The sequence below is a fragment of the Arthrobacter sp. B0316-5-4 genome, assembly GCF_059090325.1.
Window position 1 is genome coordinate 1 of record NZ_JBNHFN010000001.1, and the last position, 229324, is coordinate 229324.

Consider the following 229324-nt stretch of genomic DNA (forward strand, 5'->3'; position numbering starts at 1 on the left):
CCGACGGGCACTCCCCCATCCTGGCCTCCACCAACCCCGCCGTACGCACCTACGACCCCGCCTACGGCTACGAAATCGGCCACATCATCCGCCACGGACTCGAACAAATGTACGGACCCGACGCTGACGCGCAAGGAACCAGAACTGCGTCAGATAAAAACGTGATGTACTACCTCACCGTCTACAACGAGCCCATCACCCAACCCGCGGAACCGGAAAACCTCGACGTCAACGGGCTCCTCAAAGGCATCTACCACCTCGCCGACGCCCCCGCACCGGTCAACGGAAACCAGGACCGGCCCACCGCGCAGATCCTCGCCTCCGGCGTGTCCGTGCCCTGGGCCCTCGAAGCCCAACGGATCCTCGCCGAAGACTGGAACGTCGCCGCCGACGTCTGGTCCGTGACGTCCTGGAACGAACTCCGACGCGACGGACTCGCCGCCGAAGACCACGCCTTCCTGAACCCCGGCCAACCCGCACCCACCCCCTTCATCACCGAACAACTCGCAGGCAAAACCGGGCCCGTCATCGCCGTCACCGACTACATGAAAGCCGTCCCCGACCAAATCCGCCAATACATCCCCAACGACTTCGCCTCCCTCGGAGCAGACGGCTTCGGCTTCTCCGACACCCGCCAAGCCGCACGCCGCTACTTCAAAAACGACACCCACTCCATCGTCGCCAAAACCCTCCAACTCCTCGCCGCCAAGGGCGAAGTGGAGGAAGGCGCACTGGAGAAGGCAATCGAGAAGTACCGGCTCCTGGATGTCAACGCCGGCACCACCGGCGGAGCAGGCGGCGACGCCTAAACAATTGCTGGGCACGTCCCACAACAAAAGCAGTACCGCGACGGCGGCTTCAACCGAAAAGGTTGGGGCCGCCGTCGGGCTTTAACCGGCCTCCCACGGTGTTCGGCAGGACGTGACGGGCAGCAACGTCAGTTGTAGCCTTCTCACAAATGGAGCTTGCCCGGGATGGGCCGTATGCTCATTCCATGGCAGAGCCCGTCAAAACAACTTCCAAGCGCAAGGCAGCAACCCCGGCATTGTCGCCGGAAAAGGCCGAAACCCTGCGGCAGCTCCGCGCCAACGTTGGGCAACTGTCCACCAGCACAATGCGAAAGCTTGAGAAGTCACTGCCGTGGTACAGCCGCCTCAGCTCAGACGAGCGTTCGGCGCTTGGATTGGTGGCCCAGAACGGCATCGCCGCATTCGTGACGTGGTACGAGCGTCCCAGCTCACCGTCGTGGATCCTCACCGACGTCTTTGGTAACGCGCCCACGGAACTGACTCGCTCCATCAGCCTGCAAAAGGCGCTGCAACTGATCCGCATCGTTGTGGAAGTTGTCGAAGACCAAGTGCCCGTCATCGCGCCGGAGTCGGACCAGCCATCGCTGCGGGAAGCGGTCCTCCGATACTCGCGGGAGGTTGCGTTTGCCGCCGCCGACGTCTACGCACGGGCAGCAGAATCGCGTGGTTCCTGGGACACCCGGCTTGAGGCACTGATCGTGGATGCCATCCTTCGAGGCGAAAACACTGACGCCTTGCGGTCCCGGATCGCCGCCCTCGGCTGGAAAGCCCAGGAGAGGTTCACCGTCATGGTGGGCAATTCGCCGTCGGAACCCAGCGCAAGCTATGTCAGTGAGCTGCGCCGGACCGCCGGGCGTTTCGCCGAGGATGCCCTTGTGGGAATCCAGGGCGACCGGTTGATCCTCATTCTCGGTGGAGTCCAGGACAGGGATACGGCCTACGTCAAACTCAGCGAACTGTTCGCCCCTGGCGCCGTCGTCTACGGCCCGGAGGCCGGTTCGCTGGTGGAAGCGAGCAGTTCCGCGCAAGCGGCCTTTGCGGGGCTCACCGCCGCCCGAGCCTGGCCCTCGGCTCCACGCCCGGTGGCGGCCGACGACCTGCTCCCCGAACGCGTGGTCTCCGGCGACGACGCGGCCCGCAGGTCGCTCATCAAGAACATCTACCGGCCCCTGCTGGCGGCCTCCAATGGCTTGGTGGAGACCCTGGGAACCTACCTTGAGCTGGGGCATTCGCTTGAAGCGACTGCCCGGGAACTGTTCGTGCATGCCAACACGGTGCGCTACCGTTTGAAGCGTGTCTGCGACGTCACAGGTTGGGATCCGCTCCTGCCGAGGGAAGCGTTTGTGCTGCAAACAGCCTTGGTAGTAGGCCGGCTTTCAGCCCAACCCAAAGCCGCCCCCGAACGTCACGCGTCGCGTTCACAGAACTGAACCGTTGTAGACTTCCTACAAACTGACCCAGTGAGCTTGGTGTACCAAAACACCAGTGGATCACGTGGCAATTTGGAAAGCTGGATACGTGCTTGCAATCGTCTGCCCTGGACAGGGCTCCCAGACCCCCGGATTTTTGGCCCCTTGGCTGGAACTCCCCTCCGTCGAAGGCCAGTTGGCCTCCCTGAGCGAGATCGCAGGCATTGACCTCAAGGCCCACGGCACCACTTCTGACGAAGAAACCATCAAGGACACCGCCGTAGCCCAGCCGCTGATTGTCGCGGCCGGCCTGGTGGCCGCCACTTCGCTCTTCGATGTCGAGCTCAGCAGCCTTCCCGTCATCCTGGCCGGCCACTCCGTCGGCGAAATCACGGCGTCCGCCCTCGCCGGCGTCCTGACCGACGCCGAAGCCATGGCTTTCGTCCGCGAACGCGCCAACAGCATGGCCGCGGCAGCAGCCGTAACTCCTACAGGCATGAGCGCCGTGGTGGGTGGCGATCCTGCCGAGGTCCTGGCAGCCATTGAAGCTTCCGGCGCCACTCCAGCCAACGTCAACGGTGCGGGCCAGACGGTCGCGGCAGGCACCTTTGATCAGCTGAAGGCCCTTGCGGACAACCCGCCTGCCAAGGCTCGGGTCATCCCCCTGAAGGTCGCAGGCGCTTTCCACACCTCGCACATGGCGCCTGCAGTCAGCGCCTTGGAAGCCCTCAAACCGTCATTGTCACCGCAGAACCCCTCGGTTCCGCTGCTGTCGAACTACGATGGCCAGGAAGTAACGGACGGCACGGCTGCCATCGAGAGCCTCATTGCGCAGGTCTCACGGCCTGTTCGCTGGGACAAGTGCATGGAAACCATGGTTCAGCGCGGAGTCACGGGCGTGATCGAACTTGCACCGGCAGGAACCCTTGCCGGCCTGGCCAAGCGCGGCATGCCCGGCGTGACGACCGTTGCAGTCAAGACCCCGGATGACCTGTCCGCGGCGCTTGCACTTTTCGCTGAATTGGAAGGACAGGCATGAGCACCCCGGTACTGAACAAGACTGCGGTTAACGAAAACGCCCGAATCCTGGGCATCGGCGCCTACCGCCCCGACGTCATTGTCACCAACGAGGACGTTTGCCAGTGGATCGACTCCTCCGACGAGTGGATCCGCCAGCGCACCGGCATCATCACCCGCCACCGCGCCGCCGCAGATGTCAGCGTGATCGACATGGCCGAAGGAGCTGCGCGCGAAGCAATCCAGCAGGCCGGAATCGAACCGTCCCAGTTGGGCGCCGTCATTGTCTCGACCGTGACGCACCCTTACGCCACACCGTCCGCTGCCGCCGCACTCACCGAGCGTTTGGGCGCGACGCCGGCACCCGCCTTCGACATCTCCGCCGCCTGTGCCGGGTACTGCTACGGCGTGGCTCAGGCAGATGCCTTGGTGCGCTCAGGCGCGGCACAGTACGTCCTGGTGGTCGGTGCCGAGAAACTCTCGGATGTCATCGACAACCACGAACGCACTATCTCGTTCCTGCTCGGCGACGGCGCCGGAGCGGTAGTCGTGGGCCCCTCCGACACCCCCGGCATCGGCCCGTCGGTCTGGGGTTCCGATGGAAGCAAATGGGACGCCATTGGCATGACCCACTCGCTGGAGGACGTCAGGAAACTGGGCGAATCCGCCCGGCACTCTGACGAAATCGATGACCCGGCCATCCTGTCAGCCACCCAGGATGTCTGGCCCACACTGCGCCAGGACGGCCAGACAGTATTCCGCTGGGCCGTGTGGGAGATGGCGAAGGTGGCCCAGCAAGCACTGGACGCAGCCGGCATCGAAGCCACCGACCTCGCTGCATTTGTTCCCCACCAGGCGAACATGCGCATCATTGATGAGATGGTCAAGAAGCTCAAGCTCCCTGAGTCCGTCGTAATCGGCCGCGACATTGCCCAAGCCGGCAATACATCAGCCGCTTCCATCCCGCTGGCCACACACCGTTTGCTCCAGGAAAACCCCGGGTTGAGCGGCGGCCTTGCCCTGCAGATCGGCTTCGGCGCGGGCCTGGTCTTCGGGGCTCAGGTAGTAGTCCTGCCGTAGAACCTGGAGTCCCAGTGGCCTCCAGCCAACTGAATACGACTTACAAACCCAAACCGTAACCGCGGTTTGCCCCCCTTTCCGGCAGTAGCCGGTACAAACAAGAAAAGGAGCCAACAATGGCTAGCAACGAAGAGATCCTGGCCGGCCTGGCTGAAATCGTCAACGAAGAAACCGGCCTTGCCCCCGAAGCCGTAGAGCTGGACAAGTCCTTCACCGAGGACCTCGACATCGACTCCATCTCCATGATGACCATCGTTGTCAACGCTGAAGAGAAGTTCGGCGTTCGCATTCCGGACGAAGAGGTCAAGAACCTTAAGACCGTCGGCGACGCCGTCAGCTTCATCGCAAACGCACAGGCTTAGTCCTGACACAGCTGTGCCGGGCCGGGATTGGATCCTTGCGCCCGGCACAGCCGCAATAACGCCCAGAGTTTTTCTTGCCTCCCCCCGTGCATCCATCGGGAGGGCTGGCTGATCCGACAGAGAGTGATCGCATGGCACGCAAAGTAGTCATAACCGGTCTGGGGGCCACCACTCCCATCGGCGGCGACGTACCCACAATGTGGCAGAACGCGCTGAAAGGGGTCTCCGGCGCCCGTACGCTCGAAGATGAGTGGGTGGCCAAGTACGACCTCCCCGTCCACTTTGCTGCCCGGTGCTCGACGCCGGCCCTGGACGTCCTGAGCCGGGTCGAAGCCAAGCGCATGGACCCTTCCACGCAGTTTGGCGTCATTGCCGCCCGTGAGGCTTGGGCCGATTCCGGAATTAGCGAGATCGACCACGACCGTCTGGCGGTGGCCTTCGCTACTGGTATTGGCGGCGTCTGGACGCTCCTGGATGCCTGGGATACCCTCCGTGACCGGGGTCCCCGCCGGGTATTGCCCATGACCGTCCCCATGCTGATGCCCAACGGTGTAGCCGCTGCCGTCAGCCTGGACCTTGGCGCACGCGCCGGAGCACACACCCCCGTTTCAGCCTGCGCGTCCGGCACGGAAGCCCTCCACCTTGGCCTTGACCTGATCCGGTCCGGTAAGGCTGACGTGGTGGTCTGCGGTGGCGCGGAAGCGGCCATCCACCCGATGCCCCTGGCAGCGTTCTCCTCCATGCAGGCGCTCTCCCGTAGGAACGACGAGCCGGAACGCGCTTCACGACCCTACGACATCGACCGTGACGGCTTTGTCATGGGTGAAGGTGCCGGCGCTTTGGTCCTCGAAGCCGAGGAACACGCCATCGCCCGCGGAGCACGCATATACGCTGAGCTTGCCGGAACGTCGGTGACCGCGGATGCCTACCACATCACGGCACCGGACCCCGAAGGCCTCGGCGCCACACGGGCCCTCAAGGCCGCAATGTTCGATGGCCGTATCCAGGCTGAGGACGTTGTCCACGTCAACGCCCATGCCACGTCGACACCTGTGGGTGACAAGCCCGAATACACAGCTCTCCGGGCCGCCCTTGGCGCCCACGTGGACAACGTGGCGGTCTCTGCCACCAAGTCCCAGATGGGCCACCTCCTGGGAGCTTCCGGAGCAGTTGAGGCCGTCCTGACGGTGCTGGCTGTATACGAGCGCAAGACACCGGTGACCATCAACCTCGAGAACCAGGACCCGGAGATCCCCCTCGACGTCGTGACGTCGGTACGTGATCTGCCCGCTGGCGATATCGTCGCCCTGAGCAATTCCTTCGGCTTCGGCGGACACAACGCCGTCATCGCCGTCCGAAATGTCTAGCAGCACCGTCCCGCCTCCGGCCCGATGACATGAGGAGGGCCCCACCATCCGGTGGGGCCCTCCTCATTGCTATGGGGTGTTCTTATCCCGGGTCAGCCGACCTGGTGCAACCAGCGCACGGGAGCGCCTTCGGCGGCGTGCCGGAACGGCTCAAGCTCCTCGTCCCACGCTTCGCCGAGCGCCAGGGACAATTCATGGTAGACGGCCGAGGGATCCCCGGCACCGGACTCGTAGGCGTAGCGAATGCGGTCTTCGGTCACCATGATGTTGCCGTGCACGTCCGTGACGGCATGGAAAATTCCGAGCTCGGGGGTGTGGGACCAGCGGGCCCCGTCCACGCCTTGGCTCGGCTCCTCGGTAACCTCATAGCGCAGGTGGGCCCAACCGCGCAGGGCAGACGCCAACTGGGCCCCCGTGCCCGGCGCACCGGTCCACGACAGCTCAGCCCGGAACATCCCGGGCGCAGCAGGCTGCGGGGTCCACTCAAGATCGGTCCGCTTATCTACGACCGATCCAATGGCCCACTCAACGTGCGGGCAAAGTGCCGTCGGGGCTGAGTGCACGAACAGGACACCGCGGGTTGTTGCAACAGACATTCCATCCTCCATAGCTGTAGGTACGTCTTCCCCAACGACCTCTGCCTTGATGTTTGCTGTTGCTGCCGGTGCCATGAAAATCATGCACGCCCTGACAGGCTATTTACTTGTGCGAACTACTACTGACGATACTGGCACAGATATAACCCTCAACCGTGCATTGAAGGTTTCCCCGTGGTGCTTTCATTTTGCCGTACGCTGCCCGTTTCCGCCAGTGCAGCGCGACCGTGCGCGGTGTCACGCCCGCGGGTGAGCCTGCTGATAGCTCTTACGCAGCCGATCCACGGAAACGTGCGTGTAGATCTGCGTCGTCGCCAGGCTGCTGTGGCCCAGGATCTCCTGGACGGCCCTCAGGTCCGCACCACCATCGAGCAGATGGGTGGCAGCACTGTGCCTGAGTGCGTGCGGGCCCTTGGCCGAGGTATCACCCAGCGCTTGCAGCACTTTGTTCACTACCGCCCGGATTTGCCGTTGATCCACCCTGCTCCCCCGCGCCCCAAGGAAAAGGGCTGGGCCGCTGGAGGCGGTCACGACAGCAGGCCGGCCCCGCCTCAACCAGTCGTCGACGGCAATGGCCGCCGGGACACCGAACGGGACCGTGCGTTCCTTGTTACCTTTGCCCAGCACCCGGAGTGTCCGGCGGTCGGGATCGAGGTCGTCAATATCCAGGCCGGCAAGTTCACCTACGCGGACTCCCGTGGCGTACAGCAGTTCCACCATGGCCCGGTTCCGCACGGCCATGGGACCACCGTCCTCGGCTGCCGTGGTCAGGTCATCCACCATCCTGGTCACCTGTTGTTGCTGCAGGACACCCGGCAGGGACTTGTCACGCTTTGGCGCCTGCAGCCTGACGGCAGGATCGACGGCGATGAGTTCTTCCCGCAACGCCCAGGAGGTGAACGAGCGTGCGGTGGCTGCTCGCCGGGCCAGCGTGGCCCGGGCCATACCTGCTTCGCTTTGCGCACCGAGCCAGCGCCGAAGTGAGCCGAGCTCCAATTGACCGAGTTCCCCGACACCTTCCTGGACGGCGAAACCGAGGAGGCTCTCCACGTCGGCAATGTAGGCGCGGACGGTGTGCTCAGACCTGGCGCGTTCCCCTGCCAGGTAGCGTCGAAATCCCTCAACTGCGCTTTGCAGCGATTCTGGTAATGATTGCCCGTCCACCCTTCCCACTGTGCCAGCCGCCGGCATTAACACCGGGCATCAACATGCCCATGCCCGGCCTGGCTAGGCCTTATTGGCTCTTTTCCACGTTCCGCCTGACGAAACGGCGAGCCCCAGCACATCCAACCGCGCCAGCCCTGCCCGGACTGCTTCGGGGCTGAGTCCGGCCACAACCGTCAATTTCTCTATCGAACTGGCGGATCTTAATGGCAAGGCGTCCAACAGAATGAGGTCCTCCAGGCACAAACCGTCATGCGCTGCGGCGGGCGACTCCTTCCCGTCACTGGTGGTTTCCCCCATTGCGCCTGCCAGCTCGGCGACCTCGCCGGCATCGGTGACGCATATTGCTCCGCCGTCCCGGAGGAGGCGGTGGCAGCCTGCGGAATTGGCACTGTGTATGGACCCGGGGACAGCAGCCACTGCCCTCCCCAGGGTCTCGGCATGGTGGGCTGTATTGAGGGCTCCTGAACGCCAGCGAGCCTCAACCACCACTGTCACCGAAGCGATGGCCGCAATGAGCCGGTTTCGTTGGAGGAACCTGTACCGCGTGGGAGCCGATCCGGGCGGCACTTCCGCGATCACAGCTCCCTGGTTGGACACCGCTCTGAGGAGCTCTTCATTGCCGGACGGGTAGAAACGGTCCACCCCGCCCGCCATGACCGCAATGGTGGGTACGTTGGCGGTCCCGCCGCTGAGGGCTCCACGGTGGGCATGGGCATCGATCCCGTAGGCGCCGCCGGAGACCACCGTGAATCCGCGTTGCGCCAGGCTGTAGGCAAGGTCTCCGGTCACTGATGCCCCATAGCTGGTGCTGTCCCTCGAACCCACGAGTGCCACTGCCTGCCGTGCAGTGGGGAGCGGTTGCTCAGTGCCCCTCCACCACAGGCAAAGTGGCTCCTGCAGGCCGAGGTCGGCCAACTGGGCCGGCCATAGCTCGTCCCCCGGAACAATCACTCTCCCACCCAACCGGCGCATCGTCGCCATGTCGCGCTCAGGGGCGAGGTCGGCGATGCGCGGCGCCCAACGCCGGAGACTGGCCGGCAGGCCGGGCCACGCGGCTGGTCCGCCCTCGTCCATGAGGAGGGCGGAGATTTCCTGTTCCAGCTTGGGTCCGGTCGCCAGTTCCCCTGTTGCGACGCCCAGGGCATCGACAGCTCCGACAGCCCGCACCAGGGCAAGACCCACTGAGTCCTGCGGCTCCATGAGCCGTGCCAGCGCCGCCCGCGCAATGCGTTCCTTTTCCTGACTGGTTGTTGCCACGTGGGTTAGTCCTTTCGTGAGGGTGTGTCTCATGCCGCGGATGCAGCCTGGCGGAGCCCGAGACCCTGCCCGATGTGGTTGATATCCGGCTTGTCGGTTTGGTCCAGGTCTGCCAGGGTCCAGGCCAGCCGGAGGACGCGATCGTAACCGCGCGCGGTCAGGGTGCCTCGTTCCAGGGCGATGTCCAGCACCCGAGTGGCTCCGGGAGGCAGCCTCAGCTCTCCGCGCAGTACGCGCCCTGGCACTTGGGAGTTGGCTTCGAGCCCGAAAGGTCCAAGGCGCTCCAGCTGCCGGGACCGCGCCGCCATTACCCGGGCCGCGACCGTGGCAGTGTCTTCTTCCTTTGCTGCGCTGCCAAAGTCCGCCAGGGACACCCGCTCCACTTGAAGTTGGATGTCCACCCGGTCCAGCAACGGACCCGATATGCGCCCGAAGTACCGGCGCCGCATCATCGCCGTACAAGTGCATTCCGTCCCCTTGCCCGTTGCCTTGCCGCAAGGGCACGGATTCGCGGCCAGGACCAACTGGAAACGGGCCGGATAGGCCGCTGTGCCCGCTGACCTGTGGATGACCAGTTCCCCGCTTTCCAGCGGCTGGCGGAGGGCATCAAGCACCCGGCGCTCATATTCCGGCGCCTCGTCAAGAAACAGGACGCCCCGGTGCGCCCGCGACGCCGCACCGGGACGGGGAAGTCCCGAACCGCCACCAATGATGGCCGCCGCAGTGGCACTGTGGTGGGGGTTTTCAAATGGAGGCCTGCGGATCAAGCGCACCGCTGACGACTGGATCGCAGCCAAGGAGTGGATGGCAGTGACTTCCATGGCCGCCGTATCCGCCAAATCGGGCAACAACCCGGGCAACCGTTCCGCCAGCATGGTCTTGCCGGCCCCGGGCGGTCCGGTCAGCAGCATATGGTGGCCGCCTGCAGCAGCGACTTCCAAGGCCCTGCGGGCCTCCCCCTGACCGGAAACGTCGCAGAGGTCCGGCTCCGGAAAACCGATGCTGTCCTCGTCATCTGCCGTGCCCTCATCCGATGGCTCGTAGTCCAGTACGAGGTCCTTGGGGTCTGCCCCGAAGTCGAAGGCGAGCCGCGCGAGGGTTTTGTAGCCGCGGACCTTTGCCCCCGGCACCAACGATGCCTCGGCGGCATTTGCGTCCGCCACGACGATGTCCGGGTAGCCCGCATGCACGGCGGCCATAACCGCCGGGAGGATTCCACGAACAGGACGCAACCGACCGTCCAGGCCAAGCTCGGCTATGAACACCGTCCCCCCAATGGAGCGGACATCGTTCGCTGCACAAAGGACAGCCATTGTGATGGCGAGGTCGAAGCCGGATCCCCGCTTGGGAAGTGAGGCCGGAATCAGGTTGGCTGTGATCTTTCGCCGGCTCAGTGGAATGCCGGAGTTCTGGGCGGCCGAACGAATGCGTTCCTTGGCCTCGTTCAGTGCCGCGTCAGGCAGACCCAGGATCACGAAACTCGGGAGCGTTTGTCCGATGTCCGCTTCGACCTCGACGATGTAGCCATTCAGGCCAACAAGTGCCACGCAGTAGCTGCGTCCCACCCCCATCTAGCCCACACCCCGCAGGTGTTCCAGTTGCGGTTGGCCGATGCCGTCGTCGATAACGCCGACGACGTCGACGCGCCTACGGATGGCCTTGACCTCGTGGGCACGGCACCATGACGACGCGAGCCGGTGCAGGCGGGCCAGTTTGGCTGTGCCCACAGCCTCGAATGGATGTCCGTAGTCCAAGCTTCGACGGGTCTTGACCTCAGCCACTACGAGAATGTTGCCCTCGAGGGCCACGATGTCTATTTCGCCGTCCGTGCAGCGCCAGTTGCGATCTATGATCCGCATTCCCTGGCTCTCCAGGAATTCAGCGGCCAGCGCTTCGCCATGTTGGCCAAGCAGGTCTTTTGCTCTCATGACCATCACCTCCGCTACCAGCTTTCAGGCTGGCAGCGGCGGGTGGCAGGCGATCACTGCGCTATGTGGGTAACTCCGCAGAAGTCATGCTTGTGGAGGAACACTCGGAACTAGTTGCCGAGGTCTCCCAAGTCGCCCAGTCCGCCGTCCTTGGGCAACGCCAGGTCTTCGCTCCGCGGAAGCTCTTCCACGTTGACGTCCTTGAAGGTGATAACCCTGACGTTCTTCACAAAACGGGCCGAACGGTAGACGTCCCAAACCCAGGCATCCTGCAAGGTCAGGTCGAAGTAGACCTCCCCGTCCGCACTGCGGGCCTGGAGATCAACATGGTTGGCAAGGTAGAACCGCCGCTCGGTCTCGACAACGTAACTGAACAGACCGACTACGTCCCTGTATTCGCGGTAGAGCTGCAGCTCCATGTCGGTTTCATAGTTCTCAAGGTCCTCGGCGCTCATGCTTCCATCTTGCACCATCTTCAGGACGGGACGCGCCACCCGGGGACAGCCGGAGCTTTGAAGCGTCGGTGGAGCAGGTCAGTCGGCTCCGGAACTGGTCAGGTTCCAGCTTGTCCGGTGGTAGGCGCTGGGACCTTGCTGCCGGATCACGTCCCGGTGGGCGGAGGTGGCATAGCCTTTGTTGACGTCCCACCCGTAGGCGGGCAGCTCGGTGTGCAGGTCAACCATGATGCGGTCCCTGGCTACTTTTGCCAGGACGCTGGCTGCCGCGACGCTGAGGCAACTCATGTCGGCTTTGACCTTGGTGTGGACGGGAGCTTCGCAGGCGGGTCCCGCGGGGGTGTCAAAGAGGGAAGCCTGGACCTCGGGGGAAAGCCAGTTATGGCTGCCGTCCAGGAGCACCACATCCGGGGTGATCCCGCCGGCCAGGATCTCGAACCACGCCCGCGTCCCTGCAAGGCGCAGGGCCGCGATAATGCCGATCTCATCGATTTCCTGCGAGGATGCGTGGCCCACGGCGCTTGCCACGGCCCATTCCCGGACCAGGGGTTCAAGCCGTTCGCGGTCCTCGGGCTTGAGTAGTTTGCTGTCGCGGACGTCGGCCAGCAAGCCGTGGTCAGCGAGGCTCACCACGGCGATTCCCACGCTCACGGGACCAGCCAGTGCCCCGCGGCCTACCTCGTCCACGCCCGCCAGTAAGCTCACCCCAGGGGCAAGGAACGTGCGCTCATGGTCAAGGGTGGGGAAACCCACGGCTTTCTTTGCCTTGGGGGCGGTTTGCTTCTTGCCCTTGGCCTTCGCTGGGGGCCTTCCCGTGGTGCCGGCTGCCGTGGTTGTCATTACTTGGTCGCAGTTGCCTTGGGGACGTCACGGAAGACGTCTGAGTGGTTGTCGAGTATTGTCCATCGGCTGACAGGCCACGCGATGACGGTCGCCTTGCCTTCGATATCGTCGATATTGATGAAGCCGCCATTGACTTCCTGGTGGGCCCGGGAATCTGCCGAGTGGTTGCGGTTGTCGCCCATGACCCAGACTTTGCCTTCCGGAACAACGATGTCGAATGCGCTCGGCTGGGGAATTTCTGCCGGATTGATGTACGTCTCGTTCAGCGGCACCCCGTTGACGCTGACGCGTCCCTGGGCGTCGCAACAGGAGACATGGTCACCCGGAAGACCGATGACACGCTTGACGAGGTGCTGATCGGTGTTGTCGGCCATCAGCCCCACGAATTCGAGGCTGTCACTGAACCAGTCCATGGGCCCGGCGGCCTTTTGCGGCACGGGTTCGAGCCAGGCCTGGGTGTCCTTGAACACCACCACGTCACCACGGGACAGGTCGAAGGGGCCCGGAACCAGGAGATTAATAAAGATCCGGTCGTTGACGTCCAAGGTGCTTTCCATGGACTCCGAGGGGATATAGAAGGCCCTGAACAGGAAAGTCTTGAGCAGGAAGGACAGCACCAGTGCGATCGCCACAACCGTAGCGATCTCTTTCACCCAAACGAGGACGGGATTCCGGTGAGTCTTCCCGGCCGAGTGCGCGGGGCCATCCGTGTCATTGGACGTCTGGTCAGGGGCACCATTGTGCTCGTCGGACGCTTCAGCGTCGTCCGGGCGCGATGGCGCCACTCCGGCGGTACTTGCCGTTCCGTCCGAGAGCCGCGCGTCGTCGTCGTACCGCTCGGGATTCTCAGGAGCTTTGTCCGGCATCTACTGTCCGTTCTTCAAGGGTGTTTCGGCCTGCGTGGAGCGAGGCATCTCTGCAAATCTATCAAGTGGCCAGACGATCTGGACCGGTCGGCCGATAACCCGGTCCACGGGCACCATGCCGCCCCCCGGTGCCCCCAGCAATCCGCGGGAGTCCGCTGAACGGGAACGGTGGTCACCCATCAACCACAAACGACCCTCAGGCACCACGACGTCGAACTTCTGCTTGCTGGGTTCATCCCCGGGGTACACATAGGGTTCATCAATAGGCTGACCGTTGACTGTGAGCCGTCCATCGGCCGAGCAACACCGGACGTGGTCGCCGGCGATCCCTATGACCCGCTTGACGTACGTGGTGTCGCTTCCCGTGAGTCCGAACCACTGGCTTGCGGCGGAGACTGCGTCGACCAGCGGTCCCTTGCCGCTGCTGAGCGGGGCGAAAGAACCGCGTCCGTCGAAGACAACCACATCGCCGCGGCGGATTGGTTCCGCTGCGTAGGCCGTTCGGGAGACCAGGATGCGGTCTCCGGTGCCCAGGAGGGGTTCCATGGACTCGGAGGGAATGTAGTAGACATCCAGCCACAATGAGCGCACCAGGCCACTGATTGCCACGGCAAGCACCAGTGCGAGCAAAACAAAACGCCAGCCCTGTTTCCGGGGCTGGCGTCCTGATGTTTCCATGATTCGTATCCCTGTTGCGTTGCGGATTGCTCCGGAACTACCGGGCACGAATCCTGGACCCGTTACGTAAGTCGGAGGACTTACTTGGCGAAGTCGCGCTTTTCCTTGATCTTCGCAGCCTTACCGCGCAGTGCGCGCATGTAGTAAAGCTTGGCGCGGCGGACGTCACCCTTGGTGACGACCTCGATCTTGTCGATGATCGGGGAGTGTACCGGGAAGGTACGCTCTACGCCGACACCGAAGGAAACCTTGCGCACGGTGAAGGTTTCGCGAACGCCGTCACCCTGGCGGCCCAGGACGAAGCCCTGGAATACCTGGACACGGGAGTTCTTGCCTTCGATGATGTTGACGTGAACCTTGAGGGTGTCGCCCGCGCGGAACTCAGGAACATCGTTACGCAGCGAGGCTGCATCTACGCTATCGAGGATATGCATTAATCCACTCCTGGTGAACGCCACAGGTCATTCACTTTGGGTTACGGCGGACAAGCCCGGGGCACATCAGGCCGCCGGAAATTTCCGCCGAAGTTTTCTTAGTGTCCGGTTCCGCCACTGATTGGCGTCACCGGGTTGTCCGACTGTTGGCTGAACTCCCCCTGTGGCAGGTGTCAGCCCAGCAGACACAAGGGTTAATTCTGCCATACGGCAGAGCCTGGGGCCAACTGCCGGGACCCGTGAAAGTCCGACGGCGGCTGCGCGCCCTTAGTTTGCGGCGTCGCCACCGGGCCGCGGACGCAAGCGCCCGTCAACCACCGCGTACCCGAGGTCCGCCAGGGCGTTGCGATCCGCGCGGCTCAAGCCACCGGCGTCGAACCCTTCCAGAAGGTCAGGCCGGCGCTCGGCCGTCCGGCGGAACTGTTCGTGGCGGCGCCACTGGGCGATTTTGCCATGGTTACCGCTGAGCAGGATGGCGGGAACTTCGTGGTCGCGCCACGCGGAGGGCTTCGTGTACACCGGGTACTCCAGCAAACCGTCGGAGTGGGACTCCTCAACCAAGGACTCCGGATTGCCGACGACCCCGGGAAGGAGGCGTCCAATGGCTTCCACCATGGCCAGCACGGCTACTTCGCCGCCGTTGAGGACGTAGTCGCCAAGGCTGACCGGACGAACCGTGAAGTGGTCTTGCGCCCAGTCGATGACCCGCTCATCAATGCCCTCGTAGCGTCCGCAGGCAAAGACAAGGTGCTCTTCCTCGGCAAGTTCGTAGGCCAGGGCCTGGTTGAACCTCTCCCCCGCCGGCGAAGGGACGATCAAAACGGGCTTGGAGCCTTCACGGGTCCCGGAAACAGATTCGAGGGCCTGCGCCCACGGCTCGGGCTTCATGACCATTCCGGCCCCGCCGCCATAAGGGGTGTCATCCACGGTGCGGTGCCTGTCCGTGGTGAAGGAGCGGAGATCGTGGACGTTGAGTTCGAGCAAACCGTCCTGGCGTGCCTTGCCTATGAGTGAGAGCTCAAGCGGGGCAAGGTACTCGGGAAAAATGCTGACGACATCAATCCTCATTCAGGCATCATCTCCGGCGCCGTCCTTGGGCTCCTCCGCGGTGGACTCGTTGATCTCAAAAAGGCCAGCAGGAGGGGTGACCAGGATGTACCCGTCTTCGACGTTGACTTCAGGCACGATCTCATCGACGAACGGGATGAGGATTTCCTTGCCCTCCGGCGTCTTGACCGTCAGGAGGTCCTGGACCGGGAGCGTGGTGAGTGCAGCGACTGTGCCCACAACCTGCGAACCAACGCGGGCCTCAAGCCCCACGAGCTCGTGCTCATACCAGCCTTCGTCGTCGTCCTCGTCGTCGAGTTCCTCGGTTTCGATGAAGAGCTTGGCGCCGCGGATGACTTCGGCGGCGTTGCGATCAGCTATTTCCTCAAAGCCCAGCAGGAGGATGTCCTTGTTCCACCGTGCGCTACGGATGGTCAGCGGGCCGGCAGAGGCCGGCTCAACGACAAACTCGGTTCCGGCGACGAAGCGCTCCGACGGGGCGTCGGTGAGCACCTGCACCGTGACCTCGCCGCGGATGCCGTGGGGTTTGCCGATCCGGGCCACCTGGAGCTGCATGGGTTCCTCTGAATTCTTGTTATGCCCGCGCCGCCAGGCGGCCACGGAGATGAATGTTGGATAAAGCAATCCGGCCCCTCCACCATATTCGGTGAAGGGGCCGGACCTAAGAAAAGTATTGCTGAGCGCGTTACCGGCGACGGTCGGTGTCGACGACGTCGACCCTGACCTGCTCGCCACCTGCCAAAGCAGCAACCACAGTGCGCAGTGCGCGTGCGGTGCGTCCTTGGCGGCCGATCACCCGTCCGAGGTCCTCCTGGTGAACACGCACCTCAAGGGATTCCCCGCGGCGATTGTTCTTGGCACTGACCTTGACATCCTCAGGGCTGTCAACGATCCCACGGACCAAGTGCTCGAGCGCTTCTGCCAGCAACTTACTCAGCCTCGGTGGTCTCTGCTTCAGCGTCGGCCGGAGCGTCAGCTTCGTCCTTCTTGGCCTTCTTGGTGATGGCTTCCGGAATGATAACGGAACCCTTCTCCGGTGCTACGAAGGCTTCCTTCGGAGCTTTGGTCTTCAGGGTGCCTTCCTGGCCCGGGAGGCCCTTGAACTTCTGCCAGTCACCGGTGATCTTGAGGATCGCAGCAACCTGCTCGGTCGGCTGGGCGCCAACGGAGAGCCAGTACTGGGCGCGCTCGGAAGCGACCTCGATGTACGACGGCTCTTCTGTGGGGTGGTACTTGCCGATTTCTTCAATGGCACGGCCATCGCGCTTGGCGCGGGCATCCATGACGACGATGCGGTAGTACGGTGCGCGCATCTTACCGAAGCGCTTAAGGCGAATCTTTACGGCCACTTTTGTGGTCACTCCTGTTTCTGAAACGGGGTTGAACCCGACGTTCTGCACCCGTGGGGCGGGCCATACTAGACGGTTCGAAGGACAAGATACGAGCACGGAGAGAGGGGCCGCACCGATCGAGTACCTGTCTATTGTGCCAGATGCCCGATGCAATTACGACTTACGCCACGAGGGGTGGCGTGTTCTTGGTCACTCCGGCCCGATCGACGCCCGGAAAACCGGGGTACCCGTCAGGCAGACCAGACGTAAAGTCCGGAGCGTTCGGCTTTTTCCACATCCGTCGCGAGGGCCGCCAGTTGCTGGACGTACTGGCGCGATTGGGTGGCATCGAACGGCATGTCGTCCTGGGCGGCCCAGGCGGCCGCAACGTCATCAAGTACGTTGCCATCGCCTTCGCTCTCGTAGGTGAGCAGTTCGGCAAGCGCGCGCACCATGGCCTCGGGAACTCCGAGGAGGGCATCGCTGGTGACATCCACCAGGGCGAGTTCGTAGTCCGCTCCTGCAGCGTGGACTGCCTGGCCGGCGAGGTCGCCCAGCTGTTCGACCTCAAAGTCGGTGATGCCCTCTATCCTGACGGCGGGACCCGTGGCTTCGGCACCGCGGTCCAGGGCGGCTGCCCGTTTGAGTGCTTCGTCGTGGGTGGCTACAAAAATTTCGGCAAAGCCCATGGAAAGTACTCTCAATCCTTCGTGCTGACGGGGCGGCGGCACAGGAACCGGAAGGTTCCGTGCCGTCATTGCCCAGCCTAGTGCAGCCAAGGGCCGCGGGGACGACTCAGCGAACGGCGACGCGCAGCTTGTTCCGCCATGGGTCGTCGAACTGAAGCTCCACCCCGGTGTGGTGGTTTTGGACGCCCGCGACCTTCAGCCGATCCGCCAGCATCGCTACGTCATCAGCCGTGGGAACTTCGATCAGGACTTCCCCCAGCCCGAGCGTGTCCTTCCGGGGTCCGGCGCCGCGGCTGTTCCAAACATTCATGGCCATGTGGTGGTGGTAGCCACCGGCAGATACGAACAGGGCCTGGCCGTGCCATCCCGCGGTCCGTTCGAACCCCAGGGTTTCCACGTAGAATTTTTGCGCTGTTTCGACATCGCCCACCTGAAGGTGCACGTGGCCGATCCCGGCAGCAGCCTCGCGCTGGCCGGTCACTGCAGCTTCACTCAGATGTTGCTGCAGGAACCGCTGCGGTGGAAGTGCGACGTTGTCCATGACGACATTCTTGCCGTCCCACTGCCACAGTTCGCGGGGCTTGTCGTAATAGAGCTCAATGCCGTTGCCCTCGGGGTCGGTGAAATAGAACGCCTCGCTGACGAGGTGGTCGGCGCTTCCGGCAAAGGCGCGGGGCTCATATTCTGCCGCCGTGGCAATGGTGGCCGCCAGGGATGGCTGGTCCTCGAAAAGGATGGCGGTGTGGAAGAGGCCCGCTTCGCCGCGCCCTGGAATTTGCAGGCCGGAGGCGGGCGCCAGGTGGACAACAGGCTTTCCCGTGCGGCCCAGGTACAACCCGCCATCCTGCTCGGCCACAATATTCAGGCCCAAGGCGCGCTGGTAGTAGTCGCTCATGACCTTCATGTCGCCAACCTTGAGCATGACCGTGCCCATGGTGAGTTCGGCAGGAAGAAGATCCTGGCTGTTTGCTGTAGTCATGTGAAGCTCCTGGGTTTGAGGCTGCCGCCCTTTCGGCACCTTCTACTACTACTAAATTACTTGAAGCTTCAATTTATTCCTAGCGGATGACCTCGCCCCGCAAAACAATGTGCTGAAGTTCGGCGACGGTGTTGAGTTCGATGCGGGGATCCGCACTGCAAAGAACGACGTCGGCACTCGCCCCTTCGCTGATGGCGTCGACACCCAGCCACGCCCTGGCGCCCCACGTGGCGGCTTCCAGGACAGCGGACGGCGGCAGGCCGGCGTCGTGCAGTTCCTTCATCTCGTCCGCAATCCGGCCGTGCTTGATCACGCTGCCGGCATCGGTGCCCGCGTAGATGGTGACACCGGCTTCGAAGGCTTCCAGCACGCGGTCGTGGCGGCGTTCCCACAGCCTGGCCATATGATCCGCATAGACCGGGAACTTGGGCGCAGCCTGGGCGGAGATGTCCGGAAAGGTCGCGATGTTGACCAGCGTCGGGACAATGGGCACACCCTGCTCCACCAGCCGGGGAAGGTGCCGCGGCAAAAGACCCGTCGCGTGTTCGATGCAGTCGATGTTGGCGTCCAGCATGTCATCGATGGTGTCCTCGGCGAAGCAATGGGCCGTGACCCTGGCACCCTCATCATGCGCGGCCGAAATGGCGTCCTTGACCAGCTTGGCTGGGAAGGATGCGGTCAGGTCCCCGACGCCGCGATCGATCCAGTCGCCCACCAGTTTCACCCAGCCATCGCCGTCACGGGCTTCCTTGCGAACGGTTTCGACGAGCTGTTCGGGTTCGATTTCATGCCCCAGCCCGCGGAGGTACCGCCGGTCCCTGGCAATATGCCGGCCAGCCCTGATCAGTCGCGGCAAATCCACGCGGCCTTGGACCCAGCGCGTGTCACTGGGCGATCCGGCATCGCGGATCAACAGGGTGCCGGCCGCGAGGTCTGCCAGCGCCTGGGCAAGGGTAGCCTGGCCATCAACCGCACCGCCGGGTCCCAGGCCTATGTGGCAGTGCGCGTCGACAAAGCCCGGCAGGACCCAGCCGTCGAGCACCATATCCGGCGCCCCCACGGGTTTGATGAAGGTCAGGCGGCCGTCAACGGACCACATGCCCCGGCGCTCCTTGCCTGCCGCCACGAGCACCGTACCGCTGAATTCGATGATGTTGGCCATGGCAAAAGCCTAGCCGGGCCTTCTGACCGCAGGCCCGTAACGCACATATGACTGTGCGCCCGATGGCAGCTGTGGTAGCTTCAACTACGACCACACGGGGGCCCCTGCAGGGGCTGAGATCGGACTGACGCAGTCTGCGACCGTTGAACCTGTCCGGGTAATGCCGGCGAAGGAAGTGAGCAGTCCCTTGAGCACCACAAAAGCACAGCACAGCCCTGCCCAAAACGAATCCGTCATGGACACCGGGGCAACAGAAACCGTGACCCAGTCGCTGAAATCCCACTCGCTGGGATGGCTCGAAGATCCCAAAAACGGGATCCGCGTTCCCGTCACTGAGATCGCGCTTGAGCCCTCCCCCAACGGCCAAGCCAACCCGCCCCTGCAGGTTTATCGAACGGCCGGACCGGGCAGCGATCCGAGAGTCGGGCTGGAACCGTTCCGCGCACCCTGGATAGAAGGCCGGGGGGACACGGAGCCGTATTCGGGGCGGGAACGGAACCTGCTCGACGACGGCAAGTCCGCGGTACGGCGCGGGGCGGCATCGGCGGAGTGGAAGGGCGCACAACCGGTGCCCCGCCGCGCCGTCGAGCAGAGAACCGTCACCCAGATGCACTATGCCAAGAAAGGCATCGTGACGCAGGAGATGCAGTTCGTGGCATTGCGCGAGAACTGCGATGTTGAATTGGTCCGCAGCGAAGTAGCCGCCGGACGGGCCATCATCCCCAGCAACATCAACCACCCTGAATCCGAACCGATGATCATCGGCAAGGCGTTCCTGGTCAAGATCAACGCCAACATTGGCAACTCAGCGGTCACCAGCTCCATCACCGAGGAAGTGGACAAACTGCAGTGGGCGGCGCAATGGGGTGCTGATACCGTCATGGACCTCTCGACAGGCGATGACATCCACACCACGCGGGAATGGATCATCCGCAACTCTCCTGTTCCGATTGGCACGGTCCCCATCTACCAGGCACTCGAAAAGGTCAACGGCGAGGCCAACGAGCTCACGTGGGAGATCTTCCGCGACACCGTGATCGAGCAGTGCGAACAGGGCGTGGACTACATGACCGTCCATGCCGGGGTCCTGCTGCGCTACGTCCCGCTGACTGCCAACCGCGTCACGGGAATTGTTTCCCGGGGTGGCTCGATCATGGCTGGCTGGTGCCTGGCGCACCACCAGGAGAACTTCCTTTACACGCACTTCGACGAACTGTGCGAAATCTTCGCCAAGTACGACGTCGCCTTTTCGCTGGGCGACGGGCTGCGTCCCGGCTCCATCGCCGACGCCAATGATGCCGCACAGTTCGCAGAGCTGGACACCCTTGCCGAGCTGACCCAGCGGGCGTGGGAGTTCGACGTCCAGGTCATGGTGGAAGGCCCGGGGCACATCCCCTTCCACTTGGTCCGCGAAAACGTGGAACGCCAGCAGGAGCTGTGCAAGGGAGCCCCGTTCTACACCTTGGGCCCCCTGGTCACGGATATCGCACCCGGCTACGACCACATCACCTCCGCCATTGGCGCGACCGAAATCGCGCGCTACGGCACGGCAATGCTCTGCTACGTGACACCCAAGGAACACCTGGGCCTGCCGAATAAGGACGACGTCAAAACCGGCGTCATCACCTACAAGATCGCCGCCCACGCCGCAGACCTCGCCAAGGGGCACCCGGGAGCGAACGAGCGGGACGACGCCCTGTCCAAAGCCCGGTTCGAGTTCCGTTGGCGCGACCAGTTCGCACTCTCCCTGGACCCTGTGACAGCCGAGGCCTTCCACGACGAAACCCTTCCCGCGGAACCGGCCAAGACCGCGCACTTCTGCTCGATGTGCGGTCCCAAATTCTGCTCCATGCGGATCAGCCAGGACATCCGCGATGAATACGGTTCAGCTGAAGCGCAGGCCGCAATCGCCGGCATGTACAGCGGGATGCAGGAAAAAAGCCAAGAGTTCCTGGCCTCTGGAGGGAAGGTCTACCTGCCGGAACTCCAGGTTCCCGGCAATGCGGGCAAAAGCAGCTCAGGAAGCGTGAACTGACATGGCGCGGCCAACGTCAGCAACAAATGAGCGGATGACGTGATCGCCATCGACTGAATCCTGGGGCCGGTGCCCGCCCGCTGCTACGCGGCGGAGGGCGCCGGTTTCCTGGAGGTACCCCGCGATTTCCTCGTAGAGCGGTTCCCATCCACCGGTGAGGACCAAGGTGGGGACGCCGGGCACGATGTGAAGCGGCGCTTCCCATGGCGGTGCCTGGAGCCTAAGCCTGCGCGCGGACCTCTGGGCCTCCGGCGTTTCCAGTCCCCCGGTTTCAGCCGAAAACGCCCTGCGGAAGTATTCCCGCTGGTAATCGGCGTCATTCAGTTGTGCCCGGACGTCGAACAACGGTTCCATGAGCGCACGGTGGGAGGCCGTGGCAGGGAGCTCGGCTGTCAGCGACAAGCAGGCCGGCTCCACCAGGGACAGCGAGTGCACAAGGTCGGGGCGCTCGATCGCTGCCAACATGGCGGAAATGGCGCCTTGCTCATGCGCGACGACGTGGCCTCCAGCGGAGTCGACCAATGCATTGATCACGATGGCGACGTCTGCCGCCACATTGGATTGCACCGGTTCGTCCACGGCCGAAAAGCCGTGCCTCCTCAGAAACAAGGCGTCATACGCCAGCGCCATGCCGTGTTGCTTCGGCCATGCTGCGGCGCCGAAACTCCCCAGGCCGTGAACGAAGACTACGCGCTGCTTGTGCATTGGTTCAGCCTATTCCACGGCTCTGACATCCCAACTGACTGACAGTTGGGACGCACTATCTACTTACCGAGGAACTTGTCGAAGCCCTTGGGAAGGTTCAGCGACGACGGATCGAAGTCCGCAGCGCCTTGTCCGAAAGCCGCGCCCGTAGGTGCCGCTGAGGCAGCATTGGCCCGTTTGGCCTCCGCGTCGCGAAGTTCCTGGGCGGCCTTGGCCGGGTTGCCGGAGCGAGCCTTCTTCTTGGGAGTGTTCTTCCCGTTCTTGCGTCCGCCACCAGGGCCACCGAGGCCGGGCATTCCGGGCATACCCGGCATGCCGCCGCCCTGGGCCAGCTTTTTCATCATCTTCTGCGCCTGCGCGAAGCGTTCCAGCAGGCCGTTGACCTCCGAGACGTGCACGCCGGAACCCTTGGCGATACGGGCGCGGCGGGAGCCGTTGATGATCTTCGGCGCAACACGCTCGTGCGGAGTCATGGAACGGACGATCGCCTCGACGCGATCGATCTCTTTTTCGTCGAAGTTCTCCAGCTGCTGACGGATGTTCTGCGCACCCGGCATCATCATGAGCATCTTCTTCATGGAGCCCATGTTGCGGATCTGCTGCATCTGGGCGAGGAAGTCGTCCAGGGTGAAGTCTTCCTGGTCGGCGAACTTCTTCGCCATCCTGGCAGCTTCGTCCTTGTCCCACGCCTTCTCCGCCTGCTCGATCAGGGTGAGGACGTCACCCATGTCCAGGATGCGGGAAGCCATGCGGTCCGGGTGGAAGAGCTCAAAGTCGTCCAGGCCCTCGCCGGTGGACGCGAACATGACGGGCTTGCCGGTAACGGACGCCACTGAAAGTGCGGCACCACCGCGGGCGTCGCCGTCGAGCTTTGACAGGACGATGCCGGTGAAGTTGACGCCTTCATCGAAGGCCATCGCCGTGTTCACGGCGTCCTGGCCGATCATGGAGTCGATCACGAAGAGGACTTCGTTGGGGATGATCGCCTGACGGATCCGGCGCGCCTGGTCCATCATTTCGGCATCGACGCCGAGGCGGCCGGCGGTGTCGACGATCACGACGTCGTGCAGCTTCTGGCGCGCTTCCTCGACGCCGGCCTTTGCGACGGCGACCGGGTCACCGGCAGGGTGTTCAAGTTCCGAGGTGGCGCCGGGGTGCGGAGCGAAAACCGGGACACCGGCCCGCTGGCCAACAACCTGGAGCTGCGTCACTGCATTGGGACGCTGAAGGTCGCAGGCAACCAGCATGGGGCTGTGGCCCTGGGCCTTGAGCCACTTGGACAGCTTGCCGGCAAGGGTGGTCTTACCGGCACCCTGGAGGCCGGCGAGCATGATGATGGTGGGGCCGTTCTTGGCCAAGCGGATACGGCGGGTCTCGCCACCGAGGATTTCCTTCAGTTCCTCGTTGACGATCTTCACGATCTGCTGGCTCGGATTCAGCGCACCTGAAACTTCGGCGCCCAGCGCACGTTCACGGATGCGCCCGGTGAATTCGCGGACCACCGATACGGCGACGTCCGCATCCAACAGGGCGCGGCGGATCTCCCGGACTGTGGCATCGACGTCAGCCTCGGTGAGGCGGCCCTTGCCACGGAGGTTCTTGAAGGTTGCTGTCAACCGGTCAGAGAGTGAATTGAACACGCGCCGTGCACTTCTTTCGATGGTCTACGAATGGCGGCCAATGCGGCACGCCATAGTCTTGACGATTCTTGCCCCGGCAATATGACTCCACTACGGGATGACTCAACTACGGGACTCGACTATCTAGGGTACCAAGTCGCACCTGCAAGATGGCATGCTGGCACGGTGACCAGTAAAACAACTGTAAAAACATTGCTCATCCTCGGCGCATCCGGAGACCTGACGGGCAGGTTGCTGCTCCCCGGCCTGGCAGGGCTGTTGGCCGCGGGCGGGGCTCCAGGACTGCGCTTGGTGGGTGCCGGGTCTGATCCCTGGTCCCCGGAACAGTGGAGGGAACGGGTCGACGGCGCTTTTGCGGCCGCGTCAAAGGAAGCCGATACCCAGGGCCAGGCGGCTTTGGCTGCCGTCGCCGGGAGCACCGGGTATCACCAACTCGATGTCACGGCGGACGGACCGCTGGCTGAGTTGCTGTCGCAACTGGAGGGTCCGGTCGCGATCTACTTCGCGTTGCCGCCCCACGTCAGCCAGAAGGCCTGCGAGGTCCTGCACCCCGAACAGCTGCCTGCCGGAACCCGCCTGGTCATGGAGAAGCCGTTTGGTTCGGGCACGGAATCGGCGCACGAACTGAACAAGACACTGGCTGCGCTGGTGCCCGAAGATCACATCCACCGGGTGGACCACTTCCTGGGGAAGGCCACGGTGTTGAACATCCTTGGCCTTCGCTTCGCCAACAGGTTCCTGGAGCCCGTGTGGAACCGGGACCATATTGAAAAGGTGGAGGTCGTCTTCGACGAAGACCTCGCCCTTGAGGGCCGGGCCCGCTACTACGACACCGCCGGCGCGCTCCGGGACATGATCCAAAGCCATCTCCTGCACATCATGGCGTTTCTGGCCATCGACGCACCTGCGACCATCGGCGAACGCGACCTTCGGGACGCCGTCGCCACGGTATTGCGTGCCAGCAGCATCAAGGCCCCCTACAGCGGGTCGACGCGTCGAGCCCGGTACACGGCAGGAACCCTGGGTGAACGTACGGTACCCGACTACGCCGCTGAAGAAGGCGTGGATCCGTCAAGGAACACGGAAACCCTCGCGGAGGTCCGCGTCGACATCGACAACTGGCGGTGGAAGGGCGTCCCGTTCATCCTCCGCTCCGGCAAGGCCCTGGGTCACCGGCGCAAGGAGGCCGTCATTACGTTCCGCCCGGTCCCCCACCTGCCCAAGGGATTCTCCGGCGTGGACTCGCCCAATCAGTTGCGGATCGGTTTCGGGCCCGACGTTTTAGAGCTCGACGTCGACGTCAACGGTCCCGGTGACATCTTCAGCCTTGACCGTGCAAGCCTGGTGGCCGAACTCAACGCAGCCGGGATGCTGCCCTACGGCGAGGTGTTGGAAGGCATCCTGACGGGCGACCCGCTCCTGTCCGTTCGAGGCGACACGGCTGAGGACTGCTGGCGGATCATCGAACCCGTCCTCGGCGCCTGGGCGAACGGCGACGTGCCCCTGGAAGAATACGACGCCGGCAGCGACGGGCCGGCGAACTGGCTCACCGGCGTCGTGGACTAAAGGCTGCGGCAACGCAAAGCGGGCCGGGTACCTTGACTGGTACCCGGCCCTCTTCGTGGTGCCTCAGTAGCTGGTGGTGGCTGGTGGCCTAGATGGCCGCCGCGCCTCGTTCACCCGTCCGGACCCGGACTGCTTCGTAGACATCCACGGTCCATACTTTGCCGTCGCCGGCCCTGCCGGTGTTCGAGCTGGCGATGAGGACATCAAGGATGTCGTCCGCCTGTTCGTCCGTGGCGAGGACCTCGATCCGGATCTTTGGCAGCAGGTCCACGTTGTACTCAGCTCCGCGGTACACCTCGGTGTAGCCGCGCTGCCGGCCGTAGCCGCTTGCTGCGCTGACCGTCAGGCCCTGGACCCCGTAGGCTTCGAGGCCTTCCCGGACTGCTTCGAGCTTTTCGGGACGGACGATCGCTGTGATGAGCTTCATGCCTGGACACTCTCCTTGCCTTCTGCGGGAGCCTTCTCTTCTGACTTTCCGGTCATCGCCTCATGGAGCGGCTGGAAGCTGCCCCTGTGGCCGTTGACACCGAACTCGTATGCCGTCTCAGCGTGCAGGCTGAGGTCCACGCCAACGTTTTCTTGTTCGGTGGAGACCCGGAAGCCCATGGTCTTGTGGATAGCCAAGGCGATGATGGCCGTCATGATGGCCGAGAAGGCAATTGCGATGCCGGCCGCTGCGAGCTGTGCCCACAGTTGGGTAAAGCCGCCGCCGTAGAAGAGGCCGCCGCCAACACCGTCCACCGGAAGTGCGATGAAGCCCAGTGCCACGGTGCCGATGATGCCGGACACGAGGTGGACACCCACGACGTCAAGGGAGTCGTCAAAGCCCCAACGGAACTTCAGGCCGACCGCCAGGGCGGAGGCGACACCGGCAACTACGCCGAGTCCCAGTGCACCGACCGGGCTGACGTTGGCACAAGCGGGGGTGATGGCCACCAGGCCGGCAACCACACCGGATGCTGCGCCGAGCGATGTCGGGTGTCCGTCGCGGATGCGTTCGGTGATGAGCCAGCCGATCATTGCCGCTGCGGGAGCTGCGAGGGTGTTGACCCAAATCAAGCCACCCTGCTCAGCTGTGGTTGCTGCGCCGCCATTGAAGCCGAACCAGCCAAACCACAGGATGGCCGCGCCAAGCATGACGAACGGGATGTTGTGGGGGCGGTGGTTCGGGTCTTTGCCGAAGCCGCGACGGTTACCAATGATCAGGACCAGGACCAGTGCTGCCACACCGGCGTTGATGTGCACCACGGTGCCGCCGGCGAAGTCGATGGCCGGGCCGAGTGCCTTTCCGATTGCGCCCTCCGGGCCGAACAGGCCGCCACCCCACACCATGTAGGCCAGGGGGCAGTAGACCAGCGTGACCCAGACCGGGACGAAGATGGTCCATGCGCCGAACTTGGCGCGGTCTGCGATGGCGCCGCTGATGAGCGCAACGGTGATGATGGCGAAGGTGGCTGCGTAGCCGACCTTGATCAGGCCATCAGGGGTGGAAATGCCCTCGAGGCCGAAAGTGGCGAACGGGTTGCCCACGATTTCAAGGAAGCCTTCGCCCGAGCTCATCGATGCGCCCCACAGCACCCAGACAACTCCGACGATGCCGATGGAGATGAAGCTCATCATCATCATGTTCAAGGCAGCCTTGGCGCGTGTCATGCCGCCGTAGAAAAATGCCAGACCAGGTGTCATGAACAGCACGAGTGCCGCCGCCACCATGACCCATACGTGACCTGCGGTAAGTTCCATGGTGCACGTTCCTCTCTTGCTTTGGTTCTGCGGTTCAACCGCTGTCCTGACGCCCTTTGCGTCCTGCTTAAGAGTTTTGTGCCACCGTGTTTCACCTGCGCAGGTTTTATATTGCGGGCTGGTTACAACAACCTCCCCAACGTAAATGGTGCATATCCCCGCTGTTACGGATATGTTTCAGGCGTCAGACTTCACCCGAAAACCAACCCGAAGGACCCCCACCGCATGACCCAGTCGCCCAGATCCGTCAAAGCTCCAAGGATCCGGCCTGAGAAGACTCCCTTGCCACGCGACATCAAGGTGATGTTGGCTGCGGCGTTCCTGATCGCGTTGGGATTCGGTTTGGTGGCCCCTGTGCTGCCCCAATTCGCCACCACTTTTGACGTTGGTGCTACTGCCGCCGCCGTGATCGTCAGTATTTTCGCCTTCATGCGCTTGGTCTTCGCTCCGGCCGGCGGTGCCTTGATCGGCCGGTTCGGCGAGCGGAACGTCTACGTTTCCGGCCTTTTGATAGTCGCCGTGTCCACAGCGGCATGTGCCTTCGCCCAAAACTATTGGCAACTGCTGGTCTTCCGTGGCCTGGGAGGGGCGGGCTCGGTGATGTTCACCGTCGCGGCCATGGGCCTGCTGATCCGGCTCGCTCCACCCGAGCGTCGTGGTCGTGTATCGGGGGCATATGCCTCGGCATTCCTGATCGGCAGCGTGCTGGGTCCGGTGGTGGGCGGCCTGCTTGCGGGCTTCGGACTCCGCGTTCCATTCCTTGCCTACGCGGCAGCCCTGCTTGTGGCCGCTGCGGTGGTCCGCACCATGCTGAGCGGCGAGGGACATGCCGCGACGGACGCGAGCCCGGCTCCGGCAATGACCCTTAAGGAAGCACTTGCGGACTCGGCCTACCGCGCCGCGGTGTTCTCCAGTTTCGGCAACGGCTGGGTGACGTTCGGCGTCCGCATGGCCACTATCCCACTGTTCGCCGTGGCGGTACTGCAGTCGAAGCCTGAGACGGCTGCGTGGGCGTTGGCAATCTTCGCAGTGGGCAACGCCACCGCGCTGACATTTTCCGGGCGGCTGGCGGATGCATGGGGACGGAAACCCCTGGTCATTCCCGGACTCGTCATCACAGGACTCGCTACCGCCGTCATTGGCCTAACCACGGGACTGCCGGCATTTCTTGCCGCTTCCGCCGTGGCAGGCTTCGGCTCAGGTTTGCTGGGGCCAGCCCAACAGGCCGCCGTCGCCGACGTCATTGGCCGCGGGCGTTCCGGCGGCAAGGTCCTCGCCGTTTTCCAGATGGCCGCGGACACCGGCGCCATTATCGGCCCCATCGTGGCGGGGCTTTTGGCCGATGTGCTCGGCTACGGCTGGGCATTCGGCATTACGGGTGCGGTCCTGCTGGTCACCGCAATCGCGTGGCTGCCGGCGCGCGAACCCCTGGGAAACAAAAACTGACCGACAGCAAGGGGTGCGGAACATCCCCTGCCGCCGGCCAGTACGCCGTGTTGTGATGTTGAGCTGCTAGTTGAGCAGCGCGTCCACGAAGCTTTCCGCATCGAACGGTGCGAGGTCATCCGGACCTTCGCCCAAGCCAATCAGTTTCACTGGAACGCCCAGCGACTTCTGGATGGCCACCACGATGCCGCCCTTTGCCGTACCGTCCAGCTTGGTCAGCACGATGCCTGAGATGTTGACCACCTCAGCGAAGACACGAGCCTGGTTGAGGCCGTTCTGGCCGGTTGTGGCATCCAGGACCAGCAGGACCTCGTCCACCTCGGCGAGCTTCTCGATGACCCGCTTGACCTTGCCCAGTTCGTCCATCAGGCCGGTCTTGTTCTGCAGGCGTCCCGCGGTGTCCACCATGACCACGTCGACTTCCTGGTCGATGCCCGCCTTAACGGCCTCGTAGGCCACCGATGCCGGGTCCGCTCCGTCAATGTCCGACTTCACGGTGGGCACTCCCACGCGCTGCCCCCACGTAGCGAGCTGCTCGGCTGCAGCAGCACGGAATGTATCAGCAGCGCCGAGCAAAACGTCCTTGTCCTCAGCCACCAGGACACGGGCCAGCTTTCCCACCGTGGTGGTCTTACCCACGCCGTTGACGCCGACGACAAGGACGACGGCGGGCCGGTCACCCTTGCGTTCGACGTTCAGGGAACGGTCCATGCCCGGGTCCACCAGCTTGATGAGCTCTTCGCGCAGCATGGCCTTGACGTCCTCAGGACTGCGGGTACCCAAAACCTTGACACGTTCACGAAGCGCATCAACCAATTGCATGGTGGGCTCGGTGCCGAGGTCTGCAAGCAGGAGGGTCTCTTCTACCTCGTCCCAGACGTTTTCATCGATTTTGTCGCCTGAAAGAAGCGCCAGGAGGCCTTTGCCCAGGATGTTGTTGGATTTGACCAGACGGGCACGGAGCCGGTTGAGGCGGCCCTCGACGGGGTCCGGGGTATCAATGGCGATGGTTTCGAGCCCGGCGGCGTCGTCGGGAACATCGGTGTCGGCAACCGTTCCGTCAAAAGTGGGTGCCGGTGCATTTACGGCATCCGGGCGGTCCTCCACCAGGGTTCCGCCGCCTGCTGCCGAGGACTGGACGGGGTCGTTCGCGTCCCGTGGTCCAGGGTATTTGGCCCCGGATTTCCGGGCCTTCAGCAGTACCGGCACGAGTCCGCCGACCACCACGAGCGCAGCGACAATGGACAGAATTATGGGAAGGAAATCGTTCACTCCCCTACCTTCTCATAAAGCTAAGCCCCGGCACCGAGCCTCTGGCTGATGACGGTAGACACCCCGTCACCCCGCATGGTCACTCCATAAAGGGCGTCCGCCACTTCCATGGTGCGCTTCTGGTGGGTGATCACGATCAGCTGGCTGGATTCGCGAAGTTCCTCGAAAATGGTGATGAGCCGGCCCAGGTTTGTGTCGTCCAACGCGGCTTCAACCTCGTCCATGACGTAGAACGGCGATGGCCGCGCTTTGAAGATCGCCACCAGCAGGGCAACGGCCGTCAGGGAACGCTCGCCGCCGGAAAGAAGCGACAACCTTTTGATCTTCTTGCCGGCGGGCCGTGCTTCCACTTCGATTCCCGTGGTGAGCATGTCGTCAGGATCGGTAAGGACCAACTTGCCTTCGCCCCCGGGGAACAGTCGAGCGAAGACGTGGTCGAACTGGGCGGACGTGTCGGCAAAAGCCTCTGTGAAGACCTGCTGGACGCGGTTGTCCACTTCCTTGATGATGTCCAGGAGATCCTTACGGCTGGATTTGAGGTCTTCCAGCTGGGAGCTGAGGAACTGGTGGCGTTCCTCCAGCGCCGCAAATTCCTCTAGCGCCAGGGGGTTTACTTTTCCCAACGCTGCGAGGTGGCGCTCAGCTTTCCTGAGTCGTTTCTCCTGCTCCGCGCGTACGAACGGGACTCCTTCAACCACTGGTTCGCCGTTCTCATCCACCGGCGCCCGGAGCTCGGCCCACTTGTCGGTGGTGGTTCCGGCGGGCAGGGGCACTGGCCGATCAGGACCGTAGTCGGCTATCAACTGCTCGGCAGATAGCCCCAGTTCTTCGATGGAGCGCGTTTCCAGGGCTTCGATGCGCAACCGCTGCTGGGTGCGCGCCATTTCGTCCCGGTGCACGGAGTCGGTCAGCTCAGCGAGCTCCCGTGCCAAGGCCTCGTTTGCCGAGCGGACCTCACCCAGTTCGCGCTCCAACTGCTCACGCGTTTGCTCCGCGAGATCGCGTTCGCGGCCGGCAAGGTCCACCGATATGTCCACGAAACGAAGGGTCTGCTCCACCGCCGACGCGACGGCAGCCGCTCGTTGAGCCTGGGCACGTCGACGCTGGGCGCGGCGTGCGGCCTCTTCGCGGGCACGACGCTCGGTTGCGGCGGCCCGCTCAAGGGACGCCGCCCTGTTGCTGATGGCGCCAAGTTGTTCTTCCGCGGTCCGAAGGGCAAGCCGGGCTTCGGTTTCCAGTGAGCGGGCAGTCCTGGCCTGGGCTGCGAGCTCGTCACGCTGGTCAGTGGACGGCTCCTCGTCGGGAGCTTCCTGCGCCGCGGCGAGCCGTTCCGCGGCGACTTCAAGGTCCAGTTGCGCCCCGGCGATATTGGCCTCGGCCTTGGCCATGGACGCGGCAAGCCGATCGCTTTCGCCAACCGCGCTGCGAAGGATGGAGTTCAGGTGCCCCAACCTCTCTGCGACGGCGGCAAGGCGGGCATCCGATTCGTGTAGCCGTTCCAACGCCGCATCTGCGCGGTCCTGCGCTTCGGCGCGCCGGGCCTGGGCGCCGGCCAGGGCAAAGCGTCCACGCTCCAAACGGGCAGCGACCTCCTGGAGGCGGGCCCCGGCGTCGTCCACTGCGGCCTGGACTTCCAACAGTGACGGGGCATTGGCCGAGCCGCCGACCACTGTCAGCGCGGTCAGGACATCCCCCTCCAGGGTGACGGCCGTGAGGTCCGGCCGTTCCGCAACCAGCGAGGCTGCTGCCCGGACGTCATCGACGACGACGACCCCGGCCAGGAGCGCCAAGGTACCTTGGGCAGCCGGATCACCGATTTTCACGACGTCGGCAACCCAGCGACTGCCGGCCGGAAGCCCGTTGCTGTTCCGGTCGGCCTGGTGGTCGGATCCACCGTCGGCCAAGAGCAGCGTCGCACGGCCGGCGTCGTCCTTTTTCAGCAATCCGATGGCGGCAACAGCGCCGGCGGCATCGCCAACCACCACCGCATCGGAGGCACTTCCCAAAGCGGCGGCGACGGCGGCCTCGTATCCTGGTTCAACGCTGATCATGGCCGGGAGTGGGCCAAGAATCCCGTCCGCTGTCAGGAGCCGGCCGGAGCCGTCCTTCCGGTTGAGCCCCAGCTGCAGCGCGTCCCGACGCGCCGTCAACGAGTCCCGCTCCCGAACAGCTTCCCGCTCGGCGGCTTTCAGCTCTTCGATTTCCGCGAGGACTGCGTCCAGCACCTCGTTGGCTTCCTCATACTCGGCGTCGAGGCTCTCTTCGCCGTCCTCGACACCCGCCACTTGTGTTTCCAGCGCCGTGAACTCGCTTTGGGCCTTCCGGCGCCTTTCGTCGCCTGAAGCAAGCGACTCCCGGAGCCGGCCGCGCTCAGCTTCGGCGGCTTCCGCACGGGAACGCGCTGCGGCAACCTGGCCAGCCAACCTGGCCAAGCCCTCCCTCCGGTCCGCGGCGGCTCGAAGCATTGCCGTGAGCCGCTTGTCCTCGGCGGCGGCGAGCGCCTCCGCCCCGTCCTTGGCCACGGTGGCTTCGAGCAGGGCCGCCTGTTTGGCGAGGATGTCATGTTCCAGGGCCGCTTGTTCTTCACGAACGCGGGCCGCTTGCCGTTCCAGCTGGTCGGGGTCGCGGCCCGAGTCCACGGCTGCTTCGGAGGAACCGAGGAGCCGCCGGCGTTCAGTGGCCAGGGAACCGAGGGAGCGCAGGCGTTCCCTGCCGGCGGAGAGCTGATACCAATGGTCGCGGGCCGCGTTGAGCCGCGGAGTCGCCTCGGCGGCCTGCTGTTCCAAGGCAGCCTGACGTCGGCGGCTCACCGCCAGGCCGGCCTCGACAACCTGGCGCCGCTCTTTCAGTGCCGCTTCGTCGGCGACGTCCTGTTCAAGGGAGGTTGTCAGTTGCACGAGGTCGTCAGCGAGGAGCCGGGCGCGGGCGTCCCGGACATCGAACTGGACTGTCTGTGCCCGTCGCGCGATCTCCGCCTGCTTGCCCAACGGCGTGAGCTGCCTTCGGATCTCCGCCGTCAGGTCGCCGAGCCGGGCCAAATTGGCCTGCATCGCTTCAAGCTTGCGGACCGTCTTTTCCTTCCGGCGGCGGTGCTTAAGGATCCCGGCCGCCTCCTCGATGAAGCCGCGGCGGTCTTCAGGAGTGGCATGCAGGACACGGTCCAACTGCCCTTGACCGACAATCACATGCATTTCACGGCCAAGGCCAGAGTCGGACAGGAGCTCCTGGATGTCCAGGAGCCGGCATGGCGCACCATTGATGGCGTATTCGGAACCGCCCGTCCGGAAGAGCGTGCGCGAGATAGTGACTTCGCTGTACTCGATGGGCAGGGCGTTGTCCGCGTTGTCGATGGTGAGCGACACATGGGCCCGTCCCAAGGGAGGGCGACCTGATGTGCCGGCGAATATGACGTCTTCCATCTTGCCGCCACGCAGTGTTTTTGCGCCCTGCTCGCCCATGACCCAGGCCAGCGCATCCACCACGTTGGACTTGCCTGAGCCGTTGGGACCGACGACGGCGGTGACGCCGGGTTCGAAGTCGAACGTCGTGGCCGACGCAAACGACTTGAATCCGCGGACAGTCAAACTTTTCAAATGCAAGGCGCTTCGGTTCTCCTGGATGGACCGGTGTTTGTATCCCCAAATCTACTGCCGTTGGTGCGAAATCCGCGGATCTGTTGCCGGAATGCCTTGCGGGCGGCCAGCCGCACCCCTACACTCCTGCCAAGGGTTACATGGACTTTTCGTTCCGGTGATCCGGCCCGGGCTTCGAACTTTTGTTGGCCTGCGCCGGATCCGGTCCCGTTTTTCGGAACGATCCGCCCATGTGGCGAACCCGTGTTCCACAACTGAAGATCTAGGTTTGACCCTGGCTGGGGAGCGACAAGCCGGGACCTGCGCATAAACCCCGTGGGCCCGTCTTAGCTATCGGCGTACCACTCCAGGAGTTCTGATGCCCGGTCCTTCAGCTTCCCGACCACAGCGAGTCTTCAAGGGTTTTCTCTTGCCCCTGGTGATCGCCCTGGTTGGGGCATTTCTGCCCCTCAGCGCAACGACGGCGATTGCTGTGGGACCTTGCGACCCCGTGGTGAATCCGGTGGTCTGCGAGAATTCGAAGACCGGCAGTCCGCCCTCCGAGTGGGACATCAACGGCGCGGGCGATGACACCATCCAGGGCTTCGCAACAGACATCAGCGTCAATGCCGGCCAGCCCATCCGGTTCAAAGTGGACACCAAGGCGACCACCTACACCATCGCGATTTACCGGACGGGCTGGTATGGGGGCAACGGGGCCCGCAAGATCGCCGATGTGACGCCGTCCGTATTGCGACAGACACAGCCAGCCTGCCGCAGCGACCTCACCACTGAGCTTTACGACTGCGGTACCTGGGCCGTGTCGGCAACGTGGCAGGTTCCGGCAACAGCTGTGTCCGGTGTCTACATCGCGCTCCTCACACGCCCTGATACCGGGGCAAAGAGCCACATCACGTTCATTGTCCGCAACGACGGGAACCGTTCCGCCGTCGTCTTCCAAACTGCGGACGAAACCTGGCAGGCCTACAACACCTATGGCGGCTCGGACTTCTACCAGGGTGCAGCGAACGGCCGGGCCTACAAGGTCAGCTACAACCGTCCGATGGCAACCCGTGATGGTCCGAACGGCAGGGACTTCTACTTCGCCAACGAATACCCCATGGTCCGTTTCCTGGAGCAGAACGGCTACGACGTCAGCTACATCAGCGGCCTCGACTCGGACCGCAGCGGCGCGGAGTTGCTGAACCACAAAGTGTTCCTTTCGGTGGGGCACGATGAGTACTGGTCCGGTCCGCAACGGGCCAACGTCACCGCCGCCAGGGACGCCGGCGTAAACCTTCAGTTCCTTTCGGGCAACGAGATGTATTGGCGGACCCGATTCGAACCCTCAACAGTGGACGGAACAGCAAACCGCACCCTCACCTGCTACAAGGAAACCTGGGGGAATGCCAAGATCGACCCCAGTGCACAGTGGACGGGCACCTGGCGCGACCCCCGCTTCGCCTCCCAGGCCAACGGTGGTGGCCTGCCCGAGAACGCGGTGACCGGGACCATGTACATGTCCAACCACTCCGACTTGCCCATTACGGTGAAGGCGGACGAAGGAAAGACCAGGCTTTGGCGGAATACCTCACTGGCCTCGTTGCCCGCCGGTTCTTCCGCGGCGCTGGCAGCCCATACGGTGGGTTACGAATCCGACGAGGACCTGGACAACGGCTTCAGGCCAGCCGGCCTGATCCGCCTATCCACCACTGTGGGGAGTGTTCCCGAGTACCTCCAGGACTTCGGCAATACAGTCAAGCCAGGTAATACCACCCACAACGTGACCCTCTACCGGGCCGCAAGCGGCGCGCTGGTCTTCTCAGCCGGCAGCGTCCAGTGGACGTGGGGGCTGGACCAGGAGCACGACGGCGCCGGCGCACCTGCCGATGCCAGGATGCGGCAGGCGCAGGTCAACCTGCTCGCCGACATGGGTGCACAACCTGCCACCCGGGCGGCCGGCCTGGTGGCTGCTGTTGCGAGCACAGACACCACCAAGCCCACCGCAACCATCTCTGCTCCCGCCAACGGAGCAACGGTGGCACAAGGCAGCAGCGTCACCGTCACGGGAACCGCCAGCGACGTGGGCGGCGTAGTGGCCGGCGTCGAAGTTTCCACCGATGGTGGCACCACCTGGCACCCTGCTCAGGGTAAGACGAGTTGGACGTACACGTACGTGCAGAAGGGCCTTGCCACGGCAACCATCCAGGCGCGGGCCATCGACGACAGTGCCAACGTTGGGGCGGCGGTGAGCCTGAACCTTACCCTCAACGGCCCCTACAGTGTGTTTGGCCAGACAGTTCCCGCTGTCCAGGACTCCGGTGACGGCGGCGCCTACGAAATGGGCTTGCGCTTCTCACCGTCAGTGGACGGTTTCATCACTGGCGTGCGTTTCTACAAGAGCACCGCCAACACCGGAACCCACACGGGTTCCCTGTGGAGCTCCACCGGCGAGCGCCTGGCCACCGCCACTTTCACGAATGAGACCGCCTCGGGTTGGCAAACAGTCCTGTTCACCCAGGCAGTCCCCGTGGCTGCGGGCCAGAAGTACACTGCCTCTTTCTGGGCCCCCAATGGCCACTACGCCACCAAGGACTATCAATGGGCAAGCTTCGGCTTCACTGACGCACCGTTGAAGGTGGCGGGTGGCTTCGGAGCGGAGCCAGCCGGCGTTTACAGCACGTCGCAAAGTTTCCCGACCACCAGCTACAACGGCGGCAACTACTTCGCAGACGCCGTCTTCAGTACCGTGGACAGCTCCCCCATGACGGTTTCGGGCCAGACGCCCATCCCGTCGTCGTCGAGCGTATCGGTCAACACCAAGGTGAGCGCCGTGTTCTCCAAGCCGGTCACCGCGGCCAGCGTCCAACTGACGTTGACGTCCCCGTCCGGGCCGGTGGCGGGCACTACCGCTTACGACGCCGCCACGCGGCGGGCGACCTTCACGCCGTCGAGCGCGTTGGCGTTCAGTACCCAATTCACGGCGACCTTGGCCGGCACTGATTCCGTCGGTGGTCCTGTGACGTCCGGTGGGACGTGGTCCTTCACGACTGCAGCGACCCTTCCGGTTCCCGGTTCTTGCCCCTGCAGCCTTTTCGATGACTCCGTCACCCCGGGGATAGCCGAATTGCGGGAAGGCGTTCCCGTGACCCTTGGTGTGAGGTTCTCGAGTGTTTCGGCAGGCCAGGTACTCGGCGTCCGCTTCTACAAGTCCGCCGGCAACACGGGCACCCACAATGGCGCCCTGTACTCGGCAACCGGCCAGCAGTTGGCCACGGTCGCGTTCACCAACGAAAGCACTTCGGGATGGCAGACGGCCATGTTCAGCCAACCCATCCAGATGGCTGCCAATACGGACTACATCGTGTCCTACAAGTCCCTGACCGGAACGTATTCGGCAACGACCAACGGATTCGGTTCCGGAATGAGTGTAGGACCGTTGCGGGCAGCTTCTGACGCTGGCGCTTACACGTACAGCGGAGATTTTGCTTCCTCCAGGTCCACAACCAGTTACTTGGTGGACGTCGTGGTCACTGTGCCGAACACTCCCTTCACAGTGGGCTCCCAATCGCCGTTGCCCAACGCGTCCAGTGTTCCCCTGAACACCACGGTCAGTGCGGTGCTCTCCGAGGCCGCCGTAGGGTCGAGCGTGAGCACGGCGTTGAAAGTGACCGGCGGAGCCGCCGTAGCCGGGACATCCAGCTACGATCCAGCAACGCGTAAAGCCACATTCACTCCCACTGCCGCCCTCGCAGCAGGGACGAACTATACGGCCACAGTGACAGCTACGGCGCAGTCGGGACAGCCGATGTCAGCTGGCGGTACCTGGACCTTCACCACGGTTCCGGCACCGAGAACACCTGGCGTGTGCCCTTGCACTCTTTACCAGGACACGGTGACGCCAACCACCCCGGATGCCAACGACGCCGTGCCGTTGTCCCTGGGCGTCAGGTTCGCGAGTGACACAGCCGGCCAAGTCACTGGCGTGCGCTTCTACAAGGCGGCCGGCAACACCGGAACACACACCGGTTCGCTCTATACCGTCAGCGGAACGCTCTTGGCCACCGTCACGTTCACCAACGAGTCCAGCAGCGGATGGCAAACGGCTGTGTTCAGTCAACCGGTGAACATCGAAGCCGACACGGAATACGTGGCAGCGTACAAGTCTCCCACCGGTAGTTACTCCTACTCTGCAGGCGGATTCGGTCCGGGCTTCACCAGTGGACCATTGCGCACGGATACAGATTCGGGAGCATATGCCTACAACAGTGACTTCCCCAATGCGTCCACCACTGCCAGTTACCTGGTGGACCTGGTCTTCGGGACGCCGACGGCACCGCTCACGGTATCGGAGCAGGTTCCGGCACCGGGCGCCACAGGTATCCCGACCGACGTGAAACCGTCCATTACTTTCTCCTCCGGCATCAACGCCGGTTCGTCCTTCACCCTGACGGCGAACGGCACCTCCATTGCCGGCACGGCCGCTCTCTCCTCGGACAGCAGGACCGTCACCTTCACACCCGCGGGCCCACTTCCCAACAGCACGGTCATCTCAGCCAGCGTGGCCAACGTCGTCTCTCAACAGGGGCAGGCGTTCCCCACTACCAACTGGCAGTTCACAACCGCGGCCCCGACAGTCCAGATGTCCACGATCTTCGGCTCGCTGACACCCCAGACTGCCTCCGCCACAGATGTCATGCCCGTGGAGTTGGGCACGGCCTTCACCGTTTCCCAAGCAGGCAATGTCACCGGCATCCGCTTCTACAAGGGGACTGGAAACACTGGAACCCACGTGGGCTCGCTCTGGAACTCGGCGGGCACGCGGCTGGCACAAGTGACCTTCACCAATGAAACGGCAACAGGATGGCAGACAGCCACCCTGGCCACACCTGTGGCATTGTCGACCGGCCAGACCTACGTGGTTTCCTACCGTGCCCCCGTCGGCCGGTACTCTTACACGCAGGGCTTCTTCAACCAGACGTGGACGTCCGGCGTCTTCACCGCTTCCGGGCCCAACAACGGGCGCTACCGGTACGGCTCGGGAGGCGTCATGCCGGCCAGTTCGTTTGGGGCGACAAACTACTTCGTGGACGTTGTCTACTCAAGTGCCGCACCCGCCCAGCAAGCGGCGGCGGCACCGTCCCCATCGCCAACCGCCACCCCGACGCCTACGCCAACGCCAACGCCAACGCCAACGCCAACAGCTACGGCAACGCCCAGTGCGACACCGAGCCCGTCACCAAGCCCCACCCAGTCCGGTGGCCTGCTCTGCGGACTGCTGCCGCTCTGCTGAACGCCCAACGGACGGTTTACTCAACGGACGACGCTGGGCGACCAAGCGTGTGCAATGAACAGCACGGGCTGTGATGCCGGTTCGGTGTCCAGCTTCCAGATGTTGCTGTCGCCCTCTACGGCTTGGTCCGCCAGGCCGTAGAGGACACTGCTGTTATCCAGCCATTCAATCTGGTCATCCACGCTGTTCTTCTCGGAAAGCACTGTTTCCTGTCCCGTTGCCAAGTCAAGCACAGCCACCTTCCAATGCGCAGCCAAAGCACCGCCGTCGTTCTTCTTGAAGGCAATCCTGGTCCCGTCAGGCGAAATCGATGGGCACTCCACGTTGTCATGCACAGCGGTCAGCGTCTTTGCCGAGATGCTTCCGCGGACCAACCAGATACGCCCCGACGACGCCGCCGTGGCGTAGAAGGCATCCTTTTGGCCTGGCACGAACGTCACTCCCCAGATGTTCCTGTCAGTGGCCACCAGCCGTTGTCCATTGACCAGGAGCGCGTAGTCCTCCAGGTTTTCCGGAGTTCCGCCCGGCTGCGTGATCTCCGTCGCCGTCGAGAACCCCGCGGTGGCGTAGGAGTGGCCCGTGACAAACACCGTGGTGGCGATCATCGAGCCATCAAGACTGATCCTGGTCCTGCTGGGTATGCCCTTGATGGGCCATGAGCGTTGGGGTTCCCAGTCCCGGTTCAACACGGCGGCTTCGAAGGCAGTGACCAGGCCCCGGTTGGTCTTCAGGCAGACGGAAGACTCCTTTGTTCCATAGACCCGGTCGCATTCCTGTTCGCTGACGGACCTGGTTCCCCCCGGAGCCGAGAGGGGAACGGTTGCTGCGTGGCCATAGCCCTGCCCGGAAGCTGTGTTCCGGAAAAGGACAAAAGGAACGCTTGGCAGTGGTTGGGCTGCCGTGATACCCACCGTCGAAGCGGCAGACCGGCTCTCCTCAAACCGCTGGTAAGCACCAATCGCATAGATTCCCGCCCCCGCCAAGACCAAGGCAGTCACCACCAGCAGAAGGCCCCATCGAACCTTGCCCAAGGCCAGCGCTCCACTCATGCGTCGGCGTTCACGTCATGTGCCGGCTTGGTCCCCCGCAGGATGAAGACGACAGCCAGGACCGCGCAAGCCAGCAAGGCGCCCGCTACGACCATGGCTGCTGATGCACCCACCGCGTACCAGAGCACGCCGAACCCGGCGGAGGCGGTCATCCTGGTGAGCGCCACAACTGTCTGGGCCGAAGCGATGCCCGTGGCCAGCTTTCCCGGCGGGGTCAGTTGGCTGGCCAACGCGGCCAGTACGCCGTCGGTGGCCGCATAGAACGCACCCAGCAGAACCAGGCAGCCCACCGTAGTGCCAAGACCGCCGAGGGGCGCAGCGGCAAGGAAATAGGTGGCAAGGAGCGCTACATGCCCGCCAACAAAAACCGGGATCTTGCCTACCCGGTCCGCCAGTCGTCCCAAAGGAACCGCCAAACCCAGGAAGACCACATTCGTGCCCACGAACAACAACGGGAACCACTGGACAGCAAAAGAATCCCTGGCCTGCAGGACCAGGTAGATGAAGCCGTCACCGATGGTAACCAAGCCCAGCAGCCCGGCGGCGATCAGCACCTTCCCCAGCCCCGGCTCCTTCAGGTGGCTCCACGAGAAAGCGAACAGCCTGCGCCCTTCACGTTCTCCTGGGCCCCGAAGACCATCCGCCCGGACATCCGGGACAATCAGCGCAAGGACGGCCACGCCGATCACCGCGAAGGCCAGTGACACAACAAAAACCGTGCTGAAACCATTGGGAATCATCAGCAGGACAAAGAACGCAATCAGCGGCCCTGCTGCCGCCCCGATATTGTCCAACATCCGGTGCATGCCGAAGGACCTGGCCAGATGTTCAGGCTGTGCGGACACGGAGATAAGTGCGTCCCTGGGGGCGGTGCGTATGCCCTTACCGATCCTGTCCCCCGTGACAATAGCGGCAATGGCCCAGAATCCCCCGGCAAACAGGAAACCGATCCTTGCAACCATGGACAGGCCGTACCCGGCCAACGCGATCCGTTTCGGGTGGCCGCTGCGGTCCGCTGCCCAGCCCGCGGCAATCCTGACTATGGCGCTGGCACCTTGGTTGATCCCGTCAATGAAGCCAAACGCGATGGTGGATAACCCGAGGAATCCGGTCACGTACAGCGGGAGGATGGCGGTCACCGATTCCGAAGAAACGTCGGTGACCATGCTGACGATGCCCAGCCACAGGATCACCGGTGACAACCGGAACGGCACCTCGCTTGGCAGTGCCGTTCCCGTAGCCTGCGGCTTGTCCCGTTTGCCGCCCCGGTCCGAAAGTGAAATGTACATGGCCGCCCCTAGCCCGCCGTCGTGTGCAAAGTGCCCAGCAGCTGGAAGCGTGAGGCGCCGGTACCCGTCGTCGTGACGGAAACGGTCACCGTGTCGGTTCCACGAACGAACCGTGAAGCTACCGCACCGTCAGCCGCGGGAGCCTGCTCGGACCAGAATCCGTGGGACACCAGGGACTGGCTGAAGGAGGCCAGCACGTCACTTTGGGGCTTGGCAACGATCCCGTCCGCCGTCAATTGAAGGGCGTTGCCGGATGTCGACACTGAGGTGGAACCTATGGTTGTTCCGGCAGGCAAGGTGAGTATGTCAGCTGGCCACCCGTCCACGACCTTGCCTGCGGCTGTTCCCGGCTCCGGCAGAGCACCCGAGATCAGTGGGGCTGGCGCGGATGGTTCGGGCAGGCCGGTGGGGCTCGCGGTCACCGGCGGAAGGACTTCCAGCGGTTTGGGCGTGGACTGGCCGTCGCTGCCGGTTGCCTGTGGGGCGCCACTTGGCGAGCCCGACGACGGCGTCACCGCACCCGGCGTGCCCTCGCCCGGAGCGTTTCCGGCCGAGGTTTCGGACGCGCCGGACGGGTTGGGTACGGGACGTGAACTGGAGGATTCCTGGGCGGTGGTGGATCCGGTCTTTCCAGCCATTTGATCGAAAATGACTGCCACGGCGGCGATCAGCACGGCAAGGCAAATACCTGCAATGACCAGCCGCCGCGCCATCATGGCTTGGCCGGGCTGGGTACGCCGCAGAGCGGCTGACGGGGGGCCACGCGTTTCATGGGGACAGTCTGCCATTGCGATCCGGATTCCGGAACAGTTTTGGCGCTACCAACGCCCATTCCGCGGGCGCGGTTGGCACACCGGGCAGGTATAGGAAGAGCGGTTCATGAACTGTTCCCTCTTCATGATGCTGTGCAGGCCGACAGCTTCACAGCGGCGGCACAATTCGCCGGCCCGTCCATAGGCGTTGAGGGAGCGGGCGAAGTATCCGGAATCGCCGTTCACATTGACGTAGAGGGAATCAAAACTCGTCCCTCCTGCAGCCAGCGCGGCGTTCATCACGTCCTTCACGGCCTCAATCAGCCGCCCGGCATCCGCACGGCGCATGGTATCCGTGGACCTGGCATAGTGGATACGGGCCCGCCATAAGGCCTCATCGGCATAGATATTGCCAATCCCGGAAATAACGGACTGGTCCAACAGCGCCCTCTTGATGCCCGTCTTTCGGTTCTTGATCTTTCGATAGAACGCGTCGAAGGAAAAGTGCGGGTCAAGCGGGTCCCGGGCAATGTGCGATGCTTCCTCCGCGATCTCAGGCAAGGGCGTTTCGCCCAGGCCGCCAGGGCCGCCGTCGGACGTGGGCACCATCGACGTCACGAAGAGACCACCGAAAATCCGCTGGTCCACAAACCGCAGCTGTTCCGGCATACCGTCCACCGGGCTGAGCTTGATCCGGACCTTGAGGTGCTTCTCATCCGGCACGTCCGGATCCTGCATCAGCAATTGGCCGCTCATGCCCAAATGCGCCATCAACGCGACCTGTGGAAGGTCTTCCTGTGTAGCCACGTGCGGGGTGTTCATGGCCAAGGGCATCCACAGGAATTTCCCCCGGCGAACCACATCCAGCACCGTGGCATGTTCCAGGTTCCCGATGAAGTCTTCGGTCCCGAGGTCATGGCGCCTGATGGAGCGCGGATCAAGGACGTCCACCCCGGTAATGGTCCGGCCGCGGACCCACCGGGCCAGGCCGCGACGCACTACTTCTACTTCGGGAAGCTCAGGCATGGGTTTTCAGGCAGTTGCAGGACCGGCAGGGGCGGGATCCAAAGCGGTCAGGGCACGCCATGCATCAGCGGCTGCTTCCTGTTCCGCTTCCTTCTTGGAATGTCCTGAGCCGCGGCCGTACGGGGTTCCACCGATGTTCAGGACGGCTTCGAACGTCCTGGCGTGGTCTGGACCTGAGCCCTCCACGGCATAGTGGATGGCCCCAAGTTGCCGGCTGGCAGTCAGTTCCTGGATGCTCGTCTTCCAGTCCGTCCCGGCACCAAGGGCGCCTGCGTCCTTCAGGAGCGGACCCACCAGGCGCATGACCAGTTGGCGCGCGGTTTCGATATCGTTCGAAAGATACGTGGCACCGATCAGTGCTTCCATGGTGTCAGCCAGGATGGAAGCCTTGTTCTTGCCGTCGGTCAGCTTCTCGCCCTGCCCGAGGTAAATGAACTCGCCGACGCCAATGGAGCGCCCAATACCGGCCAGCGCCCGCGTACTAACGACGGCGGAACGCCGCTTGGCAAGTTCGCCTTCAGGCAGCGAGGGGTTCTCACGGTATAGGGAATCGGTGACCGAGAAGCCCAGGATGGAGTCGCCGAGGAACTCGAGGCGCTCGTTGGTGGGTATCCCGCCGTTCTCATACGCGTATGAGCGATGTGTGAGAGCAAGACGAAGCGTCTCGGTGTCAATGGAGACACCGAGACGCTTCAGAAGCTCTTCAGTTGAAGACATCCTTAGTCAGCCTCTACGGCAGATTAGGCGTCTGCGACCTTGCGGCCCTTGTATTCAAGGAACAGCGCGGTGCCGGCAGAGTCAGTGACGACCTTTGCCTGGTGCGGCAGGCTGTAGGTAACCTGACCGTTTTCGATGGTCTTGACCAAGTTGGGGGCAGTTGCCTTCCACTGGGCACGGCGGGCGCGTGTATTTGCGCGAGACATTTTCCGCTTGGGAACAGCCACGGCTATCTCATTTCTCTCTTAGACGAACACTTACTAATCGGTTTGCCGGTCAGTCTTAGCCAGATCAGCTAGGGCAGCCCAGCGAGGGTCAATGACCTCGTGGTGGTGCCCCGGCTCGTCTTCCAGGCGCGCTCCACATTCGGAGCACAGACCCTGGCAGTCTTCCCGGCACACCGGCTGGAACGGCAGCATAGTGACAACTGCGTCCCGCAACACCGGCTCAAGATCGATCAGATCGTACTCGACTCGACGTTGCTCTTCATCGTCTTCTTCACCCGAAAGCTCAACGCCTTCGTAGAAGAAAAGTTCTTGCACATTGACCTCAAGGTCATACGCAAGGGGATCCAGGCATCGCCCGCACTCGCCGGTTACTTCGACGATGACGGAGCCAGATACCAGAATTCCTTCGTGTACGGCCTCCAGGCGAAGATCCAACTCGATATCCGAGCCTTCCTTCACGCCAATGAGCGCCACACCAAGGTCACTTGGCGCAGGTACATGCTCGTTGAGTGTCCGCATGGTCCCTGGACTGCGTCCAAGGTCCTTGACTACCAGCGCCAAGGGCGAACTTGCATCTCGCTTAATGAGAACTCCTGTAGAACATATGACCGACGTACCATCTTAGCCTGATCTCGCTGGAGGACTCAAACTGACGCCGGGCGCGCGCAGAGGCACGGTGGTTTCAGCTGGGAACTCTGCGTGAAGGCGCAAGGTACCCAGCAAGCTTACCCCTTGCGAGGCGGTTCGGTGGGCGGCTCGCCAGCGAGGAGCCGTTTCAGCACCGACTTAGGGACGAAATCGGAGATATCGCCGCCCAGCACGCTGATCTCCTTGATCAGGGTGGACGAAAGATGCACGTAATGCGCCTCCGCCGGCAGGAAGACGGTCTCGACGCCGGTCAACTGACGGTTCATGGTGGCCATCGGCAGCTCGTAATCAAAATCCGATGAGGAACGAAGGCCCTTGACGATCGCGGATACACCGCGGTTCCTGCAGTACTCGGCAAGGAGGCCTTCACCCATGGGCTCCACGATGATGCCGCGCAACGAGGCCAGCGTTTCGCGCGCCATCTCCATGCGGTCCTCGAGGCTGAACCGGTACTTCTTGGCATAGTTCGTGGACACCGCCACGATGACCTCGTCAAACAAGCCGGCAGCCCGGGCGATGACTTCGAGATGTCCGTTGTGGATAGGGTCAAAAGATCCAGGGCATACCGCGCGTCTCATGAGACGAACCTACCCCATGGCTCTGCCGGGATACCATGGCTCCCATGGCATCCGCAGGCAGCAGCCCCCTTGATACATACGCCGGCAACGGATCAGCTCACGGTACCGGCAGCACCGCCCCGTGGCAGCGGGCGGCCCTCGGAGCGAACCTGCTGTCCCCCGACGGCGGGCTCGGCGTAACCATCTTCGAGGAGATGACCACGCTGGCGGTATCAACGGGCGCCATCAATCTCGGCCAGGGCTTCCCGGATGAGGACGGCCCGTCCGAGATCAAGGCCGCGGCCCAGGCAGCCATTGCTTCCGGAGCCAACCAGTACGCACCCGGCAAGGGCGTACCCGCGTTGAGGGAAGCAATCGCAGCCCACCAGAAGCGATTCTACGGATTGGACCCCAATCCCGACACGGAAGTACTGGTCACCACTGGCGCTACCGAGGCAATCGCCGCGGCGTTGCTGGCTTTCGTGCAGCCCGGCGATGAAGTCCTGACCTTCGAACCGTTCTACGACTCCTACGGTGCCATCATTGGCCTGTCAGGCGCCAAACACGTCACCGCTCCCCTGCTCGCGCCGGACTTCATGCCTGACCTCAACGCCCTGGAAAACGCGTTCAGCAGCCGGACCAAGGTTGTCCTCCTCAACAATCCGCACAACCCCACCGGTGCTGTCTTCCCCCGGCATGTACTGGCCAAAGTCGTTGAGTTGGCTGCCAAGTACGACGCAATGATCGTCAGCGACGAAGTGTACGAGCACCTGACTTTCGGTCCAGCCCACATCCCGGTCGCGTCCCTCCCGGGAGCGGATGGGAGGACCATCACGATCTCCTCCGCCGGTAAGACCTTTTCCTTCACCGGCTGGAAAATTGGGTGGCTGATCGGTCCGGAACACCTCGTTGCGGCAGTGCGCACAGTGAAGCAATTCCTGACCTACAGTTCCGGTACGCCCTTCCAGAGCGCCATCGCGGTGGGCCTCGCGCTACCGGACGACTTCTACACCGGCATCGCAACAACGCTCCAGCACAAACGTGACATCCTGGCCGCGGGCCTGCGTGCCGCCGGGTTCGACGTGTACTCGCCCAGCGGAACGTACTTCATCAACGTGGACACCGCCCCGCTGGGAATCCTCGATTCAGTGGACCTCGCACGGCGCCTGCCCGGGCTGGTAGGAGTAGCAGCAATCCCTGTTCCAGTGTTCTGCCACCCCGAAGGTGCCGAACGGACCCGTTCCCTCCTGCGCTTCGCGTTCTGCAAGAAGACCGGCGTTTTGGAAGAAGCTGCGGAACGCCTGGCCACGCTCAAGGACCGGCTCTGAACCCCGCCCAGCCCCATGCTGCACGCTTCCTGCGGACCACGGGCCAACATGCCACCATCGAGGCGGACACCCTCATAGACGGCAGCTACATCCTCAGCATCGGCGGAGCAGAACAGTCCCACGTCAACCTCCAGGACCCGGCGGAGATCTTCTACGAATACCTGCGCAGGATCGGACACGTGGTGGACCTTGCAGCCGAACCGGGCACGCCCATCACGGCATTGCATCTTGGAGCCGGCGCACTCACGTTGGCCCGCTATATCCAGGCAACCCGTCCGGGTTCGGACCAATACGCAGTTGAGCTCGAGCGGGAACTCCTGGACTTTGTCCTCCAGAAGCTGCCCATGCCCGAGGGCACCAACCTGACAACCCATATCGGCGACGCCCGCGACGCGCTGGGTGAACTGCCAGCCCACCTGAGGTTCGACGTCGTTATTCTTGACATCTTCTCCGGACCGGAGGCCCCCGCCCATATCGCCTGCAGGGACTTCTACGAAGAGGCAGCGGCCCGGTTGGGCCCCGACGGCGTCCTGATCATCAACGTGGGCGATGAACCCGCGCTGACACTGGTCCGCAGCCAAGTGGCTGCACTCCGGGCAGCTATGCCCGACGTCGCCGCCTTCGCTGAATCGGGCATGTTCGCGGGCCGATACCCGGGCAACATCATCCTGGTTGGCACCCGGAAACCATGGCCGTCAGGATGGACGACTGAACTCCTTGCCCGTGGACCCCACCCGGCAGCGGTACTCACAGGCGTCGACCTGGACCGCATCACAGCCTAGGCAGGAACACGCCTCAGGACGGTTCCGCGAACCACAGTTTGGTCTCGCCATACTTCTTATCCGCGAAACACTCCAAGGACTCCGGCCACGCGGGCTCGGGACTTCGCGAACTTCGCTCCACCACGACTACGGCAGCCTCGTCCAAGTGCGGTGCCAGTTTGGCAAGCACAGCGCTGAGGGCAGCTTCGTCCAAAGGGTAGGGAGGGTCCAGGAAGACCAGGTCCCACAGATCAGCTTCCCCGGCACGTTCAAGGAACGATTCCACCTTTGACCTGTGGACCGATACCCTCTTGCTGCCTACCACCTGGTTCACCAGGTCAGCATTGCGCTGGCAGACATCGCTGGCCTTGGCGTCAAACTCCACGAGGTCCACGCTGCGGGCGCCGCGGCTGGCGCTCTCAATTCCCAGGGAACCCGACCCCGCATAGAGGTCAAGGACCCGGAACCCATCAATGACCGCCAAGGACTCCAAACGGGAGAAGAGCGCCTCCTTGACCCGGTCCGTCGTGGGCCGCGTCGCTGTTCCGGGGACGCTCGCCAACGGGTTCCCGCCGGCAGCACCGGCAATGATGCGGCTCATGGGTTGGTGCTTTCCAGGCCGCAAGGCGTCCCTGGACTCTTAACCGCGTTCAAGGAACGCCTCCTTTTCGGGGTTCAAATATTCGTCGATTGCCGCGGCGAGGGCCGGTTGGTGCTCCAAGGCAGGGTCCTCTGACACCAGTGCCTGGGCATCCGTGCGTGCCCGCGCAATGATGTCCTCGTGGTCAAGGACACGGAGCAGCTTCAGCGTCGAGCGGCCGCCGGACTGGGAAGCGCCAAGGATGTCGCCCTCCCGGCGAAGCTTCAGGTCCTCCTGGGAGAGCTCAAAACCGTCAGTGGTCGAGGCCACGGCTTCCAGGCGGCGGCGGCTCGGGTGTCCCGGTTCCAAAGTAGTCACCAGGAGGCAGGTGCCGGGCAACCCTCCGCGGCCCACCCGGCCACGCAGCTGGTGGAGTTGCGAAATTCCAAAGCGGTCAGCGTCCAGGATGACCATGAGGGTGGCGTTATGGACGTCCACACCCACTTCGATGACGGTCGTGGACACCAGGACCTTGGTCTCGTTGGCCGCGAATGAGGCCATGGTGTCGGACTTCAGCTGTGGATCCTGCCGGCCATGCAGCGGTGCCACCGGGACACCGGCCAAGGACGGCTCATCCAGGAGGCTTTCGACGACGGCCGTCACCGACGCGAGCTCGCGTGACGGGCCGTCGTCCGCTAGGTCGGCGTCGCTCGGTTCCGCTTCCCCCGGACTGAAGTCGCCGTCGTCGTCCGACCCGATCTTGGGGCAGACCACGTACACCTGGTGCCCCGATTCGACTTCCTCACGGGACCGTTTCCAAATCCGGTCCACCCATCCGGGGTTCTCCGCGAGCCCCACCACATGCGTTGAAATGGGGGCACGCCCCGCAGGAAGCTCGTCAAGGATAGACGTTTCAAGATCGCCGAACACTGTCATGGCAACGGTCCGCGGAATGGGCGTGGCTGTCATGACCAGCAAGTGCGGGGGGCGTTGCGCCTTGGCCCTGAGGGCATCCCGCTGCTCCACTCCGAAGCGGTGCTGCTCGTCCACCACAATTAAGCCGAGATCCTGGAAGCTCGTTTTATCGCTCAGCAAAGCGTGCGTGCCGATCACGATGCCTGCATTCCCGGATGCGGCGTCCAGCATGGCCTGTTTTTTGGCGGCGGTCGGCATGGAACCCGTCAGCAGCGTCACCTGGACAGTTTCTGGCGCCGCGTCGCCTCCAAGCATGCCTGCGCCACCAAAAACATGGTCCCGCGCAAGCCCGCCCAGGGTCCGGCGGATCGAATGGAAGTGTTGCGCGGCAAGGACCTCGGTGGGGGCAAGGAGGGCGGCCTGGCCACCGGCATCCACCACCTGCAACATCGCCCGGAGGGCAACGATGGTCTTACCGGACCCCACTTCACCCTGCAGCAACCTGTTCATGGGTGTGTCACGTGCAAGTTCTTCAGCAAGCGTCTTCCCGACGGCGGACTGGCCGGCGGTGAGGGTAAACGGCAGGTTTTGGTCGAACCTGCCCAGCAAACCGCCGCTGACCGGCCGGCGGGCCGTCGCTTCCTCCGCCGCAAGTTGGGCCCGCCGGCGAGCAAGGGCTGCCTGCAGGACAAGCGCTTCCTGGTAACGGAAACGCTCCTGTGCCCGCTGCCAATCCTTGGCGGTCTCCGGCGAATGGATCAGGCGATACGCTTCGGCAACACTGAGGTGCCCGTCCCTGCGAACGATGTCATCCGGGAGGGGATCACTCATCGCGTCCAGGTCCATGGTCTCCAGGAGGGCACTGATGACTTTGTGGATGGACCAGCTGGTGAGTTTCGCGGTGGCCGGATAGACCGGGATGGGCATTGCAGCGATCTTTTCGGGGTCCATGGAGCCCTCGGCTCCAGGGTCCTCGTCAAGCAGCAGGAAGTCAGGGTTGGTCAGGCCCAAGGCACCACCGTAGCGGGTCACCTTGCCCGAGAACATCGCCCGACGGCCGGGGAGGAGCTCCGACTTGGCCCTGAAGCCGTTGAAGAAGCTGACCTTCAACGTGCCAGGCACGTTGCTGCCGCCTGCTTCATCGGTTACCACGACATCGGTGATGGAACCTCGGCGGGCACGCATTTGGCGGGTGCTGTTGGACAGCACGCGTGCGATCAGTGTGACTTCCTCATCCAACGGGAGGTTGTTGATGGGTGTCAGCTCACCACGGCTCAGGTAGCGGCGTGGAAAATAGTTCAGCAAGGAACCGACGGTCTTCAGGCCCAGGTGTTTCTCGATGACGGTAGCGGACCGCTTGCCGATACGGCGTTCGAGGGGCAGTTCGAGTTCAGAATTCATGCCGTGACTGGCCCGGGTCGCCGGGTGCAGGGTTGCTTTGGGCAGCGTTGTTTTGGGTAGGTGTGTCTTGAGCGGCCCCGGTCGGAACCGCGAGCTGGCTGACGGCGATGTCCGTAGGTTCGCCCAACGAACGGATCAGGGCAACGGCGGGCTCAGGATCGGGGACGTGCACATGCACCCGCCAACGGTAGCTGGCTTCCACGGCGGGCTCGTCGTCGTCATCCGGGCCCTGCGCTCCGCCTACTTGGCTCATGATCACGGAATCGCCCATTTCGTCCAGGCGTTGCCGGAGGATGGCTGCGTTCAGCGGCGACAGGCTGATGGTGCACATGACTTCCACACCGTCGTCGGCAGGCATGTGCTCATGGATGTGCGGATCCTGCAGCTTGTAGCCGTGCAGGCCGTCCAACAGCTCATCCTGGAGTTCCTCTCCGAGGACCGCCGAGCGGAGGCAGTCAAGAACCAGGAGCATGCCAACGCCCCCGGCGTCGACCACGCGGGCTTCGTGAAGTTGCGCGAGTTCGTCTTCGGTTCGGACAACGGCCTGGTAGGCGGCGTCCACTACGGCATCAAGGGAAAGGCCCAGCGCATGGTTGCTGTCATCACCGTTCTGGGCCGCCTCCACGGCCTGGGCTGCGTTCGCGGCGGCCTCCAGGACCGAAAGCATGGTTCCGGCAACGGGTTCGCTCAACGCCGACCACGCCCGGATTTGTGCCCTGTTCAAAGCACTAGCGAGCAGGGGCGCGCTCAGCCGCGACTTGCCGGCCAGGGGCTCAGCTGCTGCGCAGAGAAAGACGGCGAAGAGCGTCCCGGAGTTACCGCGCGCCTGCTCCATGGCGGCCTGGCCTGCCCGGGAAAGAACCGCTCCGACGTCGTTTCCTGTTTCGGTGGAATCCGGGGTGGTGCCACCCAGGGCCGTGACGGCAGCCCGGACCGTAAGATAGAGGTTGGTGCCGGTATCGCCGTCGGCGACAGGGAAAATGTTGATCGCGTTAAGGCGGTCGCTATGGTTCCCCAGGACTACTTCCGCTTTGCCGAGCCAACGTTTCATGGCGTGCGCATTCGCGGCGATCTTAGTCTGCAAAGTGATCCCATCCAACGGTGTCAGCGGCTTGCCCGGCAATCCGGATACCGCTGCCTGGCGGCTCGACAACGGCTTGAACCGAGCCTATCGCAGTGAAGCCCTCCGGCAGCTGAACGCCAGCTGGGAACGTAGCCAGCAAGCCGTGGTCCTCTCCCCCGCCAAGGACCCAGGGCATCGCGTCTGCACCCAGTAGTGCTGCTGCCGGTTCCAAGGGTACCGCGTATGCTTTCAGGGCCGTGGGGTCGAAGTCCAGGACCACCCCGCTTGCCGAAGCCAGCCGATTGCCGTCGCGCAGCAGGCCGTCCGAGATATCAAGCATGGCGGAGGCCCCGGCGCGGGCGGCAGCAGGGCCGGCTGCCAGTGGGGGCAGCGGGCGGCACTGGTTGTCCACCAGGGCCCGGAGTTCCGCTGACAGGCTGCCCAGCGGAACGTCGCTTTCAAGGAGGGCCCACCCGGCCGCTGCCCGGCCCAGGGTGCCTGCCACGGCAAGAAGGTGACCGGGTTTCGCGCCCGAACGCACCACTGGCGCCAAACCGTCCAGCGAACCGACGACGGCCACTGTCACCGCGATCTCGCGGCCTCGGCCCAGATCTCCCCCGGCCACGGAGCAGTCGAGGGGGCCCAACGCCGTAATCGCCGCGGTGAGGCCGTCAGCAAAGGATTCGACCCATTCAACCGGGGTGCTCGGGGGCATGGTCAGGCTGACAACCAAGGAAGTAGCCGTACCTCCCATGGCGTTGATGTCGCTGAGGTTCTGGGCCGCAGCTTTCCACCCGACATCGAACCCTGTGGTTCGGTAGCCGTTATTCCACTGCAGCCTGAAATCCTGGTCCTGGGTCTGCGTGTCGATGGAGATCAAGGTCCGGCCATCGGGAGCGGCGACCAGGGCAGCATCGTCCCCAGGTCCCAACAAAATGCCGGGACTGTGGTTCAGGCGCGGAAAGATCCGGGCAAGGAGCTCGGACTCCGAAAGGTCTTGGACGATCAATTGTTCTGCGGGCACGGCTCTACGCTATCGCGATCCACCGACAGGATAACGCCGGGGTCTTCTCCACGGGACGCACCGGATTGTGACCGGGATAACGCGAATCTGCCCGGCAGCACACGCGGGATAGGCTGGATCCATGCACCACAAGACCCTCCGCCGGACTGCCATCTCCGCGTCACTGGCCGCTGCCTCCGCCCTCGCAATCACGGCCTGTTCACCGGCCGTAGACGTCACGGCAGCCTCGGATGCCGCCAATCCTGCCTGCGCCCCGATGATGGTGGCCCTTCCGGACCAGATCGGCGACGCCGCGCTCCGCAAGACGAACAGCCAGGCAACCGCAGCATGGGGCGACCCATCGCAGGTGATCCTCCGGTGCGGCGTGAATGTTCCCGGCCCCACCACTGACCGATGCGTGAGCGTCAACGACATCGATTGGGTCATCAAGGAAGGCGACCCCGTCTATACCTTGACGACTTTCGGCAGGGAACCGGCCACGGAAATCCTGATTGATCCCACCAAGCTTGAAGCGGCCAACATCAGTTCGGCGACGGTCCTGACGGAACTCGCCGCTGCCGTGGGCAAGATCAAGGCGACCGGGAAGTGCGTCGGCCAGGAAGACCTCCAGAACCTGCCCACCGGCAAGTAGTTAGCGCAGGCCTGTCTTGCGGGTCAGCGCCAAGTGGATCAGTTCATCAATCAGATCGGCATAAGCCAAGCCCGATGCCGCCCACATTTGCGGGTACATGCTCTTGGGGGTAAAGCCAGGCATGGTGTTGATCTCGTTGATGATCAGCTCGCCGGCCGGGGTGTAGAAGAAGTCGACACGGCTGAGGCCTTCCGCGCCTACGGCATCGAAGGCAACGGCGGCCAACTCGCGTACGCGGGCGATGGCGTCCTCGGGCATGTCTGCCGGGCAGCTGAGGGCCGCGGCGCCGTCCTCCACGTACTTGGCAGCAAAGTCGTAGAACTGGTGGTCTCCTGCAGCCACCGCGATTTCGCCCGGCATGGAAGTACGGGGCACGTCCGTGCCGCGTCCTTGGAGGACGGCGCACTCAATCTCGCGGCCAACGATTCCTGCTTCGATGACCAGCTTGAGATCGTGGCGGCGGGCTTCCTCGATGGCAGCGTCGAGCCCCTCCAGGGAGTCCACTTTGGAAATGCCCATCGAGGAACCTGCCCGGGCCGGTTTGACGAACACCGGGAAACCCAACTTGTCGACGCGTTTCCGGACTGCCTCCGCATCGGTGAGCCAGTCACGGTCAGTCACCGCCACATAGGGTCCCACGGTCAATCCGGCGGCTTCGAACACCACTTTCATGAAGTGCTTATCCATGCCCACCGCCGAGGCCAGTACACCGGCGCCAACGTAACGCGTATCCGACAGTTCAAGGAGGCCCTGGACAGTTCCGTCCTCGCCCCACGGCCCGTGCAGCAGCGGGAAGACGACGTCGACGGAACCGAGCTCCTGCGGAACCTCATTGGGCTCGGTGACGATGAGCTGGTGCTCGCCGCCGATCTCTGCCAAGGTCACAGTCCGGCCCGACGGAGTTACCTCGGGAAGAGCTGCGGAGCTCAAGGACCACTGGCTGGTGTCGCCGGAGGCCAGAACCCATTGTCCTGACTTGGCGATGCCGATGGGGATGACCTCGTACTTGTCCTTATCGATGGCGCCCATGACACCGGCAGCCGTGACGCAACTGACCGCATGCTCACTTGACCGCCCGCCAAAGAGGATCGCTACCCGGGGGCGGCGTGTCGCAGGAGTGGAATCTTCAGTCACCATCAGTAGTCGCCTTCGGACTTCAGTGCCCGGGCCAACAGTCGCGGCCCCAGGTCATCAACGGACATTCTGCCTTCAAGCACGGCCACTACGGCAGCCGTGATGGGCATTTCGACATTCAGTTTGCCTGCGAGCTCATGGACGGCAGGCCCGGATTTGATGCCCTCGGCGGTCTGGGTCATCTGTTCGGCCACTTGCTCCAGGCTGAGGCCTTCGCCGAGAAGGCGGCCAGCTGTGTGGTTACGCGAAAGCGACGACGAGCAGGTGGCCACGAGGTCACCGAGCCCGGCAAGCCCGGCCATGGTGAGGGCCTCTCCGCCCAAAGCCAGGGCAAGGCGCGAGGTCTCCGCCAGGCCGCGGGTAATCACGGATGCCTTGGTGTTGTCGCCCATCTGGCGTCCCTCGCAAATACCCACCGCAAGGGCAATAACGTTCTTGACGATCCCGCCGATCTCCACGCCAACAACATCGGTGCTGGTGTAGGGGCGGAAATACGGCGCCGTGCAGCAAAGAGCAATTGCAGAAGCTGTTTCGTTATCGCTGCAGGCAACCACTGAGGCAGTGGGCTGCTCCCTGGCGATTTCCATGGCCAGGTTTGGTCCGGAGACCACGGCTACGCGGGAAGCGGGGAGCCCCAGTTCCTGCGCAATGACTTCACTCATGCGCGCATCCGTGCCCAGTTCCAGACCCTTCATCAGGGACACCACCACAGCCTCGGGTGCCAGGAGTGCTTTCCACTCGCCCAGTTGCGGCCGCAGGGACTGCGCCGGGACGGCCAGGACCACCAATGTGGCTTCCTTCAGCACTTCGGCGACGTCGGTGGAGGCAGTGATGGACGAAGGCAGTTCGATGTCCTTGAGGTACTGCCCGTTGCGATGTACCGAGTTGATCTCAGAGACGACCTCGGCTCGCCGGCCCCAGATCCGGATGCTGCGTGTGGCACCGGATGCGGCGGCCGCGTCTGCCAGGATCTTGGCAAACGTCGTTCCCCACGATCCTGCCCCCAGGACGGCAATCGTCTCCGGGGTCCCTGCCGGGCTTTCCAAAAGGGTCATTCGCCGTCCTCCGGTTCCGGAGCGCCTGTGGATCCACGTTCGACAAAGCGTCCATGCTTGGACTGTTTGTGCACAGCCGGGTCCCAGCGTTCCGCGGGAGCAGCCTCGCCGCGAAGTGTTTCAAGGAGTTTGGTGATGGCATCCATGATGACGTCCGTGGCCTCGGACAACGTGGCCCGATCCAACGGACGGTCGGCGAAGGCACTCAGGTCCACGGGCTCCCCCACAAGTACGCGGGCAGTCTTGCGCGGGAAGACGTGGAAACGCTTGGCGTACCGCGGAAAGACTTCATGGGCACCCCACTGGGCTATGGGCACCACGGGCGCCCCCGTCTGCAGCGCCAGCCTGGCCGCCCCGGTGTGCCCCTTCATGGGCCACAGGTCCGGGTCACGGGTCAGTGTCCCCTCGGGATAAATGATGATGGCGCCGCCGGCGTCCACCACCTCCTTGGCGACCTGCAGCGAACGGTTGGCTCCCGCCGTCGAGCGCTCAACCGGAATCTGCTTGGTGGCCTGAAGCAGGGCCCCCAAAACCGGGACCTTGAAAAGTCCGGCCTTGGCCAGGAAGTGTGGTGGCCGCTTCTGGTTGTACACCATGTGACCTACGACGATGGGGTCGATCTCGGTGCAGTGGTTGGGTACCGCGATGAAACCGCCCTGCGGCAGTTTCTCCAGCCCCTCCCATTTTTTGTTCATCAGGATGTTCATCAAGGGGCGCGCCAGGCCCGCCAGCAAGATAAACGTGGCACGGCTCTTGGCCGATTCCTTCACAGGATCTCCCGCTACTTGGTGGTAGTGATGTCGAAATCGGCGCCCAGGCCAGCCAGTTTCTCGGTGAAGCGCTCGTATCCGCGGTTGATGATGTCAATGCCGGTCACCTTGGAGGTGCCCGTTGCGGCAAGCGCAGCGATGAGGTGGCTGAAACCTCCGCGGAGATCCGGAATGTCGATGTCCGTTCCCCGCAAGGGAGTGGGTCCGGAGATTACTGCCGAGTGCAGGAAGTTCCGCTGGCCGAAACGGCAAGGTACGCTGCCCAGGCACTCACGGTGCACCTGGATGTTCGCACCCATCCGCGCCAGGGCTTCGGTGAACCCGAAACGGTTCTCGTAGACGGTCTCGTGGACGATCGAAACGCCCTCGGCCTGGGTCAGGGCAACCACGAGGGGCTGCTGCCAGTCCGTCATGAAGCCAGGGTGAACGTCGGTCTCCAGGACCAACGGGGAGAGCTTGCCGCCCTGGTGGTAAAAACGGATGCCGTCGTCGCCGATGTCCATGCCGCCACCGACCTTGCGGTAGGTGTTCAGGAAGGTCATCATGTCGCGCTGCGACGCGCCTTCGACGAAGATGTCGCCACGGGTAACCAGTGCAGCAGAAGCCCAGGAAGCGGACTCGTTGCGGTCCGGGAGCGCCTGGTGGTTGTACCCGCGCAGGTCCTTGACGCCTTCGATGCGAATGGTGCGGTCCGTCTGGACGCTGATGATCGCGCCCATTTTCTGCAGGACCGCGATGAGGTCGATGATCTCCGGCTCCGTCGCAGCCCCAATGAGTTCGGTAATGCCCTCGGCGCGGGTCGCACTGAGCAAGACCTGCTCGGTGGCTCCCACGGACGGGTATGGGAGCGAAATCTTGGCGCCATGCAGGCCATGGGGAGCGGAGATGTGGATGCCACCCGGACGCTTTTCCACCACTGCGCCGAACTGGCGGAGCACGTTCAGGTGGTAATCGATCGGCCTGTCACCGATTTTGCAGCCGCCGAGGTCGGGAATGAAAGCCTCGCCGATGGCATGGATCAGCGGCCCACACAAGAGGATGGGAATCCGCGAGTCGCCGGCGTGCGCGTCAATAGCGGTGCTGGAAGCGGTTTTGGCGCCTTGGGGATCCAAGGTAAGGTCACCCGTCACGGGGTCCTTCGCGACGGTCACTCCATGGAGCTGCAGCAGGCTGGTGACAACCTCTACATCCTTGATCTCCGGCACGTTCCTCAGCACCGATGGTTCACTGCCCAGCAACGCGGCAACCATGGCCTTGGGCACCAGGTTCTTGGCACCGCGAACGGTCACTCGCCCGGTCAACGGGACGCCACCGCGGATTGTCAGAACACTACTCATCTATACCGGTTTCCTCACGACTACTCGCCCCCCAAACTTACAAAGGCTCCAGCTAAGCATAGAAGCTCGCGTTACCGAACCGAAATGGACGCACCCGGCGGCACGAGGATCGGCTTCGCGCCGAAGTGCAGCGACAGCGCAGTCAAAGCGCAGCAAAAGTGCGGTCAACGACCGACGAAAAAGGACCGCCCGCCCCTTCTACGGGGCGTCGACGGTCCTCTCTCAGCGCAATTCCGAAGCCATCAGCTGTGGCTACTGAACTTTCGCCGGAGCGTCCTTGGTTTGAAGGACGGACGCGTGGCCTCGTACGCCGTGATGTCTTCTTCATGCTGGAGGGTCAGCCCGATGTCGTCCAGGCCTTCCAGGAGGCGCCAGCGTGTGTAGTCGTCGATCTCGAAGGGAGCTACGACGTTGCCGCACTCCACTGTCTTGCTCACGAGGTCCACTTTCACCTCGGTGCCAGGCTGGTTCTCCAGCACCTTCCAGATCAGCTCAATGTCGTCCTGGGCAACCTGGGCGGCCAGCAGGCCCTGCTTCCCGGAGTTGCCACGGAAAATATCGGCGAACCGCGAGGAGAGCACGGCCTTGAAACCGTAATCCTTCAGGGCCCAGACAGCATGTTCGCGGGACGAACCGGTGCCGAAATCAGGGCCGGCCACCAGCACGGAGCCGGCGCTGAAGGGCGCCTGGTTGAGGATGAAGGACTCGTCCTTGCGCCAAGCAGCGAACAGGGCGTCCTCGAAGCCGGTCCGGGTGATGCGCTTGAGGTAAACCGCGGGGATGATCTGGTCGGTGTCCACATTGCTCTGGCGCAGCGGTACACCAATGCCGGTGTGGGTTGTGAATGCTTCCATGGGATCCTCCTAGACTGCGATTCCGGTCAATGTGCCCGCGGAAGCGGACTCCAGGTCCGACGGCGAGCTCAGCGTGCCCCGGACGGCTGTGGCTGCTGCCACCACGGGCGAGACCAGGTGCGTGCGCCCACCCTTGCCCTGGCGGCCTTCAAAGTTCCGGTTGGAGGTGGAGGCGCAACGCTCTCCCGGCTCCAGCTGGTCCGGGTTCATGCCCAAGCACATGGAGCAACCGGCGAAGCGCCATTCAGCTCCGAATTCCTTGAAGACCTTGTCCAGGCCCTCTGCTTCGGCTTCCAAGCGGACCCGGGCGGATCCCGGAACCACCAGCATGCGGACGTTGGGGTCCTTGGCGCGGCCGCGAATGATGTCTGCAGCGGCGCGGAGGTCCTCAATGCGGGAATTGGTGCAGGAGCCCAGGAAGACCGTGTCAACGCGGATGTCCTTCATGGGCGTGCCGGCTTCGAGGCCCATGTATTGCAGCGCACGCTCGGCGGCAGCTTTTGCGTTCTCGTCGCCGAAGTCTTCCGGGGACGGAACCTTGGCGGAGAGCGAGACGCCCTGGCCGGGGTTGGTACCCCAGGTCACGAAGGGCTCCAGGGTGTCGGCGTCGAGGTCGACTTCAACGTCGAACGTTGCGTCAGCATCCGTGTGGAGCGTGTTCCAATACTCGACGGCGGCATCCCAGTCGGCGCCTTCCGGCGCGTGGGGCCGACCCTGCATGTAGTCGTAGGTGGTCTGGTCCGGAGCCACCATGCCAGCACGGGCGCCAGCTTCGATGGACATGTTGCAGATGGTCATGCGTGCGTCCATGGACAGCGCCCGGATGGCCGAACCACGGTATTCCAGGACGTAGCCCTGTCCACCACCTGTGCCGATCTTGGCGATCACGGCGAGGATGATGTCCTTGGCCGTGACGCCGGGGCGCAGGGTGCCCTCAACGTTGATGGCCATGGTCTTGAACGGCTTCAGCGACAATGTCTGGGTTGCCATGACGTGCTCAACCTCGGACGTGCCAATGCCCATGGCCAGTGCACCAAAGGCACCGTGCGTGGAAGTGTGCGAGTCGCCGCAGACCACGGTCATGCCCGGTTGGGTGAGACCCAACTGGGGACCAACCACGTGCACAATTCCCTGTTCCTTGTCACCCAGGGAGTGCAGGCGGACGCCGAATTCCTTGCAGTTGGCCCGCAGCGTTTCAATCTGGGTGCGGCTGGTGAGGTCGGCGATCGGCTTGTCGATGTCCAACGTTGGAGTGTTGTGGTCCTCCGTCGCGATGGTGAGGTCCACGCGGCGCAGCTGCCTGCCCGCCAGACGCAGGCCTTCAAAGGCCTGCGGGGAAGTCACTTCGTGAACGAGGTGCAGGTCGATGAAGAGAAGGTCGGGCTGGGCATTGGCTCCTTCGCCCTCACCTTTGCGCACGATGTGCGCATCCCAGACTTTCTCGGCCAGTGTCTTTCCCACGGCCTGCTCCCTTCACTGCGGTTTGGTTGTTCCTAGTCCACTGAAGCAGCACCGCTGCGAAATAGGCCAGTGAAACAACTTGCATCTCAGATATTGAGACGGCAATATCATTACATGGACAATTCTAGTGGAGTCGGTGTCATTGATAAAGCGGCCCAGGTCCTCGATGCTCTCGAGGCCGGGCCAACGACACTCGCGCAACTTGTAGCGGCCACGGGCCTAGCCCGGCCTACGGTTCACCGGCTCGCGCTGGCGCTGGTTCATCACCGCCTGGTGAGCCGCGACATCCAGGGACGATTCGTCCTCGGCAGCAGGCTCGTGGAGTTGGCATCCGCTGCGGGAGAAGACCGGCTCATCGCTTCAGCAGGTCCTGTCCTCATCCAGCTACGGGACGCCACGGGTGAAAGCGCCCAGATTTTCCGCCGGCAAGGCGACTGGCGCGTCTGCGTCGCGTCGGCCGAGCGCCCCATCGGCCTCAGGGACACCATTCCCGTTGGTACCCAGCTGTCCATGAAGGCCGGCTCCGCCGCCCAGGTGCTGCTGGCATGGGAAGACCATGACCGCTTGCTGGAGGGGCTGCAGAACGCCCGCTTTACGCCCACCGTCCTGGCGGGAGTACGACGCCGGGGCTGGGGTCAGAGCCTCGGCGAACGCGAACCTGGGGTCGCCTCGGTTTCGGCCCCCGTCCGTGGGCCGTCCGGAAGGGTGATAGCTGCGGTCTCCATTTCGGGTCCGATCGAGCGCCTTACCCGCCAGCCCGGTCGCCTGCACGCCGAAGTGGTCTGCAACGCGGCCCGCGTCCTGACTGAAGCACTGCGGAAGAACAACGACTAGTCCGGCGCCGGTCTGCGCTGATCCAGCATCCACCATCGGGACGGGAGCCCAGCATGAGCAACTACGCCGTATTCCTCCGCGGCATCAACGTCGGCGGGATCAACATCAAAATGGCTGATCTCAAGAATGCGCTCAAGGATTACCCGTTCACCAAGGTCAAGACTTTGCTGGCCAGTGGAAACGTCGTGCTGCAAAGCGAGCTCAGCGCAAAGGACGTCAAGGCCCAGTTCGAGAAGTGCCTGCGGGACGCGTTCGCCTATGACGCCTGGGTGGTGGTTCTCTCCGCACAGCGGGTTGCCGAACTCGTCGAGGCTTGTCCCTATCCTGCCGACGACAAGTCCACGCACAGTTACGTGACGCTGGCCTCCGATACCGCCATGCTTGACGAACTCTTCGACGCTGGCCAGGCCTTGGGAAGCGTCGAACAGGTGCGGCTCGGCCCTGAAGCGTCCGCCTGGCTGGCCCCTGCCGGTGGCACCTTGGAGAGCCCTTTCAGCAAGCTCTCGGCGAAAGCACGCTACAAAGCAAGCACCACCACCCGGAACCTGCGGACCCTCATCAAGGTCAGGGACGCCGCAGCAGCGCTCTAGGACGAACGGGCAGCCTTCAACGCCGCATTAAAGGCCTTCAAGCGCGTGATCTCCACCTCGACGGGCTCAACGATCCGTGTTTCAGCCACCGCCGCAACGGATTCCTTCAACCGTTTGGCGGCTCCGGATGCCCGTATTTTCGCTGCCCAGCCACCAAAAATGCGGCCGGCGATGGCGAGGAGGATTCCCAACGCGACTCCCCCGGCCACCATCAACGTGGGCCAGGGCCAACCCTCCGTTCGAGGAACCTCCGGCACCGGCATCTGGAAGTAGCCCAGCGCCGCCAGGACTCCGAGCCAGCCCAGGCCACCCACCGCCAACAGAAGTGCCAACCATTGCAGGGAGTTGAAAAGCGCCCACCACAGAGGCCGTTTGGTCGCCTTCAGGTCGGTTCCTGCGATGGCCTGGTCCAAGGCATCCGGCAACTGCTCGCGGCCGTCTCTGGCCACACCCCGGATAGCGGCGCGCCACGGCCCCGGAGCACCCGTGGACGCGTCGTCCACGAAGTCCCTGACAGCCGCATCCGTCCGCGCCCGCTCAGGAGCGCCTGCCGGAGGCAAGGAGGTCCGGCTCAGTTCCGGCTTCGTGTCGCCCCGGCCCAGGTTCAGCCTGCGCAAGGGGTCCGGCCGGAAACGCAACAGCCACCGCGTCACGGGCCACCCTGTCCTCCGGGCCGACTCCCTCTTGAACGACCGCTGGACCGCGTCCACCACTACAGGTACGTTCGCGGCGGTAGCCAACTCCGACGCGAGGTGCGCCTTGGCATTTCCCTTGATCCCGCGCGCTTCGCCCTCCCCGGAGGCCAGGGCCAATTCCGAGGCCGCCTTCGCGACGTCGGCCGCGAGCCGCTGCGTCGTTGCCTCCCGCTGGACCACGACGTTCCTGATGGCGCCGCGGACGGCTGCAACGCCGTCGCCCGTCACTGCCGAGGCGCTGAGCACGCGAACCTTGCCTAGGCCGTCGCGGGCGAGGATGCCCTCCAGAGACTCCAAGACGGCTGAGGCGTCCATGGGGCTTAGCCTGTCTACCTGGTTCAAGACCACCAGCGTGACGGCACCATGGGAGGCCATGGGCTTGAGGAAATCGTTGTGGACCGCTGCGTCTGCATACTTCTGGGGATCAAGGACCCACACCAGGACATCCACCATGCCCACCATGCGCTGGACGATCTCCCTGTTCTCCGCACGGGTGGAATCGAAGTCCGGCAGGTCGAGGAGGACCAGGCCAGTGTCTTCGCCCGCGAGTCCGGCCACCGGGGGCAGGGTGTGGCGCTCCTTGACGTCCAGCCAGTCCAACAGCGGTCCACTGCCATCTTCTCCCCAAATCCCTGCCAAGGGTTCCGAGGTGGTGGGACGCCGCGCCGTCGCTGTCGCGAGCATGCTTCCGGACACTGCGTTGAACAATGAGGATTTGCCGCTGCCGGTGGCACCGAAAAAACCCACCACCGTATGTCCTGCGGATAATGATCGCCGGGAGGCGGCGCGCTCCAGGACGTCGTAAACCGATTGGAGTTCCACATCAGGAAGGACGCCTTCGGCAAGTTCACGGGCTTCGTTGAGCGATTCGAGCCTGCGCTGCAGGTGGGAGGATTCGCGGACCTGGCTGTGGCGGCTCATGCGGCTTCCGCCAGGCGGCGAAGTGCGGCGACGTGCCGGGCGAGGTCGCTGCCGGAACGGGGATGGGCAGCTTCAAGGCGGCCGAGGAAGCGCTGCCTTTCGTCGTCCAGGAGCCGTTGACATTGTGTGTGCAGGTCCTCCCGCGCCTGTTGGGCGAGGCGCCTGACTGCGTCCTCGCCAAACACGGCTTCCAAAAGCTTCTGCCCCACTACTGCCGTTCCACCCGCGATCCCGATCTCAAGGCCTGTCAACCCGGCCGTCATGGAAAACACCACCACCATGAGCGCGGCACCCAAACCGTTGATGCCGAAGGACAGCCAGCGTGCCTGGGTCCGTTTGCCCTGTCCCTGGGTACGGATCATCTCCATGAGGCCTTCCTGCCACGAGCGGATAGCGGCGGCGGCCCTGGCATCGAAGCCTTCACTGGTACCGGACAGGTCATCGGGGCCCAGGAGTTGGCGGCCCGCGGGATCCGAACGCCACCGCCTGTCAACGTTCTCCGCGGCGTTGGCAGCCTCATCCAGGATCACGGCCTGCAACCCGGTTTCGATGGCCGTCTCCACCTTCACGGCCGGGGCAGGTTCGCCCCGGAAGAAGGCCCCCATGCGGTCACGCATGCGGCCAATATTCTGCTCAAGGGTCCGGAAGAACTCACCCGTGCCGACAAAGTCCTGCCACCGTGCCAGGACTTCACCCCGCAGGAGTGCTCCATCCTTGGTTGCGGCGAGAATGCGTGAGAGTGCCAGCTCATATTCCTCCACGCAGCTTCCTTCGAGTTCGCGTGCTGCGGTGTCCTGCGCTGCCGCCGCGCCGGCTATTCCGTCCAGGCGGACGCTGACTGCCTTGACGGCTCCGTTGAGTGTTCGGCGGGCGACGTCGGCGCGGCCAGCTGCATTGGCGGCCAAGGCTCCCAGCCACTGGCGCAACGGGGCCGCTGCCTCTTGGGGCAGCATTCCAAGTGCGTCCAGTTCGCTTTCCGGAACAACAAAGAGCTTCGCTTCGCCAAGGCCCTGCCGGTCCAGCATTGCCTGCAGATCGGCCCTGACCTCGTCCTCGGCGGCGGCCGGCACCCGGTCCAGGACCACGGCGACGGTGATGTCCCGCGAAGCCGCGTCAAGAAGCAGCCGCCACGGGACGGCGTCGGCGTATCGGTTGGCGGTGGTGACAAACACCCAAAGGTCCGCGGCGGCAAGGAGCTGTCCGGCCAGCCTGCGGTTGTCGTCCGAGATGGAGTCGACGTCGGGCGCGTCCAGCAGCGCGATGCCTTGGGAGACGTTGTCGTGCGCCACCAGGACCAGCGAAGTGATCGCCTGGGCGTCAGGGGAAGCGCCGGCCTGGTTGGCCGGCACGGGACTTGCCGACACCGTGCCGCGGATCCGGTCCAGGTTTGGCAGGATGCGGTGCCCTTCGAACCACTCCGCATCCTGCGGGTGGTGCAGCAGGATGGGCTGGCGCGTCGTGGGCCGGATAGCGCCGGCACGTGTGACCGGGAAGCCAACCAGCGCGTTGACCAGGGTGGACTTGCCGGCTCCGGTTGAACCGCCGACGACGGCCAGCAGCGGCGCATCTAGGCTTCGGTAGCGGGGAATGACGTAATCGTCGAGTTGGGCAAGGGACTCGCGGATCCACTGGCGGGCTTCCTGCGCTTCCGGCACCGCGAGCGGCAAGGTGGTGGCCGCAAGTTCGGCGCGTGCAGCTTCCAGGGTATCGACGGCGGCCGCCGCCCCTCGGGGTACTGGACTGGCCCCGGATGCTGATGGGTCTTGGTTTGCGATCACAGCATCATCATGCCAGCCCGATCCCGGTCCAACGCACGGGGCAGGCGCCTGGGCAAAAAGAAATCCCCCGGAACCGTGAAGTTCCGGGGGATTCACCTGTGACCCCAGCGGGATTCGAACCCGCGTTACCGCCGTGAGAGGGCGGCGTACTAGGCCGCTATACGATGGGGCCTTGCACTTTTTGTCACCGTTTCCGGCGATCAAGCTGAATGAGTATTTCATACTTTCAGCTCCGCTCCAAATCGCTTCAGCGAAGTGGAAGTTCCGATTTTCCGGCGTATTTACGCGGATTTTCAGAGCTGGGATACCAGGACTCGAACCTAGAATGACGGTACCAGAAACCGTAGTGTTGCCAATTACACCATATCCCAAAGTGACTTTCGGACCGGAGTTCCCCGCCGCGGTTTCCCTTGGCTTTTCCCTCCGTGCCCCTCAGCACGAGTAATGACTCTACCGGAGTCTCGCCACCTGCACAAATCGTAAAGCCGTTACCTGCATCACACGGAGTTCAGGCCGCCGTCGGGGCCTTCATCAGCAACCGGGACAGGGAATCCACCTGTCGTCCGGTGAACTCCTCCACCACTTCCCCGGTCCTGTTCAACCACACGCCAACCAGTCCCGCCGCGGTTGCTCCGTCCGCATCAAGGAGCCGGTTATCGCCAACATAGAGGGTTTCCCCGGGAGCAGTCCCCAGGAGGCGCACACCTTCGAGGTAGATGGCGGGATCCGGCTTGGGCACGCCCACAGTGTCCGTACCCACCAGGGTCGCGATCCTCGCCAAGCCGGCGCCGTCCAACTTGGCGCGTTGGTAGTCATGCACGTTGTTGCTGACCGCACCGTAGGGAATCCCCGCTGCGTCCAGGGCATCCAGGACTTCCTCAACGTCGTCAAAAGCCCGTACGTACGCCGTTTGGCGCTGGTGATACTCGGCTACCCACGCCTGGGACTCCTCGCCGTCGCCCAACTCCACGCCAAAATGGCCCAGGGCGGCCCTGCCACGAAGCAGCCGCTGCTCGTTGAACGTCAGTTCCCCGGCCAGGTAGCGGTCATAGAAATGCGTGGTCTCGTGCGTGAAGATGCGGCCGAACTTCACCCACCCGGCCTGATCCAGGCCGGGCAGGAGATGTTCACTGACATCACGCAACGCGGTGGTCATGGCGTACTCAAGGTCCACCAGGGTGTCATCGATGTCGAACAGGACACCGCGGATAGTGCCAAAAGTGCTTGCGATCGCCATGACGTGGGCCTTTGCTAGCCGCGGAAAGCGCGGACGCGGGCCAGCGAGGAATCCTTGCCGAGGATCACCATGGACTCGAACAACGGAGGGGAAATGCGACGGCCGGAGATGGCCGTGCGCACAGGACCGAACGCGGCGCGGGGCTTGATGCCGAGGTCCTCGACCAGCGCCTGCTTGAGCGCAGTCTGGATGTTCTCGGCAGTCCAGTCCGTGATCGGCTCCAAGGCTGCCAGGGCTGCGTCGAGGACTTCCTCAATGTTCTGCGGGAGACCCTTGCGGGCATCGTCCGCGACGTCGATGGCGTCATCGGCCTTGAACAGGAACGCCAGCATTTCCGGAGCCTCGCCCAGAAGGGTGATGCGTTCCTGGACCAGCGGAGCTGCCTCTGCGAGGATCTCCTCCTGCCGGGGGGTGAGGATTTCACCGACGAAGCCGGCGGCCCGGAGGTAGGGAACCAGCCGCTCCTTGAAGTCCTCCGGCGCAAGCATCCGGACGTGGGTTCCATTGATGGCTTCGGCCTTCTTGATGTCGAAGCGTGCCGGGTTGCCCAGGACGTCATGGATGTCGAAGTTGGCCACGAGCTGCTCCACCGTGAAGATGTCCTCATCCGCGCTCAGGGACCAGCCGAGCAGCGACAAGTAGTTGAGCAGGCCCTCCGGGATGAAGCCACGCTCGCGGTGCAGGAACAGGCTTGACTCGGGATCGCGCTTGGAGAGCTTCTTGTTGCCCTGGCCCATGACGTACGGCAGGTGCCCGAACTCAGGCATGTACTCGGCCACCCCAATGGCGTAGAGCGCCCGGTACAGCGCAATCTGGCGCGGGGTGGAACTCAGCAAGTCCTCGCCGCGCAGGACGTGGGTGATCCCCATCAGGGCATCGTCCACCGGGTTGACCAGGGTGTACAGCGGGGCGCCGTTGGCGCGGACCACTGCGAAGTCAGGGACGGAGCCGGCCTTGAAAGTGATTTCCCCGCGGACGAGGTCGTTGAAGGTCAGGTCTTCGTCCGGCATGCGAAGGCGCAGCACAGCCTCCCGGCCTTCAGCCTTGAACTGCGCGAGCTGCTCCTCCGTCAGGTGGCGGTCAAAGCCGTCGTAGCCGAGCTTGGGATCGCGGCCGGCTGCCTTGTGGCGGGCCTCGATCTCATCAGGGGTGGAATACGACTCGTAGACGTGTCCCCCGGCCTTGAGCTTGGCGATGACGTCCTGGTAAATGTCGCCGCGCTGCGACTGCCGGTACGGTTCGTGCGGTCCGCCGACCTCAACGCCTTCATCCCAGTTGATGCCGAGCCACTTGAGGGCGTCCAGCAACTGGTGGTAGCTCTCCTCGCTGTCGCGGGCAGAGTCGGTATCCTCGATGCGGAAGATCAGCTTGCCACCGGTGTGGCGTGCGTAGGCCCAGTTGAACAGGGCCGTTCGGATCAGCCCAACGTGCGGCGTTCCCGTCGGAGACGGGCAGAAGCGGACGCGGACCGGAGTCTCGGCGTTGACGGCAGGGATGGCGCTGGGGGCAGCGTTCGACGCAGAAGCAGTAGTCATAGTGGTTCCAACTTTACCGCTTGACACCGCCTCGGTTTCCCGGCCGTAAACGCTCGACGGCGGCACTCGCCTTTCGCACGAAAGGTGGGTGCCGCCGTCGAGGTTTGGCTGTGGCTGGATGCCTAGCGGCGGACCACCGGGTTGGAGAGCCGGCCGATGCCTTCGATTTCCACTTCGAAACGGTCGCCTTCGCTGACCAGGCCGACCCCTGCCGGGGTGCCTGTCATGATGACGTCTCCGGGAAGGAGCGTGAACGCGTGCGAGACGATCGAGACGAGCTCGCGTACGCCACGGATCATCTGGTTGGTGCTGCCGTCCTGGCGGAGTTCACCGTTCAGCCGGCCCTGGATGGCCAGGTCTTCGTGATCCAGGTCAGTCTCGATCCACGGCCCAAGCGGCGCGGACGTGTCGAAGCCCTTGGCTCGCGCCCACTGGAGGTCCGTTTTCTGGACATCGCGGGCCGTGAGGTCGTTGCCGCAGGTGTAGCCGAAAATGACATCGTCCGCACGCTCTTCCGGAACGTCCTTGCAGATGCGGCCGATGACAACACACAGCTCGGCTTCGAAGGAAACCTCCTCCGAGAACTCAGGAAGGATGATGGGGTCATTCGGGCCGATCACCGAAGTGTTGGGCTTGAGGAACAGCAGTGGCTGCTGGGGAACTTCGTTGCCCAGTTCCGCGGCATGCTCAGCGAAGTTCCGGCCAACACCGATCACCTTGCTGCGCGGAATGATCGGAGCGAGGAGCCGAACGTCCTCGAGCTTGTGCTTCACGTGGGTACGTTCGACGCCATTGAAGAAGGGGTCGCCGTTGATGACAGTGATTTCCTCACTGCCGGCCTCGCCTTCAACAACGCCGTAAAGGGGATCAGAATCAACTACAAACCGGGCGATACGCATGGGCTCAAGCCTACCGTTACGGTTCAGCTTCGCAGGTAATCCAACTGGGCCGCCACGGATGTCTCGGCCGCCCACCTGACGGAAGGGTCGACGTCGGGATAGACGGCGTCGGTGACTGCCGCGATGGACGCGTCCTGGCCAAGGCGGTCAAGGGCTGTCCTGATCTGGTCCAGTCGCTGCTCACGGTGGTCGCGATACTCCCGGCACTTTACGTCCAGGGCAGGGAGCACCGGACCGTGGGCCGGCAGCAGGGTTGCGGGCCCGAGTGCCTCCAGCCGGTCCAAGCTTGCGAGGTAGTCCCCCAGCTTGCCATCCGGATAGTCCAGCACGGTGGTCCCACGGCCAAGGATGGTGTCGCCGGTGAGGACCGAACCCGTGGGGCCATCGCCTGGCAGGTGGAAGCAGACGGAATCGGAGGTGTGGCCGGGGGTGGCAACCACGCGGATTTCAACATCGCCCACATTGAGGACTTCGCCATCGTGGAGGGGCTCGCCGCCGTGGCAGTATTCGGCCAAGGCGGCCCGGACAGGAGCACCGGTCAGAGCGTGGAAACGAGCCGATGCCTCCGTGTGGTCCGCGTGCCGGTGCGTGATCAGTACGACGTCCACCCGTCCGGTCGCGGCAAGCTCGGCCAGGTGCTGCTCATCCTCGGGTCCAGGGTCCACCACAGCAATGCGGCCGGAACCGGGCGCACCGATGACGTAGGAGTTGGTGCCGTTCAAGCTCATCGGCCCCGGGTTGGGGGCGAGCCGGAAACGCGTCAACTCGCTGCTGCGCTGCAGGGAAGAAGAGCCGCCGCCACTGTGTGCGCTGCCCGCGGACGGGTTGCCTGAGGATGCGTTGCCAGAAGTCGAACTGTTGGAAGGTGAGTTGCCGGAAGTCGCCATTGATTCAGAAGTCACTCCCCCATCTTGGCACTTCCCGATCCTCTCTCACATCCCACCCCCTTTCAGCCAACCCTCTCTCACATCCCACCCCCTACCACCCAACCCTCACTCACATCCCACCCCCTACCAACCAACCCTCACTCACATCCCACCCCCTACCAACCAACCCTCACTCACATCCCACCCCCTACCAACCAACCCTCACTCACATCCCACCCCCTACCAGCCAACCCTCACTCACATCCCACCCCCTACCAGCCAATCTCCGTCACTGGTCCGACATCCGAAGTATGCTCGACGGCGATATCCGGCGCCTTCGGTTCGTGGCCACTTTGGACTCTTGTACGCAGAACGTGAGAGAGCGCCCCAGGCAAACGGGTGGGACGTGAGAGAGCATCCAAGGGAAACGGCCGGGACGTGAGAGAGCATCCACGGCAAACGGGTGGAACGCGAGAGAGCATCCGGGGGAAACCGGTGGGACCTGAGAGAGCGTCAAAGGCAAACGGCCGGGACGTGAGAGAGCATCCGGGGGAAACAGTTGGAACGTGAGAGAGCATCCAAGGCAAACGGGTGGAACGTGAGAGAGCATCCAAGGCAAACGGGTGGGACCTGAGAGAGCGCCCAAGGCAAACGGGTGGAATGTGAGAGAGCATCCTAGGGAAACAGTTGGAACGTGAGAGAGCGTCCGAGGGAAGCGGGTGGGACATGAGGGAGCGCCCAAGGCAAACGGGTGGGACGTGAGAGAGCGCCCAAGGCAAACGGGTGGAACGTGAGAGAGCGTCCGGGAAGCAGGACGGCGGCCCTTCCGCTTGATAACCAAGGGAAGGGCCGCCGTCGTGCGGTGGTATTTCGGGACGTTCGGAAGGCTAGACCAGGCGGGTGAGCCAGCCGTGGGTGTCCTCGACGGTTCCGGTCTGGATGCCCAGGAGTTGCTGGCGGATGGCCATGGTGGTGTCGCCGGCCTTCGCGTCTTCGGAGCCGATGAACTCGGTTGCGTCCTTGAGGACACCGATCGGCGTGATCACAGCAGCGGTACCGCAGGCGAACACCTCGGTGATCTCACCGGAGGCGACGCCGTCGCGCCATTCGTCCAGGGTGATCTTGCGCTCGCTGACTTCGCGACCCATGTCCTTTGCCACCTGGATGACGGACATGCGGGTGACGCCTTCAAGGATGGTGCCGCTCAGGGCAGGGGTGACGAGGGAGCCGTCCTTCATGACGAAGAAGACGTTCATGCCGCCGAGTTCTTCCACGGCATCGTCGTTGAAGTGATCCAGGAAGAGGACCTGCTTGCAGCCGTTCGCTTCAGCTTCCTGCTGTGCAATCAGGGAAGCCGCGTAGTTGCCGCCGCACTTGGCTGCGCCGGTACCGCCGCGGCCGGCGCGGGCGTATTCGCGGGAGATCCAGATGGAGACCGGCTTGAGCTCGCCACCGAAGTAGTTACCGGCGGGTGAAGCAATGACGCGGAAGGACACCTCGCGGGCAGCACGAACGCCAAGGAAAGCCTCGGTGGCGATCATGAACGGACGCAGGTAAAGGGCTTCGCCGTCGCCCGACGGAACCCATTCCTGGTCGGCCTGGACGAGTTCACGGATGGCACCGAGGAAGTATTCCTCCGGCAGTTCCGGAAGGGCGAGCCGGCGGGCAGACTTGTTGAGGCGGGCGGCGTTGGCCTCCGGACGGAAAGTCCAGACAGAACCGTCAGCGTGGCGGTAGGCCTTGAGGCCCTCGAAGATCTCCTGGCCGTAGTGCAGGACCGCAGCCGACGGGTCAAGGGAAATCGGTCCGTAGGGCTCGATCCGGGCGTTCTGCCAACCGCCATTGCCATCGGCGTCGACTTTGTAGTCGACGACGGCGGTGTGGTCGGTGAAGTAGTCGCCAAATCCCGGGTTCGCCAGGATGGCTGCACGCTCCTCAGCAGACTTCGGTGTTTCCGAAAGCTGCTGGCTGAATTCGACGCCATGGGCAGTCTGAGTCATGTTTCCTCCACAGTCAGCTACCTGGCAGGGCGAACGCGGCCCCGAAGGGTGGGGTTCAGCGATGGACCAGGGAAGCAGGTAAATAATTCAAGACAAGCTTACGCCTGAGATTTGGGCCTAAAGTGCGGCCGCAATGGCGTCGCCAATGGCAGCTGTGCTGCGCGGCTCGCCGGTGCGGCTTTCGACGTCGGCGACTACTGCCGCTTCGATCTTGCGGGCCGCCGTGGTGTAGCCAAGGTGGTCCAGAAGGAGCACTGCGGAGAGGATGGCCGCGGTGGGGTCGGCTTTCTGCTGTCCGGCGATATCCGGAGCGGAGCCGTGGACGGGTTCGAACATGGACGGTGCTGTGCGGTCCATGTTGATGTTGCCCGATGCCGCCAGACCAATGCCGCCGGTGACGGCAGCGGCGAGGTCGGTGAGGATGTCGCCGAAGAGGTTGTCGGTGACGATGACGTCGAAGCGGGAGGGCTCGGTCACCATGAAGATGGTGGCGGCGTCAATGTGCAGGTAGTCGTGGGTGACCTCGGGGAATTCCTTGGCCACTGCCTCGACGGTCCGCTTCCACAAATGCCCGGCGAAGACGAGCACGTTGTGCTTGTGGACGAGAGTGACGTGCTTGCGCGGACGCTCGCTGGCGCGGCGGAAGGCATCGCGGACAACACGCTCGACGCCGTGTGCCGTGTTGAGGGAGACCTCGGTGGCAACTTCGTGCGGAGTGCCGCCTCGCAAGGTTCCACCGTTGCCCACGTAGGGACCCTCGGTACCTTCGCGGACCACGATGAAGTCGATCGTTCCGGGGTTGGCCAGGGGGCTGCCGACGGTTCCGTACAGCCGGGATGGGCGCAGGTTCACGTAGTGGTCAAGGGTGAAGCGGAGCTTGAGGAGCATCTCGCGTTCGATGATGCCCGACGGGATGCGGGTATCGCCGGGTGCAGCGCCCACGGCCCCGAAAAGGATGGCATCACGGGTGCGCAGGTCTGCCAGGACCTCGTCGGGAAGGGTCTCGCCGGTCTCAAGCCAGTGCTGGGCACCGAGCTTGTAGTTGGTCAGCTCAAGGGAGACGCCTTCGGCGGCGACGGCCTTTTCCAGGACCTTGACGGCTTCGGCGATGACCTCTGGGCCAATGCCGTCGCCAGGGATGACAGCGAGATTGATGGACGTTGCACTCATACGTCTATCTAGCCAAGCAATCCACATGCTGGTCAAAATCGTCTCACTCTGCGAACAGAGTGTCGGCCCAGGGTTAAGACCACGGCATGATGCCCGGACGGTCCGGCTCCGCATAGAGTCGTATGCGTGGATAGCAGGCATGCAATATACGAATGGTTCCGGGTCAACCGCTTCAAAGTGGACCTTACGGCTACGTGCCTCCTGATCCTGCTCTTTGGGCCGGTGTATCTCCTTGCCGGGCACCCGTGGCTCGCCCTCCTTTCCTGCAGCCTGCTGTTACCCCTTGCTTGGCGACGCACCCGGCCCGCCATGGCCGCCGTCGTCGTTATCCTTGTGTGCCTGGTCCAGTGGGCGGTGGGTGCGGAACCCGTGGCGGGCCAGATCGCAGTTCCACTCGTCATTTACGCCACCGCCGCTTACGGACCGGCCTGGGCAAGCCGGACAGTATTGCTCGCAGGGATGCTTGGCGGCATCATGCTGACCACACGCGAGTTCTCCAGCAGTGCCGAGTCGGGCATCATGGGCCTCACCATCGGGGCCCTCTATACGGTGCTGATTTGGATGCTGGTGCTGGTGAGTTGGACGTTGGGAGACCTCACCCGCGTCCGACGGCTCCAGCTCCAGGCATTGGAGGACCGCACGCGGCGCCTTGAAGTAGAACAGCAGCAGGAGCGCCAGTTGGCAGCAGCTGACGAACGATCCCATATCGCGCGGGAAATGCACGACATCGTGGCCCACTCGTTGTCCGTGATCATTACCCAGGCAGACGGCGCACGGTACGCAGCCGCAGCGAAGCCCGAACTCGCCACCGAAGCGCTGGCCACCATTGCCGCCACAGGCAGGGATTCCCTGGCCGAAATGCGACGGCTGTTGGGCGTCCTCCGCTCCGACGACGACTCCCCCACCCGCCCGCAACCCCGGCTTTCCGACCTGGATGAGCTCCTTTTGGGTTTCCGCGCCGCGACGCTGCAGGTTGCCTTCGACCAAAGCGGTGTCCCCCGCAGGGCGCTTCCCGCCGGGGCGGAGCTGACCGCCTACCGCATCATCCAGGAGGCACTGACCAACGTCATCAAGCATGCGGGCCCCAAGGCCAGCGCACGGGTGATGCTCGCCTGGCAAGGCCGGGGCCTGCAGCTGGACATCGTCGACGACGGCCGGGGAGCCTCCGCTGATCCGCCGGCGGCAGGTGGCGGCAACGGCCTGCGAGGCATGGGCGAGCGCGTGTCCCTCTACGATGGTTCCTTGACCGCAGGCCCGGAACAGGGCGGTGGTTTCCGCGTGTCCGCATTCATCCCCTATTCGGAGGCCTAACCCATGTCCGACGTTCCTGCGCCCATTCGGGTTGCCCTGGTGGACGACCAACACCTGGTCCGCTCGGGATTTGGCATGCTGATCAACTCCCAGCCGGATCTCGAAGTCGTGGCCGAGGCGGCGAACGGCATCGAGGCCGTCCAGGCCTTGAGCGCCACAGCGGCCGACGTCGTCCTCATGGATGTCCGCATGCCCGGGATGGACGGCATCGAAGCAACCCGGCGCATCCTGGAGCAGGCAGCAAGCCAACCCGCGGGCTCGCAGCGCGCAGAGGTCAAGATCGTTGTCCTGACCACCTTTGACCTGGATGAGTATGCCCTGGCGGCCATCCAGGCGGGCGCGAGCGGGTTCCTGCTCAAGGACGCCCCGCCCGAAGAGCTCCTGGAAGCGATCCGCACCGTTTACCGTGGCGACGCTGTGATCGCACCGTCCACCACCCGTCGCTTGCTGGACCATGTGGCGCCGCTCCTGAGGACCCAGACGCCCGAGCAGAGCCAGCACGCTGCGGCCGTCGAGAGCCTCACTGCCCGCGAGCGCGAAGTGTTCCAACTGATCGCCCAGGGGCAGTCGAACCCGGAGATCGCAGCGGGGTTGTTCTTATCCGAAGCCACTGTGAAAACCCATGTGGGTCACATCCTGGCCAAGCTCGGCGCCAGGGACCGCGTCCAGGTCGTGGTCATCGCTTACGAGACAGGCGTGGTTGCGCCGGGGGCTTAGCCTCATCCCGGGTTCCTGCCGGGCTCAGACCACGGTATGAGTTGACGTGCCCGGGAATCGGTCCCCGGCCCGATCCGGCCGGGGTGCACCGAACCCTAGCGTGGAAGCATGACAACATTCACGCCTCTCCCCCACCCTTCAGGAACCAACCGGCCCGAGGGATCGGACGCTGCCCAGGCCCGTCCCGCCGTCGAAGCTTTCGAGCTGACCAAAAGCTACGGGCGCGCCGATACGAGCGTTACAGCCCTGGACCGGGTGTCGGTGAGTTTCGATGCAGGGAAGTTCACGGCCATCATGGGACCCTCGGGTTCGGGCAAGTCCACCCTTATGCATTGCCTGGCAGGCCTGGACTCGGCGGATTCCGGCCGCATCGTGCTGGGCGGCACGGAGTTGACCGGTCTCAACGACCGGCAGCTCACCGCACTGAGGCGTGAAAGGATCGGCTTTGTCTTCCAGGCTTTCAACTTGGTGCCCACGCTCACGGCAGAGCAGAACATCACGCTTCCACTCGCGTTGGCGGGCACAACGGCCGACGCCGGGTGGCTGGATACCGTTGTCAGCACGCTTGGCCTGAAGGATCGCCTGAAGCACCGTCCACATGAGCTCTCCGGAGGCCAGCAGCAGCGCGTGGCAGTAGCCCGGGCGCTGTTGACCCGTCCCGACGTCGTCTTCGGTGACGAACCTACCGGCAACCTGGACTCGAAGGCCGGCGGCGAAGTTCTTGCTTTGCTTCGCCGGAGCAGCCAGGAAATGGGCCAGACCATCATCATGGTCACCCACGATCCCGTGGCCGCAAGCTACGCGGACCGGGTGGTGCTGATGAGCGACGGTGGCCTGGTGGGAGAAATCCACGACCCCACAGCAGATTCCGTCCTGGCCGCCCTTGGCAAGCTGGGGGCGTAAGGCATGTTGCGTGTTGCACTGTCCCAACTGACGACGCACTACCGGCGGTTCGTGGCGATCGGACTTGCCGTGATGTTGTCGGTGATGTTCCTCGCTGCCACCCTCATGGTGGGCGCAAGCACCAATGCCTCCTTGGGTGCGAGTATTGGCGAGGCCTACCGTAAAGCGGATCTCGTGGCGACGTCCAAGAACGGCGAACCGTTCACCCAGGCTGCAGTGGATGCTGCTGTTTCTTCACCTGCTGTGGCAGACAGCTACGCGGAGCGGTCCACGTATGTGACCTTCCAGGCCGGCGGAGGTGAGCAATTCGGCCGCCTTCGGAATGCAGCCCCAGCCTCCTTGGAGGGCGCTGTCCTCTCCTCCGGTTCCATGCCTTCGCAGGCTCTGGAAGCTGCTGTTGATGTCAAGACTGCAGGGCATCTGGGGCTTACCGTCGGCAGCACGCTTGAGTTGCACGGGGCGGGCCCGGTCAAGAACGCGAAGGTGACCATTACGGGGCTGATCCAGGCCACGAATGATCCTTTCTCGTCCTCGGCAGCCCAGTTGCTTGCCTCCGAGACGGTGCTCAACGCTGTGCAGGACGCCGGGGCCGGGTATACGGGTCTGCAGTTCGCACTCAAACCCGGGGAGGACGTGTCCGCGGCGAAGGACTACATCTCCCACAGGATGGAAGCTGCCGGGGCGGTGTCGCCTGTCGTCGAAACGGCCCAGGAGAAGGTCACCTCGACAGTCGCCATGCTCAGTGCCGGACAGGACCAGTTGACGGTGGTCCTGCTCGCCTTCGCTGGAGTGGCCATCCTCGTATCCACCCTGGTAGTGGCCAACACTTTCTCGGTCCTGGTAGCTCAACGGACACGGGAACTGGCACTGCTGCGCTGCCTGGGCGCCGGGCGTTCCCAGATCCGCGGGTCTGTCATGCTCGAAGCCCTCGCGGTCGGATTCGTCTCCTCGGTGCTGGGCGTCCTTGCCGCCACCGGCCTGATGACAGCCTTGATCGCCTGGGCCAAGTCCCAACCGGAGCAGGCCTTCGCGACGCTGGCGGTTCCGCCGTCGGCCATTATTGCCGGCTTGGTGGCCGGAACCCTGTTGACCGTAGTTGCGGCGTTGGTGCCCGCAAAGGCGGCGACCGCTGTGGCGCCTCTTGCCGCTTTGCGGCCCGCCGATGACGCGTCCGTCCGGAACCGGCGTGGCAAACTGCGCCTCGTCATTGGGTTGCTGGCTTTGTTGGGCGGCGCCGGCCTGCTGGCATACGGGAGCTTAAACGTGGCGCTGCCCGTTGCGTTGCTGGGTGGCGCAGCGTCGTTCGTGGGCATCCTGCTCTGCTCCTCCCTCTTCATCCCCTCGGTGGTCGCTTTGGCTGGCCGGCTCGCGGCACCGGCCGGCGTGCCCGGCAGGCTTGCCGCCGTCAATGCCACCCGCAACCCGGCGCGTACTTCGGCGACTGCTGCGGCCTTGCTGATTGGCGTGACCCTGGTGTCGCTCATGATGACCGGCGCGGCGACGTCGCGACAGGCCTTCAACGACACCCTTGCCGAGAACTACCCCGTTGACCTCTCCGCCCAGACTGCCGTGGACGGCACCGCCGACCCTTCCCAGGCAGTGGACAGGATCAAAACGCTCGACGGCGTCAGCGCTGCGGTCCTGCTGCAGGCGGTGGGAACCTTGAAGGACGAGGCTACTCCCGATGGCGGAGGGACCATCTATGCCCTCCCGGCAGCTGATGCAGGATCGGTGTTGCGGGATATCAACCTGAAGCCTTCTCCTGGCGTGGTGTACCTGCCTGAAGACTCGGTGGCCGGCCGGGCAAGCATTGGAACGACTGGCGGCGATGTTTCGCTCGAATCGAAGGTGCTGCGTACCCGGAACGTCCCTGCCTTCGTTGAAGCATCCAGCATTGCTTCGGCGGCGCTGCCGGAAACCCCGGGCATGGTGTGGGTGAAGCTGGACGACGCCGTCTCGGCGGACCGGGTTCAGGCCATCCAAAAGGAGATCGCGTCGGCCCTCGGCATACCGGAACGCACTGTCAGCGGAGCGGCGATCGAACGTGTGACGTTCAACAGCATCATCGATGTCCTCCTGCTGGTGGTCACAGGCTTGCTGGGCGTGGCTGTGGTCATTGCCTTGATCGGCGTGGCAAATACCTTGTCACTCTCGGTCCTTGAACGGACCCGCGAAAACTCGCTGCTTCGTGCCCTGGGGCTGACCAAGGGCCAACTCCGCGGGATGCTGGCTATCGAAGCCGTGCTGGTTGCGGGAGTGTCCGCCCTCCTGGGGGCCGGGATGGGCATCGTCTACGGCTGGCTCGGCGCGCAGGCCACCCTCGGCGGTGTGGCGACCGTCGTTCCCGCTGTGCCATGGCTGCAACTGCTGGCCGTCTTCGGTGTGGCCGTGGTGGCCGGGCTGCTCGCATCAGTGATTCCGGCCCGGCGTGCGGCACGGTTGTCACCTGTCGAAGGGCTTGCCACCGCCTGACGCTCCATCACCAAATAGCCCTTAAAGCGGAACGCTCCCGCATTTCCTCCGGTCCTGCCGGTGGAAATGCGGGAGCGTTCCGCTGATGGGGATGGTTCGTGGAAGAGCGCTGCTAGGCCTCGGCGGGTTCCTCGAAGCGCGGGAAGACCGGTGCAGGTGCCGGCAGTTCCGTGCGCGCGACGATCGGCGTGGCGATCGCAGCGAACTGTCGGGCCTCGCCTTCCGGCTGCCCAAGGACCTCGAGAAGCTTCGCCGACGACGACGGCATCACAGGCTGGGCGAGGATCGCTACAATCCGGACCACTTCCAAGGTGACGTAAAGGACAGTGTTCATCCGTTCGACGTCCGTTTTACGCAGCACCCAGGGGGCCTGATCGGCGAAGTAGGCATTGGTATCGCCCAGCACGGCCCAGATGGCTTCGAGGGCGCGGCTGAATTCCTGCTTGTCGAACGCCGAGCGAGCGATGTCCAACAGTTCACCGGCCCGGGCCAGCAGGGCGGTGTCCTCGTCCGTGAACGCACCGGGCGTGGGTACCATGCCCTCGCAGTTCTTCGCCACCATGGACAGCGAACGCTGAGCGAGGTTTCCGAAGTTGTTGGCGAGGTCGGAGTTCATCCGGCCCACGATCGCTTCGTGGTTGTAATTGCCGTCAGCGCCGAACGGAACTTCGCGGAGGAAAAAGTATCGGCACTGGTCCAGGCCGTACTGCGCCACGAAATCCTGCGGCGCCACCACGTTGCCCAGGGACTTGGACATCTTGACGCCGTTGTTGGTGAGGAAGCCATGGATCATGACGCGCTTCGGCAATTCCAGGCCGGCACTCATCAGGAACGCGGGCCAGTAGATGGCGTGGAACCGCGAAATGTCCTTGCCGATCACGTGGACGTCGGCCGGCCAGAATTTCCTGAACGATTCGGACTCGACGTCCGGGTACCCCACGCCAGTGAGGTAGTTGGTCAGTGCGTCCACCCAGACATACATGACGTGCTTCTCATCGCCCGGGACCGGAACACCCCAGTCAAAGGTGGTGCGGCTGATGGACAGGTCTTCGAGACCGCGCTTGACGAAGCTGATGACCTCGTTGAAACGGGACTGGGGAGCACCGAACTCCGGCTGCTCGCCGTAGAGCTCCAGGAGCTTGTCCTGGTAGTTGGAGAGCCGGAAGAAGTAGCTCTCCTCAGCCGTCCAGGTCACCAGCGTGTCTGTTTCCTTGGAGTAACGGAGGCCGTCCTCCTTGACCACCGTGTCGTCCTCGACGTAGTACGCCTCGTCGCGGACCGAATACCAGCCCTCGTACTTGGACAGGTAGATGTCGCCGTTGGCTTCCATCTTCTTCCAGATGGCCTGCGAGGCGGCGTAGTGGTCCTGGTCCGTGGTGCGGATGAAGCGGTCATGCGAGATGCCCAGATCCTGGCTCATCTGCTTGAACGCCGCAGAGTTGCGGTCCGCGAGCTGCTTGGCAGTGATGCCTTCCTTCTCCGCGGACTGCTGCATCTTGAGCCCGTGCTCGTCCGTTCCGGTCATGAAGAACACTTCATGGCCATCAAGCCGCTTGAAGCGCGCCATGGCATCTGTCGCAATGACCTCGTAGGCGTGGCCGATGTGCGGCACGCCGTTGGGGTAGCTGATTGCGGTGGTGATGTAGAACGGGGATTTCTCTGGAGACGTCACTCTAAAAAGTTACCTTTATTTCGGATGAAAGAGCTTAGTTAAGTTCGGTTAGCGTATCGCTGAGGCGGACCAACTCGTGGTCGTGGGAAGCAACCATGACGGCGATGCCGTCGCTGGTGGTGTCCTTCAGGATTCCGATAATGCGGTTGGCCGCGGCACGGTCGAGGCTGGCAGTGGGCTCATCCACCACCAGGACACGGGTGCCCAGGATCAGTGCACGAGCAATGGCCACGCGCTGGCGTTCGCCACCTGAAAGCTGGGCGGGACGGTGCCGCATTCGACGGCCCAGGCCAACCAGGTCCAAAAGGTCCTTGGCCATTTCCGTGCGCTGCTCCACTTCGCCATCGGGTACGGCGGGAAGCAGGACGTTCTCCAACGCGCTCATGCCGTCGATCAGGGCACCGCCCTGGTCTACGTAACCGATGAGGGCACGACGGCGGTCCGCGATTTCGTCGTCGCCCATCGTGTCCAGCGCCACGCCTTCCCAGAAGACCTTGCCCGACGTCGGCAGCGTAAGTCCGGCGCTGACCGTCAGGATGCTGGTCTTGCCGGAGCCGCTTCGGCCGGCGATGCAGTGCATCTCACCGGCGTGCAGCGTCAAGTTGAAGTCATCGACGACGTCGACTTCCTCGGCTCCGCCTTTGTCGCCACCGTAGTGGATGGTGACGCGGCTCAGTTCCAGGGGCGTGGCGTGGTCCGCTGCCCGCACGATCGTGTTGGCGCGGGTCTGCAGCGACTCTTCCGTGGATTCCGGGGTGGCCGCCAGCTCGGGGTTGAGGTTGTCAGTCATTTGACTACTTTCGTTGCAATCGGAATCCAGCAAATTACGGCCAGCAGACCGGCCAGTCCGGCCCAAAGGGCCGCGTAGGGGGCAAGGAGCAGACCCAGGCCCAGCGCGCCGAGGACGCCCAGGGGAAGTGCCACCGTGCCCACCAGTGCATTTTCGAAGAAGCGGACCTGTCCCAACATGTCCGGGTTCCAACCCATGGCCCGTAGCGTGCCCAGGTATTCCCGCTTGGCATGAAGCTCGAACCGGCCAGTGACAAGCGTCAAGAGCAGCCCAACCACGACGCCGAAGACGGCGAGGATCACGCTGGGCGCCGCAATGCTGGCGGCCGCGAGGCCACTCAGTGCGCTGGCACCGGCCGCGCGGGGAATGTCGATCAGCAGGGCGATCAGGGCACCTACCGCGGCGCCGAATACGCCAACAGCCACGGCCAGCGAGATCGAGTTGAACCTGTTGGTGGTGAGCTGCCTGTTCGCGAACGTCAACGGCGAGTCCACGGTGACCAGTCGTTCGTCATGCTGCGGTTCCTGGTCAACCACTACGCGGTGGCGCAGCTGTTGGGCGGCCAACAAGGCAGCTCCGACGTAGATGACCAGCATGGTCGCGGAGACGATCACGGTTGCAATGTTCCAGCTCAGGAGGCTGAGGACCACCCCGGCGACCGTCAGCGCCGCGGCGCCCACGGCGAACTCTTCCAGGACCCAGGACCGGATCCGTTTCTGGGTCCAGCCCATGGCCCGCAGAATGCCGGCTTCGCTTCTCCGCTGGCGGATGTAGCTCACGGTCGAGGCGCCGGTCAGCAGCGTGGCGCCCAACAGCGTCAGGAACAGGAGGGTGATGTTGGTCCCGGTCAGGGACCCGGAAACAGCGTCAGCAGCATCCTGGCGTACCCAAGACTGCTGGACGGTGCCCAGTGGTGACTCCTTACCGGCGTCGTCCTTGCTGTAGCCGGGAACAAAGATGTTGGCGTCTTCGCGGGCGGACCCGGCCACCACGGTGGCTTCGAGGCCGAGTTCACGGATCTGGGTGGCCAGCTTCTCAACCTCGGGCTGGGCTGTTTTCCAGTTGCCGGCCGCGTTGGCGCGGACCCGGACGGCGTCGATCACGTTGGCGTTGGAGTCGTAACCGCGGGCTGCGGCCAGGCCGTAGTAGTCCGTGATGGCGCCGGCGGACTGGCTTACCAGGCCTGTAGCGCTCAAGGAAGGCTTCAGGGCCGTGCCCTCGACGTCCTTGCCGTTGGCGTCCTTGCTCAGTGTCATCGGCGCGGGGTCGTAGCCACCCAAAGGCAGTTTGTTGACGTCACCGGCTGCGGCCTGGACGGCTGCCGGATCAAAGGTGCCGTACACCATGGGCAAAGGAGCAGCAGGCTTCTTGCCTGTTTCCAGGTCTTCCCGGTACGACCGCTCATCGACGGGCTTGCGCTGGGTCTGGTCCACAGGCGCTCCGAAGGAGGACTTCTCCGGCAAACGGTTGACGGTGACCCAGTCCCCCGGCGTAGCGCTCTTGTCTGAGGCGCCGTTGGCGGCGTCGTCGCCGTCCTTGTATTGCGGCGCAGCAGCGAAGGCGGTGCTCCACGTCGCCGGGTTGTACAAACCCTGGCTGAACGAGGCCGTGCTGCCCAGCAGTTGGCTGTGGTCGGTGGAACCGGGCCACTCCAGGGCGAACGGGGACTTGGAAACGAACGGGAGGTAATCCTTGTCCAGGGACCGGGTCACCGTTCCGACGTCCTTGACTACTTTGCCGCTCGCGTCGAGTTCCTCGATCTTGACCGAATACTGCAGGTCCAGGGAAGTGCCCGTCCGCACGATCAGCGGGATCGCCTTGGAGTCGTTCGTCAGCAGGCCGTCACGCTTGGCCTGCTGGTACTGCGTCATGAGGGGTGCCCAGTATTTGAGCTTGACGCCCAGGAAGTCCGGGCCTTCCTCCAGCTGTTTCATGCTCAGGCCCGTGGTGAAGAGGCTTTCGAAGTGGCGTCCGATGGCTCCGGCGTCGCGGGCATCTGCCGGCGGTGCCTTTTCAAGCGGCGCCAGGAAATCGCCGGCCGAGCCGAGGAGGGCCCGTTCGGCTGCGGGATCGACGGCGACGACGGACTCGGTCACCTCGGGTGCCAGGGGAAGCGCCACGGAAAGGTTGAAGAGGTTGTGCTCGGACCCGAGGGCCGGGGCGGGGAACTTGACCCCGGTCTCGCCATCAGGCCCGGCGATCCGGACGTTCGTGCCGCCGGCAGCCTGTTCCTGCACCAGGCGGCCCTTGCCCAAGGTGCCCTCGGCACTGGTCTTGAAAAGGGTCTGCTGGTTGACGCCGTCAGAGCTGGTCGCCGATGCCGTCAGGCGGTATTTCTTGGGGGTATCGGACAGCACGGATTCGGCTGCAGGCCACTTGCTTGAATCCATGGCGGAGGGGTCCCCCGCAGTTACTGCCCCGGCAAGGCCAGCGTTATATCCCAGGTAGTCCATGGCGTTGAGCCGGGGGGCTTCCAGGTTCTGGGACACGCGCGAGACCAGGCTGATGGGCGCCGCAACGGCCGTCTGGCCCATGCCGCGGATCTTCTCCAGTTGATCAAAGCTGATGCCGCCCTGACCGTTGGCGATTTCCGGCTGGATCAATGCACCGCCGTCGCCGTCTTGGGACTGGTCAGGCTTTGCCTGGACCAGGATGTCGTAGAGTCCCCGCGAGTTCTCGTCCACTGTACGGTTCAGGGCTGCCTGTGACTGGCTCTGAACTAGGACGGACAAACACATGGCGACGATCAAAATGGCCGCGGTCAGCAGCAGCACACGGCTTCTGATGAACCTTTGGACGGCGTTCATTGGGCTCCCTGAGACCTTGATTGCGGGCGCGCACACATGGTCCGGCATTTTGCGTGGAACGCAGGGGAATACCGGGCTGTATGTGCAAAAAGTTGTGGCCGGCCTGCTGCCGGGTCCGAATCCCGGACCCAGCCATTGTAAGCAGACCGGCCACTCCAGCGTGCCTAAGGGTGTGTCGCAGGCACGCGAACATCAGCTGATTCGGATCAGTCCTAGTCCTCCAGGTCCACTTCCCGGACCATGTCTGCGCCGATCCCGGCCTTGATGGCTTCAAGGACCTGCTGCGGAACGGAGCTGTCGATGGTCAGGAGCGCAAGGACCTGTCCGCCCTCGGTCTGGCGTGCAACCTGCATGCCGCCGATGTTGATGTTGTTCATGCCCAGGATGTGGCCGATGGTGCCGATGACGCCGGGACGGTCCGCGTACGCCACTACCACCAGGTGCTCGCTAATGGGGATTTCGACGTCGTAGCCGTTGACGCCCACGAGCTTCTCCACTTGCTTGGGACCTGTCAGTGTTCCGGCAACAGAGATCTGCGAACCGTCGCTGAGGGCTCCGCGGATGGTCAGGACATTGCGGTAGTCCTCAGCGTCCGGGGTGGTGATGAGGCGGGTGTTGATGCCGCGCTGCTCGGCGATGACCGGGGCGTTGACGTAGGAGACCTGTTCGGTGACCACATCAGCGAAAACGCCCTTCAGCGCAGCGAGTTCAAGCACCTTGACGTCCAGCGCAGCGATCTCGCCTGCCACCTCGACGTCGATCTGCGTGAGGGAAGCGTGGGTCAGGGCGGTGAAGATCCGGCCGAGCTTTTCGATCAGCGGGATGCCCGGACGGACGTCCGGCGCAATGACCCCACCGGCGACGTTAACGGCGTCCGGTACGAGCTCGCCGGCCAGGGCAAGGCGGACGGACTTGGCGACGGAAACGCCGGCCTTTTCCTGGGCCTCATCCGTTGATGCTCCAAGGTGCGGGGTTACCACCACGTTATCGAGCTCGAAGAACGGGAGGTCCGTGCTCGGCTCCTTGACGAAGACGTCCACGCCGGCGCCAGCAATCTGGCCTTCCTTCAGGGCGGTGTAGAGGGCTTCCTCGTCCACCAGGCCACCACGGGCAACGTTGATGACGTACGCCGATTCCTTCATCTTCGCGAACGCATCCGCTCCCAGCATCCCCACCGTCTCGGGTGTCTTGGGCATGTGGATGGTGATGAAGTCGGAGTTTTCCAACAATTCATCGAGGGTAACAAGCTTGACACCCAACTGGGCTGCGCGGGCAGACGTGATGTAGGGGTCGTACGCGAGGATTTCGGTCTCGAAGCCCTGCAGGCGGGCTGCGACCAGGGCACCGATGCGGCCCAGGCCAATGATGCCGATCTTCTTCTCGAAGAGTTCGATGCCGGTGTACTTGGAGCGCTTCCACTCGCCGTTCTTCAGCGCCGAGCTGGCCTGCGGAATGTGTCGGGCCAGGCTGAGGATGTGGCCTACGGTCAGCTCAGCTGCCGAGACGATGTTCGACGTCGGGGCGTTGACCACCATGACGCCGGCCTGCGTTGCGGACTTGATGTCCACGTTATCCAGTCCAACGCCGGCGCGGGCGATGATCTTGAGGTTCTTGGCAGCGGCGATCGCTTCGGCATCCACCTGCGTGGCCGAGCGGACCAGGATGGCGTCGACGTCGGCGATTGCGGACAGCAGCTGGGAACGGTCGGCACCGTCGGTCTGGCGGATTTCAAAGTCCGGGCCCAATGCCTCGACGGTGGCGGGCGAAAGTTCCTCGGCGAGGAGGACGACGGGTTTGCTGGCTGACACGGGGTGGCACCTTACTTTGGACAACTTTGGGACAGAACTGGACAAGGAGCGGATGCGTGGCCCGGGCACGGCTCCGGGACCAGCCCAGAATATCGAATCCGGGCGCTGTTTCCGGTGCCGGGGAGGGATGTTACGGACCGACCCGAGGCGTTGTGAAGAAGTTCACAGCTCAGGCAGCGGGCATTACCGAGGGAAAAGCGCCTGTGATACGGCGACGCCCGCCCGGCTGTTTTGCCGGACGGGCGTCTGTTACAGGGCTGTTGCCGGTCAGGCGATCAGCGGGCTGCGGAACCTTCGACGTAGTCAGCGTCCTGCTGCTGCCAGGAGAACAACGAGCGGAGCTCGCGGCCGACCTCTTCGATCGGGTGCTGCTCTGCCTTGGCACGCAGCTCCTTGAACTCGACGCCGCCGTTGTCCTGGTCGTCGATGAAGCGCTTGGCGAAAGCACCGCTCTGGATGTCCGCGAGGACAGCCTTCATGTTTTCCTTCACCTCGGGGGTGATGACGCGCGGGCCGGAGACGTAGTCGCCGTACTCTGCGGTGTCGGAAACGCTCCAGCGCTGCTTGGCGATGCCACCTTCCCACATGAGGTCAACGATGAGCTTGAGCTCGTGAAGTACCTCGAAGTAGGCGATCTGCGGCTGGTAGCCGGCTTCGGTCAGGGTTTCGAAGCCGTACTGGACCAGCTGGGAAACGCCGCCGCAAAGTACGGACTGCTCGCCGAAGAGGTCGGTCTCGGTCTCTTCGGTGAAGGTGGTCTTGATGACGCCGGCGCGGGTGCCGCCGATGGCCTTGGCGTAGGACTTCGCCAGGTCCCAAGCGGAACCGGAAGCATCCTGCTCAACAGCGATGATGTCCGGGATACCGCGTCCGGCTTCGAATTCGCGGCGAACGGTGTGGCCCGGAGCCTTCGGGGCGATCAGGATGACGTCGACGCCGGCGGGAGCCTCGATGTAACCGAAGCGGATGTTGAAGCCGTGTGCGAAGGCAAGTGCCTTGCCCTCCGTCAGCTTGTCCTTGATGGAGTCGTTGAAGATCGAGCGCTGGTGCTGGTCCGGAGCCAGGATCATGATGACGTCGGCCCATTCGGCGGCGTCGGCAACGTTCTTGACCGTGAAGCCGGCGTCCTCTGCCTTGGCGGCCGACTTTGAGCCGTCCTTGAGCGCGATGACTACCTCGACGCCGGAGTCGCGCAGGTTGAGCGCGTGGGCGTGGCCCTGGGAACCGTAACCAACGATGGCTACCTTGCGGCCCTGGATGATCGACAGGTCTGCGTCGTCGTCGTAGAACATTTCAGTCACTTGCGTAACTCCTCTTGAGTGGTTTCTTAGATATTGATGATGGTGCTGCGGTACTGGACGCTGCTCACGCGGAGCGGAGCGCCCTGTCACTCATGGAGCGGGATCCCCGTCCAACGGCCAAGGTGCCGGACTGCACTATTTCACGGATGCCGAACGGCTCAAGCACTGAAAGCAGCGCTGCGAGCTTCTCGGGGGTACCGGTTGCCTCAATCACCAACGAGTCTGTGGACACGTCGACGACGGCGGCACGGAACAGGTCTGCAGCCTGGGTAACCTGCAGACGTGTCGCGGCATCCGCACGTACCTTAACCAGGATGTGGTCGCGTTGTACGGAAGATTCAGAAGTCAGCTCCACAATCTTGATCACGTTGACCAACTTGTTGAGCTGCTTGGTGACCTGCTCGATCAGGTCGCCGTCGGCGTCGACGACGACAGTCATGCGGGACATGCCGGGAACCTCGGTGGGTCCCACAGCAAGGGAGTTGATGTTGAACGCGCGCCGGGCGAACAGGCTGGCTACGCGGGTCAGCACGCCGGGCTTGTCTTCTACCAGAACCGACAGTGTGTGGCGGGTCATGCCTAGTCCTCCTCTTCCCATTCGGGGGTCATGTTGCGGGCAACCTGGATCTGGTCATTGCTGACCCCCGAGGGCACCATGGGCCAAACCATCGAGTTGGGGCTGACGACGAAATCGATCACCACGGGGCGGTCATTGATTTCGAGGGCCTTCTGGATGGTGGCGTCGATGTCCTCGTCACGCTCGCAGCGCAGGGCCGCGCAGCCATAAGCGTCGGCCAGCTTGACGAAGTCCGGAATCCGGACGGTGTCGTGGCCTGTGTTCAGGTCCGTGTTTGAGTAGCGGCCTTCGTAGAACAGTGTCTGCCATTGGCGGACCATGCCCAGCGAGGAGTTGTTGATGATGGCGACCTTGATCGGGATGTTGTTGATGGCGCAGGTGGCCAACTCCTGATTGGTCATCTGGAAGCAGCCGTCGCCGTCGATGGCCCAGACCACGCGGTCCGGCTCACCAACTTTGGCGCCCATGGCAGCCGGAACCGAGTATCCCATGGTTCCTGCGCCGCCGGAGTTCAGCCAGGCGTGGGGGCGCTCATACTTGATGAACTGCGCGGCCCACATCTGGTGCTGGCCTACGCCGGCGACATAGATGCCTTCGGGACCCGTGAGCTCACCGATGCGCTTGATCACGCGCTGCGGTGCGGTGAGCCCGTCCTCGGGCTCGGTCCAACCCAGCGGATAGGTGTCCCGGAGGTTACCCAGGAACGCCCACCAGGAATCCAGGTCCGGGGTTCCGCTCAGCTCGAACTGCGTCTTCACGGCCTCGGTGAGTTCCGGGATGATTTCCTTGACCGAGCCCACGATGGGCACGTCGGCGGTGCGGTTCTTGGAGATTTCCGCGGGGTCGATGTCGGCGTGGATGACCTTGGCGAAGGGAGCGAACGTCTTGAGCACGCCCGTCACACGGTCATCAAACCTTGCGCCGAGCGTGATCAGCAGATCGGCCTGCTGGAGTGCGGTGACGGCGGACACGGATCCGTGCATGCCGGGCATACCGACGTGCTGCGGGTGGGAGTCCGGGAAGGCACCGCGTGCCATGAGTGTGGTGACGACCGGAGCGCCTGTTGCCAGGGCCAGCTCCATGAGCTCCGCCGAGGCGTGGCCCTTGACGACGCCGCCACCGACGTAGAGAACAGGCTTGCGTGCTGCGGCGATCAGCTTGGCAGCTTCGCGCACCTGCTTGTTGTGTCCACGGACCACCGGGCGGTAGCCGGGCAGGTCCACCTTCGGAGGCCAGGAGAACGTCATCTGGCCAACTTGGGCGTCCTTGGCGATGTCCACCAGCACGGGGCCGGGACGGCCCGTGGATGCGAGGTGGAACGCCTCAGCCATCACGTGGGGAATGTCGTTGGGGTCGGTGACCAGGAACGAGTGCTTGGTGATGGGCATCGTGATGCCCACGATGTCCGCTTCCTGGAAGGCATCGGTGCCGATGACTCCACTGGAGACCTGGCCGGTGATGGCCACCATCGGCACGGAGTCCATGTGGGCATCCATGATGGCGGTAACGAGGTTGGTGGCGCCCGGGCCCGAGGTGGCGATGCAAACGCCAACCCGTCCGGTAACCATGGCGTAGCCTTGCGCGGCGTGGCCGGCTCCCTGTTCGTGACGGACCAGGATGTGGTTCATGCTGGAGGCCATCAAGGGGTCATAGGTGGGCAGGATCGCGCCACCGGGCAAACCGAAAATATCGTCCACGCCGAGTTCTTCGAGCGAACGGACAATTGCTTGCGAGCCGGTCATCACCGTTGGGGGTACAACGTTGTTCGGCCCAAGTACAGGAGAGAGAGGTGCAGCAGCGTCGACGACGACGGCCTCAGCCGTACGGTCGACCTTTTCCGGAGCTTTGTGGGCTCCAGCGGACTTTGCAGCCATCAGCGAGGGGCTGATCGGCGATCCTTTGCTCATCGGACTCTTCCTTAGTGGATCTTCATTGGTGGGTCTTGGGAATAAAAAAACCCCTCAGCCTTCCGGCTCTTCGAGGGGTTTGCGCGTGACGGTTCGTAACCAGTCGGGCTAAGCCACGCGCTTGGTAAGGACGACGACGCCGACGGTAACGAATGTGATCATGCGTTCAGTGTTCCCTCTAAGGGAGATACGTGTCAATTGACGACTATCGTATCTCACTATTTGGACAGCGATGTCCGCCTGCCGGACTCCGACCGTCTCAAAACGGCCGGAGTCCACAGCAGGAATCAGCCGCAGTAAGCGCCCGTGGAGGCGCTGTGGACCAGCTTGGCGTACTTGGCGAGGACGCCCTTGGTGAACTTGGCCGGCATCGGCTCCCAGCCGACCTTCCGGGCTTCGAGTTCGGCTTCGTCGACCAGGAGGTCGAAGGACCGCGCAGCGATGTCCACCCGGATCCGGTCGCCGTCCCTGACGAAGGCGATGGGACCGCCGTCGACCGCTTCCGGGGCGACGTGGCCGATGCACAGGCCGGTGGTACCGCCCGAGAAACGGCCATCGGTGAGCAGCAGGACATCCTTGCCAAGGCCGGCACCCTTGATGGCTCCGGTGATGGCCAGCATCTCGCGCATGCCGGGACCACCCTTGGGGCCCTCGTAGCGAATGACCACCACATCGCCCTTATTGATTTCGCCGTTGTCCAGGGCATTCAGGGCGCCTTGCTCGCGCTCGAACACGCGGGCCGTGCCCTCAAAGACGTCGGCATCGAAGCCGGCGCTCTTCACGACAGCACCTTCCGGAGCCATGGAACCGTGGAGGATGGTGATACCGCCGGTCTTGTGGATCGGATTGTCTAACGCGCGGAGGATCTTGCCGTCAAGGTCCGGCGGGTTGATCGAGGCGAGGTTCTCGGCCAGTGTCTTGCCCGTGACCGTGAGGCAGTCACCGTGCAGCAGGCCGGCGTCGAGCAGTGCCTTCATGATCACCGGCACGCCACCGATCTTGTCCACGTCGGTCATGACGTAGCGGCCGAAGGGCTTGAGGTCGCCCAGGTGCGGGATCTTGTCGCCGATCCGGTTGAAATCGTCCAGCGTCAGTTCAACCTCGGCCTCGCGGGCGATGGCCAGGAGGTGCAACACCGCGTTGGTGGAACCGCCAAAGGCCATGGTCACGGCGATGGCGTTTTCGAAGGCCTTCTTGGTCATGATGTCGCGGGCGGTAATGCCCAGGCGCAACAGGTTGACGACGGCCTCGCCGGACTTCCGGGCAAAGTCGTCACGACGGCGGTCTGCCGAGGGCGGGGCTGCGGAACCCGGAAGGGACATGCCCAGGGCTTCGCCGATGCAGGCCATCGTATTTGCCGTGTACATGCCGCCGCATGCACCCTCGCCAGGACAAATGGCCTTTTCGATGCGGGTGAGGTCTTCCATGCTCATCTTGCCGGCCGCGCAGGCACCCACCGCTTCGAAAGCGTCAATGAGGGTGACTTCCTTTTCGGAGCCGTCCTCAAGCTTCACCCAGCCCGGCATGATGGAGCCGGCGTAAAGGAAGACCGACGCGAGGTCCAGGCGCGCAGCCGCCATGAGCATCCCCGGAAGGGACTTATCGCAGCCGGCCAACAGCACGGAGCCGTCAATGCGCTCGGCCTGCATGACGGTCTCCACGGAGTCGGCAATGACCTCGCGGGAGACGAGCGAGAAGTGCATGCCTTCGTGCCCCATCGAAATTCCGTCGGAAACGGAGATGGTGCCGAACTGCATCGGGAACCCGCCGCCTGCGTGGACACCTTCCTTGGCACCCTGCGCCAAGCGGTTCAACGAGAGGTTGCAGGGGGTGATTTCGTTCCATGAACTGGCGACACCAATTTGGGGTTTGGCAAAGTCGTCGTCGCCCATGCCGACCGCGCGGAACATGCCACGGGCGGGCGCCGCATGGATGCCGTCGGTGACGACCCGGCTGCGGGGCTTGATGTCCGGGGTGTTGTCTGTCGCAATGTGGGTGGTGTCACTCATGGACCAAAGTCTATGTGCACCCAGTGCCGCTGCACGCCGTTCCCTGCCGGGTTAAGCGCCTCCTCCCGATTGTTGCGGACTACCGCCGTCAGCCCGCGCCGGTCCCCGGGGGCCTGGGCCGGACCCGTCGAGCTCCCTGGCAATGCCGGCCGCTTCGCTTTCGAGCATGTCGAGGACGCCCTTGATCGTGGCCCGTGCGGCAACTTCCTGGCGCGCCAAGGCGACAATGCTCCTGCTCGCCTTAACGTCCGTGAGCGGCCGGAGCACCAGTCCCCGACTTGCGCTCGCCTTGGCCGTATACCGTGGCAGCAGGCAAATCCCATGCCCGGCGCCCACCAACGCCTCCAGCACCCGGAGGTCCGGGTAGCGTTGCCCCCTCTGGGCAGGCCTCCCCGCATGAAGCTCTATCTGGCGAAGGACCGTATCGAAGGGAAATCCTTCAGGTACCCCAATCCACGGAAAATCGATGACATCGGCCGGACGCAGCCGGGTCCGGGCCGCCAGCGGATGCCCGGCAGGCATGGCCACGTCCAGCGCTTCTTCCAGGAGCGGCACGACGGTGAGCCCCTTCCGGGCAAACACGTCGGGCCCGTCCACGCTATGCGCCAGGACAATATCGTAGTCAGCCACCAAGGGGGCGAAAAAGGCGGTTCCAGGGTCCTCAAAGTGGGCATCGAACGCCAAGCCCTCCACCGCCGCCACACGGTGGAGCACGCCAGGCAACAGCATCTCGGCCGCACTGGGAAAGAAAGCCACGGACACCCTGGCCTGCCAGCCCTTCCTGTAACTGTCCACGGTGGACTCTGCCTTGGCCATGGCCGTGGCAATGTCGGCAGCGGCGGCGGCCATGGCCTGCCCCGCTTCGGTCAGTTGCACACCCCGGCCGACTTTTTCCACGAGGACAACCCCGATTTCGGCTTGCAATGTCTTCAACTGCTGCGAGACCGCCGAAGCCGTGACATTCATGGCCTCTGCTGTTGCGCCTACACTTTGCCGGTCCGCCAATTCGCGCAAAATCTGCAGCCTTTTGAAGTCCATGCAGCCAGACTAGGCGACCCGCACGAATTCGGAGGCAGTGAATTTCAAAGCCATAATCACTAAGTAGGCTGAACAATTTGCGTAAACCAGCAGGTCAAACGCTGGACAGCCCAAAGACGGACACGTAACGTCGGAAATACCACGAGCTGCACCCCTGTGAGCAGAAGGGCACCCGCCATGGATTGGTTAATTTGGGTCATTGTCATTGTTTTGGTCGTCGCGATTATTTGGTGGCTCATGAGCCGCAACAAGGCGCCGGATTCCACCGCGGCCCAGGCCCGGGCAACAACAGCCCCAGCGGCCATGGAGCCGGGAAACCGGGGCACCATTCCTGATACCGCCGCCGCGGCCGCGGGCGTGGCAGGTTTGGCGGGCGTCACGAACCTGGGCACCACGGCCGCCGAGGGCAGCGGGCCGACCCGCGAGGAACGCGCGGCCGAAGAACCTGACCTCGCCGGCGAACCCGAGGTTGCCGGGGAACCCGAGACTGCCGGGGAGCCCGAGGTTGCCGACGCGCCTCGCGTTACGCCGGAACCCGAGGCCCACGGGCCGGCCCCCGTCGTCGACGATTCGCCGTCCACCGGTTCATCAGACCTGGAGCAGGGTCCGACACCCGGCCTCACGGTGGAGGAACCAGTCATTGACGCGCCTGTTGTGGACGAGCCCACGGTAGGCGAACCCATTGTGGACACCGAACCGGCGGTGGATACGGACGTTCAAGTGGATACGGACGTTCAGGTGGATACCGACGCGGTGGCGAATGATCCCGCCGTGGTCGACGGCGGTAGGGCTGACAGCAGCAGTGCCGATGCGGAAGCCGACAAAGCCGAGTGGGAATCGTCCTGGACGGACGAGAGCGGCGCACCCGTGCATCACCACGAGTACACGGACTCCCACTCCCCCACCCTGCCAGGCGCCGAAAGTGCCGCAGCGGAAGAAACGGTTCCTTCAGGGCACCTGGCCGTCGAGCACCCGTATGGGACGGGTTCCTCCAGCTCGGCCAAGGACGGCTACCCGGTGAAGGCCAGCGCTTCTGCCATGACCTATCACGACGAAGACACGGCGGGGTACGAGGACGTCGCCGCGGATGTCTGGTTCGAATCCGCGGCACATGCTGAAGCCGCAGGCTTCCGCCCTCCCCGGCGTAGCAGGCATTAACGGCCGCGACAGGTCTTGATCCGGCGGCAGCGGGCGGGCATGGAGCGATTCCCAGCGGGCAGACGGGTTGGTTTGGCGTGTGCCATCGCCGCCATCCTTACCCTTACCGCCTGCACCGGCAGCCCGTCGTCGCCGCGTTCGGCGGCAACTCCCGGTGGCAGCAGCGGGCCGGTGTCGCACGGGCCTCCCAAGAGCCTCCGGGTCGAGCAAAAGCTCGACGTCGGGTTGCAGCTGCCATGGTCGGTCACTTTCCTGCCAGACGGCACGGCTGTGGTCTCCGAACGCGATTCGGGCTTGGTGAAGAGCATTCGCGATGGCCAGGCAACCACCGTTGGCCAGCTACCGGGCGTGGTCCCTGGCGGGGAAGGCGGGCTGCTGGGGCTCGCGTTGTCTCCGACGTTCGAAACGGACCACTGGCTGTACGTATACTTCACGGCCTCCAACGACAACAGGATTGCCCGGGTTAAGCTCAGCGGCGATGCGAATGGCAGCCTGGCCCTTGGCGCAACCGAGGTGGTCTTCAGCGGGATACCGAAGGCGTCCACCCACAACGGTGGCCGCATCCGGTTCGGCCCGGACGGGCTCCTCTACGTGGGCACCGGCGACTCGCAGCGGCGTGACCAGCCGCAGGACCCCAGCGCCCTCGGGGGCAAGATCCTGCGCCTGACGCCGGAGGGCCAGCCGGCCCCCGGCAACCCTTTCGGCAATGACAACCCGGTATACAGCTATGGCCACAGGAACGTCCAAGGCTTGGCGTGGGACAGCGCCGGCCGGCTCTGGGCCAGCGAGTTTGGGCCCGACGTGGACGACGAGTTGAACTTGATTACCCCTGGCGGCAACTACGGGTGGCCCACAGTGACCGGAGCCCCCGGAAGGAAAGGATTCATCGACGCCAAGGTTGTTTGGCCGTCAACGTCGGAAGCCTCACCCAGTGGGTTGGAGATAGTAGACGGCGTGGCCTACACGGGGGCACTCCGGGGCCAACGACTTTGGGCCGTTCCACTCGAAGATGAGGCAGCCGGCACGCCTGTGGCTTATTTCACAGGACAATACGGGCGCTTGAGGGACGTGGCCAAGGCCCCGGACGGCAGCTTATGGGTCGTCAGCAACAACCAGAACCCTGATTTTGCGCTGATTTTGGGGCCTTGACCCCGGGCCAGGGGCGGTGGTGGGCGTCGATTTCACACTGAGGGGTAAGTCGTGTAGAGTTACTTGTCGTTGCGGAGATCGCCGGGGAAATCAAAGCCCCCATGCGGTTGAATACAACAGCTGCACCTCTAGCTCAACTGGCAGAGCAATTGACTCTTAATCAATGGGTTCCGGGTTCGAGTCCCGGGGGGTGCACCACAAAGAAAGGCCTTGGAGATCAATGATCTCCAAGGCCTTTCGCTTTTAAGCAGTGGCGAAAGATTAGCCATCGCGAAAGTTCGACATGCCACCAGAACAGTGGTCATAAGCGCACGAAAAGTAGTGTAGAGTTATTTGTCGTTGCGGAGGTCAATGAGGAATGCGAATTCCTCGAATTGACCACAGTAATTGCTGCACCTCTAGCTCAACTGGCAGAGCAATTGACTCTTAATCAATGGGTTCCGGGTTCGAGTCCCGGGGGGTGCACCATAAAGGAAAAGGCTCCGGATCGTTTCGACGATCCGGAGCCTTTCTGTTTCCCGCGCAGGCTACCCGGCGCGGGGCGTGTTGTTCATACGGGGTGCTGGACGCGCTCAGCCTTGGGACAGCTCGGTCCCGTCATCCTGGACTGCTTGCTCCGGTGCCGGGATGCCGGCCAGCCCCCGGACCACGATCCTGAGTTCTTCACGCAACCTGGCGGTGTCCACGGCTACGGGCGAAAGGACGTCCTGCTCAAGCTTCACAGCTTCCGCGAGGGCTGCCGTTCCGGCCTCCGTCAGTGTCACCACATGGCTCCTGCGGTCGGAGTCACTGCGGTGCCGCGTGACGTGCCCGTGCAGTTCGAGCCTCGCGAGGGTAGTTCCCATGGTCTGGGCCTTGACCCTTGCAACCTCGGCCAGGGCGGCTTGGGTTATGGCACCCTTGGCGGCAAGCACCTGCATGGCAATGACGCCGGCGTGGGTAAGGCCGATGGACTTCAATTTTTCGTTCCACGAGATTTCCACCAGGCGCGCAGCTGTTGAAAGCAATCGGGTAGTGGGCCATCTCTCCATATCTGGCATGCCGACAGTATATGCGCGCAACAGGCCCGGACGTGCCTTCTCCCCACTAAACTGGTAAATCGCGATCGTAAGCAAGGAGAATATTGTGGCTGAACGACTTATCCCGGGCGACACCGCACCGGACTTCACCCTTCAGGACCAAACCGGCAATAACGTGGGATTGTCGGACTTCCGTGGGCGAAAGACCATCGTCTATTTCTACCCGGCGGCCTCCACGCCCGGATGCACCAAGGAGGCGTGTGATTTCCGCGACACGCTGGGTTCCTTGCAGGCCGCAGGTTACGGGGTGGTTGGCATTTCCCCCGACACGGTCAAGGACCTGGCCAAGTTCGCCGATGCAGAAGCCCTGACGTTTCCGTTGCTCTCCGACGCTGACCACGCGGTGGCCGATGCGTACGCTGCCTGGGGCGAGAAAAAGAACTATGGCAAGACGTACATGGGGCTGATCCGTTCCACCATCGTGGTGGACGAGGAGGGAAAGGTGTCCCTGGCGCAGTACAACGTACGGGCCACAGGGCATGTAGCCAAGCTCCGGCGCGATCTGAAGCTGGACAACTAGCGGGTACACTGGAGGCCGGTAGAAGGCGGTCCATGGGCCGCTTGGCTGCCGCCGGCGCGAGTGGTGAAATTGGCAGACACGCAGGATTTAGGTTCCTGTGCCTTCGGGCGTGGGGGTTCAAGTCCCCCCTTGCGCACAGATGCAGTGAAGAAGCACAGCGGCTTCGAGCCGCAGGCAGTGCCCCTTGGTGAGAGAACCCGGGGGCACTTTTTCCTCCAGCAGCCGGGGAGCTTCCTGAAGATGCGCTGGGGAGTGCACTCAGGACGTTCAATTAGACTGTAATGCGGTCTGGCCGAAGCCGGCCACAGCACTTCCAACCGGCTTGAGGGGACAAGAGTGGCAAGCAGCAAAAGGCGGCGCCTGACCGTACAGTTCGGAGCCGTGGTTGTGGCCTTGGGGCTGGCGGCATGTACTGGAACAACAGGCCCCGCGCCTTCTTCCCCTGGCACCACCGCCACCGCTGAGCCGACGGCAACTTTCAATTTCGGAACATCCTCCATGCCGTTGGGCCTCGATCCGGCATTGACGTCGGATTCCGAGTCCTACCGCATCACCCGTCAGGTCCTCGAAGGCCTCGTGGGCGTCGACGGCGAAACCGGGCAGACTACCCCGCTACTGGCGACGGAATGGAAAGACAGCAACAACGGCCTCAGTTACGATTTCACGCTCCGCTCCCAGGTCACGTTCCATGACGGAACCCCGCTGGATGCCACCGCTGTCTGCGCCAACTTCGACCGCTGGTTCTCGTTCTCCCCTGAACTCCGGAAGCAGGCCCCGGGAATCTCCTTCCAGAGTGTTTTCAAGGCGTACTCCGACGCCCCGGTCTTCTCCATCTTCAAGGACTGCAAGGTAGTTTCGGCCAGCAACGTCCAGATCAACCTGACGCGGCCCTTCACTGGGTTCCTGAAGGCACTCACGTTGCCGGCCTTCGCGATCTCCTCCCCCGCAGCTTTGGCAGCCCAAAAAGCAAACGTCCTGGACCAGGTCCGTAATGGCGAGGCGATCTCCACCTACGCAAGCCACCCGGTAGGAACCGGACCTTATGAATTCAGCGCCTGGGACGACAAGCAAGTCACCCTGGCGAGCTACAAGAACTACTGGGGAAACCGCGGCCAGATAGCCACCATCAACTTCATCCCTTACGACCGCGCCGAGACACGCCAGCAGGCTTTGCTGGACGGGAAAATCGACGCCTACGACCTCGTGACTTCCGGAACCTTCGACCAATTGGTCAAGAAGGGTGTCCAGATCATCCAGAGGGACCCCTTCTCCGTGATGTACCTCGGCATCAACCAGGCCGTTGCGCCCCTGGACAAGCCGGAGATCCGCCAGGCGATTGAGATGGCCATCGACAAGGAATCGCTGATCCGGAAGTTCTTTATCGACAACACCACGCAGGCGTCACAGTTCGTGCCGCCGAAGCTCAGCGGCTTCAACAACAATGCCCCCTCGTTGGGGTACAACCCGGACAAAGCCAAGGAGCTCTTGTCCAAGGCAGGCTACAAAGGCGAAGAGCTGAAGTTCTACTATCCGCTGAACGCCACCAGGGCCTACATGCCGACGCCGGAGAAGATCTACGCGGAAATCAGCCGTCAGCTGGTAGCCGTGGGCTTCAACATCAAGCCTGTTCCCGTGGACTGGGAGGATGGCTATCTCCAGAAGGTGCAGTCACCCGGGGACCGCGCCCTGCACCTGCTCGGCTGGAACGGCTCCTACGCCGATGCCGACAACTTCCTTGGTCCGTTGTTCGGGGAAACCCGCGCAGAGTTCGGGTACTCCGATTCGGATGTCTTCCACAAGATCGAGCGGGCACGTGCAATGCCCGACGGCGATGAGCGCAACGCGCAGTACCAGGCCATCAACGCGGACATCGCTGCTTCGGTACCGGCCGTCCCCATCGCTTTCCCCATCTCGGCACTGGCTTTGTCCGACAAGGTGGAAAGCTACCCCGCCTCCCCCGTGCTGAACGAAGTTTTCACGAACGTCCGCCTAAAGCCTTGACGATCGGCCGTAATTTCAGTATTGAGACTGCGCGGGGATATTCTGTAGCAGCCAGTGCCGCCGCTAACGGAGATTGATTGTGACCTTCATTTCCAAGACTCAACATGCCGACGTCGTCCTTATTGGCGGCGGAATCATGAGTGCCACCCTGGGTGCGTTCATCAAGCAACTTGAACCCTCCTGGACCATCTCCATGTTCGAACGACTCGACGAAGCGGGGCTTGAGAGTTCCGGTCCGTGGAACAACGCAGGCACCGGACACGCCGCGTTGTGTGAGCTCAACTACTCCCCGGCAGCCAAAGACGGTTCCGTGGACCCGTCCAAGGCGCTGCACATCAACGAGCAGTTCCAGCTGTCCCGGCAGTTCTGGTCCCACTTGGTGGACAGCAACGTCATTGGTTCCCCCAAGGGCTTCATCAACACCGTTCCGCACATGAGCTTCGTCATTGGCGATGACCACGTGAACTTCCTGAAGACCCGTTATGAGGCCCTCAAGCCAAACACGCTGTTCCGCAGCATGGAGTACACCGAGGACCAGGCCCAGATCGCCAAGTGGGCCCCGTTGATCGTCAAGGGCCGTGACCGCAAGCAGCGCGTCGCCGCTACCCGCGCCGCGGAAGGCACCGACGTCGACTTCGGTGCCCTGACACGCGAGCTGACCGGCTACCTCCAAGGCAGCGGCGCCGAGGTCAACTATGGTCACGACGTCACCAACATCAACCGCGCAGCAGGCGGTGGCTGGGACCTCTCCCTCAAGCACGCCAAGTCGGGCGAGCACGGACGCATCCACGCAAACTTCGTCTTCGTTGGCGCCGGCGGCGGTGCGCTGCACCTGCTCCAGGCCTCCGGTATTCCGGAAAGCAAGGGCTACGGTGGATTCCCTGTCTCCGGCCAGTTCTTCCGCTGCACCGATGACGCCATCACCTCCCAGCACAGCGCAAAGGTCTACGGCCAGGCATCGGTTGGCGCGCCTCCCATGTCCGTCCCCCACCTGGACACCCGTTACGTGGATGGCAAGCGTTCCCTCCTGTTCGGCCCATACGCAGGCTTCTCCACGAACTTCCTGAAGACCTCCAGCTACCTGGACCTTCCGCTGTCCATCCGTCCGGGGAACATCATCCCGATGCTGGCAGTGGCCAAGGACAACATGGACCTCACGGCCTACCTCATCAAGGAAGTTGCCAAGCGCCACGAAGCCAAGGTCGAGTCCCTCCGCGAGTACTATCCCGAGGCTTCCGGCGGCAACTGGGAGCTGATTACTGCCGGACAGCGTGTGCAGATCATCAAGAAGCACCCGCAAAAGGGCGGCGTGCTCCAGTTCGGCACGGAAGTTATCGCCTCCCGCGATGGCTCGATCGGCGCTCTTCTTGGCGCCTCCCCGGGAGCTTCCACTGCCGTGCCGATCATGATCGAGCTGCTGCAAAAGTCCTTCCCCAAGAACTTCAAGGGCTGGCAGTCCAAGCTCAAGGACATGATGCCCGGATACGGCGTCAAGCTCAACGAGAACCCCGAGTTGGCTGCCGAGCTGGAAGCAAGCACGGCCAGGTCCCTGCAGCTGGAAGTGGCAAACGCCGTCCAAAGCTAGGCCATCCCGGGGCTGCGGCCGGTTCCCGTCAGACGAATCGTTTCGTAGACCTCAGGAGTCAATGCAATGTTCCGCCTGGCCAAGCTTTCCCTGGGAAACCGGGCCCTGATCGCGCTGATCACCGTCTTTGCGGCGGTGTTCGGCGTGATCACCATGGGATCGTTGAAACAGGAACTCATTCCCTCGATCGAGTTCCCACAGATCACGGTTGTCACCTCCATGCCGGGCGCCTCTCCAGAGGTTGTGGACAAGCAGCTCAGCCAGCCGCTCGAGACGGCCCTGAACAGCGTCGAGGGCCTTGAGTCCACCACTTCCACGTCCCGCAACGGCGTTTCCCAGATCACCATGGTGTTCACCTACGGTTCAAACCTGGACAGGGCCAGGAACCAGATCGACCGGGCTATTTCCAACGCCAAGCGGGCTCTGCCGGCCGACGTCGAACCACAGGCCATCGCCGGCAACATCAGCGACTTCCCGATCGTCTTCCTGGCGGTTTCCTCGGACAAGCCCCTGAGCGAACTCAATGCCGACCTGCTGCGGCTCAGCGTCCCCAGGCTCCAAAAGATCGACGGCGTTCGCGGCGCCGATGTGACCGGTGGCGCGCGCCAACACATCCTGATCCAACCCCGCCCGGCCGATCTTGCCAGCACCGGGACGTCGGTCCAGTCTATCAGCAGTGCGTTGAAGAACAACGGCACACTGGTGCCTGTTGGGACCATCGAGGACCAGGGCAAGACGTTGTCGCTGCAGCTCGGCAGCCCGGTGGATTCCTTGGACATCATCAAAGGACTTCCGCTGGCCGGCGCCAAGAATGCTGCGACCATTGGCGCGGTGGCCGACGTCAGCATCCAGGATGATGCCGCCACGTCCATCACCCGCACCAACGGCAAGCCCACGCTGGCGTTGTCGGTCACCAAGAAACCCGAGGGCGATACTGTCGCTATCTCCCATGCGGTGCGGGATGCCATCGGACCCATGCAGGACGAGCTGGGCAACAACGCGACGTTCACTCCGGTCTTTGACCAGGCCCCGTTCATCGAAAAATCCATCAAGGACCTCACCACCGAGGGCCTCCTTGGCTTGGGCTTCGCTGTGGCCGTCATCCTGGTGTTCCTGATGTCCGTGCGGTCCACCCTGGTCACGGCGGTCTCGATTCCGTTGTCACTGCTGATCACCTTCATCGGCATCTCCGCCACCGGGTACTCGCTGAACATCCTGACGCTGGGCGCACTCACCATCGCGATCGGCCGCGTTGTAGACGATTCCATTGTGGTGATCGAGAACATTAAGCGGCACCTCAGCTACGGGGAAGACAAGCTGACGGCCATCCTGACATCCATCCGGGAAGTGGCCGGGGCGATTACCGCGTCCACGCTCACCACCGTGGCAGTGTTCCTGCCCATAGCGTTCGTCGGGGACCTGGCCGGAGAGTTGTTCCGCCCGTTTGCCCTGACGGTGACCATCGCCCTGTTGTCGTCACTGCTGGTCTCGCTGACCATTGTTCCTGTTCTGGCTTACTGGTTCCTCTCTTCCAAGGGCAAAGGCGTGGAGGATCGCTCCTCCGCCAGGGAGTCCGCGGAAAAGGCAAGGGAAGCGGAACAGCGAAGCCGCCTCCAACGCGGCTACCTGCCCATCCTTGAGAAGACGCAGAAGCACCCGGTCCTCACGCTGTCCGCGGCCGCCGTGGTCCTCGTCGCCACCATCGCGGTTTCGCCGCTGCTGGCTACAGATCTGTTGGGCCGCTCGGGCGAAAACAGCATGACGGTGCGCCAGGTCCTTCCCGCCGGAACGAGCCTCCAGGCCACCAGCGATGAGGCCGCGAAGATAGAGGACGCCCTCAATGGCATGGATGGCATCAAGGACGTGCAGGTCACCTCCGGAAATGCCCAGACGGGCTTCGCAGCGCTGACGTCCACAGGTTCGTCCAACTCCACGTTCACGATTGTCACTGACGAGAAGATGAACCAGGCCAAGCTCCAGGACGCGGTCCGCGCCAAGCTCGAGGGGGCGGCCGGCAAGGTCACTGTTGGATCCCAGCAGGGTGGCTTCGGTACGTCGTCCACGGTGGACATCACCATCAAGGCCGCCAACTCAGCGGACCTGCGGACGGCCAGCGATGCCATGGTCCAGGCGATGACGGGAGTCCCGGGAAGCACCGAGGTGGCTACCAACCTTGCCTCTACCCAGGCGGTGGTCCAGGTTCGCGTGGACCGTGCCAAGGCGGTAGCTGCCGGGCTGACGGAGGAGCAGGTGGGCGCTTTCCTTGCTTCCACGGTCAGCCCCATACCTGCCGGCACGGTACGCATCGACACCAACGACTATCCGGTGCAGATCGGCGAGGGAACCCGCTTCACCAGCATCGCCGCCGTGCGCGCGCTGCAATTGCCGACGGCGCGTGGTCCCGTAACGCTGGAAAGTGTCGCCGCCGTCGAACAGGTGGACACGCCCGTGTCCATCACAAGCAGCAACGGTCAACGGACCGCAAAGGTGACTGTGACGCCGTCGGGTTCCAACCTTGGCAGCGTCAGCAGCGCAGTCCAGCAGCGGCTGGCTTCGGTCGAATTGCCGTCGGGTGTTACCGCCACGATCGGTGGAGCTACCACACAGCAGGCAGAATCCTTCCGGCAACTCGGCCTGGCGTTGCTTGCTGCCATCGCGATTGTCTACGTCATCATGGTGGCGGCCTTCAAGTCCCTGATCCAACCGTTGATTCTTCTGGTTTCGGTCCCCTTCGCCGCCACCGGTGCCGTCGGCCTGCTGCTGCTGACCGGTGTTCCCTTGGGCCTCCCCTCACTGATCGGCATGTTGATGCTGGTAGGCATCGTGGTCACCAACGCGATCGTGCTCATCGACCTGATCAACCAGTACCGCAAACCACACGATGGGCGCGCCGGCATGAACGTGGCCGATGCCATCACGCACGGGGCCCGCCAGCGCCTGCGCCCGATCCTGATGACTGCCCTTGCCACCGTGTTTGCGTTGACTCCCATGGCGCTGGGCCTGACCGGGGGCGGCGGCTTCATTTCGCAGCCCTTGGCCATTGTGGTCATTGGCGGCCTGGTCTCCTCTACCGCGCTGACACTGGTCCTGGTTCCGGTGCTCTACAAGCTGGTGGAGGGACGGCGCGAGAAAAGGCAACTGCTGAAGGACCTGCAGGATAAACCCACTCCACAACCCGAAGGCGCGGGCGGATCCGACGACTTCCAGGACTGGACCACGGGCATGATTCCCCGGGTGAAGGGCCGCCGCGCGGCCCATAATCCCGCGGAGTAACCGCGCACAAACCCCTTACGCAGGGCCGGGAACATTTCCCGGCCCTGTCCTGTTACAGCCACTGATACATGCAAATGCATCTAGTTTGAGGTACACTGTTTACAGAGCCCGGGACCACGGGCAGGGAGAAAGGCACATCATGCAGATCGGCGTATTCAGCGTCAGTGACATCACCACTGACCCCACCACGGGCCGCACGCCCACGGAGAACGAACGCATCAAGGCGTCCGTAGCCATCGCCAAGAAGGTCGAAGAAATCGGCATGGACGTGTACGCCCTGGGCGAGCACCACAACCGGCCGTTCTTCTCCTCCTCCCCTACCACCACGCTGGCCTACATCGCAGCGCAGACCGAGCGCATCACGCTCTCAACGGCCACCACCCTGATCACCACCAATGACCCGGTCAAGATCGCCGAAGACTTCGCCATGCTGCAGCACCTTTCCGACGGCCGCGTGGACCTGGTCCTTGGGCGTGGCAACACCGCGCCGGTTTACCCCTGGTTCGGAAAGAACATCCAGGACGGCATCGAACTGGCCATCGAAAACTACAGCCTGCTGCGCAAGCTGTGGGATGAGGACACCGTCAACTGGTCGGGCAAGTTCCGCACACCGCTGCAAAACTTCACCTCCACGCCCCGGCCGCTCGACGACGTCGCCCCCTTCGTGTGGCACGGCTCCATCCGCACGCCGCAGATCGCCGAAGTGGCCGCGTACTACGGCGACGGTTTCTTCGCCAACAATATCTTCTGGCCGAAGGAGCACTACCAGCAGCTGATCGGCCTCTACCGTGAGCGTTACGAGCACTACGGACACGGCAAGGCAGACCAGGCAATCGTCGGTCTCGGCGGTCAGTTCTTCATCCGGAAGAACTCCCAGGACGCCGTCAAGGAGTTCCGCCCGTACTTCGACAACGCGCCGGTGTACGGCCACGGACCTTCGCTGGAGGACTTCACGTCCCAAACGCCACTGACCGTGGGCAGCCCGCAGGAAGTCATCGAGAAGACCCTGACTTTCCGTGAGGCCTTCGGTGACTACCAGCGCCAGCTGTTCCTGATCGACCACGCCGGCCTTCCCCTGAAGACCGTCCTGGAGCAGCTGGACCTCTTCGGCGAAGAAGTACTGCCGGTCCTCCGCAAGGAATACGCTGCCATGAAGCCCGCCCACGTGCCCGATGCGCCCACCCACGCTTCCCGCGTGGCCGCAGCGCTGGAGGCCAAGGTCAGCGAATCCGCTGCTGCCGGGGCCGCGGGGCAGGACGCCTGATGTCCAGCCCAACAGGCGCGGCGTCTTCCGCCGTTCGCCTCGCCGCCGAAACCTGGGAGTCCTTGTTCCGCTCCCAGGTGGCGGTGATGCGGAAACTTCAGTCCGGACCGGCCTTCAAGACGCTCCCCGTCAAGGAGTACGACGTCCTGTTCACCCTGTCCCGGTGCCCGTCAGGGCAGCTTCGCCTGAACGAGATCAATGACAAGGTGCTGTTGAGCCAGTCCAGCTTGAGCCGCTTGGTTGACCGGTTGGAGAAGCGGGGTTTGGTGGAGCGCACCGCAGCGCCCGACGACGGTCGTGGAGTACTGCTCTCACTCACCGACTCGGGACGCGAGTTGCAAAGGGCCATCGGCCGGGAGCACGTGCGCGACATCGCCCACTTGGTTGCTCCGGCCCTTACGGCAGAGGAACAACGCGAGTTGTTGCGGCTGACGGAAAAGCTCAGGGCGTCGGTGGCGGGCCACTAGCGCAGGCTGACAAGCTCCCGGGGGTTCTCCTCCGGGAGCATTCCGTTAACGGAGGCACTGACTTTGAGTGTCTTCAACGACAGGCTGCCGCCCACGGTGGACAGGAATGCGGTGTCCGAGGAGTCGCGTCCCGCGGTGATGCGCAGCATGGATCCACGCGGCGCCAGGCCCGTAGGGTCGATCACGTGCCAGCCGCCGTCGATGTGTGCCTCAGCAACCGCATGGAAATCCATGGGGCTCAGGCCAGGCGCATACACGGCCGCCAGGCGCGCCGGGACATCCTTGGATCGCAGCAGGGCGATGGCCAGGTGGGCAAAGTCCCGACAAACTCCCTTGCGGTGGAGCAGCGTCTCCACGGCCCCGTCGGTCCCGCGTGAGGAGCCACTGACGTAGCGGAGCTCACCGTTGACCCAATCGCGGACGGCCTGGAGCAGTTCCGCGCCTTGCAGTCCGCCAAACTCGGCGTAGGAGGTAGGCAGCAGCCTGTCCGACTCCGCGTAGCGGCTGGGCCTGACATACCTGATCAGTTCCATGGGATCCGAGGTGTCGGGCTGCCCGAAGCCATGAACAGTGGCCCGGTAATCCACCGTTACTTCCGTGGGCTCGTCGAGTTCCAGGTAGTGGAAGCGGCCCCCGTGGTGGTCGTTAAGTTCGGCGTACGGAACCTCGTTGCCGGCGGCGGTGATGGAGAGGCTCTCCGTCACTGAGTCGTAGCCCGCGTTGTTGGCCACGGCTATGGCCATGGCTACTTTCGTGCTGGCTGCGGTCTTAAAAACGAGCGTGGCAGCTACGTTGCGTTCCATTGATCTCCGGGGTGGGTTGCAGCAGGCAGGAGCCATGCCGCCGTTTGTGTGGATCAGCCAATCGCAGGACTACGAATTGACCTTCAGAGACAGTAGCATCCGCTGGACATTCGCAAAGTCGGAGCCGTGGGCTGCGTATTTGGCGGCCAGGTCCAAGGTATCGAACGCCTTGGCGGGAGCCACTTTTTCGTCCGCGGCAAAGGCGTGGATGGCGGGTACGTCCGCGAAGGAATAATCGCCCCTGCCGGCCGGACCCTGGACCCGGTTCCTGAGTTCGCAGGACTGCCCATCACTTCCTGCCACAACGTTGGTGATGCCATAGGAACCAAAGAACTTGTAGCCCTGGATCACACGGAAGACAACCCGGGGGTCGATGGTATCGGGTCCATCCGAATGCGGGATATCCAAGGGGACACTGCTGATCACCACATAGGGCCGCGACTGGCCGGCTGGGCACGCAGCGGGGGCCGACGTGGGCAGGCCCGTTTGGAGCGTGGCAACGTACTTCCCGGCCCCATCCTTGACTTCGACCTTCACGGCACCGGGCAGGGAACCGGACTCAGGCGTGAGGGACTGGGCTATCCAGTCTTCGGGCAATTCGAAGCTGACAGTCTTCGCAGGGTCGGTATAGGTCTTCCAGGACAACGCTGTAGCCGCAGGGCTGGACTCGGCGCTGGGCGATCCGCCCGGATCAGCCGACGCCGACGGCGAGCCGGACGCGGAGTCTGTTGCCGTCGTCGTGCTTTCCGGCGTTCCCGTCCCGGATTCCGAACTGTTGGGTTGCGACGTGACGGTGGGGCTGACCTGCGGGCCTTTGTTGTCAGCCGAACAGGCCGCGCCGGCCAACAGAACGGCGCATGCCAGTGCCACCGCGGCAACAGGCCGCGTTACCGGCCGGGTCGGGATCATCATGCCCTTCATGGTCCCAGCCTATCGGCGGGGATACCGCGACACGCACAGGGCTAGGCTGAGGGTATGGCTCCCGATCAGTACGACGAATATGAGGACACTCTGCCCACCATGTCGGCGGTTGATATAGCCGACTGGCGGTTGCGGACCTTCGCCCTCTACGACAAGGTACGGCAACTCGCAGCCACCAACCCCTTCGACGCCCATGTGTTCTGGCGCCAGGAACGGGATCTGATGTTCGCCACGCACCCCGCATCGGCGCTCACTGCGGACATGAAGGCGCGCTTTTCCGGCTTGCGAACCGCCGACTACGACCCCTCCTTCCGGATGTACGCTGCGCTCTCGCCTGAAGGGACCGGCCAGGAGATGAACGTCGAAACGGGCACGGACGGCGTGGTGCCCTTCACCCGTATCGGCACCTTCGAACTTCCCGGGCTCGGTTCCCTGGCCGTATGGCGGCTAAGGAGCTACGGCGGCGGAATATTCGTTCCCTTCCGTGACGCCACCGCCGGAAAGCCAGGCGGAAGCTACGGCGCTGGAAGGTACCTGTTGGATACGGTCAAGGGATCCTTCCACGGAACGAGGGGCTCCGGAGGAGAGCAGGAATTTATTCTCGACTTCAACTTCGCCTACAACCCGTCGTGCGCCTACAACGAAGCCTGGGCTTGCCCGCTGGCGGGACCGGCCAACCGGCTGGCCGCTGACATTCCAGTAGGCGAACTGTATCTGGGCTAGCCAAACAGCCCGCCAGGACCGGTCATTGCGAGGGCGGCCACTGCTGCGACGATCGTCAGGGGTGCCACAATCAGGCCGAACAGCGCATACCCTTTCCATTTGACCAGTACGTTCATCCGGACCAGCCGATCGTGCCACAGCAGTGTGGCCAGCGACGCCCATGGTGCCACGAGAGGTCCGGCATTGACGCCCACCAGCAAGGCGGCCATCCGTTCCGGATTTCCAGCCAAGGGCTCGGCCAGCAGGTAAGCGGGCAGGTTATTGACGACGTTGGAGCCCAGGGCGCCCGTCATGGCCAACCTCAACAGGTCAGTGAACCCATTCCCTTCGCCTGCCGCCTGCCCCAGCAGCTCTGACGCGCCGACGTACTGGGCGGCTTCAACCACAAGAAAAAGCCCGCAGGTAAACAGGAGCAATGACCAGGGAATCAGGGTCACCGTCAGCACCTTGGGTCGCCGGAAGACAAACGCCACCACCAGGATCGCGGCTGCTGCCGTTGCCGGAATCCAGATGGCAACACCAGAAACCAGGGCCGGCAAGAGGAGTACCAGTACGATCGCGCTGACCAGCAACAGGGTCTTGTCCTGCGATGCCGTGCGGCGGGCCAGTGCTGCTGGCCGGGTGGAGTCGCGGGCATAGGTCCTGCGGAGATCGCGCCTGAAGACGATCGCTATGAAAGCCAAGGGGACCACAACTGCAGCCAACGACGGCGCCCACATCAGCTGGGCGAACTGTGCTGGGCTGATTCCGCCCAGGTTGTGCTGAGCCAGGAGGTTCGTCAGGTTGGAGATGGGTAGCAAGAGGCTGGCCGTGTTCGCCAGCCAGACCGTAGTCAGGGCGAAGGGCAGGACAGGGAGGCCAGCCTGGCGGGCTACCGTGACGACCACCGGAGTGAGCAGCACAGCCGTCGTATCCAATGAGAGGAAGATGGTGCTCAGGGTGGCGAACAGGGCCAACAGCAACCACAACAGGACGGCGCGGCCACGGCCCCACCCGCGCAAATGCCGGGCGATCCATTGGTAGGCACCGGCTTCACTGACGAGCTCGGTCACCACCGTCATGGCGACGACGAAGGCCAGGATCGGAGCCACCCTGTCCACCAGCACCGTTACTTCGTGCCACGGGAGGACACCTGTGGCAACAGTGACCCCGCCCGCCACAAGGAGGATCAAACCAATTATCGCCAGACGCATGGAACGGATTCTAAGCCAGCGTTCTGTGTTCTTCCTCCGCGGCACGGGAATCAACGCGTCACCGTACCGTAAGCAATGAAGCCCCTGCAGCGACGGCCCGAAGCCTAGCCTTGAACCATGAACCGATTCCGGGGTTTCATCCGGGCCCACAGGACGTTGACCTTGCTGGGCGGGGTGCTGGTCTTGAGCGCGGTGCTGGCCGGGGCCGCGCTGTTTCAACCGTGGCGGCTCTTCACCAGCAGCAGCCTCAACGAAGCCCTGCCCGCCGAACAGCTTTCAGCGGGACCATCAACCACCGTGGGCCCACAGCCGCCTGCGGGCCAGTCAACCTCCGCGGCCCCGAGTACTTCGCCGACACCGAGCGGACCGACGGTGCTCAGGTCCGGCATGTTCGGGTCCCAGGAACACGAAACGTCCGGCACTGCCCAATTGCTGGAACTCCCCGACGGCAGCCACCTGCTCCGGCTTGAGAACCTGGCCAGCAGCGACGGCCCGGACGTCAAAGTCTGGCTCAGCAGCCTGGAAGCTGGCGGGGACTGGTTCAAGTACCGCTCGGGGCGATACGTGGACCTTGGTGCCGTTAAGGCCACCCATGGCAACCACAACTACGTCATACCAGCGGGCACCGTCATTGACGGACTGACCTCGGTGGTCCTCTGGTGCGACCGTTTCAGCGTCGCATTCGGGTCGGCGCCGTTGGCCTGAGCCGCTTGCCTGCTGCGTTGTGAGGCCGGCTCTGCACGCCTCGGATGCGTTGCGTGGCCCGCTCTGCACGGATCGGATGCGATATAGGGCGCCAAGCGGGCCTCACAACGCAGGAGATCTTCAGGGAGGACGTAGGATGTCTTCATGACCTCACGCCTTCCCCGTCGTATCGCCCGCGTCCGCCCTGTTGCCGCGGAGTCCTCCGCAGGCCAGAGCCCCGACGAACACTTCTTCGTGGCCAACGATGCAGCCGACTTCGACTCTGCTGAGGGCAGGCAGTGGACGATCATCGACTCGCCCTTCCCTTCATCACGGGCGAATGCTTCGAGCTCCCACCGGGAAGGGTGGGAGCCGGGCACCGTGGTCGGCGAAGTCAGCTTCCGCTTCCTGGCGCCCTCCATACCGGTCAACGTGCTCGGGATGGCCCACAACACCGGACAACCGGGCCGCGACCTGCCGCCGCAGGCATTCCACAAAGCGGCGTCCAGCGTGATCGGCCCGGATGACGCGATCCAGCTGGGCTCGACCGTGGGCCACGTGGACCCGGAAGCCGAGCTGACCGTCGTCGTGGGCCATAAGGCGCGGGGCCTGACCCTGGAAACGGCGAGGTCCGCGATCCTGGGCTACACGATCGGCAATGACGTCTCTGCCCGCGACCTCCAGAAGTCCGACGAACTCTGGATCAGCGCCAAGAGCCAGGACACCTTCACGCCAGCAGGTCCCTGGATCGTCACGGAACTCGATGACTCAGCCCTCTCCATCGGAATTGTCCACAACGGCACGGAGTTAAGGACCGCCAGTTCCGCGGACCTCGGCTGGAAAGTGAATGAGATCATGGTCTACCTGACCTCGTTCATGACGCTCCAGCCCGGCGATCTGGTGCTCACGGGCTTCCCGGCAGAGTGCGCGCGCATCCATCCCGGGGACACTGTTGTGTGCCGGGTGGAAGGCATCGGCGAGCTGCGCAACCCTGTCACCGGCGCTTCCTGGGAGGAGCACCCGGCATAGTGTGTCAGGCTTAACACATGGAGATTGCCGCGGAAGCCACCGAGCTACGCTCCTCTCCCCCACGCAAGCCGCCCAAAAAACGGCACCGCGGCGTCCTGAAGTATCCGGTGGTGCGCCAATTGCTGCGGTTTACGGGCGTCGGTATCGTCTGCACAGCCAGTTCGTTGGCCATTTATGCGTTGTTGCGTCCCTGGATCGATCCCCAACTGGCCAATGCTGTTGCCTTGATCGTGACGTCGTTGATGAACACTGCGTTGAACCGGCGGCTCACCTTCAAAATCACGGGCAGGAAGAAACGCGCCCAGGACCACCTCAGCGGCGCTATCGTCATCGGCATTGCGCTGGTCATCACGGGCGGCAGCTTGGGCCTGCTGCATCTGTTCCGGCCCGAAGCCACGGTAACCGAGGAGCTCTGGACCACCACGTTGTCCGGGTTCGTGGCCACGGCAGTGCGTTTCACCCTGCTACGGCACTGGATTTTCCGGCGCGCCCGCCACGTGTAGCCGGGCTGGGGTTACTGGGGGGCCAGGTTGCGGACACGCCCGACGGCGGTTTCCACGGCGGCGGCGGCCAGCTCCAGTTCGGCGTCGGTAACAGCTGACGTGAAGCTGAAGCGCACGGCAGTTTGCGCAGTTTCCGGGGCGATGCCGAGTGCCACCAGAACGGGCGATGGCGCATCGGAGCCGGCCGCGCAGGCCGAGCCGCTGGAACACACCACGCCAAGCCGCTCCAGCTCAAGCAACACCGATTCACCGCTGGTACCCGGGAAGCAGAACGACGCAACCGAGGGCAGCCGCAGGCTCGGGTGGCCCGTGAGCATGGAGTCGGGCACGGCCTGAAGTACCCGGTTGATGAACGTATCGCGCAGCAACGAAACCCTGGCCGCCTGTTCCTGCTGCTCGGCGTTCGACATCTCCAGAGCCGTGGACAGGGCCACGGCGCCGGCAACGTTTTCGGTTCCCGAACGCCTGCCCCGCTCCTGGCCTCCACCATGGACCAGGGGCTCGACCCGCAGGCGACCCCTGGTGAACAACACCCCGGACCCCTTCGGTGCCCCCAGCTTGTGTCCTGAGATGCTCATCGCATCCACGCCCAGGGCCTTGACGTCCACGGGGAGCCACCCAGCTGCCTGCACGGCGTCAGTATGGAACGGCACTCCGTGTTCCCTGGCCACGGCAGCAAGTTCGGCTACCGGCTGGACGGTTCCAATCTCGTTGTTGGCGTACATGATGCTCACCAAGGCAGTTTCCGGGCGCAGCACAGCCCGCAGGGCAGCCACGGTGACCAATCCTTGGCTATCGACTGGGACAACATCGACGTCGAAACCGTGTACGCGCTGCAGGTAACGGGCCGATTCTTCCACGGCCGGATGTTCGATTGCACTGATGACCACACGGCTGAGCGAGGGATCGGCCGCCCGCCTGGCCAGTGCGATGCCCTTGACCGCCAGGTTGTCCGCCTCTGTCCCGCCCGAGGTGAAGGTCACCTCGCCGGCACGGCAGTTCAGTACCTTCGCGACGCCGGTGCGCGCCTCCGCGAGCGCAGAGGCAGCCGCTTCGCCCAGGCTGTGATGGCTGGAGGGGTTGCCGAACTCGCCGCTCAAGTACGGCCACATGGCGTCGAGGGCTTCGCGGCGGATCGGAGTGGTGGCTGCGGCATCGAGGAAGATCATGGGAGTGAGGTGGTCCTAGGGCTGCGATGTGGTGAGTTCGATGTCGAGGCCCAGGTCCAAAGCGCTCACGCTGTGGGTCAGTGCGCCGACGGAAATGACATCCACGCCGGCCGCTGCGATCCCGGTGACGGTGTTGATGTTCACGTTGCCGCTGGCTTCGACGATGGCACGGCCGTCCACCTGCTTGACACCGGCGCGGAGCTCTTCGATGGTGAAGTTGTCCAGCATGATGGTGTCCACTCCGGCCGCCAGCACCGGTTCGATCTGCTCAGCATTGTCCACTTCGACTTCGAAGTGCGTGGTGTGGCCCAGCTGTGCTTTGGCTGCGGTCAGCAGCTCAGTCAGCTTGGTGGTGTCGCCGCCGGTCATGACAGCAAGGTGGTTGTCCTTGGCCAGGACCGCATCGGAGAGGCTGTACCGGTGGTTCGCTCCTCCGCCGCAACGCACGGCGTAGCGTTCAAGCACCCGGAGTCCGGGGGTGGTTTTCCGCGTGTCCGTGATCCGGGCACGCGTTCCTTCAACCAGCCTGACGAACTCCGCTGTCTTGGTGGCGATCGCACTCATGCGCTGCACCAGGTTGAGCCCTACGCGTTCAGCCAGCAGCACCGAACGGGCACTGCCGTTGACCCGCGCGAGGTGCGTGCCGGCGTCGAACGCTTCACCGTCGGCGAGCAGCAGCTCAACGTCAGTGTCCGGGTCCACCAGCTTCATCGCGTCGCGGAATACCGTGCCGCCACTGAAAACGCCGGGTACGCGCGCGTTCAGCACGGCCGTGGCCCGGGCCTCGGCGGGAATCAGCAGCTGGGAGGTGATGTCGCCGCTCGGAGCGTCCTCCGCGAACGCCCGTTCCAGGATCTCCCGGACGGGGGCTGCGGGGAGGGTCAGGTTAGTCATGGACGAGGCTCGCTTTCCGGCTCATGGTGTAAGGCTGGTCAAAATGTTCGACGGCGGCGGGTTCGGTCATACTGTCGCTGCGGTAATGCGCGCCCAGCGAACCCCGCCGCTCCCGTGCAGCCTGCACCAGCAACTGCGCAGCCAACAGCAGGTTCGCGTCCTCATGCTCCCGCACCTCAACCGAGTCAGGAACAGTCAGCGGAAGCACTCCACTCTCCCACTCACCAAGAGCCTCGGCGGCTTCAGCCAACAACTGACCGCTCCGCAGCACACCGGCCTTGGCGGTCATGAGTTTCTGGAGCGCACTCCGGGAGAACCCGGAGCGCGAAGGTTGTCCGGGTGACGTGCCGTGGTCGGCTGACGGGGTCCCGGCAGCGTGCGTAAAAGCGAGGCCGCCCGCGGCGGAGTTAGCACGCAGAGGGACAGCGTCAGCCGCCCCAATGAAAGCACTCACAGCCCGGCGCCCGAAAACGAGCCCCTCAAGCAGGGAGTTACTTGCCAGCCGGTTGGCGCCCTGCACCCCGGTACAGGCCACTTCACCGGCGGCCAGCAGCCCGGGAACCGAGGTCCGGCCGTAGAGGTCGGTCACCACCCCACCCATCCAGTAGTGCGCGGCCGGTGCTACGGGAACGGGTTCCCGGGTCCAGTCGACGCCGGCTTGGCGGGTGTGTTTGCTGAGGGTCGGGAATCGCTTTTCCAGGAATCCCTGGCCGCGCGCTTCTTCCACCATCCTCGCGTCGAGGAAGACGTGCCCGTTGGGGTCGTTGAGCTTTGCCAGGTGCAGGGCGATGCTGCGCGAGACCACGTCCCGGGGGGCGAGTTCGGCGTCGGGGTGGTAGTCGGGCATGAAGCGGTGGCCGGTGGCGTCTATCAGGATGGCGCCTTCGCCGCGGACGGCTTCAGAGATCAGCAAAGGGTTGGTGTTGGTTTGGCTGCTTGCCGACCCTTGGCCGATGAGAGCGGGGACCATGCACGTTGGGTGGAACTGGAAGAATTCAAGGTCGGACACCGTGGCACCGGCGCGCCAGGCAAGCGCCAGCCCGTCAGCCGTGGCTACGGACGGGTTGGTGGTCTGTGCGAACAACTGCCCTGCGCCTCCGGTGGCGAGCAGTACGGCGTCGCCTTGGATGCTGTGGTGGCGTCCGTCCTGGATGTAATTGGCACCCGCGATGCGGCCGTCGCCGTGAAAGCCATCGCCTTGGGACAGGGAGGTGACATGGGCGTGGCCGATCACGTGGATCCTGCCTGCTGCCTGGAAGTCCAGGACGGTCCTGATCAGTGCGGCGGCAACCCCGGCCCCGGTAGCGTCGCCCCCTGCGTGGAGGATGCGTGGCGCGGAGTGGGCAGCTTCAAGGCCCAAGGCGGGATCGCCGTCGTCGTCCAGGTCGAAGCGGACCCCGAACCGCACCAGCCCGGCGATGTCCAGCCTGGCCTCAGTGCAGAGCACCCGCACCGCTTCTTCGTTGCAGTGCCCGGCGCCCGCTTTGAGGGTGTCGGCGATGTGGGCGGCGACCGTATCGCCGGGCGCCGGCTCGTCCAGGACCGCTGAGATGCCACCCTGTGCGTAGAAGGTGTTGCTGTCCGCGAGGGCACCCTTGGTCAGCAACACCACGTCGGCGCCCGCTTCGGCGGCCAGCAAGGCGGAGTACAGTCCGGCGATGCCGCTTCCGACGATGATCAGCCGCTTGGGCCGGGGCCCTCCAGCAAGGCTCTCTGTGGTCATGCGAGGCTCTCTTCGGCTAGTGGGAATGCCTGTGCTAGGCAGGCTTGGCGGCCAGCATGCGCTCCAGGGCAACTTTGGCGTTGTCCTGTACGGCGTCGTCCACTGTGATGCGGTTGACGATGCGTCCTTCGACGAGTTCCTCCAGCACCCAGGCCAGGTAGCCGGGGTGGATGCGGTACATGGTGGAGCACGGGCAAATGACGGGGTCGAGGCAGAAGATGGTGTGCTGCGGGTTTTCCGCGGCAAGCCTGTTGACCATGTTGATTTCGGTGCCGATGGCGAACGTGGTGGGTTCGGTGGCGGCAGCTATGGCCTTCTTGATGAAGTCGGTGGACCCTGCGGAGTCAGCTGCGTCCACCACCTCCATGGGGCATTCGGGGTGCACGATCACATTGACGCCCGGGAAGTCCTGGCGGGCTTTTTCGATCTGGCCGACGTTGAACCGCTTATGCACCGAGCAGAAACCGTGCCAGAGGATCACCCGGGAATCGAGCAGCGCCTGCTCATCGTTGCCGCCGAGTTCCTTGCGGGGGTTCCACATGGGCATCTGCTCCAGCGGGACGCCAAGGGCTTTGGCCGTGTTGCGCCCGAGGTGCTGATCGGGGAAGAAGAGGACGCGCTGTCCCCGTTCGAAAGCCCATTCCAGGACCACTTTGGCGTTGGAGGACGTGCAGACGATGCCGCCGTTCCGGCCGCAGAAGGCCTTGAGCGCAGCAGAGGAATTCATGTAGGTGACGGGGATGACCGGTACCCGGCCCTCAGCGTCCGGCTCCGTGCCGAAGATTTCCTCCAACTGCTCCCAGCATTCCTCCACGGAGTCCTCATCTGCCATGTCAGCCATGGAACAGCCGGCGGCGAGGTTGGGCAGGATGACAGCCTGAGCGGGCGTGGAGAGGATGTCCGCAGTCTCGGCCATGAAGTGGACACCGCAGAAGATGATGGCTTCGGCATCGGGCTTGGTCAGCGCGGCGTTGGCCAACTGGAAGGAGTCGCCCACAAAGTCCGCGTACTGGATGACTTCGTCGCGCTGGTAGAAGTGGCCCAGGATGACGGCACGGTCCCCGAGCGTCGCCTTGGCGGCCCGGATGCGGGCGTCGAGTTCGGCGTCGGAAGCTTTTTTGTACTCTTCCGGCAGCTGGCCTTGGCGCGGTGTGGCCTTGGGCGCAACATCGCTGCTGGAGGCACCAGGGCCATAAGCGGGCTCGCCGGCCAGGGCCTCGGCAAGGTCGTATTCCCATGGGCCCCTGGCCAAGGCCGGGCTGCACGTGGACCCTGCGCGGGAGAGGCCCTTCTCGGCTTCTTCGCGAGTGATCAGCTGGACGGCAGTGTTGACGCTGCTCATGGTGTACTCCTGTTATCTGGCCCGAGGCCGGGCGTGCCGGTGAAGCGGTAGAGGCGTGGCGGACGGTGTTTTCCGCCTTGCAGGTATTCACCGGTTTCTTCGATTTCCGGTGTGGCTTTGATGTGTCGGCGGAAGTTCGCGGGATCGAGCTGGCGGTCCAGCACTGCTTCGTAGACTTCCCGGACCTGGGCGAGGGTGAAGAACTCCCCCAGCAGGTGGTAGGCAATGGACCCGTAAGCCATCTTGTTGCGCAGCCGCCACAGGGCGTAGTCGACGATGGTGTTGTGGTCGAATGCCAGCTCGCCGAGTTTGTCCGCGCGGAACCACCGCACATTCTCCGATTCGTCCGCGAGCGCAGCCTCAGTGGGTTGCACCAGCGCCCAGTACACGATGGACACGACGCGCTGGGTGGGTGATCGATGGAGGCCGCCAAAAGCATAGAGCTGCTCAAGGTAGTGCGGGGTAAGCCCCGTGGTGTCCCGCAGGTTCCGGGAGGCCGCGTCCTGCAAGGACTCGTCATGTGCCAGCGGGCCGCCGGGCAACGCCCACATGTCCCGGTAAGGTTCACGGATTCTGCGGACGAGCGGCAGCCACAGCGTGGGGCGGCCGGATGTTTCGCTGGGGCGTAGGGCGAAAATCACCGTTGAGATAGCCAACGACGGCGGTGCGAGCCGCCGTTCGGCCACATTGGCTGAGCTGGTGTTCACGGCGTTCACCTCGCTTCGTCGCCGTTACGATCCTGAGTGGATCTTAGTTAAAGTCATATTGACTAGAACTAATGGTACGACTCAATCGGCATCCCGCAAAATGCTTTACGTCACACGGACTTCGCCGCCGCCTCCATCAGTGGAAGGGTCCGGCCTTGGATGTGGCTGTTCAGGACAATCACCGAGGAACAACGCACCACGGACTTGGTGGCGATCATGGCGTCCAGCACCCTCTGCATGTCAGGGTTGGACCGCGCGGCGATACGGACCATAAGGTCCGAGTTCCCAGTGACCGTGTGGACTTCGATGATCTCCGGAATCGCCCCCAGACTTTCGATGATCGCGTCATGCCCGATTTCCTGCGTGATGGTCACGGAACAGAAAGCCACCACCGGGAACCCGAAGTTGGCCGGATCCGGCTGCGGCACCCAGGATCCTATGACCCCGTTTTCGATCATTCGGTCGATCCGCGACTGCACCGTAGCCCTGGCGACCTTCAGCACGCGCGAGGCCTCCAAAACCGAAGATCGCGGTGAATCGGTGAAGAAACGTACAATTTTTGCATCAAGCGCATCGACCAGCATCAAAGTTCCTGTCCCCGGGGATCCATACCCATCACATCGCCACAGCAAAAAGTGATGTATCTTACAAACTGCGAGAATTATTCCACGGCTCTTGCTGCGTCGTCGACGCCCGCGTGCCAAGCCCATGAGGCCGGCACGCCAAACCAGCATGAAATCCATAGAAGGTAGACACGTATGACAACGAAGTCCATCGCGGCTCCTGCACCAACGGCCGGCCTCGGCCACTCACTCAAACCGCGCCAGCTGACCATGATGGGATTGGGCAGCGCAATCGGCGCCGGCCTCTTCCTCGGATCAGGGGCGGGCGTTCAGGCCGCCGGCCCGGCTGTCCTGATCTCCTATCTTGTTGCAGGAACACTGATCATCCTCGTCATGTGGGCGCTGGGTGAAATGGCAGCCGCCAACCCCAACAGCGGGGCATTCTCGGTCTACGCCGAAAAGGCCCTCGGCAAAACGGCCGGCGGCACCATCGGCTGGCTCTGGTGGCTCCAACTCGTGGTGGTCATCGCCGCTGAAGCCCTCGGCGCGGCAGGGTTGCTGTTTTCCGTCTGGCCGGTCATCCCGGTGTGGGTACTGGCCCTGGTCTTCATGGTGGTCTTCACCGGGATCAACCTGGTAGGCGTCCGGAACTTTGGCGAGTTCGAATTCTGGTTCGCCATCCTCAAGGTGGCCGCAATCGTGATTTTCCTGCTGATCGGCGCTGCACTGCTCTTTGGCTGGCTGCCGAACGTTACCTCGCCAGGCCTCTCGGCCTTCGGGGATTTCGCTCCCCATGGAATTGGTGGCATCGCCGCCGCACTGTTCGTGGTGATCTTCGCCTTCGGTGGAACTGAGATCGTCAGCGTCGCCGCTGCGGAAACCGAAAACCCCGCCCACAGCGTAGGCAAGGCGATCCGTACAGTGGTGTGGCGCATCCTTGTTTTCTACATCGGTTCGGTCTTCGTCATCGCAGCCGTGCTTCCCGTGGGCTCCGAGGGATTGAAGTCTCCGTTCGCCGGAGTGCTGGATCTGGCGGGAATTCCCGGCGCCGGCGCAGCCATCACCCTGGTAGCCGTTGTCGCACTGCTGTCCGCACTGAACGCCAACCTGTACGGCGCCTCGCGGATGATCTTCTCCCTCTCCGAGCGCGGGGAAGCCCCCCGGATCCTCTCCCGCCTGAGCGCTTCCAAGGTTCCGGTGGCCGCCGTCGGCGTTTCCGTTGCCTTCGGCTTCATCGCCACCATCCTGGAACTGCTGTTCCCCGACAAGATCCTGCCCGCACTGTTGAACCTCGTAGGTTCCACGTGCCTGGTGGTCTGGGGTACGGCGCTGGTGTCCCAGTTCATTCTGCGCCGCAGGGCGGACCGGGAAGGGACCGAGCTGCCGCTGCGGATGAAAGGCTTCCCCTACCTCACCATCGTTGGCCTGGTCCTGCTGGGCGTCATCCTCGTGGTGGGCTTCGCCAACCCGGAAAGCGCCGGTCAGTTGGTGGGCACCTTCCTGCTGATCCTCGCGATCGCAGCCGGCTGCTTCGTCAACGCCAAGGCAAAAGCCACCAAGGCGGCAGCGCGGGGCTAACAGCCTCCTGCTAACCCGCAACCAGAAGCCCTGCACAGTTTGTACTGCGCAGGGCTTCTGTGTGTGCCCAAATTGTACAAAGTGTTCCGTTTGAAGTGAGCTGATTGCGCACAGCCAAGTCTGGTGACTAGGGTCACAGCCATGACTATCAAAGCTGTGCAGGGAGCCGTCGATGATGACGCGGCCCCACTCACCCATGATCAACTCCGTGAGCTGTACACCCTGATGGCAGCAGTCCGTCACCTGGACACTGCCGCCGTCGCCTGGCAGCGGCAGGGCATCATTCCCGGCTACGCCCCCGAACTTGGCCAAGAGGCCGCACAGGTGGGCAGCGGCTACGCTGTGGACCGCACCCGCGACTTCGTCTTTCCCACCTACCGGGAAATGGGCGTTGCCCGCGCCATGGGCCTGGACATGGTCGGTTACATGTCCACGCACAAGGCAACCTGGCACGGCGGCATGTACAACCCGCTTGAATCCAGGTTCGCGCCCATCCAGGCAGTGGTTGCGGGCTCTGTCCTGCACGCCGTCGGATGGGCCCATGGCCAGACCCTCGGCGGAGCACAGGACATGGGCGTTGCCATGACGTACTTCGGTGACGGCGCTTCGTCCCAGGGTGACGTCCACGAAGCCATGAACTTCGCAGCCGTCATGAAAGCCCCAGTGGTGTTCTTCGTCCAAAACAACGGCTGGGCCATCTCCGTCCCGACGGAGCGGCAGGTTGCCGGCGGCTCCGTGGCCGCGCGCGCTGCGGGATACGGCATCCCGTCCCTTCAAGTGGACGGCAACGACGTCGTTGCCGTCTACGAAGCCACGCGTTCCGCTTTCGCACATTGCCGTGCCGGCAACGGCCCCGTGGTGATCGAAGCCATGACCTACCGCCGCGGCCCACACTCCACCGCCGATGATCCCGGCAGGTACCGCACGCTGGACGAGGAACGGCTCGGAGCGGGCGAAGATCCGCTGGAACGCTTCAAGCAGCGCCTCCTCGCGGACGGGGTGGCCGATGAGGCCTTCTTCGCCGAGGCACAGCGCAAGGCTGCAGAAGAAGAGGACACCATCCGGGCCGGGATCGCAGACCTCGGCCCACGGCCGGGCGCTGAAATGTTCAGCCTGGTCTTCCAGGAACCAACGCCCGCCCTCCAGTCCCAGGCCACCGAGTGGCGCAAGGAGTCCGAACATGCCTGAGACCACCACCGCAGAGCCCACGGCAACTGCCGCCGTCGGCATCCAACAGCTTTCCATGCAGCAGGCCCTCAACCGGGCCCTCGACGAAATCCTCGCCGAGAATCCCAAGACCGTGATCTTTGGAGAGGACTGCGGTCAGCTGGGCGGAGTCTTCCGCATCACCGACGGCCTCCAGGCCAAGCACGGCGAGGCCCGCGTCTTCGACACCCCCCTTGCCGAGTCGGGCATCCTCGGCATGTCGGTTGGCCTGGCCATGGCCGGTTTCCACCCCATCCCCGAGGTCCAGTTTGACGGTTTCGCCTACCCGGCCATCAACCAGATCGTCTGCCAGATCGCCCGGATGAACTACCGAAGCCGCGGTACGCTGCCCATGCCGATCACGCTGCGCGTCCCCAGCTTTGGTGGCATCCGTGCCCCTGAACACCACGGCGAAAGCCTTGAAGCACTGTTCGCCCACGTGCCCGGCCTGAAAGTGGTCTCGCCGTCGAACCCCCACGACGCCTACCACCTCCTCAAGTACGCGGCCACCCGGCCGGATCCCGTGATCTTCATGGAACCGAAGTCCCGGTACTGGCAAAAGGGACCGGTGGACGTCGCGTCCGCGGACGCCAACACGGCAGCGCACGACGGCGGAACGGACGACGCCGGCAGCCTCACCGGTGCCCGGGTGGCCAGGGAAGGCCGGCACCTGACGCTGGTGGCGTGGGGCGCCATGGTCTCCCGTTGCCTCCAGGTGGCTGAACTGGCAGCCGAGGATGGTATCGACATCGAAGTCCTGGACCTGCGCTGGCTCAAACCCATCGATGCCGAAGCCCTGGCGACATCCGTGGGAAAGACGCGGCGCGCCGTCGTCGTCCATGAAGCGCCGCTCACCTCCGGCCTCGGCGCCGAAGTTGCGCAACTGATTACCCAGAGTTGTTTCGCAACGCTCAAGGCACCGGTGGAGCGTGTGACCGGCTTCGACGTCCCTTACCCCTCCGGGGACCTGGAGGACGAATACATCCCCAACATCGATCGCATCCTCTTTGGGATCCAACGCGTACTGGAGTACCGCCGTGGCTGAAATTTCCTTCCCGCTCCCCGATCTGGGCGAAGGCCTCATCGAAGCAACCGTGCTGGAGTGGCTGGTGGAACCCGGCCAACAGGTGGAACGCAACCAGGCGATCGTCGAGCTCGAAACCAGCAAGTCAGCCCTCGAATTGCCCAGCCCGCAGGCAGGTAAAGTGGTGCGTATTCACGGGGCGCCCGGTGAGACCATCAACGTCGGCGAACCGCTGATCGTGTTCGAGGTTCCGGATGACACCGCCGGTATCGTGGGCACTGTTCCGAAGGACGAAGCACCCAAGCGCCGGGTCCGCCTGAGCGCCGTACTCGATGAGGACTGACACCATGACCGGCAGGCACACCGTGGAACACAGCAGGCACACCGTGGAGGGCACGGACCCCGGACTGTTCGTGGAAGTCCATGAGCCAGCTGCCGACGCCGGGCTACGGCCCGTGCTGCTGATCCACGGGTTCTCCTCGTCCAGCAAGCTGAACTGGGTAGACAGCGGCTGGGTTGCCACCCTCCAGGATGCCGGACGCAGGGCGATCACCGTTGACCTTCCCGGCCACGGCCGAAGTCACTCCCCCGAGGACCTGGACTCGTACACGCCCAGCCGCATCCGCGCGGACCTTCTCCAGATAGTCACCGACGTCGGCGCCCGGCCGCTGCGCGACGGCGACCCATCCACGGGGCTGGACATCATCGGTTATTCGCTGGGATCCCGGCTGGCGTGGGAGTTCGGCGCGACCCAGCCGGACCTGGTCCACCGGATCGTGCTGGGTGGGCCCAGCTCGGCCGATCCTTTGGCCGCATTCGACCTCGCGGCCGCGCAGCGGCACTTGGCCGACGGCACACCCATCGCGGACGAATCGACGGCCGGACTGCTGAAGATGGCGCAAATGCTGCCGAGCAACAACCTGTTCGCACTGCTCTCACTCATCGAGGCCATCAAGGGGGAACCGTTCGATCCCGCCGAGGCGGCGCCGCATATGCCCCTCCTGCTGGTTGCCGGCGAGAAGGACGAACGCGCCGCGACGATGCCTGAACTGGCCTCCATTGCGGGCAAGCACAGGGGCATGGTTGAGAGCCTGGTGATTCCGGGGCGGACGCACACGAACGTGGTGACAAGCCGGGCCTTCAAGGAAGCTGCGCTCGAATTCCTGGGCGTGTAGGGCCCACGCCCCCCTAGCAGGCGGCTGGTGCTGCTGGCTGAGGTCAGCGGGCCAGCCGCTCTGCATTAAGGCTCATGCGCTCCAAGACGCTCAAGGCCGTGGCGTACTCATCGATACCGATGCCCATGGACAAATCCTGGCGGGCGTTTTCCACGAGCCGTTGGGCTTCGTGGTACGTTTCCCGGCCCCGCTCGCTGAGCGTCAGCCGGTCATCGATCATGGTAATCAATCCGCGGCCCACCAAGGCCGCCAGCTCCCGCTCACGCAAACGGGTATCGCCGCCCCACAGGGGTTGCAGGGTTTCCTCCAGTTGATCAGGAAGCATGGCGCCCCCTGAGAGGGTTCCCAAGGTATGCCACTGACGCCTGCTGAGTTTGATCCGCGCCAACGTCCTGTCCAACTGGACGTCCAACGCAGCGTCGAGCCTCTTGATCCAGTATCCGATGGGCTTGTTCACAAGGCCATGCTTTCAGTGGAGGCGTTGCCCGGCAAGGCATGGACGGTAGGCTTGGCAATGCAACGAATTTCGTGGAAGTGGAGCAGATGGGCATGCGTTTCAAGGACCGCGCGGAAGCCGGTCGCCGCCTGGCTGAAGGGCTCCCCCAGCTCAGGGAACGCCCGGACACCATAGTGCTGGGCCTCGCCCGTGGCGGGATTCCCGTGGCCGCTGCCGCGGCCAACGAACTCTACCTGCCCTTCGGAGCCGTGCTGGTCCGTAAGCTCGGCATTCCGGGCCGGGACGAGACCGCTTTCGGAGCCTTGGCATGGTCCAACGGGGACGTCCTGCGAATCGTCAACAAGCCGCTCAAGGAACTCATTCTCTCCCGCGGCATTTCCCAGTCCGCGCTTGACGCCGTGGAAGCCCACGAGCGCTCCGAGCTCCTTCGCCGGGCAAAGCAGTACCCGGGAACAAGCCATGACCTCCGGGACAAGACCGTGGTCCTGGCGGACGACGGACTCGCCACGGGAGCCACCATGCGCGCTGCCGTCGAAGCCGTCCGCTCCGGCGGGGCCCGCACCGTGGTAGCGGCCGTTCCGGTGGCATCGCTCGAGGCGTCAACGTCCCTGGGCCGGGTATGCGACTTCGTGTTTGCCCTGCACACACCCGGTAAGTTCCATGCAGTCGGCGCCTTCTACGAACGGTTCGAGCAGTTGTCCGACGCCGACGTCGTGAGCCAACTGGAAGGTGCCGGTTCCAGCGGTCGTCGGTAACCGCCGTCGTGATGCTCCAAACCCTGACGCAAAAAAAGGGTGCGGCCCCTAAGGACCGCACCCCTTGGATGCTCATGTAGCGGACAGTGCCTAGTGGTGCACGCTGTAGCCCAGCGGCCGCCCCTTGGTCTCCTTGGCGAGGACGACGCCTACCGAGGAGATGATGCAGAGGCCCATGATGTACAGCCCTACTGAACCCGACCATTTGGTGGAATCCAGGAGTGCCTGGGCAATCAGCGGAGCGAAAGCACCGCCCAGGATGGCGCCCAGGGCGTAGCCGATGGAGATACCGGAGTAGCGGACCTGTGCCGGGAACATCTCGGCGTACATGGCAGACATCGGGCCATACGAGAGTCCCAGCCCGATGGTCAGGACGAACAGGGCCGTTCCGTACAGCACGATGTCCTTGGAATCGATGAGCACGAACATCGGGATCATCCAGGCGAAGACAAGCCCGTAACCGATCAGGAAGGTCTTCACTCGTCCAATCCTGTCCGAAAGCCAACCGCCCACCATGGTGAAGATGAGCCAGCCGAAGGAAGCGACGGTTGTAGCCAGGAGAACCTGGGGCGCAGGCATTTTCAGGGTTTTGGTGGCGTAGGAGATGAAGAACGCAATCAGCAGGTAGCCGGCGGCATTGTTGGCGATGAAGATCAGGGCGGCGAGGACCACTTCCTTCTTGTTCCTGCGGAAGAGTTCACCCAGGGGCGCCTTGCTTTCCGCCTTGCGCTGGGCGAGCTCCTTGAACACGGGGCTCTCGCCGACTGCGCGGCGGATCAAGTACCCCACCACAATCAGGACCACGGACAACAGGAACGGAACACGCCAACCCCAGGCCGCAAAATCCTCCTTGGACATCCCCGACTGCAGGAAGAACAGCAGCCCGGTAGCAAGGATCATGCCGATGGGCACGCCAATCTGGGGGTAGGCGCCAAAGAGGCCGCGCTTCTGGATGGGCGCATGTTCCACGGCCATCAGGGCTGCTCCGCCCCACTCGCCGCCTGCCGAGAAACCCTGGAGAACGCGCAGGAAGATCAGCAGTACCGGGGCCCAGAGTCCGATGGTGTCGTAGGTCGGAAGGACACCGATCAGGGCGGTGGCTGCACCCATCATGACCAGCGTCATGACGAGCACGGCTTTGCGCCCCATCCTGTCCCCCAAGTGCCCGGCCACGAAGGCTCCCAGCGGACGGAACAGGAAGCTGATGCCGATCGTGGCGAAGGACAGGAGCTGGGCTACACCCGGGTTGGACTTTTCCAGGGGAGAAAGGAACAACGGAGCCAACAAGGTAGCCGTGAGCTGGGCGAAGATGAAGAAGTCGTACCACTCGATGGTGGTGCCCACCAGTGTCCCGGCAAGGACGCGGCGCTCTTCGCGTTTACTGCTGGGGCCTGACGTTGAGTCGACAGTGGAAGTTGCGGTCATTGGAACTCCATGGGGGGTGAGAGTGCTGGTCAGCGCGTGACGTATATAAACCGACAGAACGGTCAGTTAGGAAAGAATACTACACGCTGTGACCCAAAGCACAGGCCCACGTCCAGGCCGGGCCAACATAGGATGGTTCGCATGAATCCCCGCAGCGACACCCAGGGCACCACCGACGCATCCACCCAGGCGCCGCCGTCGCAGACCCTCTCCCGGGGCATCCGCGCGCTGGAAATTCTCGCAGCAGCCGAACGTCCCCTCAGCATCGCTGAGCTGACCGAGGCACTCGGAGTGCACCGCTCGGTGGCCTACCGCATCCTGAGGACCCTCGAGGACCATTCGCTCCTGGTCCGCGACGACTCCGGACGGGTCCAGCCCGGGCCGGGATTGGCCGTGTTGGCCCGGGGCGTGTCACGGAACCTGCAAACAGCATCCCTCCCCGAACTGACCCAGCTGGCAAACGAACTGCACATGACCGCCTTCGTCGCGGTCTGGGACCACCAGGAATGCGTCACACTGGTCACGGTCGAGCCTCGCCACTCCGGCGCGACACTCGCCCAGCACCCCGGGAGCCGGCACCCCGTCGGAACGGGCGCCCCGGGGATCGCCATCCAGTCCAGCATGACCGAGGAACGCTGGCAGCAGCTGGGCGCCGGCATCCCCTACCGGGAAGAGGCCCGGGAGGCCCGCCGCCTCGGCTACGCCACCAGCCACGACGAAGTCATCGCCGGACTATCCTCCATTGCCGCTCCCATCCGGGTTCCAGGCGGACGGCCAGCCGCGATCGCCGTCGTCTACATCCGCCTGGACCAGGATCCGGACGCCGTGGGCCAGGCCTTGGCCGCGAGCGCCGCGCGCATCGAAAGCCAACTCGCCTGAAGCTTTCCTTCCAGGCCAAGCAACGTGCCCCACAGTACAAGACGACAGCCACGGCCGGACCGAATACTCGGAGAAGGACCGGACACACTGTCCCGTCCTTCTCCCGAGACTGAGAAGGAACCATGAGCCTGAATCTTCTTGACACCTCCAACTGGCTACCGCTGGACGGCCTGGCACCTGGCTTCGACGCCAACAAAGCCCCCACCGTGCAGGACCTTGCCGGGCAACGGTTCTCCGTCCAGAGCGACGGCGGATCCATGACGTTCAGCTTCGACGACGAAGCCGTGCAATGGTCTGCGGCGGGCCACGCCGGAACATCCGCTTATGAGGCCTTTGCCGTGGCCGAAGATCTGTACTACGCCCAATGGCAGAGCGCCCTGGAGCCGGAACTCGCCGTTTCCCTGGTCCTGGACCTTAGCCACGGCCGGGCACTTTACATCGGCGCCTTACTTGGCAGGGCAACTCCTTCCAGCGTTGCCGTCAGTCACGATTTCCGCCCTGGCACCCTTGACGGATACCAGGCCACAGGCCCTGGCATCGCTGAAAGCACCGGACTCATCGGCCGCCGCGTCGAATGGGTCTACAGCGGATCGCATGCGTACGAGCACATCTACCTCAGTCCCACGTGGTACACCTGGCAATGCCTGGCAGGTCCGGAGCGCGGATTGGCAGACACCGATTCCAACACGGTCTTCGAGGTCCGCCCCGGGATTTTCGTGTTCACATGGCGGGAGAAAGTCATTCCCTGCGGCTCAGTCACCGTCGCCGACCACCGGGACCCCCACTCCATCCGCTCCCACGGCAGCCTCTTCGGCTGGGATGAGGCAGGCACCGCCCCCGTGCACTTCACCTTCGGTGCCCACGGCCGCCTGATCAGCATGACCCGGCACAGCCCCGAACTGGACCCGGCCCAAGGGCTCTAGCCCCCAAGAGGCAGGCCCGGCATAGGGAAGCCCCGGCGCGATTCGGATTCGCGCCGGGGCTTCCTTGATGGAACGGTTCAGTCTTCCGCGCCGTGGCCAATCCGGGCGTAGAGCGCCGGCTGCGAGCGCCGGAGGCGCAGGCCCCAGATGATGCCCACAACTCCGGGCAGCAGGACCAGCACGGGCAGGACAAACGTGGCTGGCGTCGACTCGGTTTGCCCCAGCAGGACGTTGAAGTTGGTGGTGATGAGCACGAACACGACAGCCAGGAGGACGAACCCCAGGCCCGGGGCGATGACCCTGACCCAAAGGCTTGCCCCGTGCTGCTGCCGGCGGAAGAAGCCGATCACGGCAACCGATACCACTGTCATGAGCAGCACCAGGCCCATGGCGCCGCTGTTGGTCAGCCAAGTGAACATGGTCAGCACCGGGTACAGTTCGCCCAGTTCGGAACCCGATCCCGCAATGGCAAAGGCAACGGTCACGACGACGGCAATCACCGTCTGCGCCAGGGAACCGGCGAACGGCGCCCCACTCTGTGTCCGCACCTTGGCCAGCGCGGCCGGCAGGACCCGTTCGCGGCCGAGGGAGAAGAAGTAGCGCGCCACTGCATTGTGGAAACTGACGAGCGCGGCAAAAAGGCTCGTGACAAACAGGACCTGGGCAATGTCGCTAAGCAATACGCCCCCATTGGTGCCAAGGAAGGCAAAGATCATGTCCGGACCGGAGGTGGCTGCGGTCTCGATGACGGCTGACGGCCCCGTTCCTACGGTCATGGCCCAGGCCGATACCGCGTAGAAGACGGCGATGATGCCTACTGCGGCGAAGGTGGCACGGGCAACGGTCCGCTTGGGGTCCTTGGATTCTTCGCCGTAGATGGCAGCCGATTCAAAACCCATGAAGGCGGCGATGCCGAAGGACAGTACCGCGCCGATGCCCGGAACGAACAGGCTCTCGGGGCTGAAGGTCGCTGCGCTGATGCCCTCAGGAGCCACGGCGATGCTGATGACGTCGTACACGATGACCACCAGGAATTCCAGGGCCACCAGGACGCCAAGGACCTTGGCCGACAAATCCACCCTGTTCACGCCCAGCCACCCCACGATCGCGATGCACACCAGCACGGGCACCCACCAGGGAACGCTGACGCCAAGCCGTGCGGAAAGAAGCGACGAGACGGTGAAGCCGAACAGCCCGTAGATCCCTACCTGCATCAGGTTGTACGCCATCAGGGCAACCAGGGAGGCGCCCACTCCGGCTGGCCTGGAAATGCCCTGCGCTATATACGCATAGAACGCCCCGGCGTTGGTGACGTAGCGGCTCATGGCGGCGTAGCCCACAGCGAACAGCGCCAATATTCCACCCAGGAGCAGGAAGGACAGCGGCACGCCCGTCACCCCGGTGACCGCGAACGTGGTGGTCACCCCGCCTGCCAGGACGGTCAGCGGCGCAGAGGCCGCGATGATCATGAAGGTCACTGCCGGTACGCCCAGCCGCCTCTTGGTGACGGCGGCCGCGGCGGTCCTGCCCTTAACGGGGTTGTCCACGCTCATAGTGTGCTCCTGCCTCGATGCCGCGGGAGAGTGCGCGGCGCGATGTCTGTCATTCCGCAATCTTCCACCGCCGCAAGGCTGCGTGACTTGTCTCACACGGCAAGGTGTTTGTCGCTGCACGCAAGCACGGTGGCGCGTGTTCCCCGGTGTAGAATCGTGGGCAAGCTCACGTCCGCAGTGCCGGCCCTTCCGGCCCCTTGGCAGCGGCATTGTGGGCCTTTGAAAGGGAGTTTGATGACCGTCGCGGCCGAAACCGGCCCCGCAACCGTGGAAACCATCGTGGCGGAGTCGTTCCAGGAGTGGAGCAGGGCAATCTCCGCATCCTTCGTGCCATTGCTGGCCCAGGGCCCCCGCGATGCAGCCTTCCACGGAACCATGCGGGCACGCGTCCTCGGTCAGATCTCCGTGGTGGAAGTCACCGCCGGACCCCATACGGCCCTGCGCACGCCGGAACTGATTGCCAAGTCCCCCGGCCGTTTCTTCAAGCTCAGCATCCAGCTCAGCGGGTCCGGCCGCCTGGTGCAGGACGAACGCGAGGCCGTGTTACGCCCTGGCGACCTCTCCATTTACGACACCTCCCGCCCGTACCGGTTAACGTTCGACGACGACTTCCGCACTTTGGTCATCATGTTCCCGCACGTTCTGCTGGACCTGCCGGCAGAGGCCATGGGCCATGTGACAGCTTTGCGGATCCCCGGTGACGAGGGGCTCGGCGAACTCATCAGCCCCTTCCTGGTGAAACTGGCCGACAACCTTGAGGCATTGTCGGGTACCAATGGCCTGCGGTTGGTCCACAATGCCCTGGACCTGGTGACAACGCTCTTCAACGGCGAACTAGACCAACTGATCGAGACAGGCCGCGATCCCCACCTCCTGCTGCTGGGCCGCATCCACGACTACATCGAAGCCAACCTCGGTGATCCCGGGCTCTCCCCCGGAACCATCGCCGCCGCCCACTACATCTCCACACGCCACCTGCACGACCTCTTCCAGGAGATCGGTACCACAGTAGCTTCGTCGATCCGGCAACGGCGACTGGAGCGATGCCGCCGCGACCTGATGGATCCGGTGTTGGCAGAACGCCCCGTCACAGCCATCGCAGCGCGGTGGGGGTTCACCGACGCCGCCCATTTCAGCCGCATCTTCAGGGCTGCTTTCGGCAACTCCCCCACTGGCTACCGCAATGCAGGAGCCGTAGACCAGCTCTGAGACGGTCAGCCCTTGATTACGCCTGAGGCCGGCTCTTCATCACAATTAACGTGACGACGCCCAGCAGGAAGAGGCCGGCTGCCGCCCCCATGGAAACCACGAACGCCGCGCCGGAGCCCTGGGTTTGGGCCAATTGCCCGGCCAGGTAGGAGCCCAGCGCGGTGCCCGCCACGATTCCGCTGGCGAGCGCCGTCATCACCGTCGCCATCCGGCCAGCAGGTGCCACCACGCCGCCGATGCTGAACACGGTGACCATCACCGGTCCCACAGGAATGCCAAGGACCAACAGCACCACGACCATGGGCCAGATTCCTGCCGGGAGCAGCAACAGCAACGACAGCACCGACATCGCCAGGGCAGCGGCTACCCAGCGCGCGGCCAGGCTGAACCGCTGCGGCCAGAAAGCGACAGACAACGCCGCAACCGCTGAGCTCAAACCCATGACCGCATACAGGAGACCGGCGATTTCCGCCGTTGCGTACTGCGCCGAGAACGCGCTCAAAGCGTTTTGGGTCGCGCCAAAGAAGGTGCCCATGCAGACCATGGCCAGCACCGGCACAGCAACCACGGCGCTGGCCCAGCGGTTACGGCGCTGTGGAACTTCTTCTCCGCTATGCCCAGCGGGAGGAACGACGTCGGCACTCGCCTTTCGAGGGGCGGGCACCACAGCTTGTTGGCTGGGATGGACGGCAAAAGCAGGAACGAGGGTGATGGTCATGACAGCGGCCAAGGCAAGGGGTAACCAGGGGGCCACGATGCTCGCGAGGACGCCCACCAGGGCTGGACCGAGGACGAAGGTGATTTCGTCCGCGGTGCCCTCGTAGGACAGGGCAGTATCCAGGTCGGCCCGGTTGGCGGCGACGCTCCTGCCCCCGCTGCCTGCCGCAGGCGAAAGATTGCGTGTGGTCAGCGCCATCCATCGGACCCTTGCCATGGGACCGACCTGGGGACAGCTCGCGCCGGCCAGGAACGCGGCGATAAGGACGCCGGTGGCATCGCCCACCGATTCGTAGCCGGGAGTGAGGTAAGACGCGGCGAGCAGTCCGGCAACGGCCAAGGTGTTGACGATGGCGGCCACGAGAAGCACGATGCGTTGGCCGGCGCGGTCGGCCAGGGAGCCCAGGACCGGAGCGCCCAGGGCCGAGCCAATACCAACGGCTCCAGCGGCCATGCCGCCGATCGCGTACGAATGGCTGACAGCTGTCACCAGCGTCAAGGTGCCCACTGTCAGCATGGCCAGGGGTAGCCGGGCGAAGAGGCCCAGGGGCAGGAAGCCGGGGCCCGCCAGTTCGGGCAGCCGCGCGAAACGGCCTGGCAGACGTGAGGGACGCGCTGGCGCCAATGACAAGGGCTCGGAGGCCACAGAAGATTTTTCCATTAATCCGGGTTCGCTAAAAGGTGCGCATCGTCCCTCCTCCCGATGCGCGCGACCCGGTGTAACGGGTTAAGTCTATCGGATAGGGGTCACGTGGGAACCACCTCGGCAATCCGCACACTGGACCCGTGGCGTCCTTTGACCACCTGGAGCTGGCTGGTGATGCGCTGCTTCATTTCCGCAACGTGGCTGACCAGTCCGACGACCCGGCCGCCGTCGCGCAGTCCCTCCAAGGCGTCCATGACCTGCTCGAGCGCTTGCTCGTCGAGACTGCCGAAGCCTTCGTCGACGAACAGAGTTTCAATGTCCACTCCGCCGGCCTCATGCTGGACAACGTCCGCGAGCCCCAAGGCAAGGGACAGCGAGGCCATGAAGGATTCACCGCCTGAGAGCGTGGAAGTGTCACGACGTTGGCCGGTCCATTCGTCAACTACTTCCAATCCGAGGCCGGACTTTGCGCCACGCGCAGCCTTGGCGTCGGTGTGCTGCAAGGTGTACCGGCCGTCGCTCATTGCAACGAGCCTCTCGGAAGCGGCGGAGGCCACCTGTTCCAAACGAGCGGCGAGGACGTACGTGTTCAGGCTCATCCGGTAGCTGTTTTCCCCGGCTCCACGTACGGTCTCAGCCAGCCCGGCCAGCATGCGGGCCTTCCTGCGCGGTTCCTCAGCAGCCTGGGCAAGGGCCTGGTACTCCGCCCGGCAGCGGCGTACGGCTTCAGCGGACTTGCCCGCGAGCCCTGCCGCGAGGGCCGCGGACCGGGCATCCTCTGCGGCCTTGGAAGCACGGAGCCGTGCCTCCGCACGTTCGGATTCAGGCAGGGGAAGTTCGCCAATGCTGGCTTCTTTGGCTGCCAGGACCAGGTCTTCGCTGGCAAACAGCTCATCCAGCTTTGCTGTTTCGGCATCGAAATCGGCGAGGTCCTGTTCGAGTCCAACCACGTCAGCGGGAGAAAGCAACTCGCGACGGGCTTCCTCAGCAGAACCAAATCCGGATTCAGGCAAGGCCCGCTCCAAGGCAGCCGTGGCCTCAACCATGACCTGCCGCGCACCTTCAAGCTCCTGGTCCCCATCAGCGGCCTCCTGAAGGAGGGTGCGCTCCCTGGACAGAGCTTCCAGACGTTCACGCAGGCTCGGGAAGTCCCCCCTTAGACCTGCCAGCTCAGCTTCCAGGGCATCACGTTGCTCCTGAAGAAGCAGGACAGCCGAGGCCGCCTGCGCGGCGGCGCCCACAGACGCGGAGTGTGCTTCCTGTACCTGGGCCATCCGTTGACTGAGGGCCTCACGCTCGCCCCGCAGCTCCGCCAGCAGGGTGGTCGCCTTCCGGGCCTCCAGCGCAGCAGATTCAGCGGACACAAGCTTGGCGTCAGCTTCGGCCATGTCAACCGAACCACCCTGGGCCGCCAACCCGGCAACGACCTGGGCCGCAGCGGAAACGTGCCCAGCCAAGTCCGCCAGGGCTTGCTCGCTGCTTTCAAAGCGCTGCCTGGCTTCTTCCTCGTCCTGGGCCAAAGAGAGTGCCGAGCGCGCTGCTGCAGCAGGCTTCGGGTGGTCCTCACTGCCGCAGACAGCGCACGGCATGCCGCTTTCCAACGCCATGGCAAGCTCTCCCGCGGCGTTGGCGAGACGGAGTTCCCGGACATCAAGCCAGTGCTGACGAAGGTCCTGGGAGTCGGACCGTGCTTGGAGATGATTCCCGGTGAGGGTCTCCAGCTCGGAGGCAGCCGTGGAGTAGCGGGCCACGATGCCTACCAGCTCGGCTGCTGATGAGGCGTCCCGCTCGCGGTCTGCCAAATGGACAGCGAGGGGTTCCAGTGGCTCCATTCGTGAGTCAAGGGTGGCCGCTTCTTCGCGCAACTGATCCAGCAGGGACGTTGCCTTGGCCGCAGCAGCCTGATGCGTAGTCTCTTCAGTCCGCTTGGCAGCAAGGCGGCCCGCGATCTCGTCCATGCGTTGCTCGTCCGGCAACCGGGCCTGAAGGACCGCATGCGACGCCTTCGCAGCGTCCAGGGCCGCGGTGGGATCGTCGGCATCCACGCCTGCAGCCGCTAGTTTGCCGCGCGCCCTTGCCACCCGCTCAACGGCGGAATCGACCTTACGTGCTGCGGAATCAACAGCGTCGAGCTGGCCACTGAGAACAGCAGCCCGACGGTGCTTTGCCAGCGCTTCCCTGTTCTCAAGCGCCCGGGGTGCAGCCAGTTCAGCCAGGATCCTCCGCTGCAGGGCTGCGGCGAGGCGAGCATGCCGCAGTGACTTCTCCTCGGCTTCCTGGAATTCTTCTGCGTACCGGGCGGACTGCGATTCCGCTTCGCTGGCGGCGGCCTGCCGGCGTTTCCATTCAGCCTGGGCTTCTTCTTCCACAGTGGCGAGCCAAGCCTCAGGGTCCTCGTTGTCAGCCCGGGGCGCGTCACCTGCTGTGAATGCGGGCCCGGCTTGCTCTCCAGAGGCTGCCTCCCCCGTGGCGCCGGAAACACCAAACTGCGCCTGTTCTGACGCAACCCTGTCCAGCAGCACCTGGAGCCCCGAAGCGTTCTCCCCAACCTCCTTGGCGGCTGCGGCCGCCTGCTGGGCGAGTTGCCGTTCAACGGCCTCGAACCGTTGAGTGCCGAACAATTTCTGGAGAAGGTCCAGGCGGTCGCTGGCCTTGGACCGCAAGAAGGCCGCGAAGTCCCCCTGGGGGAGCATCACTACCCGGGTGAACTGGTCCCGGTCCATCCCAAGGACGTCGGAAAGCTCGGCACCTACCTCGTCATTCCTGGATGACTTTTCCTCCCAGCTGCCTCCAACGCGTTCCCGGAGCAGCGTCTTGGCCTGCTGGGTGGTGTATCCATTGCGGCCACGCGCGCTGGGGCGTTCCCACGCGGGCGACCGGCTCACCTCAAAGCGCCGCCCACGTGCTGTGAATTCGCAGACTACACGCGGTTCAGCCCCGGGCGCTGCGTGGTCGCTGCGGAGCCGCTTACCCTCCTGGCGGGCGCCAGGCACTGACCCGTACAAGGCGAAACAGATGGCATCGAGGATGCTGGTCTTACCGGCACCGGTTGCCCCATTGAGCAGGAAGAGTCCTTGGGAGCTCAACTGGTCGAAGTCGATGTGCTGGGGCGTGGCAAACGGACCGAACGCTTCGATGTCCAGGCGGTGGATTCTCACAGTTCCGCTTCCTCCAACCGGACGGCCTCAAGGGCTTCCCGCAGTGCAGCTTCTTCGGCCTCGCCGGCGGTACGGCCGCGGACGTGGTCCAGGAAGCCGCAACAGACTCCGAGGTCGTCCTCAGCCTCCGCAAGCCTGGTGCTGTAGCTGGTCTTCGACCGGGCTTCAGCACCCTCGGGGTCGAAAGCCAGGACCAAGGTGTCCGGAAAACGGGTGCGCAGCCTCTCCATGGCTTGGGCGGGCCGCTGGGCATCAGTCAACGTTATTTGGCAGTAGGCAGCTTCCGCCCACGCATGCTCCGCTGACCCCAACAGGTCCTCAAGCTTTCCCCTCAACACTGCGAGTGTCCGGGGGGCCTCCCACAGGACTTCCTGGACGTCGGTCACGCCATCGGCGCCGATCTCCACCAGCCAGGCACCCTTGTGGTGCTTGGCTTCCGAGAACGAGTAGGCCAATGGCGAACCGGAGTACCTGACGTGGGGTACCAGTTCCTGCCGGCCATGAAGATGGCCCAGTGCGGTGTACGAAAAATCTTCGAAGAGGTCCAGCGGGACAGCGCCCAGTCCTCCGATGCTAAGGTCCCTCTCGCTCTCCGAGGTGATACCACCACTGGCGAAAGTGTGGGCCAACACCACCGGATGAACCGGCCCGGCAAGGCGGCGACGCTCAACATCGCGCTTGATGCGCTCCACCGCCGCGAGTGTGACCTCAAAGTGGTTGGCGTTGGGGGCCTCCAAACGCTCAGCCACCAGCCGCGGTTCAAGGAACGGAATGCCGTAAATGGCTACGTTGGCGGTGTTTCCGTCGCCGTCTACCCCTGCTGGCAAAATGACCGGTACGTCCAGGTCCTCTATCCGGGTTCGCAAATGCACTCCCCCGCGTTCCAACAACCGTGAAGCGAAGCCCAGCCTGATCGCGGAGTCGTGGTTGCCGCTGGTGAGCACAACACCGGCCCCCGCCTGGGTAATGCGCACCAAGGCCTCATCCAGCAGCTTGACGACATCCAATCCGGGCAGCGCGCGATCATAGACGTCACCGGCAATCAGGACGGCGTCAACGGACTTGGCTTCGACGAAAGACACCAGCTGGTCCACGAAGTTGCGCTGGGCATCAAGCATGCCAACGCCGTGGAAGGACCGGCCAAGATGCCAATCGGAAGTATGGAGTAACCGCATATTCTCAAGTTATCCGGGAGCACCGACAATAAAGCGGAGGCAAGCCGACCGCCGTCGATCCTGTCCGGCTGCTAGCCCTTCTTGCCGTCGAAAAAGTCGCGTGCGTCATCTTCGGCTGCTGGAGCAGCCGGAGCGGGACGTGCGGATGCACTGGCGGCATCCGGGTTTGCCTTCGCGTCACGGGTTTCTGCAACGTCCTCGGTCGGATCCCCTTCAGCATCGAAGGAATCGTTGACGCCGTCATCCGTGCTGGCCACGGAGCGTGTGTCGGTGGCCAGGTTGGCACCAGAAATTCCTTGGAAGCCCCTGAAGGCGAGACCGGCGAGCGCGGCACCCATCAGCGGCGCCACCCAGAAGAGCCACAATCCATCCAACGCCCATGAGGGGCTGAAGAAGGCCTGCGCAGTTGCGCGTGCAGGGTTGAACGGAAGGTTGCCCAGGACCTGTCCGAACTGGAGCAGGACAGCCATGGAGAGGCCTACCGCGAAAGGCGCCAGGGCCGGGAGGGCGCGGCGGCCCGCCGTCGCGCCAAGGAACACAGCCACCAGCAGCGCCGAACCGACAACTTCTACGAGAAGGACCCCTGCCATCTGGGTTTGGGCCGCGGCATGTTCGCCGAAACCCGCGGCGGCAGAGCCGAAGGCAGCGCGGGCGTCCGTCAGCACGGGAACAGTCAGCACCACGAAGTACGCGAGGGCCGCGCCCACAACACTGCCAACAACCTGGGCCACGATGTACGCAATCGCGGCCACGGCCCTGATGCGGCCCGCAATCAGGTTGCCCAGGGTGATCACTGGGTTGAAGTGGCCACCGGAGACATGGCCGAAAGCCAGCATGGCCACGGTGACCGTGAGGCCGGTCGCCAGCGCTGCGGGCAGCGGCGCCCCGGAAGGGTTGGAGAAGATCGACACACCCACGGCAACAAGCACGACGAACATGGAGCCCAGGGCTTCGGCCGACAGCCGGGCGATGAGTCCGGGCTGGGGGTCGGAAGTGGCTTGCACAGGAGAGGTCATGACGAGGTTGTCCTTACGGTTGGTGTGCAGGCCGGTATGGCCTGCCGCGGATCGCGCTGCACGGTGGCGTGCCCGTGGTTCGCCCGGAACGTCCGGAGTCCTTGAGCATCTTGCCAGCCGAATCTGGGCAGTTGCTGAATCCCGCCTCCGAGCTTATCCGCCCAAGGCTATCGCTGCGATTGCCGTGCCCCCGAGGCCCATCACTGCCAGCGTGCTGACCAGGACCAACCGGGCCGATGCCGCCTGGCTGCCAGCTTGGAGCTGGCGTGAGCGAACCCACACCACTGCGGCGAGGACTACCGTGGCCGCTGCGGCCATGAGCGCGCAAAGCCCTTGGTAGTCCAGCCCTGGCAGGCCGGCGACGACGTTGCCGGCGGCGGGCTCCGATGTCAGCCAGCTTCGCCAGATGAAAAGGTCCACCACCACCAGCGAAATCAGTGTGCGTCGCCATGCCAGCGTGGTGCGTTCGGGTTGCAGGCCAGGATCGCGGACTTCCACGCTCACGGTTCGGTCCTGCCAGAGGCCATACTCAACGTGCCACGAGAATCAGCACCGCAAAGGCGAATGCGGCTACGGCCACCACGATGGTCATGAACAGCATCACCCGGGAAAAAGGGAGGGCTTGGTCGTTGCGCATCGCGGCTTCCATCTGACCCCAGCGGCGATACGACAAGGCGGCCAGCCCGGCCCCGACAAGTGCCAGTAGGACGCACAAGACCAAGCGCACCGGTGTGGGGGCGATGTTGGGTGCGAGTTGGTCAACCGCCACCGCACCTGCGAGCAACGCCAGGGATGTCCGGATCCATGCAAGGAAGGTGCGTTCGTTGGCCAGCGAAAACCTGTAGTCAGGTGTCTTGCCTGTCCGTCGCCAAGCAGGTTCACGCACGTTGTCTCTCCAGGGTTTCATCGGTGCCGGCAGCTTCCCCACCATACCAGCGGAGGTTCGCCGGCACGGTAAGTTACTGGCATGAGTGTTGATGCTTCCTCCCCTGCCGTTCCGTCCTTCGAATCCCGCGTTTACGGGTCGCTTTTGGGTGGCGCCTTGGGCGATTCCCTGGGCTATGAGGTGGAGTTCGATTCCCTTGCCGCCATTCGCGCAAAGTTCGGGCCGAAGGGCCTGACCTCGTTCACGCAGCTCGACGGCGGCAGCCACTTTTCGGACGACACCCAGATGACGCTGTACACGGTTGACGGGCTTGTTGAAGCCCTCGAATGGGCGAACGACGGGGTGGCCGCGGACGAGATCGCCTGCCTTTGGCTTGCCTACCTGCGTTGGCTCGGGACCCAGGATGTTGCTGTTTCGTCCTCCGCCCCCGCGCCCCAGCCCCGGTGGATCGACTCCCAGGACGTGCTGAAGCATCGCCGCGCTCCGGGAAACGCCTGCCTTAGTGGCCTGGCCACCGGTGATATGGGAACCGTAGCGAGGCCGGTCAACCCGGACTCCAAGGGGTGCGGCACGGTGATGCGCTCAGCACCGTTTGGGCTTATCCCCCACATCTCCCGTGAAGCTGTCTACAAGCTCAGCTCCGACGCTGCCTCGTTGACCCACGGACACCCCTCGGCTCGGCTCAGCGCGGCCGCCTTCAGCCTGCTGATCCACAACGTCGTGGCAGGCAGCGACATCCGCAGTGCCGCCGTCGACGCCCTTGGGTATGTCAACGCTGTTCCCACCAAAGCACCCGAGCTGGGCGAACGGTTGGATGCGGCCCTGCAATTGTCCGCGGAGTCCCCCACGTTGAGTCCCGAAGAACTGACAGCGGCACTGGGCGAGGGATGGGTGGCTGAGGAAGCACTCGCCGTCGGGCTTTATGCCGTCCTGTCCACAAGTGGCAGTGAACCGGCAGAACATTTCCGCAACGCGATCGCCGTGGCCATCAACCACAGCGGCGATAGTGATTCGACCGGATCCATCGCGGGCAACATCCTCGGCGCGTACTACGGTGAGGACTGCCTGCCTGCGGATTGGCTGGAGGCTTTGGAAGCCCCGGAGGTCATCCGGGGCATGGCAGACCGGCTTCTCGCCGTCACCACCGGCTGACGGCCCGGGCTAGGTGCGGCGAAGTGTGATGTTGCTGCAGGCCTCGCAAACATCCGCCGGGATCAGGCCCCGGCGCTGCAGGAAACCAAAAATCGCGCACCCCAGGCAGAAGCCGGCAAAAGCCTCCAGTGAGGCCGCAACGATCAGCAAAGCGAGCAAAATCCAGGCGCCTGGCTGGAAGCCAGCGAAGAACAGGACGACTGCGGCGCTCGTCAACGCGGCCCCGATGCCTTGCGCGAAGCGCTTGGGAGGACCGGCAACCAGCTTGGCATGCCCTATCCGCGGAGCCAGGACCTTGACGGACAGCAGGGCCAGCGGGGAAATCCGCGGACCAAAAAGCACGCGCAGCCAGAATCCTGCGGCGAGGGCAACCAGCCCCCAGCCCCAGCCGGTCACCAAGGTCACGACAGCGAGCACCACAACAAGCCCAGCGGTGATCCGGGCGGCGTACTCGTTGACGGGATTGGGAAAGGCAAACACGGCGCGCCAATCGATCCCACCGCTAACGGGAGTGTCCGCAGCTTGGCGGGCCGGCGCTTGGGGAAAGCTTGGCTTGGTCATGAACCAAGGCTAGGAGCGCTGCTCCACCCACGGGAAGCAATATTGCGCAGTGTGACCCCCAGCCGGTCAGGCGCCGCCCACCATCTGCAGGAACTCGCCCTCGGAGACCACCTCGATCTGCTGTCCCTTGGCGTGGAGCTCAAGGACCCGTTTTGCCTTGCCTGTAAGTCGTCCTGCCCGGAGGTCTCCAGCCACGAAACCGTCTCCGACAATCAGCACGGTGGTTCGGGCAGTCACCCGGCTTTCAGGGCGGGCTCCCATGTCCGCGGCCCGGGATTTCGCTTCGGGCCGTGTGATGGCCAGATCACCGGTGAAAACCACGGTCTGTCCGAAGAGCGGGTGTCCGGGCTCGGCCGCGGGGTTGGGCAGCGGGTTGGGGCCTTCCTCCGGCCATGCCGACCAACCGCTTGGACCACCCAGGGTCCCTTCCAGCGCCCGCTCCAGGGAACTGCCATTCTTCGCGGCCAACGCTGACACGGTGGCTTTGGACAGGCCCAACGCGGGATCGAACGCCGGTTGATGGGGCAGGTTCAGCCCCAGGGAAAGATAGAGTTCAGCGATGCTATTGGCATTGTTGCGCCGGGCTATGTCCACCAGGATGCCTGCGCACGCGCGGGCATCCTCAGCTGCGTCGTGGTGGTTCACCAACGGCACTCCGGCTTCCTCGGCCGCATAAGGCAGCGAGTTGGACACCAGCGAATAGCATCGGCGGGACAGCATGACGGTGCACACGTAGTGGTAAGCGGGCCCCGGAAGACCAGAGACTTCCAAGCCCGAGCGGATGACACCGAGGTCGAAGGCCGCGTTGTGGGCGGCAAGTACGTCGCCACCGATGAAAGCCCCGATTTCGGGGAAGAGCTCCCCAAACCGCGGGCGCCCCGTCACGTCTTCAGCGCGGATACCGTGGATCCGTGTGTTGTGGAACTCGAAATGATCGTGGTTCTCAGGCGGGCGCATCAGCCATGAGGCTTCCTCCACCACAACCCCGTTACGGACCTTGCTGAGTCCCACCGAACACGGGGACCCCCTGAAGCCGTTGGCTGTTTCAAAGTCGATCGCCGTAAAGTCCAATGCCACTGGTCAAGATTACAGCCGGAAAAGGCCGCCCCTGCCGATTTGGGCGGTGGGGCGGCGTTGTCCAAGAGTGATTGTGGTGACAAGCAGCCGTTCGCGCCGCCGGAAATTTCCGCGGACTGGCTTCAAGTAGGCTTGATGGGTGATCTTTACTGCGATTAGCGATATGGCCGTATCCACTTTCGGGGGCGCGGGCCCAGTGCAGCCGGCCATGGCGTCGTTCCTGCCGGACTGGTTGAACCCCGACGTCTTCCTGCGCGACTCACCGCTGGGACCCTGGGTGGTTCTGCTGGTCTGCGCCATCGTATTCGCTGAGACCGGGTTGCTGGTGGGATTCTTCCTGCCCGGCGACTCCATGCTCTTCACTGCCGGGCTGCTGGTGTCAACAGGAGCCATTGAGTTCAACCTGTGGGGCATGTGTGGCCTGATCATCGTCTCGGCCATCCTCGGTAACCAGACCGGTTACCTCATTGGGGCAAAGGCCGGGCCGGCGATCTTCAACAAGCCCGATTCCCGGCTGTTCAAGAAGGAAAACGTCGAAAGCGCCCACGCATTCTTCGAGAAGCACGGTGGCAAAGCGCTGATCCTGGCCAGGTTCGTGCCGATCATCCGCACCTTCGTGCCGGTCATCGTCGGCGTGGCCCAGATGGACAAGCGCAAGTTCTTCCTCTTCAACGTCATTGGGGCCGTGCTGTGGGGCGGCGGGGTTACCCTCCTCGGTGCATGGCTTGGCCAGTTTGATTGGGTCGGCAAGAACATCGACATCATCTTCATCGTCATCGTGCTGATCTCCGTTATTCCGATCCTCATCGAGGTAGGCCGCGGATTCGTCGCCAAGCGCAAGGCAGCCGCCCAGGGAACCGATCCCGTGGAGGAATTCATCGACGAGCACGACGGCGGCAAAACCGGCGAGCACTAAGGCCGCCGGGCGTTCCGCCCAAGCAAGCGAAAAACGAATGGCACCCCGCCGCGCGGGGTGCCATTCGTTTTCTCAGGTCCGGGCTTACTTCAGCCGCGGGAGCCTGACAGTGCGTCCACGATGGCCGGCAGCAAAGCCCGGAACGCCTGTCCCCGGTGGCTGATGGCGTTCTTTTCCTCGGCACTGAGTTCGGCACAACTGCGGTCCATGCCGGCGGGTTGCAGCACGGGGTCGTAGCCGAACCCACCCTGGCCGCGGGGTTCACGCAGCAGGGTCCCCTCGAGCTGGCCGTACTCCACGGTTTCATGGTCAATGCCATCCGCGCCGGGCACTGCCAGCGCCGCAGCGCAGACAAAAGCCGCTCCACGGAAGGAATCGGGAACGTCCGAGAGTTGCGCCAACAAGAGGTTCAGGTTGGCAATGTCATCGCCGTGCCGCCCGGACCAGCGTGCAGAGAAGATACCCGGGGCTCCGCCCAGGACATCCACAGCCAGGCCGGAATCATCGGCAATGGCCACCAAGCCGGTAGCCTCCGCCACCGCACGGGCCTTCAACAGGGAGTTCTCCGCAAAGGTGACACCTGTTTCGGCGACGTCCGGGGCACCCGCCGCAGCGGCGTCCACCACTTGGGTGTCGACGTCGAGCCCTGGCACCTGGCCCCGAAGAAGTTCACGCAATTCCTTCAGTTTGCCCTTGTTGTGCGTGGCCAGTACCAGCCGGGGCACGCCTGCCGTAGCGGCGCTCACGGGGCTTCCGCCAGCGTTTCGCGCTGGATAGCCGAAAGCTGCGTGGTGCCCAGCAGGGCAAGGTCCAGGAGGGCGTTGAGTTCGTCGCGATCGAACGGAGCGCCCTCAGCGGTGCCCTGCACTTCGACGAACTTGCCGGAACCGGTCACCACCACGTTCATGTCGGTCTCCGCGCGGACGTCCTCAACGTACGGCAGGTCCAGCATGGGCACGCCGTCGATGATGCCCACCGAAACGGCCGCAATGGTGTCCACCAAGGGCTCGGCGTTGCGGGCAATGAGCTTGTTCTCCCGGGCGAAGCGGATGGCTTCCGCCAGGGCAACGTAAGCGCCGGTGATCGCGGCCGTCCGGGTACCGCCGTCGGCCTGGAGGACATCGCAGTCCAGGACGATCGTGTTTTCGCCCAAAGCTTTGGTATCGATGATGGAGCGAAGGGAACGGCCGATGAGGCGCGAGATTTCGTGGGTGCGTCCACCAATCTTGCCCTTGACGGACTCGCGGTCGGATCGGGTGTTGGTGGCGCGGGGAAGCATGGCGTACTCGGCCGTGACCCAACCGCGGCCTTCTCCCTTGAGCCAGCGCGGCACGCCCTCAGTGAGCGAAGCGGTGCACAGTACCCGGGTGTTGCCGAACTCGATCAACGCCGATCCCTCGGCCTGCTTCGACCAGCCGCGGGTAATGCTGATGGGGCGCAGTTGGTCGGGGGTCCGGCCATCGGCGCGGATGACGGGTGTGGCTGTTGCTTCAGAAGTCATGCTCCAAGCTTAGCCAAGCCAACCGGGCGCCCGACGCCGGCCACCCTAGATCGTGTAATGCACCCCGGCAACAGCCACAGCCACGTCCCCGGCAAAGACCGGCTTGGCCTCCGAGAGCACTTTGGTCTGCGAAGTCCACACGGGAATGTGCGTAAGCAGCAGCCGCTTGGCCCCTGCGTTGGTAGCGGCCTCGCCGGCCCGCTTGCCAGTGAGGTGGACGTCCTTGATGTCATCGTCCCGGCCCTCCTCGAAGGCCGCTTCGCAGAGGAACAGGTCCGAACCCTTGGCCGCATCCTCGAGCCCCTGGCAGGAATCAGTATCCCCGGAGTAGGTCAGGACCTTGGTAACCGGAACCCCGTCCTTGCCCGGTTCCGTGGCGGTAACACGCAACGCATATGCCTCTTCAACCGGGTGGTTGACCGCATAGGGCGTGACGGTGAAAGGACCCACAGTCACGGGCTTCTGTTCGGCCCAGTTGGTGAAGTCGAACTCTTCGTGCATCCCAGGGTCCAGGTCCAGCCCATAGGCTGTCGCCATCCGGTCTGCAGTAGCTGCAGGCCCCCACACGGGAAGCCTGTCACGGCCCCAACCGCCTGGCTTCCAGCGGACGGCGACATGAAGGCCGCAAAGGTCCATGCAGTGGTCCGGGTGCAGGTGGGTCAGGAAAATCGCGTCAATATCCTCAAGGTCCGTGTAGCGCTGGATCGCGCCCAGGGCTCCGCTGCCCAGGTCCATGACAATTTTCCACTCGCGTTCGCCATCGTGAGCCGTCACCAGATAACAGGACGCGGGCGAACCGGGGCCCGGGAATGATCCGGTGCACCCCACGATCGTCAGTTTCACAGGCCACGTCCCATGGCCACACCCGAGCCGGTAGTGGCGTTGCCCTCAGGCTGCACGAAGTAGGAACGTCGGGACAGTCCGGCTCCCGATCGGGCAGCTTCCAGCATCTCGGGGGTAATGCGGGCCAGGCTCCCCGTGGGGTACTGCGCTGCAACGTGGTCCACGTGCTTTACGGAAAGCACTTCAGGTCCCAGGAAGCGGCGGGCCAGGGTTTCGAAATGCGCGGCATCGCCCGTGGCGATGAACTCGTGGCTGGGCGCGGTAGGCTCCGTCCGTTGGATGCCGTGGTTGGCCAACGCACGGTAGACATCCTTGGCCGTCTCTTCAGCGCTGGAAACAAGCGTCACGTCTTCACCCATGACGAAGGAGATGACCCCGGTCAGCAACGGGTAGTGCGTGCACCCCAGGACAACGGTGTCCACGCCGGCGGCTTTGAGTGGCTGCAGATACTCGTTGGCAGCCGACAGAAGGTCCGGGCCGGTGGTAATTCCGGCTTCCACGAATTCAACGAATGCCGGGCAGGCCGCGGACGTGATGGTCAGGTCCGGTGCAGCCGCGAAGGTGTCCTCGTAGGCCCGGGAACCAACCGTAGCGGAGGTACCAATTACGCCGATCCTGCCGGAGCGGGTGGCTGAGACGGCCCGACGCACAGCCGGTTGGATGACCTCGATAACAGGGATACCGTAACGGGCCGTGTAGCGTTCACGGGCATCACGGAGCACAGCAGCCGACGCCGAATTGCACGCAATGGTGAGCAGCTTGACGCCGGAGTCCACCAGTTCGTCCATGACGCCCAGGGCGTTGGCCCGCACCTCGGCTATCGGAAGCGGACCGTAGGGGCCGTTGGCGGTGTCCCCTACATAGAGGATTGACTCGTTGGGGAGCTGGTCAATGATGGACCGGGCTACGGTCAACCCACCAACTCCGGAGTCGAAGATGCCGATCGGGCGCGCCCCTACGATTTCCCCGTCGCTGAGGTGGTCGCCACTGGCTGAAGCGCCGCTTGGTGAACTGCCCGATGCTGAAGTCATAATTATTCGAGAATAAGGCTTCCCATGGCGTCCGGCCATTACCTGTGGTCTCCGCCTCGTGTCTGATGTGTCACAAGGCGGCACCAACACCCCACGGGGCGGATCAGAATTTCGCCTGCCTGGCGGAGATCATGGCCTGCACCAGGGATTCCTGGAGCCACGTGGTGAAGTTGTAGACCAAGGCCAAATAGCTCTCCACGTCCTCCGCCTGGCTCCAGTCCTGCATGCTGTGGATGTGCTCCGCGTCAGCCTCATCGCGGATGTCCAGGCGTTCCGACAGGACAAGCCGCACGTCGTTCAGTGCCATGGACCAGCGGGTGGCATCTTCGAGGGTCAGGACCAGTTCGTCCTTGTCCAGTCCCATGGCGGTGGCCCGCAGTGCACCGACCTTGCTTTCCCGGACAGAGCGTTCGGTGAGCTGCCGGAACTCCAGCGAGCCATCGTCGTCGTCCTTCAGGACATTGGGCAGAAGCCGTAAAAGGGCGCGGTCGCTCGGCTGCTTGACGTCCATGTCCAGGCCGATCAGTGCCGCCAAGGGATCCTCGTTGTCCCGGGCATCCGAGTCCAGCATGGAGATGACGTCGTCCAACAATCCACGCAGAAGGTCCCGCTCGGCCGGCTCCAGGTATCCAGTGATGCCCTTGAGTCCAAACTTGAATGCCTTAGCCACTCTGGCGGCCGCCCTTTCCGGGTGTCTCATTGCCGCTTGCAGCCTTCTCCACGGTGGCCCAGAGGCCAAACCCATGCATCGCTACCGCGTGCTGCTCTACTTGTTCCTTGCTGCCGTGGGCAACGATGGACCGGCCCTTTTTATGGACCTCCATCATCAGTTTGTGCGCCTTGGACTCCGAATAGCCGAAGTAACTCTGGAACACGTAGCTCACGTAGCTCATCAGGTTGACGGGATCATTCCAGATCACAAGGTTCCAAGGGATATCGGGGGCTGTCAGGACACCGGTGGACGACTGCTCCGCAGTTTCCGTCCGCTCATCGATGTCCGTGCCAAACGCAACGCTAGGGCTCATCTGTCCATTCTATGGCGGCTCGCACTAGAGTGAATTCGTGAGTAGAGCCACGTCGTGGGACCACCCCGCAACTTCCTTGTACACAGACCACTACGAACTGACCATGCTTCAGGCAGCCTTGCACTCCGGGGCCGCACATCGCCGATCAGTGTTCGAAGCCTTCGCCCGGCGGCTGCCTGACGGTCGCCGCTACGGCGTGGTGGGCGGCACGGGACGCCTGTTGGAGGGCATCGCCGACTTCCGTTTCGGGAAGGCCGAGCTGGAGTTCCTGGAGCAAAACAACGTGGTCAACCAGGAAACCCTGGACTACCTCGCCAATTACAAGTTCAGTGGCGATATCTGGGGCTACGCCGAGGGCGATGCCTACTTCCCCAACTCCCCCATCCTCATCGTCGAATCAACGTTCGCCGAAGCATGCATCCTGGAAACATTCATCCTCTCCGTCCTCAACCATGACAGTGCCATCGCCTCCGCCGCCTCGAGGATGACATCGGCGGCGGGCACCCGTCCGTGCATCGAGATGGGATCCCGGCGGACCCAGGAGGAATCAGCGACGGCGGCCGCCCGCGCCGCTGTTATCGCCGGCTTTGCCAGCACCTCCAACCTGGAGGCCGGGCGCCGGTACGGCATCAAGACAGTAGGCACCGCTGCCCACTCCTTCACGCTCCTGCACGACACGGAGCGGGAGGCCTTCGAAGCCCAGATCGCGACTTTTGGCCCAGGAACCTCGCTGCTCGTCGATACGTACGACGTCGAAGCCGCCGTTCGGACCGCCGTCGACCTCGCCGGTGACAAGCTGGGCGCGGTGCGCCTGGACTCCGGCGACCTCATCGCCCAGGCGCAGTGGGTCCGGCAATTGCTCGATGACCTGGGCAACGTCAATACCCGCATTGTGGTGACCTCCGACCTCGACGAATTCGCCATCGCCGCCCTGCAGTCCGCCCCCGTGGACTCCTATGGAGTTGGCACATCCCTCGTCACCGGCTCGGGCGCCCCGACAGCCAGCATGGTCTACAAACTGGTGAGCCGCACCAACGACGACGGCGAGTTCATTCCAGTGGCCAAGGCCGCCAAGAACAAGGCCAGCGTTGGGGGGCGCAAATACGCGCTTCGCAAGCTCAATGAACGCGGCCGGGCAACCCAGGAAATCGTGGGTATCGGCCACCGTCCCGAGGACGACGGAAACGACCGTCAGCTGCTCCAGCATTTCGTCAAGAACGGCGAGGTACTGCCCGGATGGACCGGGCCGGAAGGCGTCATCCGCGCCAAGGAACGGCACGCGGCAACCATGGCCGAACTTCCCGCCGTCGTGAACCGGCTGCAGCGTGGCGAACCTGCCATTCCCACCATCTACGAGGAGAACTGATGTCCAGGGCCCTGATCATCGTCGATGTCCAGAACGACTTCTGCGAAGGCGGCACCCTTGCTGTCGACGGAGGCGCAGCCGTAGCCGGCGCCATCACCGAATACGTCGACGCCAACCAGCAGCACTTCGATCACATCGTGGCAACCCAGGACTGGCACATCGAGCCGGGGGCCCACTTCTCGGACGAGCCCGACATGGTCGATTCATGGCCTCCGCACTGCCGGGCAAGGACCAAAGGGGCTGAGCTCCACGAGGACCTGGACCCGGAATACATCCAGGCCTACTTCCGCAAAGGACAGTTCACGGCTGCCTACTCCGGCTTCGAAGGCATCCTGGCACCCGAAGACGACGTCCCCTCCGGCGACCTCAAAGCAGGGGCGACGGTGACCGAAGTGCTGGATGAAGAAGCAATCGGCCTGGATGACTGGTTGCAGAGCCACGATGTCGAGGAGGTGGTGGTGGTCGGCCTCGCGACCGACTACTGCGTCAAGTCCACAGCATTGGACGCCGTCCAGGCCGGGTACACCACCACAGTCATCGCAGACCTCACGGCAGGTATCGCCGAGGACCTCACCGAGACATTCGAGGAGATGGAAGCGGCCGGCGTCGAGGTTGAACGCAGCTGACCCTGTACGCCCGGTACGCCAAAGGGCGCCGCAACCGCGGCGCCCTTTGGCGTAGTTACCGAAGGTTTGGGCCGGCTACTTCCGGCCTATGAACCAGTCCTGGAGTTTACGCAGGCGGGCCTGCAGCTGTTCCTCGTTGGCCTGTGCCACCGCCGGGCCGCCACACACTTCCCGCAGCTTGGTGTGGACTACTCCGTGCGGCGTTCCCGTTCGGGCGGACCACGCGGCCACGTTCTTGGCCAATTCGTTCCTCAGGTCCATGAGCATGCGGTGGTCCGGGATCGCCGGTGAAGCGGCTGCCGCCAAGGGCGACTGGCGTTTCTTGCGCGACTGCTGTTCGTGCTGGCGCTGACGCAACAGTGTGCCCACCTGCTCGGCGTCGAGAAGCCCCGGGATGCCCAGGAAGTCCAACTCCTCGTCGGAACCGATATCGGCCCCCGTACCGAACTCGCCGCCGTCGAACAGGACGCGGTCAAAGGAGGCCTGCGAGTCCAGTGCTTCGAATTTGCCCTTGGTGAGCTCGTCCGAGGCCTTATCCTCGCGGTTGGCTTCCGCCATGAGGTTCTCCTCAGGGCTGAAGAGTCCGTCTTCGTCCTTCTCTGGACGGTCCAGGGCGTGGTCGCGTTCCGCTTCCATGGTGTTGGCAAGGATCATCAACGGCGGCACCGAAGGCAGGAATACCGACGCCGTTTCTCCCCTTTTGCGGGCACGCACGAAGCGGCCCACGGCCTGGGCGAAGAACAGCGGGGTGGACGTCGAGGTCGCGTAGACACCCACCGACAGGCGCGGAACGTCCACGCCTTCGGACACCATCCGAACCGCGACCATCCAGCGCTTGTCCCCCGCGGAGAACTCTTCGATCTTGCTGGACGCCTTGGAATCGTCGGAAAGAATCACGGTGGGTGACTGGCCAGTGATTTTCTTCAGCTGGCCCGCGTAGGCTCGTGCGTCGTCGTGGTCCGTGGCGATCACCAGGCCACCAGCGTCCGGAACTGTACGCCGGACCTCACCCAGGCGTTTGTCCGCGGCAGCCAGGACGGCTGGGATCCACTCCCCCGTAGGATTCAGGGCCGTCCGCCAGGCCTGGGACGTGATGTCCTTGGTCACGGCGGCTTCACCCAGCGAAGCGGCCATTTCGTCGCCTGCGCTGGTCCGCCAACGCATCTGGCCGGAGTAGGCCATGAACAGGACGGGTCGAACCACGTGGTCCCGCAAGGCGTTGCCGTAACCGTACGTGTAGTCGGCTTTGGAACGGCGAATGCCGTCGCGGTCCTCGGCATATTCGACGAAGGGGATGGGGGATGTATCCGAGCGGAACGGGGTACCAGTCAGGGACAGCCGCTTCGTCGCAGGATCGAAGGCCTCACGAAGTCCGTCACCCCATGACAGGGCTTCACCGCCATGGTGGATCTCGTCCAGGATCACCAAGGTGCGTGCTGCTTCAGTCTTTGCGCGGTGCAGCATGGGCTTGCTGGCCACCTGTGCGTAGGTGACAGCCACCCCAACGAAACCGCGGCCGTGCTGGCCGTCGGAATTCTTGAAGTTGGGATCGATGGCGATTCCGACCTTGGCTGCAGCGTCCGCCCACTGCCGTTTCAGGTGGTCCGTGGGCGCCACGATGGTCACGCGGTTAACCACTCCGCTGTCCAGCAGCGTGGTGGCGATGCGCAACGCGAAGGTGGTCTTTCCTGCGCCGGGTGTTGCCACGGCAAGGAAGTCCTTGGGGTTGCGCGACATGTAGAGATCCAACGCTTCCTGCTGCCAGGCACGAAGTTTGGGCGCAGTGCCCCAGGCGGCGCGCTCCGGATACGCGGGAGGCAGCGAGGGGCCACCAAAGAGTGTTTCGGTCATGCTGATTCCCCCCGCATGCTGGCAGCGTCAGAGACGCCCTGCTTTCCGGACACGCCGCAGCGGTCCGGAAAGCGGTAACGATCAGATAGGGCCTGTGTTTGCTTCCTGCCCACTACTTGGAGTTGTCCGGGCCGCCGTTTTTTCCACCATCGTTGCCGGGGCGGAGGCCTTCGTAAATCTCCTTGCACTCCGGGCACACCGGGAACTTCTGGGGATCACGTCCCGGCGTCCACACCTTGCCGCACAAAGCGATCACAGGTTCACCGGTCAACGCCGATTCCATGATCTTTTCCTTGCGGACGTAGTGCGAAAACCGCTCGCGGTCGCCGGGCTCCACTTCCTGGCGCGTTTCCTCGCGCTCAATGGTGGCAGTGGACGTTCCGGCTCCGGAAAGCTCGCGCATGGGGTCGTTTTCGAATGGATCCGGAGGAAGCGTAGTCATGCCAAACATCTTACCGTCTACAGGCCCTGCCACTCCGGCTTGTTGTCGTACGTGTGCCGATAGTAGTCCGCCAATTTGAGTGAGGACGCGGCAGCCTCATCCACCAGGATGGTGGCATGCGGATGCATCTGGAGGATGGAAGCAGCGCAGATGGCGGCGACCGGGCCTTCCACGAAGTCACGGACAGCCTGCGCCTTTTGGGCGCCGGTAGCCACCAGGACCACGTGGCGGGCATCCATGATGGTTCCAAGTCCTTGGGTAACCACGTGGTGGGGGACGTCGTCGATGCTGTCGAAGAAGCGTGCGTTGTCCTTTCGGGTCTGCTCGATCAACGTTTTGATGCGGGTGCGGGAAGCCAACGAAGAGCCCGGCTCGTTGAAGCCGATGTGGCCGTCCGTTCCCACCCCAAGGATCTGCAGGTCCACCCCGCCCACGGCCTTGATCGCGTCCTCATACGCTTGGCACGCCGCTTCAAGGTCGGCGGCGGCGCCGTCCGGACCATGGACGTTTTCCGGCTTGATGTTCACGCGGTTGGTGAACTCGCGGCGGATAACCTCCCGGTACGACTCAGGATGGCCGGCTTCGAGGCCTACATACTCATCCAACGCGAAACCGTGGGCCTGGCTGAAGTCCAGTCCGCCGGCGTCGTAACGGCTCGCCAGTTCGTCATAGACGGGCAGTGGCGAAGATCCTGTTGCCAAGCCCAGCACGGCGTTCGGCTTACGGCGCACCAGCGCCTCAATGGCGTCGGCAGCGAGCGCACCGATCTGCTTGGTGCCAGGGAGAATGACAACTTCCATCGTCACGGCCTTTCTTGTTAAGGGTCTTCGAGCTATCTTTCACAGAGGTTATCCCATGTCCCATCTATGGGCATGGTTGTTACGGAATCAGCGGTTCACGCTGAGCTGGGCGAACATTTCGGGCCCGCGGGCGTCCAACCATTTTCCGCCCAGGCGCACGCCAACCACGAAGAGGACCAGCCCCAACAACGGACCCACCGCCAGGTTGATCCAGCCGGCCTCGGGACCACCGCTGAAAGCCTGGACAGCCACCAGCGCCAACTCAGGCAACAGCAGGAGGCCCAGGAGGCCCATCCCCACTGCCTGCACGGCCAGGGTCTGGGCAACGTTTCCCGGTGGCTTCTTGAAGGGGCTGTCTCCCGGCAACGGAACGGCAATGTTGTAGCGGGCCGAAATCACCGAAGATAGTCCCAGCCCGGTGAAGAGCGTGCCCAGCGAGAGGCCCAGGAGGTTCGGCAACCACTGCCAGTCCCCAGTGACGAACAACGGTGCGACGGTGAAGAGCAAGACAACGGGAAGCGAGATGGTCAGGCAAGCCAAGGCACGCCCCAGCCGGTCATCAAGGCCGCGGACTCCAGCGGCAAGATGGAGGGCAAATGCCGTGTTGTCATACGAGACATCAGCACAAATCGACCATGCCATGGTGAAGGCCGTCAACGGTCCCAGGATCATCAGCAGGCCGTAGCCACCGCTTTGCGAGCCGGCAAAAAAGAAGAGGACCGGGAACAGCGGGACGATCACCAAGGATGCCGCGTACCTGGGGTCCTTGAACCAGTAGATCAAGGCACGTGCCGCGACTGCACCCGACGGCGTCCCCGGAAGAAGGCCGAACAGTCCAAGCTTTCCGCCCTTTTTCGCCGAACCTCCGGAATACGGCGGAGTGACCAACGCACGCTGCAGCAACAGGTGCCAGCACAGAAGCAGGGCAGCGATGGTGGCCACCGAGATCAGGAGCTTGATGCCGGCAGCAACAGCATCGCCTGCCTCAAGATCTCCACCCAAGGACCACGGAGCGCCAAAAGGCGTCCAGGACACCGTCCTGGCCAGCGCCGGAAGATACTCCGCGCTCCCCCGAACGCCATCAACTACCCCCACCATGATGGGACCCAGCAGCACCAAGGGGATGAAGACGATGATGCTGCTGACATCCTTGAAACGCCGTGAGGACGCCAGGCCAGCCGTGGCCGTGGTGACCACCTTGGACAGCACCACGCAGGTGACTGCGCCAAGGACCGCACCCAGCAGCGCCCCTGATACGGCCGGGACGCTCCTCCACCAGGTCCCGACAGTTCCAAGGGAGGCAATCAGCGTGGCCAGTCCCGGAATACCAATGAATCCTGCAAGCGCCAGGCCAGTCAGCAACTGCCTTGGCGGAATCGCGAAAGTAGTGAAGCGTGCGGGATCCAACGTCATGTCAGCTGCCGAAGCGACCAGCGGAATGATGGCCCATCCCAGCACAGTGACCGCGCCGCCCAGCACAACGACGGTGTGCGCGATCCCGGCATCAGCCCAGCGCAGCGCCACCAGGCCACCCACAAGGAGGGACAGGACGCCCAGCGCGTAGAGCAAACCGAGGGCCATGCCCACCAACTGCCAGGGACTGCGCTTGAAGCCGTTGAGCAGCAAACGCCACTTCAGGCTTAGAAGGTGCGCAACCATTCCAGCCCCTCCGTCCTGTGTCCGCCGCCCACCAGCTGAACGAAACGCTCCTCCAACGTGGAACCAGCACGGACTTCGTCCACGGAACCGGCCGCCAGCACCCGACCGCCGGCAACCACAGCGACGTGGCTGCACATGCGCTGGACCAGGTCCATCACGTGGCTGGACACGATGACAGTGCCACCGGAAGCCACGTAGCTTTCCAGGATGCCGCGGATGTTGGCCGCTGAGACCGGATCCACCGATTCGAACGGCTCGTCAAGGACAAGAAGGCGCGGGGCATGGATGAGCGCCGAGGCCAGGGCGATCTTCTTCGTCATACCGGCCGAGTAGTCCACCACCAACGTGCCGGCATCGGCCTGCAGGTCAAGGGCGGCCAGCAACTCAGGGACACGGGTGCCAACAACTTCCCGGTCCATGCCGCGCAGCAGGCCCGAGTAGGTGACCAACTGCTCGCCCGTGAGGCGGTCGAACAACCGCACACCATCAGGAAGGACACCCATGAGCTTCTTGGCCTCGAGGGGTTTGGCCCAGACATCCACGCCGTGCACCAACGCCGTCCCGAAGTCAGGCCGAAGCAAGCCGGTGGCCATGGACAGGGTGGTGGTCTTGCCCGCACCGTTGGGACCGACCACTCCATAGAACGAACCGGCAGGCACTTCAAGGCTTACGCCATCGACCGCGATCTTTTCGCCGAACCGCTTGGCCAGGCCCCGAATGGAGAGCGCCGCAATTGCGCCTCCCGCAGGAGAACCACCCGATCCAAGCGGCGCGGCGCTGGACTGTGGTGGCTGGCTTGCTTGCGGCTCGGAAGCGTGCGGTGAAGTGGATGTGGGCGTGGGTTCATGGCGTGGTTCCGTCATGTGACCAGCCTAACCTCGCTCACGTGTACCTGCCGGGGTCCTAGAAGCCGTGGCGGGGCACTGCTCGCTGGTATTGCGGCACCCAGGGGATGTCATGTCCCAGTTCATAGGCAGCCCTGAGCCACCAGTGCGGATCACGAAGTGCGGCACGAGCCATAAAGACGGCATCCGCACGCCCATTGGCCACGATATCTTCGACCTGGGCGGGACTGGTAAGTAGCCCAACTGCCCCGGTGGGAACACCGGCGTCGCGCTTTATCTGCTCCGCGAAACCTGCTTGGTATCCCGGCGCAACCGGGATTTTCTGGTGGGCCACGGCACCGCCGCTGGAGACATCCACCAGATCCACACCACGCTCAGCCGCAGCGCGGGCCAGACGGACGGAAGCTTCCACGTCCACTCCCCCTTCGGCCCAGTCAGAAGCTGATATCCGCAGCAGGAGTGGCATCGAATCCGGAATGACCTCCCGGACAGCGTCCACCACGGTGAGCATCAGCCTGTTCCTGCCATCCTCGTCACCACCCCAGCGGTCGGTCCGGGTGTTAATGAGGGGGCTCTGGAACTGGTGGAGCAAGTAACCGTGGGCGCCGTGGATTTCGACGGTATCGAACCCTGCGGCAACGGCGCGGGAGGCTGCGGCCGCAAAATCCGCCACCACCCCTAAAATCTCTGCTTCGCTCATGGCCGCCGGCGCAGCATAGCCGTCAAACGCGTCCGTGGTCGGCCCAACCGTGCCCCAGCCGCCCTCGGATGTGGGAACGGATCCGGATTGGCCGGAAAAGGGCCAATAGGTTGATGCCTTGCGGCCAGCGTGGGCCAGTTGCGCCCCAATCCTGCAGTCCACGGCTCCGTGTGCGTGCACGAAACGGACAATCCGCTCCCAGCCCGCAGCTTGCTCATCGGAGTACAGGCCGGCGTCCAAGGGACTGATCCTGCCCTCGGGGTTCACGGCAGCGGCCTCGCTCATGATCAGCGCTGCACCGCCCGCGGCGAAAGAACCAAGGTGCATCAGATGCCAGTCGTTGGGGACGCCTTCCCCGGTTCCCGGATGGCAACTGTATTGGCACATGGGCGAAACCCAGCCCCGGTGTGGGACTGTGAGTGAACGCAGCTGCAGCGGGGAGAACAGTGCGGACGGCACTAGAAAAGCACCCTGGCGAGACCTTGGCGGGCCTTGGCGACCCTTTCGTCCTGTGTTCCGACAACTTCGAAAAGTTCCAGGAGGCGCACCCTGGCCGTCTCGCGCTCCGGACCGAAATTCCGGCCGATGAAGGTGATGATGCGGTTGAATGCGTCCTCGATGTGCCCACCCGAAACATCCAGGTCAGCCACGGCCAGCTGGGCTTCGATATTGTCCGGTTCCTGGGCAGCCAGGTCGCGGAGGCTTTCGGCGTCGGGAGCAGACAGGCTCTCCAACCTTGCCATGAGGTCCACCTGGGCCAGTCCGGCTTTGGCATCGGCGTCGGCGGGCTGTTCCAGGAGGGCCTGCTTATAGGCCGCTGCGGCTCCAGCGTAGTCGCCCGCCTCAATGGCATCGATCGCTGCCTGGTGAAGTGGCGGAAGCGGTTCGGGCTCGTCCGTCCCTTCCGGCTGGGTACCGTCGCCGATGCTGCCGGTGACGCCGTTGGCCGCAGCTACTTTGAGGAGTTCCTCCACGAGCTCCCGGATCTGCGCATCATCTGCGGGTCCTTGGAAGAGGGGAACCGGCTGGCCCTTGATCACGGCGACAGCGGTGGGCACCGCTTGGACCTGGAATGCCTGCGCTAGCTGGGGGAAAGCGTCAACGTCGGCCGCTGCGAGCACCAGGCGACCGCCATAGCTTTCAACGACCCGCTCCGAAGCTTCCAGGACGGCGGGTGATTCGGCCGCGTATCGCGACCAAAGAAGGAACAGCACAGGAATCTGGGCGGACAACTGCACCAGATCCTGGAAATTGGTTTCGGTGGCCTCCACCCGCAGGGGTGCCCTGCCGGACTCGCCGCCACCAGGGGCGCCGCCGTTGGCGGTGCCACCATCCGGTGACGTGGAAGCCGGCGGCGCGGGCGGCGCTGCCGGGCGGCGCAGCGATGAAAGGTCGACTGCACCGCGGAGGTTGAGCTGGCTGGCAGCGGCTGGAGTGGGTCGGTATCCGGGCGAACTCATACCGTCCACTCTAGCCGCTGCCTTGCCTCGGGAATGTCCTACTTAAAGCTGGCTCCCACCAGGCCACGCGTAGCTGCAACCAGCTTCATGGGATCAGCGGAGCCTGCCGGCGGAATGTAGACCGCAACGGACTCGGCAAAGTTCAGGACCATGCCCGTCGTGGTTTCCTTGCCTCCGGCAAAGACCGCGGAATCGTCCTCCAGCAACAGCTTGTCACCGGCAGCCTTCGGCGTGCCTTCGAAAGCGAAGTCCAGCCGCCCTACCACCAGTGCGCCGCCGTCGGCCGTGCGCAACACGACCGTCTGGTTGGTGACCGGGGTGTGGGTGAACTTGAAGTTGGCGCTGGTGCCGTTCTTCACCGTATCTGCCTGGTAGGCCAAGGCCCCGGCAATGTAAGGCGAGGACTGCCCGTCGGCCAGCTTGCTCCGGTTAGGGGACTCGGGGTTCGTCAGCATTTCGCCAAGGATTCCCAATGCCTCGTTACCGCTGTAGGCGAGTCCGGTGCTGTCGCTGGCAGGAACGGGCTCGGTTCCTTCACGGGGTACCGGGAAGGAAGGGAAGTTGGTGCCCGGCTGCAACGGAGCGCTGCCCCACAGCTTGTAGTTCTCACGCGGGGACAACTGAACCAGCGTCAGGACCTGCGGCACAACGTTTCCTTCGCCCTGAGTGAGGGCGAAGACCGTTCGGGGCCAGTCACGCTTGGTGCTGATGACACTGCTCTGCAGCTTGGTGGCACGAACCGGCATGCGGGGCTCGTAGGCGGACACCGTGGACCGGATCTTGTAGTTCGCAGTACGGACCTGGAGTTCCATCTTGTCGACGCGCGGCGCAAGCTTTGCTGCGTCCTTGGCGGCATCGGCTGCATCAACGGTACTGGCAACCTGCTCCAGGATCCGCTGCAACTGGGATTCCAGCATCACAGGAGTGCCGCCGTCCGCGGCTGCCGGGGCTGAACTGGCAGAAGGCTGCGGCGAACTGGTGGCCTGCGCGGCGACGGCCGTGCCACCCACCATGGCGGCTGCCAACGCGGCCGCGACAACGGTGACACGCAAGGCCGGGCCCTCTTTTTCGGTTCCACGGCCAGGCGTCGTGTCGGCAGCAGGTGACTGCACAGGCAGCGTCGTCGTTTCTTCGCCCTTGCCCGGGCCGTCGTCGTCGCCGTCACTGCGGCGGTTGCTGAGGGCCTTGGCGATGAACGGAAGAGCAGCACCCACCAGGATGATGATGATGCCCAGAACAATCAGCGGCACGGCCCAAGGCGTGGTGGCATTGTTCGGGAAAGTCATGGAAATCGACGACGGCGCGGGCTTGGTTCCGTCGCTGGCTACCAGAAGGGACCACTCGCCATCAGCCGGCGGGTTCCAGGTGTAGTCCAGTTCGCCGCTGGCGTCTTCGGTGCTGACCCAAAGATCGGATCCTGCCGGAGAAGGCGCAGTGGCCTCGCCGTCGGCCGAGGACACCTCGAGGGACTTCTGGTCCGCCGACACGCCCGTCAGGGTGGTGTGGGCAGTCTTACCAACCCAGGCGTCGACGTCGTCCGGACGCCCCGTGGCAACCATGAAGTTACCTTCGCCCTGGATCTTGATCTTCACCGGCCCGTCGTGGAGTGCAATCAACTTTTGGTCGATCACGGTCAGCGGGGCAGCTTTGGTATCACTGGGAACCGAAGCCGTCACGGTCTCGGAGGGAGCCCAAAAAGTCAGCTGGCCAATGCCGGCCAGCATCGTCAGCAGGCCCAGCAGCACCAGCAAGGCTGCAGTCTTCAAACGCACAGGATCACCTATCATCAGCGGTCGTTGGACTTCAAGGGTAACCGTTTTGTTATCAGAGAGTCAGATCGGGCAGATGCCGGCAAGGTCCATAAAAGCCCGCAGTGGCGCCGCTGCAGCGTGATTCCGCGGTCCTGATAGTGTGGCGATGATCATGAATGCAGGACCTTCCTGCGCCCGGATCAGCCCCGTACCACCAATGAAAAGGCAGCAAAACCGCGTGAAAGAACCGTTGGAGCCCCGTCCCGCCAATGAGCCCGGGTCAAGTGCGGTGGAGGCCACGTCAGAAGGAACCGCCGCGACGGTTCCTGTCCGCACAGGGCGGCTCGCCGCCATCAGCCGGAGGCTGAGGCAGCCGATTCCCGGAGCGCGTACCCGCGTCCGCTTCGAAATGCCTCCCGAGGAAGAAGGCAGCGACGGCCGTGAGGACTTCCGCCCCGAAGACGATCATGGCTTCGGCTCCCCCGGCCCGCGGATGTCGTCCCAGCACCCGCTGTACGTAGGGTTCATGGGGACCGCCGGCGTCGGCGTTGCCCTTGCAGTGTTCTATATCGCAAGCAACACCACGCAGCTCATCCTCTGGATCGTTGCGGCCCTTTTCATTGCGCTCGGACTTGACCCCGTGGTCCGTTGGCTGGAAGGACGCAAAGTCCCCCGCCCCGCCGGTATCCTGATTTCCGTTTCCGTGCTGGTGCTGGCAGTCGCGGGTTTCTTCGCCACCCTGATTCCTACGATCGTCGAACAGGTTTCGGAAATCGTGCGCCAGGCCCCGGACTGGATCCGCGGTTTCCTCGATTCGGACTTCTTCCGCACTGCCGACAGCCAGTTCGGCGTCAGGGACCGCATCACCACGGAACTGGATAAGTTCGTCAAGGACCCGGAAGCCATGGGTGGCATCTTCGGCGGCGTTGTCGGTTTCGGTTCCACAGTGGCCAACGGCCTGTTCGGTTCCCTGATAGTCCTCGTCCTGAGCCTGTACTTCCTGGCAGCGTTGCCGTCAATGAAGAAGTGGGCCTACCGCTTGGCTCCCCGTTCCCGCCGGCCCAGGGTCGAGGCTTTGTCGGAGGCCATCACCGATTCCGTGGGTAACTACGTGATCGGCCAGGCCTGCGTTGCCCTCCTGAATGCGATCTTCGCTTTCATTGTGATGACCATCCTCGGCATCCCCTTCAGCGTGCTCCTCGCGTTCGTCGTGTTGCTGCTCGCGTTCATTCCGCTGGTAGGCGGGCTGATCGCCGCAGTCGTGGTCATCCTGGTCGCACTCACCGCCGGATGGCAGACCGCTGTGGTCTACGCAATCGCCTACTTCGCCTACCTGCAGTTCGAGGCTTACTTCATCTCCCCACGCATCATGCAGCGTGCGGTCGCCGTTCCCGGCGCCGTTGCCGTCATCTCAGTGATCGCAGGCGGCAGCCTCCTCGGTGTGCTGGGTGCCCTGATCGCGATCCCCACGGCCGCGGCCATCATGCTGCTGATCAAGGAAGTCTTCATCGTCCGCCAAGACCGGCACTAACCGCCCGCGTTGTTGTACAGATAATGCCCCTAAACCAGCGGTTTAGGGGCATTATCTGTACAAGAACCGCCCTCGTCAGGCGATCGCGACCGGATCAGGCGCTCGCGACCGGCCCCGCCCACTGTCGGGGCAGGCCGTCCACGCCGGCACCTGCTGGAGTGACGTCGTCGACGATTTCATCCAGGACGCGCGCCGCGTACTTCTCGCCCACCCAGAGGTGCTTCGCACCGTCGACGGCGACCAGCCGGGCCTGCGGCACCAAACTGAAGCGCTGCGCTGCTTCGGCAGGTTGCAGGTAGTCATCGTGTTCAGGCACCAGGACTGTCAGCGGCTTTCCCGACGACGCCCACTCCTTGAGATGGACGTCAGTGGCACGATGCAGCGGCGGCGATAGCAGGACGGCCCCTTGGATCTGTGAAGCGACCGGCTCCACCGCTCCATACATCAGGGCGAGTTCGGTACCAAAGGACCACCCGACCAGCCAGCGGTTCGGCAGGCCACGGTCCACGGCGAACCGCACTGCTGCTTCGACGTCGTAGCGCTCACCGACGCCTTCCTCGAACTGTCCATCGCTTGTCCCCCGGGGCGACTGCGTGCCGCGGGTGTTGAACCTCAGCACTGCAACACCAGCCAAAGCCGGGAGCCTGTAGGAAGCCTTGCGGTAGACATGCGAGTCCATGAACCCGCCGTGCGTCGGCAGCGGATGCAGGGTGATCAAGGTGGCGGTGATTTCCCCGGACTCCGGAAGCGCGAGCTCCCCCCGAAGTACCTTGCCGTCCTCGGTGGTGAACTCCACATTCTCGCGCCGGGCGGGCAGGACCGTGGAAGCGCGGATCTCGGAAGGCGCATCCTGTGGCGTGAAAACAAGCGAAGCGGGATCGAAAGTCATGGTTCCAAGCCTATGCGAATCAGCGGTAGCGGTAAGTCCGCGAAGTCCAGCAGTTGGTGTGCCAATGCCGGCGTTCGGCCAACCCGGCTGCCTGTCCGAACAAGTGGCTGTCGGACCACACCACCAGGTGGGCGATGCCCGGCAGGATCGCGGTGGAGCAACCCGGGCAGATGTATTCCTTTTCAGCCTTTTTGGCTGTCATGGTCCGCACCATCCAGTCGCCATCAGGTGCGCTTTCGCGCCGCGCAATGCCGCTGCGGGCCCGCTCCAGGTCGAGTTCCGGCACCGGCTCCGACCACTTGCCACCGTTGCTGCCCGAGCGTGAACCTGACGCGTTGCGACGGGGGCGGTTGGAGCGGGGCATGGTTCCATTCTGCCCCAGCCATCGGGTCCCAGGCGGTATTGTGGGGCGGGTGCGACTCGTCATAGCCCGTTGTTCTGTTGATTACGTTGGCCGCCTCAAGGCCCATCTCCCCCTCGCCACCCGGCTGCTGCTGGTCAAGGCGGACGGCTCAGTGCTGGTGCACTCGGACGGCGGTTCCTACAAGCCGTTGAACTGGATGAGCCCGCCCGCCACGCTCCGGGTGACTTCGCCGGAAGAGACCGAGGTTGAAGAAGGGGTGGTGGAGCAGTGGACCGTCCAATCCGCTAAAACCGACGACCGCCTCATCATCAACATTTACGAGCAAATCCACGACACGTCCCATGAGCTCGGCACAGACCCTGGCCTAATCAAGGACGGCGTCGAAGCGGACCTCCAGCGGCTGCTTGCTGAGCAGATCGAAACCCTCGGAACGGGTTACTCCCTGATCCGCCGTGAGTACTTCACCGCGATCGGTCCCGTGGACATCCTGGCCAGGGACGCCAACGGAGCCACAGTGGCCATCGAACTGAAACGGCGCGGCGACATCGACGGCGTCGAACAATTGACCCGGTACCTTGAACTGCTCAACCGCGATCCCCTGCTGGCGCCCGTGCGCGGAATTTTCGCCGCCCAGCAAATCAAGCCGCAAGCCAAAGTCCTTGCCAACGATCGCGGCATCGACTGCGTCACCTTGGATTATGACGCGATGCGCGGCGTGGATGACAGCGAGTCCCGGCTCTTCTAAGCCCCTCCCTTCGGGGGACTGTGCGTTGGGCCACTAGAATCGAAACCATGACTGCCGCCACTTCTTCCGCGCCGAGCCACCAAATCATCAAGGGAACGCTGGTCACCGACGGCGAGGTGGTGGAAGACGGCCTTCTTGCCATCGACGGCGACAGGATCGCCTATGCGGGTACTGCTGATGGATTCGATCCCGAGGCGTTCGAGGGTTTCCAGAGCGCCATCCGTTTGGGAGTGCCCAGCGGCAGCTACCTCGTCCCCGGCCTCGTCGACGTCCACTGCCACGGCGGCAACGGCGGGGACTTTCCCGGGGGCGAAGAGGCGTCGGCACGAAAAGCGGTGGAGTTCCTGCACCGCTCAGGTACCACCACCTTCCTCGCCAGCATGGTTACCGCGCCCCGGGAAGACCTGCTTCGCGGCATTGAACTGTATGTGAAGCTGGTGGACGAAGGCCTCGTGGCGGGGATCCACCTCGAAGGTCCTTTCCTCTCCCACGCACGCTGCGGCGCCCAAAACCCCGACTACCTCCTGGAGCCGGACCTCGAGCTCATGGCTGAGCTTGTTGGCGCCGCTGACGGCAAGCTCGCCACCATGACCTACGCACCGGAGCTTCCCGGCGCCGGGGCCTTGGTGGACCTGATGACGTCCCACGGCGTGACGCCGTCGCTGGGACACACTGACTGCGACGACGCCACAGCAGCGGCGTCGCTGGCCGCGGCCCGTGAGGGACTTGAGTCAGCAGGGTTCGACGGCGTCAGCTCGCTTCCCACCGTCACCCACCTTTTCAATGGGATGCCGCCCCTCCACCACCGCGCGCCCGGCCCCGTCGCTGCCTGCCTGCGCATGGCACAGGAAGGCAAGGCCGTCGTGGAACTCATCGCGGACGGCACCCACCTGGATCCCAGCACGGTGGCGACCGTTTTCCAGCTGGTCGGTGCCGCCAACATTGTCCTCGTAACCGATTCCATGGCGGCTGCCGGTCTCTCGGACGGGAGCTACATGCTCGGCCCATCGCCTGTAACCGTCAGCGACGGAGTGGCAACACTGGATGCGACGGGGTCGATTGCGGGAGGCACCGCAACCCTCCTTGAGGTGGTCCGCAAAACCGTGGCAGCCGGCGTCGCACTTCCTGACGCCATCTGTTCGGCAACAGCGGTCCCGGCCGCCGTCCTGGGACTTTCCGACGAAATAGGCGGGCTGCGCCGTGGACTGCGTGCCGACGTCGTTGTAACCAACGCGGACCTGGAACTTACCGGCGTGCTTCGCAACGGGCAATGGTTGCACCAGTAAAGCGGCTATGTGAATTCACGGGGTTCGCGTTACCTTCTTTTTACCGAAAATTTTCCCGAATTGCCCAAAAGACCGTTGACCTCCGGCAGGGCACATGAAAGTGTTGTAGCAGTCTTTGTGTAGGTGGTTTTCATGCTCGCAAGACGAGTTGCGAGCGTGAAGCTCCTGCGAAACCAGCCGGGCCTGGCCTGGCGGGAATCCATGGTCTTCTCGCGGAGTAACAAAGCCGGTACGAGGTGTATCGGACTGCTTTTCCATAATGAGGAGAAATACATGGCACTGGGAACCGTCAAGTGGTTCAACGCTGAAAAGGGCTTCGGCTTCATCACCCCGGATGACTCGGATGGGGACGTTTTCGTTCACTACTCCGAGATCCAGACCGGTGGCTTCAAGACCCTCGATGAGAACCAGCGCGTTCAGTTCGAGATCGGTCAGGGCGCCAAGGGCCCCCAGGCAACCGGCGTTACTGTCGTCTAGCCTTACCTGTTGAATTCTGCGTCCCGCAGGAACAACAACGTTGACCCCGGCTTACCAGCCGGGGTCATCGCGTTTAAGGGACCAGCTATTCAGGCGTAGATGACAAAGCGTGAAGGAATGCGAAACGCCACCACCATTGGGTGTTGACAATTCAACCAACCAGCGTTCGAAGAAGCCTTGCAGAATGTCGGACCGACAATCCCGGCAGATACGCACGGCTGAGGGCACGGCCCATTGCGGGGAGATGCAGTGGGTCTTGGTAATACATGTACAACGACCGATACTCAGGTTGGAATCGCGACTTAAAGGACGCCAATGACCTGAATCCATAAACCGGTTCCAGAGCCTGCCCCACCACGTCGAGAATTCCGGCAAGGCCTTTCGCCTGCTGCTCGATTTCGCCCTTCTCACGGGCAAGAGGGGAGCCTGACAACGAGATTACTTCCACGGTTTCCCGCAGGTGCAGGACGGCCGAGGCTATGAGGAATTCCATCACCCCTGGAAAGGCATCGCCCCTCCGCCGCATGAAGTCCAGCGTCCAGCTGACAACCTTGCCGTCCTGGTGCACCGGAAGCCAACTGGTCACCCCGTACACAAAACCTGCCTCGTCCACGGCCACACAGCAAAGAACGTCGTCATCCTCAAGTTCGTCCAGGCCACCGAGCGTAAAGCCCATCTCGGGAATCTTCTTCTGCGCAGCCCACTCTTCGGAAACCTCGCTGACTTGGGCGCGTACCGCGTGCGGCAGCTCGGTATAGCGGCCCCAACTGGCTGTGATTCCACGTTTGGCGGCGCGGTTGAGCGACGTCCGGACGTTCTGCCACTCCTTACCGCGGAACTCCAGGTCCCGGATCCGGAGACGGGTTTCCTGGGCCACCGCGACCCTGCGGAAACCCTTGGACTGCAACATGGGCCACAACTCGTCAGTGCAGGAGTAGAAGCACGGGATCAGCGCGTGCTGGGAGCAAAATTCAAGGAATCCCTCAGCCGTAGCTACATGGTGTTCGGCGGCGCCGAGCGGACCGGCAAGCGTCAGCGCAACGTGGCCGTGCTGCTGATAGGCCACTCCCCCGCTGCCGTCTGCAGTGAACCAGTACTTGTTGGGTTCCCACAGCGCCATCCATGACAACGAATCGCCACCCTGCTTCACCAGTGCCCGGGCCTTCTGTCGCGACTGGTGGTCCAGGCCCCCGGCCAGGTGCCCACGAACCAGGAGGACCCATACCCCCGCCAGCGCCACGAGCCAAAAGACCGTGCCCGAGTAGGAGAAAAGGAAGACTTCAAGGACATCACGGTCCGCGAAGACCTTCCGGTAGACGCCAGGCAGCGGCACCGGGAGGTACTGGCGGGCAAGTTCAGCCGCCAACCCCAGCAAGCCGCCGTCACGGTCCATGCCTCCCGACGCCAGCCAAACGGCCGTATAGGCAAGGATGAGCGCTCCACCGGTCAGCCCCACCCACCAAAAGACCCGCCGGCGAAGCCGAACCGAGGACGCCACCCTGAAGTGGCCCCGGTACACGAACATCAGGACGGCGAGAACCAAGGGAACCAGCACCAACGGGATCAGGTGCACCACCGCTGTGTTCAGCATTCCCACGTGCGGCCGTCCCTGCTCCCGTGGCATTCCAGCGAAGAGAGCCAGATAAATTGCCGACAACGCGACGACCACCAACTGCACTCCGATGGCGATCCCCAGGGCCAGCCGGCGGCCCCGCCTCATGCCGTCCGCGCAAATGAGCAGGAGCACCACCGGCACCACTGCCAGAGCCAGTCCGAAGGGCCCCGTATACGCCTGCCGTCCCGTTTCGAGGCATGCGACGTCGATTGTTCCGCCACAGCTGCTTTCGAGCTGGCTCAGGGTGGGCAACGGATTCAGGATGACGTCACGTAGCAGGGACAGCGGCCCCGAGGGGCTCTTTGCTGCTGCCGTCACGATCGGCCCCACCGCGAAGATCGCCATGGTCAAGGAAAGCAGGTTACGCACTTCCCTGCCCGTGGATCGGTGAAGATGGAGATGGCCTTGGCTGCTCTGCATCCACCACCCGGCGGCGAGGCCAATCAGCGCACCGAGGAAACCCACGACGGTCTCTGCGTGGCCAACGTAGAGCAGCAGGAGCAACGAAATGGAGAGCGTCACCGTACGCAGGCGTCGCTGCCACAGCGTAGGGAGTAGTGCACTTGCCGCCATCGCCGTGGCCAGTATGGCGCCATAAGGACCAATCAACCGCGTATCGGCCATTCGCGACAGCCAGCCGTCGTCGGCCGGGCGGGCTATCTGGGTGACCAGCAAAAATGCGGAAACGCAGGCGAACTGGCCGCCAAGGAAGACGCCCGCCGTCTTAAGGGAACCGAAGCGCCGCTCTGCCAAACCAAGCAGGAACAACATCATGAGGATGGCGGTGGCGTAGGCCAGCGGGTTAGTGGTGAAGAACAGGGAGGTCCAGATGGACCACCACTCCCCCGCCCGCAGTCCATCAAGGGAAACCCCGGCCACCGGAAGCCAAGGCTCAGGTGGTCCCATCAGCAGGCTTCCGGACGCTATGGAGAGGACTATGAAGAGCAGCAGGACAATGAGGGTGAAAGGCGTTGAACGCAAATGGCGGCCGGCTTGCCTGATCGCCGGCACCACCACACGGTTGAAGGCGAGGCTCATTGCGGGATGCCCCAACGCGTGGCCAGGAAGCCGAGAGCCCCTGGCATCCCCTCGATCACGGCGTCCCAGGAGTGCCCGGCGTGGGCAATGGAGTGCTCCTGGGTGTCGAATCCCGAGTTCCGGGCAGCCTCGGCGAGTTCATGCATGTATCCAGTGAACTCGTGGTCCGCTTCGCCGGAAACCAGATACACGCCGCTGCCGGAAAACGTGCGCTCAGCCATCAGGACCAAAGGCGTCCTGGACTCGAAAGCTTCAACATCGCCGTCGAAGGAGTCGGCGATGGTCTTGCCTCGATCCTTGGCAAGGGCAGGCTCGCGCTCGGCAGAGAACGGCACAACTGAAGGAAACAAGTCGGGGTGCAACGTTCCCATCTGCATCGCGCAGGTGCCGCCGAAAGAGAATCCGCCAACAGCCCACTGCTTGTGGTCAGTAGAGACGTCCAAAGTGCTGCTGATCCAGTTTGGGACGTCTTGGGAAAGGTATGTATCCACGTGGGCGATGTTGCTGTCCATGCACATGGTGTTTGCATTGGCTGACCCGTTGGGATCCACCACTACCGTCACTGGCGCCACGCCACCGTGTTCCTCGGCGAAGCGGTCCAGGAGCGCCCGGAGGCGGCCGCCAGTCAACCAATCGGTCGGGCCGCCGGGCTGGCCGGCAAAGAGTATGAACACCGGCAGGCTGGGCCGGGGCGTCGACAAGTAGGCAGGGGGAAGGTAGATGTAGGCGTCACGGGCGTCAAAGCCGGAAGCCGTTCCGGGAATGTGGGCCTTGCGCAGGATTCCGCCACCAGGCAGGGAATCGGGGGCTTTCCATGCACTCAGTGACGTGGCGGGGACACTGCCCGCTGTCCGTTTGAGGCTGGACTCCAGCGGTTGGATCCGCGCCACTGCCGTACCGAGCAAATCGGCGACGGTCTTATTGAGTCCAAAGTAGAGATTTACTTGGACCACGCATAAAAGGACTACGCCCAGCATCGCTACGCAACCCAGCACACGGCCTTTGGCAACGTTCCGTGGGAAGCGGGCAATGCTCAGGAGGATGGCGGTGACAGCCAGAACAGACCACGCCAAAGTCTCAAATGGCAGGTTCTCCGAGAAAGACGCCATGAGATCGATCAGGATCCAATGGACCAGGGCCACTATCCCTGCAGCAATGACAAGGGAGGCCACCACGACTACAGGCCAGGACCGCTGGCGGCGCCACAGCAGATACAAACCGCCAACAGCTCCGAAGGCGACGCAGAACCACATGAAAGGCCCATCAACGAGGCTGACATCCGAAAGGAAGTCCATGTCGCCTATCGCCAGGTTCCCACGCCAATAACCGGTCCGGCTTCCAGCCAGGACGATAGTCCTGCATAGGCATCAAAATTCATGGCAAGCATGAACTTAGTACCTTCGTACTGCAATTCGACAACCACGACGCCGGGTTGCACCCTCACGAGTTCATCCTCAGTCGGTTGGCGTCGCCCGAGCAACTCCAGTGAGCTGCGCGTGAACTTGTACTTGGGGATCACACTCAGCGACATTAAGCGGAACCACTCAAGCTCATTGTCCTGATAACGACAAACCCCCATCTGCCAGCTGTTTCCAGCCATGCAAATGGAGGCGTCGACCGTGCCCAGGGCGCGCCGCAGATTGAAGCGGCGCACCCCGAAAAGGCACAGTGAAATGATCAGCAACGTAAACGCTGTTGCCAGGGCGATGAACGGAAAGAGGGAATCGTCCATCAAGGTCTTGCTATCGGATCCCCGCTGTAGCCGCTTCGCCCAATTTGGCGTTGTCAGCAACAATGACCACACGATCGTTGTCAACGGAGAAGAATCCGCCGTCGACAACTACCGCAATTCGGTCTCCGGAAACCGGCTGGATTGCCAGCTCGCCCTCGGCCAGGATGGCCAGGAGGGGCGAGTGGCCCGGCAGGATTCCGATTTCACCATCGCTGGTGCGGGCCTTCACCATCTTGGCCGCCCCGGACCACACGAAGTGGTCCGCTGCGACAATCTCAACCTCGAGCTCAGCCATACTACTTGGTCTGTTCCTGGATCTTGGCCCAGTTACGCTCGACGTCATCCAGGCCGCCGACGTTGAAGAACGCCTGCTCTGCAATGTGATCCAGCTCGCCGTCGCAGATAGCGGTGAAGCCTTCAACAGTGTCCTTGATGGACACAGTGGAGCCCTCGACGCCGGTGAACTGCTTGGCGGTGTAGGTGTTCTGGGAGAGGAACTGCTGGATACGACGTGCACGCGACACGACGATCTTGTCTTCTTCGGACAGTTCGTCGACACCGAGGATGGCGATGATGTCCTGGAGTTCCTTGTTCTTCTGCAGGATCTGCTTTACACGGACAGCCGTGTTGTAGTGGTCCTTGCCGATGTACTGGGGATCCAGGATACGGGAGGTCGACGTCAGCGGGTCAACGGCCGGGTACAGACCACGGGATGCGATTTCACGGGAAAGTTCCGTGGTCGCGTCGAGGTGTGCGAAGGTCGTGGCCGGAGCCGGGTCGGTGTAGTCATCAGCAGGCACGTAGATGGCCTGCATCGACGTGATGGAGTGACCCTTGGTGGAGGTGATGCGCTCCTGGAGCAGACCCATCTCATCAGCAAGGTTCGGCTGGTAGCCCACGGCGGACGGCATACGGCCGAGCAGCGTGGAAACTTCCGAACCTGCCTGCGTGAAGCGGAAGATGTTGTCGATGAAGAGCAGCACGTCCTGGTTCTGGACATCGCGGAAGTACTCCGCCATGGTGAGCGCCGACAGAGCGACCCTCAAACGCGTTCCCGGCGGCTCATCCATCTGGCCGAACACAAGGGCGGTGTCCTTGAGGACGCCTGCCTCTTCCATTTCAACCCAGAGGTCGTTGCCCTCACGGGTACGCTCGCCGACACCGGCGAAGACGGAAGTACCACCGAAGTTGCGGGCAACACGGGTGATCATTTCCTGGATCAGAACGGTCTTGCCAACGCCGGCGCCGCCGAACAGGCCGATCTTTCCACCCTTGATGTACGGGGTGAGAAGGTCGATGACCTTGATGCCGGTCTCGAGCATCTCCGTGGAGCCCTCGAGGGAAGCGAAGGACGGAGCCTTGCGGTGGATCGGCCAGTAGGCGTCAGCCTTGATCTCGGACTCTTCGACGTCCAACGGCTTGCCGAGGACGTTGAAGATGTGGCCCTTGACGCCGTCGCCGACGGGCACGGAGATCGGTGCGCCGGAGTCCTGCACGGTAGTACCGCGGACAAGTCCGTCGGTAGCCTGCAGGGAGATGGCGCGAACGAGGTTGTCACCCAGGTGCTGGGAGGTCTCGAACGTGATGGTCTTGGTCTGCCCATTGAGGGTGATCTCAGTGGTCAGAGCGTTGTAAATCGACGGGATTGCGTCAGCCGGGAATTCGACGTCGACAACCGGACCAATAACACGGGCAATGCGGCCGGTGGCACCGGCCGTTGCTACGTGTTCGGTAGCAGTGGCAGTCATCTCTCTCACTTCACTCAGTAGATGGCGTGGGGTTAAGTTTATCTGTTGTTGCAGGTAAGGCTTTACAACCGAAACAGCTGCGGGCTAGGACGCGAGAGCGTCGGCGCCGGCCACGATTTCGGAAAGCTCCTGCGTAATTTCGGCCTGGCGGGCCGTGTTGCGAAGGCGCGTGTACTTCTTGATCAGATCCGTAGCGTTGTCACCGGCCGACTTCATGGCACGCTGGCGGGCAGCGAGCTCGGAAGCTGCGGCCTGCAGCATTGCTGCGAAGATGCGGGATTCGATGTAACGCGGGAGCAGTGCGTCAAGCACCTGCTCAGTTTCCGGTTCGAATTCGTACAGCGGCAACAGCTCGGACTCCGAGGCTGCTTCCTCTTCGACGACCTCCAGCGGGAGCAAACGGATAACCGTAGGTTCCTGCGTCACCATGGACTTGAAGCGGGTGTAGACGACGTGGATCTCGTCCACGCCTCCCTCTTCGAAGTCTGTGGAGAAGTCTTCCAAAAGTGCAGCGCCGACTTCCTGGGCGGTTTCGAATTCCGGTGCGTCCGTGCCGCCGGTCCATACACGGGAGTATGACCGGTTGCGGAAATCGAAGTACGCCTGCGCCTTGCGGCCAACGAGGTACGCTTTGACTTCCTTGCCTTCTGCGTGAAGAAGCTCGAAGAGACCTTCAGCCTGCTTGAGCACGCTGGCCGAGTAGGATCCTGCAAGGCCGCGGTCTGAGGTAATAATCAGGACAGCGGCACGGCGGATCTGCTCCGGCTCCGTGGTCAGAGGGTGATCGATTTCGCTCTGAGTTGCGACAGCAGAAACGGCGCGGGTAATGGCGTTCGCGTAAGGCAGTGAAGCTGCTACGCGTGCGCGGGCCTTACCGATGCGCGAGGTAGCGATCAGTTCCATCGCCTTGAAGATCTTGCGCATCGACGTCGTCGAGCTGATCTTCTGACGGTAGACCCGAATCTGGGCTCCCATACTTATCCTTTCCTATGTTCCCGATGTGCCGCCCTGCCGGGGCCCTTGCGGACCCCGGCAGGGCAGGTTATCGAAACTAGCGCTTCTGCTTGACGATCTTTTCCTGGTCGACGTCGCCGCCGGCGATCGCTGCGTGCTCTTCGTGGCCTGCGCCAACCAAGTGGTTGTCGCCCTGGCCGAAGAAGCCCTTCTTGAAGGAAACGATGGCTTCCTTCAGTGCAGCAGCGGTGTCGTCATCCAGGACGTTGGTCTGGGCCAGCGTGGTCAGGATGGAGGACTGGTGCTTGAGGTGCTCCAGGAACTCGGACTCGAAACGGCTGATGTCCTCAACCGGAACATCATCCAAGTAACCGTTGGTACCGGCCCAGATGGAGACAACCTGGTTCTCGACCGGGAACGGCGAGTACTGGCCCTGCTTCAGCAGTTCCATCAGGCGGGCACCACGGGTCAGCTGCTGACGGGAAGCAGCATCAAGGTCGGATGCGAACATGGCGAAAGCCTGCATGTCGCGGTACTGGGCCAGGTCCAGCTTCAAAGTACCGGAGACCTTCTTCATGGACTTGACCTGCGCAGCACCACCCACGCGGGACACGGAGACACCAACGTCAACAGCGGGACGCTGGTTGGCGTTGAAGAGGTCCGACTGCAGGAAGATCTGGCCATCGGTAATGGAGATCACGTTGGTCGGGATGTAGGCGGAAACGTCGTTTGCCTTGGTTTCGACGATCGGAAGACCGGTCATCGAACCTGCACCGAGCTCGTCAGAGAGCTTGGCACAACGCTCCAGCAGGCGGGAGTGCAAGTAGAAGACGTCACCCGGGTAAGCTTCGCGTCCCGGCGGACGACGCAGCAGCAGTGACACGGCGCGGTAGGCTTCGGCCTGCTTGGACAGGTCATCGAAGATCACCAGAACGTGCTTGCCGCCGTACATCCAGTGCTGGCCGATGGCCGAGCCTGCGTACGGTGCCAAGTACTTGAAGCCAGCGGGGTCGGATGCCGGGGAGGCCACGATCGTGGTGTACTCCAGGGCGCCGTGGTCCTCGAGGGTCTGGCGTACTGCTGCAATGGTGGAAGCCTTCTGGCCGACACCGACGTAGACGCAGCGGACCTGCTTGGTGACATCTCCCGAAGCCCAGTTGGCCTTCTGGTTGATGATGGTGTCCACTGCGATCGCGGTCTTACCGGTCTGGCGGTCACCAATGATCAGCTGACGCTGGCCACGGCCGATCGGGATCATGGCGTCGATAGCCTTGAGGCCGGTCTGCATCGGTTCGTGAACCGACTTGCGCTCGGTAACGCCCGGAGCCTGGAGTTCCAGTGCACGGGTGCCCTCTGCCTTGATCTCGCCGAGGTCGTCGATCGGCTGGCCCAGCGGGTCGACAACGCGACCCAGGAAGGCATCGCCAACCGGAACGGACAGGATTTCACCGGTGCGGTGAACTTCCTGGCCTTCTTCAATACCGGTGAAGTCACCGAGGATAATGACACCGATCTCGCGGACGTCGAGGTTCTGGGCGAGGCCCAGCGTGCCATCTTCGAAGCGAAGCAGCTCGTTCGCCATGACCGAGGGAAGACCCTCAACACGGGCGATGCCGTCACTTGCGGTGGTCACACGACCAACCTCTACGCGCTCTGCGTTACCGGGTTCGTAGGACGCCGCGAACTCGTTCAACGCATTACGGACGTCGTCGGCGTTGATGGTCAATTCGGCCATCTGCAGTCCCTGCTCTCCTGTTTTCGTGATCATCGTTGCTCACGATGACCGGGATTTATATCAGTTAAGTTGTGCTTTGTCTTTGCTAGCCAGCGAGCTGGCGGCGGAGCTCGGTCAGGCGGGCAACAACCGAAGCGTCAAGCACTTCGTCACCGACCTGTACGCGGATTCCACCGATCAGTGCCGGTTCGACATTGACGTTGACCTTCAGTTCGCGGCCGTAGAGGGCATTCAGCCCGGCCTGCAGACGGCTGGCCTGCGTTTCCGTCAACGGACGGGTAACGCTGACGGTTGCAATCCAGCGCTGCTGGCGCTTGGCTGCAAGCTTGGCGAAGGACTCGACGAGCTTGCTCGGCTTGACACCCCGCGGTTTCGTCACTGCCTGGCTGATGAGAACCTTGGCTTCCTCGCTGCTGCCAGGAACAAGCTTCTCGGCCAGTGCGATCTTTGCCGCGGGCGATGCCTGCGGCTCAGACAAAGCACGTTGTACTTCGTGGCTGGAAGCGACGGCCTGGTTGAAAGCAAACAGATCGTTTTCCAGCTCTTCCAGCCCCGTGATACCGGAGGCAGAAACGGCCGACTTGTTTTCAGCTACGGCAATGACCACCGTGGCGGCAAGGGTCTCGAGTGCATCGCCGATATCGCGTGCGGACGCCCAGCGTGAGCTGGCCAACCCGCCTGCAATCTCAGCAGCATCAGCGGAGACTTTCCCGCCAACCAGCTGCTTGACCAGCGCCGACTTCTCGTCTCCGGTACGGGACGGGTCAGTCAGGGCGCGGCGCAAGCCAGCCGAGCTGTCCACCGTTCCCAGGATTCCGAAGAGGTCCTTAGCCAACTGCAGCGAGGCGAAAGGAAGCTTGGCTTCCAGTTGCGCCAGTGCTGTGGTCAGCGATTCGCTCGATATACCTGCCATTACTTAGCTGCACCTGCGCTCTGGGTCTCCAGATCAGCAAGGAAGCGGTCCACAACGCGTGCGGCGCGCTGGTCGTCGGTGAGTGCTTCACCAACGATGCGTCCGGCCAGCGTGGTGGCCAGGGTGCCAACCTCGGAACGAAGCGAGACAACAGCTGCCTGACGCTCCGATTCGATAGCAGCGTGTGCCTGCTCGGTGATCCGGGCGGACTCGGCAGCTGCCTTGGCCTTGAGGTCCGCGAGGATCTGGGCGCCTTCGGCGCGTGCTTCTTCGCGGATGCGGTTGGCTTCGGCGCGGGCGTCGGTGAGCTGCTGCTTGTACTCTTCAAGAGCTGCAGAAGCTTCCGCCTGGGCCGCTTCGGCCTTTGCAATGCCACCTTCGATTGCTTCGGCGCGCTCTGCGAAGGTCTTCTCGAACATCGGGACAACAAACTTGACCACGATGTACAAGAGGACCGCAAAGCCGACGAGGACAACGCCCATTTCCCAGACGTTGGGAACGAGCGGGTTGCTTTTCGCTTCGCCTTCAGTGGCGGCTGAGATGATCAGCTGATTCATATTTCACCCGTCCTATCTACTCGTGCGTCGAATTCGCTTGGGTTCTTATTATTAGGAAAGAACGAAAGCGAAGACGAGGCCGAGGATGGCAAGAGCTTCAGTCAGTGCCAGACCAAGGAACGCGATCGGCTGCAGCACACGCTGAGCTTCCGGCTGACGTGCAACACCGTTGATGTAAGCGGCGAACACGAGACCCACACCGATACCACCGCCGATGGCCGAGAGACCGTAGCCGATGAGGTTGAGGGAGCCGTTGATGGTGCCTTCCATTTTTTCTTCCTTTCAAGATGCCGCCCATGCGGCAGGTTGTTTGGGTTGCTTCATCCCCGCGAGGGGAAGTTTTTGGGAGCCTAGTGGCTGTCGGCGTGCAGGGCGCCTTCGATGTAGATCGCGGTCAGCAAGGTGAACACGTAAGCCTGCAGCGCCATGATCAGCGCTTCGAGCATGTACATCGCCACGGCACCAACGAGGACCAGGACCGATGCGCCCTTGAGCAGGACGTTCTCCTGCATGACCAGGAACTCGATGCCGGAACCGGCAAGCATGACGATCAGGTGGCCGGCCAGCATGGTCGCGAACAGACGGAGGCTGTGCGTGACGGGGCGGACCAGGAAGTTCGAGATGATTTCGATCGGTACGACGATCAGCAGGATGTACCACGGGATGCCCGACGGAACAGTTGCGAGCTTGAAGTACTTCAGGCCATTCTTCTTTACGCCAATTGCGATCCAGGTGAAGAAGACGATGCCGGCCAGCACGTACGCTCCACCAACGTGGGAGAAGCTGGGCAGCTGGATGACGGGGATCGCGCCATAGATGTTGTTGACCAAAATAAAGAAGAACAAGCTGAACAACAGCGGGACATACTTGATGAAGTCCTTGCCGCCGATGATGTCCTTGGCGATGCTGTTGCGGACGAAGCCGTAGGCCATCTCGCCTGCGAACTGCAGCTTGCCGGGAACCAGCTGCTGCTTACGTGCAGCGAGGATAAAGAATGTAGCGATAATGACGACCGATAGGATCACCAGCAGCATCTGCTTGGAGAAGCCATCGTGCGCACCCCAAGGCAGGATTGCCGGCAGGTGCATTTCGTCGATTCCGGGTGGGGTGAAGGACCCCGAATCCTGGGCGGGGAGCGCAAGCGCGATCAACGCGTTTCCTCTCTGCTGTGTCCATCATTGGGCATTGGTTGGAGTCCGGACGCGTTGGACGCATTCGTCATCCATGTGAAATTATTTGGCATTACTGTCCCCGTCCGTGGACGGACCGCTGTCTGCGTTACTCTCGCCAGGAGTGTTACTTTGCCTGGTGAGGCCATGCATATGGGAAAGATAGAACCCTCCTGCGGCTCCCAGCAGAGCGCCAAGGAGCACAATCCAGCGGGTCCCCCACAGATTATCCAGACCCCAGCCTACCAAACTCCAGACAATGATCCCGCCAATGATGTAGCTGAAGACGGCCATGCCGGCGTTATATCCGCCGTCGTTTCCGACGTCGCCGGTTTCGTTGCCACTGGCGGGTTGCTGGGCAGGAAGGGACGGGCGCGAATAGCGCTTACGAGGAGACATCCGGACCACCCTCCTGTTCGGCTGGGTCGTTGTAGATCTGGAGTCGGGCCTTGCTGAAACCGTAGATTTCCGCGGCCTGCCAGAAGACAACGGCGACCACGGCGCCAATCAGGAACCAGCGGTGGTGGAGCCAGTCCGGAGCGCCGAGAACAAAGAGCACTACGGCAAATCCGATCACTTTGATGAAATATGTTGCAACAAAGAGGCCGACTGCGCCGGAAGGGTTGTTACGGCCAACAAAATGGCCGATCAGGAGACTGATCCCGAAGAAGAGCATGACCAGGGCGGCACCGAACGCTACTGAAAGAGCGCCCTGCCCGCCGTTCATGAAGGCCGCGATAACGCAGGTTATGGCTGTTGCTGCCACCGCTGCTGCGGCACTGAGCATGAGCAACCGGAGCCACAACGAAGACTGGCCGCCAACGGATCCAACACCACGTTTACCGGACGGGCGTCCGGTTTCGGCGTTGGATGTCATGGGGATACCAATCCTCGTGGCACAGGTGCCATATTCTCAAAGTGGGGATTTACGGGCGAGTGACTGTCCGCAGTAAGAATTCTACATGAGATAGAACTGTGACTCTAACCGGCCATCATCTACTGCTCCCCCGGCCGGGTCGAGTTCCGGGTGAAGTAGGGCCAGGCCGTGACGGCAGCCATGACGAGCGCGGCCGCTATGACCACGATGAGTACCACCTGCCAGGGAAAGACTGCGAAGGCGACACCGCCAAACGCAAGGATGCAGGTCCACACGTACAGCATGACGACGGCGGTGCGGTGCGAGTAGCCGAGGTCCACCAGCTTGTGGTGGAGGTGGCCACGGTCGGCGGACCATGGGGACTGGCCCCTTGCCGTCCTCCGTATCACTGCCATTCCGAGGTCAAGGAGCGGAAGGGACAGGACGGCGAACGGGAGGAGGATGGGAACCACCGTGGGAATACCGTTTGCGCGGTCGTAGAGGCCGGACCCGATCTGCCCTGTTGCTACGACACCGGCGGAGGCCATGAGCAGCCCGATCAGCATGGCTCCTGAATCCCCCATGAAGATCTTTGCGGGGAACCAGTTGTGTGGCAGGAAGCCGATGCAACTGCCAACAAGGATGGCCATCAGCAGCGTGGCGAGGTCTGAATTGTCTGTGGAGGGGTTGTTGCGGTGGACCCAGTAGGCGGTGAGGAAGAACGCTCCCCCGCCGATGGTGGCGACACCTGCTGCCAGTCCATCAAGTCCGTCAATAAAGTTCACGGCGTTCATGGTGGTGACAATCAGCCCCGCGGTGAGGACGATCTGGACCACCTCGGAGTCCAGGAAGATAGGTTCGGGGATGAACGGGACAACGGACATCCGAACGCCCCAGACGGCCACGATGAGGGCAGCCGCTCCTTGTCCGAGCAGTTTGATCCACCAACGGATGTCCAGGATGTCGTCTGCCACGCCGACGGCCACGATGACTACGGCGCCAACCAGGATCCCCCACGGAGCATCGTTGTGCCTGAAGATGTCTTTGACGAAGAAGGAGTTGCTGGCCACAACGAGCGCAACGAAGAAACCGCAGAAGATCCCCAGGCCGCCAAGCTTGGAAATCAGGACGGAGTGCATGTCACGGCTTCGGATCGGCCGGTACAGCCGCAGTTTGTTCCCGGCTACGCGCGCGCCCCACGTTCCCGCGTAGGACACCACGGCAGCCGTGAGCGCCATCAGCAGATACATGATCATGACGCGGCTCCCGGAAGCTGCCCGCTGGCTGGACTGGAAGCCATGGTAAGCGAACGCGGCCGGTTCCCCGCCTGGATGCCGGGGAATTCCGGGCAGCTCAAGGTGTGGAATTCTGTCTGTGGATAAATGGAACTACTCCGTCGCCATGCCTGCACCGGCTCTGCCGAATGTTGCGGGATTTTCGTGGACTCTTGTCACGATACTAATGCCATCGGCCGTGACCAGCCTGTGACGCAGCCGCAGGACCCCAAGTTGTTTAGCTGCTTTAGCACCGCTTTTTTGTTACCGGACGGGCTGCCGGACATCGCGCAGCGCATAGATCCCCGCCAGCACTTCGGCGTTGGATCGCGGGGCCTTAAGGCCGTCCCGGAGGCCTTTGAAAAGTCCAGCCAACAGTACCTTCCGGTTCTTGGAGGCGGCGATCGTGCGGGTCCAGTTCCGCAGTGAAGCGCCGGTGAACAGTATCTTTTCCCACGGCGCCAGTGCGTTGGACCGCGTGTAGACCCACACCTTGTTGCGTACCTCGTAATAGAAGCGGGGGCCCGGGTCAGCGCCCGCATCTCCAAAGACTTTTGTGTGGTGGTTGGCGACCGACGCGTTTGTGCTCAGTGCAATGCCTTTGCGTGAAACCCTGGCCGTGTACTCGAGGTCATCGTTCCAGATGAAATAGTCGGCAATGGGGAGTCCGTGGCGCCTGATCTCCGCTGCCGGGATCAGGACAGAAACGAACGACGCACTGCGGATTTGCGTGGCGCCCAGTCGGGCAGCGGAGCTTCGGGATTCTTCGCTTGCTCCCATCCGGGGACGCATGCGGTTCATGGGGTGGTCACGGCCGTCGGTCCACACGACGCGGCTGGCGATGAATCCGGGGACGTGTCCCGTGTCCTGGCCATATGCCTGGGCAAGGTCCAGCGCCTCTTGCAGCGCCTGGGGCTGGGGCTCGGTATCGTCGTCCATGATCCACACGTGGTCTGCGCCGTGGTCGAGGACTGCGCGTTCCATCCCGACGGCAAAGCCGCCCGCGCCACCGACGTTGGTATTCAACGTCACCACGTCAGTGGTCACCGGCCCCTGGTAGGTCCGCAGGAACTCCGCAGTTCCGTCTGTGGAGGCGTTGTCGACGACGACGACGGCGTCCGGCACCCGGGTGCCCGAGGCGATCCCTGCCAGGGTTGTCTGGAGCAGTTCAAGCCGGTTATAGGTCACCACGACGGCGACCACAAGGGGTTGGGAGGTCATTCACTGGCCTTTGGTCTGGGATGGTTGGAAGCGGCGGCGAATCAAGAGGCCAGCCAGCTTCCACGGTTCAACAAATACCCTGTAGGCAACCCGCCCCGGATGGAGCAGCAGGCGCCACGCCCACTCCAGGCCCAGGCGTCCGAGCCAGCGCGGGGCCAGCTTCTGAATGCCTGCTACCTGTTCAATGGCACCACCGACTGCGCAATATACAGCCGGCGGCAGCTCCCCGAGCCGTCGCAGGAGGACAGCTTCCTGGAGAGGCATGCCCAGGCCCAGGAGCACCAGTTGGGGACGGAAGTCGCTGAGCCACTTCACTACTGCGTCCTCCGTGGCGCCATCCCAGCCTTCACCCGGCATGCCGTCAACCCGCACTCCGGGAACGATGGATCGCAACCGCACAACTGCCTTCGTGTTGGCCTCACGGCCAGCACCTACCACTGCCACGCGCTGCAATCCGGGCAATTTCCCGAGCTCCGGAATCCAGTCCATGGAGCCGAGCCGGTAGGCCATGGCTCCCTGGCCGAGGGGGCTCAGTTGCTTCCTGTGGGCCAGGCCCCACAGCAAGGCCACAGGCGCTCCGTCCAGCAGGACGATGGAACTGTCCTGGTAGAGGGAGCGGAAATCGGGGCAGGAGTGGAACAGCGTAACGCTGTGGAGGTTGTGACCCAGCACCGTGGCGGTATTGCCCTCCGCAATGAGGCCGCCCATGGCATGAATGAGCTCATCAACGCGCAGCGGAGTAGCGTCGACGTCGAGGACGGGGACGCGCTGGCGGTCGGGAATCATTCGGGCTTGGCTTGGGCTGGAGCGCTTGGTTCCGCGATATCGGCCTCAGGTGACTGCTCGACGGCGGCAGCAACAGGCGCGTCGTCGGCGGCAGTAACCGGCGCGTCGTCGGCGGTGGTTTCCTCCGGTTCAGCCTGCGGTGCCGGGACCTCCCCCAGGGTTTCCCCAAAACCGAGGATGGACGGAACGATTTCACGCAGGCGCTCAAGCTCGATAGCGCCTTGGCGAACCACGCGGAAGGGCGTGGACGTCGCATCGACGATGGTGGACGGCAGCGCTGCGGTGCCCTTGACGGGCCGGAAGCCACCTTCCAGGTAAACCTCTACCGACTCCGCAAGCTGGAGGCGGGCCTCGGAGGCTGTCTGCGCCGCTTGCTGGCCGGTGCGGTTGGCGGAAGAAACAGCGAGCGGGCCGGTGAGGCCCAGAAGATCCAAAGCGATCTCGTCATCGGGCATCCTGAGGGCGACGGTGCCTTTGGTGTCGCCCAAATCCCAGTCAAGGGACGGCTGCGCATGCAGAATGAGGGTCAGGCCGCCGGGCCAGAAAGCCTGGGCCAGGGACCTGGCATCCGCCGGAACATCGGTGGCCAACCCGTCGAGGGCATTGATCCGGGGAATCAGAACCGGTGGAGGCATCTGGCGGCTGCGGCCTTTGGAAGCGAGCAGCATGGTGACGGCCAAGGGTGAAAAGGCGTCCGCACCGATGCCGTAAACAGTGTCCGTGGGAAGCACGATGCACTTCTTTTCGCTGATGGCGCGCTGGGCATGCTGGAGGCCCTCAGTGCGCTGGTCATCGGAAGTGCAGTTGTAGGTTGTGGTCACAGCCCTATTCTTTCACTCATCAGGAGCAGCGCCTGCCAGCACAGCGCTGGTGGCACGTTCCTTGCCGTTCAGGTCAAAGTGCGTGGTGACGTCATTCCAACGTCCCGATCGTCGCAGCATCCCGGCGATCCACGCCGCCTGGACTTCTGCGTGTTCCATCACAAAGTAGCCGCCCGGTTTCAGGAGTCGCGCCGCTGAGGCTGCTGCCGCCGTCGGGAGTTCCATGCCGTCCGCTCCCCCACCGTACAGTGCCTCGGGGGGATCGTGGAGCGCAACTTCCGGTTCTGTGGGTATCGCCTCGGCGGGGATGTACGGCGGGTTGGAAACGACGACGTCGAAGGTGCCGTTGTGTTCGGGCAGGGCATCGCGCAGGTCGCCTTGAACCAGGGCGACCCCCAGCGGCTGGAGGTTCTTCGCTGCCCACGCGTGCGCGAACGGACTGAATTCCACTGCGTGGACGTCCGCCCCCGGGACCTCGTGGGCTATTGAACCTGCGATCGCACCCGAACCGGTACCCAAGTCCACCACTTTGGGGTTTGGCACTCCTGCCAGGTGGTCGATGACCAACTGGACGACCGATTCCGTTTCAGGCCGGGGTATGAACACACCGGGGCCGACGCGCAATTCAAGATAACGGAAGTATGCGACGCCGGTGATGTGCTGCAAAGGGACGCGCCCGGCGCGTTCGGCCACCAGGTCCGCATAGCCTTCCGGGGCAGGATCACTGCCGAGGAGCATGGCACGAAGTCGGCCAAGGCCGACTCCCAGGAGGTGCTCCGCAAGGAGTTCTGCGTCCACGCGGGGCGTGGGAACGCCGGCCGCGGTGAGGACGGCAGTAGCCTCGCGGACAGCGTCCGCGAGGCTCTGGCCTGCATAAAACGTCATTGGTGTCCCTGCTGCGTGTACGGCCCGGTCTTCCTTGCGGAGACTATTCGCCGATGGCGTCCAGGCGCGCCTGCTCGTCAGCTTCGATGGCCGACTGAATGACGGGCTCCAGGTCGCCGTTCATCACGGCGTCAAGGTTGTAGGCCTTGTAACCCGTGCGGTGGTCCGCAATCCGGTTTTCCGGGAAGTTGTACGTACGGATCCGCTCCGAACGGTCCATGGTGCGGATCTGCGACTTGCGCTGCTCGGAGTTGGCGGCGTCGATCTGCTCCTGCTGGTGGGCGAGGAGACGGGCGCGAAGGACGCGCATACCGGCTTCACGGTTCTGCAGCTGGGACTTCTCGTTCTGCATCGCCACAACGATGCCCGTGGGCAAGTGGGTGATGCGGACGGCGGAGTCGGTGGTGTTCACGGACTGGCCACCGGGACCTGACGACCGGTAGACGTCGATCTTGAGGTCGTTCTGGTTGATTTCGAGCTCTTCGGGTTCATCCACTTCGGGGAGCACCAGCACGCCGGCCGCGGAGGTGTGGATGCGGCCCTGCGATTCGGTGACGGGCACCCGCTGCACCCGGTGAACGCCGCCCTCGAACTTCAACCGTGCAAACACGCCCTGCGCGGGATCGTTCGAGTTGCCCTTGATGGCAACGGCAACGTCCTTGTAACCGCCGAGGTCCGATTCGGTGGCCGAGATCATCTCGGTCTTCCAGCCACGGGATTCGGCGTAGCGCATGTACATGCGCAGGAGGTCGCCGGCGAACAATGCAGCTTCATCGCCACCTTCGCCGCCCTTGACTTCCAGGATCACGTTGCGGGCGTCATCGGGATCGCGCGGGATCAGCAAACGGCGCAGCTTTTCCTGGGCGGCGGGAATCTGCTCTTCCAGCTGCTCAACTTCGGCCGCGAACTCCGAATCCTCGTCAGCCATCTCCTTGGCAGCTTCAAGATCATCGTTGAGCCCGCGCCACTTGTTGTAAGCCTCCACAATGCCCTGAAGCTGAGCCGAACGACGCCCCAACTTCCTGGCCGCAGACTGATCAGCATAAACGGCAGGATCGCTCAACTGCGCCTGAATAGCAGCATGCTCATCAAGCAATCCCTGTACGGACTCAAACATTTTCAAACCTCTTTCGACTTCTACAAGTCTAATAACTGCGTCGTGGGGTCACGCACAGCCCATCTGGGGCCCACATGGGGCGTTTCTGACCTCACGTGGTGTCGGGCCAAGGATTCCTTTAAACAAAGACCGCTCAAAATATGCCGGCCAGGGAGTGGCTTCGGGCCTGCCGGAGCCGGGTAGCTTTCGATCGAAGATCGCAAGCTACCCGGCGTAGGGGCGGGGCCGGCATATTTTGAGCGGTTAGAGCACAGCTATTTGTCGTTGTCCGACTTCGCTCCAAGCGTCGTCTTCTGTACCTGCATGAGGAACTCGACGTTGCTCTGTGTTTCCCGGATCTTGTTGGTCAGCAGCTCAAGGCTCTGCTGCTGCTCCAGTCCGGACAGGACGCGGCGGAGCTTCCACATGATCTTGACTTCTTCAGGCGAGAGCAGGTTCTCTTCGCGGCGCGTGCCGGACGCGTTGACGTCCACGGCCGGGAAGATGCGCTTGTCTGCCAGCTGGCGGGACAGGCGAAGCTCCATGTTGCCGGTGCCCTTGAACTCTTCGAAGATGACTTCGTCCATCTTGGAACCGGTTTCGACAAGAGCCGTTGCCAGGATGGTGAGCGAGCCGCCGTTTTCGATGTTGCGGGCAGCACCGAAGAAGCGCTTGGGCGGGTACAGGGCAGCGGAGTCCACGCCACCGGACAGGATACGGCCGGAAGCCGGTGCTGCCAGGTTGTAGGCGCGGCCCAGGCGGGTCATGGAGTCCAGGAGGACTACCACGTCCATGCCCATTTCCACGAGGCGCTTGGCGCGTTCGATGGAGAGCTCGGCAACCGTGGTGTGGTCATCTGCGGGACGGTCGAAGGTTGAGGCAATAACCTCGCCCTTGACGGTGCGCTGCATGTCCGTGACTTCTTCGGGACGTTCGTCAACCAGCACCATCATGAGGTGGACCTCAGGGTTGTTGGTGGTGATTGCGTTCGCGATGGACTGCAGGATGAGTGTCTTACCGGCCTTCGGCGGGGAGACGATCAGGCCACGCTGGCCCTTGCCGATGGGTGCCACGAGGTCGATGACACGCGGACCGATCTTCTTGGGGTCGGTCTCGAGGCGCAAGCGTTCGGACGGGTACAACGGCACGAGCTTGGCGAACTCGACGCGGTCCTTGAGCTCTTCCGGCGTCTTGCCGTTGACGGAAGTGACGCGGACCAGGGCGTTGAACTTCTGGCGGGCCGACTGCTGGCTGCGGTCTTCGCCATCACGCGGTGCGCGGATGGCACCGACGACGGCGTCGCCCTTGCGGAGGTTGTACTTCTTGACCTGTGCAAGCGAAACGTAGACGTCGTTGGCGCCGGGGAGGTAACCGGACGTGCGGATGAACGCGTAGTTCTCCAGGACGTCCAGGATGCCTGCCACGGGAAGCAGGACGTCGTCTTCGGTGACCTCGACGTCGTCAACATCCGGTCCCTGCGCGCGGCCACGGCGGCGTTCGTTGCGGTCGCGGAAACGGTCGCTGCGGGTGTTCCCGTCACGGCTGTCCTGACCTCGGCGGTCGCTGCGGTCGTTCTGGTCGTTGCGGTCACGACGGTTGCGGCGGTTGCGGCGGTTGCCGGTGTCTTCGCCGTCGTTGTTGTCATCGCGGCGGCCACGGGTGTTGTCGCGGCGGTCGCCGGAATCGGCCTGCTCACGCTGCTCGGCGCGGTCAGCACGCTGCTCCGTGCGGTCAGCACGCTGCTCACGCTGCTCCGTGCGGTCAGCACGCTGCTCACGCTGCTCCGTGCGGTCAGCACGCTGCTCACGCTGCTCGGTCCGGTCGGCACGCTGCTCACGCTGCTCGGTGCGCTGCTCAGCGGCCGGAGCCTCTGATACCTCAGCGGGGGCTGCGGCTGCTTCGCCGCGGCGGCGGTTACGGGTGCGGGGCTGGCGACGCTCGGTGCCTGCCTCCGGGGCTTCCGTGGATGCAGGTGCCTCAGCAACCGGTGCAGCTACGGGCTCGGCCGGAGCCGCAGCGGCTTCAGCAGCCGCTACTACGCCGTCGCTGGTGGCGCGGCGGCTTCGGCCACGTCCACGGGCACGGGGGGCTTCCTGGGCCGGGGCTTCAACCGACTGCGCAGAGGCGCCGTTGTCAGAGGCCTTGACCTCCGCTGCCGGAGCTTCCTTGGCTACGGCGGCGTTACCCTTTGCCGTGGCCGTTGCCTTGGCGGGAGCCTTAGCAGTGGAAGTGCCTGCGCGGTGGGCGGAAATGGCCGTGACCAAGTCTCCCTTGCGCATGCGGGATCCCCCGGAAATACCCAGTTGGCTCGCGAGAGCTTGAAGCTGGGCGAGCTTAAGGCCCGCAAGCCCGCTGCTCTTGGTGGTTGCTGCCGTTGACGACTCGGCAGCAGAAGATGTTGTGTCCACAGCTGAAGACAGCTCAGTGGTTTCTGTCACGAAGGATCCTTCCCCCTCGACGGCGTCCAGAGCGAGAGCTGGACGCGATGATTTGTTCTGGGCTGCAGTTCAGATCTGCAGCCTGCGATTTGGCCGTGCCTGATGGATTGTGGCCACCAGGGCCGGATACTGATCGTCATCACTGGATCCAGTTACCCGGACAGCCGGCCGAATGATCAGGAACAGAGAAAGATCTGCGGCACCTGAGGCCGGAAAGAGACGACACCACCAACGTTGGCACAGTTGACGAAAGGTACGGCGAAACTGCCGCGATCCAAAATCAGGGAACTGCCCGCGGTTTTACCGGCGGTGCACTTCCACTCTAGCACCTTGAACGTCTACGGCCAGCGTCATCACACGCCAGCCGACGTCGGGTGTGTTGGCCGCCGTGAATGCCCCAATGAATTCAGCAACAGTCGCGGCTTCGCGTTCGCCGTTAGCCAGCACCATCACGGTGGGGCCGGCGCCCGATACGACAGCTGCATGCCCCGCGGAACGCAGCGCCGAAATGAGATCCGCGCTGGGGCGCATTGCCTGCGCGCGGTAGCTCTGGTGGAGGTAGTCTTCAGTGCCCGGGAGCAGGAACTCAGGCTGCGCAGTCAGTGCGTGGATGAGCAGGGCTGCGCGTCCGGAGTTCATTGCTGCCGCGTGATGGCCAACGGATGCCGGGAGCAGGCCGCGGGCAGTCTCGGTGGACAGTTCGTAATCGGGCACGGCCACCACTGGGATCACGTCGGGTACTACGTCGGCGCGGGTGCTGCTGTACTGCTCGCTGTCCTGCCATGACAGCGCCAGTCCGCCGAAAATCGCCGGTGCGACGTTGTCCGGGTGACCTTCGATCTCACTGGTCAGCTGCAGGATCCAGTCGCGATCCTGCCGGGATTCCTCGGGAACCAAGGCATTGGCGGCCGTCACGGCCGCGACGACGGCCGACGCGGACGAGCCAAGCCCCCGACCATGGGGATTGACGTTGACTGCAGTAATCTTCAGGCCCGAACGCTGGAAGCCCAGGCGATCCAGCGCCAAGTCGATGGCCCGGACCACCAAATGGCTGGCATCGCGAGGGAGGGTATCGGCCCCTTCACCGGAGAGCTCGAACTCGAGCTCTCCGGTGCCAAGGGTTTCCACCGTCAAGGTGTCGTAAATGGACAAGGCCAAGCCGAGGCTGTCGTAGCCGGGGCCCAGGTTGGCACTCGTACCGGGCACCTTGACGGTCAGCAGCTGGCCTGCCGCGACGAGTGCACGATCGGTCGCGGTGGGCTGCGTTGATTCCACTCTTAGTTTTCTTCCAGTCCCAGTTCTGCGGCAACGGTGACGACGTCGTTCGGCACCTTGACGGGCTGGACATCGCTGCCGTCTTCGGTGCGAAGGGCCCACTGCGGATCCTTGAGGCCATGACCGGTGACGGTGATGACGATGGTCTTGCCCGAAGGAACCTCGCCCGCCGCGTGCTTCTTGATCAGGCCAGCAACGCCGGCTGCGGAGCCGGGTTCGACGAAGACACCTTCCTTGGCGGACAACCAACGGTGTGCCGCCAGGATCTCCTCATCGGTGACGGCCTCGATCAGTCCGCCTGATTCGTCGCGGGCCGCTACAGCGGTGTCCCACGACGCCGGGTTGCCGATGCGGATGGCAGTGGCGATGGTGTCAGGCTCGGTGATGGGGTGCCCTGCCACGAAGGGCGCGGCACCTGCAGCCTGGAAGCCCCACATGATGGGGGTCTTGGTGGAGACGGCGGGAAGCGTTCCGTTGGCGGTCTCGAAGGGCGCGGAGTACTCCTTGTAGCCCTTCCAGTAGGCGCTGATGTTGCCGGCGTTGCCGACGGGAAGCACATGGATGTCGGGGGCGTCGCCCAGCGAGTCAACCACTTCGAATGCACCGGTCTTCTGGCCCTGGATACGCGCCGGATTGACGGAGTTCACCAGGAAGACCGGGTAGGCCTCGCCGAGCTTGCGGGCGATGTCCAGGCAGTTGTCAAAGTTGCCATCCACCTGGAGCAAGGTGGCGCCGTGCGCGATGGCCTGGCTCAGCTTGCCCATGGAGATCTTGCCTTCGGGGACGAGCACTGCGCATTTGAGCCCTGCGGCGGTTGCGTAGGCCGCCGCCGAAGCGGAGGTGTTGCCAGTAGAGGCACAGACAACGGCTTTTGCACCGGCTTCCACTGCCGCAGTCATGGCCATGGTCATGCCACGGTCCTTGAAGGAACCCGTGGGGTTCATGCCCTCAACCTTGAGGTACACCTCTGAGCCGGTGAGCTCGGAGAGCTTCTGCGCGTGAACGAGCGGAGTACCGCCCTCGCCGAGGGTGATGACCTTGGTGGCTTCCGTTACGGGCAAACGATCAGCGTATTCGCGGATTACTCCGCGCCATTGGTGAGCCACTTAGACCCCTTCTACCCGCAGTACGGATGTCACAGAATTGATGACGTCAAGGCCCTTTACGGCTTCGACGGTTGCTGCGAGTGCAGCTTCGGATGCACGGTGCGTCACGATTTTCAGCTCCGCCGACTCGACCTTGGAGGCCGCGTCGCGGTGGATTGTCTGGCGCATGGTCTCGATGGACACGCCGTGCTCGGCAAAGATGTGCGCAATGCGGGCCAGGACGCCCGCCTGGTCGGCGACATCGAGGCCAATGTAGTAACTCGTGTTCGAGGCATCGATAGGCAGCGCAGGGACGTGCCCCGTGGTGGTTTCCGTTCGGCCCGGGCCACCCAGCACGAGGCGGCGGGCTGCGGAGACGAGATCGCCCAGCACGGCGGAGGCGGTGGGGGTACCCCCGGCGCCCTGGCCGTAGAACATCAGTTCGCCGGCGTTTTCGGCCTCAATGAACACCGCGTTGAAGGCTCCTCGAACGGCGGCCAACGGGTGCTCACGGGGCAGGAGGGTGGGGTGTACCCGCACCGAAATACCGCTGCCGTTATCCGAAGACTCAATCTTTTCGGCAATGGCGAGCAACTTGATGACAAAGCCCGCCTCCTTGGCCGAGGCGATGTCCGCAGCACTGACCTTGGTGATGCCTTCGCAGTAGACATCGTCCAAGGAGAAGCGGGTGTGGAAGGACAGGGACGCCAGGATGGCTGCCTTGGCGGCGGCATCGTGACCTTCGACGTCGGCAGTAGGGTCCGCTTCTGCGTACCCAAGCCGCTGGGCTTCAGCCAGGGCGTCAGCGAACTGTGCGCCGGTGGTGTCCATCTGGTCGAGGATGAAGTTGGTGGTGCCATTGACGATGCCCAGCACCCGGGTGATGCGGTCGCCCGACAGGCTGTCGCGGATGGGGCGCAGGATGGGAATCGCGCCGGCCACGGCCGCTTCGTAGGAGAGCTGGACGCCTGCCTTGTCAGCCTCTTCGTAGAGGGTGGGGCCGTCCTGGGCGAGCAACGCCTTATTGCCGGTAACCACGCAGGCACCGTTCTGGATGGCCGTCAGGATCAGGGAACGGGCAGGCTCAATGCCGCCCATGAGTTCGATGACGAGGTCCGCATCCTTGACCAGGGTGTCGGCATCAGTGGTGAACAGTTCACGGGGCAGCTCGACGTCGCGCGGTGCATCGATGGTGCGCACGGCAATGCCCGAAAGTTCCAGTCGAGCTCCGCTGCGGGCGGCCAAGGCTTCGGCGTCGTCAATCAGAATCCGCGCAACCTGGGCCCCAACGTTGCCACAGCCCAGCAGGGCCACCTTCAAGGTTTGCACTTCAGACATTCGCCACTCCCATGTCGCGGTTCAAGAGATCTTCTTCGGTTTCCCCGCGGACAATCAGCCGGGCGGCTCCGTCGCGTACAGCGACAACGCCAGGCCGGGCCAGGTAGTTGTAATTGCTGGAGAGGGCCCAGCAGTAGGCGCCGGTACCCGGTACTGCGAGCAAATCACCGGCTGCCACATCCGCGGGCAGATATACATCTCTAACAACTATGTCGCCGCTCTCGCAATGTTTGCCCACTACGCGGGACAGCTGCGGAACGGCCGTGGAGTCGCGTGAAGCCAAAATTGCCGAATAATCCGCGTCGTACAGCACCGGACGGGCGTTATCGCTCATCCCGCCGTCCACCGACACATAGCGTCGCGGATACGTAACGTTCTCCTCCCCCGTTTCACTCTCCGGGGCGTCGACGCGGACCGTTTTGAGCGTGCCAACTTCATAGAGCGTGAAGGTACTGCTTCCCACAATTGCGCGTCCTGGTTCGATGGAGATCCGTGGCGCAGTGATGCCCAGTTGGGCACACGTGGAACGAACGACGTCGGCCATGGCCTGCGCGATCTCCGCGGCCGGCCGGGGCGTGTCCACAGGCGTGTAGGCGATGCCGTAGCCTCCGCCGAGGTCGAGTTCGGGAAGCGTGATGGAGTATTTCGCCTGCATGGCGGCAAGAAAACCGAGGAGTTTCTCCGCAGCCAAGGCAAAGCCGTCAGGCTCGAAAATCTGTGAGCCGATGTGGCAGTGCAGGCCCAACAGCTCGATGCTGTCGTAGGCGGTGGCCGCAGCCACTGCTTCTTCTGCTGCCGAGAGCCCTGCTTCCTCGGTGGAGTCCCCCGCCATGGAGAGGCCGAACTTCTGGTCCTCGTGGGCAGTGGCAATGAACTCATGGGTGTGGGCGTGAACGCCCGGGGTCAGCCGCAGCATGACTTTGGCTGTTTCGCCCCGGCTGGAGGCGATCTTTGCCACCCGTTCCAGTTCATCGAGGCTATCCACCACGATCCGGCCAAGGGACATGTCCAGGGCACGGTTGATTTCCGCGTCGGATTTGTTGTTGCCGTGCAGCCCAAGGTTGGGACCCTCGATCCCCGCGCGGGCGGCAACTGCAAGCTCACCCCCGGAACAGGTGTCCAGGCGGAGGCCCTCTTCAGCCACCCAAGTGGCCACTGCAGTGCACAGGAAGGACTTACCTGCGTAGTAGACGTCCACTCCCCCGCAGATGTCAGCGAAAGCTTCGTCGAAGGCATCCTTGAACGCCCGGGCGCGGGATCGGAAATCCGACTCGCTCATGACGAACAGCGGTGTACCGAATTGTTCCTTCAGCGCACTGACGGCAAGGCCGTCGATGGTGACCTCACCGGCGTCGTTCTTCTCCACGCCAGCAGCCCACATGGGTGACTGCAGGGCGTTGAGGTCTTCGGGGACGGCCAACCAATCCGGAGCGAGCGGTGAAGCGTGTGCAGCGTTTGTGTTCATGGCCCTACATCCGTTCCGGCGCCGAGACGCCCAGCAGTTCGAGTCCGTTGGCCAGCACCTGGCTGGTGGCGTCGTTCAACCACAGGCGGGTGCGGTTGACGTCCTGGACGGGTTCGTCGCCCTGCGGCGAGACACGGCAGGCGTCGTACCAGCGGTGGTAGGCGCCGGCGATGACCTCGAGGTGGCGGGCCACCCGGTGGGGTTCCCGCAGTTCGGCAGCTTTCGCAACGATCGACGGGTAGCTGCCCAAATAGGAGAGCAACTCGTTTTCCGTGGCGTGGTCCAGCAGCGACGCGTCGAAGACAGAACGGTCCACGCCGGCCTCCTCGGCGTTCCGTGCCGTACCGCGGGAGCGGGCGTGGGCGTACTGCACGTAGAACACTGGGTTCTCGTTGCTGTGCTTCTTTAACAGTTCCGGGTCCAGAGTCAGGGGGGAATCTGCGGGGAAGCGGGCCAGGGAGTAGCGGACAGCGTCCTTGCCGAGCCAGGAAATGAGGTCCTTGAGCTCAATGATGTTGCCCGCACGCTTGGACAGCTTGGCGCCGTTGACGGACACCAGCTGGCCGATCAGGACCTCAATGTTGACTTCGGGGTCGTCACCGGCACACGCGGCAATGGCCTTCAAACGGTTGATGTACCCGTGGTGGTCCGCGCCGAGCAGGTAGATCTTCTCGGTGAACCCGCGGTCCTTCTTGGACAGGTAGTACGCGGCGTCCGCTGCAAAGTAGGTCGGTTCGCCGTTGGCACGGATCATGACGCGGTCTTTGTCGTCGCCGAAATCGGTGGTGCGCAACCAGACGGCACCGCCGTCGTCGAACACGTGGCCCTGCTCGCGAAGGCGCGCCACGGCGGATTCGATCGCACCGGCGTCGTGCAGTTCCTTCTCGGAGAAGAAGACATCGAACTCCACGCCAAACCCGGCCAGCGTGGTCTTGATGTCCGCCATCTGGGCCTCGTAGGCCGCAGCGCGGATGACCGGCAGCGCAGCCTCGTCCGTCAGTTCGCGGACATCCGGGTGGGCTTTCAGAACCTCGTCGCCGAGTTCCCGGATGTACTCGCCCGGGTAGCCGCCTTCGGGGACTCCACGGCCGCGCAGCCGCGAAAGCACGGAGTTGGCGAAGACGTTCATCTGCGAACCGGCGTCGTTGATGTAGTACTCGGCGGTGACGTCGGCACCGGAAGCCCGGAGGACACGGGCGATCGAATCGCCCAAGGCAGCCCAGCGTGTGTGCCCGATGTGCAAAGGACCGGTGGGATTGGCTGAAACGAATTCCATGTTGACCACGCGGCCCGCGAGGGCCTGGTTTGTCCCATAGCTGGTACCGGCCTCAACAATGGCTTTGGCCAAGGCACCGGCCGCAGCGGCATCGACTGTGATGTTAAGGAAGCCGGGACCGGCGATATCAACGCCCGTTACCCCGGGAATGGCCTGCAGCCGGTTGCTGAGGATGGTGGCGAATTCGCGGGGATTCATGCCGGCCTGCTTGGACAACTGCAACGCAATATTGGTGGCCCAGTCTCCGTGGTCCCGGTTCTTGGGTCGCTCCACCCGCACGGCGTCTGGCACGGACGTTTCCGTCAACGCGATTTCGCCGGCAGAGACGGCGTCCTTGAGGCAGGCGGATATGGCAGCAGAGAGTTCTTCGGGAGTCACGGATCTAGCCTACCGGGGGCCCGCAAAGTCGCGGAATTGAGGCTGCCGTATGTGGATACTTTCGACACAGCCTTGGCACAGGTTCGACTGGCGGCCGGCACAGACTGAACCATTAGGCTCATTTCAACGTTATGAACACGTAAGGGGACGGCCCGAGCGGCCTCCCCGGACAAGCAAGGACTTTGGAGTCATTGCCCCTTATGCATACCGGTCCAGTCGAACGTCCAGTTGAAACGAGTAGAACCATGACTACGCCACTCCGGAAGAGCCTCTACGTTGGATTTGCCGGCCTCTCCATCATCGGGACGGCCGCAGCCTGCGCCCCCAAAGCCGAATCACCGTCCGTGGAGACTCCCGCTGCCCAGAACGGCGGCCAGGTCTCAACCACCGCTCCGTCGTCACAGGCTGCCGCAGCCGGCGGGCAGTCCAGCTACAAGGACGGCACCTACAGCGCGGATGGAACCTATACCTCCCCGAACGGCCAGGAAACGGTTGGCGTAGAGCTGACGCTGGCTGCGGACAAGGTCACTGCGGTCAACATCACAACGCATCCCTCGAATCCGAACACCAAAAAGTTCCAAGGCGAATTTGCCAGTGGCATCGCGGGCCAGATTGTCGGTAAGGACATCGATGAACTGAACGTCTCCAAGGTGGCTGGTTCGTCCCTGACCTCCGGCGGCTTCAACGATGCCGTGGAACAGATCAAGTCCCAGGCCAAGTAGCAGCCATGCCGCACCCAGGCTGGAGCCTTTTCGGCTTCGAGGGGATCGGTACCCAGTGGGAAATTTCGACGCCGGACGCCCTGGCCGCCGGGGTCCGGAACCAATTGCTTGACACAGTTTCGGCTTACGACGAAGTGTGGTCCCGGTTCCGGCCGGACTCGCTGGTGTCCAGCCTGTCCCGCAGCCCTGGGCGCATCACGCTTCCTGATCACGCACGTGGCTTGCACAGGGTCTATTCGGCCCTGTACCGGCTCAGTGGTGGAAGGATGACGCCGCTTATCGGGAGCAGCCTTGAGCGGCTCGGCTACGACGCCGTTTACACCTTGGCAACCTCGGGCAGCCCGCAGGCCCCACCCCCGTGGGAAGGCACCCTGGAGTGGACAGGCCGGGAACTCATGGTCACCAAACCAGTGGTCCTGGACGTCGGCGCCGCGGGGAAGGGCCAGTTGGTGGATCTCCTGGGGGACGTCCTGCAGGCTTCCGGCCATACCGATTTCCTGGTGGACGGCAGCGGCGACATGCTGCATGCCGGTACGCATCCGGTCATCGTTGCGTTGGAGCACCCGTACAACCCAAAGCAGGCCATTGGCACCGTGGAACTGGCCAACTCCGCGTTGTGCGCCTCGGCATCCAACAGACGCGCCTGGGGTGATGGGCTGCACCATGTACTGGATGGCGCCACTGGCAGGCCCATCGAGACCACTGTTGCGACGTGGACCATGGCTGCGAGCGCCTTGGAGGCGGATGCGCTGGCCACGGCATTGTTCATGGTGGATCCGGGGCCGTTGGAGGACGAGTTTGAGTTCTCGTGGCTCAAGGTGTCATCGGCGGGTGCTGCCACGTATTCGGCGGTATTTGAGGGGAGACTGTTTTCATGATTGCCGCTAAGTCCCGACTGGATACCTGGTTGGGCCGCTTCACCATGTACCGCTTGATTCTCTGGGTCCTTGGCATCCTGGTTGCCTACAGCATGGTCCTGAACGTGCTGGGTTGGCTGACGTTCGGCATCCCGGAGATGCTGGTGCACCTGGTCCTCTGCGTTGGCCTGACGTACTTGTCCAACCGCCTGCTGGCCTTGGTGTTCCGTGTCAGGCCGCACTCGGAGTCCTCGCTCATCACAGGGCTTCTGCTGTACTTCCTGTTCTGGCCGGCGTTCGGGGCAACTGACATGGCCGGGGTGGCGCTGGCCTGCGTGTTGGCGAGCGTTTCCAAGTACGGGCTGGCTTTCCGTGGCCGGCACATCTTCAACCCGGCCGCGGCCGGTGCTTTCCTGGCTGGCCTGACGGGCCTGAACATCGCGACCTGGTGGGCTGCGACTCCGGCGATGCTCTGGCTCCTGGTGCCCGGGGTGCTGGTCGTCCTGTACCGCACCTGGAAGATGCTCATGGCCACGGTGTTCCTGATAGCCGCCACCGGGATCATCACCACTGAACTCCTGAGCCGCGGCATGACGTTCGGACAGGCCCTGTGGCAGCCCCTGGCTCAGCGTCCCTTGCTGTTTTTCGTGGGATTCATGCTTTCGGAGCCACTCACCCTTCCTCCCCGACGCTGGCAGCAGTTGGCGCTTGCCGCCGTCGTGGGTGTTGTCTTTGCTGTCCCCTACAACCTCGGTTTCGTTGCCAACTCCCCGGAATTGGCGTTGCTGCTTGGCAACCTCATCGCGTTCTTCCTGGGCCAGCGGGGCGGTGTCGAGCTGGTCTTCAAGGGTTCGCGTGCTTTGACGCCGGGGAGCACGGAGTTCAGGTTCGAACCTCAGCGGCCTGTCAGGTTCGCCGCAGGCCAGTTCATGGAATTGAACCTGCCGCATTCCGGCTCCGATGGGAAGGGTCGTCGCCGGGTCTTCAGCATGACCAACCCGCCGGGCGCGGCGGAGGTGACGTTCGGCGTCGGCACGGCTGAGCCGTTGTCCACAGCCAAAAAGGCATTGTTGGCGCTTAGTCCCGGAGATACCGTCTCCGCGACGGCGGTGGGTGGTGACTTCCTCCTCCCGCACGACGCCGGCAAACCAGTCCTGCTGGTGGCGGCAGGGATCGGGATCACGCCGTTCCTGTCGCAGCTTGCGTCCGACGCGGGACAGCGGGACACGGTGGTGCTGTACCTCGCCAAAAGCAACGCCGAATTGGCCGGAACCAGCCAGCTGGAAGCCTCAGGGGCGAAAGTTATTGCCCGGCTCGCGGACGGTTCCACTCCCCCGGAATTCATGCACGACGCCGGAACGTCACGGATCGATGCAGGGCGCCTGAAGGAGCTGGTGCCGGATATCGACGAACGGGAGGTGTTTGTCTCCGGTTCGCCCTCAAGCGTGGACTCGCTGCGGGCGGCCGCCCGCGGTGCAGGTGCCCGACGCGTTCATGTGGACTCATTCGCGGGGTACTGAACAAGTCCTCACCAACGCGGGGTTGCGGTTTTCATTTGCGGGTCAGTGGCTGCTAAGCTCTAGGACGTCCCACCGGCAACGGAGGGAACCCTGGATGCCCTCGTAGCTCAGGGGATAGAGCGTCTGCCTCCGGAGCAGAAGGCCGTAGGTTCGAATCCTATCGAGGGCACAACGAAATACCCCGCCAGCCCTGCTGGCGGGGTATTTTTGTCTCCCGGTTACCCACTATCACTTCGGGGCTTGCCGGGTCTCCAACACTATTTTGTCCGCCCCTGCTCCTAGGCTGATCCCAGATGGTCATAGTCCATAGCCAAAGGGGTTTGCCGTGATTTGCTCAATCGTCCCGCCGTACATGCTCCGTAGGATTGCTGCGCAAAACGAACCGCGCCTGCGGGCAGTTGCCCGGGCGGCCAAGGAATCCCTTCTGCACATCAAGGACCTGCAGGCCATTCGGACGGCGCCCCTTCCAGCGGCACCGCCCAGCGCCCGCCAAGCCAAGCCCGGGCCGCCGAAGCGGACCATCTACGACGCCGGGAGCCTGGAGACGCTGCCGGGCCGTGTCGTCCGGAAGGAAGGCGCCCCGGAGGTCGGAGACCCCGCCGCGGACGAGGCCTATGAAGGCTTGGGAAACACCCACCGGCTATACGGCGAGATCTTCGGCCGGGATTCCATCGACGACGCCGGTCTCCCCCTCGACGCATCCGTTCACTACGGCAAGCTGTACGACAATGCCTTCTGGGATGGAAGCCAAATGGTCTTCGGCGATGGGGACGGCCAGATCTTCCAGCGCTTCACCAAGTCCGTGAGCGTTATCGGCCACGAGCTGGCCCACGGCGTGACCCAATACACCGCCAATCTCGCCTACCGCAACCAGGCCGGGGCCCTCAACGAGTCGATGTCGGACGTCTTCGGGGTGCTCGTGGAGCAGTTCGCCAAGAAGGAATCCGTTGAGCAGGCCAGTTGGCTTATCGGCGAGGGCCTCTTTACCGATCAGGTTCAGGGTGCCGCTCTTCGCTCCATGAAGGCGCCCGGTACCGCATACGACGACGACGTCCTGGGCAAGGACCCCCAGCCGGACTCCATGGACACGTACGTCAGGACCAGTGCCGACAACGGCGGTGTGCACATCAACTCGGGCATCCCCAACAGGGCCTTCTACCTGGTTAGCGCAGCTTTGGGAGGCAACGCCTGGGAGGCTCCCGGCCAGATTTGGTACGGCACGTTGACCAGTGGGTCGTTGCCCGCGACCTGCACCTTCGGAAAATTTGCCAGGACCACGGCCGCTACGGCAGAAGAACTGTTCGGTGCGGGTTCAGCGGAGCATGACGCCGTCCTGAAGGCGTGGGACACTGTGAAGGTCAAGGTTTAGTCAGCTGGCGGGACCCACGGCCGTGTTCAGACCCGCCGGGTGACTGGCATCTGAAGGTCAAGCGAGAAGCAGCCGGGTCATGAAGATCACCGTCCAACGCAGTGGAGGAATCGCGGCGATGACGCGCGTCTGGATCGTCGAGGCCGTGTCTTCCGACGAGAAGGAACGGTGGGTTCCGATCGTTGAGGCGTGCCCCTGGGACGAGGCACAGGCCATGGACCGCACGCTGAACGAACCGGATCGCTTCATGTACTCGATCAGGGCCGGCCAACGCCGCGCCACCCTCCCCGAGCGGGCCGTTACGGGCCCGTGGCAGGAACTGGTGGAGTGCGCCAAGGCTGAGGGCTCGGAGTCACGCGGGACGCGGGGCGGTCGGCGCTGATGCGAAGGCTAGATGGCCTCGGCCAACTGACCGCGGAACGCCCGGCGATAGCTCTGTGGGCTCGTGTCCAGCACCTTGGTGAAGTGGTGCCGGAGAAGTACCGAATGCCCAAACCCTGCCTCGCGGGCGATCTCGTCGATGTTCAGTTCCGTACTCTCCAGCAGTTCCTGGGCCCTTAGCACGCGTTGGGAATTCAGCCATGCGGCGGGTGTTGCTCCGGTTTCCGCACGGAACCGGCGCGCGAACGTGCGGGGAGACATGTGGAGCCGGGCGGCGAGGTCGTTGACGCTGTGCTCGTGGTCAAGGTGCTGCACCATCCAGCGAAGGAGTTCCTCCATGGGCGCTGATCCGCATTGGGGCATGGGACGGTCGATGAACTGGGCCTGGCCGCCGTCGCGGTGCGGTGGAACCACCATGTCGCGGGCGATGGCCGCGGCGACGTTGGCTCCCAGCTCGACGCGGACCAGGTGAAGGCACGCATCGATTCCGGCTGCCGTGCCTGCGCTGGTGATGATGGTGCCGTCCTGGACGTAAAGGACATTCTCGTCCACGATGATCTCCGGGTAGCGCGCTGCGAGGTCCTGGGAGTAGTGCCAGTGGGTGGTGCAGCGGCGCCCGTCCAACAAACCGGCGCGGGCCAGCGCGTAAGCCCCTGAACAGATGGACATGACCCATGCTCCCCGCGCATGTGCCGCGCGCAGGGCCTCCAGCACGGACTCGGGTAGCTCTTGGTCCCGGCCGAAAGGCGTCATGATCACGAGGTCCGCATCGGCTGCAGCCTCAAGACCGTTCTCCACATGCAGGGAGAGTCCCGACTTCATCCGGATATCGCCCGGTTCCGGGGCACAGACCCGGAAATCGAAGCCCGGAACTCCGGCGCCCCGGTCCGTCCTGTCAATGCCGAACACTTCGAAAGCCGTGCCGAATTCGAAGATCGAGAAGTTGGGGACAACGATCACCGCCACTGATTTCAACATATATCCAGTGTGGCAGAAAATTATCTAAATGGGGCATTTCTGCCACTGTTTCTTAGTCCGCCACAGGAGCAGGCTGGAGGCATGGAAATCTTCGGAATCATCCTCTTCATCGTCCTCCTCACCGCCGTCGCGGCCACCGTTTCAGCCCTGTTGAAGGATGGCCGCGGCCACAACCCGCCGATCAACTCCAAGGAACCGTGGAGCGCTTTCGACGCTCCAAGCAGCCCGTATTGGAATCCCCGCATCTACTGAGGAATCCAACGGCCCTGCCATCCAACCTGCAACCCACCCTCATCCATTCTTTGATCGACGCTCGACCCTTCGCGGAATTCTGCAGGATTCCCCGAACGGCGGGCGTCCCTACGTTCCGGACCCGTCCGGCGGCGGCATGGACTAGATTCGCTTGCATGATCCAAACCTCAGCCCGGCTCCTCCAACTCTTGTCGCTGTTGCAGGTTCGCCGGGAGTGGACCGGACCAGACCTGGCTGACCGCATGGGCGTCACCGAACGGACAGTGCGCCGCGACATCGACAAGCTCCGCAACCTCGGCTACCCCATTCATGCCACCCCCGGAATCGCCGGCGGCTACCAGCTCGGCGCAGGTGCGCAGCTCCCACCGCTCCTCCTGGACGACAACGAAGCGTTGGCCGTCGCCTTAGGCTTGAATTCGGTTGCCGCAGGCCCGGTGGCCGGAATCGGGGAAGCCTCGGTGCGTGCGTTGGCAAAGCTGGAACAGGTCCTGCCCTCCAGGCTTCGCCCTAAGTTCGCCATGTTGAAGGCGGCCGTAACCACCCTTCCCAGCAATGCAGCGAGCGTCGATCCGCAACAGTTGACCGTTGTTTCGGCCGCGATCTCGGACAGGCGGCAGATTTCCTTCGAGTACGTCAGGTCCGACGGCGATTCGGCGCGTCGGCTGGTGGAACCCTACAGGCTGGTGGACACCGGCCGCCGCTGGTACCTGGTGGCCTGGGACCTGGAGCGCGAAGATTGGCGGACATTCCGGGCCGACCGCTTTGCTTCCCTGCCCACGGAACGCAAGAAGTACACGCCACGGCCGTTGCCTGCAGAAGACCTGGCAGCCTACGTACAGCAGTCCATCACCCGTTCGCCGTACAGGTTCGACGTCGTCGTGCGGCTCCGGGCGCCGCTCGCCGAGGTGGCCGCCGTCGTCAGTCCCCAGTACGCGACGTTGACGGCCGACGGCGACCAGGCCACCATCCTGCGGTCCGGTTGGGACAACCTGGCTACCCCTGCGGCCTACCTGGCGTCCTTGGACATGGATTTCGAGATCCTCGAGCCTGAGGAATTCAGGACCTTCGCCTTGGACCTATCCCATCGCCTGCGCGCAGCGGCCGGGACTGTGACGGAGGACGCGGACGCCGGTTCCAAGCCACAGTAGACTGGCAGCAGCCATGACACTTCATATCTCCTACCCCGCAGAGCTGCCCGTATCCGAGCGCCGCGAGGATCTGATGGCGGCCATCGCGGCCAACCAGGTAACCATCATTGCCGGCGAAACCGGCTCGGGTAAGACCACCCAGATCCCCAAGATGTGCCTCGAACTGGGCCTTGGAGACAAGGGCCTGATCGGACACACCCAGCCACGCCGCCTCGCGGCGCGCACTGTTGCCGAACGCATAGCCTCGGAGCTTGACGTCGAGATCGGCCAGGAGGTCGGTTTCCAGGTCCGTTTCACCGGCGAGGTGGGCGCGTCCACCAAGATCAAGCTGATGACTGACGGCATCCTGCTGGCTGAGATCCAGCGGGACAAACTGCTGCGGAAATACAGCACGATCATCATTGACGAGGCTCACGAGCGCAGCCTCAACATCGACTTCATCCTGGGCTACCTCAAGCGGATCCTCCCCCAGCGCCCGGACCTCAAGGTCATCATCACCTCCGCTACCATCGACCCCCAACGCTTCGCCAAGCACTTCGGCAGCGATGAAGATCCAGCGCCGATCATTGAAGTTTCCGGGCGCACCTACCCGGTGGAGATCCGGTACCGCCCTCTGTCCCAACCGGCGGGTGCGGACGAGGAAGACTCGGACGACGAGCTCGAAGAGGACCGCGATCCCCTTGATGCCGTGTGCGACGCCGTTGACGAGCTCGCCAAGGAAGCACCCGGCGACATCCTCATCTTCTTCTCCGGTGAACGCGAAATCCGTGACGCGGCAGAAGCCATCAATGGTCGTATCCAAACGAACCGCCGGCTGGCCGGCACTGAAGTGCTGCCCCTCTTCGCGCGCTTGAGCCTTCAGGAACAGCACAAGGTCTTCAACCCTGGTGGCAAGCGACGGATTATCCTGGCTACCAACGTGGCGGAAACATCGTTGACCGTGCCGGGAATCAAGTACGTCATCGACACCGGCACTGCCCGCATCTCCCGGTACTCGCACCGGACCAAGGTCCAGCGCCTTCCCATCGAACGCGTATCCCAGGCTTCTGCCAACCAGCGCTCAGGGCGTTGTGGGCGCGTGTCCGAAGGCATTGCGATCCGGCTCTACTCGGAAGAGGACTTCGAGTCGCGTCCGCAATTCACCGACCCGGAGATCCTGCGCACCAACCTCGCAGCCGTCATCCTCCAGATGACAGCCATGGGGGTCGCCCGGAGCCCGAAAGACGTCGAGAACTTCCCCTTCGTGGAACCTCCGGAGTCAAGGGCCATCAACGACGGCGTTACTCTCCTTCGCGAACTAGGCGCCCTGCGTGCATCCAAGCCTGCCGATGCCGGTGGCAACGGCCGCAACGGAGGCGGGCTGACCGCCGTCGGCCATCAACTTGCCCAACTGCCGGTTGATCCCAGGCTGGGCCGCATGATCGTGGAGGCCGGAAAGCGCGGCTGCGTCCGGGAAGTCATGATCCTCGCCGCGGCTTTGACCATCCAGGATCCGCGGGAGAGGCCAACGGACAAGCAGCAGCTCGCTGCGGAGAAACACGCACGTTTCCGCGATGAGATCTCGGACTTTACGGGCTTCCTCAATCTCTGGAACTACATCCAGGAAAAGCAAAAGGAGCTCTCCTCCACCCAGTTCCGCAGGCTGTGCCGCAACGAGTTCATCAACTACCTGCGCGTCCGGGAGTGGCAGGACCTGTTCACCCAGCTCAGGCAAATGGCCAAGCCCTTGGGCATCGCGCTGGACAACAAACGCGAAGCAGATCCTGTGGGCAACTATGAGGGCATCCACATCAGCCTGCTTTCAGGGTTGCTAAGCCACATCGGCCTCCTGGATGAGCGCAAGCGTGAATACGCCGGTGCCCGGGGAACCCGTTTCGCGATCTTCCCCGGCTCCGCGCTGTTCAAAAAATCGCCGGCGTTTGTCATGGCTGCCGAGCTGGTGGAAACCAGCCGCCTCTGGGCCCGCGTTGCCGCGAAGTTCGACCCCTTGTGGGCCGAGCAGGTGGCACCGGACCTGGTGAAGCGCTCCTACAGTGAACCGCACTGGTCCTCGCGACAGGGCGCCGTCCTGGCCCACGAAAAAGTCACCCTGTATGGTGTGCCGATCATTCCCAACCGCCGGGTCAATTACGGGCGGATCGACCCCGAACTGTCCCGGGAACTGTTCATCCGGCACGCCCTGGTGGAGGGTGAGTGGAAGACCCATCACAAGTTCTTCCACCGCAACCGTGCCCTGCTGCAGGAAATCGAAGAACTCGAAACGCGCATGCGGCGGCGCGACATCCTGGTGGATGACCAGACCCTCTTCGAGTTCTACGACGCCCGTGTAGGCAAGGACGTGGTCTCCGAGAGGCACTTTGATAAGTGGTGGAAGGACGCCCGCCAGTCGGACCCCACGCTTCTGGACTTCGACCAATCCCTCCTGATGAGTGAAGAAGCCGAGTCCTTGGACGACTCCGCGTATCCGAAGACGTGGCTTCACAAGGGCTTTGAGCTTCCGCTGACCTACGAGTTCCACCCCGTCGCACCGGGATCGGCTCCCAACCCTTCCGACGGCGTGACCGCTGAGGTTCCGGTGTTGTTCCTTAACCAGCTGGACGACGCCCCCTTCCGTTGGCAAATCCCGGGCCAACGTGCAGAACTGGTCACGGCCCTCATCAAGTCGCTGCCCAAGCAGGTGCGCAAGAACTTCGTGCCGGCACCCGACGTCGCAAGGCAGGCAACCGCTGCACTTGAGGCGGACTTCGATCCTGCAACCGACGAGCTGGAGCCTTCCCTGGAACTGGCGCTGCGCCGTTTGCGCGGGCATGTCATCCCTCCGGGCTCGTGGAACTGGGATGCCGTACCGGCACACCTCCGCGTGAGCTTCAAGGTAGTGGACAGCAAGGGCAAGGTCCTGGACGAGGGCAAGGACCTTGGTGAACTCCAGGAAAAGCTGGCGCCCGCTACCCGTCGCGCCATCGCCGAGTCGCTCGGAGCCACCCCGGCCACGACGTCCCGAGCCCAGAGCGGAACAGGAACCAGCGTGCCTGGTACGTCCACCGGCCAGCAGCCGGCTCCCGGCGCTGCAGCGGCGGGTGATGGCGCGGTGGCAGAAAGGAGCGGGATCACCGAATGGGACTTTGGCACCGTGGAACGCCAGGTCACACGGACCGTGAAGGGCCATGCCGTCACCGGTTTCCCCGCCTTGGTCGATGAGGGCAAGTCCGTGGCGCTCCGGGTCTTCCAGACCCGGCCGGAACAGGAGGCCGCCATGCGGGGCGGAGTCATCCGGCTCCTGGCATTACGTATTCCGCCTCCCGACCGTTACGTGCTGGAGCACCTGAGCAACATGGAGAAGCTCACGTTCAGCCAGAACCCGCACGGCTCCGTCAGCGCCCTGATCGCGGACTGCGCCCTTGCTGCCATCGATAAGCTGACGCCGGAGAACCTTCCGTGGGACCGACAGGCCTTTGATGCGCTGTATGAAGTAGTCCGGGCAGAACTGATCGATACCGTGTTCACGGTGACCGCCGTCGTCGAGCGTATCCTGTCGAGCACCCGCCGCATCCAAAAGGAACTGAAGTCCAACGCGAGCCTGCCCTTGATCAGTGCGCTCAATGACATGAAGAGCCAGCTGGAGCAGTTGGTCTTCCCGGGTTTTGTGGCACGTACGGGCTACGCCCAATTGAGCCAGGTGCCACGGTACCTGCAGGCCATTGAGAAGCGCTTGGAGAAGTTGCCTGGCAACGTCCAGCGCGACAGCCTCAACATGGCAGTCGTGCAAGGCCTTGAGGATGATTACGACGACGCCGTTTCCGCCCTCCTGCCGGGACGTCGGGCAGGCACAGAGTTAACCCGGGTGCGCTGGATGATCGAAGAGCTGCGGGTAAGCCTTTTCGCAGTAGAGCTCGGAACCGCCTACTCCGTATCGGAGAAGCGCATCCGCACCGTCCTCAACCAGGCACTCGCCCCGGCATAGCAGCCAACAAAAAACCCGGCGGAGCTGATTCAGCACCGCCGGGTTAACTATTGGTTGGAATCAGTCTGCCGGAATGGCGTCCCCGTGCCCGGCAGACCGCAGGGCCGCACGCAGCTTCACCGCAGTAGCGTCCATGATTGCGGGGTCCGGGTTGTGGTCCACGTTGTGCACCTCGAAGTCCGCAGTGGAGTAGGCCGGCCACACGTGGACGTGCAGGTGCTCCACTTCGAAGCCTTCCATCAGGACGCCCACGCGCTTGGCGTCAAAAAGCTCCTCCTGGACTTTTCCGATGCTCTGGGCAACGTCCATGACCTTGGCCAGCAGTTGCGGGCTTGCATGCGTCCACGAGTCGACTTCTTCACGCGGCACTACCAACGTGTGGCCTTGCGTGAGCGGGGCGATGGTCAGGAAGGCGACCACTTCATCGTCCTTCCAGACGAAGCGGCCGGGGATCTCCCCGTCGATGATCCTGGTGAACAGCGTGCTCATGCGTCTGCCCTTTCCGATGGTTCCTGAAGTGTTGCGGTGTCCAGAACAAAACGGTACTTCACGTCGCCGGCCACCATGCGGTCGTACGCCTCGTTCAGCTGTTCAGCTCCTACGATCTCGATGTCGCTGGCGACGCCGTGTTCGGCACAGAAGTCCAACATTTCCTGCGTTTCGGCGATGCCTCCGATCAGTGAGCCCGCATAGGCGAGCCGTCGGCGGATGAGCAGCGCGGGGCTGACAGGCGGCATGTCGTCGGCGGGAAGGCCCAACTGGAAGAGGGCACCGTCCAGGCGGAGCGTACGGAAGTAGGGGTTGAGGTCGTGCGGTGCAGCGACAGTGTCGATGATGACGTCGATGCTGCGGTTGGCTTCTTCCATGGCTTCGGAGTCCTTGGAGAGGACCACGTGGTCGGCTCCGAGTTCCCGTGCGGCGTCGAACTTGGATTCCGAGGTGGTGAACACAGTGACTTCCGCGCCCATGGCCTTGGCGATCTTGACGGCCATGTGACCCAGTCCGCCCAAGCCCACAACGCCCACGGTGTCGCCTTCTTCGACGTCGAAGTACCGCAGCGGGGAGTACGTGGTGATCCCGGCACACAACAGCGGCGCCGCTGCTGCGGGATCGAGCGCATCGGGGATCCTCAGCACGAACCGGCGGTCAACCACCACCGACGTCGAATATCCGCCCTGGGTCACAGCGTCGCCATGCCGGGGGTCTGCAGCACCATAGGTGCCGATGTTGCCCCGCTCGCAGTATTGTTCGAGGCCGTCGAGGCAGCTCTCACATTCGCGGCACGAGTCCACCATGCAACCCACCCCTACGCGGTCGCCGGGGGCGAAGTCCTGCACGCCGGTGCCCACCCGGGTCACCCGCCCTACGATTTCATGCCCGGGTACCAGCGGGTAAGGCGGAACGCGCCATTCCCCGCGCGTGGCATGGACGTCCGAATGGCAGAGCCCACAGAATTCGATCGCGATCTCCACGTCGTCTTCCGTAGGGACCCGGCGGGCCACGGTCAGGGGCACCAAACCGCTGTCCGGCGCCGTTGCGCCGTAGGCTGCGGCAAGCGTACTGGTTTCGACGCCGGTCCAGTCCGGATCAAGGGAGATGGGCTTGGCAAGGGGCGGGGGCACAGGGCGTCCGGGTGTCATGCTTCGACGCTACTCCCGGCAGTGGCGCTGGTGCCACTCTGACCCGAGTGACGGCTTTCACTCCCGGCGTCGGCGTCGGCGTCGAACGGTTCTGCACCCACAGCCACCGGATTGCCGGAGTTGTTGGACCACTGCGAGAAAGATCCCGGAAAGAGTGATGCCGTGAAACCGGCGATATGCAGTGCGGCAATCTCGTGTGACGCCGTCACCCCGGAACCGCAATAGACGGCGACATCGCTGGAATCTGCCAAGCCCAGGGCTTCGAACCGTCGGCGGAGTTGCCCTGCCGGCAGGAACGTACCGTCGGCTGCCACGTTCTCCGTGGTTGGAGCACTCACGGCCCCCGGAATGTGCCCTGCCCTGGGATCGATAGGCTCCACTTCACCCCGGTAGCGCTCCCCGGCCCGGGCATCCAACAACGTCCCGTGGCGGGACCACTGTGCCCCTTCCTCTTCGGTGATGACCGGCATGGCGCCGTCCCCCAAGGACACGTTCCCGACGGCGGGCCGTACCTCCCCCTCTTCCACCGGATACCCGTTTGCACGCCAAGCTGAAAGGCCGCCGTCGAGCAAGTAGACCGAGTCGAATCCTGCGTTCCTCAGCATCCACCACACGCGGGCCGCGGCCATGCTGCCGCTGTTGTCGTACGCCACCACCGTGTCGCCGTCGTTAATTCCCCAGCTGCGGGCAGCCGTCTGGAAGCGTTCCGGGGCAGGCAAGGGGTGGCGGCCCCGTTCGGGCTGGGCGTGGTCGGCGAGTTCTGAGGGGAGGTCCACGAAAACCGCACCCGGCAGATGGGCGGCCAGGTACTCGCTATGCCCATCGCTACGGCCCAGGACCCAACGCACATCCAGGAGCACAGTCCGCTCGCCCGATTCCAGGCGCCTGTGAAGCCCTGCAGCGCTGATCAGAGTGTCCATGGGTTCTCCTTCGGTCCGACGGCACGGGCACCGTTGCTGTCGGCACCCGCATTCCAGCCTAGGCTTATCCAGTGAGCAATTCGTGTATTCAGGACAGGGCCTGGGCCAACGAGGCCATCCGCACCATCGAGGCCGAGAACAACCGTTCGGCAGACACCCACCTTTACGCAGTGCCGCTCCCGGAGCATTGGGGCGTGCAACTGTACTTGAAGGACGAGTCCACGCACCGATCGGGCAGCCTCAAGCACCGCCTGGCACGTTCACTGTTCCTGTACGGCCTGGTCAACGGGTGGATCACCGAAGGCACCACCATCGTCGAAGCTTCCAGTGGCAGCACGGCGGTCTCCGAAGCCTACTTCGCCCGCCTGATCGGCCTGCCGTTCATCGCGGTCATGACCAGGACAACCAGCCCCGAAAAGATCGCACTGATCGAAGACTTCGGCGGCACATGCCTGTTCGTGGACCACGCGTCGGAGGTCTACGCCGTGGCTGAAGAGACCGCGAAGACGTCCCGCGGCTATTACATGGACCAGTTCACCCACGCAGAACGGGCAACCGACTGGAGGGGCAACAACAACATTGCCGAATCCATCTTTGAACAGCTGGCCCTTGAAGAGCACCCTGTGCCCGAATGGATCGTGGTGGGAGCCGGCACCGGCGGCACCAGTGCCACGATCGGCCGCTACCTCCGCTACAACCGATACAGCACCCGCCTTGCCGTAGTTGATCCCGAAAATTCGGCCTTCTACCCGGCATGGCGGGACGGCGACGCGTCCACGGCCACAGGGCTGCCCTCACGCATCGAAGGTATCGGCCGTCCGCGCTCGGAACCTAGTTTCATTCCGGCGGTGATCGACCACATGATCCAGGTCCCCGACGCCGCGTCCGTCGCCGCCATGCGGCATCTCCGCGAACTCACGGGCCTGCACGCGGGACCTTCCACCGGAACCAACCTCTGGGGCGTCTGGCAGTTGATTGCAGGCATGATCGCCGAGGGACGCCAAGGCAGCATCGTTTCGCTCATGTGCGACGGCGGCGACCGCTACGCAGGCAGCTACAACGACGCCGGGTGGCTTGCCTCGCACGGCCTGGATCCCGCCCCGTATGAAACGGTGTTGAAGCACTTCCACGACACGGGAACCTGGACCGGCTAGACCTCGACGGAGTCCCGCGGAGCCAGCGCCTGGTAGGTGGTCCCGTAGCGGGCACCAATCCGTGTGACATGGCCTTCCACAAGACCCCGTCCCAGCTCGTTGAGCAGTGCATCATGGACCGGATATGCCTTGGGAGCGCGCACGGAGATCACGAAGTCCAGGACCTCGCCCACCTTGGACCACGGCGCATGGATGGGGACCAGGAGCGTCTTGACTTCCAGGCCGTCCGGAACCACGAAGGAATCCCCCGGGTGGAACACGTTCCCGTCCACCAGGTAACCGATGTTCGCTACTACCGGAATCTGGGGATGGATGACCGCGTGCTGGCCGCCGAAAGTTCTGATGCCAAACCCAGCGGCCTGGAAGTCCGAGCCTGGCTCGGCGACGTGCACACGGGCGGCGACGTCGCTGTTTTCCTTCAGTGCTGCGGCGACTCCGGCCGGAGCGTGGACTTCCAGCGAATCGTTGCTGCGAAGGGCTGCCAGAACGGCGGGTGAGTCAATATGGTCGTTGTGCTCATGGGTGATAAGTACTGTTTGGGCCCCCTTCAGCGCTTCTTCGGCTTCCGAGAAGGCCCCGGGGTCGATGACAAGGACGCTTCCGTCCTTCTCCAAGCGGACACATGCGTGGGTGTACTTGGTGAGCTTCATGGGGACAGCCTATGGGCGGCCCCTGACAGTTTCCAAGGTTCCCCTGCTGGTAAAATTGGGGTTTGCCAGCATCCCCACGGAAGTGAGTCAGTCAATGCCACATGGCACCAGTTCCACCACGACAGGCCCGGCTACGCCGGCCTCCAGCGGTGTGAAGGAGCAGCGGGTCACCAAGCAACGCTTGGCTGTCAGCGCTGCCCTGGACGAATTGGACGACTTTGTCAGCACCCAGGAGCTGTACAGGCTGATGCAAAACAAGGGCATTTCAGTGTCCCTTGCCACCGCATACCGCATCCTCCAGTCCCTGGCTGATGACGGACTGATCGACGTCCTGCGCAACGGCGAAGGCGAGGCGGTCTACCGTCGTTGCGCTGTCACGGGTCACCACCACCACCTGCTGTGCCGCAACTGTGGCAAAGCGGTCGAGGTGGAGGCCCCCGCCGTCGAGACCTGGGCGGCCCGCACTGCCGCGGAACACGGCTTCACCGAGGTTGCGCACACGGTTGAAATCTTCGGGCTCTGCCCGGAGTGCACTGCGAAGAAAGCCGCCGGAAAGCTCTAAAGCGCTCCCGCAGGTTGTTCCCGCGACACACGCCCGTTGAGGCCGCGGTTGGCGCGCACTCGTCCGATCACCCGGCACACCACGTAGATCAGGAATGACAACGTGGTGACGTAGGGGCTGATGGGAATCCGGCTTCCAAGGGCCAGAAGGATGCCGCCCACGGTGGCGGTCATGGCAAAGGCCACGCTGAGCACCACCACCAACTTGGGCGAGGTAGTCACCTTCAGAGCCGCTGCAGCGGGGGTGATCAGCAAGGCAAGCACCAGCAGCGCGCCAACGATCTGGATGGACAGCGCCACGCTGACGCCCAGAAGAACCATGAAGCCAATCGCCAGGCCACGCACCGGCACACCGCGGGCTTCAGCCATCTCGGGGTCCACGCTAGCGAAGCTCAACGGCCGCCAGATAGCCACCAACGCAAGCATCACCACTACGGCAGTCCCGGCGAGAACCTGCAGCTGAACCGTGTCAACGGACACAATCTGACCCGTCAACAGCCCGAACTTGTTCGCTGCCCGGCCCTCGTACAGCGCCAGGAACAGGATGCCCAGGCCCAGGCCGAAGGGCATGATGACGCCGATGATCGAGTTCTTATCCCGGGCCCTGACGCCCATGAAGCCCAACAGCACTGCCGCGGCCACCGAGCCGATCAAGGACCCGAAAATGATGTCGGCACCAATCAGCAGCGCAAAAGCCGCTCCGGCAAAGGAAAGTTCGGAGATGCCGTGAACAGCGAACGCGAGATCGCGTTTCATCACGAAGGTGCCAACCAGGCCGCCAAGCAGCCCCAGGACGGCCCCGGCCCAGATGGAGTTCTGGACGAGGACCAGCAGCTCCGAGTAGTTCTCGAAGTTGAAGATGGTCTGAAAAACAGAATCCAGGTCCATTTAGAGTTCCTCCCCGACGCTGGCGTGGGCATCGTCATGGAAGTGCGTGGTTGCGTCGGGAAGCCCGACGACGACGATCCTGCCGTTCGTGTGGATGACCTCCACATGGCTGTCGTACAGTTCCGAAAGAACTTCCGTGGTCATGACTTCCTGTGGCGTTCCGACACGGAATTGCCCACCTGCCAGGTAGAGCACCCGGTCCACGTAGTCGATCACAGGGTTGATCTCGTGGGTCACGAAAACCACGGCGCTGTTCCTCTCGTGGCACTGTTTATTGATCAGCGCACTGACGCCCTGCTGGTGATGCAGGTCCAACGAAAGCAGCGGCTCATCGCACAGCAGGACCTGCGGTTCCGAGGCAAGCGCCTGGGCCACCCTGAGCCGTTGTTGCTCACCGCCGGACAGTTGGCCCACAGGAACCTTGGCGTAATCGGAGGCACCTACCTGCTCCAGCAAGTCGTCAATCCGTTGGTTGACCTTGCCCGACGATAGCCTGATGCCCCAGCGGTGTCCGTCGATCCCAAGCCCCACCAGGTCACGGGCACGTAAGGGAGTATCTGGCGCGAACGCCTTCTGCTGTGGAATGTAGCCGATCCGCTTGCTGCCCCGTTCCACCGGGTGGCCGCCCAAGGACACGGTGCCGGAATGGAGTTCCTGCAATCCGAGGAGGACCTTCAGGAAGCTCGTCTTACCGCTGCCGTTGGGCCCCAGGACGGCGAAGAACTCTCCCGGGTTGATGTCCAGGTCCAGGTCCCGCCAGAGTGTCCTCTTGCCGAACTGCAGGCTGGCGCCGCGGAGGCTCACTACCGGTGTCAAAAGTTGTCCTCGATCCAAGCGCTGCTGGGAACGCAATAGTTCTGGTGCTGGTGATGGCGGCTGTTCTGGTGGCAGGCAAAAGGCCCCGAAGCCATCCTGAATATCTTAGGACGCCAACAGGACCCTTTACCTCAGGTGGGCCTTGGGTGGAGCTACTTCTTCAATGCCGAGGCGATGGACTCGACGTTGTCAGTCATCCACTGGACGTAGTCCTTGCCCTCCGGCAGCGTCTCGGTGAAATTCAGTACTGGCACGCCCGAAGCTTCTGCCGCGCGCTTGACGGCTTCGGTCTGCGGGCCTTCGGTCTGCTCGTTGTAGGCAAGGAACCGCACCGACTTGGAACTGAGGAGGTCAGTTGTCTCCTTCAGTACCGAGGCCGGCACATCGGTTCCCTCTTCGACGGCAGCGCTGTAAGCCTCGGGAGTCTTGTTCTCCAGGCCTGCCGCCTCAAGGAGGTACAGGGGAACCGGCTCTGTGATGGCCACGGGTTGGTGTTCGTTGGCGGCCTTGACGGTATTCAACGTGGTGGTCAGCCCGGTAAGTTTCGCTTTGAAAGCATTTGCGTTGCCGGTGAAGGTCGCAGCGGACCCGGCGTCGAGGCTGCCAAGCTTGGCCGCCACCGCATCAGCGAGCTTGCCCATGGTTTCCAGGCTGTACCAGACGTGCTCGTTGAAGTCGCTGTGGTCGTGTGCGTGGGGCTCGTCGCTGTGGGCGTCCGCGCTGTGGGTTTCCTCCTCGGGAGCGAGCCCTGAAACCTCGACGGCGCTGATCATGTTCTCGTGGCCGATCTTGGTCTCGTCCGCGATTTTGTGCAGGAACTCGTCGTACCCGCCGCCGTTCTCCACCACGAGCTTCGCCTTGGAAATAACCAGCTTGTCCTGGGCGCTGGCCTCATAGGAGTGCGGGTCCTGGCTGGTCTTGGTGATGATCGCCTTGACGTCCACTTTGTCCCCGCCGATGGCCTTGACGATGTCGCCGTAAACGTTCGTCGAGGTAACTACCTCGATGGCACCTGACTGGGACTGGTTGCCCGCCCCGGCCGGGCCGGCACAGGAGGACAGCAGGAGCGCGGCAAGGCCTGCAGAAGCGGCCAGGGACAGGCGGACGGCGGAACGACGCACGAAGACCTCGGATCTACTCAAAATGAGAATCAAACACAATTACTGACGGGATTCAGTGTAGCCCTAAATAGGAATGATTCCTATTTAGACAATTCTGGCGTCGATCGAAACGACCGACGCCAGAACTGTCTTACTGTGCTTTATTGGGCTTGCTGGCCACCATAACGGCGGATCCCCGTCGCCTGCGTGGCGTCCCGGATCTCCCCCACCAACTGCTCAATGACATCCTCAAGGAAGAGCACGCCTTGGGTGTCGCCACCGGCACCAACGACTCGCGCCAAGTGTGATCCCGTGCGCTGCATGACCGACATGGCCTGCTCGATCTCGTCATCCGGTGCCAGGTTCGCCAAGGAACGGATGCGGCCTTCGGCAATGGGGTGCTTCCGGCCCTCCTCCGGGATGGACAGGATGTCCTTCACGTGCAGGTAACCGGCGAGTTCGCCGTCGTCGTCCACCATCGGGAATCGTGAGAAACCGGTCCGGCTGACTGCCTTTTCCAGGTCCACGGGGGTGGAAGCCGTCTTGAGCACCATGAGCTTGTCCAGCGGAACCATGATGTGGGCCGCCGTGTGCTCGGAGAACTCCAAGGCTCCACTCAACAGGCCCGTTTCATCGTCCACCAATCCATGGCGCGTGGACTCCTGGACGATCGATTGGACCTCTTCCAGCGTGAACGAGGAAGACACCTCATCCTTGGGTTCGATCTTCATCAACCGCAGGATGTGGTTGGCCAGCCAGTTGAGGGTCCAAATGACCGGATTGACCAAGCGGGCAATGAACATCAGCGGCGGGGCCAACAGCAGTGCTGCCTTGTCAGCCACGGACACCGAGATGTTCTTCGGCACCATTTCGCCAAAGGTGACGTGCAGGAACGTCACGAACAGCAAAGCGATCGCGAAGGCGATGATATCCGCCAGCTCGACCGGAACGCCCACCAGTTCAAGGGGCTCAGCCAGCAAATGGTGGATGGCAGGCTCCGCCACCTGAAGAATCAGGAGCGAGCAAACGGTGATGCCCAATTGGGCACAAGCCAGCATGAGCGAGACATTTTCCATGGCGCGCAATGTTGTCTGCGCGCGTTTGGAACCCGCCTCCGCCAAAGGTTCGATCTGGCTGCGCCGGGCCGACATGACTGCGAATTCCGCACCCACGAAGAACGCGTTGCCGATCAGGAGCACGACGAGCCAGAGGATTCCTACCCAGTCGCTCATAGGGCACCTGCTTCATGACGGGCGCTTTCTGCGTCCTCCGGGGACGACTCGTCCGTTTCCACGTGGTGGAAGCAGATCCTGTCGATTCTCCGGCCGTCCATCCTGGTCACTGTCAGCGTGCCGCCGACCGCGTCCACGACGTCGCCGGCCTTGGCGATACGTCCCAGCTGGCTCATGACGTACCCGCCCACGGTTTCGTAGGCGGATTCATCAGGGACTACCAGGTTGGGGATTTGCTCTGTTACTTCGTCGGGCCGCAGAAGGCCGGGGAAGTACCAGTCCCCGGATGCGCTCTGCAGCACGCCGGGACGGACTTTGTCGTGCTCGTCCGCCACTTCGCCCACAATCTCTTCCACCAGGTCTTCGAGGGTGGTGATGCCGGCCGTGCCACCGTATTCATCCAGGACAACGGCCAGTTGCAGGTTACCCTCACGCAGTTCCGACAGGAGCGCATCCAGGTGGATGGTTTCCGGAACCTGGAGGACGTCGGTCATGATCGCTCCGGCCTGGAGCTTGGAACGGCGCTCAGCGGGTACGGCCACGGCTTTCTTAACGTGGACCACCCCGCGGATATCGTCCGTGGAATCGCCAATGACAGGGAACCGCGAGTATCCGGTCCTACGGGCGGCATCGAGGATGTCCGCCACCGACTGGTCGGCGTCGATTGTTTCCATCCGGATGCGCGGGGTCATGACGTCCGCCGCGGTGCGTCCCGAAAAGTTCAGGGTCCGCGCCACGAAGTTGGCCGTGCCGGCATCCAGCGTCCCAAGCGCAGCGGAACGCCGAACCAACGAGGCGAGTTCCGCGGGGGTGCGTGCGCCCGAGATCTCTTCCTTGGCCTCAAGACCGAAAAGGTTCAGCACCTTGTTCGAGAAGCCATTGAGCACCACAATCGCCGGTTTGAAGACCGCAGTGAACATCAGCTGCGGACGGGCGAGCCGCTTGCCCAGCGGGAATGCAAGGGCGATGGCCATGTTCTTGGGAACCAACTCGCCGATCAGCATGGACAGGAGGGTCGCGAAGGCCATCGCAACGATCAACGCAACCGAGTGCACCACCTCGGAGGGAAGGCCAAGCAGGCCCAGGGGCCCTACCAGCAACTGCCCAACGGAGGGCTCCATCACGAAACCAGTCAACAGCGTGGTCAGCGTAATGCCGAGCTGGCAACTGGAGAGCTGGGTGGAGAGCGATTTCAGGCACTTCAACAACGGGGCGGCCGCTTGGTCTCCGTTGTCGACTGCACGCTGGACACTGGACTGGTCCAGGGCAACGAGGGAAAACTCAACTGCTACGAAAAAGCCGGTGCCAAGAATCAGGGCAAAGCCGGCCAGGAGAAGAATCCATTCCACTTAGCGCATCACTCCAAGGGTGGGCGAGTGCAATGGGGATAACGCCATCGGCCAGGGGATTCGCCCCGGCGGAGGCTGGTCGGGCGCCGCGGACGCATGGTCTGCGGCACCACCGGCAGTAAACGCCGGCGCGTGATGGGCATGTGAAGGGGTATTGCCGGCTCGACGGGCACGCTGTGCGGAGTTGCCAGTTTGGCTCCCCCGACAGTTCCCAGGCCGGCACCTAGATTTACTGTCCATAAGACTTTCAGTCTACAGTCCGCCGGCAGGGACCCCACACGCGGGTTACCGCACATTAATGGACGCCTTGGTCCACTAAGTCAGCTCCAACATGATTTAGGTCACCACTATTGGCAGTTAACCAACGATCCTAACTAGACTGTCAGGGGTCTGAGTTCGCGGGACCCGGACCCTGTCCCATCGTTGCGGAAAAGCAACCTTGGCCAGCGGGAAAACAACACTCATGGAAGAGGCGTATTTCAAGTGCCAGAGCAGCCCAGCCACCGTCTACCAGAGGAATTTGGCGGAAACGAGTGGCTCGTTGACGAACTGTACGAGCGGTACCAACAGGACAAGAATTCGGTCGACGCCAAGTGGTGGCCGCTCTTCGAATCCTTTGCCTCCGCTGACGGCACTTCTTCCAACGGAACCTCCGCAGCTCCAGCAGCTGCCAATCCCCCAACCCAAGTACTTCCCGTAGTGGCTCCGGCCGCAGCGGCCCCGGCACCGGCGCCGGCCGCTCCCGCAGCTGCCACGGAGACTGCCCCTGCAGCACCGGCTCCGGCCAAGAAAGAACCGGCCACGGTTGCCCGGGACGGAGCAAAGAAGCCCGCCGGCGGCAACGCAACACAGCCCATACCGGCCCAGCTGCCCAAGAGCACCAAGGCCCCCACCGCGCCGGAAGAAGACGTCGTCTCCGTCCTGCGCGGCCCGGCCAAGGCCATCGCCACCAACATGGTGACCAGCCTGGAAGTACCCACCGCCACCAGCGTCCGGGCAGTTCCCGCCAAGCTGCTCATCGACAACCGTGTGGTCATCAACTCCAACCTAGCCCGCGCACGTGGTGGCAAGGTGTCCTTCACGCACCTCATCGGCTACGCCGTTGTCCGTGCACTGTCCCAGTTCCCCTCGATGAACGTCTACTACGACGAAATCGACGGCAAGCCAAGCGCCGTGCAGCCCGCGCACGTCAACTTCGGCATCGCCATCGACATGCCCAAGCCCGATGGCACGCGCCTCCTGATGGTTCCCAACATCAAGAAGGCCGAGACCATGGACTTCGCCGAGTTCTGGCACACCTATGAGGACCTGATCAAGCGCGCCCGCAACGGCAAGCTGACGGCCGATGACCACGCAGGCACCACGGTTTCGCTGACCAACCCCGGCGGCATCGGTACGGTCCACTCCGTGCCGCGCCTTTCCAAGGGCCAGGCTGCCATCATCGGCGTCGGCGCCCTCGACTACCCGGCGGAGTTCCAGGGCGCCAGCGAGAAGATCATCGCCCAGAACGCCATCAGCAAGATCCTGACGCTGACCTCCACCTACGATCACCGCGTGATCCAGGGCGCGGGCAGTGGTGAGTTCCTCAAGCTGGTCCACCAGCTCCTCCTCGGCGCGCAGAATTTCTACGACGAGATCTTCGAAGCCCTGCGCATCCCGTACGAGCCCGTGCGCTGGAGCCCGGACCTGCAGGTGGATCCGGCCGACGAGATCAACAAGGTCGCCCGCATCCAGCAGCTGATCCACTCCTACCGCGTGCGCGGCCACCTGATGGCCGACACCGATCCCCTGGAGTACGTCCAGCGCAAGCACCCGGACCTGGATGTCCTGACCTACGGCTTGACGCTGTGGGACCTGGACCGCGAATGGCCCACGGGCGGGTTCGGCGGCAAGCCGCAGCTGAAGTTCCGCGACATCCTTGGGGTGCTTCGCGACGCTTACTGCCGCACCACCGGCATCGAGTACATGCATATCCAGGAGCCGGCGGAACGCAAATGGTTCCAGGACCAGCTGGAGCACCCGTACTCCAAGCCGAGCCGTGAAGAGCAGCTTCGCATTGTCTCCAAGCTCAATGCGGCTGAGGCTTTCGAGACCTTCCTGCAGACCAAGTTCGTCGGCCAGAAGCGCTTCTCCCTGGAGGGCGGCGAGTCGCTGATTCCGCTGCTCGACGCCGTCATCTCTGATGCAGCCGACGACGGTCTGGACGAGGTTGCCATCGGCATGGCCCACCGTGGCCGCCTCAACGTGCTGACCAACATCGCAGGCAAGACGTACGCCCAGGTCTTCCGCGAATTCGAAGGCACCCAGGACCCGCGCTCGGTCCAGGGCTCCGGTGACGTCAAGTACCACCTCGGCACCGAAGGCACCTTCACCTCGGACAACGGCAAGCAGACCAAGGTCTACCTCGCCGCGAACCCGTCGCACCTGGAGGCCGTGGATTCTGTCCTTGAAGGCATCGTCCGCGCCAAGCAGGATCGCCTGGACCAGGGTGAGTCCTTCCCTGTCCTGCCCATCATGGTCCACGGTGACGCAGCTTTCGCGGGCCAGGGCGTTGTGGCTGAAACCCTCAACCTCTCACAGCTCCGCGGTTACCGCACGGGCGGCACCATCCACGTGATCGTCAACAACCAGGTTGGCTTCACCACCGCTCCGTCCTCCTCGCGTTCGTCCACGTACTCCACGGACGTCGCCAAGATGATCCAGGCACCGGTCTTCCACGTGAACGGCGACGATCCCGAAGCCGTGGTCCGCGTTGCGCAGCTCGCCTACGAGTTCCGTCAGCGTTTCCACAAGGACGTCGTCATCGACATGGTCTGCTACCGCCGTCGCGGCCACAACGAGGGCGACGACCCCTCGATGACCCAGCCGCTCATGTACAACCTGATCGAGGCCAAGCGCTCCGTTCGCAAGCTGTACACCGAGTCGCTGATTGGCCGTGGTGACATCACCGAGGAAGAAGCAGAGCAGTTGCTCCGCGACTACCAGGAACGCCTCGAGCGGGTCTTCGCTGAAACGCACGCTGCCCAGACATCGCCGATTCCGATCATCACCGCGGACTCGGCAGCTGTCTCGGACATCGAGCGGCCCATCGCCCAGCAAGCTGACTTCGGGACCAACTCCCCGGCATCCACCGCGATTTCCGCTGAGACGCTTGCCCGCATTGGCAAGGCCCACCTGGAAATCCCGGATGGCTTCACCGTTCACTCCAAGCTCAAGCAACTGTTGGAGAAGCGCGAGCAGATGTCCCGTGAAGGCGGCATCGACTGGGGCTTCGGCGAGATCGCGGCCTTCGGCTCGCTGATCATGGAGGGCGTGCCCGTTCGTTTGGCAGGCCAGGACTCCCGCCGCGGAACGTTCGTCCAGCGCCACGCAGTCTTCCACGACCGTGCCAACGGCAACGAATGGCTCCCCCTGGGCAACCTCTCGGATGACCAGGCCAAGCTGTGGATCTACGATTCGCTGTTGTCCGAATACGCAGCAATGGGCTTCGAATACGGCTACTCCGTAGAGCGCCCCGATGCCCTGGTCCTGTGGGAAGCCCAGTTCGGTGACTTCGTCAACGGTGCGCAGACCATCATTGACGAGTTCATCTCCTCGGCTGAGCAGAAGTGGGGCCAGCGTTCCTCGCTGGTGCTCATGCTGCCGCACGGTTACGAAGGCCAGGGTCCGGACCACTCGTCCGCACGCATTGAGCGCTTCCTGCAGATGTGCGCCGAGGACAACATGATCGTGGCGAACCCCACCACGGCCGCTTCGCACTTCCACCTGCTCCGCCGCCAGGCCTACAGCCGTCCGCGCAAGCCGTTGATCATCTTCACGCCCAAGCAGCTGCTGCGCCTCAAGGGCGCCGCTTCCGCCGTCGAAGACTTCACGAACGGCGGCTTCAGGCCGGTCATCAGCGATCCTGAGGTGCAGCCGGCTAACGTTGACCGCGTCATCCTGGTCTCGGGCCGTTTGTATTACGACCTCCTGTCCAACCGGCAGAAGTCCGGCGATACTTCCACAGCCATCATCCGCGTAGAGCAGCTTTACCCGCTGCCCAAGGCTGAGATCGATGCGGAGCTCGCCAAGTACCCGAACGCTGACGTCGTGTGGGCGCAGGACGAACCCGCTAACCAGGGGCCATGGCCGTTCATGGGCCTGAACCTGGCACCGGAGCTTGATCGCAAGCTTCGCTTGGTGTCGCGTCCGGCGTCTGCGTCGACGGCTGCAGGTTCCATGAAGCGCCACGCTGCTGAACAGGATGCCCTGATCAAGCAGGCGTTCGAACGCAAGTAAAACCGAAACTGCCCGGCCCGAGGAGCGATAAGCGCGCCTCAGGCCGGGCAGTTCTGTTTAATGGGACAGGTACCGGTTCCCGAACCGGCTGTTGAGCCTGAACCGTGCAAGGACCGTAACGAGTGTGAAGAGGTAACCGTGGAAGACAGGAAGCTGCGCATTGCAGCTGTAGGAGATGAACTGCTCGCGGGCCTGGGGGATCCCCGCGCATTGGGCTGGCTCGGAAGAGTGCTCGCCCGTACGCCCCAGGACTCCGTCGTAGTGGAGAGTTTCCCGCTCCCCTGTCCCATGGAGGGGACCGAGGGGCTCGCCGCGCGTTGGCAGGATGAAGCGGGCAGGCGTTTCAGCGACACCCACGAGAACCGCCTGGTGATCGGCTTGTCCGGCCGCGACCTGGAGTTTGGCCTGTCCACTGCGCGGAGCAGGCTGAACCTCGCCAATATCCTGGACGGGGCCTCACACAGCAGCGTTGAGGTCTTTGTGGTCGGTCCTCCGCCCACGCTCGATCCCGCCCGGAACAAGCGGCTTGCCGAGCTCAACACGGCGTTTGCCGATGTCACCACCCGGCGGAATCACCACTACGTTGACACGTTCTCCCCCTTGCTCAATCACGAGCAGTGGAGGACGGACCTTGCAGCCAACGGAGGAACGCCGGGCCAGGCGGGCTACGGGTTGATTGCCTGGCTGGTCCTGCACCGCGGCTGGTTCCAATGGCTCAACATCGCCCAGCCTGAGTAGCCGGTATACGGGTTCGCCACCCTGCCTGATACACGCAGACCATTGCACCCCTCCGATTCGCGATATATCGTGAGTTTTATCAACGCGATATATCGCAATCTGGAGGGGACATGTCTGAGGAGCTATGGACCGTAACTGGTCCGCAAACCATCGAAGTGGACCACGTCCGCTCGCTGAAGTTGGGAATCGTCAAGGGTCGCTTCGACGTGGTGACCCATGATGAGGACTTTGTCCGAATCGAAATCAGCGAGATTACCGGCGACCCGCTGACTGTCACCCTGGTGGATGGCCGCCTTGAAGTGCGCCATCAGCTACAGGGTCCGCAAGGCTGGTTCCGGAACCTGATGGGCACGGTCAACAACACCAGCACCAACTCCGTGGTGGTGGGAATCGCCCTCCCCAACGGCGTCGACGTCGAAGCGGGTACGGTCAGCGGGGATGGCATGGTGTCTGGCACCAGCGGCCGCACCCGGCTGAACACAGTCTCCGGTTCCGTCATGGCGGACGGGACCAGCGGCGAACTCCACGTCAACACGGTGAGCGGCGAGGTCATCGCCAGAAACCACGACGGCGTCCTGACCGCCAAAAGCGTCTCCGGCGAAGTTACGGCGTCGGGCACGTTCAAGAACGTCCGCGCGAACACTGTCAGCGGCGATCTCAGCTTCGACCTCCAGGACTACACGAACGATCTTGGGGCGAACTCCGTCTCCGGCGACCTGACCATCCGGCTGCCCCACGACGTTGGCTTGGACATCGTCGCGAAGTCGGCCAGCGGATCAGTGGTGATCGACGATCAGATGTACGCCCAGCCGGGCAGCAACGTGCACACCATCGTTGGACCCGATGAGCGGCTGATGCTGGTCCGCACCAACACGGTTTCCGGCAAGACGTACATCATGCATGCCTCCGCGCCCACACCGGACCACGACCACCCTGCCAGCGGGGAAGCAGGCCTCTGATGCCCCCAGTCTTCGCCCACGGGGCCCTGCGCCTCTACCTCCTTGCCTTGCTCGAAGCAGGCCCAAAGCACGGATATGAACTGATCAAGGCCCTGGGCGACCGCTTCGGCGGCACCTACTCCCCCAGCGCCGGCACCATTTATCCCCGCCTGGGCAAGCTGGAAGAAGAAGGACTCGTCGCCACCGAGACCGAAGGCAGGCGCACCAAGTACTTCATTACCGACGCCGGCCGCGCGGAGCTGGATGGCAGACGGGCTGAACTGGCCGATGTAGAGGACACCATCTCGGCATCGGTCAGGCGGCTCGCTGACAACCTGCGGGAGGATATCAGGACCAACATGCGTGGCCTGCGGGCAGACCTTGCAGCCACCGCGGAGGCCGCACGCAGCAGTGCTTCAGCAGCCGCCTCCCGAAGCCGGACCGGGGGGCACACGCCGGAGGGCCAACGCATCCTCAAGGAAGCTGAGCTGATGGTCCAGTCCTTCAGGGATGACATCCGGGTTGAATTGCGCCAGCACGGCGCTTCGCATCCGTTGACGCCTGTGGCCGTTGAAACAGTCCGTACCGTGCTGGACCAAGCACGCATATCGATCCGAAATTCGCTGCGGAGCTGACGGCCTGTTCCGCTCGGGGCGGCGCCGGTTCGCGACGCAGCACCCGGGTGTGCGAAACTGGAGGGCAGCTTTATTGAGTATCAATCCTTGAAGGAGGCCAGCTATGAGCAAGCGTGCACGTAAGCGTCGTGACCGTAAGCGTGGCGGCGCGAACCACGGCAAGCGTCCCAACACCTAAGCCAGCGGCTTAGTGTCACATGCCTAAAAGCGAGGGCCCCGGAAACCATTCGGTTTCCGGGGCCCTCGACGCTTAATACCCTTTGCCGGGACTAATACCCTGTGCCGGGACGGATCAGGCGTCCACGGGCTTGATGGAGTGAATCCTGTCAAGAATGGAATTCTTGAGGTTTTCCGGCGCGGACTCCGTGCACGAACGCTTAACCATGGTGCGGATAAGGCACTCGAGGTCGTACTGCTCGGCACATTCCTCGCAGGTATCGAGGTGCTGCTTGATTTCAGTGAGGTCCTCGCGGGTCAACGCACCGTCGAGGTACTCATAAATCCGCTGCATTCGCGTATCATCGCAATCGCCCAATCCCTGGCAGTCGCTCATTTCTCTTTCTCCTGATTGTTGCTTCCGGCCGCGGCCTGATCTTCGGTATGGGCCCTGAAGCCCCGTTCGGCGGCATAGTCCGCCAGCATGTCCCGCAGCATTTTCCTGCCGCGGTGCAACCGCGACATCACTGTGCCGATGGGAGTGTTCATAATTTCTGAGATCTGCTTGTACGCATATCCCTCGACGTCCGCGAAGTAGACCGCCAACCGGAACTCCGCCGGGATGGCTTGCAACGCGTTCTTGACGTCGGAGTCCGGCAGGTGGTCCAACGCTTCTGCTTCCGCGGACCGCAGCCCTGCGGAGGTGTGCGACTCGGCCTTGGCCAACTGCCAATCCTCAATCGTGTCCGAATTCGACTGCAGGGGCTCCCGCTGACGCTTCCGGTAGAGATTGATGTAGGTGTTGGTCAGGATGCGGTACAACCACGCCTTGAGGTTGGTACCGGGCTTGTATTGGTGGAAGGCGGAAAAGGCCTTGGTGTAGGCCTCCTGGACCAGGTCTTCCGCGTCCGAAGGGTTCCGTGCCATCCGCATCGCTGCCGAGTACAACTGGTCCACGTACTGCATGGCGTCGCGCTCGAATCGGGCGCGCCGCTGCTCGGACGTCTCAGTTGCGACGTCGACGGCGGCCGGCGCCTCCGCAGTGCCCTCTGCGGACGAGTCGGCTGCTTCATACATGGCCGCTGCGGCCGGTTCAATGGTGCTCATCGTTGCCAAGTCTACTGTCAGCTTCGGTGAAACCAGCTGTGAACCGTACCCAGGCTCGGACAGGACCGCCCGGTCCTTAACCAAAGTCAAAAAACCAACTCCGTTCAGCGAAGCGGCAACGCCATGCCGCGGTCCGGTCTCCACCGCACCTGAAGTTCACAACGGCCGCCGCTGGGTAAATATTCCGCAAAGGTGCAAGACTAGAGCAGACTGCACCCCGTGAACACAACACTCATCGAATAGTGTGGCAAGCCATCCAGGAGGCAAGACATGTCTGTTATCCGTTTTCTCGCGCGTCCCATGCTCGCGTCCAGCTTCGTCGTCGCAGGTCTGGACAAGCTACGGAACGCGGACGACACCGCGAAGCAACTCTCGCCCGTGCTGCGTCGCGCATCGGAGTCGCTGCCCTTCAAAGCAGACGAGAAGACCCTTGCCCGCGTTATCGGTGGCGCCCAGCTGGGCGCAGGAACCTTGCTCGGCCTGGGCAAGCTTTCCCGTTTCGCAGCAACTGTGCTGGTTGTGACCTCGGCCCTTAACTCCTATGTTGAGTGGCGCTCAGCCGATATCAGCACCAAGGAAGGCCGGATTGCCCGCAAGGCCCGCCTCCTCAAGAACATTTCCCTCACAGGAGGCGTCCTCCTGGCTTCCGTTGACACCGAGGGGCGGCCGAGTATCGCCTGGCGGGCAGAACACCTCGCTGCCGATGCCAAGAAGGTCACCGGCAAGCAGATCAAGCGCGCCGATAAAGCAGTACGCAAGGCCGTAGACAACGCAGTTGGAGCATAAGGAAGCATGACAGGTACCACCCCCGCAAACACCGATCCAACAGCAACCAGGACCCAGCTTCCGCTGTGGTCCGCCCCCTACGCTCGGGGGCCGGTGAATGCGTCGGTGACGGTACCGGGTTCGAAGTCCCTGACCAACCGTTACCTGGTGCTGGCGGCTTTGGCGGACGGCCCGTCACGCCTGCGGGCTCCCCTGCATTCCCGCGACTCTGCCCTGATGATCCAGGCGCTCCGGCAGCTTGGCGCTACGGTCACCGAAGAACCGGGTGACGGCGACTACGGACCCGATCTTTTGATCACGCCGTTGGACCCCATGGCCACCAGCGCAGAAACTGCGATCGATTGCGGGCTGGCTGGAACGGTGATGCGTTTTGTGCCGCCGCTCGCGGCGTTGCGCCGCGGGGCTACCGTGTTCGACGGCGACCCGCACGCACGCAACCGGCCCATGGGCACCATCATCGAAGCACTGGTTGCGCTGGGGGTTCCGGTCGCAGCTGAAGGCGGCAGGACGCCGTCGGCCCTTCCGTTCACCGTGGAGGGCACCGGCGAGGTGCGGGGCGGCCACCTGGTGATCGATGCCAGCGCTTCGTCGCAATTCGTGTCCGCCTTGCTGCTGGTGGGTGCTCGATTCACCGAGGGTCTTCACCTGGAGCACGTCGGCAAGCCTGTTCCGAGCCTCGACCACATCTCAATGACCGTGGCCACCCTCCGCAGCGTAGGGGTCTCCGTGGACGATTCGGTGCCCAACCATTGGCGGGTCTCCCCTGGCCCCATCAACGCCTTCGACCAGCGGATTGAGCAGGACCTTTCCAACGCCGGCCCCTTCCTGGCAGCCGCGTTGGCTACCAAGGGAACCGTCAGCATTCCCAATTGGCCATCCGGCACCACCCAGGTAGGCGACATGTGGCGGAGCATCCTCGCCACAATGGGTGCGGAGGTCAGTCTTCAGGACGGGACCCTCACAGTTACCGGCGGGCAAGAGATCAAGGGCGCGGAGTTCGACGAGACCAGCGAACTCGCACCCACCGTTGCCGCGCTTTGCGCACTGGCGGCCAGCCCCTCGCGGCTCACTGGCATCGCCCACCTTCGTGGCCACGAAACTGACCGGCTCGCCGCCTTGGTGGCTGAGATCAACAGGCTGGGCGGTGACGCTGAGGAAACGGCCGACGGCCTGGTTATCCGGCCAGCCGCCCTGCATGCCGGCGTAGTGCACAGCTATGCAGACCACCGCATGGCCACAGCGGGAGCGATCCTTGGCCTCGCCGTCGAAGGCGTCAAGGTGGAAGACATCGCCACCACCTCGAAGACCATGCCGGAATTCCCGGACATGTGGGTGCGGATGCTCGAATCTGCCGGCGCGGAAGAGGCCGGCAACTGACCATGGCCCGCGACGCACGCTCCTGGGATGAGTCCGACGTCCGTATCCGTCCCAACAAAAAAGGGTCACGGCCCAGGACCAAAGACCGCCCAAGCCACGATGACGCCGTCATTGGCCGCATCATCACCGTAGACCGGGGCCGGTACAGGGCAATTGTGGGGGAAGACTCCGACAACGAGCGCCTGGTCATCGCGGCACGGGCCCGTGAATTGCGGCGTAATCCCGTGGTCCCGGGTGACTTCGTCGCCTTGGTGGGCGACGTCTCCGGATCCCCGGATACCCTTGCCCGCCTGGTCCGCGTGGAGGAACGCAGGACGCTCCTGCGCCGCAGCGCTGACGATACCGATCCGATTGAACGCGTCGTAGTGGCCAACGCCGATCAACTCGTGGTGGTTGTGGCGGCGGCAAACCCCGAACCGCGGACCGGCTTCATCGACCGCGCCCTGGTGGCAGCGTACGACGCCGGTATCGAGCCGTTGCTGCTCATCACCAAGGCGGACGTCAAGGACCCGGCGGAATTGCTTGCGAACTACCTCAGCCTGGACTTCCCCGTGATCATCAGCCGGACAGCCGACTCAGAGGCCGGCGGTATTGACGCCCGCTCCGACGACGGCTTGTCCGCCAGGCTGGACCGGGACGCCGTCGCGCAGCTCCGCTCCCACCTTGGCGGAAAAGTAACTGTGATGCTCGGCCATTCAGGCGTGGGCAAGTCCACCATGGTCAACGCGCTCACGGGAGCCGAGCGCGCCACCGGCGGCGTGAACGCCGTGACGGGCCGCGGCAGGCACACCTCGTCGTCGGCGCTGGCGCTTAAACTCGACGACGCCCCCTCGGGAAGCTGGATCATCGATACGCCCGGTATCCGCTCCTTCGGTTTGGCCCACGTGGATCCGGACCGGATACTGCGTTCCTTCCCCGACCTGGAGCCCGGCACGGAAGCCTGCGAACGCGGCTGCAAGCATGACGCCACTGCCATCAACTGCGGCCTGGACGCGTGGGTAAACGATAGGCATGCCGGGCCGTCAGGCGTTGCCCGCCTTGCCTCGCTGCGTCGCTTGCTCGGTGCTGATCCCAGGCTTGAAGCAAAAGAGGCCAAGGAATTGGGGACCGTCAACTGATCGTTGCGGCTTCACGTCCCCACTGCAGCGATTGATTCAGGATAGTTTGGTGGCATGACCCATCCCGTTTCCACCTACAACGATGACCTGCGCCTCGCCCACGTCCTCGCCGACTCAGTAGATGCCCAGACCATGGATCGCTTCAAGGCGCTGGATCTGCAGATCGAAACCAAGCCGGACCTCACACCCGTCACGGATGCGGACAAGGCCGCCGAGGAAGCGATTCGCGGCCAGTTGTCCCGTTCCCGGCCCCGCGACGCCGTCCTGGGCGAGGAGTTCGGCAGCAGCGGGCACGGCTCGCGTCGTTGGATCATCGACCCCATTGATGGCACCAAGAACTTCGTTCGCGGCGTTCCGGTATGGGCAACGTTGATCGCGCTGGTCGATGAAGGCGAACCTGTGGTGGGCGTAGTGAGCGCCCCCGCATTGGGCAAACGGTGGTGGGCAGCCAAGGACATGGGTGCGTACATGGGCCGCTCGCTCGCCTCTGCCACACGCCTGAAAGTTTCCAACGTCTCCCGGTTGGCCGACGCCTCAATGTCCTATTCGAGCCTGTCCGGGTGGAAGGAGCGCGGCAACCTGGATGAATTCATGGGACTCACCGAGGACATCTGGCGTACGCGCGCTTACGGGGATTTTTGGTCCTACTGCCTGGTCGCCGAGGGCGCCGTGGACATCGCATGCGAACCTGAGCTGAATCTCTACGATATGGCAGCCCTGGTGCCCATCGTCACTGAAGCCGGTGGACGCTTCACGTCGCTGGAAGGTGAGGACGGCCCGTTCGGTGGCAACGCGTTGGCCACGAACTCCATCCTGCATTCGGAAGTCCTCAAACGGCTGAACCCCGGACTGGACGACCTGCTCTAAGCTGAGCGTGGCTCCCGCACAGTCTGGACCCTGACGAAACTTTCGACGGCGGATGGCTCCTTTTGGAGCCGTCCGCCGTTTTTTCTTCGCCTAAACAGCGACTTTTCCGCCAACGTAACAATGCGCTTAACAAAGCCAACAGGCTTTGGAGGGGCCGGATCGTATGCTCTAACCTTTTTTACAGGTCACGAGTGCCAGCGCTAAACCCCGGTTTGCTGGCCGGCAACCCTCCATTCGCGGTGGGGTGCCCCGGGTGACGACCCGGCCGGTCCGGAACGGATACGGCAAGCGCGGATCCCCCTGTGGGGGTCCCTCTTGAGTGAGGTCCCATGAGCACCGTTACGTTGAACGCCAACACCATTCCGTCTTTTGCCGAGGCAACCACGGCACCCGTATCAGCAGCACGGCCGCTGGCCGCTGTTACCGGCGCGGAGTTGCAGGCCCCCCTGATCCAGGGCGGCCACGTCCGTTACGCCAACCTTGACTACGGCGCATCAGCACCGGCCCTGACCATTGTTTCGGCGTACCTCAACGAAGTACTGCCTTACTACGCCAGTGTCCACCGCGGTGCGGGTTTCGCGTCGCAAATCAGCACATCCGTCTACGAGAATTCACGGAACATCGTGCGTGAATTCGTTGGCGGGCGGGCTGATGATTCCGTGATTTTCACCAGAAACACTACGGACTCCCTGAACTTGCTGGCCGGATGCCTTCCCGTGGTTGATGGCCAGGCAGCGGGCGAGGTCCTGTACCTGGACATCGAACACCACGCCAACCTGCTGCCCTGGCAAGGTGTGCCCCACCGAAGCGTCGTCGCCGCCCCTACACTTGCCGCTACCTTGGACAAACTCCGCAGCGAACTCGCCCAAGGCGGCGTGAGCCTGCTGGCGGTCACCGGCGCCTCGAACGTCACCGGTGAAATCCTCCCCATCGTCCAACTCGCCTCCCTGGCCCACGAATTCGGCGCACGGATCGTGGTGGACGCCGCGCAGCTTGCACCGCACCGCCGCATCAACATCGCCGAAGCGGACGTCGATTATGTCGTGTTCTCGGGTCACAAGCTCTACGCTCCGTTCGGCGCGGGAGTCGTTGTGGGGCGCCCTGACTGGCTCGACGCCGGGGTCCCCCACCTGGCTGGCGGCGGAGCCGTCCGTGAAGCCCGGTTGGATTCGGTCAGCTGGGCTACCGGCCCGGCCCGCCATGAGGGCGGTTCTCCCAACGTCCTGGGAGCGGCCACCCTGGCACGTGCCACCCAGGTCCTGGCCGGCCTGGACGAGCAGGAATGGCATGCCCACGAGGCGGCCATCCGTTCCTACCTGGTTAAAGGCCTGGAAGCGATCGAAGGCGTCTCGGTCCACAAAATCTTCACCGATTCCGTCGACACGATCGGCGTGGTCAACTTCTCCGTGGAAGGGTTCGACGCCGGTTTGGTCGCCGCCTACCTCGCGGCGGAGCACGGCGTCGGCCTTCGGGACGGCCGTTTCTGCGCCCACCCGCTGCTTAAGCGCCTGGGGCTCCCTTCAGGTTCGCTGCGGGCAAGCTTCGGCGTCGGCTCCCGGTTGGAGGACGCCACCAGGTTGCTGGCAGGCATCGAAGAACTCAAGCGCAACGGACTTGGCTGGGACTACGTGGTGGACGAAGGCCGCTGGGTGCCCGCGAACGACCACCGCAGCTACCCCGAATGGGCGCCCAACACTCCGGGCACAGCTGGCGCAGCGCCCTGCACTGTGGACTAGGAATCCGCGCACCAAGGGGTTCCACGGCTGCGGTAAATTCGTAGGGTAACTTTTGGCAACCCTATGAAGGAGCTCCGCGTGTCCACGCCGTCCCCGGGAGCCGCAAACAGTACGGCAGGCATTCCCGGACCAGCAGGACCGAGGGGTCCCAAGCTCCACGCCACCCGCAGGCACGAACTCGGCCAAAGCTTCCAGGACGGCGGGGAGCACTATGACCGCGTGCGCCCCGGATACCCCATGGACTCCTTGGAGTGGATTCTGCCGCACGGAGCCCGGACAGCGGCCGACATCGGTGCGGGTACCGGCAAGTTCACCTCCCTCCTCCTCCAGCGGGACCTGGAGGTTGCCGCCGTCGATCCTTCCCGGGACATGCTGGAACAACTTCGCAAAAGCTACCCGCAGGTCAACGCACTGGTGGGAACAGCCGAGGCAACAGGGCTGACGGACTCAGCATTCGACGTCGTCAGCGTTGCCCAGGCCTGGCACTGGTGCGATCCCCTCCCCGCCAGCACGGAAATCGCACGGATCCTCAGGCCCGGTGGAACGCTTGGCCTGATTTGGAACCAGTTGGATACGTCCATTCCATGGGTGCACCGGCTGTCCCGGATCATGCATGCAGGGGACGTCCACAAACCGGGATTCCGGCCAGTCATCGGCCCGGAGTTCCGTGGCCTGGAGCGCCACCTGACGTCATGGGAGGATCCCCTGACCCCGGAGGACATCATGGAGCTGGCGAAGTCACGCAGTTACTACCTCCGCGCCAGCGAGGCCACCCGGGCGAAAGTCATGGGGAACCTCCAGTGGTACCTCTACGAGCACCTTGGACATGCGACAGGCGAAGCAGTCCCCGTGCCCTACGTGACGCAAACGTGGCGTGCACTCAAGGTCCAGGACGCGCTGCCACGGTAGGCTTGGGGTGTGAAGACCAGTACGCCATCCTCCTCGATCGAGGACTACGTCAAGGTCATCTACTCCTACACGGAGTGGCAGGACAAACCGATCACTTCCTCCCAGCTCGCCCAGAGGCTGGGCGTGGCCAACTCCTCCGTCTCGGAAATGGTCCGCAAGCTCAAGGACCAGGGCTTGGTGGACCACCAGCCGTACAGCGCCATACGGCTGACGTCCGAAGGCATGCGCCTTGCCTTATCCATGGTCCGTCGGCACCGACTCATCGAGACCTACCTTGTGGAGGAACTGGGCTACAGCTGGGACGAGGTCCACGACGAAGCCGAAATGCTCGAGCATGCAGTAACCGACACCTTCATTGAACGCATGTCCGCCAAGCTTGGGCACCCCGTCCGGGATCCGCACGGCGACCCGATTCCGTCCGCGGACGGCACGGTGGAATTGCCCCACGCGTACCAAATGATCGAACTGGACCAAGGCCACGCCGGCAGGATCACCCGCATCAGCGACGAAAACCCCGATCTTCTTCGTTACCTGGCCGCCCAGGACATCGCGTTGGACGCCCCCGTTGAAGTCATGGGGCGCAAGCCCTTCGGCGGCGCACTGGTGGTAAAGATCGGCAGCGGACCAGACCGCCGTGAGTTTGACCTGGCCGACGAAGTGGCATCGGCCCTCTGGGTGCAGAGCGCCGGAGTCCATCCAGGGTGCGTTCTCCCAGCCCCCTGAAGTAGCCGCGCGACAGGCTAGCTGCGCTGGCTGGCGGGCCCGCCGTCGTCGGACGCCGCATCAGTAACGCTTCCTGCAGAAGCAGCCGCCTCACGCGGCGGATTCCGGATGCCGACCGCGGACGCCACCGCCCCGATGAGGAAAAGGGCTGCTGTGACCAGCAAGGCGTTGTCGAGGCCCTGCCGGGTAAACACCGGCCCGACGATCACCCCGGCGAAAGCGATCGTGATCAGGCCGGCAATGCGCGCTACTGCGTTGTTGACGGCCGAACCTATACCGGCCTCCTCGGTGGGCACCGCCCCAAGTATCGCCGCCGTCAGGGGGGCCACCAGCGTTGCCAAACCCACACCAAAGACAATCTGGCCGGGAAGCACCTGCGCCCAGTAGTTGAGGGGCTCCTGGACTGCCAAAGCCATCAGGAAGCCCACGCCACACAACACCGGACCCGCCGTCATGAACCATCGCGGCCCATATTTGCCGGCCAAGCCGCCAAAATAGGACGCGCACAGCATCAGGATGACCGTACCCGGAAGCAATGCAATGCCGGCCATCGTCGCACCCATGCCGCCCACCTGCTGGAGGTAGATGCCCAGGACGAAGAACCCCAGCGAAATCGCGCCATAAATAGCCAAGGTAGCCACATTGCCCCACCCAAAATTGCGGATGGCGAATAGCCTGAGGGGCAGCATGGGTTGGGCCGTCCTGGCCTCGTGGACGAGGAACAGCGCCAGCGCAACCGCACCAACCACCAACGGAGCCCACACCAGCGGGCTCGCCCAGCCCATCCTGCCCTGCTCGATGAAGGCATACACGGGGCCACCCAGGCCGACCATAGCGAGGAAAGCCCCGAGGTAGTCGATTTTCTTGCTCTTGTCCCGTGCGGCATCACTTGCGCGCAAGCCTGCCAGCATGGGCCAAATCAGGGCTGCAGGGACAACGTTGATGAAGAAGATGACCCGCCAGGAAAGCATGTCAACGGAAACACCGCCGATGAGCGGCCCCACAATCGCAGCCGCGCTGGTCCACCCGGACCACTGACCGATGGCCTTGGACTGGGCAGGGCCGGAGAACGACGTGATGATCATGGCCAGCGAACTCGGCACCAGGAGCGCCCCGGCAATCCCCTGCAGGGCCCGTGAAATCACAAGCACTTCCCCGGTCCACGCCAGCCCGCACATGACGGACGTCAACGCGAAACCCGCCAGGCCCCATTCCAGGATCCTGGCCCTGCCGAAATGGTCGGACAAAGAGCCGGCCACGAGGATCAGGGCACCCAAAGTCAGCAGGTAGGCGTCCACCACCCATTGCTGGATGACCAGGCCGCCACCCAGTTCCCGTCCGATGGCGGGAAGTGCGAGATTCACCACAAAACCATCAAGGATGGCAATGAACGAAGCCACGATTGCCACCACCAGCACGCGTTTTTGGAGCGGGGTGCTCGGTTGCACAGCGGCTACGTCAGTCATGAGCACAGCCTACGCCGGTGGAGTCCCGTATCGTTGAATGGTGATTAGCAGACGTGACGCCGCCCTGGCCCTGGATATTTCGATGGAAATGGCCCAACGCCACGGCATTCCGTCCCGCCTTAGCGAGGCAGACCTTCGCGACATGCAGGACAATCCCCCGGCCTGGCTGGCGCAGTCCCGTGCCAACCGCACTGGAAAGCGCCCCGTCTGGGTCCACCTCACCTGCGCTGTGTGCGGCTACTCTGAGGCTGTCCGGCCCAAGAAGTGGTGGCCGGACTTCTCCTTCGTCTTTTGCGGCACGCACCGGAACTCCGAGCTGCCCAAACTTTTCCTCGGCGAAGTCCGCAGCGAATATGAGGGTGTCGGCAGCCGCTTCGTCGGCGTCGTCGACGTACCCGAGAACCAGGCCTAGCCGCACTAACCCGGCTGCTGGCTCATTTCCGACGGCACCGCTATGAGTTGGAACGTTCGGCCCTCCCGCAGCACGGTGAGGGGGAATGGCTCGCCAATAGCCTCCTCAAAGAGCAGCTTTTGGAGGCTCTCCGCGCTGGACACCGCCCGCCCCTGGGCACGCAGCACCAGGTCTCCTGGCTGGAGTCCGGACCGTTCCGCAGGAGACCCTGCTATCACCTCGACGACGCGCAGGCCCTCCTTCTGGCCCGTCCGCACCACGGCGCTGGCATCAAGGGGAATCGGAGTGCTGACCAGGCCCAGATAGGCGCGACGTACCCGGCCATCTCTCAGCAACGAGGCAATGATCCTCTGTGTCGTCCTGTTGATGGGAACAGCCAACCCGAGCCCAAGTCCGGCGACAGCGGTGTTGATGCCAACTATGCGGCCCCTGGTATCAGCCAAGGCCCCACCGGAATTCCCTGGATTCAGCGCAGCATCGGTCTGGATGACATCCTCAATCACCCGCCGGTGTTCTCCAGCCCGGACCGGGATGGAGCGGCCCAAACCACTGACCACACCGGCAGTCACGGACCCGGCCAGACCGAGGGGATTGCCCACGGCAATCACCAACTGTCCCACCCGTAAAGAGTCCGCATTGCCCAACAGCGCCGGAGGCGGCGTGGATTTCAGCCCACGGACGACGGCCAGGTCGGACAAGGGATCCGCTCCCACCAACTCCACGTCGGTGTGCTTGCCATCGGCGAAGACGGCCCGGCCTGACTGGATGCCCGCCACGACGTGGGCATTCGTCAACAGGTACCCATCGCCGGTAAAGACGACGGCGGATCCGCTTCCCACACGCACCTGGCCACGACGCCCTGTGCTTGTCATCTCGATGGCGGCAACATGGGGTGTCACGGAATCCGCCACCCTGATGACGACCTGCGAGTAAGCGTCCAGTGCCTGGTCTTCGTCCGGAACCTGATGTTCAAACTCAGGCTCTGTACTCATCACTTGCCTCCTGCCAAACTCGGACCGCGTTCTGCCGAACCTGTCCGGCTTTGCGGTTACCCAGTACAACGACCGGCACTCAGCGGCTAGTCCGGTTTGCGGTACGCCGTGGGTGAACGTGGCTTCGGGCAGCTAGTTTGCGGGCACGAAGAAAGCCCCCGGATCACGTGGATCCGAGGGCTTTCAGGGGTGGAGATGGGGGGAATTGAACCCCCGTCCGATGTCGTTTTGTCAGGGCTTCTCCGGGCGCAGTTTGCGTCGGATTTTCTCGGCCCCAGCCATCCTGCAAACAGGTAGCTGATCCGGGCCCAGTCATCTAAGAGTCCCGTTTACCTCAATGACGAAGGCAAACAGCAGTGGCTATCTAAATGACGCCAGGATCCGGGGCGATAGCAACCCCGGGCTGACGGACTGTCTTACTGCTTAGGCAGCGAGAGCGAAGTCAGTGCGCTTAGATTCGGCACTTATTGGTTTGCAGACAGCGTTTACGAGATAATTCTGCATCCTCGGCCCGCTTCACCTGTCGCGACTAACATCGTCGAAACCGATCATCCCCGTATTTTGTTACCAAACCGGCAAGAACCCTGAGGTTCCCGTCGGACTACTCAGCATAGCGCATTAATCCGCTGTTTCATTCCCGGACACGCGCGAAGCCGACTAGCGTCGGTTGCGTTCCCGCAGTTCACGCAGGGATTCACGCTTGTCCTGCTGCTCACGGAGGGTTTGCCGCTTGTCGTAGTCCTTCTTACCGCGGGCAAGGGCGATTTCCACCTTGGCGCGCCCGTCCAGGAAATACAGCTGAAGCGGGACCACCGTGAAGCCGGACTCGCGGATCTTCTGCGAAATCTTGTCCAGTTCTTCCCGGTGCAGCAGGAGCTTACGACGCCGGCGCGCGGCATGGTTGGTCCAGCTCCCCTGGTTGTACTCGGGAATGTGGATACCCTCCATCCACAGTTCGTCATTGTAGAAGGTACAGAAGCCGTCCACCATTGAGGCATGGCCCTCACGAAGGGACTTCACTTCTGTTCCCATGAGGGCAATGCCTGCCTCATAGGTGTCCAGGACATGGTAGTTATGCCGGGCCTTCCGATTGGTGGCCACTACCTTACGGCCACTTTCCTTGGGCACGGTAGAACTCCTTGATAGATGTGGATTTCAACTAGTGTACGCCAGCCCCGGCGGGCTCCAGCACCTTAGAGAAGGTTCATGGGATCCACTGCCGAACCATTCAGCCAGGTTTCGAAGTGGGCGTGGCAACCAGTGGAGTTACCGGTGCTTCCCGAGTAGGCAATGAGTTGCCCCGCTGAGACTTGCTGAC

The 229324-nt window shown here is 63.5% G+C and carries 207 protein-coding genes, 6 tRNA genes, 1 other RNA gene and 2 riboswitches (1 of these 216 cut by a window edge); of the genes, 75 read left to right on the plus strand and 139 right to left on the minus strand.

The annotated features are described in order from the left end of the window. The 6 genes from AC5RU9_RS00005 to AC5RU9_RS00030 form a co-directional block, all read left to right on the plus strand. Positions 1-809, plus strand: an 809-nt coding sequence (locus AC5RU9_RS00005) for a transketolase-like TK C-terminal-containing protein (RefSeq protein ID WP_494014884.1), incomplete at its 5' end; no start/stop codon positions are given. A gap of 185 nt (positions 810-994) precedes the next feature. Then, positions 995-2239: a PucR family transcriptional regulator gene (locus tag AC5RU9_RS00010; RefSeq protein ID WP_211713534.1), complete on the plus strand. Its 1245-nt coding sequence runs from the start codon at positions 995-997 to the stop codon at positions 2237-2239. A gap of 88 nt (positions 2240-2327) precedes the next feature. Then, positions 2328-3257, plus strand: coding sequence for an ACP S-malonyltransferase (locus AC5RU9_RS00015; protein ID WP_494014885.1), 930 nt, complete (start codon positions 2328-2330; stop codon positions 3255-3257). Then, positions 3254-4315 (plus strand): beta-ketoacyl-ACP synthase III, encoded by a 1062-nt coding sequence (locus tag AC5RU9_RS00020; RefSeq protein ID WP_211713532.1) that lies wholly within the window; start codon positions 3254-3256, stop codon positions 4313-4315. The genes AC5RU9_RS00015 and AC5RU9_RS00020 overlap by 4 nt, the downstream gene beginning before the upstream one ends. Before the next feature lie 116 nt (positions 4316-4431). Continuing rightward, a complete protein-coding gene (locus tag AC5RU9_RS00025; RefSeq protein WP_175320862.1) occupies positions 4432-4677 on the plus strand; it encodes an acyl carrier protein in 246 nt (81 codons plus the stop codon). Between the two features lie 131 nt (positions 4678-4808). Further along, positions 4809-6044 (plus strand): beta-ketoacyl-[acyl-carrier-protein] synthase family protein, encoded by a 1236-nt coding sequence (locus tag AC5RU9_RS00030; RefSeq protein ID WP_494014886.1) that lies wholly within the window; start codon positions 4809-4811, stop codon positions 6042-6044. Between the two features lie 92 nt (positions 6045-6136). Here AC5RU9_RS00030 and AC5RU9_RS00035 read toward each other — a convergent pair whose 3' ends face one another. The 17 genes from AC5RU9_RS00035 to AC5RU9_RS00115 all read right to left on the minus strand — a co-directional run bounded on the left by AC5RU9_RS00035 (position 6137) and on the right by AC5RU9_RS00115 (position 19497). Beyond that, on the minus strand, positions 6137-6640 hold the full coding sequence (locus AC5RU9_RS00035) for a DUF3145 domain-containing protein (RefSeq protein WP_018776197.1): 504 nt from the start codon (positions 6638-6640) through the stop codon (positions 6137-6139). Positions 6641-6877: 237 nt separating this feature from the next. Beyond that, positions 6878-7831, minus strand: a complete 954-nt coding sequence (locus tag AC5RU9_RS00040) for a tyrosine recombinase XerC (RefSeq protein WP_249184599.1) — start codon at positions 7829-7831, stop codon at positions 6878-6880. Positions 7832-7867: 36 nt separating this feature from the next. Continuing rightward, a complete protein-coding gene (gene dprA, locus AC5RU9_RS00045; RefSeq protein WP_494014887.1) occupies positions 7868-9097 on the minus strand; it encodes a DNA-processing protein DprA in 1230 nt (409 codons plus the stop codon). Then, a complete protein-coding gene (locus AC5RU9_RS00050) occupies positions 9094-10635 on the minus strand; it encodes a YifB family Mg chelatase-like AAA ATPase (protein WP_494014888.1) in 1542 nt (513 codons plus the stop codon). Before AC5RU9_RS00050 ends, dprA begins: the two co-directional genes overlap by 4 nt. Next, the gene (locus AC5RU9_RS00055) at positions 10636-11001 is read right to left on the minus strand and encodes a YraN family protein (protein ID WP_494014889.1); all 366 of its coding nucleotides are present in this window, start codon (positions 10999-11001) and stop codon (positions 10636-10638) included. A gap of 101 nt (positions 11002-11102) precedes the next feature. After that, positions 11103-11447, minus strand: a complete 345-nt coding sequence (locus AC5RU9_RS00060) for a DUF2469 domain-containing protein (protein WP_018776202.1) — start codon at positions 11445-11447, stop codon at positions 11103-11105. A 78-nt stretch (positions 11448-11525) separates the two neighbouring features. Beyond that, positions 11526-12287 carry a ribonuclease HII gene (gene rnhB, locus AC5RU9_RS00065; RefSeq protein WP_211713526.1) on the minus strand — a complete coding sequence of 254 codons (762 nt, stop codon included), beginning with the start codon at positions 12285-12287 and terminating at the stop codon, positions 11526-11528. Further along, a complete protein-coding gene (gene lepB / locus AC5RU9_RS00070; protein ID WP_494014890.1) occupies positions 12287-13156 on the minus strand; it encodes a signal peptidase I in 870 nt (289 codons plus the stop codon). Before lepB (AC5RU9_RS00070) ends, rnhB begins: the two co-directional genes overlap by 1 nt. Continuing rightward, positions 13157-13834, minus strand: a complete 678-nt coding sequence (gene lepB, locus AC5RU9_RS00075) for a signal peptidase I (protein ID WP_494014891.1) — start codon at positions 13832-13834, stop codon at positions 13157-13159. Between the two features lie 80 nt (positions 13835-13914). Continuing rightward, entirely contained in the window at positions 13915-14268 is a 354-nt protein-coding gene (rplS, locus tag AC5RU9_RS00080) for a 50S ribosomal protein L19 (RefSeq protein WP_014922079.1), read from the minus strand. A gap of 267 nt (positions 14269-14535) precedes the next feature. Continuing rightward, entirely contained in the window at positions 14536-15336 is an 801-nt protein-coding gene (trmD, locus tag AC5RU9_RS00085) for a tRNA (guanosine(37)-N1)-methyltransferase TrmD (RefSeq protein ID WP_494014892.1), read from the minus strand. Then, positions 15337-15891: a ribosome maturation factor RimM gene (gene rimM / locus AC5RU9_RS00090; RefSeq protein WP_494015454.1), complete on the minus strand. Its 555-nt coding sequence runs from the start codon at positions 15889-15891 to the stop codon at positions 15337-15339. A gap of 130 nt (positions 15892-16021) precedes the next feature. Beyond that, complete coding sequence (locus AC5RU9_RS00095) at positions 16022-16264, minus strand: RNA-binding protein (RefSeq protein ID WP_011775119.1); 243 nt, start codon at positions 16262-16264, stop codon at positions 16022-16024. A gap of 1 nt (position 16265) precedes the next feature. Further along, positions 16266-16685 carry a 30S ribosomal protein S16 gene (rpsP, locus tag AC5RU9_RS00100; protein ID WP_211713540.1) on the minus strand — a complete coding sequence of 140 codons (420 nt, stop codon included), beginning with the start codon at positions 16683-16685 and terminating at the stop codon, positions 16266-16268. 233 nt (positions 16686-16918) lie between these two features. Beyond that, positions 16919-17356, minus strand: a complete 438-nt coding sequence (locus tag AC5RU9_RS00105; RefSeq protein WP_494014893.1) for a hypothetical protein — start codon at positions 17354-17356, stop codon at positions 16919-16921. A gap of 106 nt (positions 17357-17462) precedes the next feature. Continuing rightward, positions 17463-18335 (minus strand): VOC family protein, encoded by an 873-nt coding sequence (locus AC5RU9_RS00110; RefSeq protein WP_494014894.1) that lies wholly within the window; start codon positions 18333-18335, stop codon positions 17463-17465. A gap of 79 nt (positions 18336-18414) precedes the next feature. Beyond that, entirely contained in the window at positions 18415-19497 is a 1083-nt protein-coding gene (locus AC5RU9_RS00115) for an amidohydrolase family protein (protein WP_494014895.1), read from the minus strand. A gap of 84 nt (positions 19498-19581) precedes the next feature. Next, a riboswitch (TPP riboswitch) is annotated at positions 19582-19689 on the plus strand. Between the two features lie 43 nt (positions 19690-19732). Here AC5RU9_RS00115 and thiC point away from each other — a divergent pair. Beyond that, a complete protein-coding gene (gene thiC / locus AC5RU9_RS00120) occupies positions 19733-21532 on the plus strand; it encodes a phosphomethylpyrimidine synthase ThiC (protein WP_494015455.1) in 1800 nt (599 codons plus the stop codon). Here the strand turns inward: thiC and AC5RU9_RS00125 are convergent. Then, a complete protein-coding gene (locus AC5RU9_RS00125; RefSeq protein WP_494014896.1) occupies positions 21515-22237 on the minus strand; it encodes an alpha/beta fold hydrolase in 723 nt (240 codons plus the stop codon). The genes thiC and AC5RU9_RS00125 overlap by 18 nt on opposite strands. Positions 22238-22296: 59 nt before the next feature. Beyond that, positions 22297-23877: a signal recognition particle protein gene (gene ffh, locus AC5RU9_RS00130; protein WP_211713517.1), complete on the minus strand. Its 1581-nt coding sequence runs from the start codon at positions 23875-23877 to the stop codon at positions 22297-22299. Positions 23878-24042: 165 nt separating this feature from the next. Here ffh and AC5RU9_RS00135 point away from each other — a divergent pair, with 165 nt between their 5' ends. Then, the gene (locus tag AC5RU9_RS00135; protein ID WP_494014897.1) at positions 24043-25443 is read left to right on the plus strand and encodes a glucose-6-phosphate dehydrogenase; all 1401 of its coding nucleotides are present in this window, start codon (positions 24043-24045) and stop codon (positions 25441-25443) included. An 88-nt stretch (positions 25444-25531) separates the two neighbouring features. On the opposite strand, the gene AC5RU9_RS00140 is transcribed toward AC5RU9_RS00135, so the two are convergent. After that, the gene (locus AC5RU9_RS00140; RefSeq protein WP_017199639.1) at positions 25532-25870 is read right to left on the minus strand and encodes a P-II family nitrogen regulator; all 339 of its coding nucleotides are present in this window, start codon (positions 25868-25870) and stop codon (positions 25532-25534) included. Further along, the gene (locus tag AC5RU9_RS00145; protein WP_494014898.1) at positions 25867-27186 is read right to left on the minus strand and encodes an ammonium transporter; all 1320 of its coding nucleotides are present in this window, start codon (positions 27184-27186) and stop codon (positions 25867-25869) included. Before AC5RU9_RS00145 ends, AC5RU9_RS00140 begins: the two co-directional genes overlap by 4 nt. A 225-nt stretch (positions 27187-27411) precedes the next feature. Here AC5RU9_RS00145 and AC5RU9_RS00150 point away from each other — a divergent pair, with 225 nt between their 5' ends. Continuing rightward, positions 27412-28632, plus strand: a complete 1221-nt coding sequence (locus tag AC5RU9_RS00150) for an MFS transporter (protein WP_211713514.1) — start codon at positions 27412-27414, stop codon at positions 28630-28632. A 66-nt stretch (positions 28633-28698) separates the two neighbouring features. Here the strand turns inward: AC5RU9_RS00150 and ftsY are convergent, their stop codons facing one another. Then, positions 28699-29904 (minus strand): signal recognition particle-docking protein FtsY, encoded by a 1206-nt coding sequence (gene ftsY, locus AC5RU9_RS00155; protein WP_211713513.1) that lies wholly within the window; start codon positions 29902-29904, stop codon positions 28699-28701. Positions 29905-29924: 20 nt separating this feature from the next. After that, positions 29925-33503 carry a chromosome segregation protein SMC gene (gene smc, locus AC5RU9_RS00160; RefSeq protein ID WP_494014899.1) on the minus strand — a complete coding sequence of 1193 codons (3579 nt, stop codon included), beginning with the start codon at positions 33501-33503 and terminating at the stop codon, positions 29925-29927. A gap of 352 nt (positions 33504-33855) precedes the next feature. On the opposite strand from smc, the gene AC5RU9_RS00165 reads away from it, so the two are divergent. Then, positions 33856-38769 (plus strand): DUF4082 domain-containing protein, encoded by a 4914-nt coding sequence (locus tag AC5RU9_RS00165; protein WP_494014900.1) that lies wholly within the window; start codon positions 33856-33858, stop codon positions 38767-38769. Between the two features lie 20 nt (positions 38770-38789). On the opposite strand, the gene AC5RU9_RS00170 is transcribed toward AC5RU9_RS00165, so the two are convergent. The 8 genes from AC5RU9_RS00170 to coaD form a co-directional block, all read right to left on the minus strand. Beyond that, entirely contained in the window at positions 38790-39818 is a 1029-nt protein-coding gene (locus AC5RU9_RS00170) for a TolB family protein (protein WP_494014901.1), read from the minus strand. After that, positions 39815-41107 (minus strand): MFS transporter, encoded by a 1293-nt coding sequence (locus tag AC5RU9_RS00175; protein WP_494014902.1) that lies wholly within the window; start codon positions 41105-41107, stop codon positions 39815-39817. Before AC5RU9_RS00175 ends, AC5RU9_RS00170 begins: the two co-directional genes overlap by 4 nt. 8 nt (positions 41108-41115) lie before the next feature. Then, positions 41116-41823, minus strand: coding sequence for a hypothetical protein (locus AC5RU9_RS00180; RefSeq protein ID WP_494014903.1), 708 nt, complete (start codon positions 41821-41823; stop codon positions 41116-41118). Positions 41824-41925: 102 nt separating this feature from the next. Next, positions 41926-42885, minus strand: coding sequence for a bifunctional DNA-formamidopyrimidine glycosylase/DNA-(apurinic or apyrimidinic site) lyase (mutM, locus tag AC5RU9_RS00185; protein WP_494014904.1), 960 nt, complete (start codon positions 42883-42885; stop codon positions 41926-41928). 6 nt (positions 42886-42891) lie between these two features. Continuing rightward, the gene (gene rnc, locus AC5RU9_RS00190; RefSeq protein WP_211713508.1) at positions 42892-43602 is read right to left on the minus strand and encodes a ribonuclease III; all 711 of its coding nucleotides are present in this window, start codon (positions 43600-43602) and stop codon (positions 42892-42894) included. A 23-nt stretch (positions 43603-43625) separates the two neighbouring features. After that, complete coding sequence (gene rpmF / locus AC5RU9_RS00195; RefSeq protein WP_011775139.1) at positions 43626-43829, minus strand: 50S ribosomal protein L32; 204 nt, start codon at positions 43827-43829, stop codon at positions 43626-43628. A gap of 33 nt (positions 43830-43862) precedes the next feature. Continuing rightward, a complete protein-coding gene (locus AC5RU9_RS00200; RefSeq protein WP_211713507.1) occupies positions 43863-44390 on the minus strand; it encodes a YceD family protein in 528 nt (175 codons plus the stop codon). 164 nt (positions 44391-44554) lie between these two features. Next, positions 44555-45055 carry a pantetheine-phosphate adenylyltransferase gene (gene coaD, locus AC5RU9_RS00205; protein ID WP_211713506.1) on the minus strand — a complete coding sequence of 167 codons (501 nt, stop codon included), beginning with the start codon at positions 45053-45055 and terminating at the stop codon, positions 44555-44557. Positions 45056-45090: 35 nt separating this feature from the next. Here coaD and AC5RU9_RS00210 point away from each other — a divergent pair, with 35 nt between their 5' ends. After that, positions 45091-46362 carry an aminotransferase class I/II-fold pyridoxal phosphate-dependent enzyme gene (locus AC5RU9_RS00210; protein WP_494014905.1) on the plus strand — a complete coding sequence of 424 codons (1272 nt, stop codon included), beginning with the start codon at positions 45091-45093 and terminating at the stop codon, positions 46360-46362. Then, a complete protein-coding gene (locus tag AC5RU9_RS00215; RefSeq protein WP_211713537.1) occupies positions 46359-47144 on the plus strand; it encodes a spermidine synthase in 786 nt (261 codons plus the stop codon). Before AC5RU9_RS00210 ends, AC5RU9_RS00215 begins: the two co-directional genes overlap by 4 nt. Positions 47145-47157: 13 nt before the next feature. On the opposite strand, the gene rsmD is transcribed toward AC5RU9_RS00215, so the two are convergent. Genes rsmD through thiL form a run of 4 tightly spaced genes read right to left on the minus strand, consistent with a single transcriptional unit; the run spans position 47158 to position 52106 of the window. Next, positions 47158-47724, minus strand: a complete 567-nt coding sequence (gene rsmD, locus AC5RU9_RS00220) for a 16S rRNA (guanine(966)-N(2))-methyltransferase RsmD (protein WP_211713504.1) — start codon at positions 47722-47724, stop codon at positions 47158-47160. A 39-nt stretch (positions 47725-47763) separates the two neighbouring features. Beyond that, a complete protein-coding gene (locus AC5RU9_RS00225; RefSeq protein ID WP_494014906.1) occupies positions 47764-50019 on the minus strand; it encodes an ATP-dependent DNA helicase RecG in 2256 nt (751 codons plus the stop codon). Further along, positions 50009-51070 (minus strand): DAK2 domain-containing protein, encoded by a 1062-nt coding sequence (locus AC5RU9_RS00230; protein WP_494014907.1) that lies wholly within the window; start codon positions 51068-51070, stop codon positions 50009-50011. The genes AC5RU9_RS00225 and AC5RU9_RS00230 overlap by 11 nt, the downstream gene beginning before the upstream one ends. A gap of 22 nt (positions 51071-51092) precedes the next feature. Continuing rightward, complete coding sequence (gene thiL / locus AC5RU9_RS00235; protein ID WP_494014908.1) at positions 51093-52106, minus strand: thiamine-phosphate kinase; 1014 nt, start codon at positions 52104-52106, stop codon at positions 51093-51095. 121 nt (positions 52107-52227) lie between these two features. Here thiL and AC5RU9_RS00240 point away from each other — a divergent pair, with 121 nt between their 5' ends. After that, complete coding sequence (locus AC5RU9_RS00240) at positions 52228-52737, plus strand: DUF3515 domain-containing protein (protein ID WP_211713501.1); 510 nt, start codon at positions 52228-52230, stop codon at positions 52735-52737. Here the strand turns inward: AC5RU9_RS00240 and AC5RU9_RS00245 are convergent, their stop codons facing one another. The 6 genes from AC5RU9_RS00245 to leuC all read right to left on the minus strand — a co-directional run bounded on the left by AC5RU9_RS00245 (position 52738) and on the right by leuC (position 59348). Beyond that, positions 52738-53874 carry a D-alanine--D-alanine ligase family protein gene (locus AC5RU9_RS00245; protein ID WP_494014909.1) on the minus strand — a complete coding sequence of 379 codons (1137 nt, stop codon included), beginning with the start codon at positions 53872-53874 and terminating at the stop codon, positions 52738-52740. It abuts the gene before it with no gap. Further along, positions 53874-54926, minus strand: a complete 1053-nt coding sequence (locus AC5RU9_RS00250; protein WP_494014910.1) for an NAD(P)H-dependent glycerol-3-phosphate dehydrogenase — start codon at positions 54924-54926, stop codon at positions 53874-53876. The genes AC5RU9_RS00245 and AC5RU9_RS00250 overlap by 1 nt, the downstream gene beginning before the upstream one ends. Then, positions 54923-55696, minus strand: a complete 774-nt coding sequence (locus AC5RU9_RS00255; protein WP_309994389.1) for a lysophospholipid acyltransferase family protein — start codon at positions 55694-55696, stop codon at positions 54923-54925. Before AC5RU9_RS00255 ends, AC5RU9_RS00250 begins: the two co-directional genes overlap by 4 nt. Before the next feature lie 11 nt (positions 55697-55707). Continuing rightward, entirely contained in the window at positions 55708-57033 is a 1326-nt protein-coding gene (gene murA / locus AC5RU9_RS00260; RefSeq protein ID WP_494014911.1) for a UDP-N-acetylglucosamine 1-carboxyvinyltransferase, read from the minus strand. Positions 57034-57275: 242 nt separating this feature from the next. Beyond that, positions 57276-57887 (minus strand): 3-isopropylmalate dehydratase small subunit, encoded by a 612-nt coding sequence (leuD, locus tag AC5RU9_RS00265; protein ID WP_494014912.1) that lies wholly within the window; start codon positions 57885-57887, stop codon positions 57276-57278. 9 nt (positions 57888-57896) lie between these two features. Next, on the minus strand, positions 57897-59348 hold the full coding sequence (leuC, locus tag AC5RU9_RS00270; RefSeq protein WP_494014913.1) for a 3-isopropylmalate dehydratase large subunit: 1452 nt from the start codon (positions 59346-59348) through the stop codon (positions 57897-57899). A 114-nt stretch (positions 59349-59462) separates the two neighbouring features. Between leuC and AC5RU9_RS00275 the strand changes: the two genes are divergently transcribed. After that, positions 59463-60182: an IclR family transcriptional regulator gene (locus AC5RU9_RS00275; protein ID WP_014922101.1), complete on the plus strand. Its 720-nt coding sequence runs from the start codon at positions 59463-59465 to the stop codon at positions 60180-60182. A gap of 53 nt (positions 60183-60235) precedes the next feature. Next, the gene (locus AC5RU9_RS00280; RefSeq protein WP_494014914.1) at positions 60236-60772 is read left to right on the plus strand and encodes a DUF1697 domain-containing protein; all 537 of its coding nucleotides are present in this window, start codon (positions 60236-60238) and stop codon (positions 60770-60772) included. Here AC5RU9_RS00280 and AC5RU9_RS00285 read toward each other — a convergent pair. The 10 genes from AC5RU9_RS00285 to AC5RU9_RS00330 all read right to left on the minus strand — a co-directional run bounded on the left by AC5RU9_RS00285 (position 60769) and on the right by AC5RU9_RS00330 (position 71873). After that, positions 60769-62388, minus strand: a complete 1620-nt coding sequence (locus tag AC5RU9_RS00285; protein ID WP_494014915.1) for a GTPase — start codon at positions 62386-62388, stop codon at positions 60769-60771. The two genes, AC5RU9_RS00280 and AC5RU9_RS00285, sit on opposite strands and share 4 nt — an antisense overlap. Beyond that, on the minus strand, positions 62385-64163 hold the full coding sequence (locus tag AC5RU9_RS00290; RefSeq protein WP_494015456.1) for a dynamin family protein: 1779 nt from the start codon (positions 64161-64163) through the stop codon (positions 62385-62387). Before AC5RU9_RS00290 ends, AC5RU9_RS00285 begins: the two co-directional genes overlap by 4 nt. 102 nt (positions 64164-64265) lie before the next feature. After that, a tRNA-Glu gene (locus AC5RU9_RS00295) sits at positions 64266-64338 on the minus strand. Positions 64339-64465: 127 nt separating this feature from the next. Beyond that, positions 64466-64537 (minus strand) — tRNA-Gln (locus tag AC5RU9_RS00300). A 137-nt stretch (positions 64538-64674) separates the two neighbouring features. Then, a complete protein-coding gene (locus AC5RU9_RS00305; RefSeq protein WP_211713492.1) occupies positions 64675-65403 on the minus strand; it encodes an HAD family hydrolase in 729 nt (242 codons plus the stop codon). Between the two features lie 14 nt (positions 65404-65417). Next, positions 65418-66938, minus strand: a complete 1521-nt coding sequence (gltX, locus tag AC5RU9_RS00310) for a glutamate--tRNA ligase (RefSeq protein ID WP_494014916.1) — start codon at positions 66936-66938, stop codon at positions 65418-65420. A gap of 122 nt (positions 66939-67060) precedes the next feature. After that, positions 67061-67837 carry a fumarylacetoacetate hydrolase family protein gene (locus AC5RU9_RS00315; protein WP_211713490.1) on the minus strand — a complete coding sequence of 259 codons (777 nt, stop codon included), beginning with the start codon at positions 67835-67837 and terminating at the stop codon, positions 67061-67063. A gap of 23 nt (positions 67838-67860) precedes the next feature. Then, on the minus strand, positions 67861-68739 hold the full coding sequence (locus AC5RU9_RS00320) for an MBL fold metallo-hydrolase (protein WP_494014917.1): 879 nt from the start codon (positions 68737-68739) through the stop codon (positions 67861-67863). Positions 68740-69590: 851 nt separating this feature from the next. Then, positions 69591-70703, minus strand: coding sequence for a branched-chain amino acid aminotransferase (locus AC5RU9_RS00325; RefSeq protein ID WP_494014918.1), 1113 nt, complete (start codon positions 70701-70703; stop codon positions 69591-69593). A gap of 117 nt (positions 70704-70820) precedes the next feature. Continuing rightward, positions 70821-71873 carry a 3-isopropylmalate dehydrogenase gene (locus AC5RU9_RS00330; protein ID WP_494014919.1) on the minus strand — a complete coding sequence of 351 codons (1053 nt, stop codon included), beginning with the start codon at positions 71871-71873 and terminating at the stop codon, positions 70821-70823. Between the two features lie 126 nt (positions 71874-71999). Between AC5RU9_RS00330 and AC5RU9_RS00335 the strand changes: the two genes are divergently transcribed. From AC5RU9_RS00335 to AC5RU9_RS00350, 4 genes are all read left to right on the plus strand, one after another. After that, on the plus strand, positions 72000-73184 hold the full coding sequence (locus AC5RU9_RS00335) for a sensor histidine kinase (RefSeq protein ID WP_494014920.1): 1185 nt from the start codon (positions 72000-72002) through the stop codon (positions 73182-73184). A gap of 3 nt (positions 73185-73187) precedes the next feature. Beyond that, positions 73188-73901, plus strand: a complete 714-nt coding sequence (locus AC5RU9_RS00340) for a response regulator (protein ID WP_494014921.1) — start codon at positions 73188-73190, stop codon at positions 73899-73901. Between the two features lie 108 nt (positions 73902-74009). Further along, a complete protein-coding gene (locus AC5RU9_RS00345) occupies positions 74010-74804 on the plus strand; it encodes an ABC transporter ATP-binding protein (protein WP_494014922.1) in 795 nt (264 codons plus the stop codon). 3 nt (positions 74805-74807) lie between these two features. Continuing rightward, positions 74808-77276, plus strand: coding sequence for an ABC transporter permease (locus AC5RU9_RS00350; protein WP_494014923.1), 2469 nt, complete (start codon positions 74808-74810; stop codon positions 77274-77276). A 112-nt stretch (positions 77277-77388) separates the two neighbouring features. Here the strand turns inward: AC5RU9_RS00350 and metG are convergent, their stop codons facing one another. From metG to AC5RU9_RS00395, 9 genes are all read right to left on the minus strand, one after another. Then, on the minus strand, positions 77389-78948 hold the full coding sequence (gene metG, locus AC5RU9_RS00355; RefSeq protein ID WP_494014924.1) for a methionine--tRNA ligase: 1560 nt from the start codon (positions 78946-78948) through the stop codon (positions 77389-77391). A 34-nt stretch (positions 78949-78982) separates the two neighbouring features. Then, positions 78983-79738 carry an ABC transporter ATP-binding protein gene (locus tag AC5RU9_RS00360; RefSeq protein WP_211711615.1) on the minus strand — a complete coding sequence of 252 codons (756 nt, stop codon included), beginning with the start codon at positions 79736-79738 and terminating at the stop codon, positions 78983-78985. Then, on the minus strand, positions 79735-82545 hold the full coding sequence (locus AC5RU9_RS00365; protein WP_494014925.1) for an ABC transporter permease: 2811 nt from the start codon (positions 82543-82545) through the stop codon (positions 79735-79737). The genes AC5RU9_RS00360 and AC5RU9_RS00365 overlap by 4 nt, the downstream gene beginning before the upstream one ends. 212 nt (positions 82546-82757) lie before the next feature. Continuing rightward, entirely contained in the window at positions 82758-84353 is a 1596-nt protein-coding gene (gene serA / locus AC5RU9_RS00370; RefSeq protein ID WP_309994419.1) for a phosphoglycerate dehydrogenase, read from the minus strand. A 275-nt stretch (positions 84354-84628) separates the two neighbouring features. After that, the gene (gene ilvC / locus AC5RU9_RS00375) at positions 84629-85654 is read right to left on the minus strand and encodes a ketol-acid reductoisomerase (RefSeq protein WP_211711612.1); all 1026 of its coding nucleotides are present in this window, start codon (positions 85652-85654) and stop codon (positions 84629-84631) included. 64 nt (positions 85655-85718) lie between these two features. Then, the gene (ilvN, locus tag AC5RU9_RS00380; protein ID WP_021470923.1) at positions 85719-86231 is read right to left on the minus strand and encodes an acetolactate synthase small subunit; all 513 of its coding nucleotides are present in this window, start codon (positions 86229-86231) and stop codon (positions 85719-85721) included. 2 nt (positions 86232-86233) lie between these two features. Further along, on the minus strand, positions 86234-88138 hold the full coding sequence (locus AC5RU9_RS00385; protein WP_494014926.1) for an acetolactate synthase large subunit: 1905 nt from the start codon (positions 88136-88138) through the stop codon (positions 86234-86236). A gap of 287 nt (positions 88139-88425) precedes the next feature. Continuing rightward, entirely contained in the window at positions 88426-90147 is a 1722-nt protein-coding gene (gene ilvD / locus AC5RU9_RS00390) for a dihydroxy-acid dehydratase (RefSeq protein WP_494014927.1), read from the minus strand. 51 nt (positions 90148-90198) lie between these two features. After that, the gene (locus AC5RU9_RS00395) at positions 90199-91185 is read right to left on the minus strand and encodes a LysR family transcriptional regulator (RefSeq protein ID WP_494014928.1); all 987 of its coding nucleotides are present in this window, start codon (positions 91183-91185) and stop codon (positions 90199-90201) included. Between the two features lie 177 nt (positions 91186-91362). Here AC5RU9_RS00395 and AC5RU9_RS00400 point away from each other — a divergent pair, with 177 nt between their 5' ends. The 4 genes from AC5RU9_RS00400 (at position 91363) to AC5RU9_RS00415 (ending at position 93960) form a co-directional block, all read left to right on the plus strand. Beyond that, entirely contained in the window at positions 91363-92343 is a 981-nt protein-coding gene (locus AC5RU9_RS00400) for a sunset domain-containing protein (RefSeq protein WP_494014929.1), read from the plus strand. A gap of 39 nt (positions 92344-92382) precedes the next feature. After that, positions 92383-93492: a PQQ-dependent sugar dehydrogenase gene (locus tag AC5RU9_RS00405; protein WP_494014930.1), complete on the plus strand. Its 1110-nt coding sequence runs from the start codon at positions 92383-92385 to the stop codon at positions 93490-93492. Between the two features lie 122 nt (positions 93493-93614). Then, a tRNA-Lys gene (locus AC5RU9_RS00410) sits at positions 93615-93690 on the plus strand. A gap of 194 nt (positions 93691-93884) precedes the next feature. Further along, positions 93885-93960, plus strand: a tRNA-Lys gene (locus AC5RU9_RS00415). A 104-nt stretch (positions 93961-94064) separates the two neighbouring features. Here the strand turns inward: AC5RU9_RS00415 and AC5RU9_RS00420 are convergent. Then, complete coding sequence (locus tag AC5RU9_RS00420) at positions 94065-94532, minus strand: MarR family winged helix-turn-helix transcriptional regulator (protein WP_249184153.1); 468 nt, start codon at positions 94530-94532, stop codon at positions 94065-94067. Positions 94533-94617: 85 nt separating this feature from the next. Here AC5RU9_RS00420 and bcp point away from each other — a divergent pair, with 85 nt between their 5' ends. From bcp to AC5RU9_RS00455, 7 genes are all read left to right on the plus strand, one after another. After that, complete coding sequence (gene bcp / locus AC5RU9_RS00425) at positions 94618-95091, plus strand: thioredoxin-dependent thiol peroxidase (RefSeq protein WP_494014931.1); 474 nt, start codon at positions 94618-94620, stop codon at positions 95089-95091. 54 nt (positions 95092-95145) lie between these two features. Further along, positions 95146-95227, plus strand: a tRNA-Leu gene (locus AC5RU9_RS00430). Positions 95228-95427: 200 nt separating this feature from the next. Next, positions 95428-97092, plus strand: a complete 1665-nt coding sequence (locus AC5RU9_RS00435) for an ABC transporter substrate-binding protein (RefSeq protein ID WP_494014932.1) — start codon at positions 95428-95430, stop codon at positions 97090-97092. A 79-nt stretch (positions 97093-97171) separates the two neighbouring features. Further along, positions 97172-98677 (plus strand): malate:quinone oxidoreductase, encoded by a 1506-nt coding sequence (locus AC5RU9_RS00440; RefSeq protein WP_211711606.1) that lies wholly within the window; start codon positions 97172-97174, stop codon positions 98675-98677. Between the two features lie 66 nt (positions 98678-98743). Continuing rightward, a complete protein-coding gene (locus AC5RU9_RS00445) occupies positions 98744-101950 on the plus strand; it encodes an efflux RND transporter permease subunit (protein WP_494014933.1) in 3207 nt (1068 codons plus the stop codon). 139 nt (positions 101951-102089) lie between these two features. Continuing rightward, positions 102090-103214, plus strand: a complete 1125-nt coding sequence (locus AC5RU9_RS00450) for an LLM class flavin-dependent oxidoreductase (protein WP_494014934.1) — start codon at positions 102090-102092, stop codon at positions 103212-103214. Next, positions 103214-103681, plus strand: coding sequence for a MarR family winged helix-turn-helix transcriptional regulator (locus AC5RU9_RS00455; protein WP_494014935.1), 468 nt, complete (start codon positions 103214-103216; stop codon positions 103679-103681). The genes AC5RU9_RS00450 and AC5RU9_RS00455 overlap by 1 nt, the downstream gene beginning before the upstream one ends. Here AC5RU9_RS00455 and AC5RU9_RS00460 read toward each other — a convergent pair. Next, complete coding sequence (locus AC5RU9_RS00460) at positions 103678-104484, minus strand: transglutaminase-like domain-containing protein (RefSeq protein WP_494014936.1); 807 nt, start codon at positions 104482-104484, stop codon at positions 103678-103680. The two genes, AC5RU9_RS00455 and AC5RU9_RS00460, sit on opposite strands and share 4 nt — an antisense overlap. A 69-nt stretch (positions 104485-104553) precedes the next feature. Continuing rightward, complete coding sequence (locus AC5RU9_RS00465; protein WP_494014937.1) at positions 104554-105405, minus strand: hypothetical protein; 852 nt, start codon at positions 105403-105405, stop codon at positions 104554-104556. A 54-nt stretch (positions 105406-105459) separates the two neighbouring features. Here AC5RU9_RS00465 and AC5RU9_RS00470 point away from each other — a divergent pair, with 54 nt between their 5' ends. After that, positions 105460-106128 (plus strand): DUF1684 domain-containing protein, encoded by a 669-nt coding sequence (locus tag AC5RU9_RS00470; RefSeq protein WP_211711600.1) that lies wholly within the window; start codon positions 105460-105462, stop codon positions 106126-106128. Here the strand turns inward: AC5RU9_RS00470 and AC5RU9_RS00475 are convergent. After that, complete coding sequence (locus AC5RU9_RS00475) at positions 106125-107321, minus strand: SLC13 family permease (RefSeq protein ID WP_494014938.1); 1197 nt, start codon at positions 107319-107321, stop codon at positions 106125-106127. The genes AC5RU9_RS00470 and AC5RU9_RS00475 overlap by 4 nt on opposite strands. A gap of 117 nt (positions 107322-107438) precedes the next feature. Here AC5RU9_RS00475 and AC5RU9_RS00480 point away from each other — a divergent pair, with 117 nt between their 5' ends. From AC5RU9_RS00480 to AC5RU9_RS00490, 3 genes are all read left to right on the plus strand, one after another. Beyond that, entirely contained in the window at positions 107439-108026 is a 588-nt protein-coding gene (locus tag AC5RU9_RS00480; RefSeq protein ID WP_494014939.1) for a DM13 domain-containing protein, read from the plus strand. A gap of 144 nt (positions 108027-108170) precedes the next feature. After that, a complete protein-coding gene (locus tag AC5RU9_RS00485) occupies positions 108171-109034 on the plus strand; it encodes a fumarylacetoacetate hydrolase family protein (protein WP_494014940.1) in 864 nt (287 codons plus the stop codon). Positions 109035-109051: 17 nt separating this feature from the next. Beyond that, entirely contained in the window at positions 109052-109537 is a 486-nt protein-coding gene (locus tag AC5RU9_RS00490; RefSeq protein WP_494014941.1) for a GtrA family protein, read from the plus strand. Between the two features lie 11 nt (positions 109538-109548). Here the strand turns inward: AC5RU9_RS00490 and AC5RU9_RS00495 are convergent, their stop codons facing one another. The 6 genes from AC5RU9_RS00495 to AC5RU9_RS00520 form a co-directional block, all read right to left on the minus strand. Next, positions 109549-110706 (minus strand): cysteine desulfurase family protein, encoded by a 1158-nt coding sequence (locus AC5RU9_RS00495; protein WP_494014942.1) that lies wholly within the window; start codon positions 110704-110706, stop codon positions 109549-109551. Positions 110707-110721: 15 nt separating this feature from the next. Further along, positions 110722-111600: a carboxylating nicotinate-nucleotide diphosphorylase gene (gene nadC / locus AC5RU9_RS00500; protein WP_494014943.1), complete on the minus strand. Its 879-nt coding sequence runs from the start codon at positions 111598-111600 to the stop codon at positions 110722-110724. Then, positions 111593-113323 (minus strand): L-aspartate oxidase, encoded by a 1731-nt coding sequence (gene nadB / locus AC5RU9_RS00505; RefSeq protein ID WP_494014944.1) that lies wholly within the window; start codon positions 113321-113323, stop codon positions 111593-111595. The genes nadC and nadB overlap by 8 nt, the downstream gene beginning before the upstream one ends. 34 nt (positions 113324-113357) lie before the next feature. Then, positions 113358-114665: a quinolinate synthase NadA gene (gene nadA, locus AC5RU9_RS00510; RefSeq protein WP_494014945.1), complete on the minus strand. Its 1308-nt coding sequence runs from the start codon at positions 114663-114665 to the stop codon at positions 113358-113360. Beyond that, on the minus strand, positions 114662-115381 hold the full coding sequence (locus tag AC5RU9_RS00515; RefSeq protein WP_211711591.1) for an NUDIX hydrolase: 720 nt from the start codon (positions 115379-115381) through the stop codon (positions 114662-114664). The genes nadA and AC5RU9_RS00515 overlap by 4 nt, the downstream gene beginning before the upstream one ends. Positions 115382-115482: 101 nt before the next feature. Next, positions 115483-115956 carry an Lrp/AsnC family transcriptional regulator gene (locus AC5RU9_RS00520; RefSeq protein ID WP_211711590.1) on the minus strand — a complete coding sequence of 158 codons (474 nt, stop codon included), beginning with the start codon at positions 115954-115956 and terminating at the stop codon, positions 115483-115485. A 174-nt stretch (positions 115957-116130) separates the two neighbouring features. Between AC5RU9_RS00520 and AC5RU9_RS00525 the strand changes: the two genes are divergently transcribed. The 5 genes from AC5RU9_RS00525 to AC5RU9_RS00545 all read left to right on the plus strand — a co-directional run bounded on the left by AC5RU9_RS00525 (position 116131) and on the right by AC5RU9_RS00545 (position 120918). Further along, positions 116131-117513: an amino acid permease gene (locus AC5RU9_RS00525; protein ID WP_211711589.1), complete on the plus strand. Its 1383-nt coding sequence runs from the start codon at positions 116131-116133 to the stop codon at positions 117511-117513. A 141-nt stretch (positions 117514-117654) separates the two neighbouring features. Next, positions 117655-118701, plus strand: a complete 1047-nt coding sequence (locus AC5RU9_RS00530; protein ID WP_494014946.1) for a thiamine pyrophosphate-dependent enzyme — start codon at positions 117655-117657, stop codon at positions 118699-118701. After that, entirely contained in the window at positions 118694-119764 is a 1071-nt protein-coding gene (locus AC5RU9_RS00535; RefSeq protein ID WP_494014947.1) for an alpha-ketoacid dehydrogenase subunit beta, read from the plus strand. The genes AC5RU9_RS00530 and AC5RU9_RS00535 overlap by 8 nt, the downstream gene beginning before the upstream one ends. Beyond that, positions 119757-120086 carry a biotin/lipoyl-containing protein gene (locus tag AC5RU9_RS00540; protein WP_211711587.1) on the plus strand — a complete coding sequence of 110 codons (330 nt, stop codon included), beginning with the start codon at positions 119757-119759 and terminating at the stop codon, positions 120084-120086. The genes AC5RU9_RS00535 and AC5RU9_RS00540 overlap by 8 nt, the downstream gene beginning before the upstream one ends. A 4-nt stretch (positions 120087-120090) precedes the next feature. After that, positions 120091-120918, plus strand: coding sequence for an alpha/beta fold hydrolase (locus tag AC5RU9_RS00545; RefSeq protein ID WP_494014948.1), 828 nt, complete (start codon positions 120091-120093; stop codon positions 120916-120918). Positions 120919-120961: 43 nt separating this feature from the next. Here the strand turns inward: AC5RU9_RS00545 and AC5RU9_RS00550 are convergent, their stop codons facing one another. After that, on the minus strand, positions 120962-121375 hold the full coding sequence (locus AC5RU9_RS00550; protein ID WP_494014949.1) for a MarR family transcriptional regulator: 414 nt from the start codon (positions 121373-121375) through the stop codon (positions 120962-120964). A 38-nt stretch (positions 121376-121413) separates the two neighbouring features. On the opposite strand from AC5RU9_RS00550, the gene AC5RU9_RS00555 reads away from it, so the two are divergent. Beyond that, positions 121414-122130: a phosphoribosyltransferase gene (locus tag AC5RU9_RS00555; RefSeq protein WP_494014950.1), complete on the plus strand. Its 717-nt coding sequence runs from the start codon at positions 121414-121416 to the stop codon at positions 122128-122130. Positions 122131-122220: 90 nt separating this feature from the next. Here AC5RU9_RS00555 and AC5RU9_RS00560 read toward each other — a convergent pair whose 3' ends face one another. Beyond that, a complete protein-coding gene (locus AC5RU9_RS00560) occupies positions 122221-123555 on the minus strand; it encodes an MFS transporter (RefSeq protein WP_494014951.1) in 1335 nt (444 codons plus the stop codon). Between the two features lie 132 nt (positions 123556-123687). On the opposite strand from AC5RU9_RS00560, the gene AC5RU9_RS00565 reads away from it, so the two are divergent. Together AC5RU9_RS00565 and AC5RU9_RS00570 are read left to right on the plus strand one after the other, a co-directional pair. Further along, entirely contained in the window at positions 123688-124434 is a 747-nt protein-coding gene (locus tag AC5RU9_RS00565) for an IclR family transcriptional regulator (RefSeq protein ID WP_211711583.1), read from the plus strand. A gap of 122 nt (positions 124435-124556) precedes the next feature. Continuing rightward, on the plus strand, positions 124557-125357 hold the full coding sequence (locus AC5RU9_RS00570; RefSeq protein ID WP_494014952.1) for a MoaF C-terminal domain-containing protein: 801 nt from the start codon (positions 124557-124559) through the stop codon (positions 125355-125357). 77 nt (positions 125358-125434) lie between these two features. On the opposite strand, the gene AC5RU9_RS00575 is transcribed toward AC5RU9_RS00570, so the two are convergent. Further along, positions 125435-126910, minus strand: coding sequence for an APC family permease (locus AC5RU9_RS00575; RefSeq protein ID WP_211711581.1), 1476 nt, complete (start codon positions 126908-126910; stop codon positions 125435-125437). 234 nt (positions 126911-127144) lie between these two features. Here AC5RU9_RS00575 and AC5RU9_RS00580 point away from each other — a divergent pair, with 234 nt between their 5' ends. Then, a complete protein-coding gene (locus tag AC5RU9_RS00580; protein ID WP_494014953.1) occupies positions 127145-128119 on the plus strand; it encodes an AraC-like ligand-binding domain-containing protein in 975 nt (324 codons plus the stop codon). A 16-nt stretch (positions 128120-128135) separates the two neighbouring features. On the opposite strand, the gene AC5RU9_RS00585 is transcribed toward AC5RU9_RS00580, so the two are convergent. The 6 genes from AC5RU9_RS00585 to AC5RU9_RS00610 form a co-directional block, all read right to left on the minus strand. Then, on the minus strand, positions 128136-129497 hold the full coding sequence (locus tag AC5RU9_RS00585; RefSeq protein ID WP_494014954.1) for an MFS transporter: 1362 nt from the start codon (positions 129495-129497) through the stop codon (positions 128136-128138). A gap of 86 nt (positions 129498-129583) precedes the next feature. Further along, entirely contained in the window at positions 129584-132640 is a 3057-nt protein-coding gene (locus tag AC5RU9_RS00590) for an AAA family ATPase (RefSeq protein ID WP_494014955.1), read from the minus strand. Continuing rightward, a complete protein-coding gene (locus AC5RU9_RS00595) occupies positions 132637-133815 on the minus strand; it encodes an exonuclease SbcCD subunit D (protein WP_494014956.1) in 1179 nt (392 codons plus the stop codon). Before AC5RU9_RS00595 ends, AC5RU9_RS00590 begins: the two co-directional genes overlap by 4 nt. A gap of 71 nt (positions 133816-133886) precedes the next feature. Continuing rightward, positions 133887-134831, minus strand: coding sequence for an MIP/aquaporin family protein (locus tag AC5RU9_RS00600; RefSeq protein WP_494014957.1), 945 nt, complete (start codon positions 134829-134831; stop codon positions 133887-133889). Positions 134832-134984: 153 nt separating this feature from the next. Further along, on the minus strand, positions 134985-135335 hold the full coding sequence (locus AC5RU9_RS00605; RefSeq protein ID WP_494014958.1) for a DUF202 domain-containing protein: 351 nt from the start codon (positions 135333-135335) through the stop codon (positions 134985-134987). Between the two features lie 25 nt (positions 135336-135360). Next, positions 135361-135717 (minus strand): YidH family protein, encoded by a 357-nt coding sequence (locus AC5RU9_RS00610; RefSeq protein WP_175538584.1) that lies wholly within the window; start codon positions 135715-135717, stop codon positions 135361-135363. A gap of 81 nt (positions 135718-135798) precedes the next feature. Between AC5RU9_RS00610 and AC5RU9_RS00615 the strand changes: the two genes are divergently transcribed. Continuing rightward, a complete protein-coding gene (locus AC5RU9_RS00615; protein ID WP_494014959.1) occupies positions 135799-136869 on the plus strand; it encodes an ADP-ribosylglycohydrolase family protein in 1071 nt (356 codons plus the stop codon). A gap of 9 nt (positions 136870-136878) precedes the next feature. Here AC5RU9_RS00615 and AC5RU9_RS00620 read toward each other — a convergent pair whose 3' ends face one another. Together AC5RU9_RS00620 and AC5RU9_RS00625 are read right to left on the minus strand one after the other, a co-directional pair. Beyond that, the gene (locus tag AC5RU9_RS00620) at positions 136879-137430 is read right to left on the minus strand and encodes a DUF4395 domain-containing protein (protein WP_494014960.1); all 552 of its coding nucleotides are present in this window, start codon (positions 137428-137430) and stop codon (positions 136879-136881) included. A gap of 66 nt (positions 137431-137496) precedes the next feature. Continuing rightward, a complete protein-coding gene (locus tag AC5RU9_RS00625) occupies positions 137497-138507 on the minus strand; it encodes a 3'-5' exonuclease (RefSeq protein WP_211711572.1) in 1011 nt (336 codons plus the stop codon). 154 nt (positions 138508-138661) lie between these two features. Here AC5RU9_RS00625 and AC5RU9_RS00630 point away from each other — a divergent pair, with 154 nt between their 5' ends. Further along, positions 138662-139423: a DedA family protein gene (locus tag AC5RU9_RS00630; protein WP_494015457.1), complete on the plus strand. Its 762-nt coding sequence runs from the start codon at positions 138662-138664 to the stop codon at positions 139421-139423. 89 nt (positions 139424-139512) lie between these two features. Here the strand turns inward: AC5RU9_RS00630 and rdgB are convergent, their stop codons facing one another. From rdgB to clpS, 6 genes are all read right to left on the minus strand, one after another. Continuing rightward, positions 139513-140169 carry an RdgB/HAM1 family non-canonical purine NTP pyrophosphatase gene (gene rdgB, locus AC5RU9_RS00635; protein ID WP_494014961.1) on the minus strand — a complete coding sequence of 219 codons (657 nt, stop codon included), beginning with the start codon at positions 140167-140169 and terminating at the stop codon, positions 139513-139515. Beyond that, complete coding sequence (gene rph, locus AC5RU9_RS00640) at positions 140166-140924, minus strand: ribonuclease PH (protein ID WP_011775233.1); 759 nt, start codon at positions 140922-140924, stop codon at positions 140166-140168. Before rph ends, rdgB begins: the two co-directional genes overlap by 4 nt. Positions 140925-140969: 45 nt before the next feature. After that, a complete protein-coding gene (locus AC5RU9_RS00645; protein WP_494014962.1) occupies positions 140970-141767 on the minus strand; it encodes an MBL fold metallo-hydrolase in 798 nt (265 codons plus the stop codon). Further along, positions 141764-142837, minus strand: coding sequence for a glutamate racemase (gene murI / locus AC5RU9_RS00650; protein ID WP_494014963.1), 1074 nt, complete (start codon positions 142835-142837; stop codon positions 141764-141766). The genes AC5RU9_RS00645 and murI overlap by 4 nt, the downstream gene beginning before the upstream one ends. A gap of 64 nt (positions 142838-142901) precedes the next feature. After that, a complete protein-coding gene (locus AC5RU9_RS00655; protein WP_494014964.1) occupies positions 142902-143468 on the minus strand; it encodes a DUF2017 domain-containing protein in 567 nt (188 codons plus the stop codon). Further along, entirely contained in the window at positions 143461-143823 is a 363-nt protein-coding gene (clpS, locus tag AC5RU9_RS00660) for an ATP-dependent Clp protease adapter ClpS (protein WP_211711567.1), read from the minus strand. Before clpS ends, AC5RU9_RS00655 begins: the two co-directional genes overlap by 8 nt. 37 nt (positions 143824-143860) lie before the next feature. Between clpS and AC5RU9_RS00665 the strand changes: the two genes are divergently transcribed. Both AC5RU9_RS00665 and AC5RU9_RS00670 read left to right on the plus strand, forming a co-directional pair. Next, a complete protein-coding gene (locus tag AC5RU9_RS00665) occupies positions 143861-145189 on the plus strand; it encodes a nicotinate phosphoribosyltransferase (protein WP_494014965.1) in 1329 nt (442 codons plus the stop codon). Next, positions 145189-145815 carry an isochorismatase family protein gene (locus tag AC5RU9_RS00670; RefSeq protein ID WP_494014966.1) on the plus strand — a complete coding sequence of 209 codons (627 nt, stop codon included), beginning with the start codon at positions 145189-145191 and terminating at the stop codon, positions 145813-145815. Before AC5RU9_RS00665 ends, AC5RU9_RS00670 begins: the two co-directional genes overlap by 1 nt. A 75-nt stretch (positions 145816-145890) precedes the next feature. Here AC5RU9_RS00670 and AC5RU9_RS00675 read toward each other — a convergent pair whose 3' ends face one another. From AC5RU9_RS00675 to AC5RU9_RS00710, 8 genes are all read right to left on the minus strand, one after another. Then, complete coding sequence (locus AC5RU9_RS00675; RefSeq protein WP_211711564.1) at positions 145891-147666, minus strand: DEAD/DEAH box helicase; 1776 nt, start codon at positions 147664-147666, stop codon at positions 145891-145893. 112 nt (positions 147667-147778) lie between these two features. Continuing rightward, complete coding sequence (locus AC5RU9_RS00680) at positions 147779-148117, minus strand: DUF3039 domain-containing protein (RefSeq protein WP_211711563.1); 339 nt, start codon at positions 148115-148117, stop codon at positions 147779-147781. Between the two features lie 8 nt (positions 148118-148125). Beyond that, complete coding sequence (gene nagB, locus AC5RU9_RS00685; protein ID WP_211711562.1) at positions 148126-148908, minus strand: glucosamine-6-phosphate deaminase; 783 nt, start codon at positions 148906-148908, stop codon at positions 148126-148128. An 87-nt stretch (positions 148909-148995) separates the two neighbouring features. Then, positions 148996-150567 carry a transporter gene (locus AC5RU9_RS00690; protein WP_494014967.1) on the minus strand — a complete coding sequence of 524 codons (1572 nt, stop codon included), beginning with the start codon at positions 150565-150567 and terminating at the stop codon, positions 148996-148998. Beyond that, entirely contained in the window at positions 150549-151430 is an 882-nt protein-coding gene (locus AC5RU9_RS00695) for an ABC transporter ATP-binding protein (protein WP_494014968.1), read from the minus strand. Before AC5RU9_RS00695 ends, AC5RU9_RS00690 begins: the two co-directional genes overlap by 19 nt. A 40-nt stretch (positions 151431-151470) precedes the next feature. Further along, positions 151471-152571, minus strand: a complete 1101-nt coding sequence (locus tag AC5RU9_RS00700) for an NADH:flavin oxidoreductase/NADH oxidase (protein ID WP_494014969.1) — start codon at positions 152569-152571, stop codon at positions 151471-151473. Continuing rightward, entirely contained in the window at positions 152571-153572 is a 1002-nt protein-coding gene (locus AC5RU9_RS00705) for a co-chaperone YbbN (RefSeq protein WP_494014970.1), read from the minus strand. The genes AC5RU9_RS00700 and AC5RU9_RS00705 overlap by 1 nt, the downstream gene beginning before the upstream one ends. Positions 153573-153610: 38 nt before the next feature. Beyond that, a complete protein-coding gene (locus tag AC5RU9_RS00710; protein WP_494014971.1) occupies positions 153611-155359 on the minus strand; it encodes a DUF8094 domain-containing protein in 1749 nt (582 codons plus the stop codon). Positions 155360-155561: 202 nt separating this feature from the next. Here AC5RU9_RS00710 and AC5RU9_RS00715 point away from each other — a divergent pair, with 202 nt between their 5' ends. Continuing rightward, positions 155562-156854 (plus strand): AI-2E family transporter, encoded by a 1293-nt coding sequence (locus AC5RU9_RS00715; RefSeq protein WP_494014972.1) that lies wholly within the window; start codon positions 155562-155564, stop codon positions 156852-156854. A gap of 94 nt (positions 156855-156948) precedes the next feature. On the opposite strand, the gene AC5RU9_RS00720 is transcribed toward AC5RU9_RS00715, so the two are convergent. After that, a complete protein-coding gene (locus AC5RU9_RS00720; RefSeq protein ID WP_494014973.1) occupies positions 156949-157743 on the minus strand; it encodes an alpha/beta hydrolase in 795 nt (264 codons plus the stop codon). A 19-nt stretch (positions 157744-157762) separates the two neighbouring features. Then, entirely contained in the window at positions 157763-158107 is a 345-nt protein-coding gene (locus AC5RU9_RS00725; RefSeq protein ID WP_211711554.1) for an Rv1322 family protein, read from the minus strand. 49 nt (positions 158108-158156) lie between these two features. Between AC5RU9_RS00725 and nucS the strand changes: the two genes are divergently transcribed. From nucS to AC5RU9_RS00740, 3 genes are all read left to right on the plus strand, one after another. Beyond that, the gene (nucS, locus tag AC5RU9_RS00730; RefSeq protein WP_211711553.1) at positions 158157-158852 is read left to right on the plus strand and encodes an endonuclease NucS; all 696 of its coding nucleotides are present in this window, start codon (positions 158157-158159) and stop codon (positions 158850-158852) included. Positions 158853-158899: 47 nt separating this feature from the next. Then, positions 158900-160138: an N-acetylglucosamine-6-phosphate deacetylase gene (nagA, locus tag AC5RU9_RS00735; RefSeq protein WP_494014974.1), complete on the plus strand. Its 1239-nt coding sequence runs from the start codon at positions 158900-158902 to the stop codon at positions 160136-160138. A 273-nt stretch (positions 160139-160411) separates the two neighbouring features. Continuing rightward, on the plus strand, positions 160412-160615 hold the full coding sequence (locus AC5RU9_RS00740) for a cold-shock protein (RefSeq protein ID WP_018776337.1): 204 nt from the start codon (positions 160412-160414) through the stop codon (positions 160613-160615). A gap of 151 nt (positions 160616-160766) precedes the next feature. Here AC5RU9_RS00740 and AC5RU9_RS00745 read toward each other — a convergent pair whose 3' ends face one another. The 25 genes from AC5RU9_RS00745 to argS all read right to left on the minus strand — a co-directional run bounded on the left by AC5RU9_RS00745 (position 160767) and on the right by argS (position 188270). After that, positions 160767-163268, minus strand: a complete 2502-nt coding sequence (locus tag AC5RU9_RS00745) for a bifunctional lysylphosphatidylglycerol flippase/synthetase MprF (RefSeq protein ID WP_494014975.1) — start codon at positions 163266-163268, stop codon at positions 160767-160769. Beyond that, the gene (locus AC5RU9_RS00750; protein ID WP_494014976.1) at positions 163265-164563 is read right to left on the minus strand and encodes an alpha/beta hydrolase; all 1299 of its coding nucleotides are present in this window, start codon (positions 164561-164563) and stop codon (positions 163265-163267) included. The genes AC5RU9_RS00745 and AC5RU9_RS00750 overlap by 4 nt, the downstream gene beginning before the upstream one ends. Positions 164564-164568: 5 nt before the next feature. Further along, positions 164569-165000, minus strand: coding sequence for a DUF2550 domain-containing protein (locus tag AC5RU9_RS00755; protein ID WP_494014977.1), 432 nt, complete (start codon positions 164998-165000; stop codon positions 164569-164571). Positions 165001-165010: 10 nt separating this feature from the next. After that, positions 165011-165295: a F0F1 ATP synthase subunit epsilon gene (locus tag AC5RU9_RS00760; protein WP_026540143.1), complete on the minus strand. Its 285-nt coding sequence runs from the start codon at positions 165293-165295 to the stop codon at positions 165011-165013. A gap of 1 nt (position 165296) precedes the next feature. Then, positions 165297-166748, minus strand: a complete 1452-nt coding sequence (gene atpD / locus AC5RU9_RS00765) for a F0F1 ATP synthase subunit beta (protein WP_014922173.1) — start codon at positions 166746-166748, stop codon at positions 165297-165299. An 84-nt stretch (positions 166749-166832) separates the two neighbouring features. After that, complete coding sequence (locus tag AC5RU9_RS00770) at positions 166833-167723, minus strand: F0F1 ATP synthase subunit gamma (RefSeq protein ID WP_211711548.1); 891 nt, start codon at positions 167721-167723, stop codon at positions 166833-166835. A gap of 76 nt (positions 167724-167799) precedes the next feature. After that, positions 167800-169437, minus strand: coding sequence for a F0F1 ATP synthase subunit alpha (atpA, locus tag AC5RU9_RS00775; RefSeq protein WP_211711786.1), 1638 nt, complete (start codon positions 169435-169437; stop codon positions 167800-167802). Between the two features lie 85 nt (positions 169438-169522). Next, positions 169523-170350, minus strand: a complete 828-nt coding sequence (locus AC5RU9_RS00780) for a F0F1 ATP synthase subunit delta (RefSeq protein WP_494014978.1) — start codon at positions 170348-170350, stop codon at positions 169523-169525. Then, entirely contained in the window at positions 170350-170907 is a 558-nt protein-coding gene (locus AC5RU9_RS00785) for a F0F1 ATP synthase subunit B (RefSeq protein WP_211711546.1), read from the minus strand. The genes AC5RU9_RS00780 and AC5RU9_RS00785 overlap by 1 nt, the downstream gene beginning before the upstream one ends. Positions 170908-170958: 51 nt before the next feature. Beyond that, positions 170959-171177 carry an ATP synthase F0 subunit C gene (atpE, locus tag AC5RU9_RS00790; protein WP_011775261.1) on the minus strand — a complete coding sequence of 73 codons (219 nt, stop codon included), beginning with the start codon at positions 171175-171177 and terminating at the stop codon, positions 170959-170961. Between the two features lie 80 nt (positions 171178-171257). Continuing rightward, positions 171258-172058 carry a F0F1 ATP synthase subunit A gene (gene atpB / locus AC5RU9_RS00795; protein WP_211711545.1) on the minus strand — a complete coding sequence of 267 codons (801 nt, stop codon included), beginning with the start codon at positions 172056-172058 and terminating at the stop codon, positions 171258-171260. Positions 172059-172139: 81 nt separating this feature from the next. Beyond that, positions 172140-172475 carry a hypothetical protein gene (locus AC5RU9_RS00800; protein ID WP_494014979.1) on the minus strand — a complete coding sequence of 112 codons (336 nt, stop codon included), beginning with the start codon at positions 172473-172475 and terminating at the stop codon, positions 172140-172142. Further along, positions 172462-172953: a Cg1360 family ATP-synthase-associated protein gene (locus AC5RU9_RS00805; RefSeq protein ID WP_211711543.1), complete on the minus strand. Its 492-nt coding sequence runs from the start codon at positions 172951-172953 to the stop codon at positions 172462-172464. The genes AC5RU9_RS00800 and AC5RU9_RS00805 overlap by 14 nt, the downstream gene beginning before the upstream one ends. Before the next feature lie 119 nt (positions 172954-173072). After that, positions 173073-174188, minus strand: a complete 1116-nt coding sequence (locus AC5RU9_RS00810; protein ID WP_494014980.1) for an MraY family glycosyltransferase — start codon at positions 174186-174188, stop codon at positions 173073-173075. Between the two features lie 282 nt (positions 174189-174470). Further along, complete coding sequence (locus AC5RU9_RS00815; protein WP_211711541.1) at positions 174471-175427, minus strand: glycosyltransferase; 957 nt, start codon at positions 175425-175427, stop codon at positions 174471-174473. Beyond that, on the minus strand, positions 175428-176213 hold the full coding sequence (locus AC5RU9_RS00820) for a WecB/TagA/CpsF family glycosyltransferase (protein WP_494014981.1): 786 nt from the start codon (positions 176211-176213) through the stop codon (positions 175428-175430). Further along, entirely contained in the window at positions 176210-177034 is an 825-nt protein-coding gene (locus AC5RU9_RS00825; protein WP_494014982.1) for an L-threonylcarbamoyladenylate synthase, read from the minus strand. The genes AC5RU9_RS00820 and AC5RU9_RS00825 overlap by 4 nt, the downstream gene beginning before the upstream one ends. 12 nt (positions 177035-177046) lie before the next feature. Then, a complete protein-coding gene (gene prmC, locus AC5RU9_RS00830) occupies positions 177047-177919 on the minus strand; it encodes a peptide chain release factor N(5)-glutamine methyltransferase (protein WP_494014983.1) in 873 nt (290 codons plus the stop codon). A 43-nt stretch (positions 177920-177962) separates the two neighbouring features. Continuing rightward, positions 177963-179036: a peptide chain release factor 1 gene (gene prfA, locus AC5RU9_RS00835; protein ID WP_211711537.1), complete on the minus strand. Its 1074-nt coding sequence runs from the start codon at positions 179034-179036 to the stop codon at positions 177963-177965. Positions 179037-179290: 254 nt separating this feature from the next. Further along, complete coding sequence (gene rho / locus AC5RU9_RS00840) at positions 179291-181453, minus strand: transcription termination factor Rho (RefSeq protein WP_494014984.1); 2163 nt, start codon at positions 181451-181453, stop codon at positions 179291-179293. A gap of 300 nt (positions 181454-181753) precedes the next feature. Then, positions 181754-182728 (minus strand): homoserine kinase, encoded by a 975-nt coding sequence (gene thrB, locus AC5RU9_RS00845; protein ID WP_494014985.1) that lies wholly within the window; start codon positions 182726-182728, stop codon positions 181754-181756. A 2-nt stretch (positions 182729-182730) separates the two neighbouring features. Next, on the minus strand, positions 182731-183834 hold the full coding sequence (gene thrC / locus AC5RU9_RS00850) for a threonine synthase (RefSeq protein ID WP_211711534.1): 1104 nt from the start codon (positions 183832-183834) through the stop codon (positions 182731-182733). Next, positions 183835-185151, minus strand: coding sequence for a homoserine dehydrogenase (locus tag AC5RU9_RS00855; protein WP_211711533.1), 1317 nt, complete (start codon positions 185149-185151; stop codon positions 183835-183837). It lies immediately after the preceding gene. Then, on the minus strand, positions 185144-186616 hold the full coding sequence (lysA, locus tag AC5RU9_RS00860; protein ID WP_494014986.1) for a diaminopimelate decarboxylase: 1473 nt from the start codon (positions 186614-186616) through the stop codon (positions 185144-185146). The genes AC5RU9_RS00855 and lysA overlap by 8 nt, the downstream gene beginning before the upstream one ends. Positions 186617-186620: 4 nt before the next feature. Further along, positions 186621-188270, minus strand: coding sequence for an arginine--tRNA ligase (argS, locus tag AC5RU9_RS00865; protein WP_494014987.1), 1650 nt, complete (start codon positions 188268-188270; stop codon positions 186621-186623). Between the two features lie 245 nt (positions 188271-188515). Between argS and AC5RU9_RS00870 the strand changes: the two genes are divergently transcribed. The 6 genes from AC5RU9_RS00870 to AC5RU9_RS00895 all read left to right on the plus strand — a co-directional run bounded on the left by AC5RU9_RS00870 (position 188516) and on the right by AC5RU9_RS00895 (position 193120). Next, positions 188516-188992, plus strand: coding sequence for an FMN-binding protein (locus AC5RU9_RS00870; RefSeq protein WP_494014988.1), 477 nt, complete (start codon positions 188516-188518; stop codon positions 188990-188992). 5 nt (positions 188993-188997) lie between these two features. After that, positions 188998-189870: an FAD:protein FMN transferase gene (locus tag AC5RU9_RS00875; protein WP_494014989.1), complete on the plus strand. Its 873-nt coding sequence runs from the start codon at positions 188998-189000 to the stop codon at positions 189868-189870. After that, a complete protein-coding gene (locus AC5RU9_RS00880; protein WP_494014990.1) occupies positions 189867-191369 on the plus strand; it encodes an FAD-dependent oxidoreductase in 1503 nt (500 codons plus the stop codon). Before AC5RU9_RS00875 ends, AC5RU9_RS00880 begins: the two co-directional genes overlap by 4 nt. Positions 191370-191465: 96 nt before the next feature. Beyond that, positions 191466-191538: transfer RNA gene (locus AC5RU9_RS00885), tRNA-Arg, on the plus strand. Positions 191539-191721: 183 nt separating this feature from the next. Beyond that, positions 191722-192738: a M4 family metallopeptidase gene (locus tag AC5RU9_RS00890; protein ID WP_494015458.1), complete on the plus strand. Its 1017-nt coding sequence runs from the start codon at positions 191722-191724 to the stop codon at positions 192736-192738. Between the two features lie 79 nt (positions 192739-192817). Next, on the plus strand, positions 192818-193120 hold the full coding sequence (locus AC5RU9_RS00895) for a protealysin inhibitor emfourin (RefSeq protein WP_494014991.1): 303 nt from the start codon (positions 192818-192820) through the stop codon (positions 193118-193120). An 8-nt stretch (positions 193121-193128) separates the two neighbouring features. Here AC5RU9_RS00895 and AC5RU9_RS00900 read toward each other — a convergent pair whose 3' ends face one another. Further along, a complete protein-coding gene (locus tag AC5RU9_RS00900; RefSeq protein WP_494014992.1) occupies positions 193129-194097 on the minus strand; it encodes a GlxA family transcriptional regulator in 969 nt (322 codons plus the stop codon). Positions 194098-194178: 81 nt separating this feature from the next. On the opposite strand from AC5RU9_RS00900, the gene AC5RU9_RS00905 reads away from it, so the two are divergent. The 3 genes from AC5RU9_RS00905 to hrpA all read left to right on the plus strand — a co-directional run bounded on the left by AC5RU9_RS00905 (position 194179) and on the right by hrpA (position 199458). Beyond that, entirely contained in the window at positions 194179-194349 is a 171-nt protein-coding gene (locus AC5RU9_RS00905; protein ID WP_309994503.1) for a hypothetical protein, read from the plus strand. 155 nt (positions 194350-194504) lie between these two features. Next, entirely contained in the window at positions 194505-195497 is a 993-nt protein-coding gene (locus AC5RU9_RS00910) for a helix-turn-helix transcriptional regulator (protein ID WP_494014993.1), read from the plus strand. A gap of 13 nt (positions 195498-195510) precedes the next feature. Continuing rightward, complete coding sequence (hrpA, locus tag AC5RU9_RS00915; RefSeq protein WP_494014994.1) at positions 195511-199458, plus strand: ATP-dependent RNA helicase HrpA; 3948 nt, start codon at positions 195511-195513, stop codon at positions 199456-199458. Positions 199459-199518: 60 nt separating this feature from the next. Here the strand turns inward: hrpA and AC5RU9_RS00920 are convergent, their stop codons facing one another. The 3 genes from AC5RU9_RS00920 to AC5RU9_RS00930 are packed head-to-tail and all read right to left on the minus strand — an operon-like array spanning position 199519 to position 202018. Further along, entirely contained in the window at positions 199519-199947 is a 429-nt protein-coding gene (locus AC5RU9_RS00920) for an HIT family protein (RefSeq protein ID WP_494014995.1), read from the minus strand. Then, positions 199944-201098 carry an NAD(P)-dependent alcohol dehydrogenase gene (locus AC5RU9_RS00925; protein WP_211711521.1) on the minus strand — a complete coding sequence of 385 codons (1155 nt, stop codon included), beginning with the start codon at positions 201096-201098 and terminating at the stop codon, positions 199944-199946. The genes AC5RU9_RS00920 and AC5RU9_RS00925 overlap by 4 nt, the downstream gene beginning before the upstream one ends. After that, positions 201095-202018 carry a sulfurtransferase gene (locus AC5RU9_RS00930; protein WP_494014996.1) on the minus strand — a complete coding sequence of 308 codons (924 nt, stop codon included), beginning with the start codon at positions 202016-202018 and terminating at the stop codon, positions 201095-201097. Before AC5RU9_RS00930 ends, AC5RU9_RS00925 begins: the two co-directional genes overlap by 4 nt. A 71-nt stretch (positions 202019-202089) precedes the next feature. Here AC5RU9_RS00930 and AC5RU9_RS00935 point away from each other — a divergent pair, with 71 nt between their 5' ends. After that, positions 202090-203172 carry a PLP-dependent cysteine synthase family protein gene (locus tag AC5RU9_RS00935; RefSeq protein ID WP_494014997.1) on the plus strand — a complete coding sequence of 361 codons (1083 nt, stop codon included), beginning with the start codon at positions 202090-202092 and terminating at the stop codon, positions 203170-203172. Here AC5RU9_RS00935 and AC5RU9_RS00940 read toward each other — a convergent pair. Continuing rightward, positions 203169-203822, minus strand: a complete 654-nt coding sequence (locus AC5RU9_RS00940; RefSeq protein ID WP_494014998.1) for an MBL fold metallo-hydrolase — start codon at positions 203820-203822, stop codon at positions 203169-203171. The genes AC5RU9_RS00935 and AC5RU9_RS00940 overlap by 4 nt on opposite strands. A gap of 94 nt (positions 203823-203916) precedes the next feature. Between AC5RU9_RS00940 and AC5RU9_RS00945 the strand changes: the two genes are divergently transcribed. Continuing rightward, the gene (locus AC5RU9_RS00945; protein ID WP_211711784.1) at positions 203917-204384 is read left to right on the plus strand and encodes a Fur family transcriptional regulator; all 468 of its coding nucleotides are present in this window, start codon (positions 203917-203919) and stop codon (positions 204382-204384) included. On the opposite strand, the gene AC5RU9_RS00950 is transcribed toward AC5RU9_RS00945, so the two are convergent. The 5 genes from AC5RU9_RS00950 to AC5RU9_RS00970 all read right to left on the minus strand — a co-directional run bounded on the left by AC5RU9_RS00950 (position 204381) and on the right by AC5RU9_RS00970 (position 209768). After that, positions 204381-205271, minus strand: a complete 891-nt coding sequence (locus AC5RU9_RS00950) for a metal ABC transporter permease (RefSeq protein ID WP_494014999.1) — start codon at positions 205269-205271, stop codon at positions 204381-204383. The two genes, AC5RU9_RS00945 and AC5RU9_RS00950, sit on opposite strands and share 4 nt — an antisense overlap. Next, positions 205272-206087 (minus strand): metal ABC transporter ATP-binding protein, encoded by an 816-nt coding sequence (locus AC5RU9_RS00955; protein WP_211711516.1) that lies wholly within the window; start codon positions 206085-206087, stop codon positions 205272-205274. A gap of 152 nt (positions 206088-206239) precedes the next feature. Then, positions 206240-207241 (minus strand): metal ABC transporter solute-binding protein, Zn/Mn family, encoded by a 1002-nt coding sequence (locus AC5RU9_RS00960; protein WP_494015000.1) that lies wholly within the window; start codon positions 207239-207241, stop codon positions 206240-206242. Between the two features lie 107 nt (positions 207242-207348). Beyond that, positions 207349-208419, minus strand: coding sequence for a hemolysin family protein (locus AC5RU9_RS00965; protein WP_211711514.1), 1071 nt, complete (start codon positions 208417-208419; stop codon positions 207349-207351). Continuing rightward, complete coding sequence (locus tag AC5RU9_RS00970) at positions 208416-209768, minus strand: hemolysin family protein (RefSeq protein WP_494015001.1); 1353 nt, start codon at positions 209766-209768, stop codon at positions 208416-208418. The genes AC5RU9_RS00965 and AC5RU9_RS00970 overlap by 4 nt, the downstream gene beginning before the upstream one ends. Before the next feature lie 483 nt (positions 209769-210251). On the opposite strand from AC5RU9_RS00970, the gene AC5RU9_RS00975 reads away from it, so the two are divergent. The 5 genes from AC5RU9_RS00975 (at position 210252) to AC5RU9_RS00995 (ending at position 216535) form a co-directional block, all read left to right on the plus strand. Further along, a complete protein-coding gene (locus AC5RU9_RS00975) occupies positions 210252-214046 on the plus strand; it encodes a multifunctional oxoglutarate decarboxylase/oxoglutarate dehydrogenase thiamine pyrophosphate-binding subunit/dihydrolipoyllysine-residue succinyltransferase subunit (protein ID WP_494015002.1) in 3795 nt (1264 codons plus the stop codon). 138 nt (positions 214047-214184) lie between these two features. Beyond that, positions 214185-214784 carry a GDSL-type esterase/lipase family protein gene (locus AC5RU9_RS00980; protein ID WP_014922202.1) on the plus strand — a complete coding sequence of 200 codons (600 nt, stop codon included), beginning with the start codon at positions 214185-214187 and terminating at the stop codon, positions 214782-214784. A 110-nt stretch (positions 214785-214894) separates the two neighbouring features. Continuing rightward, on the plus strand, positions 214895-215743 hold the full coding sequence (locus tag AC5RU9_RS00985; RefSeq protein ID WP_494015003.1) for a DUF4097 family beta strand repeat-containing protein: 849 nt from the start codon (positions 214895-214897) through the stop codon (positions 215741-215743). After that, positions 215743-216357, plus strand: a complete 615-nt coding sequence (locus AC5RU9_RS00990; protein WP_494015004.1) for a PadR family transcriptional regulator — start codon at positions 215743-215745, stop codon at positions 216355-216357. The genes AC5RU9_RS00985 and AC5RU9_RS00990 overlap by 1 nt, the downstream gene beginning before the upstream one ends. Positions 216358-216460: 103 nt before the next feature. Beyond that, the gene (locus AC5RU9_RS00995) at positions 216461-216535 is read left to right on the plus strand and encodes a 50S ribosomal protein bL37 (RefSeq protein ID WP_369299106.1); all 75 of its coding nucleotides are present in this window, start codon (positions 216461-216463) and stop codon (positions 216533-216535) included. Positions 216536-216649: 114 nt separating this feature from the next. Here the strand turns inward: AC5RU9_RS00995 and rsrA are convergent, their stop codons facing one another. After that, entirely contained in the window at positions 216650-216910 is a 261-nt protein-coding gene (gene rsrA / locus AC5RU9_RS01000; RefSeq protein ID WP_018776387.1) for a mycothiol system anti-sigma-R factor, read from the minus strand. Further along, the gene (locus AC5RU9_RS01005; RefSeq protein ID WP_494015005.1) at positions 216907-217710 is read right to left on the minus strand and encodes a sigma-70 family RNA polymerase sigma factor; all 804 of its coding nucleotides are present in this window, start codon (positions 217708-217710) and stop codon (positions 216907-216909) included. The genes rsrA and AC5RU9_RS01005 overlap by 4 nt, the downstream gene beginning before the upstream one ends. 180 nt (positions 217711-217890) lie before the next feature. Between AC5RU9_RS01005 and AC5RU9_RS01010 the strand changes: the two genes are divergently transcribed. From AC5RU9_RS01010 to AC5RU9_RS01040, 7 genes are all read left to right on the plus strand, one after another. Then, on the plus strand, positions 217891-218406 hold the full coding sequence (locus AC5RU9_RS01010) for a DoxX family membrane protein (protein WP_309994526.1): 516 nt from the start codon (positions 217891-217893) through the stop codon (positions 218404-218406). Positions 218407-218412: 6 nt separating this feature from the next. Next, positions 218413-219783, plus strand: a complete 1371-nt coding sequence (gene aroA, locus AC5RU9_RS01015; RefSeq protein WP_494015006.1) for a 3-phosphoshikimate 1-carboxyvinyltransferase — start codon at positions 218413-218415, stop codon at positions 219781-219783. 2 nt (positions 219784-219785) lie between these two features. Then, positions 219786-220901, plus strand: coding sequence for a ribosome small subunit-dependent GTPase A (gene rsgA / locus AC5RU9_RS01020; protein WP_494015007.1), 1116 nt, complete (start codon positions 219786-219788; stop codon positions 220899-220901). 54 nt (positions 220902-220955) lie between these two features. Continuing rightward, positions 220956-221768 carry a histidinol-phosphatase gene (gene hisN / locus AC5RU9_RS01025; protein WP_211711505.1) on the plus strand — a complete coding sequence of 271 codons (813 nt, stop codon included), beginning with the start codon at positions 220956-220958 and terminating at the stop codon, positions 221766-221768. A 183-nt stretch (positions 221769-221951) separates the two neighbouring features. Continuing rightward, a riboswitch (SAM riboswitch) is annotated at positions 221952-222065 on the plus strand. A gap of 32 nt (positions 222066-222097) precedes the next feature. Next, positions 222098-223504 carry an aminotransferase class V-fold PLP-dependent enzyme gene (locus AC5RU9_RS01030; RefSeq protein ID WP_494015008.1) on the plus strand — a complete coding sequence of 469 codons (1407 nt, stop codon included), beginning with the start codon at positions 222098-222100 and terminating at the stop codon, positions 223502-223504. Between the two features lie 63 nt (positions 223505-223567). Further along, complete coding sequence (locus tag AC5RU9_RS01035) at positions 223568-224413, plus strand: class I SAM-dependent methyltransferase (protein WP_494015009.1); 846 nt, start codon at positions 223568-223570, stop codon at positions 224411-224413. A gap of 9 nt (positions 224414-224422) precedes the next feature. Further along, positions 224423-225136: a metal-dependent transcriptional regulator gene (locus AC5RU9_RS01040; RefSeq protein WP_494015010.1), complete on the plus strand. Its 714-nt coding sequence runs from the start codon at positions 224423-224425 to the stop codon at positions 225134-225136. Positions 225137-225153: 17 nt separating this feature from the next. Here AC5RU9_RS01040 and AC5RU9_RS01045 read toward each other — a convergent pair whose 3' ends face one another. Further along, positions 225154-226608 (minus strand): MFS transporter, encoded by a 1455-nt coding sequence (locus AC5RU9_RS01045; protein ID WP_494015011.1) that lies wholly within the window; start codon positions 226606-226608, stop codon positions 225154-225156. 31 nt (positions 226609-226639) lie between these two features. Here AC5RU9_RS01045 and AC5RU9_RS01050 point away from each other — a divergent pair, with 31 nt between their 5' ends. Next, the gene (locus AC5RU9_RS01050; protein ID WP_494015012.1) at positions 226640-227014 is read left to right on the plus strand and encodes a hypothetical protein; all 375 of its coding nucleotides are present in this window, start codon (positions 226640-226642) and stop codon (positions 227012-227014) included. A 5-nt stretch (positions 227015-227019) separates the two neighbouring features. On the opposite strand, the gene AC5RU9_RS01055 is transcribed toward AC5RU9_RS01050, so the two are convergent. The 4 genes from AC5RU9_RS01055 to AC5RU9_RS01070 all read right to left on the minus strand — a co-directional run. Continuing rightward, the gene (locus AC5RU9_RS01055) at positions 227020-228006 is read right to left on the minus strand and encodes a S1C family serine protease (RefSeq protein WP_494015013.1); all 987 of its coding nucleotides are present in this window, start codon (positions 228004-228006) and stop codon (positions 227020-227022) included. A gap of 187 nt (positions 228007-228193) precedes the next feature. Further along, positions 228194-228562, minus strand: a transfer-messenger RNA (tmRNA) gene (ssrA, locus tag AC5RU9_RS01060). A 101-nt stretch (positions 228563-228663) separates the two neighbouring features. Beyond that, positions 228664-229134 (minus strand): SsrA-binding protein SmpB, encoded by a 471-nt coding sequence (gene smpB / locus AC5RU9_RS01065; protein WP_211711499.1) that lies wholly within the window; start codon positions 229132-229134, stop codon positions 228664-228666. Between the two features lie 65 nt (positions 229135-229199). Continuing rightward, a protein-coding gene (locus AC5RU9_RS01070) for a peptidoglycan DD-metalloendopeptidase family protein (RefSeq protein ID WP_494015014.1) crosses the window boundary here: on the minus strand, positions 229200-229324 show its 3' end. It continues 1291 nt past the right edge of the window; the window shows 125 of its 1416 coding nt (coding positions 1292-1416); its start codon lies beyond the right edge, outside the window; the stop codon is at positions 229200-229202.

What these genes read in the sequence shown, in the direction of transcription:
- AC5RU9_RS00010 (WP_211713534.1), top strand. Translation starts at nt 995, where the DNA reads ATGGCAGAGCCCGTCAAAACAACTTCCAAGCGCAAGGCAGCAACCCCG.
- AC5RU9_RS00020 (WP_211713532.1), top strand. Translation starts at nt 3,254, where the DNA reads ATGAGCACCCCGGTACTGAACAAGACTGCGGTTAACGAAAACGCCCGA.
- AC5RU9_RS00025 (WP_175320862.1), top strand. Translation starts at nt 4,432, where the DNA reads ATGGCTAGCAACGAAGAGATCCTGGCCGGCCTGGCTGAAATCGTCAAC.
- AC5RU9_RS00030 (WP_494014886.1), top strand. Translation starts at nt 4,809, where the DNA reads ATGGCACGCAAAGTAGTCATAACCGGTCTGGGGGCCACCACTCCCATC.
- AC5RU9_RS00035 (WP_018776197.1), bottom strand. Translation starts at nt 6,640, where the DNA reads ATGTCTGTTGCAACAACCCGCGGTGTCCTGTTCGTGCACTCAGCCCCG.
- AC5RU9_RS00040 (WP_249184599.1), bottom strand. Translation starts at nt 7,831, where the DNA reads ATGCCGGCGGCTGGCACAGTGGGAAGGGTGGACGGGCAATCATTACCA.
- dprA (WP_494014887.1), bottom strand. Translation starts at nt 9,097, where the DNA reads ATGAGACACACCCTCACGAAAGGACTAACCCACGTGGCAACAACCAGT.
- AC5RU9_RS00050 (WP_494014888.1), bottom strand. Translation starts at nt 10,635, where the DNA reads ATGGGGGTGGGACGCAGCTACTGCGTGGCACTTGTTGGCCTGAATGGC.
- AC5RU9_RS00060 (WP_018776202.1), bottom strand. Translation starts at nt 11,447, where the DNA reads ATGAGCGCCGAGGACCTTGAGAACTATGAAACCGACATGGAGCTGCAG.
- rnhB (WP_211713526.1), bottom strand. Translation starts at nt 12,287, where the DNA reads ATGACAACCACGGCAGCCGGCACCACGGGAAGGCCCCCAGCGAAGGCC.
- lepB (WP_494014890.1), bottom strand. Translation starts at nt 13,156, where the DNA reads ATGCCGGACAAAGCTCCTGAGAATCCCGAGCGGTACGACGACGACGCG.
- lepB (WP_494014891.1), bottom strand. Translation starts at nt 13,834, where the DNA reads ATGGAAACATCAGGACGCCAGCCCCGGAAACAGGGCTGGCGTTTTGTT.
- rplS (WP_014922079.1), bottom strand. Translation starts at nt 14,268, where the DNA reads ATGCATATCCTCGATAGCGTAGATGCAGCCTCGCTGCGTAACGATGTT.
- trmD (WP_494014892.1), bottom strand. Translation starts at nt 15,336, where the DNA reads ATGAGGATTGATGTCGTCAGCATTTTTCCCGAGTACCTTGCCCCGCTT.
- rimM (WP_494015454.1), bottom strand. Translation starts at nt 15,891, where the DNA reads ATGCAGCTCCAGGTGGCCCGGATCGGCAAACCCCACGGCATCCGCGGC.
- AC5RU9_RS00105 (WP_494014893.1), bottom strand. Translation starts at nt 17,356, where the DNA reads ATGGGCTTTGCCGAAATTTTTGTAGCCACCCACGACGAAGCACTCAAA.
- AC5RU9_RS00110 (WP_494014894.1), bottom strand. Translation starts at nt 18,335, where the DNA reads ATGACTACAGCAAACAGCCAGGATCTTCTTCCTGCCGAACTCACCATG.
- AC5RU9_RS00115 (WP_494014895.1), bottom strand. Translation starts at nt 19,497, where the DNA reads ATGGCCAACATCATCGAATTCAGCGGTACGGTGCTCGTGGCGGCAGGC.
- thiC (WP_494015455.1), top strand. Translation starts at nt 19,733, where the DNA reads ATGGACACCGGGGCAACAGAAACCGTGACCCAGTCGCTGAAATCCCAC.
- AC5RU9_RS00125 (WP_494014896.1), bottom strand. Translation starts at nt 22,237, where the DNA reads ATGCACAAGCAGCGCGTAGTCTTCGTTCACGGCCTGGGGAGTTTCGGC.
- AC5RU9_RS00140 (WP_017199639.1), bottom strand. Translation starts at nt 25,870, where the DNA reads ATGAAGCTCATCACAGCGATCGTCCGTCCCGAAAAGCTCGAAGCAGTC.
- AC5RU9_RS00145 (WP_494014898.1), bottom strand. Translation starts at nt 27,186, where the DNA reads ATGGAACTTACCGCAGGTCACGTATGGGTCATGGTGGCGGCGGCACTC.
- AC5RU9_RS00150 (WP_211713514.1), top strand. Translation starts at nt 27,412, where the DNA reads ATGACCCAGTCGCCCAGATCCGTCAAAGCTCCAAGGATCCGGCCTGAG.
- AC5RU9_RS00165 (WP_494014900.1), top strand. Translation starts at nt 33,856, where the DNA reads ATGCCCGGTCCTTCAGCTTCCCGACCACAGCGAGTCTTCAAGGGTTTT.
- AC5RU9_RS00170 (WP_494014901.1), bottom strand. Translation starts at nt 39,818, where the DNA reads ATGAGTGGAGCGCTGGCCTTGGGCAAGGTTCGATGGGGCCTTCTGCTG.
- AC5RU9_RS00175 (WP_494014902.1), bottom strand. Translation starts at nt 41,107, where the DNA reads ATGTACATTTCACTTTCGGACCGGGGCGGCAAACGGGACAAGCCGCAG.
- AC5RU9_RS00180 (WP_494014903.1), bottom strand. Translation starts at nt 41,823, where the DNA reads ATGATGGCGCGGCGGCTGGTCATTGCAGGTATTTGCCTTGCCGTGCTG.
- mutM (WP_494014904.1), bottom strand. Translation starts at nt 42,885, where the DNA reads ATGCCTGAGCTTCCCGAAGTAGAAGTAGTGCGTCGCGGCCTGGCCCGG.
- rnc (WP_211713508.1), bottom strand. Translation starts at nt 43,602, where the DNA reads ATGTCTTCAACTGAAGAGCTTCTGAAGCGTCTCGGTGTCTCCATTGAC.
- coaD (WP_211713506.1), bottom strand. Translation starts at nt 45,055, where the DNA reads ATGAGACGCGCGGTATGCCCTGGATCTTTTGACCCTATCCACAACGGA.
- AC5RU9_RS00210 (WP_494014905.1), top strand. Translation starts at nt 45,091, where the DNA reads ATGGCTCCCATGGCATCCGCAGGCAGCAGCCCCCTTGATACATACGCC.
- rsmD (WP_211713504.1), bottom strand. Translation starts at nt 47,724, where the DNA reads ATGAGCCGCATCATTGCCGGTGCTGCCGGCGGGAACCCGTTGGCGAGC.
- AC5RU9_RS00225 (WP_494014906.1), bottom strand. Translation starts at nt 50,019, where the DNA reads ATGAATTCTGAACTCGAACTGCCCCTCGAACGCCGTATCGGCAAGCGG.
- AC5RU9_RS00230 (WP_494014907.1), bottom strand. Translation starts at nt 51,070, where the DNA reads ATGAAACGTTGGCTCGGCAAAGCGGAAGTAGTCCTGGGGAACCATAGC.
- AC5RU9_RS00240 (WP_211713501.1), top strand. Translation starts at nt 52,228, where the DNA reads ATGCACCACAAGACCCTCCGCCGGACTGCCATCTCCGCGTCACTGGCC.
- AC5RU9_RS00245 (WP_494014909.1), bottom strand. Translation starts at nt 53,874, where the DNA reads ATGGTGACTGAAGATTCCACTCCTGCGACACGCCGCCCCCGGGTAGCG.
- AC5RU9_RS00250 (WP_494014910.1), bottom strand. Translation starts at nt 54,926, where the DNA reads ATGACCCTTTTGGAAAGCCCGGCAGGGACCCCGGAGACGATTGCCGTC.
- murA (WP_494014911.1), bottom strand. Translation starts at nt 57,033, where the DNA reads ATGAGTAGTGTTCTGACAATCCGCGGTGGCGTCCCGTTGACCGGGCGA.
- leuD (WP_494014912.1), bottom strand. Translation starts at nt 57,887, where the DNA reads ATGGAAGCATTCACAACCCACACCGGCATTGGTGTACCGCTGCGCCAG.
- AC5RU9_RS00275 (WP_014922101.1), top strand. Translation starts at nt 59,463, where the DNA reads ATGGACAATTCTAGTGGAGTCGGTGTCATTGATAAAGCGGCCCAGGTC.
- AC5RU9_RS00280 (WP_494014914.1), top strand. Translation starts at nt 60,236, where the DNA reads ATGAGCAACTACGCCGTATTCCTCCGCGGCATCAACGTCGGCGGGATC.
- AC5RU9_RS00285 (WP_494014915.1), bottom strand. Translation starts at nt 62,388, where the DNA reads ATGAGCCGCCACAGCCAGGTCCGCGAATCCTCCCACCTGCAGCGCAGG.
- AC5RU9_RS00305 (WP_211713492.1), bottom strand. Translation starts at nt 65,403, where the DNA reads ATGGCGATCGCAAGCACTTTTGGCACTATCCGCGGTGTCCTGTTCGAC.
- gltX (WP_494014916.1), bottom strand. Translation starts at nt 66,938, where the DNA reads ATGACTACTGCTTCTGCGTCGAACGCTGCCCCCAGCGCCATCCCTGCC.
- AC5RU9_RS00315 (WP_211713490.1), bottom strand. Translation starts at nt 67,837, where the DNA reads ATGCGTATCGCCCGGTTTGTAGTTGATTCTGATCCCCTTTACGGCGTT.
- AC5RU9_RS00325 (WP_494014918.1), bottom strand. Translation starts at nt 70,703, where the DNA reads ATGACTCAGACTGCCCATGGCGTCGAATTCAGCCAGCAGCTTTCGGAA.
- AC5RU9_RS00330 (WP_494014919.1), bottom strand. Translation starts at nt 71,873, where the DNA reads ATGAGTGCAACGTCCATCAATCTCGCTGTCATCCCTGGCGACGGCATT.
- AC5RU9_RS00340 (WP_494014921.1), top strand. Translation starts at nt 73,188, where the DNA reads ATGTCCGACGTTCCTGCGCCCATTCGGGTTGCCCTGGTGGACGACCAA.
- AC5RU9_RS00345 (WP_494014922.1), top strand. Translation starts at nt 74,010, where the DNA reads ATGACAACATTCACGCCTCTCCCCCACCCTTCAGGAACCAACCGGCCC.
- AC5RU9_RS00350 (WP_494014923.1), top strand. Translation starts at nt 74,808, where the DNA reads ATGTTGCGTGTTGCACTGTCCCAACTGACGACGCACTACCGGCGGTTC.
- AC5RU9_RS00360 (WP_211711615.1), bottom strand. Translation starts at nt 79,738, where the DNA reads ATGACTGACAACCTCAACCCCGAGCTGGCGGCCACCCCGGAATCCACG.
- AC5RU9_RS00365 (WP_494014925.1), bottom strand. Translation starts at nt 82,545, where the DNA reads ATGAACGCCGTCCAAAGGTTCATCAGAAGCCGTGTGCTGCTGCTGACC.
- ilvN (WP_021470923.1), bottom strand. Translation starts at nt 86,231, where the DNA reads ATGACCCGCCACACACTGTCGGTTCTGGTAGAAGACAAGCCCGGCGTG.
- AC5RU9_RS00385 (WP_494014926.1), bottom strand. Translation starts at nt 88,138, where the DNA reads ATGAGCAAAGGATCGCCGATCAGCCCCTCGCTGATGGCTGCAAAGTCC.
- ilvD (WP_494014927.1), bottom strand. Translation starts at nt 90,147, where the DNA reads ATGAGTGACACCACCCACATTGCGACAGACAACACCCCGGACATCAAG.
- AC5RU9_RS00395 (WP_494014928.1), bottom strand. Translation starts at nt 91,185, where the DNA reads ATGGACTTCAAAAGGCTGCAGATTTTGCGCGAATTGGCGGACCGGCAA.
- AC5RU9_RS00400 (WP_494014929.1), top strand. Translation starts at nt 91,363, where the DNA reads ATGGATTGGTTAATTTGGGTCATTGTCATTGTTTTGGTCGTCGCGATT.
- AC5RU9_RS00405 (WP_494014930.1), top strand. Translation starts at nt 92,383, where the DNA reads ATGGAGCGATTCCCAGCGGGCAGACGGGTTGGTTTGGCGTGTGCCATC.
- AC5RU9_RS00420 (WP_249184153.1), bottom strand. Translation starts at nt 94,532, where the DNA reads ATGCCAGATATGGAGAGATGGCCCACTACCCGATTGCTTTCAACAGCT.
- AC5RU9_RS00445 (WP_494014933.1), top strand. Translation starts at nt 98,744, where the DNA reads ATGTTCCGCCTGGCCAAGCTTTCCCTGGGAAACCGGGCCCTGATCGCG.
- AC5RU9_RS00450 (WP_494014934.1), top strand. Translation starts at nt 102,090, where the DNA reads ATGCAGATCGGCGTATTCAGCGTCAGTGACATCACCACTGACCCCACC.
- AC5RU9_RS00455 (WP_494014935.1), top strand. Translation starts at nt 103,214, where the DNA reads ATGTCCAGCCCAACAGGCGCGGCGTCTTCCGCCGTTCGCCTCGCCGCC.
- AC5RU9_RS00460 (WP_494014936.1), bottom strand. Translation starts at nt 104,484, where the DNA reads ATGGAACGCAACGTAGCTGCCACGCTCGTTTTTAAGACCGCAGCCAGC.
- AC5RU9_RS00465 (WP_494014937.1), bottom strand. Translation starts at nt 105,405, where the DNA reads ATGAAGGGCATGATGATCCCGACCCGGCCGGTAACGCGGCCTGTTGCC.
- AC5RU9_RS00470 (WP_211711600.1), top strand. Translation starts at nt 105,460, where the DNA reads ATGGCTCCCGATCAGTACGACGAATATGAGGACACTCTGCCCACCATG.
- AC5RU9_RS00475 (WP_494014938.1), bottom strand. Translation starts at nt 107,321, where the DNA reads ATGCGTCTGGCGATAATTGGTTTGATCCTCCTTGTGGCGGGCGGGGTC.
- AC5RU9_RS00480 (WP_494014939.1), top strand. Translation starts at nt 107,439, where the DNA reads ATGAACCGATTCCGGGGTTTCATCCGGGCCCACAGGACGTTGACCTTG.
- AC5RU9_RS00485 (WP_494014940.1), top strand. Translation starts at nt 108,171, where the DNA reads ATGACCTCACGCCTTCCCCGTCGTATCGCCCGCGTCCGCCCTGTTGCC.
- AC5RU9_RS00490 (WP_494014941.1), top strand. Translation starts at nt 109,052, where the DNA reads ATGGAGATTGCCGCGGAAGCCACCGAGCTACGCTCCTCTCCCCCACGC.
- AC5RU9_RS00495 (WP_494014942.1), bottom strand. Translation starts at nt 110,706, where the DNA reads ATGATCTTCCTCGATGCCGCAGCCACCACTCCGATCCGCCGCGAAGCC.
- nadC (WP_494014943.1), bottom strand. Translation starts at nt 111,600, where the DNA reads ATGACTAACCTGACCCTCCCCGCAGCCCCCGTCCGGGAGATCCTGGAA.
- nadB (WP_494014944.1), bottom strand. Translation starts at nt 113,323, where the DNA reads ATGACCACAGAGAGCCTTGCTGGAGGGCCCCGGCCCAAGCGGCTGATC.
- nadA (WP_494014945.1), bottom strand. Translation starts at nt 114,665, where the DNA reads ATGAGCAGCGTCAACACTGCCGTCCAGCTGATCACTCGCGAAGAAGCC.
- AC5RU9_RS00520 (WP_211711590.1), bottom strand. Translation starts at nt 115,956, where the DNA reads ATGCTGGTCGATGCGCTTGATGCAAAAATTGTACGTTTCTTCACCGAT.
- AC5RU9_RS00525 (WP_211711589.1), top strand. Translation starts at nt 116,131, where the DNA reads ATGACAACGAAGTCCATCGCGGCTCCTGCACCAACGGCCGGCCTCGGC.
- AC5RU9_RS00530 (WP_494014946.1), top strand. Translation starts at nt 117,655, where the DNA reads ATGACTATCAAAGCTGTGCAGGGAGCCGTCGATGATGACGCGGCCCCA.
- AC5RU9_RS00535 (WP_494014947.1), top strand. Translation starts at nt 118,694, where the DNA reads ATGCCTGAGACCACCACCGCAGAGCCCACGGCAACTGCCGCCGTCGGC.
- AC5RU9_RS00545 (WP_494014948.1), top strand. Translation starts at nt 120,091, where the DNA reads ATGACCGGCAGGCACACCGTGGAACACAGCAGGCACACCGTGGAGGGC.
- AC5RU9_RS00555 (WP_494014950.1), top strand. Translation starts at nt 121,414, where the DNA reads ATGGACGGTAGGCTTGGCAATGCAACGAATTTCGTGGAAGTGGAGCAG.
- AC5RU9_RS00560 (WP_494014951.1), bottom strand. Translation starts at nt 123,555, where the DNA reads ATGACCGCAACTTCCACTGTCGACTCAACGTCAGGCCCCAGCAGTAAA.
- AC5RU9_RS00565 (WP_211711583.1), top strand. Translation starts at nt 123,688, where the DNA reads ATGGTTCGCATGAATCCCCGCAGCGACACCCAGGGCACCACCGACGCA.
- AC5RU9_RS00570 (WP_494014952.1), top strand. Translation starts at nt 124,557, where the DNA reads ATGAGCCTGAATCTTCTTGACACCTCCAACTGGCTACCGCTGGACGGC.
- AC5RU9_RS00575 (WP_211711581.1), bottom strand. Translation starts at nt 126,910, where the DNA reads ATGAGCGTGGACAACCCCGTTAAGGGCAGGACCGCCGCGGCCGCCGTC.
- AC5RU9_RS00580 (WP_494014953.1), top strand. Translation starts at nt 127,145, where the DNA reads ATGACCGTCGCGGCCGAAACCGGCCCCGCAACCGTGGAAACCATCGTG.
- AC5RU9_RS00585 (WP_494014954.1), bottom strand. Translation starts at nt 129,497, where the DNA reads ATGGAAAAATCTTCTGTGGCCTCCGAGCCCTTGTCATTGGCGCCAGCG.
- AC5RU9_RS00595 (WP_494014956.1), bottom strand. Translation starts at nt 133,815, where the DNA reads ATGCGGTTACTCCATACTTCCGATTGGCATCTTGGCCGGTCCTTCCAC.
- AC5RU9_RS00600 (WP_494014957.1), bottom strand. Translation starts at nt 134,831, where the DNA reads ATGACCTCTCCTGTGCAAGCCACTTCCGACCCCCAGCCCGGACTCATC.
- AC5RU9_RS00615 (WP_494014959.1), top strand. Translation starts at nt 135,799, where the DNA reads ATGAGTGTTGATGCTTCCTCCCCTGCCGTTCCGTCCTTCGAATCCCGC.
- AC5RU9_RS00620 (WP_494014960.1), bottom strand. Translation starts at nt 137,430, where the DNA reads ATGACCAAGCCAAGCTTTCCCCAAGCGCCGGCCCGCCAAGCTGCGGAC.
- rph (WP_011775233.1), bottom strand. Translation starts at nt 140,924, where the DNA reads ATGACTTCTGAAGCAACAGCCACACCCGTCATCCGCGCCGATGGCCGG.
- murI (WP_494014963.1), bottom strand. Translation starts at nt 142,837, where the DNA reads ATGGCCGGACGCCATGGGAAGCCTTATTCTCGAATAATTATGACTTCA.
- clpS (WP_211711567.1), bottom strand. Translation starts at nt 143,823, where the DNA reads ATGAGCCCTAGCGTTGCGTTTGGCACGGACATCGATGAGCGGACGGAA.
- AC5RU9_RS00670 (WP_494014966.1), top strand. Translation starts at nt 145,189, where the DNA reads ATGTCCAGGGCCCTGATCATCGTCGATGTCCAGAACGACTTCTGCGAA.
- AC5RU9_RS00675 (WP_211711564.1), bottom strand. Translation starts at nt 147,666, where the DNA reads ATGACCGAAACACTCTTTGGTGGCCCCTCGCTGCCTCCCGCGTATCCG.
- AC5RU9_RS00680 (WP_211711563.1), bottom strand. Translation starts at nt 148,117, where the DNA reads ATGTTTGGCATGACTACGCTTCCTCCGGATCCATTCGAAAACGACCCC.
- nagB (WP_211711562.1), bottom strand. Translation starts at nt 148,908, where the DNA reads ATGGAAGTTGTCATTCTCCCTGGCACCAAGCAGATCGGTGCGCTCGCT.
- AC5RU9_RS00690 (WP_494014967.1), bottom strand. Translation starts at nt 150,567, where the DNA reads ATGGTTGCGCACCTTCTAAGCCTGAAGTGGCGTTTGCTGCTCAACGGC.
- AC5RU9_RS00695 (WP_494014968.1), bottom strand. Translation starts at nt 151,430, where the DNA reads ATGACGGAACCACGCCATGAACCCACGCCCACATCCACTTCACCGCAC.
- AC5RU9_RS00705 (WP_494014970.1), bottom strand. Translation starts at nt 153,572, where the DNA reads ATGAGTTCGCCCGGATACCGACCCACTCCAGCCGCTGCCAGCCAGCTC.
- AC5RU9_RS00710 (WP_494014971.1), bottom strand. Translation starts at nt 155,359, where the DNA reads ATGATAGGTGATCCTGTGCGTTTGAAGACTGCAGCCTTGCTGGTGCTG.
- AC5RU9_RS00720 (WP_494014973.1), bottom strand. Translation starts at nt 157,743, where the DNA reads ATGACTTTCGATCCCGCTTCGCTTGTTTTCACGCCACAGGATGCGCCT.
- AC5RU9_RS00725 (WP_211711554.1), bottom strand. Translation starts at nt 158,107, where the DNA reads ATGCCCCGCTCCAACCGCCCCCGTCGCAACGCGTCAGGTTCACGCTCG.
- nagA (WP_494014974.1), top strand. Translation starts at nt 158,900, where the DNA reads ATGACTGCCGCCACTTCTTCCGCGCCGAGCCACCAAATCATCAAGGGA.
- AC5RU9_RS00740 (WP_018776337.1), top strand. Translation starts at nt 160,412, where the DNA reads ATGGCACTGGGAACCGTCAAGTGGTTCAACGCTGAAAAGGGCTTCGGC.
- AC5RU9_RS00745 (WP_494014975.1), bottom strand. Translation starts at nt 163,268, where the DNA reads ATGAGCCTCGCCTTCAACCGTGTGGTGGTGCCGGCGATCAGGCAAGCC.
- AC5RU9_RS00750 (WP_494014976.1), bottom strand. Translation starts at nt 164,563, where the DNA reads ATGGACTTCCTTTCGGATGTCAGCCTCGTTGATGGGCCTTTCATGTGG.
- AC5RU9_RS00755 (WP_494014977.1), bottom strand. Translation starts at nt 165,000, where the DNA reads ATGGACGATTCCCTCTTTCCGTTCATCGCCCTGGCAACAGCGTTTACG.
- AC5RU9_RS00760 (WP_026540143.1), bottom strand. Translation starts at nt 165,295, where the DNA reads ATGGCTGAGCTCGAGGTTGAGATTGTCGCAGCGGACCACTTCGTGTGG.
- atpD (WP_014922173.1), bottom strand. Translation starts at nt 166,748, where the DNA reads ATGACTGCCACTGCTACCGAACACGTAGCAACGGCCGGTGCCACCGGC.
- AC5RU9_RS00770 (WP_211711548.1), bottom strand. Translation starts at nt 167,723, where the DNA reads ATGGGAGCCCAGATTCGGGTCTACCGTCAGAAGATCAGCTCGACGACG.
- atpA (WP_211711786.1), bottom strand. Translation starts at nt 169,437, where the DNA reads ATGGCCGAATTGACCATCAACGCCGACGACGTCCGTAATGCGTTGAAC.
- AC5RU9_RS00780 (WP_494014978.1), bottom strand. Translation starts at nt 170,350, where the DNA reads ATGGCAGGTATATCGAGCGAATCGCTGACCACAGCACTGGCGCAACTG.
- AC5RU9_RS00785 (WP_211711546.1), bottom strand. Translation starts at nt 170,907, where the DNA reads ATGAATCAGCTGATCATCTCAGCCGCCACTGAAGGCGAAGCGAAAAGC.
- atpE (WP_011775261.1), bottom strand. Translation starts at nt 171,177, where the DNA reads ATGGAAGGCACCATCAACGGCTCCCTCAACCTCATCGGCTACGGTCTC.
- AC5RU9_RS00800 (WP_494014979.1), bottom strand. Translation starts at nt 172,475, where the DNA reads ATGTCTCCTCGTAAGCGCTATTCGCGCCCGTCCCTTCCTGCCCAGCAA.
- AC5RU9_RS00805 (WP_211711543.1), bottom strand. Translation starts at nt 172,953, where the DNA reads ATGACATCCAACGCCGAAACCGGACGCCCGTCCGGTAAACGTGGTGTT.
- AC5RU9_RS00810 (WP_494014980.1), bottom strand. Translation starts at nt 174,188, where the DNA reads ATGATCATGTATCTGCTGATGGCGCTCACGGCTGCCGTGGTGTCCTAC.
- AC5RU9_RS00815 (WP_211711541.1), bottom strand. Translation starts at nt 175,427, where the DNA reads ATGACCTCCCAACCCCTTGTGGTCGCCGTCGTGGTGACCTATAACCGG.
- AC5RU9_RS00820 (WP_494014981.1), bottom strand. Translation starts at nt 176,213, where the DNA reads ATGATTCCCGACCGCCAGCGCGTCCCCGTCCTCGACGTCGACGCTACT.
- prmC (WP_494014983.1), bottom strand. Translation starts at nt 177,919, where the DNA reads ATGACGTTTTATGCAGGCCAGAGCCTCGCGGACGCTGTCCGCGAGGCT.
- prfA (WP_211711537.1), bottom strand. Translation starts at nt 179,036, where the DNA reads ATGTTTGAGTCCGTACAGGGATTGCTTGATGAGCATGCTGCTATTCAG.
- AC5RU9_RS00855 (WP_211711533.1), bottom strand. Translation starts at nt 185,151, where the DNA reads ATGTCTGAAGTGCAAACCTTGAAGGTGGCCCTGCTGGGCTGTGGCAAC.
- lysA (WP_494014986.1), bottom strand. Translation starts at nt 186,616, where the DNA reads ATGAACACAAACGCTGCACACGCTTCACCGCTCGCTCCGGATTGGTTG.
- AC5RU9_RS00870 (WP_494014988.1), top strand. Translation starts at nt 188,516, where the DNA reads ATGACTACGCCACTCCGGAAGAGCCTCTACGTTGGATTTGCCGGCCTC.
- AC5RU9_RS00875 (WP_494014989.1), top strand. Translation starts at nt 188,998, where the DNA reads ATGCCGCACCCAGGCTGGAGCCTTTTCGGCTTCGAGGGGATCGGTACC.
- AC5RU9_RS00880 (WP_494014990.1), top strand. Translation starts at nt 189,867, where the DNA reads ATGATTGCCGCTAAGTCCCGACTGGATACCTGGTTGGGCCGCTTCACC.
- AC5RU9_RS00890 (WP_494015458.1), top strand. Translation starts at nt 191,722, where the DNA reads ATGCTCCGTAGGATTGCTGCGCAAAACGAACCGCGCCTGCGGGCAGTT.
- AC5RU9_RS00895 (WP_494014991.1), top strand. Translation starts at nt 192,818, where the DNA reads ATGAAGATCACCGTCCAACGCAGTGGAGGAATCGCGGCGATGACGCGC.
- AC5RU9_RS00900 (WP_494014992.1), bottom strand. Translation starts at nt 194,097, where the DNA reads ATGTTGAAATCAGTGGCGGTGATCGTTGTCCCCAACTTCTCGATCTTC.
- AC5RU9_RS00905 (WP_309994503.1), top strand. Translation starts at nt 194,179, where the DNA reads ATGGAAATCTTCGGAATCATCCTCTTCATCGTCCTCCTCACCGCCGTC.
- AC5RU9_RS00910 (WP_494014993.1), top strand. Translation starts at nt 194,505, where the DNA reads ATGATCCAAACCTCAGCCCGGCTCCTCCAACTCTTGTCGCTGTTGCAG.
- hrpA (WP_494014994.1), top strand. Translation starts at nt 195,511, where the DNA reads ATGACACTTCATATCTCCTACCCCGCAGAGCTGCCCGTATCCGAGCGC.
- AC5RU9_RS00920 (WP_494014995.1), bottom strand. Translation starts at nt 199,947, where the DNA reads ATGAGCACGCTGTTCACCAGGATCATCGACGGGGAGATCCCCGGCCGC.
- AC5RU9_RS00925 (WP_211711521.1), bottom strand. Translation starts at nt 201,098, where the DNA reads ATGACACCCGGACGCCCTGTGCCCCCGCCCCTTGCCAAGCCCATCTCC.
- AC5RU9_RS00930 (WP_494014996.1), bottom strand. Translation starts at nt 202,018, where the DNA reads ATGGACACTCTGATCAGCGCTGCAGGGCTTCACAGGCGCCTGGAATCG.
- AC5RU9_RS00940 (WP_494014998.1), bottom strand. Translation starts at nt 203,822, where the DNA reads ATGAAGCTCACCAAGTACACCCACGCATGTGTCCGCTTGGAGAAGGAC.
- AC5RU9_RS00945 (WP_211711784.1), top strand. Translation starts at nt 203,917, where the DNA reads ATGCCACATGGCACCAGTTCCACCACGACAGGCCCGGCTACGCCGGCC.
- AC5RU9_RS00950 (WP_494014999.1), bottom strand. Translation starts at nt 205,271, where the DNA reads ATGGACCTGGATTCTGTTTTTCAGACCATCTTCAACTTCGAGAACTAC.
- AC5RU9_RS00965 (WP_211711514.1), bottom strand. Translation starts at nt 208,419, where the DNA reads ATGAGCGACTGGGTAGGAATCCTCTGGCTCGTCGTGCTCCTGATCGGC.
- AC5RU9_RS00985 (WP_494015003.1), top strand. Translation starts at nt 214,895, where the DNA reads ATGTCTGAGGAGCTATGGACCGTAACTGGTCCGCAAACCATCGAAGTG.
- AC5RU9_RS00990 (WP_494015004.1), top strand. Translation starts at nt 215,743, where the DNA reads ATGCCCCCAGTCTTCGCCCACGGGGCCCTGCGCCTCTACCTCCTTGCC.
- rsrA (WP_018776387.1), bottom strand. Translation starts at nt 216,910, where the DNA reads ATGAGCGACTGCCAGGGATTGGGCGATTGCGATGATACGCGAATGCAG.
- AC5RU9_RS01010 (WP_309994526.1), top strand. Translation starts at nt 217,891, where the DNA reads ATGTCTGTTATCCGTTTTCTCGCGCGTCCCATGCTCGCGTCCAGCTTC.
- aroA (WP_494015006.1), top strand. Translation starts at nt 218,413, where the DNA reads ATGACAGGTACCACCCCCGCAAACACCGATCCAACAGCAACCAGGACC.
- rsgA (WP_494015007.1), top strand. Translation starts at nt 219,786, where the DNA reads ATGGCCCGCGACGCACGCTCCTGGGATGAGTCCGACGTCCGTATCCGT.
- hisN (WP_211711505.1), top strand. Translation starts at nt 220,956, where the DNA reads ATGACCCATCCCGTTTCCACCTACAACGATGACCTGCGCCTCGCCCAC.
- AC5RU9_RS01030 (WP_494015008.1), top strand. Translation starts at nt 222,098, where the DNA reads ATGAGCACCGTTACGTTGAACGCCAACACCATTCCGTCTTTTGCCGAG.
- AC5RU9_RS01035 (WP_494015009.1), top strand. Translation starts at nt 223,568, where the DNA reads ATGAAGGAGCTCCGCGTGTCCACGCCGTCCCCGGGAGCCGCAAACAGT.
- AC5RU9_RS01050 (WP_494015012.1), top strand. Translation starts at nt 226,640, where the DNA reads ATGGTGATTAGCAGACGTGACGCCGCCCTGGCCCTGGATATTTCGATG.
- AC5RU9_RS01055 (WP_494015013.1), bottom strand. Translation starts at nt 228,006, where the DNA reads ATGAGTACAGAGCCTGAGTTTGAACATCAGGTTCCGGACGAAGACCAG.